This is a genomic window from Rhodovarius crocodyli (genome assembly GCF_004005855.1).
In the GTDB taxonomy this organism is placed as follows: domain Bacteria; phylum Pseudomonadota; class Alphaproteobacteria; order Acetobacterales; family Acetobacteraceae; genus Rhodovarius; species Rhodovarius crocodyli.
Map to the genome: position 1 here is coordinate 1 of NZ_SACL01000010.1, position 179983 is coordinate 179983.

The 179983-nt window shown below is 69.8% G+C and carries 158 protein-coding genes, 2 tRNA genes and 2 pseudogenes; 84 read left to right on the forward strand and 78 right to left on the reverse strand.

The window, feature by feature from the left end; genetic code table 11:
• Positions 1 to 67: 67 nt before the first annotated feature.
• Genes EOD42_RS21340 through EOD42_RS21355 form a run of 4 tightly spaced genes read right to left on the reverse strand, consistent with a single transcriptional unit; the run spans position 68 to position 1738 of the window.
• Positions 68 to 478, reverse strand: coding sequence for a VOC family protein (locus EOD42_RS21340; protein WP_127789620.1), 411 nt, complete (start codon positions 476 to 478; stop codon positions 68 to 70).
• Positions 475 to 972: an SRPBCC family protein gene (locus tag EOD42_RS21345; protein ID WP_127789621.1), complete on the reverse strand. Its 498-nt coding sequence runs from the start codon at positions 970 to 972 to the stop codon at positions 475 to 477. The genes EOD42_RS21340 and EOD42_RS21345 overlap by 4 nt, the downstream gene beginning before the upstream one ends.
• On the reverse strand, positions 969 to 1409 hold the full coding sequence (locus EOD42_RS21350; protein WP_127789622.1) for an SRPBCC family protein: 441 nt from the start codon (positions 1407 to 1409) through the stop codon (positions 969 to 971). Before EOD42_RS21350 ends, EOD42_RS21345 begins: the two co-directional genes overlap by 4 nt.
• Positions 1406 to 1738, reverse strand: coding sequence for an ArsR/SmtB family transcription factor (locus tag EOD42_RS21355; RefSeq protein WP_127789623.1), 333 nt, complete (start codon positions 1736 to 1738; stop codon positions 1406 to 1408). Before EOD42_RS21355 ends, EOD42_RS21350 begins: the two co-directional genes overlap by 4 nt.
• A gap of 141 nt (positions 1739 to 1879) precedes the next feature.
• Between EOD42_RS21355 and EOD42_RS21360 the strand changes: the two genes are divergently transcribed.
• Positions 1880 to 3451 (forward strand): ABC transporter substrate-binding protein, encoded by a 1572-nt coding sequence (locus EOD42_RS21360; RefSeq protein ID WP_127789624.1) that lies wholly within the window; start codon positions 1880 to 1882, stop codon positions 3449 to 3451.
• Positions 3452 to 3568: 117 nt separating this feature from the next.
• Positions 3569 to 4549 (forward strand): tripartite tricarboxylate transporter substrate binding protein, encoded by a 981-nt coding sequence (locus EOD42_RS21365; RefSeq protein WP_127789625.1) that lies wholly within the window; start codon positions 3569 to 3571, stop codon positions 4547 to 4549.
• Positions 4550 to 4815: 266 nt separating this feature from the next.
• On the opposite strand, the gene EOD42_RS21370 is transcribed toward EOD42_RS21365, so the two are convergent.
• Positions 4816 to 6387, reverse strand: a complete 1572-nt coding sequence (locus tag EOD42_RS21370) for an ABC transporter substrate-binding protein (protein WP_127789626.1) — start codon at positions 6385 to 6387, stop codon at positions 4816 to 4818.
• Positions 6388 to 6525: 138 nt separating this feature from the next.
• On the reverse strand, positions 6526 to 7362 hold the full coding sequence (locus tag EOD42_RS21375) for a universal stress protein (protein WP_164868062.1): 837 nt from the start codon (positions 7360 to 7362) through the stop codon (positions 6526 to 6528).
• Between the two features lie 135 nt (positions 7363 to 7497).
• Between EOD42_RS21375 and EOD42_RS21380 the strand changes: the two genes are divergently transcribed.
• The gene (locus tag EOD42_RS21380) at positions 7498 to 8463 is read left to right on the forward strand and encodes a patatin-like phospholipase family protein (protein ID WP_206020432.1); all 966 of its coding nucleotides are present in this window, start codon (positions 7498 to 7500) and stop codon (positions 8461 to 8463) included.
• Here EOD42_RS21380 and EOD42_RS21385 read toward each other — a convergent pair.
• Entirely contained in the window at positions 8417 to 9331 is a 915-nt protein-coding gene (locus EOD42_RS21385) for a LysR family transcriptional regulator (protein WP_127789628.1), read from the reverse strand. The two genes, EOD42_RS21380 and EOD42_RS21385, sit on opposite strands and share 47 nt — an antisense overlap.
• A gap of 165 nt (positions 9332 to 9496) precedes the next feature.
• On the opposite strand from EOD42_RS21385, the gene EOD42_RS21390 reads away from it, so the two are divergent.
• From EOD42_RS21390 to EOD42_RS21400, 3 genes are read left to right on the forward strand one after another with little or no spacing between them, the layout of a single operon-like run.
• The gene (locus tag EOD42_RS21390) at positions 9497 to 10720 is read left to right on the forward strand and encodes an ABC transporter substrate-binding protein (RefSeq protein WP_127789629.1); all 1224 of its coding nucleotides are present in this window, start codon (positions 9497 to 9499) and stop codon (positions 10718 to 10720) included.
• A gap of 13 nt (positions 10721 to 10733) precedes the next feature.
• On the forward strand, positions 10734 to 12347 hold the full coding sequence (locus EOD42_RS21395; RefSeq protein ID WP_127789630.1) for a flavin-containing monooxygenase: 1614 nt from the start codon (positions 10734 to 10736) through the stop codon (positions 12345 to 12347).
• Positions 12344 to 13264 (forward strand): alpha/beta hydrolase, encoded by a 921-nt coding sequence (locus EOD42_RS21400; RefSeq protein WP_127789631.1) that lies wholly within the window; start codon positions 12344 to 12346, stop codon positions 13262 to 13264. Before EOD42_RS21395 ends, EOD42_RS21400 begins: the two co-directional genes overlap by 4 nt.
• On the opposite strand, the gene EOD42_RS21405 is transcribed toward EOD42_RS21400, so the two are convergent.
• The 3 genes from EOD42_RS21405 to EOD42_RS21415 are packed head-to-tail and all read right to left on the reverse strand — an operon-like array spanning position 13261 to position 15058.
• Positions 13261 to 13551 carry a hypothetical protein gene (locus EOD42_RS21405; RefSeq protein WP_127789632.1) on the reverse strand — a complete coding sequence of 97 codons (291 nt, stop codon included), beginning with the start codon at positions 13549 to 13551 and terminating at the stop codon, positions 13261 to 13263. The two genes, EOD42_RS21400 and EOD42_RS21405, sit on opposite strands and share 4 nt — an antisense overlap.
• A 31-nt stretch (positions 13552 to 13582) precedes the next feature.
• Positions 13583 to 14344 (reverse strand): creatininase family protein, encoded by a 762-nt coding sequence (locus EOD42_RS21410; protein ID WP_127789633.1) that lies wholly within the window; start codon positions 14342 to 14344, stop codon positions 13583 to 13585.
• Between the two features lie 42 nt (positions 14345 to 14386).
• Positions 14387 to 15058 (reverse strand): OmpW/AlkL family protein, encoded by a 672-nt coding sequence (locus EOD42_RS21415; RefSeq protein ID WP_240655245.1) that lies wholly within the window; start codon positions 15056 to 15058, stop codon positions 14387 to 14389.
• 204 nt (positions 15059 to 15262) lie between these two features.
• On the opposite strand from EOD42_RS21415, the gene EOD42_RS21420 reads away from it, so the two are divergent.
• The 7 genes from EOD42_RS21420 to mepA all read left to right on the forward strand — a co-directional run bounded on the left by EOD42_RS21420 (position 15263) and on the right by mepA (position 20971).
• On the forward strand, positions 15263 to 15850 hold the full coding sequence (locus tag EOD42_RS21420; protein ID WP_127789635.1) for an anthranilate synthase component II: 588 nt from the start codon (positions 15263 to 15265) through the stop codon (positions 15848 to 15850).
• The gene (trpD, locus tag EOD42_RS21425; RefSeq protein WP_127789636.1) at positions 15847 to 16863 is read left to right on the forward strand and encodes an anthranilate phosphoribosyltransferase; all 1017 of its coding nucleotides are present in this window, start codon (positions 15847 to 15849) and stop codon (positions 16861 to 16863) included. Before EOD42_RS21420 ends, trpD begins: the two co-directional genes overlap by 4 nt.
• Complete coding sequence (gene trpC / locus EOD42_RS21430; protein WP_127789637.1) at positions 16860 to 17690, forward strand: indole-3-glycerol phosphate synthase TrpC; 831 nt, start codon at positions 16860 to 16862, stop codon at positions 17688 to 17690. Before trpD ends, trpC begins: the two co-directional genes overlap by 4 nt.
• Positions 17687 to 18160 carry a cyclic pyranopterin monophosphate synthase MoaC gene (moaC, locus tag EOD42_RS21435; protein WP_127789638.1) on the forward strand — a complete coding sequence of 158 codons (474 nt, stop codon included), beginning with the start codon at positions 17687 to 17689 and terminating at the stop codon, positions 18158 to 18160. The genes trpC and moaC overlap by 4 nt, the downstream gene beginning before the upstream one ends.
• The gene (locus tag EOD42_RS21440; RefSeq protein ID WP_127789639.1) at positions 18157 to 19353 is read left to right on the forward strand and encodes a molybdopterin molybdotransferase MoeA; all 1197 of its coding nucleotides are present in this window, start codon (positions 18157 to 18159) and stop codon (positions 19351 to 19353) included. The genes moaC and EOD42_RS21440 overlap by 4 nt, the downstream gene beginning before the upstream one ends.
• An 86-nt stretch (positions 19354 to 19439) precedes the next feature.
• Positions 19440 to 20138, forward strand: coding sequence for a transcriptional repressor LexA (gene lexA, locus EOD42_RS21445; RefSeq protein WP_127789640.1), 699 nt, complete (start codon positions 19440 to 19442; stop codon positions 20136 to 20138).
• Positions 20138 to 20971, forward strand: a complete 834-nt coding sequence (gene mepA / locus EOD42_RS21450) for a penicillin-insensitive murein endopeptidase (RefSeq protein ID WP_127789641.1) — start codon at positions 20138 to 20140, stop codon at positions 20969 to 20971. The genes lexA and mepA overlap by 1 nt, the downstream gene beginning before the upstream one ends.
• 143 nt (positions 20972 to 21114) lie before the next feature.
• Here mepA and EOD42_RS21455 read toward each other — a convergent pair whose 3' ends face one another.
• From EOD42_RS21455 to EOD42_RS21530, 16 genes are all read right to left on the reverse strand, one after another.
• Entirely contained in the window at positions 21115 to 22830 is a 1716-nt protein-coding gene (locus EOD42_RS21455) for an N-acyl-D-amino-acid deacylase family protein (protein ID WP_127789642.1), read from the reverse strand.
• Positions 22831 to 22844: 14 nt separating this feature from the next.
• Positions 22845 to 23816: a Bug family tripartite tricarboxylate transporter substrate binding protein gene (locus EOD42_RS21460; protein ID WP_127789643.1), complete on the reverse strand. Its 972-nt coding sequence runs from the start codon at positions 23814 to 23816 to the stop codon at positions 22845 to 22847.
• Positions 23817 to 23898: 82 nt separating this feature from the next.
• Positions 23899 to 24849: a Bug family tripartite tricarboxylate transporter substrate binding protein gene (locus tag EOD42_RS21465; protein ID WP_127789644.1), complete on the reverse strand. Its 951-nt coding sequence runs from the start codon at positions 24847 to 24849 to the stop codon at positions 23899 to 23901.
• A gap of 76 nt (positions 24850 to 24925) precedes the next feature.
• Positions 24926 to 25360, reverse strand: a complete 435-nt coding sequence (locus EOD42_RS21470) for a prepilin peptidase (protein WP_127789645.1) — start codon at positions 25358 to 25360, stop codon at positions 24926 to 24928.
• 1 nt (position 25361) lies between these two features.
• Positions 25362 to 25790, reverse strand: a complete 429-nt coding sequence (locus EOD42_RS21475; protein ID WP_127789646.1) for a TadE/TadG family type IV pilus assembly protein — start codon at positions 25788 to 25790, stop codon at positions 25362 to 25364.
• A gap of 4 nt (positions 25791 to 25794) precedes the next feature.
• Positions 25795 to 25965: a Flp family type IVb pilin gene (locus tag EOD42_RS21480; protein WP_127789647.1), complete on the reverse strand. Its 171-nt coding sequence runs from the start codon at positions 25963 to 25965 to the stop codon at positions 25795 to 25797.
• A 407-nt stretch (positions 25966 to 26372) separates the two neighbouring features.
• The gene (locus tag EOD42_RS21485) at positions 26373 to 28022 is read right to left on the reverse strand and encodes a pilus assembly protein TadG-related protein (protein ID WP_127789648.1); all 1650 of its coding nucleotides are present in this window, start codon (positions 28020 to 28022) and stop codon (positions 26373 to 26375) included.
• 2 nt (positions 28023 to 28024) lie between these two features.
• On the reverse strand, positions 28025 to 28288 hold the full coding sequence (locus EOD42_RS21490) for a hypothetical protein (RefSeq protein WP_127789649.1): 264 nt from the start codon (positions 28286 to 28288) through the stop codon (positions 28025 to 28027).
• Entirely contained in the window at positions 28288 to 28983 is a 696-nt protein-coding gene (locus EOD42_RS21495) for a tetratricopeptide repeat protein (protein WP_127789650.1), read from the reverse strand. Before EOD42_RS21495 ends, EOD42_RS21490 begins: the two co-directional genes overlap by 1 nt.
• Positions 28980 to 29864, reverse strand: coding sequence for a type II secretion system F family protein (locus EOD42_RS21500; RefSeq protein WP_127789651.1), 885 nt, complete (start codon positions 29862 to 29864; stop codon positions 28980 to 28982). The genes EOD42_RS21495 and EOD42_RS21500 overlap by 4 nt, the downstream gene beginning before the upstream one ends.
• Before the next feature lie 13 nt (positions 29865 to 29877).
• Positions 29878 to 30789 (reverse strand): type II secretion system F family protein, encoded by a 912-nt coding sequence (locus tag EOD42_RS21505; protein WP_127789652.1) that lies wholly within the window; start codon positions 30787 to 30789, stop codon positions 29878 to 29880.
• Positions 30786 to 32051 (reverse strand): CpaF family protein, encoded by a 1266-nt coding sequence (locus EOD42_RS21510; RefSeq protein ID WP_127789653.1) that lies wholly within the window; start codon positions 32049 to 32051, stop codon positions 30786 to 30788. Before EOD42_RS21510 ends, EOD42_RS21505 begins: the two co-directional genes overlap by 4 nt.
• Positions 32048 to 33277: an AAA family ATPase gene (locus EOD42_RS21515; protein WP_127789654.1), complete on the reverse strand. Its 1230-nt coding sequence runs from the start codon at positions 33275 to 33277 to the stop codon at positions 32048 to 32050. Before EOD42_RS21515 ends, EOD42_RS21510 begins: the two co-directional genes overlap by 4 nt.
• Complete coding sequence (locus EOD42_RS21520) at positions 33274 to 34758, reverse strand: type II and III secretion system protein family protein (protein WP_127789655.1); 1485 nt, start codon at positions 34756 to 34758, stop codon at positions 33274 to 33276. Before EOD42_RS21520 ends, EOD42_RS21515 begins: the two co-directional genes overlap by 4 nt.
• The gene (gene cpaB / locus EOD42_RS21525) at positions 34755 to 35666 is read right to left on the reverse strand and encodes a Flp pilus assembly protein CpaB (protein WP_127789656.1); all 912 of its coding nucleotides are present in this window, start codon (positions 35664 to 35666) and stop codon (positions 34755 to 34757) included. Before cpaB ends, EOD42_RS21520 begins: the two co-directional genes overlap by 4 nt.
• Complete coding sequence (locus tag EOD42_RS21530; protein ID WP_127789657.1) at positions 35660 to 35899, reverse strand: hypothetical protein; 240 nt, start codon at positions 35897 to 35899, stop codon at positions 35660 to 35662. Before EOD42_RS21530 ends, cpaB begins: the two co-directional genes overlap by 7 nt.
• Here EOD42_RS21530 and EOD42_RS26680 point away from each other — a divergent pair.
• A complete protein-coding gene (locus tag EOD42_RS26680) occupies positions 35898 to 36317 on the forward strand; it encodes a prepilin peptidase (protein ID WP_408902180.1) in 420 nt (139 codons plus the stop codon). The genes EOD42_RS21530 and EOD42_RS26680 overlap by 2 nt on opposite strands.
• A 99-nt stretch (positions 36318 to 36416) precedes the next feature.
• Here the strand turns inward: EOD42_RS26680 and EOD42_RS21535 are convergent.
• The 5 genes and pseudogenes from EOD42_RS21535 to EOD42_RS21555 form a co-directional block, all read right to left on the reverse strand.
• Positions 36417 to 38624 (reverse strand): annotated as a pseudogene (locus EOD42_RS21535) (putative bifunctional diguanylate cyclase/phosphodiesterase); the annotation flags it as partial.
• A complete protein-coding gene (locus EOD42_RS21540; protein ID WP_164868063.1) occupies positions 38621 to 39313 on the reverse strand; it encodes a response regulator transcription factor in 693 nt (230 codons plus the stop codon). The pseudogene EOD42_RS21535 and the gene EOD42_RS21540, both read right to left, overlap by 4 nt.
• A complete protein-coding gene (locus EOD42_RS21545) occupies positions 39310 to 40677 on the reverse strand; it encodes a PAS domain-containing sensor histidine kinase (RefSeq protein ID WP_127789660.1) in 1368 nt (455 codons plus the stop codon). The genes EOD42_RS21540 and EOD42_RS21545 overlap by 4 nt, the downstream gene beginning before the upstream one ends.
• 2 nt (positions 40678 to 40679) lie before the next feature.
• Positions 40680 to 42269, reverse strand: a complete 1590-nt coding sequence (locus EOD42_RS21550; protein WP_164868064.1) for a ShlB/FhaC/HecB family hemolysin secretion/activation protein — start codon at positions 42267 to 42269, stop codon at positions 40680 to 40682.
• A gap of 267 nt (positions 42270 to 42536) precedes the next feature.
• Entirely contained in the window at positions 42537 to 43829 is a 1293-nt protein-coding gene (locus EOD42_RS21555; protein ID WP_127789662.1) for a hypothetical protein, read from the reverse strand.
• Between the two features lie 338 nt (positions 43830 to 44167).
• Here EOD42_RS21555 and EOD42_RS21560 point away from each other — a divergent pair, with 338 nt between their 5' ends.
• Complete coding sequence (locus EOD42_RS21560; RefSeq protein ID WP_127789663.1) at positions 44168 to 44653, forward strand: helix-turn-helix domain-containing protein; 486 nt, start codon at positions 44168 to 44170, stop codon at positions 44651 to 44653.
• 4 nt (positions 44654 to 44657) lie between these two features.
• Here the strand turns inward: EOD42_RS21560 and EOD42_RS21565 are convergent, their stop codons facing one another.
• On the reverse strand, positions 44658 to 45350 hold the full coding sequence (locus tag EOD42_RS21565; protein ID WP_164868065.1) for a response regulator transcription factor: 693 nt from the start codon (positions 45348 to 45350) through the stop codon (positions 44658 to 44660).
• Between the two features lie 306 nt (positions 45351 to 45656).
• Between EOD42_RS21565 and otnK the strand changes: the two genes are divergently transcribed.
• Both otnK and otnC read left to right on the forward strand, forming a co-directional pair.
• Complete coding sequence (otnK, locus tag EOD42_RS21570; protein WP_127789665.1) at positions 45657 to 46910, forward strand: 3-oxo-tetronate kinase; 1254 nt, start codon at positions 45657 to 45659, stop codon at positions 46908 to 46910.
• Positions 46903 to 47538, forward strand: coding sequence for a 3-oxo-tetronate 4-phosphate decarboxylase (otnC, locus tag EOD42_RS21575; protein ID WP_127789666.1), 636 nt, complete (start codon positions 46903 to 46905; stop codon positions 47536 to 47538). Before otnK ends, otnC begins: the two co-directional genes overlap by 8 nt.
• 53 nt (positions 47539 to 47591) lie before the next feature.
• Here otnC and EOD42_RS26195 read toward each other — a convergent pair whose 3' ends face one another.
• The 3 genes from EOD42_RS26195 to EOD42_RS21595 form a co-directional block, all read right to left on the reverse strand.
• Positions 47592 to 48350 carry a hypothetical protein gene (locus EOD42_RS26195; protein WP_206020433.1) on the reverse strand — a complete coding sequence of 253 codons (759 nt, stop codon included), beginning with the start codon at positions 48348 to 48350 and terminating at the stop codon, positions 47592 to 47594.
• Between the two features lie 588 nt (positions 48351 to 48938).
• Complete coding sequence (locus EOD42_RS21590; RefSeq protein WP_127789667.1) at positions 48939 to 50069, reverse strand: bifunctional 2-methylcitrate synthase/citrate synthase; 1131 nt, start codon at positions 50067 to 50069, stop codon at positions 48939 to 48941.
• 153 nt (positions 50070 to 50222) lie between these two features.
• Positions 50223 to 51764 carry an MmgE/PrpD family protein gene (locus EOD42_RS21595; RefSeq protein WP_127789668.1) on the reverse strand — a complete coding sequence of 514 codons (1542 nt, stop codon included), beginning with the start codon at positions 51762 to 51764 and terminating at the stop codon, positions 50223 to 50225.
• 122 nt (positions 51765 to 51886) lie between these two features.
• Between EOD42_RS21595 and EOD42_RS21600 the strand changes: the two genes are divergently transcribed.
• The 7 genes from EOD42_RS21600 to EOD42_RS21630 all read left to right on the forward strand — a co-directional run bounded on the left by EOD42_RS21600 (position 51887) and on the right by EOD42_RS21630 (position 57891).
• Positions 51887 to 52828 carry a LysR family transcriptional regulator gene (locus EOD42_RS21600; RefSeq protein ID WP_127789669.1) on the forward strand — a complete coding sequence of 314 codons (942 nt, stop codon included), beginning with the start codon at positions 51887 to 51889 and terminating at the stop codon, positions 52826 to 52828.
• Positions 52829 to 52857: 29 nt separating this feature from the next.
• Positions 52858 to 54240 carry a dihydroorotase gene (locus tag EOD42_RS21605; RefSeq protein ID WP_127789670.1) on the forward strand — a complete coding sequence of 461 codons (1383 nt, stop codon included), beginning with the start codon at positions 52858 to 52860 and terminating at the stop codon, positions 54238 to 54240.
• 2 nt (positions 54241 to 54242) lie between these two features.
• Positions 54243 to 54584 (forward strand): hypothetical protein, encoded by a 342-nt coding sequence (locus tag EOD42_RS21610; protein WP_127789671.1) that lies wholly within the window; start codon positions 54243 to 54245, stop codon positions 54582 to 54584.
• 80 nt (positions 54585 to 54664) lie between these two features.
• Positions 54665 to 55621, forward strand: a complete 957-nt coding sequence (locus tag EOD42_RS21615; protein WP_127789672.1) for an N-carbamoyl-D-amino-acid hydrolase — start codon at positions 54665 to 54667, stop codon at positions 55619 to 55621.
• Positions 55618 to 56580 (forward strand): N-carbamoyl-D-amino-acid hydrolase, encoded by a 963-nt coding sequence (locus EOD42_RS21620; protein WP_127789673.1) that lies wholly within the window; start codon positions 55618 to 55620, stop codon positions 56578 to 56580. The genes EOD42_RS21615 and EOD42_RS21620 overlap by 4 nt, the downstream gene beginning before the upstream one ends.
• Positions 56562 to 56882 carry a cupin domain-containing protein gene (locus tag EOD42_RS21625; RefSeq protein WP_127789674.1) on the forward strand — a complete coding sequence of 107 codons (321 nt, stop codon included), beginning with the start codon at positions 56562 to 56564 and terminating at the stop codon, positions 56880 to 56882. The genes EOD42_RS21620 and EOD42_RS21625 overlap by 19 nt, the downstream gene beginning before the upstream one ends.
• 40 nt (positions 56883 to 56922) lie before the next feature.
• Positions 56923 to 57891, forward strand: a complete 969-nt coding sequence (locus EOD42_RS21630; protein WP_127789675.1) for a Bug family tripartite tricarboxylate transporter substrate binding protein — start codon at positions 56923 to 56925, stop codon at positions 57889 to 57891.
• 214 nt (positions 57892 to 58105) lie between these two features.
• Here the strand turns inward: EOD42_RS21630 and EOD42_RS21635 are convergent, their stop codons facing one another.
• Positions 58106 to 59602 carry an amidase gene (locus tag EOD42_RS21635; RefSeq protein WP_127789676.1) on the reverse strand — a complete coding sequence of 499 codons (1497 nt, stop codon included), beginning with the start codon at positions 59600 to 59602 and terminating at the stop codon, positions 58106 to 58108.
• Positions 59603 to 59728: 126 nt separating this feature from the next.
• Positions 59729 to 61333, reverse strand: a complete 1605-nt coding sequence (ggt, locus tag EOD42_RS21640; protein WP_127789677.1) for a gamma-glutamyltransferase — start codon at positions 61331 to 61333, stop codon at positions 59729 to 59731.
• A 103-nt stretch (positions 61334 to 61436) separates the two neighbouring features.
• Here ggt and EOD42_RS21645 point away from each other — a divergent pair, with 103 nt between their 5' ends.
• Together EOD42_RS21645 and gpt are read left to right on the forward strand one after the other, a co-directional pair.
• Complete coding sequence (locus tag EOD42_RS21645; RefSeq protein WP_127789678.1) at positions 61437 to 61775, forward strand: tRNA-binding protein; 339 nt, start codon at positions 61437 to 61439, stop codon at positions 61773 to 61775.
• A 1-nt stretch (position 61776) separates the two neighbouring features.
• A complete protein-coding gene (gpt, locus tag EOD42_RS21650; protein ID WP_127789679.1) occupies positions 61777 to 62259 on the forward strand; it encodes a xanthine phosphoribosyltransferase in 483 nt (160 codons plus the stop codon).
• Here gpt and EOD42_RS21655 read toward each other — a convergent pair.
• Both EOD42_RS21655 and EOD42_RS21660 read right to left on the reverse strand, forming a co-directional pair.
• Positions 62246 to 63226: a Bug family tripartite tricarboxylate transporter substrate binding protein gene (locus EOD42_RS21655; RefSeq protein WP_164868066.1), complete on the reverse strand. Its 981-nt coding sequence runs from the start codon at positions 63224 to 63226 to the stop codon at positions 62246 to 62248. The two genes, gpt and EOD42_RS21655, sit on opposite strands and share 14 nt — an antisense overlap.
• Positions 63199 to 64083 (reverse strand): alpha/beta fold hydrolase, encoded by an 885-nt coding sequence (locus tag EOD42_RS21660; protein ID WP_127789681.1) that lies wholly within the window; start codon positions 64081 to 64083, stop codon positions 63199 to 63201. The genes EOD42_RS21655 and EOD42_RS21660 overlap by 28 nt, the downstream gene beginning before the upstream one ends.
• Before the next feature lie 136 nt (positions 64084 to 64219).
• Here EOD42_RS21660 and EOD42_RS21665 point away from each other — a divergent pair, with 136 nt between their 5' ends.
• The 3 genes from EOD42_RS21665 to EOD42_RS21675 all read left to right on the forward strand — a co-directional run bounded on the left by EOD42_RS21665 (position 64220) and on the right by EOD42_RS21675 (position 66573).
• Positions 64220 to 64621 carry a carboxymuconolactone decarboxylase family protein gene (locus EOD42_RS21665; RefSeq protein WP_127789682.1) on the forward strand — a complete coding sequence of 134 codons (402 nt, stop codon included), beginning with the start codon at positions 64220 to 64222 and terminating at the stop codon, positions 64619 to 64621.
• Position 64622: 1 nt separating this feature from the next.
• Complete coding sequence (locus tag EOD42_RS21670) at positions 64623 to 65522, forward strand: NAD(P)-dependent oxidoreductase (RefSeq protein WP_127789683.1); 900 nt, start codon at positions 64623 to 64625, stop codon at positions 65520 to 65522.
• An 85-nt stretch (positions 65523 to 65607) separates the two neighbouring features.
• Positions 65608 to 66573 (forward strand): Bug family tripartite tricarboxylate transporter substrate binding protein, encoded by a 966-nt coding sequence (locus tag EOD42_RS21675; RefSeq protein ID WP_127789684.1) that lies wholly within the window; start codon positions 65608 to 65610, stop codon positions 66571 to 66573.
• A gap of 121 nt (positions 66574 to 66694) precedes the next feature.
• On the opposite strand, the gene EOD42_RS21680 is transcribed toward EOD42_RS21675, so the two are convergent.
• Complete coding sequence (locus EOD42_RS21680) at positions 66695 to 67603, reverse strand: A/G-specific adenine glycosylase (RefSeq protein WP_240655246.1); 909 nt, start codon at positions 67601 to 67603, stop codon at positions 66695 to 66697.
• A 103-nt stretch (positions 67604 to 67706) separates the two neighbouring features.
• On the opposite strand from EOD42_RS21680, the gene EOD42_RS21685 reads away from it, so the two are divergent.
• From EOD42_RS21685 to EOD42_RS21700, 4 genes are all read left to right on the forward strand, one after another.
• Complete coding sequence (locus EOD42_RS21685; protein WP_240655247.1) at positions 67707 to 68216, forward strand: DUF721 domain-containing protein; 510 nt, start codon at positions 67707 to 67709, stop codon at positions 68214 to 68216.
• Positions 68217 to 68269: 53 nt separating this feature from the next.
• Complete coding sequence (locus EOD42_RS21690) at positions 68270 to 68887, forward strand: thioredoxin domain-containing protein (RefSeq protein ID WP_127789686.1); 618 nt, start codon at positions 68270 to 68272, stop codon at positions 68885 to 68887.
• 2 nt (positions 68888 to 68889) lie between these two features.
• Entirely contained in the window at positions 68890 to 70974 is a 2085-nt protein-coding gene (locus EOD42_RS21695) for a multicopper oxidase family protein (protein WP_127789687.1), read from the forward strand.
• Positions 70975 to 71057: 83 nt separating this feature from the next.
• Positions 71058 to 75098, forward strand: a complete 4041-nt coding sequence (locus EOD42_RS21700; protein ID WP_127789688.1) for an AAA family ATPase — start codon at positions 71058 to 71060, stop codon at positions 75096 to 75098.
• Positions 75099 to 75192: 94 nt separating this feature from the next.
• On the opposite strand, the gene EOD42_RS21705 is transcribed toward EOD42_RS21700, so the two are convergent.
• On the reverse strand, positions 75193 to 76656 hold the full coding sequence (locus tag EOD42_RS21705) for a YifB family Mg chelatase-like AAA ATPase (protein WP_127789689.1): 1464 nt from the start codon (positions 76654 to 76656) through the stop codon (positions 75193 to 75195).
• A gap of 87 nt (positions 76657 to 76743) precedes the next feature.
• Here EOD42_RS21705 and EOD42_RS21710 point away from each other — a divergent pair, with 87 nt between their 5' ends.
• From EOD42_RS21710 to EOD42_RS21725, 4 genes are all read left to right on the forward strand, one after another.
• Complete coding sequence (locus tag EOD42_RS21710; RefSeq protein ID WP_127789690.1) at positions 76744 to 77511, forward strand: FkbM family methyltransferase; 768 nt, start codon at positions 76744 to 76746, stop codon at positions 77509 to 77511.
• Positions 77512 to 77675: 164 nt separating this feature from the next.
• Entirely contained in the window at positions 77676 to 79256 is a 1581-nt protein-coding gene (locus EOD42_RS21715; protein ID WP_127789691.1) for an ABC transporter substrate-binding protein, read from the forward strand.
• 4 nt (positions 79257 to 79260) lie between these two features.
• Entirely contained in the window at positions 79261 to 80397 is a 1137-nt protein-coding gene (locus tag EOD42_RS21720; protein WP_127789692.1) for an FAD-dependent oxidoreductase, read from the forward strand.
• Between the two features lie 70 nt (positions 80398 to 80467).
• Positions 80468 to 81871 (forward strand): M20/M25/M40 family metallo-hydrolase, encoded by a 1404-nt coding sequence (locus EOD42_RS21725; RefSeq protein ID WP_127789693.1) that lies wholly within the window; start codon positions 80468 to 80470, stop codon positions 81869 to 81871.
• A 71-nt stretch (positions 81872 to 81942) separates the two neighbouring features.
• On the opposite strand, the gene EOD42_RS21730 is transcribed toward EOD42_RS21725, so the two are convergent.
• Both EOD42_RS21730 and EOD42_RS21735 read right to left on the reverse strand, forming a co-directional pair.
• A tRNA-Gly gene (locus tag EOD42_RS21730) sits at positions 81943 to 82017 on the reverse strand.
• A gap of 35 nt (positions 82018 to 82052) precedes the next feature.
• A tRNA-Gly gene (locus EOD42_RS21735) sits at positions 82053 to 82127 on the reverse strand.
• A 139-nt stretch (positions 82128 to 82266) separates the two neighbouring features.
• On the opposite strand from EOD42_RS21735, the gene ribH reads away from it, so the two are divergent.
• The 7 genes from ribH to EOD42_RS21770 all read left to right on the forward strand — a co-directional run bounded on the left by ribH (position 82267) and on the right by EOD42_RS21770 (position 88665).
• Positions 82267 to 82776 carry a 6,7-dimethyl-8-ribityllumazine synthase gene (gene ribH, locus EOD42_RS21740; RefSeq protein WP_127789694.1) on the forward strand — a complete coding sequence of 170 codons (510 nt, stop codon included), beginning with the start codon at positions 82267 to 82269 and terminating at the stop codon, positions 82774 to 82776.
• Positions 82773 to 83252 (forward strand): transcription antitermination factor NusB, encoded by a 480-nt coding sequence (gene nusB / locus EOD42_RS21745; RefSeq protein WP_127789695.1) that lies wholly within the window; start codon positions 82773 to 82775, stop codon positions 83250 to 83252. The genes ribH and nusB overlap by 4 nt, the downstream gene beginning before the upstream one ends.
• Positions 83249 to 84172, forward strand: a complete 924-nt coding sequence (gene thiL, locus EOD42_RS21750) for a thiamine-phosphate kinase (protein ID WP_127789696.1) — start codon at positions 83249 to 83251, stop codon at positions 84170 to 84172. The genes nusB and thiL overlap by 4 nt, the downstream gene beginning before the upstream one ends.
• Positions 84165 to 85376, forward strand: a complete 1212-nt coding sequence (locus tag EOD42_RS21755) for an MFS transporter (protein WP_127789697.1) — start codon at positions 84165 to 84167, stop codon at positions 85374 to 85376. Before thiL ends, EOD42_RS21755 begins: the two co-directional genes overlap by 8 nt.
• A complete protein-coding gene (locus tag EOD42_RS21760; RefSeq protein ID WP_127789698.1) occupies positions 85373 to 86146 on the forward strand; it encodes a class I SAM-dependent methyltransferase in 774 nt (257 codons plus the stop codon). The genes EOD42_RS21755 and EOD42_RS21760 overlap by 4 nt, the downstream gene beginning before the upstream one ends.
• 90 nt (positions 86147 to 86236) lie before the next feature.
• On the forward strand, positions 86237 to 87724 hold the full coding sequence (locus EOD42_RS21765) for an SLC13 family permease (protein ID WP_127789699.1): 1488 nt from the start codon (positions 86237 to 86239) through the stop codon (positions 87722 to 87724).
• The gene (locus EOD42_RS21770) at positions 87724 to 88665 is read left to right on the forward strand and encodes a lactate/malate family dehydrogenase (protein WP_127789700.1); all 942 of its coding nucleotides are present in this window, start codon (positions 87724 to 87726) and stop codon (positions 88663 to 88665) included. Before EOD42_RS21765 ends, EOD42_RS21770 begins: the two co-directional genes overlap by 1 nt.
• 262 nt (positions 88666 to 88927) lie before the next feature.
• Here EOD42_RS21770 and EOD42_RS21775 read toward each other — a convergent pair whose 3' ends face one another.
• Positions 88928 to 89899 (reverse strand): 2-hydroxyacid dehydrogenase, encoded by a 972-nt coding sequence (locus EOD42_RS21775; protein WP_127789701.1) that lies wholly within the window; start codon positions 89897 to 89899, stop codon positions 88928 to 88930.
• 101 nt (positions 89900 to 90000) lie between these two features.
• On the opposite strand from EOD42_RS21775, the gene EOD42_RS21780 reads away from it, so the two are divergent.
• The 4 genes from EOD42_RS21780 (at position 90001) to EOD42_RS21795 (ending at position 95871) form a co-directional block, all read left to right on the forward strand.
• The gene (locus EOD42_RS21780) at positions 90001 to 90789 is read left to right on the forward strand and encodes an SDR family oxidoreductase (protein ID WP_127789702.1); all 789 of its coding nucleotides are present in this window, start codon (positions 90001 to 90003) and stop codon (positions 90787 to 90789) included.
• A 66-nt stretch (positions 90790 to 90855) separates the two neighbouring features.
• Positions 90856 to 92121 (forward strand): hydantoinase/carbamoylase family amidase, encoded by a 1266-nt coding sequence (locus tag EOD42_RS21785; RefSeq protein WP_127789703.1) that lies wholly within the window; start codon positions 90856 to 90858, stop codon positions 92119 to 92121.
• Positions 92118 to 94211 carry a hydantoinase/oxoprolinase family protein gene (locus tag EOD42_RS21790; protein ID WP_127789704.1) on the forward strand — a complete coding sequence of 698 codons (2094 nt, stop codon included), beginning with the start codon at positions 92118 to 92120 and terminating at the stop codon, positions 94209 to 94211. The genes EOD42_RS21785 and EOD42_RS21790 overlap by 4 nt, the downstream gene beginning before the upstream one ends.
• Positions 94212 to 94215: 4 nt before the next feature.
• Entirely contained in the window at positions 94216 to 95871 is a 1656-nt protein-coding gene (locus EOD42_RS21795) for a hydantoinase B/oxoprolinase family protein (protein ID WP_127789705.1), read from the forward strand.
• A gap of 143 nt (positions 95872 to 96014) precedes the next feature.
• On the opposite strand, the gene EOD42_RS26420 is transcribed toward EOD42_RS21795, so the two are convergent.
• Entirely contained in the window at positions 96015 to 98327 is a 2313-nt protein-coding gene (locus EOD42_RS26420; RefSeq protein WP_240655248.1) for a methyl-accepting chemotaxis protein, read from the reverse strand.
• 127 nt (positions 98328 to 98454) lie between these two features.
• Between EOD42_RS26420 and EOD42_RS21805 the strand changes: the two genes are divergently transcribed.
• Both EOD42_RS21805 and EOD42_RS21810 read left to right on the forward strand, forming a co-directional pair.
• On the forward strand, positions 98455 to 99087 hold the full coding sequence (locus EOD42_RS21805; protein ID WP_127789706.1) for a flavin reductase family protein: 633 nt from the start codon (positions 98455 to 98457) through the stop codon (positions 99085 to 99087).
• Positions 99088 to 99141: 54 nt separating this feature from the next.
• Positions 99142 to 100809 (forward strand): ABC transporter permease, encoded by a 1668-nt coding sequence (locus tag EOD42_RS21810; protein ID WP_206020434.1) that lies wholly within the window; start codon positions 99142 to 99144, stop codon positions 100807 to 100809.
• Between the two features lie 226 nt (positions 100810 to 101035).
• Here EOD42_RS21810 and EOD42_RS21815 read toward each other — a convergent pair whose 3' ends face one another.
• From EOD42_RS21815 to EOD42_RS21830, 4 genes are all read right to left on the reverse strand, one after another.
• Entirely contained in the window at positions 101036 to 102481 is a 1446-nt protein-coding gene (locus EOD42_RS21815) for a TolC family protein (RefSeq protein WP_127789707.1), read from the reverse strand.
• Positions 102478 to 105645: an efflux RND transporter permease subunit gene (locus EOD42_RS21820; RefSeq protein WP_127789708.1), complete on the reverse strand. Its 3168-nt coding sequence runs from the start codon at positions 105643 to 105645 to the stop codon at positions 102478 to 102480. The genes EOD42_RS21815 and EOD42_RS21820 overlap by 4 nt, the downstream gene beginning before the upstream one ends.
• A gap of 24 nt (positions 105646 to 105669) precedes the next feature.
• Positions 105670 to 106977, reverse strand: coding sequence for an efflux RND transporter periplasmic adaptor subunit (locus tag EOD42_RS21825; protein ID WP_164868067.1), 1308 nt, complete (start codon positions 106975 to 106977; stop codon positions 105670 to 105672).
• A 412-nt stretch (positions 106978 to 107389) separates the two neighbouring features.
• Complete coding sequence (locus EOD42_RS21830; RefSeq protein ID WP_127789772.1) at positions 107390 to 108931, reverse strand: acetolactate synthase large subunit; 1542 nt, start codon at positions 108929 to 108931, stop codon at positions 107390 to 107392.
• A gap of 107 nt (positions 108932 to 109038) precedes the next feature.
• Between EOD42_RS21830 and EOD42_RS21835 the strand changes: the two genes are divergently transcribed.
• The 7 genes from EOD42_RS21835 to EOD42_RS21865 all read left to right on the forward strand — a co-directional run bounded on the left by EOD42_RS21835 (position 109039) and on the right by EOD42_RS21865 (position 119724).
• On the forward strand, positions 109039 to 109476 hold the full coding sequence (locus tag EOD42_RS21835; protein ID WP_127789710.1) for a hypothetical protein: 438 nt from the start codon (positions 109039 to 109041) through the stop codon (positions 109474 to 109476).
• Between the two features lie 50 nt (positions 109477 to 109526).
• Positions 109527 to 110393, forward strand: a complete 867-nt coding sequence (locus EOD42_RS21840) for a glycosyltransferase family 2 protein (RefSeq protein ID WP_127789711.1) — start codon at positions 109527 to 109529, stop codon at positions 110391 to 110393.
• A gap of 133 nt (positions 110394 to 110526) precedes the next feature.
• A complete protein-coding gene (locus EOD42_RS21845) occupies positions 110527 to 111390 on the forward strand; it encodes a Bug family tripartite tricarboxylate transporter substrate binding protein (protein WP_240655249.1) in 864 nt (287 codons plus the stop codon).
• 60 nt (positions 111391 to 111450) lie between these two features.
• Complete coding sequence (locus EOD42_RS21850) at positions 111451 to 113766, forward strand: penicillin acylase family protein (RefSeq protein WP_127789713.1); 2316 nt, start codon at positions 111451 to 111453, stop codon at positions 113764 to 113766.
• On the forward strand, positions 113763 to 114902 hold the full coding sequence (locus EOD42_RS21855) for a benzoate/H(+) symporter BenE family transporter (RefSeq protein ID WP_127789714.1): 1140 nt from the start codon (positions 113763 to 113765) through the stop codon (positions 114900 to 114902). The genes EOD42_RS21850 and EOD42_RS21855 overlap by 4 nt, the downstream gene beginning before the upstream one ends.
• A gap of 178 nt (positions 114903 to 115080) precedes the next feature.
• Positions 115081 to 118359, forward strand: a complete 3279-nt coding sequence (locus tag EOD42_RS21860) for a glycoside hydrolase family 99-like domain-containing protein (protein ID WP_164868068.1) — start codon at positions 115081 to 115083, stop codon at positions 118357 to 118359.
• Between the two features lie 87 nt (positions 118360 to 118446).
• Positions 118447 to 119724 (forward strand): NtaA/DmoA family FMN-dependent monooxygenase, encoded by a 1278-nt coding sequence (locus EOD42_RS21865; RefSeq protein ID WP_240655250.1) that lies wholly within the window; start codon positions 118447 to 118449, stop codon positions 119722 to 119724.
• A gap of 255 nt (positions 119725 to 119979) precedes the next feature.
• Here EOD42_RS21865 and EOD42_RS21870 read toward each other — a convergent pair whose 3' ends face one another.
• Genes EOD42_RS21870 through EOD42_RS21880 form a run of 3 tightly spaced genes read right to left on the reverse strand, consistent with a single transcriptional unit; the run spans position 119980 to position 122140 of the window.
• On the reverse strand, positions 119980 to 120630 hold the full coding sequence (locus EOD42_RS21870; protein WP_127789717.1) for an amino acid ABC transporter permease: 651 nt from the start codon (positions 120628 to 120630) through the stop codon (positions 119980 to 119982).
• Complete coding sequence (locus EOD42_RS21875; RefSeq protein WP_127789718.1) at positions 120630 to 121274, reverse strand: amino acid ABC transporter permease; 645 nt, start codon at positions 121272 to 121274, stop codon at positions 120630 to 120632. The genes EOD42_RS21870 and EOD42_RS21875 overlap by 1 nt, the downstream gene beginning before the upstream one ends.
• On the reverse strand, positions 121271 to 122140 hold the full coding sequence (locus EOD42_RS21880) for a transporter substrate-binding domain-containing protein (RefSeq protein WP_164868069.1): 870 nt from the start codon (positions 122138 to 122140) through the stop codon (positions 121271 to 121273). Before EOD42_RS21880 ends, EOD42_RS21875 begins: the two co-directional genes overlap by 4 nt.
• Before the next feature lie 151 nt (positions 122141 to 122291).
• Here EOD42_RS21880 and EOD42_RS26055 point away from each other — a divergent pair, with 151 nt between their 5' ends.
• From EOD42_RS26055 to EOD42_RS21915, 7 genes are all read left to right on the forward strand, one after another.
• The gene (locus tag EOD42_RS26055) at positions 122292 to 122867 is read left to right on the forward strand and encodes a helix-turn-helix domain-containing protein (RefSeq protein ID WP_164868070.1); all 576 of its coding nucleotides are present in this window, start codon (positions 122292 to 122294) and stop codon (positions 122865 to 122867) included.
• A gap of 230 nt (positions 122868 to 123097) precedes the next feature.
• Positions 123098 to 124105 carry a Bug family tripartite tricarboxylate transporter substrate binding protein gene (locus EOD42_RS21890; protein ID WP_127789721.1) on the forward strand — a complete coding sequence of 336 codons (1008 nt, stop codon included), beginning with the start codon at positions 123098 to 123100 and terminating at the stop codon, positions 124103 to 124105.
• Between the two features lie 51 nt (positions 124106 to 124156).
• Entirely contained in the window at positions 124157 to 124978 is an 822-nt protein-coding gene (locus EOD42_RS21895; RefSeq protein WP_127789722.1) for a p-hydroxycinnamoyl CoA hydratase/lyase, read from the forward strand.
• 4 nt (positions 124979 to 124982) lie between these two features.
• Positions 124983 to 126137: an acyl-CoA dehydrogenase family protein gene (locus tag EOD42_RS21900; protein WP_127789723.1), complete on the forward strand. Its 1155-nt coding sequence runs from the start codon at positions 124983 to 124985 to the stop codon at positions 126135 to 126137.
• Positions 126134 to 126928, forward strand: coding sequence for an alpha/beta fold hydrolase (locus EOD42_RS21905; RefSeq protein WP_164868071.1), 795 nt, complete (start codon positions 126134 to 126136; stop codon positions 126926 to 126928). The genes EOD42_RS21900 and EOD42_RS21905 overlap by 4 nt, the downstream gene beginning before the upstream one ends.
• Positions 126925 to 128079: a CaiB/BaiF CoA transferase family protein gene (locus EOD42_RS21910; RefSeq protein ID WP_127789725.1), complete on the forward strand. Its 1155-nt coding sequence runs from the start codon at positions 126925 to 126927 to the stop codon at positions 128077 to 128079. The genes EOD42_RS21905 and EOD42_RS21910 overlap by 4 nt, the downstream gene beginning before the upstream one ends.
• Before the next feature lie 92 nt (positions 128080 to 128171).
• Positions 128172 to 128747 (forward strand): manganese efflux pump MntP, encoded by a 576-nt coding sequence (locus EOD42_RS21915; RefSeq protein WP_127789726.1) that lies wholly within the window; start codon positions 128172 to 128174, stop codon positions 128745 to 128747.
• A gap of 9 nt (positions 128748 to 128756) precedes the next feature.
• Here the strand turns inward: EOD42_RS21915 and EOD42_RS21920 are convergent, their stop codons facing one another.
• The 3 genes from EOD42_RS21920 to EOD42_RS21930 form a co-directional block, all read right to left on the reverse strand.
• The gene (locus EOD42_RS21920; protein WP_127789727.1) at positions 128757 to 129356 is read right to left on the reverse strand and encodes a hypothetical protein; all 600 of its coding nucleotides are present in this window, start codon (positions 129354 to 129356) and stop codon (positions 128757 to 128759) included.
• A gap of 118 nt (positions 129357 to 129474) precedes the next feature.
• Positions 129475 to 130809 carry an ATP-binding protein gene (locus EOD42_RS21925; protein WP_127789728.1) on the reverse strand — a complete coding sequence of 445 codons (1335 nt, stop codon included), beginning with the start codon at positions 130807 to 130809 and terminating at the stop codon, positions 129475 to 129477.
• The gene (locus EOD42_RS21930; protein WP_276318164.1) at positions 130806 to 131543 is read right to left on the reverse strand and encodes a response regulator; all 738 of its coding nucleotides are present in this window, start codon (positions 131541 to 131543) and stop codon (positions 130806 to 130808) included. The genes EOD42_RS21925 and EOD42_RS21930 overlap by 4 nt, the downstream gene beginning before the upstream one ends.
• Positions 131544 to 131810: 267 nt before the next feature.
• Here EOD42_RS21930 and EOD42_RS21935 point away from each other — a divergent pair, with 267 nt between their 5' ends.
• Both EOD42_RS21935 and EOD42_RS21940 read left to right on the forward strand, forming a co-directional pair.
• Positions 131811 to 132731 (forward strand): cation diffusion facilitator family transporter, encoded by a 921-nt coding sequence (locus EOD42_RS21935; RefSeq protein WP_127789729.1) that lies wholly within the window; start codon positions 131811 to 131813, stop codon positions 132729 to 132731.
• Positions 132732 to 132889: 158 nt separating this feature from the next.
• A complete protein-coding gene (locus EOD42_RS21940; RefSeq protein WP_127789730.1) occupies positions 132890 to 133630 on the forward strand; it encodes a DUF2726 domain-containing protein in 741 nt (246 codons plus the stop codon).
• A gap of 890 nt (positions 133631 to 134520) precedes the next feature.
• Here EOD42_RS21940 and EOD42_RS21945 read toward each other — a convergent pair.
• Genes EOD42_RS21945 through EOD42_RS21960 form a run of 4 tightly spaced genes read right to left on the reverse strand, consistent with a single transcriptional unit; the run spans position 134521 to position 139550 of the window.
• Positions 134521 to 136143, reverse strand: a complete 1623-nt coding sequence (locus EOD42_RS21945; RefSeq protein WP_127789731.1) for a dipeptide ABC transporter ATP-binding protein — start codon at positions 136141 to 136143, stop codon at positions 134521 to 134523.
• Positions 136133 to 136954 carry an ABC transporter permease gene (locus EOD42_RS21950; RefSeq protein ID WP_127789732.1) on the reverse strand — a complete coding sequence of 274 codons (822 nt, stop codon included), beginning with the start codon at positions 136952 to 136954 and terminating at the stop codon, positions 136133 to 136135. Before EOD42_RS21950 ends, EOD42_RS21945 begins: the two co-directional genes overlap by 11 nt.
• Positions 136954 to 137922 carry an ABC transporter permease gene (locus EOD42_RS21955; protein WP_127789733.1) on the reverse strand — a complete coding sequence of 323 codons (969 nt, stop codon included), beginning with the start codon at positions 137920 to 137922 and terminating at the stop codon, positions 136954 to 136956. Before EOD42_RS21955 ends, EOD42_RS21950 begins: the two co-directional genes overlap by 1 nt.
• A 5-nt stretch (positions 137923 to 137927) precedes the next feature.
• Positions 137928 to 139550, reverse strand: coding sequence for an ABC transporter substrate-binding protein (locus EOD42_RS21960; RefSeq protein WP_127789734.1), 1623 nt, complete (start codon positions 139548 to 139550; stop codon positions 137928 to 137930).
• A gap of 391 nt (positions 139551 to 139941) precedes the next feature.
• Here EOD42_RS21960 and EOD42_RS21965 point away from each other — a divergent pair, with 391 nt between their 5' ends.
• On the forward strand, positions 139942 to 141261 hold the full coding sequence (locus EOD42_RS21965; protein ID WP_127789735.1) for an NtaA/DmoA family FMN-dependent monooxygenase: 1320 nt from the start codon (positions 139942 to 139944) through the stop codon (positions 141259 to 141261).
• 26 nt (positions 141262 to 141287) lie between these two features.
• Here the strand turns inward: EOD42_RS21965 and EOD42_RS21970 are convergent, their stop codons facing one another.
• The 5 genes from EOD42_RS21970 to EOD42_RS21990 are packed head-to-tail and all read right to left on the reverse strand — an operon-like array spanning position 141288 to position 146926.
• Positions 141288 to 142298 (reverse strand): isopenicillin N synthase family dioxygenase, encoded by a 1011-nt coding sequence (locus EOD42_RS21970; protein ID WP_127789736.1) that lies wholly within the window; start codon positions 142296 to 142298, stop codon positions 141288 to 141290.
• 19 nt (positions 142299 to 142317) lie between these two features.
• A complete protein-coding gene (locus EOD42_RS21975; RefSeq protein ID WP_127789737.1) occupies positions 142318 to 143898 on the reverse strand; it encodes an ABC transporter substrate-binding protein in 1581 nt (526 codons plus the stop codon).
• A 27-nt stretch (positions 143899 to 143925) separates the two neighbouring features.
• Positions 143926 to 144447: an OsmC family protein gene (locus tag EOD42_RS21980; RefSeq protein ID WP_127789738.1), complete on the reverse strand. Its 522-nt coding sequence runs from the start codon at positions 144445 to 144447 to the stop codon at positions 143926 to 143928.
• Entirely contained in the window at positions 144444 to 145847 is a 1404-nt protein-coding gene (locus tag EOD42_RS21985; protein ID WP_127789739.1) for an aminotransferase, read from the reverse strand. Before EOD42_RS21985 ends, EOD42_RS21980 begins: the two co-directional genes overlap by 4 nt.
• Positions 145844 to 146926, reverse strand: coding sequence for a histone deacetylase family protein (locus EOD42_RS21990; RefSeq protein ID WP_206020435.1), 1083 nt, complete (start codon positions 146924 to 146926; stop codon positions 145844 to 145846). Before EOD42_RS21990 ends, EOD42_RS21985 begins: the two co-directional genes overlap by 4 nt.
• Before the next feature lie 241 nt (positions 146927 to 147167).
• Between EOD42_RS21990 and EOD42_RS21995 the strand changes: the two genes are divergently transcribed.
• Genes EOD42_RS21995 through EOD42_RS22005 form a run of 3 tightly spaced genes read left to right on the forward strand, consistent with a single transcriptional unit; the run spans position 147168 to position 151056 of the window.
• Complete coding sequence (locus tag EOD42_RS21995; protein WP_127789740.1) at positions 147168 to 148748, forward strand: ABC transporter substrate-binding protein; 1581 nt, start codon at positions 147168 to 147170, stop codon at positions 148746 to 148748.
• A 32-nt stretch (positions 148749 to 148780) separates the two neighbouring features.
• On the forward strand, positions 148781 to 149749 hold the full coding sequence (locus EOD42_RS22000) for a Bug family tripartite tricarboxylate transporter substrate binding protein (protein ID WP_127789741.1): 969 nt from the start codon (positions 148781 to 148783) through the stop codon (positions 149747 to 149749).
• A 14-nt stretch (positions 149750 to 149763) separates the two neighbouring features.
• Positions 149764 to 151056, forward strand: a complete 1293-nt coding sequence (locus EOD42_RS22005) for an LLM class flavin-dependent oxidoreductase (RefSeq protein WP_240655251.1) — start codon at positions 149764 to 149766, stop codon at positions 151054 to 151056.
• 21 nt (positions 151057 to 151077) lie between these two features.
• Here the strand turns inward: EOD42_RS22005 and EOD42_RS22010 are convergent, their stop codons facing one another.
• The 12 genes and pseudogenes from EOD42_RS22010 to EOD42_RS22065 all read right to left on the reverse strand — a co-directional run bounded on the left by EOD42_RS22010 (position 151078) and on the right by EOD42_RS22065 (position 163018).
• The gene (locus EOD42_RS22010; protein ID WP_127789743.1) at positions 151078 to 152532 is read right to left on the reverse strand and encodes an amidase; all 1455 of its coding nucleotides are present in this window, start codon (positions 152530 to 152532) and stop codon (positions 151078 to 151080) included.
• Positions 152533 to 152536: 4 nt separating this feature from the next.
• The gene (locus EOD42_RS22015; RefSeq protein ID WP_127789744.1) at positions 152537 to 153319 is read right to left on the reverse strand and encodes an ABC transporter permease; all 783 of its coding nucleotides are present in this window, start codon (positions 153317 to 153319) and stop codon (positions 152537 to 152539) included.
• Positions 153316 to 154071, reverse strand: a complete 756-nt coding sequence (locus EOD42_RS22020; RefSeq protein WP_164868072.1) for an ABC transporter ATP-binding protein — start codon at positions 154069 to 154071, stop codon at positions 153316 to 153318. The genes EOD42_RS22015 and EOD42_RS22020 overlap by 4 nt, the downstream gene beginning before the upstream one ends.
• Complete coding sequence (locus EOD42_RS26425; protein WP_127789746.1) at positions 154068 to 155153, reverse strand: ABC transporter substrate-binding protein; 1086 nt, start codon at positions 155151 to 155153, stop codon at positions 154068 to 154070. Before EOD42_RS26425 ends, EOD42_RS22020 begins: the two co-directional genes overlap by 4 nt.
• Positions 155154 to 155285: 132 nt before the next feature.
• Positions 155286 to 156113, reverse strand: a complete 828-nt coding sequence (locus EOD42_RS22030; RefSeq protein WP_127789747.1) for an ABC transporter permease — start codon at positions 156111 to 156113, stop codon at positions 155286 to 155288.
• Entirely contained in the window at positions 156106 to 156861 is a 756-nt protein-coding gene (locus EOD42_RS22035; RefSeq protein ID WP_240655252.1) for an ABC transporter ATP-binding protein, read from the reverse strand. Before EOD42_RS22035 ends, EOD42_RS22030 begins: the two co-directional genes overlap by 8 nt.
• The gene (locus tag EOD42_RS22040; protein ID WP_127789749.1) at positions 156858 to 157871 is read right to left on the reverse strand and encodes an ABC transporter substrate-binding protein; all 1014 of its coding nucleotides are present in this window, start codon (positions 157869 to 157871) and stop codon (positions 156858 to 156860) included. Before EOD42_RS22040 ends, EOD42_RS22035 begins: the two co-directional genes overlap by 4 nt.
• Positions 157872 to 157883: 12 nt before the next feature.
• Positions 157884 to 159731 (reverse strand): adenylyl-sulfate kinase, encoded by a 1848-nt coding sequence (gene cysC, locus EOD42_RS22045; RefSeq protein WP_127789750.1) that lies wholly within the window; start codon positions 159729 to 159731, stop codon positions 157884 to 157886.
• Positions 159731 to 160540 (reverse strand): sulfate adenylyltransferase subunit CysD, encoded by an 810-nt coding sequence (gene cysD, locus EOD42_RS22050; RefSeq protein WP_127789751.1) that lies wholly within the window; start codon positions 160538 to 160540, stop codon positions 159731 to 159733. The genes cysC and cysD overlap by 1 nt, the downstream gene beginning before the upstream one ends.
• A pseudogene (locus EOD42_RS22055) lies at positions 160537 to 161208 on the reverse strand (phosphoadenylyl-sulfate reductase); the annotation flags it as partial. The gene cysD and the pseudogene EOD42_RS22055, both read right to left, overlap by 4 nt.
• Positions 161209 to 161365: 157 nt before the next feature.
• On the reverse strand, positions 161366 to 162202 hold the full coding sequence (locus EOD42_RS22060) for a CmcJ/NvfI family oxidoreductase (RefSeq protein WP_127789753.1): 837 nt from the start codon (positions 162200 to 162202) through the stop codon (positions 161366 to 161368).
• Between the two features lie 99 nt (positions 162203 to 162301).
• Positions 162302 to 163018, reverse strand: a complete 717-nt coding sequence (locus EOD42_RS22065) for an SDR family NAD(P)-dependent oxidoreductase (protein ID WP_127789754.1) — start codon at positions 163016 to 163018, stop codon at positions 162302 to 162304.
• 206 nt (positions 163019 to 163224) lie between these two features.
• Here EOD42_RS22065 and EOD42_RS22070 point away from each other — a divergent pair, with 206 nt between their 5' ends.
• The 14 genes from EOD42_RS22070 to EOD42_RS22135 all read left to right on the forward strand — a co-directional run bounded on the left by EOD42_RS22070 (position 163225) and on the right by EOD42_RS22135 (position 178540).
• Positions 163225 to 164019, forward strand: coding sequence for a MetQ/NlpA family ABC transporter substrate-binding protein (locus tag EOD42_RS22070; protein WP_127789755.1), 795 nt, complete (start codon positions 163225 to 163227; stop codon positions 164017 to 164019).
• Between the two features lie 5 nt (positions 164020 to 164024).
• Positions 164025 to 165404 (forward strand): LLM class flavin-dependent oxidoreductase, encoded by a 1380-nt coding sequence (locus EOD42_RS22075; RefSeq protein WP_127789756.1) that lies wholly within the window; start codon positions 164025 to 164027, stop codon positions 165402 to 165404.
• Between the two features lies 1 nt (position 165405).
• A complete protein-coding gene (locus EOD42_RS22080) occupies positions 165406 to 166578 on the forward strand; it encodes an acyl-CoA dehydrogenase family protein (RefSeq protein WP_127789757.1) in 1173 nt (390 codons plus the stop codon).
• Positions 166575 to 166922 (forward strand): carboxymuconolactone decarboxylase family protein, encoded by a 348-nt coding sequence (locus EOD42_RS22085; protein ID WP_127789758.1) that lies wholly within the window; start codon positions 166575 to 166577, stop codon positions 166920 to 166922. Before EOD42_RS22080 ends, EOD42_RS22085 begins: the two co-directional genes overlap by 4 nt.
• Positions 166919 to 167713, forward strand: a complete 795-nt coding sequence (locus tag EOD42_RS22090) for a class II aldolase/adducin family protein (protein WP_127789759.1) — start codon at positions 166919 to 166921, stop codon at positions 167711 to 167713. Before EOD42_RS22085 ends, EOD42_RS22090 begins: the two co-directional genes overlap by 4 nt.
• Positions 167714 to 167750: 37 nt before the next feature.
• Complete coding sequence (locus EOD42_RS22095; protein ID WP_127789760.1) at positions 167751 to 169334, forward strand: ABC transporter substrate-binding protein; 1584 nt, start codon at positions 167751 to 167753, stop codon at positions 169332 to 169334.
• Complete coding sequence (locus tag EOD42_RS22100; protein WP_127789761.1) at positions 169331 to 170326, forward strand: ABC transporter permease; 996 nt, start codon at positions 169331 to 169333, stop codon at positions 170324 to 170326. Before EOD42_RS22095 ends, EOD42_RS22100 begins: the two co-directional genes overlap by 4 nt.
• Complete coding sequence (locus EOD42_RS22105; RefSeq protein WP_127789762.1) at positions 170326 to 171174, forward strand: ABC transporter permease; 849 nt, start codon at positions 170326 to 170328, stop codon at positions 171172 to 171174. Before EOD42_RS22100 ends, EOD42_RS22105 begins: the two co-directional genes overlap by 1 nt.
• Before the next feature lie 2 nt (positions 171175 to 171176).
• Positions 171177 to 172160, forward strand: a complete 984-nt coding sequence (locus EOD42_RS22110) for an ABC transporter ATP-binding protein (RefSeq protein WP_127789763.1) — start codon at positions 171177 to 171179, stop codon at positions 172158 to 172160.
• Positions 172157 to 173080 carry an ABC transporter ATP-binding protein gene (locus tag EOD42_RS22115; RefSeq protein ID WP_127789764.1) on the forward strand — a complete coding sequence of 308 codons (924 nt, stop codon included), beginning with the start codon at positions 172157 to 172159 and terminating at the stop codon, positions 173078 to 173080. Before EOD42_RS22110 ends, EOD42_RS22115 begins: the two co-directional genes overlap by 4 nt.
• A 13-nt stretch (positions 173081 to 173093) precedes the next feature.
• On the forward strand, positions 173094 to 174209 hold the full coding sequence (locus EOD42_RS22120) for an LLM class flavin-dependent oxidoreductase (RefSeq protein WP_127789765.1): 1116 nt from the start codon (positions 173094 to 173096) through the stop codon (positions 174207 to 174209).
• A gap of 485 nt (positions 174210 to 174694) precedes the next feature.
• Positions 174695 to 175666 carry a sulfurtransferase gene (locus EOD42_RS22125; RefSeq protein ID WP_127789766.1) on the forward strand — a complete coding sequence of 324 codons (972 nt, stop codon included), beginning with the start codon at positions 174695 to 174697 and terminating at the stop codon, positions 175664 to 175666.
• 8 nt (positions 175667 to 175674) lie between these two features.
• Complete coding sequence (locus EOD42_RS26555) at positions 175675 to 177534, forward strand: PLP-dependent transferase (protein ID WP_456308120.1); 1860 nt, start codon at positions 175675 to 175677, stop codon at positions 177532 to 177534.
• 13 nt (positions 177535 to 177547) lie between these two features.
• Complete coding sequence (locus tag EOD42_RS22135) at positions 177548 to 178540, forward strand: Bug family tripartite tricarboxylate transporter substrate binding protein (RefSeq protein ID WP_206020436.1); 993 nt, start codon at positions 177548 to 177550, stop codon at positions 178538 to 178540.
• 211 nt (positions 178541 to 178751) lie between these two features.
• Here the strand turns inward: EOD42_RS22135 and EOD42_RS22140 are convergent, their stop codons facing one another.
• Together EOD42_RS22140 and terL are read right to left on the reverse strand one after the other, a co-directional pair.
• A complete protein-coding gene (locus EOD42_RS22140) occupies positions 178752 to 179012 on the reverse strand; it encodes a hypothetical protein (protein WP_240655253.1) in 261 nt (86 codons plus the stop codon).
• A 134-nt stretch (positions 179013 to 179146) separates the two neighbouring features.
• Complete coding sequence (gene terL / locus EOD42_RS22145; protein ID WP_164868073.1) at positions 179147 to 179791, reverse strand: phage terminase large subunit; 645 nt, start codon at positions 179789 to 179791, stop codon at positions 179147 to 179149.
• Positions 179792 to 179983 lie beyond the last annotated feature (192 nt).

Below are 179983 nucleotides of genomic sequence, written 5' to 3' on the forward strand. Positions count from 1 at the left end.
CCCCCCCCCCCCCCCCCCCCCCCCCCCCCCCCCCCCCCCCCCCCCCCCCCCCCCCCCCCCCCCCCCCTCACCCTTGCCCCGGAAGCTGCGCATTGAACATCCAGCTATGCCCGTACTTGTCGATCACGCTGGCGAAGCGCGCGCCCCAGAACTGGTCGGACGGCGGCATGGTGCCGGTCATGCCGGCCCCGGTCGCGCGCGCGAAATACTCGTCCACCTCCGCCGGCGCCTTCAGCTGCACCACCATCGCCACCTGGGTGGGATCATTGGTCGCGGGCCGGCCGTTGTGCTCGGGAAAGGCGTCCATCATGAAGATGTGGCCGCTGCCCACCGTCAGGCAGGCGTGGATGATGCGCGGGTCGGTCTCGCTGCAGGGCATGCGCGAATTCTCGCTCGCACCCAGCGCCGCCTTGTAGTGCTCGATCGCGCCGGCGCAGTCGGTCAGAGTCAGATAAGGGATGATCGGCTGGTCCATCATGGGTTTTCCTCCAGGAATGTGGCGAGCTTGGCGAAGGTGGAGTTCCAGCCCATCTGCATCATCGGCAGGGACTGGGCGAAGATGCCGCGCTCCAGCGCGGTGGCGTTCACCGGGGTACACTCCATCACGACCTGCGTGCCGTCCGGCTGCTCGGTCAGTTCGATGAAGCTTTCGATCTCCAGCGGCCAGTTCTCGTTCATCGGGTTGCGCTCGATGGCACCCGCGGGGTCCGAGAAGGCGCCGATGAAATCCATCCGGCGGGGCATGTCGATCTTCTCGAAGCGCCAGCGCCCCCACAGCGCGACCTCGGCGCTGCCGACCGGCGCCAGGCCGAAATGGAACAGCCCGCCCTCCTTCGCCTCGATCTCGCAATGGGCCAGGTGAAGGCCGCTGGGCGCCCACCAGTGGCGCAACTCATCGGCATTGGTCCAGGCGCGCCAGACGCGCACCGGCACGGTGGAAAACAGGCGCTCGAGGCGGAAAGTGTCGTTCATGCGTCGTCTCCTTCGGGAAACAACGCCTGAAGGCGCTCGAAGGATTGCGTCCACCCGCTTGTGTGATTGCCCGTGGTCTCGGCATTCGCGAAACCGTCATGGACGAGGGTGACTTCCGTGCCCCCGGACCAGGGACGGAAATCGACCGCCACATGGGAAACGCGGTCGGGCATGCTGTGCCAGGCCCAGGTGAAGGCCAGGCGCGTCTCGGGCGTCACCTCCCGGTATTCGCCGCCGATGCGGTGACGGTCGCCGTTGTTCTCCAGCATGTCCACGGCGAAGCGCCCGCCGGGGCGCAGGTCGATCTCGGCGGCGGTCGCCTGCACACGGTGCGGGCCGAACCACTGCATCAGCAGCGCTGGGTCGGTGAAGGCCTGCCAGACGTGCGGCATGGGCGCGCGGATGCGGCGTACCAAGGTGAAGCCGTGGCCGTTCATGGCTTGGCCTCCAGCAAGGCCGCCAGGCGGTCCAGCCCCTCGGTCCAGAAGGTTTCGTAGTCGGTCAGCCAGTCACGGACGGCGCGCAGGGGGGCTGGGCGCAGGTGGCACAGCACCCGCCTGCCCTGCTTTTCGCGGCTCACCAGCCCGGCGCCCTCCAGGACATCCAGGTGGCGCGTGACGGCCGGCATGGAGATAGGCAGCGGCCCTGCCAGCTCACCCACCGTCAAGCCATCCTGGGCTGCCAGCCGCGCCAGCAGCGCGCGGCGCTTCGGATCCGACAGCGCGGCGAAGATGCCATCCAGAGGGTTGGTCTGTTCGTTAATCATTACATTAAATAATGCACTACCATGAGTTTCGCGCAAGCCTGGAATTCCCAGCGCGGCAGGGTTGCAGTCCGGTAATATTGCGGCGCGGCATGGGGCGACGTAGAAAGCACATCACTGGACCGTGCTTTAAGGATTCCCGGCATGAAACGACGTCAATTCCTGGCCGCGATGGGTGCGGCACCTTTGGCCGGCCCCGCTCGCGCCGCCGAGGGGCGGGTCCTGCGTTTCGTGCCGCAGGCCAATCTCAGCTCCATCGACCCGATCTGGACCACCGCCAATGTCAGCCGCAACCACGGCTACATGGTGTATGACACCCTCTACGGCTCTGACCGCCAGTACAACCCGCACCCGCAGCTGGCCGCCGGCCACACGGTCGAGGATGACGGCAGGCGCTGGACCATCACCCTGCGCGAGGGCATCCGCTTCCACGACAATGAGCCGATCCGCGCCCGCGACGCGGTGGCCAGCATCAACCGCTGGGGCCGGCGCAGCGCCTTCGGCCAGAAGCTGCTGGCCGCCACGGCCGAGCTCTCGGCGCTCGACGATCGCCGCCTGCAGTTCCGGCTGAACAAGCCCTTCCCGCTGCTGGCCCATGCGCTGGCCTTCGCGGGCCAGCCCGCGTCGATCATGCCCGAGCGCGTGGCCCAGACCGACCCCTTCCGCCAGATCACGGACACCACGGGCTCCGGCCCTTTCCGTTTCCTGCGCGACGAATACAACAGCGGCGCCTTCGCGGCCTATGCCCGCTTCGAGGGCTACAAGCCCGTCGAGACCGGCACGCCCAGCCTGACCGCCGGCCCCAAGGTGGCCCATTTCGACCGCATCGAGTGGCGCATCATCACCGATGGCTCGACCTCCTCCGCCGCGCTGCAGGCCGGTGAGATCGACTGGTTCGAGATGCCGGAATACGAGCTGCTGGAACTGTTCAAACGCAACCGCAACATCTCGGTCGAGGTGCTGGACAGCGGCGGCAACAACGGCTTCCTGCGGCTGAACCACCTGCACGCGCCCTTCGACAACAAGGCGATCCGCCAGGCCATCCTGTGGGCGGTGGAACAGTCCGACTACATGTCCGCCAATGCCGGCCCCGACCGCGCCAACTGGCGCGACGACACCGGCGTGTTCACCCCCGGCTCCCCCTACGCCACCGATGTGGGGCTGGAGCCGCTGCGCGGCCCGCGCGACATCGAGAAGGCCAAGCGCCTGCTGCGCGAGGCCGGCTACGCCAACCAGCCCGTGCGCGTGCTGGGCACCACCGACATCCCGGCCGTGACCGCCTGGAGCCAGGTGGCGGCCGACATGTTCCGCAAGCTGGGCATGAACCTCGATTTCGCGGTTTCCGACTGGGGCACCGTGCTGCAGCGCCGCGCGAGCCAGGAGCCGCCGGAACGCGGCGGCTGGTCGGTCACGACCTCGGGCTTCTCCAGCTATGACTTCGCCTCCCCCGCCACCCACCCGCTGATCCGCGGCAACGGGCGCGAGGGCTGGTTCGGCTGGCCCACCATCCCGAAGCTGGAGGAGCTGCGCGACGCCTGGTTCGACGCCCCGGACGAGACCACGCGCAAGGCCATCGCGACCGACATCCAGCGCACGGTGATGGAGGAAGTCGCCTATATCCCGACCGGCACCTACTATTTCCGCACCGCGCTGCGGAAGAACCTGACCGGGCGGGTCGAGGGCCTGCCGATCTTCTGGAACATCCGCCGGGCCTGAATTGCCCCGGGGACGGGCAGCTTCCGTCCCCGCCCGTTGATTTCACGCGGCCGGCGGCATTCCCGCCGGCCGCCGCCGCCCCTAGGCTGCCAGGAAATTTGCCTGGAGAAGTTAGCTATGAGGCGTTCGCTTTGTGCCGCGCTGGCGCTGTCCGCCCTGACACTGGCCCTGCCGGCCGCGGCCCAGAGGCCCTTCCCCGAGCCCGGCCGCCCGCTGACCGTCATCGTTCCCTACCCGCCCGGCGGCGGCAGCGACGTGACCGCCCGCGCCCTGGCGCCCGAGCTGGAGCGCACGCTGGGCGTGCCGGTGGTGGTGGTGAACCGCGCCGGCGCCAGCTCCCAGATCGGCATGGCGGAGCTAGCGCGCTCCCGCCCCGATGGCTACACCATCGCCTATGGCCTGTGGCCCACCACCTTCACCCTGTATCTGGACCCGTCGCGCCACGCGCCCTTCACGCGGCAGAGCTTCGCGCCGCTGGCCATGCATGTAATCGACCCCGGCACCATCCTGGTCCCGGCCAACAGCCCGATCCGCAGCTTCGCCGAGCTGGTGGCGGCCGCCCGCGCGCGGCCCGGCGCCGTCTCCATGGCTGATCCCGGGCCGCTGGGCTGGGAGCACATCTCCTCGGTCCAGCTGCAGCGCATGCTGAACATCGAGTTCAACCAGATCCACTACCAGGGCGGCGGCCCTGCCGCGACGGCTGCGATCGGCGGCCAGGTGGATGCGGTGATGACCAGCCTGAGCACCGCCCGCACCCAGAGCCGCGCGGGCACGCTGCGCGTGCTGGCCACGCTGACCGACCGCCCGAGCGCCGAGCTGCCGGGCGTGCCCACCCTGACCTCGCTCGGCACGGCGCTGACGGCGGGCTCCGCGCGCGGCTTCGTGGCCGCGGCCGGCACGCCGGAACCCATCATGCGCCGCCTGGCAGAGGCGCTGGAGGCCGCGATCAACAGCCCCGCGCACCGTGAGGCGCTGGCGCGGCTGGGGCTGGAAGCGACCTTCATGGGCCCCGCCGAATTCGATGCCTACTGGACGCGTGAGGAGAACGCGATGCGCCCGGTGATCGAGGAGATCGTGAAGCAGGGGCAGAATAACTGAGGTTGTACTGCGGGGCTTTGCCCCGAACCCCAGCAAGGGGCACCGCCCCTTGCATCCCCGCCAGGACCGTAGCGGCCCTGGACCCCAGGGAGTTGGCACCCAACACTGATAATTTATTGTTTATTAAAATAAAATTGGCGCCCAACCTGTGAAGGTGGGGCGCCAAACTCTTATCAGGTCCAGGAGATATTATCCCCTGGCGGGGGCGTTCGAGGGGGCAGAGCGCCGCTCGATGGCGGGCTCCCGGGGGCAACGCCCCCGCTCCTTCACCCCTTGCGCAAGTTGGTAAACACCGGCGCCCCGTTCAAAATCCCGGTGATGTTCCGCCGATACGCGATCGGCTGCTTGAACAGCCCGAGCGGAATATAGGGCACGACCTCCGCGGCCTTGGCCGCGATGCGGGCGCCGATCGCGGCCTGCTGGCTGGGGTCCGCCATCAGCCACTCCGTGCGCAACCCTTCCAGCTCCGGGCTGTCGGGCCAGCCGGTGGCGCCGCGCGCGCCGTTGGCGCGCAGGAAGGTGTGCATGGCCGGCAGCGCCTGGTCCATGCCCGACCAGTAGGTGCAGTAGCAGCTCCAGCCCCCCTGCTCGACCGGGTTGCGGCTGTTGATGCGCGCCACCACGCTGCCCCAGTCGGTGCTGATGTAGTCCACGTTCATGCCGATCTGGGTCAGCACGTCGCGCATCACCTCGCAGATCGCGTTGATGCGCGGCACGTCGGAGCCCACCAGCAGCACCACCTTCTCGCCCTTGTAGCCGGCATCGGCCAGCGCCTGGCGCATCGCGGGCAGGCGTGCGGCATCGGCGGCGCCGAAGCCGGGCTTGTCGGCGATGGGGGAGCCGGGCGGGAAGAAGCCCACCTCTGCCTGCCAGTAGTCGGGCCGCGCGCTGGCCACCGCCGTCATGCAGGTGGCCTGGTTCACCGCGCCCAGCACCACGCGGCGGATGGCCGGGTTGTTGAAGGGCGCATGCAGGTGATTGAAGCGGAAGGTGCCGACCATGCCGGTCCTGTCCTTGATCTCCACCGCGATGTTGCGGTTGCGCTGCAGGGTGGGCAGCAGGTCGATCAGGGGCTGCTCCACCCAATCCGCGTCGCCGGTCTGCAGGGCGGCGATGGCCGTGCCCGGGTCGGTGATGACGTTGAACACCACGCGGTCCACATTCGGCGTGCGGGGGCCGGCCGTATAGCTCGGCGTACCGTCGGCGCGCGGCACATAGCCGGTGTGGCGCTCATAGACCACGCGCGCGCCGGGCACGCGCTCACTGGCCACGAACTTGAAGGGGCCGCTGCCCACCACCTCGGTCTGCTGGCGGAACGCGTCATGCGTGGCCAGGCGCTCGGGCATGATGGCGGGCACCAGGGAGGACGCGCGGCCCAGCGCCATGGGCAGCAGCGGGAACTTGCGCTTCAGGCGGAACTGGATGGTCTTGTCGTCGGGTGCGCTGAGCTCGTTCGTCGCGTCCATCAGCACCTGGCCGAAGGCATCGCGCAGCCCCCAGCGCCTGAGGCTGGCCACGCAATCGCGCGCCAGTACCGGCGTGCCGTCATGGAACTGCAGCCCCTCGCGCAGCGTCAGCTTCCAGGTCAGCCCGTCATCCTCGACGGTATGGCCGGCCAGCATCTGGTAGTGCGGCTGCAGGTTCTCATCCATGCCCCACAGCGTGTCGAAACAGGCCAGGGCGTGGGTGCGGGTGGTGTAGGCGGTGGAGAAGACGGGATCCACCACCGCCACATCGGCATAGGGGATGAAGTTCAGCACCCGGCTGCCCTGCGCCTGCGCAAGGCGGGGGGCGGCAACCACGGCAGCACTCGCGGCCAACATGTCACGGCGACGCATCGCAAATCTCCCGGCAAGGATGAGGCGGGAAGATTGCTGCACCGCCGCAACGTCCTGAACGGGTGGCGATGCCGCGTTTTCATGCCGTGATGCGCATTCCGCGCAAAAGCGGGGCAGGCCCTGCCCCGCATCGCCGCATCAATGCGCGATCAGCACCGGCAGGGGCGCGTCGGTCAGCACCTGCTGGGTGAAGCCGCCGAACAGGGTCTCCCGCGTCACGCTGTGGCCATAGCCGCCCATGACGAGCAACCCGGCCCCCATGTCGGCGCAGGCGGCCAGCAGCACCTCGACCGGCTTCTCGCCGCCCTGCGGCACCCGGCGCAGCGCGACATAGGGGTTGTGGCGACGCAGCCCGGCCAGCAGGCGTTGCTGCGAATCATCGAAGGCATCGCCGGCCGTCTCATCCCCGGCGCAGAGCACCATCACCTCCGTCGCGCGCTCGATGAAGGGCAGCGCCGCCGCCACCGCGCGCGCCGCCTCGGGCGAATCGTTCCAGGCGATGGCGACGCGCCCGAAGCCCGGGTCGAGTGGCGCCTCGGGCACCAGCAGCAGCGGGCGGCCGGCACCCAGCAGCACCTCCTGCAACAGGCCGATCGCGGCTTCCTCACCGTCGCGGCTGCGGCCGGTCACCACCAGGTCCGAGGTGCGGCCATGGGCCGCGAGCCAGGTGGCCTCCATGCCCAACCGCAGCTGGAAATCGGCATCCGGCTTCTCCCGCGCGCTGAACTCCTCATAGGCCGCGCGGGCCAGCGCCTCGGTCCTGGCGCCGCTTTCGGTCACGGCTTCGACCAGGGCCGCGGTCGCCACGCCCGACATGTCGCCCGCAGACGCCGCCACCACCGCGTCGGCCGGGTCCTGCCGCACATGCAGGAACTCCAGATGGGCATCGAACAGCCGCGCGACCGTCAGCGCCGCGGCGAAGACCGGCGCATCGCTTTCACGGCCGGTGGCGGGGACGAGGATCTGCTTGAACATCTGACATCCTTTCGGGGTCGTGATCGGCTCGCTTTCCATGAATGGAATATGGGAAGCCCTCGCCCCTGCATCCTTGATCCATGTCACATTTTCATGCCCCTTGATGCGATGCGCCGCCGGGGCGAGGCTGCGGTTATGATCGAGAGCGCAACCGTCACCCCCGCAGGCCGCCCCCTGGTGGGGCTGGCCCTGGGCAGCGGCGCCGCCCGGGGCCTGGCCCATATCGGCGTGCTGCGCGCGCTGGCCGAAGCGCGCATCTGCGTGGATGTCATCGCGGGCACCAGCATCGGCGCGCTGATCGGGGCCACCCATGCCGCCGGCAAGACGGACATGCTGGCCGAGACCTTCGCGGGTTTCGACTGGCGGCGCATCGCGGGCTTCTTCGACGTGGTGCTGCCCCGTTCAGGGCTGCTGGACGGCGCGCGCATCAGCGCCATGGTGCGCGAGCATGTCGCGGCCGAGAGCATCGAGGAACTGCCCCTGCCCTTCGCCGCCGTCGCCGCCGACGTCACGACCGGCGAGGAAGTGGTGATCCGCAACGGCGACGTGATCGAGGCCGTGCGCGCCAGCATCTCCGTCCCCGGCATCCTGACGCCGGTGCGGCAGCAGGACCGCTTCCTGGTGGATGGCGGCATCGTGAACCCGGTGCCGGTCTCGGTCGCCCGCGCCCTGGGGGCGGAATACGTGATCGCGGTGGACTTGAACCACGGCGTCACCTCACGCAGCCTGGTGGCCCGGCGCCCGAAGAAACCCAAGCCCGCCCCTGCCCTGCCGCAATGGGCCCAGGGGGTCACTCAGGGCATTACCCAGGGCATGCAGGACCTGACGGCCAAGCTACTGCCGCAGGACACCCCCGCGAAACGCCGCCCCAAGGCCGCCCCGATGCCGAGCATCTTCGAGGTGCTGCTGGGCTCCATCAACATCATGGAGACACGGATCACCGAGGGGCGGCTCGCGATCGACCGCCCCGAGCTGCTGATCCGCCCCTCCCTCGGCCATATCCGCTTCATGGATTTCGACCGGGCGGAGGAAGCGATCGGGATCGGCTATCGCGCTACGGTCGAGACGCTGAAGGCGTTTCCCGAGGTTCCGCGGGTCTAGCCAGTTCCCAGCACAGCATGGGCGCGCGGCGCGCGACCTCTCGCCGGCGCACCAGATAGAAGCGCACGGCGCCGTCGCGCATCGGCATGGGGCGCGCCACGCGCCCGGTCTGCTGCGCCGCTTCCTCCGTGGTCCAGCCGAACAGCGCGATGGCGTCGCGGGGCCCGAACAGCTCGCCCATGCGGCGGAAATCCAGGATGTCCGGCACGTCGACCAGACGGGCGCCGGCCTCGATCAGCGGGGCGAACAGGCTGTCATGCAGCTCGGGGTTCAGGCCGCGGGTGAAGGCGGCGACACGCCGGCCGCGCAGCATGGCGGGCGCGATCGAAGCCTCAAGCGCCAAGGGGTCATCCGGGTGCAGCATCACGTCCTGGGTGGTCTCGCCCAGCATCAGCGCCTCCAGCCCCGGGGGCGGGGCCACGCCCACCACGAAGGCCAGGTCGATCGCGCCCTGGCGCAGGCGTTCCAGCAGAACCGTGGTCCAGCCGATGTCCAGCTCCACGCTGGTGCCGGGCCAGCGGCGGCGGAACTCCTCGACCAGCGCCAGCTGCTCCGGGATATGAGAGCCATAGGGCAGCGTGCCCAGGCGCAGCCGCGCCGAGCCGCCGCGCAGGGTGGCGGCCTGTTCCTCCACCGCGCGCGCGGCCGCCAGCAGGGGGCGCGCGCTGGCCAGCATGGCCTCGCCTTCCTCCGTCAGCTCCATGCGGCGGGTGCTGCGCAGCAGCAGCGGCACGCCCAGCTGGGCTTCCAGCTGCCGCACGCGGGTGGACAGCCATGGCTGGGCCACCGCCAGCCGCCGCGCGGCACGGGTGAAGGACAGTTCCTCCGCCACCACGGCGAAGTCATGGACCAGGCGTATGTCGAGCATCACCGGCCGTTTCCTCGGGATTTATATCATTTTCGGCAGAATAGCCCGAAACCCGTATTGGACAACAAGCATCCGCAGCCGCTTGCATGGCCTGGCCGAGGCAGGAAAACCCGCCCGGTCTGAATGCGGCCCGCTCGAACGGGACCGCGGTGGGAGCGAGACACGATGCAGACGTTGAAGCGCCGGCACATGCTGGCGGCCGCCGGGGCCATGGCACCCCTCGGCGCCCAGGCCCAGCAACCCGTGATCCGCCTGGGGGTGCTCGGGGATTTCTCGGGCCCCTACCGGCATCTCTCGGGCCCCACCAATGTGGCCTGCGTGCGCCAGGCGGTGGTGGATTCCGGCGTGACGGAACGCGGCATCCAGGTCGAGGTCGTGCAGGCCGACCACCTGCAGCGCGCCGATACCGGCGCGGCCATCACCCGCGAATGGTTCGACCGCGGCGGCGTGGACGTGATCCTGGAGGTGAACAACTCCTCCATCGCACTCGCCGTGAACGGCATCGTGCGGGAGAAGGACAAGGTCCACCTGAACACGGGCGCGGCCAGCACGGAGCTGACGGGGGCCGCCTGCAGCCCCAACACCATCCACTGGACCTATGACACCTACATGGCCGCGCGTTCCTCTGGCGTGGCGACCGTCCAGGCCGGGGGCGACAGCTTCTTCTTTATCACGGCCGACATGGCCTTCGGCCACCAGATGGAGCGCGACCTGTCCCGCTTCATCGAGGATGGCGGCGGGCGCGTGGCGGGGCGGGTGCGCTACCCCTTCCCCGGCACCTCGGATTTCTCGGCCTTCCTGCTGCAGGCCCAGGCCAGCCGGGCGAAGGTGGTGGCCTTCCTCAATGCCGGGGCGGACCTGATCAACTGCGTGAAGCAGGCCAATGAATTCGGCATCAACCGGCGCGGGCAGAAGCTGCTGGGCATCATCAGCTTCGTGAACGACATCCATTCCCTGGGGCTGCAGACGGCGCAGGGCTTCCTGCTGACCGAGTGCTTCTACTGGGACATGAACGACCGCACCCGCGCCTTCACCCGCCGCGTGCTGCCCCGCACGCCCGAGAACTATCCGAACCAGTGCCAGGCCGGGGCCTATTCCGCCGCGCTGCACTACCTGAAGGCCGTGGCCGAGGTGGGTGCCGCGCGCGCCAAGGCCTCGGGCCGGGAGATGGTGGAGCTGATGAAGCGCATGCCCACCGACGACGACGTGTTCGGCCCGGGCCGCATCCGCCCCGACGGGCGCAAGCTGCACGACGTGCATCTGTTCGAGGTGAAGCGCCCCCAGGAATCCACCGGCCCCTGGGATCTGATGAAGCTGGTGCGCACCACCCCCGCCGAGCAGGGCTTCCGGCCCCTGTCCGAGGGCGGGTGCCCGCTCGTGACCGGTTGAGGGAGAACACCCCATGCAGGATGCCGAACACTTCGATGTCGTGATCGTGGGGGCCGGTTTCGCCGGCCTCTATCTGCTGCACCGGCTGCGGGGCCAGGGCATGTCCGCCGTCGCGCTGGAGGCGGCGGACGGCGTGGGCGGCACCTGGTACTGGAACCGCTATCCCGGCGCGCGCTGCGACGTGGAGAGCATGCAGTACTCCTACTCCTTCGACGAGGAGCTGCAGCAGGAATGGCGCTGGTCCGAACGCTTCGCGACCCAGCCCGAGATCCTGCGCTATGCCAACCATGTGGCGGACCGCTTCGACCTGCGCCGCGACATCCGCTTCGGCACGCGCGTGACGGGGGCTGAGTTCGAGCGCGACCGCTGGCTGGTGCGGACCACGGCGGGCCGGTTCATCGGCCGCTTCTGCGTGATGGCCACGGGCTGCCTGTCCAGCACGCGCATGCCCGATTTCCCGGGCCTCGAAAGCTTCCGGGGCAAGACCTATCACACCGGGCAATGGCCGCATGAGGGGGTGGATTTCACCGGCCAGCGCGTGGGGGTGGTGGGCACCGGCTCCTCCGCCATCCAGTCCATTCCCGTCATCGCGGAACAGGCGGCGCATGTGCATGTGTTCCAGCGCACGCCCAATTTCAGCATCCCCGCGCATAACCGCCCGCTGGACGAGGCCTATGAGCGCAGCTGGAAGGATGTCTATGCCGAGCGGCGCCGCAAGGCGCGGATGATGCGCACGGGCATCGACTACCCGGTGAACCAGGCCTCCGCGCTGGAGGTGGAGCCGTCGGAGCGCCAGCGCATCTATGAGGATCGCTGGGCGCTCGGCAGCACCTCCTTCATGGCGGCCTTCGGCGACCTGATCACCGACCAGGCGGCGAACGAGACGGCTGCCGAATTCGTGCGCGGCAAGATCCGGGCCGCGGTGAAGGACCCGGCGGTGGCGGAGCTGCTGTGCCCCGACAACCACCCGATCGGCACCAAGCGCATCTGCGTCGACACCGGCTACTACGAGACCTTCAACCGCGACAACGTGACGCTGGTGAACCTGCGCGGCGCCCCCATCGAGGCCATCACGCCCGAGGGTCTGCGCACCGCCGAGGCTTCCTACGCCTTCGACAGCATCGTCTTCGCCACAGGCTTCGACGCCATGACCGGCACGCTGCTGGCCATGGACATCAGGGGCGAGGGCGGGCTGCGGCTGGAGGATGCCTGGGCCGCCGGCCCCGTCACCTATCTGGGGCTGATGGTCGCGGGCTTCCCCAACCTGTTCACCGTGACGGGGCCCGGCAGCCCCTCGGTGCTCAGCAACATGATCGTGTCCATCGAGCAGCATGTGGACTGGATCACCGACGCGCTGGCCTGGCTGCGCGGGCGCGGCCTGACACGCATGCAGGCCACGGAACAGGCGCAGGACGAATGGGTGCGCCACGCCAATGAGGTCGCGCACCGCACGCTCTATCCGCAGGCCAACAGCTGGTACATGGGGGTGAACATCCCCGGGAAGCCGCAAGTCTTCATGCCCTATATCGGCGGGGTCGGCGCCTATCGGCAGATCTGTGACGAGGTGGCGGCCGAAGGCTATCGCGGCTTCGCGCTGTCGGGCGCCAAGGCGCAGGCCGCCGAATGAGGGCATTGGATGCCGGCTGCCGCCGGGTGCTGGATCTGATCCGCGAGTCCGGACGGCCGCCGCTGGAAAGCCTTTCGCCCCAGGCCGCGCGCGCCGCCTCCGCCGCCTCGCGCCCGCTGCTGCAGCCGGATCCGCCGGAGGTGATGGAAGTGCGCGACCTGGCGGGCCCCGTGCCCATGCGGCTGTATCGCGCGGGGCCGGGCATCCGCCCCTGCCTGCTGTACCTGCACGGCGGCGGCTGGGTGATCGGCGACCTGGACAGCCATGACCAGCTGTGCCGCCACATGGCGCTGCTGCTGGATGCGGTGGTGGTGGCGGTGGATTACCGGCTGGCGCCCGAACACGTCTTTCCCGCAGCGGTCGAGGATGCCGCCCTGGCGCTGCGCTGGGTGTGGGAACAGGCGGAGGCGCTCGGCATCGACGCCACGCGGCTGGCGGTCGGCGGCGACAGCGCCGGCGGCAACCTGGCCGCGGTGCTGTGCCTGATGGCGCGCGAGGGCGGGCTGCCCATGCCGGGCTATCAGCTGCTGCTGTATCCGGTGACGGACCTGGCCGCCGAGAGCGCCGCCTATGCCCGCCACAGCCAGGGCTACCCGCTGACGGCGGCGACGATGCGCTGGTTCATCGGCCACTACACGCCCGAGATCGAGATGCGCCATGACTGGCGTGCCTCACCGCTGCGGGCGCAGACGCTCTCGGGCCTGCCGCCCGCCTTCGTGATGACGGCGGGGCATGACCCGCTGGCCGATGAGGGGATCGCCTATGCCCAGCGGCTGGAGGATGAGGGGGTGTCCGTCATCCACCTGCATGTCTCGGACCAGATGCACGCCTGCCTGACCATGGGCAGGTTCATCCCGGCCTCCGCGCTGGTGCTACGCCAGGCGGCAGATGCCTTGCGGCAGTTCTGGAACCCTTAGCGGTTCCGGAACATCACGATGCGCACGTCCTGCCCGTTGCGGCGGGCCTTGCGCAGCTGCCACCACAGCACGCCGCCCGCGACCAGCGCCGCGCCGAACAGGATGGGCAGAATGACGCTGAGGGCCACGATGGCCAGCGAGGCGAGGGCCAGCAGGCCGGCCAGCCCCACCACGCCCATGGCCACGCGCAGCACCATGGACGCCACCCGGTCCCCGCGCGTCGGCGGGGGTGGGCCGCGGAACTCGCCCTCCGGCGTCATGTCGAGGATACGTGGACGTTCGTTCATGTCGGACATGTCGCCCCGCGCCGGCTCGAATTCAAGACCAGAGGGCGCGGTCGCCCAGAATGTCGGCCAGGCGGGTGGAGATGGCCGCCAGCAGCTTCTCGCCCTTCTCGGCGCTGGCGCGGCGGGCATCCCCTATCACACCGCTCGGCGTGATGGCGCGGAAGCTGCGCTGCATGGCCAGGCCCTTGGGCTGGATGGCCGGGCGGCTGGTTTTGGGGCCATGGGCGTTGGGCAGCTCGGCCTCACGCATCGTGCCGGTCGTGACATGCAGCATCATGCTGGTCTCGGCCTCGCAGGCGTGGTTCAGGCCTTCCTGGTCCTCCAGGATCGGGCCGATCACCTCGGGCGCGATGTACCAGTAGGTGCCGCCCGCGACCTTGAGGCCGGTCTCGACCCCGATCTCGGTCACGGCGACGGCGATGGCGTCGGTGTTGCCGCCATGGGCGTTCAGCAGCATCAGCCGCTTGAAGCCGTGCCGGGCGACGGACCGCGCAATGCCCTTCAGCACCGCCAGGAAGGTGGGCTGGTCGAGCGTGATGGTGCCGCCGAAGGCCATGTGGTGCTCGGCCAGCCCGTGCCACATCACGGGCAGGACGACCACGCGCTCACCGGCCGCGGCCAGCTTCTGCGCGGTGGCCTCCGCCACGGCGCCGCCCAGGAAGGTGTCGGTGCCGGTGGCGAGGTGCGGGCCGTGCTGCTCGATGGAGGCCACGGGGAGAATGACGAGCGCGTCGGCCAGCGCGGCCTCTCGCAGCTCGGGCGCCGTCAGGCGCATCCAGGCGGTTTCGGTCATGCCCCCAGTGGAGCACCGGCCGCCCGGATGCGCCATAGGCCTTCAGAAGCGATAGCGGACCGAGGCGCCGATCACGACCGGGTTCAGGTTGGCGCGCGCATGGATCAGGCCGCTGTTCACCGAGACGCCGGGCTGCATCGTGATGAACTTCACATCCAGGTTCGCCAGCCAGTTCGGCGTGATCTCGTAGTCGACGCCCGCATTCAGCGCGATGCCCGCCGTGGTGCCCACGCGCACGCGGTTCACCGGGGCCGTCATGGCGCCGCCGTAGCCGTAGAAGAAGGTGGTGTTCACGCCCACGCCCACATAGGGGCTGATGCGGCTGGCCGGCAGCGGGTGGTACTGGAAGGTCAGCGTCGGCGGCAGCGCCCACACCCGGCCCAGGTTCACATTGCCCAGCGCGGAGTTGTTCACCCGCAGGTCATGGCGAGAGGTCGCGGCGATCAGGTTCACCGCCAGGTTCGGCGTGAAGAAGTAGCTGACATCCAGCTGCGGCGTGGCGCTGGCGGAGGCATGCGGCCGCCCGCCGATCAGGTCCACCGTGCCGCCGCCATTGGTCGGCACCACGCCGATCGCGCCCAGGCCGATGACGATGTCGCCGGCACGCTTGCCGCGCGGCGCCGCATCCTGCGGCCCGACCTGGGCCATCGCGGCCCCGCCCATCATCATCACGCCGGCCATCGCCAGCCCCGCGGCCTTCAACCCATAAGACATGACCAGTCTCTCCGTTCGGTGCCCTCCGGTGCTGATGCAGCGCCGGTCCGGCTGCATCCTGGCTACGCCTGTGCGGCGCCGCGGACTTTGAGACAGATCAATGAATTGTCAGGCAATATCCGGTGTTGCACTTCGGCAACAGCCGCCTCGGCAGGGCCCTGCGGCTTGACCCGCGCCCCCGGCCGCCGCAAGGATCGGCGCATCATGATCCTGCTCATCGACAACTACGACAGCTTCACCTTCAACCTGGTGCACTTCCTGGGAGACCTGGGGGCGGAGGTGAAGGTCTGGCGTAACGATGCGCTGTCCGTGCAGGACGTCTTCGCGATGCGCCCCGACGCGGTGCTGCTCTCCCCCGGGCCCTGCACGCCGAATGAGGCCGGCATCTGCCTGCCCCTGATCGCGGCCGCCGCAGAGGCGCGCCTGCCCCTGATGGGCGTGTGCCTGGGCCACCAGGCGATCGGGCAGGCGTTCGGCGGCGACGTGATCCGCGCGCCCGAGCCGGTGCACGGCAAGGTGTGGGACATGACCCACGACAACACCGGCCTGTTCGCCGGCATCCCCTCCCCTTTCCGCGCCACGCGCTATCACTCGCTCATCGTCGACCGCGCCACCCTGCCCGATTGCCTGCGGGCCAATGCCTTCACCGATGACGGCCTCATCATGGGGCTGGAACACAAGGAGCTGCCGATCTGGGGCGTGCAGTTCCACCCCGAGAGCATCGCCTCCGAGCACGGGCACGCCATGCTGGGCAATTTCTGCCGCATGGCGGGGGCGAAGATTGACGCATGAGCAACGGTCTTAAGCCTGTTCTCGCCCGGCTGGCGCTGGGCGAGAAGCTCGCGGAGACGGAGGCCGAGGCCGCCTTCTCCATCATCATGGCCGGCGAAGCCACGCCCGCGCAGATCGCGGGCATGCTGATGGCCATGCGCGTCCGCGGGGAAACCGTGGCCGAGATGACGGGCGCCGTGCGGGCCATGCGCGCCCGCATGATCCCGGTCGAGGCGCCGCCGGGGACCATCGACATCGTGGGCACGGGCGGCGATGCCTCCGGCAGCCTGAACATCTCGACCGCGACCTCGCTGGTGGTGGCGGGCGCCGGCGTGCCGGTGGCCAAGCACGGCAACCGCGCGCTTTCCAGCAAATCGGGCGCGGCCGATGCACTGTCGGCGCTGGGTCTCAACATGGATGTGCCGCTGGAGCGCCTGCCGAAGCTGCTGGCCGATATCGGCATGGTGTTCCTGATGGCGCCCCGCCACCACGCGGCCCTGCGCCATGCGGGCGGCGCGCGGGTGGAGCTCGGCACGCGCACCATCTTCAACCTGCTGGGCCCGATGGCCAGCCCCGCGCGGGTGAAGCGCCAGCTGACCGGCGCCTTTTCCGCCGAATGGCTGCGCCCCATGGCAGAGGCGCTGGGCCGGCTCGGCAGCGAACGCGCCTGGCTGGTGCATGGCCAGGGGCTGGACGAGATCGCGTTGTCGGGCCCGAGCCATGTGGTGGAGCTGGACAATGGACGGATCCGCGAATTCACCGTCTCGCCCGCCGATGCCGGGCTGAAGGAAGCGCCCCCCGAGGCCATCAAGGGTGGCGAGCCCGCCGAGAACGCGGCCGCCCTGGTGGCGCTGCTGGACGGCGCGCCCGGTGCCTATCGCGACATCGTGCTGCTGAACTCGGCGGCGGCCCTGATGGTGGCCGGCCGTGTCAACAGCTTGACCGACGGGGCGGCCATGGCCGCCAACAGCATTGATAGCGGGGCCGCCCGCACTGTATTGCACCGGCTTCAGACCGCGACCCAGGCACCATGAACCTTCCCGCACCCCAATTGCAGCTGCCGCCCGAACTGCCGGACACGCTGGCGCGCATCATCGCCGACAAGTACCGCGAGGTGGAGGAGCGCAGCGCAGAGCGCCCGCTCTCCGAGATCGAGCGCGCGGCGGTGAACATGCCGCAGCCCCGCAACTTCGTGGGCGCGCTGTGCGACGCCATGGCCGACGGCCGCACCGGGCTGATCGCCGAGATCAAGCGCAAGTCGCCCTCCGGCGGGCTGATCCGCCCGGATTTCGACCCGGCCGCGATCGCCGCCGCCTATGAGCGCGCCGGCGCCTCCTGCCTCTCGGTGCTGACGGATGAGCCGTGGTTCGGCACCAGCACGGCCGACCTGCAGGCCGCGCGCGCCGCCTGCAAGCTGCCGGTGCTGCGCAAGGACTTCATGATCGACCCCTGGCAGGTGTTCGAGGCCCGCGCCATGGGCGCGGACTGCATCCTGCTGATCATGGCCGTGCTGTCGGACGCGCAGGCGCAGGAAATGACCGAGCTGGCGCGCAGCCTGGACCTTTCGGTGCTGGTCGAGGCGCATGACGAGCGTGAGCTGGAACGCGCGCTGGGCCTCGATACCCGCCTGGTCGGCATCAACAACCGCGACCTGCGCAGCCTCAAGACCGACATCGCGACCACGGAGCGGCTGGTGCCCATGGTGCCTGCCCACAAGGTGCCGGTGGCCGAGAGCGGCCTGCGCGATGCCGGGGATGTGCGCCGCATGGCCATGGCCGGCGCCCATTGCCTGCTGGTGGGTGAGCACCTGCTGCGCGAGCCCGACATCGAGGCCGCGACCCGCGCCTTCCTGAACGGATGAGCGGCTTCACCCATTTCGACGCGGCGGGCCGCGCCGCGATGGTCGATGTCTCCGAGAAGGCCGAGACGGCGCGCGTGGCCGTCGCGCGCGGCCGGGTGGTGATGGCGCCTGAAACCCTGGCCCGCATCCTGGAAGGCCAGATGGGCAAGGGCGACGTGCTGGGCGTGGCGCGCCTGGCCGGCATCATGGGTTCCAAGCGCACCTCGGACCTCATCCCGCTCTGCCACCCGCTGATGCTGTCCAAGGTGACGGTGGATTTCACGCCCGAGCCGCCGGATGCCATCGCCATCGAGGCGCTGGTGAAGGTTTCCGGCAAAACCGGCGTGGAAATGGAGGCGCTGACCGCTGTCACCGTCGCGGCGCTGACCATCTATGACATGTGCAAGGCCATCGACCGCTCCATGCGCATCGAGGATGTGCGGCTGGTGCTGAAGGATGGCGGCAAGTCAGGACGCTACGAGGGCGCATGATCCCAGTTTCCGAGGCACGGTCCCGCATCCTGGCGGGGCTGTCGCCCACCCCGGCCGAGACGGTTCCGCTGGCAGCCGCCAGTGGGCGGGTGCTGGCGCGGCCGGTCAAGGCGCGGCTGACCCAGCCGCCCGCCGCCGTCTCCGCCATGGATGGCTACGCGGTGCGATCGGCCGACGCGACGGACGGCGCCATTCTCGACGTGGTGGGCTCCGCCCCGGCGGGCCATCCCTTCGCGGGGGTGGTGGGCCCCGGCCAGGCGGTGCGCATCTTCACCGGCGGCTTCCTGCCCACCGGCGCCGATTCGATCCTGCTGCAGGAGGACGCGGCGGCCGAGGGCAGCCTCGTCACCGTGCGTGAGACCGTGGCCGAGGGCCGCTGGATCCGCCCGGCCGGCCTCGACTTCACGGCCGGCGAGACGCTGCTGGAGCCCGGCCGGAAGCTGACGGCGCGCGACATCGGGCTGGCGGCTGCGGCCAACCACCCCTGGCTTGCCGTGCATCGCGCCCCGCGCATCGGCATCCTGGCCACGGGCGACGAGATCGCCCTGCCCGGCGAGCCCCTGCCCCCCGGCGGCATCGTCAGTTCCAATGCCCATGCCCTGGCCGCCCTGGTGCGGGCGGCGGGCGGGGAACCCGTTGTCCTGCCCATCGCGCCCGACGACGAGGCCGCGATCATCGCGCTGGCCGCCGATGCGCGCGGCTGCGAGCTGCTGCTGACCACGGGCGGCGCCAGCGTGGGCGACCATGACCTGGTGCAGAAGGCGTTGGGCCCGCAGGGTTTCGCGCTGGATTTCTGGAAGATCGCCATGCGCCCCGGCAAGCCGCTGATCTGGGGCAGGCTGGGCGACACACCGCTGCTGGGCCTGCCGGGCAACCCGGTCTCGGCCATCGTCTGCGCCGTGGTGTTCCTGCTGCCGGCGCTGCGGGTCATGCTGGGCCAGCCCGCCGGCGCCACGCCGACCCATGCGGCCGTGCTGGGCGCGCCGCTGCCCGAGAATGACAAGCGAGAGGATTATATGCGTGCCACGCTCTCGCCCGACGGGCGGGTAGTGACCGCGTTCCGGAAGCAGGATTCGTCCATGCTTAAGACCTTGGCGCGCGCCGAGGCCCTGGTGATGCGCGCGCCCTATGCGCCCGCCCTGCCGGAAGGGGCGGAGGTGCAGATCATCCGACTGGACGAATTGGGTATATAATCTGGGGAAAACCCTTGACCCGACTTCGGGAACCTTTCTAGAACATCGGCACTGATTCCCGATTTGTTCGAGAGGAAGCCCGTCATATGCTGACGCGCAAGCAGCATGAGTTGCTGATGTACATCCACCGGCATCTCAACGAGACCGGCTACTCGCCGTCCTTCGAGGAAATGAAGGAAGCGCTGGACCTGAAGTCCAAGTCCGGCATCCATCGGCTGATCACGGCGCTTGAGGAACGCGGCTTCCTGGTGCGCCGCGCCCACCGCGCCCGCGCGCTGGAAGTGGTGCGCCTGCCGGAGGATCTGGGGCCGCGCCGCAGCGCCGCCCCCGCCAAGGAAGCACCCGCCACCCCGCCCAGCAACGTCGTGCAGCTGCGCCCGGCGCCCGAGCCCAGCAACGACGTGATCGCCCTGCCCCTGTTCGGCCGCATCGCCGCGGGCAGCCCGATCGAGGCCATGCGGGACACCGGCAACCTGGTCGATGTGCCGGCCGCCATGCTGGGCGGCGGTGAGCATTATGCGCTGGAGGTTTCGGGCGATTCCATGATCGAGGCCGGGATCATGGACGGCGACACCGTCATCATCCGCCGCGATGACGTCGCCGAGAACGGCGCCATCGTGGTGGCGCTGGTGGACCAGAACGAGGTGACCCTGAAGCGCCTGTGGCGCAAGGGCGGCTCGGTGGCGCTGGAACCCGCCAACAAGGCCTATGAGACGCGCATCTTCGGGCCCGACCGCGTGCAGGTGCAGGGCAAGCTGGTGGGGCTGCTGCGGCAGTACCATTGATGCGCGCCCTGGCCCTGCTGCTCGGGTTGCTGTCGGCCCCGGCCCTGGCGCAGTCGCCACCGCCCTATTCGGGGCAGGCCTGGGGGCAGTTCAGCCGCCCGAGCGCCGGGCCCACCCATATCATCGGGGGCACGGGTCTCGGCTGCATCGGCGGCGCGGTGGCGCTGCCGAATGACGGGCCGGGCTGGCAGAATGTCCGCGTCTCCCGCAACCGGCACTGGGGCAGCCCGGAGCTGGTGCGTTTCATCGAAAGTTTCGCAGGCCAGGCGCAGCGCCAGGGTTTTCCCGCGCTCTGGATCGGCGACATGGGCCAGCCGCGCGGCGGGCCGATGCCCTATGGCCATGCCAGCCACCAGGTGGGGCTGGATGTGGACATCTGGCTGGAGCTGAACCCCAAGCCCCCTTCCCTGCCCTCGGCGCGCGAGAACATCGACGTGCCCTCCCTCGTGCTGCCGGATGAGAGCGCCGTGGACCCCGCGCGCTTCACCGCCGCCCATGCCGCGCTGATCCGCCTGGCCGCCGGCCAGCCGGGGGTGGACCGCATCTTCGTCAACCACGGCATCAAGCGCAGCCTGTGCCGGATGTTCCCCGGCGCCGACTGGCTTCGGCGCGTGCGCCCCTGGCGCGGGCATGACAGCCACATGCACATCCGCCTGCGCTGCCCGGCCGGGCAGAGCGACTGCCGCGACCAGCCGCCCGTGCCCGCGGGCGACGGCTGCGATGCCAGCCTGGCCTGGTGGTTGAGCGAGGATGCGCGCAGGCCGGCGCCACGCGCGCCGGGGCCGCCGCCGAGGATGCCGGCGATGTGCTCCGGGGTGTTTTCGGGGAGATAGGATTTCTTCTTTTTCTGAAGAAAAAGAAGCAAAAAGACTTTTCGAGTCTGGCGGTCACTGGAGGATAAGGGGCGAGCAATCCCCCAGCGCCACTAACTACTAAAAGTTTTTTGGTTCTTTTTTACAAAAAAGAACGTCTCTTCTTACCTTCCCGCCCTGACCAGCTTCCCCGGCATGGCCCCGGTCCCCTCACCCTTCTCGAACACGGGCATGCCCGACACCATGGTCATGTCATAGCCGTCCACCTTCTGGATCAGGCGGCGCCCGCCTGCCGGCAGGTCATAGACCATATAGGGGTGGTGCAGCCGCAGCCCCTCGAAGTCGATGACGTTCACGTCCGCCTTCTTGCCCGGCTGCAGCCGCCCGCGATCGGTGAAGCCGAAGAAATCCGCCGTCTCGCTGGTCTGGCGCTTGATGGCGAATTCCAGCGGCAGGCGGTCGCGCGGGCGGTCGCGTACCCAGTGGGTCAGCATGAAGCTGTTCAGAGAGGCATCGCAGATCACGCCGCAATGCGCGCCGCCGTCCGACAGGCCCAGCACAGTGTGCGGGTCCGTCACCATCTCATGCACCACGTCCAGGTCGCCATGGACATAGTTGGTCACCGGGAAATACAGCATGCGGCCGCCATCGCCGCCGGTCAGGTAGTCGTAGCAGAACTCCTCCGGCGTCTGGCCCGCCACCTTGGCCATGGCGGCGATGCTGCGCTCCGGCGGGGGCTCATAGTTCGGCGGATCACCCAGCACATACATGCGGTCCCAGCGCGTCGCGATCTGGCGCGACAGGGGCGGCAGCACATCCACCAGGCGCGGCGATGCCTCCTGCCCCAGGATCTCGCGCTTCACAGCCGGGTCGCGCAGGCGGGCCAGCTGCTCGGCCGGCGACAGGTCGGCCAGGGCCGCGAAGCCCTCTCGCAGGGCAAAGGGGTTGAGCGAGGTGGTAAGCCCGAGGATCAGCCCCACCGGCCGCCCGGCCACCTGGGCGGACATCGGCAGCCCACGCGACCGCGCGGCGCGCACCCCGTCCATCAGCCGCCGCCAGCGGTCAGGGTCATAGGAACGGTCGGTCAGCAGGAACCACAGCGGCAGCTTGTTGCGTTCCAGGATGGTGTTCAGCCAGCCGAATTCCGCGGCCTCGTCGTCGAAGTCGCTCAACATGCCGAAGGTGCCGCGCCCGGCGCGCCCCAGCGCGTCGCCGATCGCGATGAGCTCCTCATGCTCCGCGTAGCGGCCGGGCACCAGTTCGCCCGCCAGCGTCTTGTGCTGGTCGGTGCGGGAGGTGGTGAAGCCGAAGGCGCCGGCGCGGATGGCCTCCTCGGTCAGGCGCGCCATCTCGGCCACGTCGGCTGCGGTGGCCATTTCGCGCTGGATCGCGCGCTCACCCATCACGAACACCCGCAGCGGGTGATGCGCCACCTGGGTGCCGACGTCGATGGTGCGCGGCAGGCGCTCCAGCGCGTCCAGATACTCGGGGAAGCTCTGCCAATCCCATTTCAGCCCTTCCGCCAGGGCGATGCCGGGAATGTCCTCCACCCCTTCCATCAGGTCGATCAGCGCCTGGTGGTGGGCGGGGCGCACGGGCGCGAAGCCCACGCCGCAATTGCCCATCAGGATGGTGGTGGCGCCATGCCAGGATGACGGCGCGAGCTGGGAATCCCAGGTCGCCTGGCCATCGTAATGGGTATGGACATCCACCCAGCCCGGCGTCACCAGCCTACCCTCGGCCTTCACGTCGCGCCGGGCGGGGCCGGCCTTGCCGCCGACCGCGGTGATGACGCCATTGTCGATGGCCACATCGCCCACGAAGGCGGGGGCGCCGGTGCCATCCACGATGGTGCCGCCCCTGATCACGGTGTCATGCATTCTTGTTCGCTCCCTCAACCGAGACGGATGTTGCGGCTGCGGATCACCTCGCCCCACAGGGCGCTGTCCGCCGCCTTGTGCCGCGCCAGCACGGCCGCATCCCCCGCGATGGGAATGAAGCCCGCGCCCCGCACGGCTTCCGCCACTTCCGGCCGGTGAAGGTGCGCCAGAGCCAGCCCCTGGACCCGGTCCAGGATGGGCTGCGGCACGCCGGCCGGGGCCATCATGGCCCAGTATGTGGCGGTGACGAAACCCTCGATCCCGGCCTCCCGCATCGTGGGCACATCGGGAAGCAGGGGCGAGCGCTCGGCCGAGGTGACGGCCAGCGGGCGGATCATCCCGGTGTGGACGACGGAGCGCACGAGCGCCGCCTCCATGAAATTCATCGTGACCTCACCGGCCAGCATGCCCTGGGTCGCGGGCGCACCGCCGCGATAGGGCACATGCAGCATCTCCGTGCCGGTGCGGGCCATGAACAGTTCGGTCGCGAGATGGCTGGTGAAGCCGATGCCGGCGGTGGCGAAGCTCAGTTGCCCGGGCCATGCGCGGGCCAGCGCCACCAGCTCCGCCACGCTGCGCGCGGGCACGTCGCGATGGACGCACAGGAAGCTCGGCGCCCCCACCAGCAGCGCGATCGGCGCGAAGGCGGTCTCATTGTCATAGGGCATGGGATAGAGGTGCGGCGCGATGGAATAGGTGCTGTTGCTGGCGATCACCAGCGTGTGCCCGTCGGGCGCGCTGCGGGCGGCGTACTGCATGCCGATGGTGCCGCCCGCGCCGGGGCGCGCATCGATCACGACCGGCTGGCCCAGTTCCTGCGCCATGGTGTTGGCCAGCGGCCGGCCCAACGTGTCACCCGGCCCGCCCGGCGCCACGGGCGTGACGATGGTGACGGGACGGGCGGGCCAGCCCTGGGCCAGGGCCGGAGCCGGAGCCGAAAGCCCGAGCGCCACGGCACCCAGCGCCCGGCGATGCAATACCAGCATGCGACACCTCCATGGGGTGCCGTGCGCGACGTATCCTCACGCGCAGAGTGTGCGGCGCCGCACCGCCGGGCAAGCCGGAAAATCAGGCGCGCCGCAGCGCGCCGCGCACATCGTCGAGAAGCGTGTCCATCGCCTGCTGGAAGCCTGGGCCATCGGCATAGCCGTCGCTCTCGTTCAGCCGCTCCAGGAAGCGCTGCCAGGTGGGGGTGAACATGGCCTGGCGGAAACGGTCGTGGAAATAGCCGGCCATCTCATCCGTCAGCCCCGCAGGCCCCACCCAGCCCTTTTGGTTGTCGGCCACCACCTCGAAACCCAGCTCCCTGAGCGTGGGGACCTGCGGATAGGCGCGTGCGCGCTCGGCGGAGGCCACGGCGATCGGCACGATGTCGCCCGAGGTGACAAGCCCGCCCATCTCATCCGATGCCTGCACGCCGAGGTCGATCTGCCCGGCCAGCAGCGCCTGCGCCACCGGCCCGCCCCCTGTGTAGGGCACATGCAGGAACTCCACATTCGCGCGGCGTTCCAGCAGCATGAACAGCGAATGCGACAGGCTTCCGGCGCCCGCCGAACCATGGGTGACGCGGCCGGGCTCCGCGCGCGCGGCCTCGACCACCTGACGCATGTCGGTGAAGCGGCCGCCGCGCCCGCGCACGCAGATGAAGTGCGGGTGGCGCGTCAGGCGGATCACTGCCCGGAAGCCGCGCTTCGGGTCATAGGGCACGTCGCGATGGGCGGGGATGGAGGTGCTTTCGCTGCCGCCGGCCAGCAGCAGCGTGTGGCCGTCAGGTGCGGCACGGCTGACCTGCTCGGCCGCCAGAGCCCCGCCGGCGCCGGGTCGGTTCACCACCACCAGGGGCTGGGCGATCAGGGGGGCTGCGGCCTCGGCGATGGTGCGGGCGATGACGTCGCTGCCCCCGCCCGGCGCGAAACCCGCGATCAGCGTGACCGGCCGGCCTGGCTGCCAGCCGGGCTGGGCCAGCGCCGGCGAGGCGAGCATGGGCAGGGCCAGCATGGCCCGGCGATGAATGAACATGTGTTTCCTCCCGGTGCGCGGTCTGCCGCCGCGCGCTTGCCGCCATGTTCGGCAAGCATCGTCCCGGGGGCAAGAACTACGTCAGCACGCCGCCCGCCCAGCCCGCCGCCACCACCAGCGCGCAGACACTGGCGAAGGGCACGCGGCGCCGGCGCAGCGCGAAACCGAGAATGGCCGACAGGGCGAAGCTGACCGCCAGCACCGCCAGCGCCATGGAGGGACCGAGCCAGGCACCCAACGCGCCCGCCAGCAGCCAGTCGCCGCCGCCGAGCCACTGGTCCGCGCGCTTGCCGAGGATGAGGCGCATGAGGCCGAAGGGCAGCCACACCACCAGCACGCCCACCAGCGCCGCCAGCAGCCCGACCCAGTTGCCGACCAGCCAGCCCTTCAGGAATACGCAGAGGTAGAGCAGCGCCATCCAGCGCAGCGGCAGGCGCATGCGGCGCGCGTCGCTCACCGCCAGCACGAGCAGCAGGCAGCCCGCGGCGGCATCCAGCCATTGGGGGTTCATGTCAGTAGTAGCCGCCGACCTGCACGCTGACAGTGGCGGAGGGCCTGTTGGTCATCGCCGGCACCAGCGTGGCCAGGCGCTGCAGACCGAAGCGCGAGATGTCCAGGGTGACCGTGACATCCACGCGCGTGACGGGGTTTCCGATGGGCGTTACGACCACCTGCCTCGTGGAGGCCAGGCCGCCGTACCGCGTCAGCAGATTGGTGACCGCGGTGTTCGCCAGGCTTGTGCGCTCCGCCGCCGTGAGACCGGCGACGGAAGCACGGGCGCCCTCGCTGGCCGCCTGGGTTGCCACCAGCCTGGCGCCGAACTGCACGCCGAAACTGATGATCGCGAAGATCAGCATCAGCATCAGGGTCGCCAGGATGGCGAATTCGATGCTGACGCTGCCCCTTCGGGCCCAGGCGAGGCGCTGGCGAACGCCACGCATGACCTTACGAGCCGGTCAGCGCGGTCTGGATGCTGGTGAACAGGGTCGTCAGCTGGGTGCCGATCCCGCGGGCCGTCGCCGCGATCACGACGCCGATCAGCGCCGCCACCAGACCGTACTCGATGGCCGAGGCGCCGCTCTCGTCCCGCCACAGCCGCTTGATCATCGTCTTCATTGTTTCGTCCTTTCTCTGGCCGGTGATGAAGAAGGCCGACAGCGCATCCGGCGGGCACTGCCAGCAGTTTGGATCGCCCAAGAAAACCCTCGCAACACGGAACCTGTCACTGACGCATCACCGTGCGGCCCCACCGCAACGACCTGCGTCCCAGGTAAGTAATACTCTCCGCACCGAGAGAAAACAAGAACGATAAACTTCCGTAAGGGTCGTCGGAAATTCACCTTTTGTCAACCAATATCGTGCAGTTGATGAAGGATTCTGAGCACAGCCTAAGAGCGAACATCCAAGCGTATTCAACGTAAACACGTGCCGTTACACCGATACCCGAGGCATCGTGTTCCATCATACTACACGCGTCCAAATATTGATATTTTTGTTTTTCTAAAGAAATGAAAAGGCAGTTTTCAGTTCACTAGAGCCGTCACACCACAACGAATACCACTCACGCGCACATCGGCCTGGCCGAGCCGGACGCCCAGCGCGCTCAACAGGCCATCGAGAATGGGGTCCAGCGCCGACAGCACCGGGCTCAGAACCGCCAGAATCGAGGATGTGAGCCCGCCGAGACCCAAGCCCAGGCCAAGCACCTGAACGTCAAGTTGTGGCCTCAATGACCCGAGCAGCGAGCCGACAAGCCCGCCGGATGTCACGGAATGCACCGTTCCCGCCGCGACTTCCTGCTGGGTGAAGACCATGTCCGACTGCCCGCTGCCCAACGTCACCTGCGGGCTCCAGGCCGTGACCTTTACGACCCCCAGCACGTTCAGGATCGTGGCCGGCCCCGCCGACGCCATCGAGGATGCGGGATCGTTGAACTGCGCCTGCGTGATGTCCGCGATCTGTGCCCGCACCACGCCGGTATGCGCGCGGATGGTCGCCGTGGCGTCCGTGCCGGGTTCTCCCTGGCAGGCGATCGCCCGCAGCTCGGCCTCGGCCGGCGCGACATCCACGATCAGCGGCACATTGACCACCCCGCCCTGGAACAGCTGCAGCAGCCGGATGGTCAGCAGCACCCTGACCTGGGACGTCCAGGCCGAACTGCCCACCTGCCCCAGCGCATTGCCGGGCAGGCCCTGCGGCGGCTGGATCACGCGCACCTGCACACCCACCGTCGCGAGGCCGGGAATGTTGATCCCCACCGGCAGCGACACCGCCTGGTTGCCGCCCAGCTGAATCGCGGACTGCACCAGGTTCAGCGCATTCACGTCGAGGTTGGTGTAGCTCTGGTCCGCGCCGTACTGGCCCACCGGCATCGAATGGTTGAAGGCCAGCGACAGCAGATCCCCCAAGACCAGCCTGCGCCCGGCGGCCGAGGCCTGGGACAGAACCTCCAGCGTGGTCGCGGCACTCGCGCTGCTCGAATTCAGCACCTGGGCCGCCACGTCCAGCACCGCGCCGAGGCCGACGGAGGAATTGAGCAGATCGGTATAGGTGCCGGCATTCAGCCCCACCCGCGTCGCCAGCAGGTCCAGGAACTCCAGCAGCCCCACCTGCGCATTCGCGAGCCCGCGATAGGAGACGACATCCAGGCTGACGCTGCCGCCCAGAAGCGCGCTCAACAGCTGGTTCAGCAGGCCGCCATCCAGGCCCAGGGTCTGCGTGCCCACGCTGAAGGCCGCGAGCGGGCGGTGCGCGGCGGTCGCCGTGGCGGTCACGGTGGTGTTCGCCTGGCCCGTCATCACCCGTGTCAGCGCGAGGGACAACTGCGTCTGCGCCGTCACCCGGACGGCATTGGGCGTGGTGCCGCCGGCAGCGAAGCGCCCCGCGACGGAAAGCCCGGGATCATCGGTATAGGTGCCCGACACCACCGTGCGCTGCGCGGTGCCATAGCCCTGGCGCGTCATCGCGCTGCCGGCCAGCCCCTGCGCGGCCGAAGGCTCGCGCGCGGCACTCAGCGCCGCCACATCCACCGCGGCCTGCAGCGCGCGTCGTTCCAGATGCAGCCGCCCCACATCCACCGCCAGGCCCGTGAAGCCCAGCAGCGACGTCATCAGCAGGGCGGCCATGGGGGCCACCGCGCCGCGACGCAGACGATGCAGAAGACGGCCGCGCATGGTCAGCGCCCGGAGCCGCTGCCGCGCATGGACGGCGAGCGGGTGCTCGCGTTCATGTCGCGCAGCGGCGGCAACTGCCGCATCGCCTCCGCCTCATAGCCCGGCACGGGCGGCGGCGGCGGCTCCGTCATGCGGCTGTTCAGCTGCATCTGGATCACCTGCTGGAAAGGGCTCAGCGGCTGCGGCTCGGCGGCCGGCATGGTCATGCTCTGCGCGAACGCCCCCAGGGGGGTGGCCACGATCAGGGCCAGGGCGGTGATGCGCATCAGGATCTCCTCTCGGGACGAATGGTCAGGCGCTGCGCCTCGCGGCGGATCGCATTGCGGGTCTCGCTCGACTGGATCTGGCCCAGCACCCGCTCGCCATCGGCGCGGCGGCCGGTGGCCAGCAGAAGCAGGGCGATGTTGTTGCGGACTTCCTCGCTGTTCGGGTCCAGCTCAGAAGCCATGCGCAGCCGGTGCTCGGCACCCGGCGCGTCGCCCAGGTTCAGCAGCGCGAAGCCCAGGTTGTTGATGAAGCGCACATTGGTGGGCTCCAGCCGGATCGCCGCCTCGAAGCGGTCCTTGGCCTCGTTCCAGCGGGCGCCGCGGCCGGCCAGCAGGCCCATGGTGTTCAGGGCCGCCGCCTGCTCGGCGCCGCCGCTGATGCGGCCGAGCGCCGCCGTCGCACCGGGCTCGTCGCCCAGGTCGGTCAGGATCTCGCCGCGCATCAGGTTGCTGGCGGGGCTCTGCCCGTGCTGGCGCTCATACTCGTCCAGATGCGCGAGGGCCGCCCGGTTGCTGCCGCGCTCGCGCAGGCCACGGATCACATCCAGGTACAGGTTGCGTGCCTGCTGGCGGTCGGTGGCGGGGCTGGGCGCGGTCGCGGCGGGCGCGCCGGTGGTCGGCCCCAGCACGCCGCGGACGGTCTCACAGCCCGGGGCCAGCGCCAGTACGGCCAGCAGTAGACAGGGCCTGATCATTGCATACCTCTCAGTGTGGTCAGCACGGCGCTGACGGCGGGTGCGCCGATCAGCCCGACAAGGGCGGGCAGCAGGGTCGCGACCATCACCACCGTCATCTGCGTCGTGGCCTTGCCGATCGCGATCCGCGCGTCGGACAGGCGCCGGTCGCGCAGATCCTGCGCGAGGCTCTTCAGCGGCTGCAGAACCTCGGTGCCGTGCAGCAGGGACTGGCGCAGCACCTCCACCACATAGCGGCCGTCCTCGATGCCCAGGCGCTCACCGAAGCGCACCAGCGAGAGTTCGTAGGGAACACCGCGGTCCAGATCGAGCACGAAGCCGCGCAGCACCTTCTGCACGGCGGGTGCCGGGTGCGGGTCAAGCGAGGCGGAGAAGCGCATCGCCTGCTCGATGGCCGCGCCGCTCTCCAGCACCATGCACATCACGTCGATGGCCACCGGCAGTTCGGCGCGCAGCAGCCGCGCGCGCTTCGTCGCGCGCGCATCCAGCCAGCGCCCGGGCAGGATGAAGAAGATGCCGGCGCCCAGCGCCGCATCGGCCGAGGCACCCAGCAGCGGTTCCCACAGCGCCCCCACGCCCGCGGCCACGGCGCAGAGCGCGAGGCGGATCAGGCTGAAGGCGGGTGCGGCCTCACGCCAGGTGATGCCGGCCAGCAGCAGCTTGTTCTCGAGCTCGGCGCGGGACTTGCCCTTGCCCGCCAGCGCATTGCCCAAGCCCAGCACCGCCTGGCGCAGGCCCAGGGAACGGCGGCTCGCGGTCTCTGCCTCCCGCACGGCCACATGGCGCAACCGCCGGTACACGAGGCCCGAGCGCCCCTGCTGCATGGCCAGCGCCAGCAGCATCGCGCCCCCCAGCAGCAGCATCGTCGATGCGATCATCATCGCCCTGCCCTCCTCAGTACCGGGGGCGCGCGATCTGCCGCAGCAGAAACACGCCCATCAGATAGAGGCCGCCCAGCCAGAAGACCACGCCGCGCCCCTGCGCGGGGTCGCTGTAGTATTCGAGGTAGCCGGGCGTGGTCATGAGCATCCAGCCGCCCACCGCCAGCGGCAGCAGCGCCAGCACGACGGAGGACATGCGCACCTCGGCGGTGGCCGCCTGCATCTCGCGCGCCACCTTCTCGCGTGAGCGCATGCCCTCGGCCAGGTTGCCGAGCGCCGTGGCCAGCCGGCCGCCGAACCGCACCGAGGTCGCGACCGCCGCCGCCAGGGCCGCCAGTTCCTGGTTGCCGTGGCGGTTCGCCACCCAGGCCAGCGTCTCGCTCAGCCCCGCGCCCGCCTGCACGCGCAGGCCGGCCGGCAGGAACACCGCCTGCAGCACCGGGTTGGTCGCCGTGATCGCGCGCTGCATCGCCTGCGGCACGGAGGCACCGACCAGGATGTGCTGGCGCACCGCCTCCAGGAAGGAAGGCAACCCCGCCTGCAGCGCGCGCTGCCGCCGGTCATAGGCAAAGCGCAGCGCGACGACGACGACCAGCGCGGCCAGCCCCAGCACGACCAGCGCGAACTCCCAGGCCAGCATCGAGCCCGCGACCACCCCCACGGCCAGCAGGAACAGCGGCACGCCCGGCACCAGCAGCCGCGGCGACAGGCCCGAGCGCAGCGCGAACAGCGCGATACGCCCCTCGCCCACCCCTTCGCCGGTGTCGACCAGGGTCTTCTGCGCCTCCAGCCGCGCGTCGCGCAGCACCTTGAGCCGCGCCTGCGTCACGCGGCGCGCCCGGCTTTCGCGCCAGCCGGCGACCAGGGCCAGGACCACGCCCAGCACCCCGATCATGATCAGCAGCAGGACCTGTGCCCGGTTCATTCCGCGAGCCCCCGCACCGATTGCAGCTTCGCCAGGAAGGTGGAGCTGTTCACCCGCGCCGTGCCGCCCGCGGCCTCGGTCCAGGTGAAGACCTCGTGCATGCGGTAGGTGTCGTTCTCCACCCCCGCCAGTTCCGCCACGCTGACCAGGCGGCGCACGCCGTCCGTGCCGCGCCGCACCTCCGCGATCACGTTGATGGAGGAGGAGACGAAGCGCCGCACCGCGATGGGCTCGATCGGCAGGCCGCTGAAGGCCAGCAGCATCTCCAGGCGCGCCAGCGCGTCGCGGGGCGAATTGGCGTGCAGCGTGGACATGGAGCCGTCATGGCCCGTGCTCATGGCCTGCAGCATCTCGATCGCCTCGGCGCCGCGCACCTCGCCCAGGATGATGCGGTCGGGGCGCATACGCAGGGCGTTGCGCACCAGGTCGCGCAGCGTCACGGCCTGGCCGCCGTCGCTGGTCTGCGGGCGGGATTCCAGGCGCACCACATGTTCCTGGCGCAGCTGCAGCTCCGCCGCGTCCTCGATGGTGACCAGGCGTTCCTCGTGCCCGATGAAGCTCGACATCACGTTCAGCAGCGTGGTTTTGCCCGAGCCCGTACCGCCGATGATCAGCATGTTCAGCCGGGCGCGCACGGCGCGCGCCAGATAGTCGATCACCTCGCGGGGCGCGAAGTTGCGGCGCACCAGGTCGATGGCACCCATCATGACCTTGCGCTGCTTGCGGATGGAGATGGCGGGGCCGTCCAGCGCGACCGGCGGCACCACGATGTTCACGCGCGACCCGTCGGGCAGGCGCGCGTCGCAATAGGGGGTGCTTTCATCCACGCGCCGGCCGATCGGGCCCACGATGCGCTGGATCACGGCCAGCACATGCGCGTCGTCGCGGAAGCGCACCGGCACGCGCGCCAGCCGGCCGCCGCGCTCGACATAGATCCGGCGCGGGCCGTTCACGATGATGTCGTCCACCGTGGGGTCGGCCAGCAGCGGCTCCAGCGGGCCGAAGCCCACCACCTCATCCACCAGCTCATCGGCCAGGCGCGCGCGCTCGCCCACATTCAGCGCCGCCTCCATCTCCGCCAGTGCCGTATCCACGGCGAGTGCGATGTGGCGGCGCAGTTCCGGACGGCCCAACCTCTCCACCGCCTCGCCGCGCGCCTCCAGACGGTCGAGCAGCAGGGCGAAAGCGCGAGACTTGATCGCCTGATACTCGTCCGTCAGCCGCACCGAGGCGCCGGGCAGGATGTCGCCGTCGCCGCTCATCTGCCGAACAGCCCCTGCAGGTTGACCAGCCGCTGCAGCAGGCTGCGCTGGGCGCGCTGCATGCCCTCGGGCTGCAGCCGCGCCGACAGTTCGGCCACACCGCGCGCCATGGCGCGGTCCTTGGGCATCAGCGTGCCGAAGCGGCCCTCATTGGCGGCCGTGCGCAGCACCTGCCGCCGGTCGGGCAGCGGCACATGGCGCGAGATGCCGAGCGTGCCCGCGAGAGCGGGCGCGGTCGGATGCTGGCGCGCATCGTGCTCGGCCACCGCCAGCACCAGGCTGGACGGCACGCCGCCGGGGAAGGACTGGCGCATCAGCTCGGCCGCCGCCTGGGCGCCGGCGATGCTCTGCGTCATCACCAGGCTGGCATGCGGCAGGCCCGAGAGCAGCGAGGCCGCACGCGGCGTGGCCGCATGGCCCAGATGCACCACCACCATGTCGTAGAAGCCGCGCAGCAGCCCCACCAGCGCGCCGATATCGGCCGCACTGGCACTTTCGGCGCGGCCCGGCCGCTGGCCCAGGTAACGCAGGCCCGACGCGTTCTCCTGCACCACCGCGCCATTCAGCAGCGTGGCGTCCAGGCGGTCGATGTCGTCCAGCGCGTCGGCCAGCGTGTAGCGGGGCGCGACATCGAGGGCGAGCTCGCTCTCCCACGCATCCGGCGCGAGATCGAGCAGCAGCACCGTGCCGGCACCCGGGGCCGTCGCCTCGCGCACCGCCAGCGACAGCGCGACTTCCCGCGAGCTGTCTGAGGCACGGGCGCCGATCACGGCCTTGGCCGGGCACAGCCGGCTGGGGGAGCTGTCACGCGGATCGCGCTCCAGCCGCTTGCGCAGCACGCGGCGCAGCACCAGGTCGCCCGCCTGGCGGCCGACGTAATCCGCGGCCCCCGCCCGCAGGCAGGTCAGGATCATGTCGGCCTGGCCCTCGTCGCCGAGCGCCACCAGCGCCACGCCCGGCAGGGCCCGGCGCAGGCGGGTGATCATCTGCTCCAGCTCCGCACCGCCGTCATCGGTGTCGATCAGCAGCAGGGAGGGCCGGGTCTCACCGATCGCGGCCAGCGCGATCTCGGCATCCGGGTCCGCGCGGTGCAGCGTGGCGACGCCCGCCATCGCCGCCGCCACGCGGTCGGTCAGCGCCGGGTCCAGCGTCAGGATCATGGCCTGCGGCAGGCGGCCGGAGCCATCGGCCGCGCCGGCGGCCAGGGAGGTCGTGATCGCGTTCATCGCATCAATCCGAAGCGGGCGGCCTGTTCCTCCGGCGTGTTGCGCTGAAGGATCATGTCCAGGGTTCCGGGGATCTGCTCGCGCCGGGTGAAGGCGGTGGGCAGACGGGCGTTGTCGATCGGCCGCACGAGGCGCGGGGTGGCGATGATCACCAGCTCCTGCGTCTCCCGCGAGGCATTGGTGCGCGAGAACAGCGCACCGATCACCGGCAGCTGGCCCAGCGCCGGGATGCGGTCGCCGAGGTTGCTGGTGTTGGAGAGCGTCATCCCCGCGAGCATGAAGCTCTGCCCGCTCGCGAGCTCCACCGTGGTGCTGGCGGAACGCTTGCGGAAGGCCGGGATGTTGAAGCCCGAGAGCGTGACGGCGTTGGTGTAGTCCAGCTCGCTCACCTCGGGGTTCACGCGCAGGGTGATGCGGCCAGCGGAATTGACCGTTGCCGCCACCTCGAGCCGCACGCCGAAGGGACGGTACTCGACGGTCACGGTGTTGAAGCCCGCGCCCACCAGCGGGGTCGGCACCGGGATCTCGCCGCCGGCCAGGAAGCTCGCCTGCTCACCCGAACGCACCAGCAGGGTGGGCTGCGCCAGCACCTGCGCGAAATTGGTGCTGGCGAGTGCCGAGATCGCGGCCAGGATGTTGTTGGAGCTGTTGCCCAGCAGCAGGCCGAAGGCGCTGCTCATGGGCGAGGCCATGGAGGCCGCGGTGCCCGCCAGCGCCGCCAGGCTGGGCGTGGAGCTGCCCAGATTGCCCGGCACATAGGTATTGCCGCCGATGCCGGTGCTGCTGGCCGAGGCGCCCGGCGCGGTGATGCTGCCCTGCACGCTGGTGCCGAGCGAGCGGAAGTTGAAGCCGAACTGCTGCAGGCGGGTGGCCTGGACGGCGGCGAACATAACCTCCACCGCCACCACCGTCTCACCCGTGACGGCGGTGTTGTCGATCACCCCCTCGCGGCCGCGCAGCGGCGCGGTCAGGCGGCGATGCGCGTCGAGGTCAGGCACCTGCCCCTCCAGCACGATCCGCCCGCCCTCGCTGCTGGGGCGCGCATTCGCCAGAGCCGGGTCGCTGGCCGCGGCCGCGCGCGCGGCATCCAGGCCGGCCGCGACCGAGACGCGGATGCGGTCGGGCTGGTCGTTGCCGCTCCAGAGGAAGATGTCGGTGCTGCCTTCGGTCAGGCCCACGATGCGCAGCCGGCCGCCCACGAAGGTGACATCGGCCACCTGCGGGTTGCCCACCGCGATGCGGCGCAGCCCGGCAGAGGCCTCGATCACCTCCTGCCCGCCGAGCGGCACGGAGACGTTGGGCGGCGCCTGGCGCTGCACACCCGCGCGGCGCGGCTGGCTGCGGGCGGCGGCGGGTGCCGCCACCGGGGCTGCCACCGCAGGCGCCGCCGGGGCGGCTGCGTCCTGGGCCTGCGAGGGGGCCGGGGCAAGACCCCAGGCCAGACCCAGCGCCAGGGCGGAAATCGAGTAACGGACCATCATCGTGCGCCTCGCTGGGGGGAAGAAGAGGAAGGACCACGGAGGATCTCCGGGCCGCTGCGGACGGGGGCCACGCGCCTCTCGGGCTGGGCCGCGGGCATGGGCGGGGCCTCCACCTCGCCCAGCAGCTCGCTGCGGGCAGTGCGGACGGGCGGCACCACATCCCGGTCCTCGGGGTTGCGCAGGGCCAGCATGTAGCCGCCATCGCCGCGCGCCAGGCCCAGCAGCATCAGCTGTTCCGGGGTCACGGCCAGGGTGGCCGTGCGCAGCGGCGCGGGCGGGCGGCCGCCCTGCGTCGTCTGGGGCTGGGCGGGCTCCGCGCCCAGCTGGTCGCCCACGGCCAGCAGCAGCACATCCTGCAGCACCAGCCGCGCCAGATCGGGCGGACGCGCATTGTCGCGCGGCTGGCCGGGCTCAGGGTCATCGCGGGTGACGAGCATCACGTCGACATGGTCGCCGGGCTTCAGCAGGAAGCTCACGCCCGTGTCCTCGGCCAGGCGCAGGGTGGTGGCGCGGTGGTTGCGCGGCACCAGCGGCCCGAGACCGGCGGCGGTGGGGTTGGCGGAGATCACGCTGGAAAGCAGGGTCTGGCCCGGAACGATGCGCTCCAGCGCCACCCGGCCCACGGCATCCTCGGCCGCGCGCAGAACCTCGGCACCCGGCTGGGCCACGACCTCGATGGTGGTCAGCGCCTCCGCCTGGATCATCGCGCCGCGCGGGATCTCGCGCAGGGCGACCAGCATGCGGGGCCGGGCCTCGGCCGGCGGCGGCGCCGGCAGCGGGGTCAGCGGGACGGGGGCGGGCGCCACCGACACCGGCTCACGCGGGGTCAGCTCCTTGACCATCAGCACCGAGCCGGCCACGAGCAGCAGGGTCGCGGAACCCATCAGGATCTTGGACGAATTCAGCATGAGCCGCGCACCCCACACATCGTTTCCACCTCTTTCACAGAGCCGTTACCGACAATTATTACCGCGCCACACAACCGAAGAGCGATTGATTTTTTCTCAATACAACTCTTGAAATATCCACTAATGTCGCGCGAGGACTTGTTGCGTCGCAAAAACACTTGCGGGATGCACTGACGGCCGTTTCCGCTATAATGAATATTGATGAGAGACCCTGATTTGTTGTTGCCGTTCATGGCCTTATGCCTCTGGGCTACGGCTATTGCCGTTGTCGATCTGCGCCAGCGGCGCATCGGGAACCTGTCGCTGCTTCCGGGACTTGGCATCGCCGTCGCCTGGCTGCTGTACGCGCCGCCGCAGGGGCTGGCGGGGGCCGCCTATGGCGCCGTCGCCGCCCTTGCCGCCCTGCTTCCCGCCTGGTGGCTGCGCGTCATGGGCGGGGGCGACGTCAAGCTCGCCGTGGTCCTGGCGCTGATCGACCCCGACGCGCTGCTGCTGGCCCTCATCATCGCCATCCTGGCCGCGCTGGGCCTTGGCCTGGCGCGGCGCGCGCGCGGCGGCCGCCCGGGGCCGCTGGCCCTGACCGGCATTCCCTTCGCGCCCCTTCTCGTCCCGCCCTTCCTGCTGCTGGTGGGGCTGCGCCTTTTCGGCTGAATCCGGCAGCGCCAGGGGCTGGCGCCACAGCAGGGGCGGCGCCGCCTGGTTGTCGAGAAGCTCCATCCGCGCCTGCGCCTCGCTGACCGGGCGCGCGATCAGGTACCCCTGGATCTGCGCGCAGCCCAGCGAGGCCAGCAACGCCAGCTGTTCCTGCGTCTCCACCCCTTCGGCCACCACCGGAATGCCCAGGGCGCTGCCCAGGGCCAGCACGGCCTCGATCGCCTCTCGCGGGGAGTGCCCTTCCCGGCCCGAAACCAGGCTGCGGTCCAGCTTCAGCTTGCTGAAGGGGAAGGAGATGAGGGTGGAGAAGGAGGAATAGCCGGCGCCGAAATCATCGAGCGAGATCCGCACCCCGCGCCCGTGCAGCCGGCGCAGCGTCTGCATGGCCTGCCCGTCGTTCTCCAGCAGGCCGCTTTCGGTGATCTCGAGTTCCAGCCGCGCGGCCGGAAGGCGGTGCCGCGCCAGCGCCTGCTCCACTTCCAGCACGAAGCCCGGCCGTTCCAGCTGCAGCGGCGAGACATTGACCGCAACCGGCACCGGCAGCGGCCAGGAGGCGGCACGGCGCACCGCTTCCTCCAGCACCCATTGGCCGACGGCGTTGATGTGGCCCATCGCCTCGGCGGCCTCGATGAAGCGGGCCGGGCCGATCAGCCCATGCACCGGGTGCTGCCAGCGCAGCAGCGCCTCGAACCCTGCCAGGCGCATGTCCGACATCCGCATCTGCGGCTGCAGCCACAGGCGCAGCTGCCCGCCCTCGATCGCGGCCGGAAGCTCCTGGGCCAGCGCCCAGCGTGCCAGGGTTTCCTGGTCGCGCTCGGCATCGGCGGGCTGGGCGCCGCGGCGCGCGCTGCGCGCCCGCAACAGCGCCAGATCGGCCGCGGTCATCAGCTCATCCGCGCTTTCGCCGTGCTGCGGAAAGCTCGCGATGCCGATGCTGAAGGCCACGCGGCGGGCGATGCCGTCGAGCTGCACCGGCGCGCGCAAGGTGTCGAGCACGCGCCGGGCCAGCCGCTCAGAGGGCTCGGCCAGCGCGCCGTGCTCATGCAGCAGGGCGAACTCCCCGCCCTCGATGCGCGCCAGCGTCGTGCCGGGCGGCAGCAGGCCGCGCAGCCGCTCGGCCTGGATGCGCAGCATCTCCTCGGTGGCGGCATAGCCATGCAGGGCCTGGAAGGGGCCGTGGCCGTCCATGCCGATGCGCATCAGGTTGAAGGCGCCCTGGCGCCCCGTCTCACGCGTCACGGCCTCCTGCAGCCAGCGCATCAGCCAGGCGCGGTTGTGCAGGCCGGTGGAGGCATCGTGCTGCAGCAGGAAGGTCAGGCGTTCCTCCTGCGCCTGCTCCCGCCGCAGGTCGCGCACCACCAGCAGGCGCGGCCCCTTGTGGCCGGGCCAGACGGGGCGGGCGACGACCTCGACCGGGATGCTTTCCCGCGCGGCCAGCAGGTCGGCCCGTTGCCAGCCCTGGCCGGTGCCGGCGGCCAGGGCCGCCGCCAGCGCCCTGCCCTGGCGGGGAAACAGGTCGGACAGGCTGCGCTCCCGCAGCAGGATCTCCGACTGGCCGATCAGCTGGCGCAGCTGGGGGTTCAGGGCCCGCAGCCGCTCATCCTCCAGCAGCGCCGCGGCCTCGGGCAGGCTCGCGACGATGGCCTCGGCCAGCTCGTCCTCGCGCGCCGATGCCAGGCGGCGCTCACTGCCCCAGCCGCGCAGCAGCATGAGGGAGAGAGGTGCCGCCAGCAGCGCGGCGAAGGCCGGCCAGCCCCAGGCGCCGGGCACGCCGGCCCGGGCCGCGGCGGCGAAGGCCAGCCCCATCGCCACCGGCCCGGAGGCGGCCAGCGCCCCCTCCAGCCGCATCAGCGGCACGCTGGCCGCGCCGCACAGCGCAGCGACCAGCAGCAGGGTCGAAGGCGGGCCCTCGATGCCATGGGCGGTGCCGTCCAGCATGACCCGCGCCACCGCCTGGAACAGCCCGAACCCCGCCGGCAGCAACCCCGCGCAGAACAGCCCGGCCCACAGTCCCGACCGGGCAGTCGGCAGGGTCCGCAGACCCGAAGCACAGAGCGCTGCGAACAGCGTCCCCGCCACCGTCAGGCCCAGCAGCCCCAGCCACTGGGCGGGGGTCGCCGCGATCCAATGCGGCGCCAGCGGCAGGGGAATGGCGCAGGCGACCAGCGGCGCGATGCCCATGGGCCCCACCTCTCCGCTGCGCAGCATCGCGATGCCCCGCCCGGCGAGCAGCCCCACCAGCAGCATCAACAGGGGCATCCAGTCCAGCCAGAGGCCGGCGAGGCTGATGTCGGCCGTCATCATTCCTGCACCCTCACGAGAACATAGCCATGCCGGGCAACGCCGTTGACGGCCCAGGGCATGCCCGCCGCCTGCAGCTTGCGCTGCAGCCGCGCGACCGCCTTGCCGGGCGTGCTGCCGATCGCCTGCGCGTCCAGCAGCTCGGCGATGACATCGCTGGTGACAGGGCGCCCGGGCGAGCCGAGCAGCGCCTCCAGCAGCACGGCCTCGGGCGGCTGCAGCAGCACCTGGCGCCCGTCGGGGTGCAGCAGGTGCGGCGGCTGGTCGTTGATGCGGCAGCGCGTGCCGCCCCCGATCGTCTGGACCTGGCGGCGCAGCGCGGCGCGGGTGCGGGCCACCAGCTCGCGCCCGCTCACGGGCTTCACCAGGAAGTCGTCGGCGCCGCGCTCCAGCGCCAGCACCCGGTCGCTGACATCGCGGTTGGCCGCCACCATCAGGATGGCGGCATCGGTGCTGGCCCGCAGCTGATCCAGCCGCGCCACCGTGTCCACGCCGTGCAGGTGCTGGTCCAGCAGGATGGCGTGCGGGCGCACATCCATCAGCGCATCCTGCAGGCCGTGCCAGCGGGTGATCACCTCCGTGCGGAAGGTGTAGGCCGAGAGCGTGTCGGCGTAGGATTCGGCCAGCGCCACGTCGTCATCCACGACGAAGACCAGCGGCGGCGGCTCGACGATCGGGGTGATGGGGTTCACGCGATGCCTCCCTCGGTCCGGGTGTCGGCAGCCGTGTCCTCTGACCACAGCGGCAGCAGCAGGGTGATGCGCAGGCCGAGCGCGGTGTTGGCGGCGGAGATGCTGCCGCCGAAGCCCTCGGCGATGCTGGCGCAGATGGCCAGGCCGAGGCCGGTGCCCTTGCCCGCGGGCTTGGTGGTGAAGAAGGGTTCGAAGGCGTGGCGCAGCACCGCCTCGGGCATGCCGGGGCCGCTGTCCTCGATCACGACCATGGCCCTGGTGTCGCCGTCCAGCGCCGCCTCCACGCGCAGGCGGCGCGTCTCGGCCGGCTGGTTCTCCATCGCGTCGCGCGCGTTCAGGATCAGGTTCAGCAGCAGCTGCTCCAGCAGCACCCGGCGCGCGCGCAGCGGCGGCAGCTCCGGGTCGATCTGGCGGATGAACTCCACCCTGCCCTCGGAGAGCGCCGGCATGGCGATCCGCAGCGCGCCGTCCAGCGCATCGGACAGGAAGACGGGGTCCAGCGAGCCCGTGTCGGCGCGCCCGAAGATGCGCAGATGGTCCATGAAATCCCGCGCGCGCTTGGCCTGTTCCACGATGCGGCCGATGCGCTTGCGGGTGGGGTCCAGCCCCTCGGCATCCGGCAGGCCGTTCATCGCCGTCTCGCCGGCCAGCAGGATGGTGCTGATCGGCTGGATCATCTCATGCGCGATGCTGGTGGCGATGCGCCCCATGGTCGCGAGCTTGGAGGCATGCAGCGCCCGATCCGCGATCTGCCGCTCGGCCGTGCAGTCCACCACCATGCCCACCACCCCGGCATAGCCGTCCGCGGCGAGGCCCGTGACGCGCGCGGTGTCGCGCAGCCAGAGCACGGAGCCGTCCTCGCGGCGGACCGAGTATTCCACCATGGCCTGGCCCTGATCCATCAGGCGCCGGCCGAAGTCGCGCAGGGCCTCCTGCGTCTCGGGGTCCAGGCGTTCCCACCAGCCCTGGGCGGTGCCCTGGCCGTGGCCGAGGCCCAGCTCCCGCAGCGCCTCATGGCCCTGGCTCATGCTGTCCAGGCGCATGCTGCCGTCGGGGTAGAGTTCACCGAGGTAGACTGCGCCCGGCAGGCCTTCGAGGATGCGGGAGAGCTTCTCCTCCTCCTTGCGGCGCAGCGCCTCCAGCTCCGCCCCGGCCAGGGCATGGACCTGCCGGCCCTGGTGCCAGACGGAAAACAGCAGCACCAGCGCCACGGCCGCGATGCCGGCCAGGCCGAACAGCAGCGGCACCACCGGCAGCACGAGATCACCGGTCGCCGCCAGGCCGAGGGCCACCACCACCAGCGCCGCCGCCAGGGCGGCGAAGCCGGCATCGAGACCGCGAAGGGAAGCGAGCGCCGCGCGCATGATCAGAAGTTCCGGCGGAAGACGAACACGAAGCGCGGGCGTTCGGCCGTCGGCGTATAGTGCGGGCGCAGGATCGGGTAGTTCACCTCGATGTTGAAGGTCGTGTCCTCGGCCACCGGCATGCCGATGCCGATGCCGACGGAGGCCGCGCGGTCGCCGCGGTTGAAGGCGATGGGGGGCAGGTTCTCGGTCCGGCCGTAATCGGCGAAGGCGTAGAACTCGCCGCCCCGGACCATCCGCCCGCCGATGCGCCCGAGGCCGGAGGCCAGATTGTCCACCGGCAGCACCGCGCGGAAGGGCATGGCCAGCGTGGCGGTGGCCGTCAGCCCGCGGTCGCCGTACAGCGTGGCGGCGCGGAAGGCCCGGCCGACCGTGACGCCGCCATAGGTCACGAGCTCCGACGCCGGCAGGCGTTCGCCCGTGTACTGGGCGGTGCCGCGCAGGCGCAGCGTCAGCCAGTCGCGCACCAGCACCTGGTCCAGCCGCGCGATGAAGTTGACCTTGGTGAAGGCAGGGTCGCCATAGCCCGTGATCCGCTGGCGCGCCCCTGCCCCGTCGATGCCCTGGCTGACCACGACGGCCAGGCTGCCGTTGCGCGTGCCCGCCTCATTGCCCATGGCGAAGACGGCGCCGGCGCGCAGCACGCGCGTGCCCTCGTCGATCGCGCGCAGGCGGCCGAGATCGGTGCGGTTCTCCAGCATGTCGAAGCCGCCGAACACCTGCAGCGCCATGGTCGGGCGCAGGATGACGGGATAAGCGAGCTGGATGCCCAGCGTGCTGGCCTGGCCATGCAGGTTGGAATTGGCGGTCTCTCGCAGTTCCAGCAGGCTGTAGTTGACCGAGGCCACCAGGCCGTTGGTGCCGATGGGCTGCTGGTGCCGCGCGCTGACATAGGTGAAGCGCTGGTTGCCGATCGGCATGCCGACCGTCAGGCGGGTGCTGTCGCCCTCACGCAGCAGGGCGTTCACGGTCGCGCCCGCGGTGAGCTGGACGTCGCCCAGCTCGCGCGCACCCAGATTGTCGAGGCCGAGGCCATAGCGCACGGACTGGCGCTGCACGGTGATGATCAGCCGCGCATCGCCCACCGTGGAGGCGGGCTCCAGCCGCGCCTGGATCTTGCGGCCGGGAATGTCGTTCATCAGCAGCAGGCGGCGCTCCAGCGTGCGGCGCGTCAGCGGCTGCTCGTTGCGGATCGCCTCGGCATGGGCGCGCAGCAGGCTGAGGTCCGCGCCCTCTGTGTCGCCGTCGATCACGATGTCGGAGATCTGGCCGCGCACCACCCGCACGATCACGAGGCCGCGGGCGAAATCCTGCTGCGGCAGGGAGAGGCCCACGATCGCATAGCCCGCGGCGCGATGGGCCGCCGACAGGGCCGCCAGCAGGGATTGCAGGTTGGGCAGCGTCAGCGGGCGGCCGGCGAAGGGCGCCACGGTGTCGCGCAGCACGTCCCGGCCCAGCACCGCATCGCCGGTGATGGCGATATCTGCGATCGCGATGTCGGGCAGCCGGACGCCGGGGGCGGCCGTCGCCAGGACCGGATCGGCCGGCGCCTGGCCCCGCGCGGGGGCGGGCGGCACGATGTCCGGGCGCATGGTGTCGAAGCCTCGGGCGCCGAGACCCGCCTGAGCCTGAGCCCCGTTGGCCCAGACGCATGCTGCGAGCGCGAGCGCAAAGCTTCCCGCAACGCAACAATTATTGTGTTTGTCCAAACCCAACATGGTAGTCACGGCCCTTCCACTTGAAACATTACCACACCGGAAACGGTGCCATAGAATAATTTACGGGCTTCGCAACTTAAGGTTGTGTTTCGGGCAGGGATGAAACCCGGGGCGGCCGGTCAAGGCCGCCCCGGGATCATCTCAGCGGCCGGTCAGCCGCCCGGTCAGGCCGCCCGTGAGCCCGCTGACGGTCGTCAGCACGCCGGTCACAGGGGTTGTTCCGCCAGTGGTACCACCGGTGACGCCGCCGACGACGTTGCCGACCGTCTGGGTCACGCCGCCGACCAGGCCGCTGACGGGGTTGGTGCCGCCCGTCAGGCCACCCGTCAGGCCGGTAACCGTGCCGGTCACGCCCGACAGGGGCGCCGCGCCGCCGGTCAGGCCGCCCGTCAGGCCGGTGACCGTACCGGTCACGCCGGAGAGCGGGGCCGCACCACCGGTCAGACCACCCGTAACGCCGGTGACGGCGCCCGTCACGCCGGCCAGCGGGCCGGTGCTGCCAGTCACGCCGCCCAGCGCACCGTTCAGCACGCCGTTAACCGTGGTGACGGCGCCCGGAACCAGGCCGTTCGTGCCGGTCACGCCGGTCAGCGCACCGCCGGTCGCGCCGTTGACGGTGCCCGTCACGCTACCCAGCAGCCCGGCCGTGCCCGGAGGGGCGTTGGCGCCGGTCAGGAGATTGACGTTGATCGGCGACCCGGTGGCCGTGACGGCCGGGGAAAGCGCCGCGACGTTGGTCAGCAGGGGCGTCTGCCCGTTGCCCAGGATCTGGGTATTGCCGAGCGTGACACCCAGCAGCGGCCGCGCATCCGCCGTGCCGCCCGGCAGCACAGGGGCCACGCCCAGCAGGTTGGAGGTGCCGGCCAGGGTGGAGTTGACCGTGCCCACCAGGTTCGGGACCGTGCTGGTGCCGTTCACCACACCGGTGGTGCCGGCCAGGCCGGTCAGCAGACCCTGGACGTTGCCGGTGGAGGAAGTGCCGGACAGCACCTCCGCCTGGATCGGCGCGGAGGGGGTCGCGGTGGGCGAGAGCAGCCCGACCGAGGTGAGCGACCCCGTGGACGGGGTGGTGGCGCCGGCGACGTTGAGCGAGGCCAACGGGGTCAGCAGCGAGGACACGGAGGTGCCGGCGATGCCCGTGGCGCCCGTGGCGCCCGTGCCACCCGTGGAACCGGTGCCGCCCGTGGCACCAGTGCCACCCGTGGCACCGGTCGAACCGGTGCCGCCGCCGACGCCGGCAACGCCCGCGCTGCCCGAGGTACCGGCGCTGCTCGTCGTGCCGCCGCCGCCGGAGGAACCACCGGAACCCGAGGAACCACTGCCGCCGGTCGCGGCACCCGGCGTCGCGTCGCCGCCGACCATGCCCAGTTCCGAGCGGCTGTGGCAGGCGCTGAGCGAGAGGGTGAGAACGAGGCCGAGGGCCGCGCTCTGCATCAGTGAAGCTTTCCTGGAAGCGATCATCTGCGTGTCTCCATCCAACTGAACAGATCGGGCTTCTCTGGAGACGCACCCAAGACGGATACTCCCAGCGCCGCTGATCCAATGAATAGATCGACACGAACCGCCAAAAACACCCGAGAGTTATTGTATTCGAATCACCAAATCCCCTGAAATCTCCGAAAACATTCCATTTATCACGTTTTGTCATCTTATTTCTGATTTCTCGCGTTCAACGCGCATGCCGGCCAATCTATCGGACAGTTCAAGTCAATTCGTTGGCTGCTTGAAGCCCTTGGTTTGGCGCAATTTCCATCAGAGGAAAGGGCGCAACCATGGATGGAATTTCTCCGGCCTTCGGGCATGACATGAACGGCGGCTCGATGCGCGAGAACACGCAGGCCCCGCGCCGCGCCAACCCGCGCAGCGACGGGCACGCCTCGGTGGTGCTGGGACGTTCGCTGCGTCAGGTCCGGATCGCTGCGGGGCTGACGCTGGAGGGCGTGGCCGCGGGCCTCGGCCTCTCCTACCAGCAGGTGCAGAAGTATGAGCGCGGGATCAACCGCATCAGCTCCGTCAGGCTTGGCCGCTTCGCGGAGCTGTGCGGCACGAGCCCCGCCGAGATCCTGATGATGGCCGGGCTGATGACCGACGGTTCCGGCGCCGAGGGGCGCGAAGTGCCGCGCGACGTGGTGTCGATGCGGCTGGAGATGTCGCTGGTCTCGGCCTTCAGGGCGATCCGCTCAGAGTCGGTGCGCCGCTCCCTGGTCTCCCTCGCGCGTCAGGTGGCCGACGGCCAGCCCGCGGCGGAGGAGGAATGAGCGCTCATTCCTCTCCGGTGAAGAAGCCCGCGAAGGCATAGCCCCGGTTGCGCAGCGCCACGATCGCGTCGCCGCCCCCGGCGTCGCGGATCTTCTGGCGCAGCTGATAGACCAGATTGTCGATGGACCGGTCGTCCGCGCGGGCGCTGCGCAGCAGCACCGTGCGGGTCAGCTCCTCTCGGCTCAGCGGCTCTCCGTTCGCGGCGGCCAGGCAGTCGAGCAGCGAGAACTGCGCGCCCGTGAGCGACACCACGCTGCCGTCCGGCCTGTAGAGCCGGCGTTCCTGGCGCGAGATCTTCCACGCGGAGGCCACCACCGTTCCCGGCGCGCGCACCTGGCGGCGCAGCTGGGAGCGCACGCGCGCGATCAGCTCGCGTGAGGTGATGGGCTTGACCAGGAAGTCGTCGGCCCCCGTCTCCAGCCCGATGATGCGGTCGGTCTCGTTGTTGTTCGCCGTCAGCATGATGATCGGCGCCTCGGTGCGCTGGCGCAGCTCAGGCAGGCGGGCCAGCGTGTCCACGCGCCCCAGCCGCTGGTCCAGCACGATGACATCGGGATGGTGGCGCTCAAGCTCGGCCAGGGCGGCCACCCAGTCGCGCGCCACGCGCACGTCGAAGCCATACTGCTCCAGCGCGTCGCTCAGGGCATCACCCAAGGCTTCGTCATCATCGACCAGCAATACCCGGGTTTCAGACACCCAACATCCTCCGCCCCAAGCCCTCGCGCGTCGGATCGTTACACCGCCAGGACAATCCACAACAAGCCGGCAGCTATCGCGTCATCTCCCGAAATGACGGCACCGGCATGTAATCTGGAACAGAGCCTTACCCGAATTTCAAGGATTGTCGCGCTAATTTCTCGCTGTAGGCGGTCGTTTCGCCTTGCGGATGATAAATCCCCGCAAGGGTTGTGGCCCGGCCGGTCTCCTCGCCTGGGACTCGGGGCCTTCCCGCCACCGGCCATGCTGACTATTGCTGCTGCAGGTTCCTAGGGAGGGAAGGCCATGCCACTGCTGGGCTGCATAGCGGATGATTTCACCGGCGCCACCGACCTTGCCAGCACGCTGGTGCGCCAGGGCATGCGGACCGTTCAGGTGATCGGCGTACCGGAAGGTCCCCTGCCGGAAGCCGATGCGGTGGTGGTGGCGCTGAAGTCCCGCACCGCGCCGGTGGCCGATGCCGTCGCCTGGTCGCTGGCCGCCTGCGAGGCGCTGCTGGCCGCGGGGGCCAGGCAGATCTTCCACAAATACTGCTCGACCTTCGACTCGACGCCCGCCGGCAATATCGGTCCGGTGACGGAAGCGCTGATGAAGCGGCTCGGTGCCTCCCTGGCCCTGGCCTGCCCCGCCTTCCCCACCAACGGCCGCACCGTGTTCCAGGGCCACCTGTTCGTGGGCCAGGCGCTGCTGAATGAAAGCGGGATGGAGAAACACCCGCTGACGCCCATGACCGACGCCAACCTGGTCCGCGTGCTGGCGGCGCAGACCGACGGCGCGGTGGGCCTCGTGCCCTTCGCCACCGTCGACCAGGGCGCGGTCGCCATCCGCCGTGCCTTCAGCGGGCTGCAGGATGCGGGCCGCCGCCATGCCATCGTCGATGCCGTGACCGACGCCCATCTCATGGCGATCGGCGAGGCCGCTTCCCTGCATCCGCTGGTGACGGGCGGCAGCGGCGTGGCCATGGGGCTGCCCGAGAATTTCCGTCGCGCGGGCGCCCTGCCCCCGCGCGACGATGCGGCCAGCCTGCCGCCCGGCGGCGGCCATGCGGCGGTCGTGGCGGGCAGTTGCTCCCGCGCCACGCTGGGGCAGATCGGGCTTGCGCGGGACCACATGCCGACGCTGGAGCTGGACGCGCTGGCCACCCCCGATGCCGATGCGCTGACCGCCCAGGCGCTGGCCTGGATGGACGGCAAGCTGGGCGCCGGCCCCATCCTGATCGCGGCCAGCGCGCCGCCCGACAAGGTGGCCGCCCTGCAGGAGAAGCTGGGCCGCGAGGCCGCCGGCGCGCTGGTCGAGGATGTGATGGCCCGCGTGGCCGAGGCGCTGGTCGCGCGCGGCGTGCGGCGCCTGCTGGTGGCGGGCGGCGAGACCTCGGGCGCGGTGGTGCAGAAGCTCGGCATCGCCACCCTGCGCATCGGGGCCGAGATCGACCCCGGCGTGCCCTGGTGCTTCGCCGAGGATGCCGGCCTTCACCTGGCCCTCAAGAGCGGCAATTTCGGCACGCGCGACTTCTTCGTGAAGGCCTTCGACCATGTCTGAGCAAGCCGCCCGCGAGGAGCTCGTGGCCCTGGGTGCCAGCCTGTTCCAGCGCGGCTTCAGCGTGGGCAGCGCGGGCAACATCTCGGTCCGCCTGCCCGACGGCTACCTGATGACGCCGACCAATTCCTCGCTCGGCCGGCTAGATGCGGCGCGCATCAGCAAACTCGACCTGGAATGGCGGCATGTGGGCGGCGACAAGCCCTCCAAGGAAGTGTTCATGCACCGCGCGGTGCTGACCGCGCGCCCCGATGCCGGGGCGGTGGTGCATCTGCATTCGACGCATGCCACCGCCATCGCCTGCCTGGCCGCGGTGGGCGAGACCCGGCCCATCCCGATGCTGACGCCCTATTTCGTCATGCGGGTGGGGCGCGAATTGCCGGTGCTGCCCTATCACCGTCCCGGTGATCCGGCGATGGAGGCAGGCATCCACGAAGCCGCCAGATCCGCGCGCGCCGTGCTGCTGGCCAATCACGGCCCGGTCGTGTCGGGAAAGACGTTGAACGACGCCGTGGCCGCCGCCGAGGAGCTGGAGGAAGCCGCACGCCTCGCGCTGCTGCTGCGCGGGCAGAACCCGCGAGAGCTGACCGAGGCCGAGATCGACGATCTGCTCGGCACTTTCGGCGCATGAAAAAACCGCCCGGATCGCTCCGGGCGGTTCAATGGATCACCGATCAGGCGTGATCAGCTGGCGCTGGGCTCGCCGCCCTCGGGCGCCGGGGTTGCAGCCGCGGCGGGCTTCTTCGCGGCGGGCTTCTTGGGCGCAGCCGGCTTCTTGGCGGCGGCCTTCTTCGGGGCAGCGGCCTTGGCAGCCGGCTTCGCGGGGGCAGCGGCCTTCTTCGGCGCGGCAGCCTTGGCGGTAGGCTTCGCGGGGGCAGCGGCCTTCTTCGGCGCGGCAGCCTTGGCAGCCGGCTTCGCGGGGGCGGCGGCCTTCTTGGGCGCAGCGGCCTTCGCAGCCGGCTTCGCGGGGGCGGCAGCCTTCTTGGGCGCAGCGGCCTTCGCGGCAGGCTTAGCGGGGGCGGCGGCCTTCTTGGGCGCGGCAGCCTTGGCAGCCGGCTTCACGGGGGCGGCGGCCTTCTTCGGCGCGGCAGCCTTGGCAGCAGGCTTCGCGGGGGCAGCCGGCTTCGCGGGGGCAGCGGCCTTCTTCGGGGCTGCGGCCTTGGCGGGCTTCGCGGCGGCGGCGGGCTTCGCCGGGGCAGCGGCCTTCTTCGGGGCTGCGGCCTTCGCAGCCGGCTTCGCGGCGGCGGCGGCGGGTTTGGCGGGGGCGGCGGCCTTCTTCGGCGCGGCAGCCTTGGCGGGCTTGGCCGGAGCAGCGGCCTTCTTGGGCGCAGCGGCCTTGGCGGCGGCGGCCTTGGGCGCCGGGGCCTTCTTCGTCGCGGGCTTGGCCGCGGCGGCGCGGCTGCGCGCGGTCGCGGGCTTGGGCGTGCGCTTGGTCGTGGACATCGCCATCGCCATCGCGCGCGGTTTGGAAGTGGTCTCCTCAGTCACCGTATCAGTCTCCTTCAGAATGCGGTTCGGCCAGCGGCGAACGCTTGGATGTTATGGGCAGGAACAAGCGCCATGGGCACACAACGCACCGGGCCCGGTGCGGCTGCCTGAACGGGCGCGAGGGCGCGCATCACGGTGGTGCGCATCCACGGATGAAGATGTGAGCTGCGACGGATGATGCCCGCCTTCGCGCCCGACATGGCCTGAGCTTTCCCCTGCCTCACACGAATGCCGCGATGACCGATCCACCCCTCGCGAATCGCGCGTCAATTGTGTGAACGCCGCACGCTATCTGAAGGCGCGGCGCGCCTGTCAAACACTTTCGCGAATCCGACTGTGCGCGACGACTGCCGCACGCCTCCCGCGCATGGCGCGGCGCGTGATGGCCTGCGTGATTTTCTCCAGCATTTCCGCGGCACAGCGCGCGATGGCGCATCGTGCATCATGTGCGGCGCAGGCATGGCCGATGCGACGAAATCCGCGTGCACCGGAAACAGGAACGGCGCCCGAAGGCGCCGTCCGATCAACACCGATGCGGCGTGTTCAGCGCGCGCTCATCGGCGGCACGGGCCGCTGCTCCACGCCGGTGTAGAGCGACAGCGGACGGATCAGGCGATTGTCCGCCAGCTGCTCCAGCACATGCGCGCTCCAGCCACTGATGCGCGACATGACGAAGATGGGCGTGAACAGAGGGATGTCGAAGCCCATCAGGTAGTAGGCGGGGCCCGCCGGGAAATCGAGGTTCGGGTGGATGTTCTTCTTTTCGAGCATCACCTTCGCGAGCACGGCGGAGGTGTTCATCCACCGCTTGTCGCCCACCACCTCGGCCATGATCTCGGCGTACTTCTTCATCGTCGGAACGCGGCTGTCGCCGGACTTGTAGACGCGGTGGCCGAAGCCCATCACCAGCGCCTTGTGGTCGAACTTGCCGAGCAGCCAGGCCTCCGCTTCCTCGGGAGACGGAATCTCCTTCAGCATGTGCATCACGGCCTCATTGGCACCACCGTGCAGCGGGCCCTTCAGCGCGGCGATGCCGGCCGTGATCGCGCCATGGATGTCGGCCTGGGTGGAGGAGACGGTGCGCGCCGTGAAGGTCGAGGCATTGAACGTGTGCTCGGCGTACAGGATCAGGCTGACGTCGAAGGCGCGGATCACTTCCTTCGCCGGCACGCTTCCGAACACCATGTTGAAGAAGTTCTCGGCATAGGGCAGCGAGGCGTCGGGCGCGATCGGCTCCAGCCCCTTGGCCAGGCGGGCCGCGGCGGCGACGGCGACGGGCGCCTTGGCCAGGATGCGCAGCGCCTTGCGCCGCTGGGCGGCGTCGGAAATATCGGCCCATTCCGGATCCTCCATCCCCATGAAGGAGACGGCGGTGCGGATCGCGTCCATCGGGTGCGCGTCATGCGGGAACTCGCGCAGCACCTTCATCAGCGCGGGCGACAGGGCGCGGTTGTTCTTCTCCTCCGCCTTGAAGGCATCGAGCTGCGCCTGGTTCGGCAGCTCTCCGTTCCACAGCAGATAGACGACTTCCTCGAAGGATGCCTGCTCGCACAGATCCTGCACGGCATAGCCGCGATAGGTCAGGCTGTTGGTCTCCGGCATCACCTTGGAGATGGAGCTCTCATCGGCATAGACGCCGACCAGTCCCTTGCGGACCTCGATCTTCTCGCTCATCGCGCGTTTTCCCTTTGACTGGCTGCTTCGGCCCGCTCCCCCAGCCGGCCGCGAAGCCGGATGAGAGAGCGGGCCGCTTGCGATGCGCACCTCGGAAGGCACGCATCGGATATTGGTGCTGCGGCGCAGGATGGAACCCGCGCCGCAGGATCCTCAGAAGATGCCGGGCTTGGCTTCTTCGAGCGTGCCGCGCGGCAGGGAGACGTTGAGCGCGGAGAGTTCACCGGCCGCCAGCTTGGGCAGGTTCTGCGCCGCTTCCAGGAAGCGGTTCTGCTCACGCGCGGTGATGATGCCCGTGGTCAGCGTCAGGAACTTGTTGATGTACTGCTCACGCGCGAAGGGGCGCGCGCCGCGCGGGTGCGCGTTGGCCACGCCCAGCTCGTCGATCAGCTTCGTGCCGTCCTTGAACACGATCTCGACGCGCCCGCCGAAGGCCAGCGTGTCGGGGTCCTTGGAGTGGTAGCGCTCGGTCCACTCGGCGGCCTCGGTGGTCTCGATCTTGTGCCACAGGCGCACGGTGTCCGCGCGGCCCGCGCGCTTCGGCGCATAGCTGTCGACGTGGTGCCAGGAACCGTCCTGCAGGGCGACGGCGAAGATGTACATGATCGAATGGTCGAGCGTCTCGCGGCTCGCCTTCGGGTCCATCTTCTGCGGGTCGTTCGCGCCGGTGCCGATCACGTAGTGGGTGTGATGGCTGGTGTGGATGATGATCTTCTCGATCTTCTCGAAATCCGCGATCTTCTCCCGCATGCGGAAGGCGAGGTCGATCAGCGCCTGGGACTGGTACTCGGCCGAGTGTTCCTTGGTGTAGCTGTCCATGATGGCGCGCTTCGCCTCACCGGGGCCGGGCAGCGGCACGGTGTAGAGCAGCTCCTCGTACATCGCCTTGCGCGACTTCTTCTCGGCGACGGTGCGGCCGTTCAGCACCCAGGCCAGCACGCTGTCCTCGCCTTCATAGATCGGGCTCGGCGCGCCCTCGCCGCGCATGCAGCGGTCCACCGCCTCGATCGCGAGCTTGCCGGCATGGGCGGGCGCATAGGCCTTCCAGCTGCTGATCTCGCCCTTGCGGGACTGGCGGAAGCTGACGGTGGTGTGCAGCGCCTGCTGGATGGACTGGAAGATCACTTCCTGCGGCAGCTTCAGCAGCGTGCCGATGCCGGCCGCGGCCGAAGGGCCGAGATGCGCGATATGGTCCACCTTGTGCTCATGCAGGCAGATGCTGCGCACCAGGTCGATCTGCAGTTCATAGCCGGTGGCCAGGCCCCGGATCAGGTCCTTGCCCGAACGGCCCATCGCCTGGGCCACGGCCAGCACGGGGGGGATGTTGTCGCCGGGGTGGGAGTAGTCGGCGGCCAGGAAGGTGTCGTGCATGTCGAGTTCACGCACGGCGGTGCCGTTGGCCCAGGCGGCCCATTCGGGCGAGACGGTGGTGCCGGAGGGCGCCCCGAAGACGGTCGCGCCGCCTTCCTTCTTCTTGTGGCCCAGCGCCATGCCGCGGGCGGAGACCACGGGGCGGCGGTTGATGGCCGCGATCGCGACGGAAGCGTTGTCGATGATCCGGTTGATGATCATCTCCTGCACGTCCTTCTGGACGGCGACCTTGTCGGCGGCGACGGACGCCATCTTCCACGCGAGCTGGTCGTCGCGCTTCAGCAGTGACTTCGACGGGTAAACCTTGACCGGGTGCATCTGCATGTCCGGCATCCCTCCTTCATTCGTTCAGTGGCAGCTTGGCAGTGGCGCGGTTTGTCGCCCTGCATTGAACATTCGTCCAATCCGATTGCCACCGGGCTTCGATAGGCATTTCATATCGCACCATGGCGAGCGAAGGGGAATTCCGGATTCTGCGCCGGCTGGCGCATTTCCTGGCCGTGGCCGAGGAAAGGCATTTCGGCCGTGCTGCCGCACGCATGGGCCTGAGCCAGCCGCCGGTCACGGCACAGATCCAGGCGCTGGAGCAGGAGCTGGGCGTGAAGCTGCTGGAGCGCACCCGCAAGGGCGCCCACCCGACGCGGGAGGGCGAGGCGCTGCTGCCCATGCTGCGCCGCCTGGCCGAGGACGCGCGCCGGGTGGAGGATCTGGCGCGGGAGCTGCGCACCGGCCGCCACGCCCCCATGGCCATGGCCTGCGTCACCTCCGCCCTGTTCGGGCATCTGCCGCCGCTGGCGCGCGCGCTGCGGAACGCGCGCCCCGAGGCCTCGCTCTCGGTGACCGAGATGGACACCACCGACGCGCTGGAGGCGCTGCGGCGCGGCGAGGTGGATTTCGCGCTGGTGCGGCTCGAACGCGAGCACGCCCCCTTCGCCGTGCTGCCCCTCGGCGCCGATGACCTGCTGGTGGCCCTGCCCGAGGGCCACGCCTTGCTGAAGCGGCCTGGCCCCGTGCCCCTGGCCGCGCTGGCCGAGGAACCGCTGGTCGCCCTGCCCCGCCGCATCAGCCCCGCCTATTTCGACCGCCAGGTGGAGGCCTGCCGCGCCGCGGGGTTCGAGCCGCGGGCGATGCGGGAGGTGGGGTCCGCCATGGCGCAGCTCGCCTTCGTGGCGTCGGGACTCGGCGTCGCGCTGGTCAGCGCCGGCATTGCGGGGCTGCGCCCGCCGGGCGTGGTGTTCCGCCGCCTGATCGGGGGCCCGACCTCGGTGGGCGTCGCACTCGCCTGGAACCGGGAACGCGAGAGCGAGACCACCCGGCTGGCCGAGGCGGTCGCCCGCGCCGCCTTCCATCTGGCCCCCCGGGATGACGAGGCGGACGACGCGGGATAGTTTCCCCGGCCTCAGAGGAGAGAGCCAGCATGACCGCCACACCCTATGACCGCGTGATCCTGGGCGAGATCGTCCTGCCCGACGGGGTGCTGGAAAACGGCTATGTGGCGATCCGCGGCGAGACGATCGCGGCGATCGGCCAGGGCGCGGCCCCGCCCGCCGCCGCCATCACCGACCACAGCGGCAAATGGGTGCTGCCGGGCCTTGTGGACGGGCACATGCACACCGGCAGCGCGATCGGCTGGCCGGGCATCGAGGGTGCCTCGATGTCGGCTGCCGCCGGCGGCGTCACCACCTGCGTCGACATGCCCTATGACGTGCCGCGCGCCACCACCGATGCCTCGATCTTCCGCGAGAAGGTGGAGTGGGTGAACCGCCTCAGCCATGTCGACATGGCGCTGTACGGCACCATCAAGAAGGAGAACGGCGTCGACGCCATCGCGGGGCTTGCCGAGGCCGGCTGCTGCTCCTTCAAGCTGTCCACCTACGAATACGACGCCACGCGCTTCCCGCGCATCGACAACACGACGATGGTCGAGGCCTTCCGCGAGATCGCCAAGACCGGCCGCATGGTGGGCATCCACAACGAGGACCAGGAGATCGTGGAGGGCGCGATCGCGGCCGCCAAGGCCACCGGCCGCACCGACCCCATCATGCACGCCCGCACGCGCCCCCCGCTGTGCGAGACCATGGCCGACCTCGCCATCTTCGAGATGGCGCTGGAGACGGGCGCGCATGTCCACATCGCCCATTCCTCGCTGGCGCGCGGCTTCGAACTGGCCGAGATCTTCCGCCGCATGGGCGCGCATACCTCGGGCGAGGCCTGCATCCAGTACCTGTGCATGACCGAGGAGGACCTCGTCCGCCTCGAAGGCTTCGGCAAGTGCAACCCGCCCTTCCGCACCGCCGATGAGGTGGAGCGCATGTGGGGGGCGCTGAAGGCCGGCAGCATCGCCTATGTCTCGACCGACCACGCGCCCTGGCAGCGCGAGAAGAAGCTCTATCACGGCGACATCTTCGCCTGCGGCGCGGGGCTGACGGGCATGCAGAGCTATGCGCCGCTGATGGCCAGCCTGCTGATCGAGCGCGGCCTGCCCATCACGCACATGGCCAGCCTCTGCGCCGAGCGCCCTGCCCGCTTCCATGGCCTCGACGGCAAGAAGGGCGCGATCCGCGTGGGCTATGACGCCGACCTGTGCGTGCTGGAGCGCGGCGACTTCACCTTCGACGAGGCCGATATCCAGGACCGCCCTGATGCGCGCTGGTCGCCCTATCACGGCCGCGCGATGAAGGCGCGGGTCGCGGCCACCTGGCTGCGCGGTACCCAGATCTGGGACGGCAGGACGGTTCTGGCGAAACCCGGCGCCGGCCAGTTCGTTCCCCGTCAGCACAGGGAAATCTTCTGCGGGTAGCCATGCTGTGGTCCATCGTCGCCTTCGTGGTCTTCGCCTGTCTCGGCTTCCTGGGCATGGGCGTGACCTCGGCGGTGCTGATGGAGGCGATCAGGCCCTTCCTGACCATCTGCTTCCCGCCCATCGGTGAATGGCGCGGGGATTGGGTCTGGCCCATCCTCATCGCCTATGGGCTGATCTGGCCGGTATCCTTCCTGGTGGCGGGGTTTCTGGACCGGATCTGGAAGCGCCAGGGGCGCGGCAAGTGGTTCCGGCGGGGTGTGTATCTCGCCGTGCTGTATGCCGGCGCCGTCATCACCGCCTATGCGCTGCTGCCCGGGCAATTGCCGATGAGGTGCCTGTAGCGCGGGCAATTCCGGCCTGGCACCGCATACGCCACCGGCCCTGCCCTTTCGCCCGGCCGCCGCTGTGATAGGACAGCGCCATGACGAACCGCCCCAATTTGATCGTCGCCGGCGCGCAGACCGGCCCGATCCAGCGCGCGGACACCCGCGCCCACACCCTCGACCGGCTGATCGCCCTGCTCGAGCAGTCCGCCGCCAAGGGCGCCAAGCTGGTGGCCTTCCCCGAGCTGCCGCTGACCACCTTCTTCCCGCGCTGGTACATCGAGAACACGCAGGAGCTCGATACCTATTACGAGCGCGAAATGCCCAACCCGAACGTGCAGAAGCTGTTCGACCGGGCGCGTGAGCTCAAGGTCGGCTTCTACCTGGGCTATGCCGAGCTGACGCCCGAGGGGCGGCGGTTCAACACCTCCATCACGGTCGGCCCCGACGGGCAGATCCTGGGCAAGTACCGCAAGGTGCATCTGCCCGGCAGCGTGGAGCCCCGCGCGGGCAGCCGCTTCCAGCAGCTGGAGAAGCGGTATTTCGAATACGGCGACCTGGGCTTTCCGGCCTTCCGCGGCGCCGAGGACTGGGGCCGCCCCGCGCTCGGCATGCTGATCTGCAACGACCGCCGCTGGCCCGAGGCATGGCGTTCCTACGGGCTGCAGGGCATCGAGCTGATGCTGATCGGCTACAACTCCGCCGCCTATGATCCGAACGGCGGCACGGCCGAGAACGAGGAAATCCGCACCTTCCACTCGACGCTCGCGGTGCAGGCGAACGCCTATTTCAACGCGACCTTCGCGGTTTCCGTGGCCAAGGCAGGCGACGAGGACGGTTCCGGCCTGATCGGCGGCAGCGTGATCGTCGACCCCAACGGCATGATCCTGGCCCAGGCCAAGACGCTGGAGGACGAGGTGATCGTGGCCGAGCTGGATTGGTCCAAGATCGCCCAGGGCCGTGGCCCCGGTAAGATCTTCGACTTCGGCTTCCACCGCCGCCCGCAGCACTACTCGCGTATCGTCAACCAGGTTGGCCTGGAGGAAATCCCTTGAGCCGCAACATCGTCCTCGCCGCCGCCCAGCTCGGCCCCATCCAGAAGGCCGAGGGCCGCGACGTGGCCGTTGGCCGCATGGTGCGGCTGATGGAAAAGGCGCATCAGCGCGGCGTGAACGTCGTGGTGTTCCCCGAACTGGCGCTGACCACCTTCTTCCCCCGCTGGTATGAGGAGGACATCGCGGTCGCGGACCACTGGTACGAGACCTCGATGCCGTCCAACGCGACGGCCCCGCTGTTCGAGGCCGCGAAGAAATACGGCATCGGCATGCATCTGGGCTATGCCGAAAAGACGCCAGACGGCCGCCGCTTCAACACCGCCATCTACGTCCACCCCACGGGCGAGATCGTGCTGAAGTACCGCAAGGTGCATCTGCCGGGTCACAAGGAATTCGACCCGATCCGCAAGGTGCAGCATCTGGAGAAGCGGTATTTCGAGGTGGGCGACCTGGGCTTCCCCGTGATCCGCGCGCCCATCGCCGGCACCGAGGCCAATATCGGCATGCTGATCTGCAACGACCGCCGCTGGCCCGAGGCATGGCGCGTGCTGGGCCTGCAGCAGGTCGAGGTCGTGATGCTCGGCTACAACACGCCCAGCCTGAACATGGACAACCGGGGCTTCGAGGCGCACCACCTGCGCGTTGAGCACTCGCACCTGTCCGTGCGCTCCGGCTGCTACCAGAACAGCTGCTTCGGCGTGGCCACCGCCAAGGGCGGCACCGAGGACGGGCATGAGCTGTTCGGCCACTCCATCATCGTGAACCCGCAGGGCGAGATCATGGCCCAGGCCACGAGCTGGGGCGACGAGCTGATCACGGCCGAGTGCAACCTGGACGACACGAAGCTGGGGCGCAGCACCATCTTCAACTTCGCCGCCCACCGCCGCACCGAGGCCTATGGCCGCATCCTGGAACAGACCGGCAGCGTGGCGCCCGCGACGTGGACGCCCAAGGGCTGAACCTGTTCGACCTGCCGCCGGCCGGCGGTGCGGAGCGTTTCGACACGCTGCTCACCCGCCCCGGCGTCACGATCGAGCGCATCGTCTCCACCGGCCAGGCCAGCCCGGAAGGGTTCTGGTATGACCAGGACAGGGACGAATTCGTGCTGCTGCTCTCGGGCGCGGCACGGCTGACCATCGAGGGACAGGCCCCGCGCGACTTGCGCCCGGGTGATTGGCTGCACCTGCCGGCGCATTGCCGGCATCGGGTGGAATACACGCAGGCCGAGCCCGCGACGGTGTGGCTGGCGGTGCACTGGTAGGGCTATACACGCCCGCATAACAACCAGTGGAAACAGCCGGATGACCATCACCCGCCGCGCCTTGGCCGGTGCCTCGCTTGGGGCGATTGCCGCGCCCCGCATCGCCCATGCCGCCTGGCCCGCCGACCGCGCCATCGAGGTCGTGGTGCCCTTCCCGCCCGGCGGCGGCGTGGACATCATGACCCGCGCCTTCCTGCCCTATCTCCAGGCCCGGCTGCCGGGTGCGCGCTTCGTCGTGAACAACCGCGGCGGCGCCGGTGGCCAGGTGGGCGCCGAGGCGATCGCCAACGCAGCCCCCGATGGCTACACCATTGGCGCGTCCTCCATGCCGGGCTTCGTGTCCATCCCGATCGAGCGCGCCACGCGCTATCAGCCCGCCGCCATGACGTTGCTGGCCAATGTGGTGGATGACCCCTGCGCCATCGCCGTGCGCGCCAACAGCCCGATCCGCACCCTGGCCGACTTCATCGCCGCCGCCCGCGCCCGGCCCGAAACGGTGACCTTCGCCACCACCGGCATCGGCAGCGACGACCACCTGGCCATGCTGGCCTTCGAGGGGCTGACCAATACCCAGGTCGTGCATGTGCCCTTCACCGGCATGCCGCAATTGCTGCCGCAGGTGCTGAGCGGCACGGTGGATGTGGCCGCCTTGAACGTCAGCGAAGCCTTGCAGCCGGTGCGCGACGGCCAGCTGCGCTGCATCGCCCAGGCCGGCGCCACGCGCTGGGCGCAGATGCCCGACGTGCCCACCTATCGCGAACAGGGCGTTGACTTGGTGGCCAGCGCCAGCCGTGGCCTGAGCGCGCCCGGCGGCCTGCCGGCGCCGATCCGCGAGCAATTGGAAGCCGCCTGCCGCGCGGCGCTGGAAGACCCGGCCTTCATCGCCGACGCGGAACGCCTGGGCATGCCGCTGCGGCCGATCATCGGGGCGGAATACCGCAGCTTCGTGCTGGATATCGAGGCGAGGTATCGGGTGCTGTGGCAGCAGAAGCCGTGGCGGGACAGGTAGAAGGCGGGGGCTTTCCCCCCGGCCGCCGTTGAGGGGCTCTGCCCCTCAAGCTCCCCGCCAGGACCGTAGCGGCGCTGGACCCCGGGGACTTGGCGCTCAAGCCTGAATAAAAATGGCGCCGAACCTGGGAAGGTTCGGCGACCAAGCTCTTATCAGGTCCAGGAGATATCATCTCCTGGCGGGGAGTTTGAGGGGCAGCGCCCCTCAACCCACCTCAGCCCCAGCTCTTGAAATCCGGCATGGCGCTGATCGGCCCTGCCTTCTTCAGCGCCTCGATGTCCGGCACCGGCCGGGCAAAGGCCGGGTCGTTCGCGAAGGCGGCCTCGATGGCGGCCGCCACCTGCAGCACCAGCACATCGCCGCCGCGCGGGCCCACGATCTGCAGGCCGAAGGGGAAGCCCTTCTCGTCCACGCCGACGGGCAGGCTCAGGGCCGGATGACCCGTCAGCGTCACGTAATAGGCCAGGCTCAGCCAGTGGAAGTAGGTGCGCGTCGGCTTGCCGTCGATCTCGGCCGGATACAGCTCCTGCCAGGGGCGGGGGCTGGTGGTGATCGCGGGGCTGACCAGGATGTCGAACTTCCCGAAGAACTCCTGGAAGTTGCGATAGATCTGGGTCTGGCGCGTCAGCGCATTGGCCTGGTCCACCAGGCTGTAGCCGAGGCCTTCCTGCACGTTGGCGTGCATGTTGGGCCCGCACAGCTCCGGCGTCTTCCTGGTCTTTTCCAGATGCGCGGACAGCACGCCCGCCGCGCGCAGCACCTCGAAGGCCTCGTCACCGCCGGACACGTCGGGGTGGGCGGACTCAGCCTTGGCGAACATGGGCGCGAGGGCTGCCGCGATCTTCTGGAAGGCGCGACGGACGATGGATTCCGTGGGCGCCTGGCCGAAATCCTCGGTGAAGGCGAGGCGCATGCTGCCCAGATCGGCCGGCGCGACCGGGTAATAGTAGTCGGCCACCTCGCGCATCTTGCGCCCGTGGAAGGTGTAGGACAGCGGGTCCACCGCGTCGTCGCTGACCATGGCCGAGAACATCAGCGCCGTGTCGGCCACGTTGCGCGCCATCGGCCCAAGCATCGGCAGCGGCGACCAGCCATGGCCGCGCCGGCTGGCGGGAATGGTGCCCGAGGACGGGCGGAAGCCGATGATGCCGTTGAAGGCGGCCGGGTTGCGCAGAGAACCGCCGGTGTCGCTGCCGGTCGCGAGCGGGACCATGTTGGTCGCCAGCGCGACGGCAGAGCCGCCCGAGGAACCCGCCGCGTTATAGGCCGGGTTGAAGGCGTTGCCGGTGGCACCCCACACCAGGTTGCGGCTGTTCGCGCCCAGGCCGAATTCCGGCACGTTGGTCTTGCCCAGGATCACCGCGCCCTTGGCGCGCATGTTGGCCACCATGTGCTCGTCCGCGGTCGGCACGTGGTCGGCGAAGATCGGGCTGCCCCAGGTGGTGCGCAGGCCCTTCGTGGCCTCCAGGTCCTTGATGCCCATGGGCAGGCCATGCAGCGGCGGCAGCGGGCCGCCCTTCATGGTCTCAGCGTCGGCGGCCTTGGCGGTCGTCATCGCGGCGTCGGGGTCCATCGCCGTCATGGCATTGACCGCGTGGTTCACCGCGTCGATGCGCCCGATGCAGCTCTGCAGCAGTTCGACGGCGGACAGCTTCTTCGCCCCGATCAGGCGGCGCGCTTCGACGGCGGTCAGATCACAAGGTTCGGTCATTTTTCTTTCCCTCAAACGCCGGGCGCGGCCTCCGGCCGCTGGGCTTCCGCCGCGTCGCTGCTGCGCCGGGCGGTCATGTCAGGTGGGCGGCGCCGCGCGCCGTGCGCGCGGAACCGTTGGGGCTGCTCAGAAGCCCATCGCGCAACCATCCTTGCGCGGGTCGGAGCCACCGATCAGCGCGCCGCGGGCGCGGTCAATGAAGATGCCCTGGCTGCCGCCATGCGGCTTGTCGATGATCTCGCAGTCATGGCCCATGGCGTTCAGGCGGTCGATCACGGCCCCCGAGAAGCCGCGCTCCAGCTGCACCTTGCCCTTGAAGGGGAACAGGCGCGGCGCGTCCATCGCTTCCTGGATGTCCATGCCGAACTCGAACATGTTGGTCAGGAACAGCGTGTGGCCCATGGGCTGGAAATGCCCGCCCATCACGCCATAGGGCATGATGCATTCGCCGTTCTTCATCACCATGCCGGGGATGATGGTGTGCATCGGGCGCTTGTTGGGGGCGATGCAGTTCGGGTGGCCTTCCTGCAGGCGGAAGCCGAAGCCGCGGTTCTGCAGCAGCACGCCCGAACCCTCGGCCAGGATGCCCGAACCGAAGCCCTCGAACAGCGAGTTGATGAAGGAGCAGGCGTTGCCCTCGGCGTCCACGACGCAGAGGTAGACGGTGTCCTTGTGCTTCGCGAGGTCGCTCTCGCCGGCCGGCGGCATCTGCTTCATCGCCGCCTCGTCGCTGATCAGCGCGCGCAGCTTCCCGGCATAATCCTTGGAAAGCAGCGTCTCCATCGGCATGTCGAAGAAGGCGGGGTCGGACAGGAAGGCGTCGCGGTCGCGATAGGCAAGGCGCGCGGCCTCGATGTGGCGGTGCAGGCGCAGCGGGCTCATCGCGCCCTGCTCGGGCGTGGGGAAGCCGCCCAGGATGTTCAGCAGCTCAAGCGCCACGATGCCCGAGCCGTTGGGCGGGCACTGGAACACGTCCATGTCGCGCCAGCGGGTCTGGATGGGCGTCACGAACTCGGCCACGTTCAGGCCGTTCGCGAAATCCTCCAGCGTGTGCAGGCCGCCGGCGGCGTTGAGCGCCTTGACCATGTCGGCCGCGATCTCGCCCTCATAGAAGGCCTTCGGGCCGTGCTTGCCGACGGCGCGCAGGGTGCGGGCGAGCGCCGGGAAGGCGATCTTGTCGCCATGCTTGGGCGCCTTGCCGCCCGGCAGGAAATGGCGCGCCGCGGCCTCGTTCTTCGACAGCTTGCCGACCGAATTGGCCCAGTCGAAGGAGACGCGGGCATGGACGTGGAAGCCTTCCTCGGCGAAGCGCGCCGCGGGCTCCAGGATCTCGTCCAGCCCCTTGCGGCCGAAACGCTTGTTCAGCGCGGCCCAGGCGCTGGGCGCACCGGGGACGGTGACGGAATGGGCCGAGGTCGGCGTCAGCTCGTTCACCTGGCGGGCGCGCAGCGCCTCGGGCGTCGCGCCGGCGGGCGCGCGGCCCGAGCCGTTGAGCGCATAGACCTGCCCGCTGCCGGCCGGGGAGTACAGGCAGAAGCAGTCGCCGCCGATGCCCGTGCTCGCGGGCTCGATCACGCCGAGCACCGCCACGGCTGCGATAGCCGCGTCGATGGCACTGCCGCCGGCCTTCAGGATGTCCAGCGCCGTCATCGTCGCGGCCGGCATCGAGGTCGCGGCCATGCCGTGGGCGGAGATGACCGGGCTGCGGCCGGGGAAGTGGAAATCGCGCATGGGGCTGTTCTCGGCAAAACGTCTGACAAACCGTTCGCATGGAGTGGCCGCCTCGGCAATACGCCCTTCCCGGTCGTGACATCCCACGGTAATGCGCGATGCCATGGAAATGATCACATACGCCGATTTCGAGAAGGTGGAGATCAGGGTGGGCCGGGTGGTCCAGGCCGAGCCTTTCCCCGAGGCGCGCAAGCCCTCCATCAAGGTCTGGGTGGATTTCGGGGCGGGGCTGGGGGTCAGGAAGACCTCCGCCCAGGTCGCGGTGCACTACACGCCAGAAAGCCTGGTGGGGAAGCAGGTGATGGGGGTGGTGAACTTCCCGCCCCGCCAGATCGGCCCCTTCATGAGCGAATTCCTGATGCTGGGCGTGCCCGACGAGAAGGGCGCCGTGGTATTGCTCGCCCCTGACCTGCCCGTGCCGGCCGGCGGAAGGATGTTCTGAGATGGCAAACCGCTACTTCACCGTCAGCTGGGACCAGCTGCACCGCGACGCCCGGGCGCTGGCCTGGCGCCTGCTGGACAAGGGCCCCTTCCAGGGCGTGGTCGCGATCACGCGCGGCGGGCTGATCCCGGCGGCGATCATCGCGCGTGAACTGGATTGCCGCGTGATCGAGACGGTCAGCGTGGTGACCTATGACGAGGAAAGCATGGGCAAGCCCCAGGTGGTGAAGGCGCCTGTGGCCGCCGGCGACGGCACCGGCTGGCTGCTGATCGACGACCTGGTGGATACCGGCACCACGGCCAAGATCGTGCGCGCCCTGCTGCCGGGCGCGCATTTCGCGACGATCTATGCCAAGCCCGCGGCCAAGCCGCTGGTGGACAGCTTCGTCACCGAGGTCAGCCAGGACACCTGGATCCTGTTCCCCTGGGATACCGAGGTGCAGTTCGTGCCCCCCATCGCCAAGGGCGGCGTCACTCCAGCCTGATGCCTGCCTGCCGGATCACGGCGCCCAGCTCCTCCACCTCCTTGCGGACCAGGGCCTCCATTTCCGGCAGGGTCATGGCGCGGACCACGGCGCCGCCTTCCTCCGCGCGGCGCTTGACCGCCTCGTCCTGGGCCAGTTCGCGCAGGGCGGCGTTGTAGCGCTCGCGGATCGGCTGCGGCGTGCCGGCGGGGGTGAAGAAGGCGAACCAGGCATCGACCGTGAAGTTCTGCATGCCGGCCTCGGCGGTGGTCGGCACCTCGGGCAGGGCGGTGGCACGCGCGGCACTCGCCATCGCCAGCGGCTTCACCCGGTTGCCCTGGATCAGCCCCATGGCGCTGCTGGGGGTGGTGATGAACATCTCGATCCGGCCGCCCGCCACGTCCTGCAGCACCTGGGCCGCGCCGCGATAGGGCACATGCACCATCTCGGCGCCGATGGCCCGGCTGAACAGCACGCCCGCGATGTGCTGGATGCTGCCATGGCCGGAGGAGCCGTAGTTCATCTTCCCCGGGTTCTCCCGGATCAGCGAGATGAACTCACGCAGGTTGCTGACCGGAAGGTTCGGCGCGCCCAGGATGATGTGGGGCGCCAGCGTGCCCATGCCGATGGGCGAGAGGTCGCGTAGCGGGTCCCAGCCGGGGTTTTCCATCATCGCCGGGTTGCCCGCGTGATACCCGGAGTAGTTCAGCAGCAGCGTATGCCCGTCGGGCGCCGCGCGCACCGCGGCCTGGATGGCCAGGTTGCCGTTGGCGCCGGGGCGGTTCTCGACCACCACGGTCTGGCCCAGCATGCGGGACAGGCCGTCGGTGAACAGCCGGGCGGCGAAGTCGCTGCCGCCGCCGGGCGGGTTGGGCACCAGGACGGTAACGGTGCGGCTGGGCGCCCAGGCCTGGGCGAAGGCGGGGGTGGCGAGCGTGGTGCCCAGCAATGCGCGGCGCGTTACGCGCGCAGAAAATCCTTGAGCCATTTGTGGCATTCCTCTGGCGTTTCCTCTGCCAGGTAATGTCCGCTGTTCACCGCCCCGCCCGCAAGGGGCCCCGTGGCGTACTGCCGCCACACCTCCAGCGGGCGGTACCACTGGCCGATCTTGCCCTTGGCGCCCCACAGCACCAGCATCGGGCAGGTCACGCGCTGGGCCGCGTTGCGGCTGGCGCGGTCGTGCAGCAGGTCGATGGCCGTGGCCGCGCGGTAATCCTCGCAGATCGCGCGCACGGTGCCGGGCGTGCGCAGCGCCGCCAGGTAGTCCGCCCGTGCCTCTGGGTGGAAGAAGGATTTGTCCTTGGGCTCGCGGCTGGTGTGGACGTCGAACCACAGCTCCACATCCTGCTCGATCAGCATTTCGGGCTTGGGGTGCGGCTGCGCCAGAGAGAACCAATGATAATAGCCGAGCGCGAAGTTCATATCGACGTGCTCGAAGTGATGCAGCGTCGGCACGATGTCCATCACGCAGAGCCGTTCCACGGCTTCGGGGTAATCCAGCACCAGCCGGTGCGCCACGCGCGCGCCCCGGTCATGCGCCACCACCTGATAGCGGTCGAAGCCCAGCGCCAGCATCAGCCCATGCGGGTCGCGCGCCATCTCACGCTTGGAATAGGCCGCGCTGTCGGGGCTGGCGGCGGGCTTGGCGGACTGGCCATAGCCGCGGATGTCCGCGCAGATCACCGTGTGGCGCTCCGCCAGCAGCGGCGCCAGCCTGTGCCACATCGCATGGGTCTGCGGGTTGCCATGCAGCAGCAGCAGCGGCGGGCCCGAGCCACCCCGGCGGAAGCGCACCGCCATGCCGCCGATCTCGCGGGTTTCCAGCGTGAAGCCTTCGAAGAACATGGATGGTTTCCCCTCTCGCGCCGCAGCGTGCCACCGGGCCCCCGGCGCGGAAACCCCGCCCGCCTCGGTTGACGCGCGAACGCATGCGCAGCAGCATCCCCCCGAACGATCCATATCAACCGAGGAGGAGACCGCCATGTCCAACGGCGACGAAGTTCTGTTCGAGAAGGGCATGCCCATCCGCCGTGAGGTGCTGGGCGCCGAATACGTCGATGCCAGCATGTCCAAGGCCGATGACTTCATGATGGCCTTCCAGCGCGCCACCACCTCCATCGCCTGGGGCTGGGCCTGGGGCGACCCGACGCTGTCGCGCAAGACGCGCTCGCTGCTGAACCTCGCGATGCTGACCGCGCTCGGCCGCACGCCCGAGATCAAGCTGCATGTGAAGGGCGCGCTGAACAACGGCGTGACGGTCGAGGAGATCAAGGCGACCCTGCTGCACGCCACCGCCTATTGCGGCATTCCGGCCGGCCTCGACGCCTTCAAGGCCGCGCATGAGGTGCTGGTCGCCGAGGGCGCCCTGCCGGGCAAGAAGTAAGATGGCCACCCGTATCGGCTTCATCGGCATCGGCAACATGGGCTGGCCCATGGCGGCCAACCTGGTCGCCAAGGGCTTCGATGTGGCGGTCGCTGACGTGGACCCCGCCCGCACGGCGAAGTTCGCGTCCGAGGTCGGTGGCCGCGCGGCCACCGATGCGGCCGATGCCGCGAAGGGCGCGGACGCCGTCGTCGCCATCCTGCCGACCAGCAGGCAGGTGACGACCGTCGCCGCCGCCGTGAAGCCCGCCATGGCCCAGGGCACGCTGTTCATCGACATGACCAGCGGCCAGCCCGGCGCCACGCGCGTCATCGCGGCCGACCTGGCAGCCGCCGGCATCACCATGCTGGATTGCCCGGTCAGCGGCGGCGTGCCGCGCGCCAAGACCGGTGAGCTGGCCATCATGGCGGGCGGCGAGGATGCGGCGCTGGACCGTGCCGACCCGATCCTGAAGGCGATGGGCACCTCCATTCATCGCTGCGGCGGCATCGGCGCCGGCCAGGCGATGAAGGCGCTGAACAACCTGGTCAGCGCCGGCGGCTTCCTGATCGGGATCGAGGCGCTGATCATCGGCCAGCAGTTCGGGCTCGACCCCGCGCTGATGGTCGATGTGCTGAACTCCTCCACCGGCATGAACAATTCCACCCAGAAGAAGTTCAAGCAGTTCGTGCTGTCACGGCGCTTCGACAGCGGCTTCGGGCTGGAGCTGCTGGTGAAGGACCTGACCATCGCGCTGGAGGTCGGCCGCGACGCCGGCATCCCCACCCCGTTCTCGGCCCTGTGCCGGGAGCTGGTGGCATCGGCGGCCAAGGCGCTGGGCCCGGGCGAGGACCACACGGCCGTCGCCAAGCTCTCGGAGCAGCTGGCCGGCACCACGCTGGGCGGCGGCAACCGAGGGTAAAACGATTGCCTGGCCATCGCGGCAATGCTACCGCGATGGCCGAGGCAACGCGCAGTTCACGGGCATCTCCTGCCGAGGTTGGCCCATGATCCGTGTTTCGCGCCGCGTTCTGCCCGCCCTGTTCCTCGCCGCGCCCATGCTTTCTCCTGCCAGGGCGCAGTCAGGCAGCATCCGTATCGTCGTGCCGTTTCCGCCCGGTGGCATCACCGATGTGCTGGCCCGCGCGCTGGCCCAGCAGATGACGCCCGTGCTGGGCAGCACCGTGGTGGTGGAGAACCGCCCCGGCGCCAATGGCAGCATCGGGGCCAATGCGGTCGCGCGCTCCGCCCCTGACGGGCACACGCTGCTGCTGGGCGTGACCGACACCCACGCGGTGAACCCGGCCGCGATGCGCAACCTGCCTTATGACGCGCTGGCCGATTTCGCCCCCATCAGCAACATCACCAATGTGCCGCTGGTGCTGGCCGCCGGCCCGACGCGGGCCGAGCTGACCGACCTGCCGAGCTTCATCGCCGCGGCCAAGGCGGCACCCGGCGTGCTGACCCATTCCAGCTGGGGCGTCGGCAGCACCTCCCAGATCGCGATGCTGCGCCTGGCGGAGGCCGCGGGCTTCGAGGTGCTGCACGTGCCCTTCACCGGCGCCGCTCCGGCCGCCCAGGCCCTGGCGGCCGGCCAGGTGGACAGCATGGTGCTGCCCGCGGGCGCCGGCGAGGCGCTTTCCCGCGACGGGCGGGTGCGGTTGCTGGCCGCGCTGTCTCCACAGCGCCTGTCGCTGTTGCCCAACCTGCCCACGCTGCAGGAACAGGGGGTGGCGCTGTCGGTCTCGATCTTCCAGGCGGTGTTCGCGCCGGCCCGCACGCCCGCCGCGATCATCACGCGCTACAATCAGGCGATGGGGGAGGCATTGCGCTCCGCCCCCATGCAGGAGGTGCTGCGCGCCCAGGCCGCCCTGGCGGATTTCACCACGCCGCAAGGTCTGACGGACCTGGTGAAGCAGGAGCAGGAAGCCTGGGGGCGGATCGTCAGGGCGGGGAATATCCGGCTGGATTAGATCTTCTTTTTTTGAAGAAAAAGAAGCGAAAATACTTGTCGAATTTGGGGTCGCGCTTGACGATGAGGGCGCGCCCCAAACTGCCAAAAATTTACTGGTTCTTTTTTCCAAAAAAGAACATTCACTCCAACGCCAACAGCTTGCGCATCACCGTCGGCATCCCCGCCTCATTCCCCAACGCCGTCAGCCCCGGCGGCAGCGCCGCCACACGGCCCACCAGCAACCGCAGCGCCAGTTCCCGATGCGTCAGCGCATGGCTGGCCAGGCCGTCGGCCTCGCGCCAGTTCACGCCCTGGGCCGGGGCATGGGGCATGGCCTCGGATGCGCTCCAGGGCGTGTCTCGCCAGGGGGTGCCGGGCAGTTCCCACATGCCGCCGAACAACCCCTCGGCCGGGCGCAACCGCACGCCGATGGCGCCCGAGGCATCGCGCAGCAGGAAATGCACGCCATGCAGCACGGGGCGCGCCTTCCTGGCAGGCTTTACCGGCAGCTCGGCCTGGATGCCCTGCTTGCGCGCCCGGCAATGCGCCATCCAGGGGCACAGCGCGCAGGCCGGGTTGCGCGGGGTGCAGATGGTGGCCCCCAGGTCGAACAGCGCCTGGGCGAAATCGCCCGGCACGGCGCGCGCGGCGGGGTCTGCCATGAAGCCCCCGGCCAGGCGCCCCAGCAGCGGGCGCGCGGCCGGCAGCGGGGTCTCGACGGCCGCCAGCCGGGCCATCACGCGCTCCACATTGCCGTCCACCGGCAGGACGGGCTCATGGAAGGCGATGGCCGCCACGGCGGCCGAGGTATAGGCACCGATGCCGGGCAACTCCCGCAGCGCGGCCGCCGTGCGGGGAAAGCCGCCCCGCCCCGCCACCGCCTTGGCCGCCGCATGCAGGTTGCGGGCGCGCGCATAGTAGCCAAGCCCCGCCCATTCCTCGGCCACCGCGCTCCATTCGGCCTCGGCCAGGGCCTCCACGGTCGGGAAGCGCGCCAGGAAACGCGCATAGCGCGGGCCCACAGTCGCCACCGTGGTCTGTTGCAGCATGACCTCCGAGAGCCATATCCGGTATGGGTCGGTTTCCCCGCGCCATGGCAATTCCCGCTTCTGGCGCGCATACCACGCCAGCAGATCGGCAGCCGGAGGCAGGGTGAAGGCAAAAGGTTCAGGCAAGGGCGAGGCACCGGCAGGCAAGACTGCCCCCTTACCGCCCTTCCAGCGCCATTTCCACGGCCCCCAGGCGCTGTCGGCACTGGTGGCGCCGCTGACGCGGCCTGTTCTGCGCAAGATGCACCCCGGCAGCGCGCAGGTGATCGCCGATTGGGAATCGCTGGTGGGCGCGGGGCTGGCCGCGCGCACCCGGCCGCGCCGGCTGGAACGCGGCGTGCTGACCATCGCCTGCGCCGGCCCGGTGGCCATGGAACTGACCATGCTTGCGCCGCAGGTGATCGAGCGCATCAATGCGGGCCTCGGCCGCGCCGCCGTGAAGTCCATGCGCTTCATCCAGGCCGCCCTGCCCGCCCCGTCGCCCCCACGGCCCCAGCCCGCCCCCGTGCCCCTGCCGCCCGATGTCTCCGCCCGGCTGGAGGCCACGCCGGAGGGGCCGTTGCGAGAGGCCCTGGCGCGTCTCGCGGCGGGGGTCTATCGAAGCGCCAAGTGATCCCTATCTAAACGCAGGCCCGGCCAGCGCCGGGCGGCATGACGGAGACCCCGATGGCTGTGACCACCCGCCGTACCCTGCTGGCAGCCCCCGCGCTGCTGGGCGCCCCCGTGCTGCTGGGCGCCACTGTCGCCGCCCGTCCGGCCCTCGCGCAGGACGCGCGCATGGCCGAGCGTTCGGCGGGCCCCGCCAACGCGCCTGTCGTGGTCACGGAGTTCTACTCCCTCACCTGCTCCCACTGCGCGAACTTCCACGTGAATGTCTGGCCGCAGGTGAAGCGTGAGCTGGTGGAGACCGGGCGCATCCGCATGGTGTGGGCCGACTTCCCGCTGGACGAGATCGCGCTGCGGGCGGCCATGGTCGCGCGCTCCCTGCCGGCGGACCGGTACGAGCCCTTCGTCTCCACCCTGTTCGCCACGCAGAACCGCTGGGCCTTCGGCGGCGACCCGATGGCGGGTCTGGCGCAGACGGCAGCACTCGCCGGCATGCCGCGTGCCCAGTTCGACCAGGTGGTGGCCGACCAGGCCCTGCAGCGCAGCATCCTCGAAGCCCGCCTGGCCGCCCAGAACCGCCACTCCATCCGCGCGACGCCGAGCTTCCTGTTCGGTTCCCGCCTGGTGGCGGGCGGCATGTCCTTCGACGACTTCAAGGCGAACGTCCAGCGAGGCTAGCCATGGCATCACGCATCTTCGTCCTGTTGCTGGCCCTGATCGCGGTGCCGGCCGCGGGGGCGGAGCTGCGTGAGCCCCGGATACTGGCCGCATCGCCCCAGCCCGACAGCGCCTGCGGCCCGGGGCCTGCCATCGGGCTGCTGCTGCGCGAAAGCCTGCGGCCGGATGTCGGTCCCTATGCGGTGGCGCTCTCGGGCTATGGCCAGGGCGCGGACCCCGCCGCGGACCGCTATGCCCCCTTCATGCTGCGGCTGGCGGGCGGGCAGCGCGCGCGGATCGCGCTGCGCAACGGGCTGGTCGATGAACCCGCCAACCTGCACACCCATGGCCTGTTCACCGCCCCGCGCGCGGAAGCGCCCTGCAATCTGGGCGACTATTCCCTGTTCAACGCCGAGGCCCAGGGCAGGCTCGATTACCGCATCGCCCTGCCGGCGCAGCTGCCCGGGGCCTCATTCGGCCGGGCAGAGCGGCACGTGGCCTATCCCCGGGGCCTCGCCTGGTTCCACGCCCATGTGCATGGCCTGTCACGCGACCAGGTGGCCAACGGCATGGCCGGGCTGATCGCGGTGGGTGACCCGCTGGCCGCCGTGCCGCGTGCGCTGCGTGACGGCACGGATGTGCGCCACCTGGTGCTGCGCGACATCCAGCTGACCGTGCCCGACTGCCCGGCAGCGGGCCGCACCCAGGCGGGGCTGGCCTGCGAGCCGGGCCGCCCGCTGCTGCCCGGCACGCTGCCCGACGGCGCCGCGGTGCCCGCCCGCTTCGGCGTCGCGGGTGCCGAGGATGCGAGCTGGAACCCCTCGCTCTGCGGGGATTTCGACAGCCCCGGCGAAGCCCCCGAGGACAGCGTGCTGGGGCCGGGCTTCTGCGCGCGCGCGCAGCAGGCCACCGGCCGCCACGCGGTGTGGCTGTTCACCGTGAACGGGCAGTGGATGCCCGACATTACCATGGCGCCGGGGCGTCGGATGCTGCTGCGCATCTCCAACTTCTCGCCTTCCGTCACCTACAACATCGAGATCGGCGCGGAGGGCGGCCCGCCGCTGCCGCTCACGCTGCTGGAAATGGATGGCGGGCTGGCGGGCACCGCCTCGGAACAGCCCGGCCCGGCACGGCGGGTGATGCTGATGCCCGGCGCGCGGGCCGAGATCCTGCTGGCCGCCCCCGGCCGGCCGCTGCCGCCCGGGCCGCTGCGGCTGCGCACCACCGGCATGGTCGCCGCCGCCACCGGGGCGGAGGCCGATGTCTGGCCCGCCATGGCGCTGGCCACGCTGCGCGTGCCGCGCCAGGCCCCGCCGCCCGCCCCGCCCGTGCCCGGCTGGCCCTCCGCCAGGCGAGAGGCCCCGGCGGTCGCCGCCACGCCGCGCCCGGCCTGGCTGCCCGAGAGCTGCTCCATCCTGCCGCCCGGCGAGGGCTGGCGCCGGCGGATCACCTTCGACATCCGCCGTGGGGAGGAAGGCGAGGCCTTCCTGATGGGCCAGGAGGTGGTGGACCGCGAAGGCCGCCCCTATCCCTGGGACCCGGCCCAGCCCGCCATCGGGCGCGGCTGGCTGCCGGAACCCTGGCTGGCCCATGGCCGCCATGCGGGCGACCAGCCCCTGCCCGGGCACCGCATCTGCCCGGTGCGCGGCCGGGGAGAGGTGTGGGAGGTGGTCAATCTCTCCGCCGAGTTCCACAACCTGCACATCCACCAGGGCAGTTTCCGCCCGGCGCGGGCGGCAGACCCGGGCGCGCCCGCGGGGCTCGGCGACGCCATCCAGGACCCGGACGGCCAGTTCACGCGGCATCTGGGCCAGCTGCTGGATATGGCGGGCAGCTGGCATGACAGCGTGGCGGTCGCGGCCCGGGCGCCGGGGGGCGAGACGCCGCGCAGCTTCATCTACCTGCCCTTCGCGGCCGCCCAGCAGGAGGGGCTGTACCCCATTCACTGCCATATCCTGGAACATGAGGATAAGGGCATGATGGCGCTGGTGCAGGTACTGCCCCCGGCGCCCGAGGCCGGTGCCCGGCTGACGGACTCCCAACTGCTGGCCATGCTGGCCTCCGGGACCGACGCCCTGCCCGCCATGTGCCTGCCGCTTGCCCGGTGATGGACAGCGGCGCCCCTGCCTGATACGGCCCCTCTGATGCGCAAGCCTCCACCCCCCGGGCCTGCCTCGGCCCCTGGAGGGGCATGAGCGACACGCCGGACATCGCCGCCGAACCCGCCGAGGAGCCCCGCCGCCTCTCGGCCCGGCTGGCGCGCATCCGCATCGCGGGGTTCAAGAGCTTCGCTGAATCCACCCTGGTCGAGATCCTGCCGGGGCTGACCGGCATCGTCGGGCCCAATGGCTGCGGCAAGTCCAATGTCGTGGAATCCCTGCGCTGGGCCATGGGCGAAAGCTCCGCGCGCTCCCTGCGCGGGGGCGAGATGGACGACGTCATCTTCGCCGGCACCTCCACCCGCCCGGCCCGCAACCTGGCCGAGGTGACGATCTTCCTGGAGGACGCGCCCGGCGTGGCGCCAGCGCCGCTGGAGAAGGAACAGGAGCTGGAGATCACCCGCCGCCTGACGCGCGGCGAGGGCAGCAACTACCGCATCAACGGGCGCGAGGTGCGCCAGCGCGACGTGCAGACCATGTTCGCGGACCTCGCCTCCGGCCCGCGCGCCAACGGCATGGTCAGCCAGGGGCGCGTGGCCCAGCTGATCGCGGCCAAGCCCGAGGAACGCCGCACCGTGCTGGAGGAGGCGGCCGGCATCTCCGGCCTGCGCGCCCGCAAGCATGAGGCCGAGCTGAAGCTGCGCCAGGCGGAGAACAACCTCTCCCGCGCCGACGACCTGGTGGCGCAGCTGGAAGCGCAGCAGGAAAACCTGGGCAAGCAGGCCAGGCAGGCCGCGCGCTACCGCAACATCTCGGGCCTGATCCGCGATGCGGAGGCGGCGCTGCTGGCCTTGCAGGTGGCGCGCGCGGCGCTGGCCCTCGATGTGGCGGAAAAGGCCGCCGCCGAGGCCCGCGCCACCACGAAATCTGCCGAGGCCGAGGCCGAACGCTCCACCATCGCGCATTACGAGGCCGAGCAGGCCATCCCCGCCCCGCGCGCGGCCGAGGCCGACGCCCGCACCGCCCTGGAGCGCCGCCGGATCGAGGCCGAGGGTGTCGAGGCCGCCCTGGCCCGCGCCGTGGCCGCGCTGGAGGGCGCGACCGGCAGCGCGGCCCAGATCGCCGCCGACCTGGCCCATGCCCAGGCGGTGGAGGAGGACGCGCGCGGCAACGAGACGCGTCTGGCACGCGAGGATGGCGGGCTGGCCAGCGCCGAGGCCGCCCTGCCCGGCCGGCTGGCCGAAACCGAAAGCCTGCTGTCCGCTGCCGAAACCGAGGCTCGCGCGCGGGAAACCGCGACCGAGACCGCCACCCAGCACGCCGCCGAGGCCGCCGCCCAGGCCAACCAGGTGGCCTCCGAACTCGCCTTCGCCGAGCAGCGCCATGCACGGCTGGCCGAACAGTCCCAGCGGCTTGCCACCGAGCATGCCGCCGCCGAGGCGGCCGCCGTGCCGCCGGAGGCCGTCGAGGCCGCGGCCGGTGCCGTCACCACGGCCGAAACCCGCCTGACCGACAGCCGCGCCGCGCTGGAGGCCGCCGAGGCACAGCGCTTGGCCACCGCTGCCGCGCTCGCCGAGGCCGCCCGCGCCGCCACCGAGGCCGCCGCCGCCGAGGCCCGCGCCCGGCGCGATGTCGATGCCGCGCAGTCCCGCACCCGGCGCGGCGCGGAGCAGCTGGCCCAGATCACCGCCCAGCATGACGCGGCCCTGCGCGGCCGGCTCGCGCCCGAGGCGCTGGCGGCCGCTGAGGCCGCGCAGGCCCGTGCCGACAGCGCCGCCGAGGAAGCCGGCCGGGCGCTCTCGGCCGCCACCGCCCGCCGCAGCAGCGCGGCCGAGGCACTGGCGGAAGCCCGGCGCGCGGCGAATGAGGCCGAGGCCGCCAGTGCCCGCATCGCCGCCGAGGCCGAGGGCATCGCCGCCCTGCTGAAAGGCGGCGGCGAGAAGCAGGAAGCGCCGATCCTGGACGCGATCTCGGTGCCGGAGGGGCTGGAAGCGGCGCTCGGCGCGGCGCTGGGCGATGCGCTGGAATCAGGCCGCGACCCCGCCGCCGCGCGGTTCTGGCGCAGCCTGCCGGCCCTGGCCCAGCCCCCCGCCCTGCCCGCCGGCGCCACGCCGCTGGCCGGCCTGGTACAGGCGCCGCCCGAACTGGCCCGCGCCCTGTCGCAGATCGGGCTGGTCGAGGCCGAGGGCGCCTCGCTGCAAGCCGCGCTTGCCCCTGGCCAGGCGCTGGTGGACCGCGGCGGCCGGCTGTGGCGCTGGGATGGCCATACCCTGGCCAAGGGCGGCGCGAATGCCGGCGCGGCCCGGCTGCAGCAATTGGCCCGCCTGCGCACCGCCGAGGCCCGGCTGGGCAGCGCGCGAGAAGCCGCCCGCACCGCGCTCGCGGCCCGCGAGGCCGCCCAGCGCGAGGAAGCCACCGCGCTTGCCGCCGAGGGCGAGGCCCGCCGGGCCCGCGACGCCGCCGACACCAGCGCCCGCGACGCCCGCCGCGCCGCCGCCGACCTCGCGGCCCGCCACGCCGCCGCCGAAGGGCGCATCGCCGCGCTGGCGCCCCAGCTCTCGCGTCTCTCGGCCGAGCAGAAGGAGGCGGAGGCCGCCGAGGCCGCCGCGCGCGCGGCCCATTCCGCCCTGCCCGACACCCCCGTGCTGGTCGCCCGCCGTGCCGAGGCCGAGGGCGCGGCCCGCGCCGCAGAGGCCGCCGAGCGCGCCGCCCGCGATGCCCGCCGCAGCGCCGAGACCGCGCTGGAACAGGCCCGCTCCCAGCAGGCGGCGCTGACCAGCCGCGCGGCGGCGGCCACCGCGCGCCTGTCGGGCCTTGCCCCGCAGCGTGAGCGCTTGGCGCAGGAGCTGGCCGATTCCGATGCGGCGCTGGCCAAGGCCCGCGCCCAGCGCGCGGCCCTCCCGGATCTGGCCTTGGCGCGCGAAGGGGTGGAGGCCGCCCGCCGCGCGCTTTCCGAGGCCCGCACCGAGGAGAACCGCCACCGCGCCGATCGCGCCGCCCTGCTGGCCGAGCGCGACCGCCTGGCGGAGCGCCGCCGCGCCGCCGCCGAGGAACGCACCCAATGGGCCACGCGGCGCGCCGATGCCGCCGGCCGGGTCGCCGCTCTGGTCAGCCGTGCCGAGGCGGCGCGGGCCGAGGTCGAGCGCCTCTCCGAAGCCCCTGCCACCGCCGAGGCCGACCGCGCCGCCGCCGCGCGCCGCCTGTCGGAGGCCGAGGCGACCCATGCCGCCGCTGCCTCGGCGCTGGCCGCCGCCGAGACCCGCCTGCGTGACGCGCAGGAAGCCCGCCGCCTGGCCGATTCCCGCTTCGCCGCCGCGCGCGAGGGCCAGCTGCGCACCGAGGCCGCAGAAGAAGCCGCCCGCACGGCGGCCATCGCCCTGGCCGCCCGTGTGACCGAGCGCCTGGGCGAGGACGCCACCCTGCCGGAGCCCGCTGAAGCGCCCGGCGAGGTCGCCGAGGACCGCGCCCGCCGCAAGCTCGACCGCCTGACGCGCGAGCGCGACGAGATGGGCCCCGTGAACCTGCGCGCCGAGATCGAGCTGGAGGAGGTCGCGACCCGCATCGCCGATGTGGCACGCGAACGCGAGGAGATCGGCGCCGCCATCGCCAAGCTGCGCGGTACCATCGGCCATCTGAACCGCGACGCGCGGGAACGGCTGAAGGCCGTGTTCGACCGCGTGGACAATGAGTTCCGCACCCTGTTCACCCGGCTGTTCAACGGCGGCCGGGCCCACATCGCGCTGGTCGGCAATGAGGACCCGCTGGAAGCCGGGCTCGAGATCTATGCCGAGCCGCCGGGCAAGAAGCTCTCGGCGCTGTCGCTGCTCTCGGGCGGTGAGCAGGCGCTGACCGCCTTGTCGCTCATCTTTGCCGTGTTCCGCTGCCAGCCCGCGCCTGTCTGCGTGCTGGACGAGGTGGATGCGCCGCTGGACGATGCGAATGTGGAGCGCCTGTGCGACCTGCTGGACGCGATGGCGGAGGACGGCAAGACGCGCTTCCTGGTCATCACCCACCACGCGCTGACCATGGCGCGCATGCACCGGCTCTATGGCGTGACGATGCAGGAACGCGGGGTGTCGCGGCTGCTGAGTGTGGATCTGGGGGCGGCGGTGGCGATGGTGGAAGAAGGGTAAGGATCTTCTTTTTCTGTAGAAAAAGAAGCAAAAAGACTTTTGTAAGTTTTAACTACCAGAAATTTTTTGGTTCTTTTTTATAAAAAAGAACATTTCAACGCCTGAGCCGAAAACTCAGCGCCTCCGCCACATGCACCCGCTCTATACTGTCGCTACCCGCCAGGTCCGCAATGCTGCGCGCCACCCTGATCGCGCGCAGGAAGCCACGCGTGGAAAGGCGCAGCTTCTCGGCCGCCGTCTCGGCCAGGGTGCGGGCGGCGTCGGTCAGGGTGGCCTCGGCGGGCACCGCGCCGCGTCCGGCCGCCGCCGCCCGGGCCCCGGCCACGCGCGCCGCCACCACCGCGCTGGTCTCGCCGCGCGGCGCGCGGGAGAGCTCGGCATGGGCGATGGGTTGCACCTCGATGGAAATGTCCATGCGGTCCAGCAGCGGGCCCGACAGGCGCGACAGGTAGTCCTCGCCGCAGCGCGGGGCCTTGTTGCACTCGCGCGATGGGTCGCCCAGATAGCCGCAGCGGCAGGGGTTCATGGCCGCGATGCACTGGAAGCGCGCGGGCCAGGTGACATGGGCGCTGGCGCGGGCGATGCGCGCCTCGCCGCTTTCCATGGGCTGGCGCAATGCCTCCAGCGCGGGGCGCGCGAATTCGGGCCATTCGTCCAGGAACAGCACGCCGTGATGGGCCAGGCTGATCTCACCGGGGCGGGCGCGCGGCCCGCCGCCGACAAGGGCCGGCTGGCTGGCCGAATGATGTGGCGCGCGGAAAGGCGGGCGCTGCAGCAGCCGGCCATCCCGCAACAGCCCGGCCACGGAATAGACCAGCGAGACCTCCAGCGCCTGGGCCGCGGTCAGCGGCGGCAGCAGCCCGGACAGGCGCGCCGCCAGCATCGATTTGCCGGAGCCGGGCGGCCCCTGCATCAGCATGTTGTGGCTGCCCGCGGCCGCTACCTCCAGCGCGCGCTTGGCGGTCTCCTGGCCGATCACCTCCGACAGGCAGGCCACGGCTTCCGGCGCGCCGCCCAGCACCGGCGGCGCGGGCGGCTCCAGCGCCTGGGTGCCGCGCAGGTGGTTCAGCAACTGCATCAGGTCGGCGGGCGCCAGCACCGTGACGCGCCCCGCCCAGGCGGCCTCGGGCCCCTGCGCCTCGGGGCAGATCAGCCCGAGTTCCCGCTGCGAGGCACCGAGGGCTGCCGCCAAAACGCCCGCCACCGGCTGGATGGAGCCGTCCAGCGCCAGCTCGCCCATCGCCGCGAAGCCGCCCAGCTCCTCGACGGGCACCACCTCCATCGCGGCCAGCACGGCCAGCGCGATCGGCAGGTCGTAGTGGCTTCCTTCCTTGACCAGGTCGGCGGGCGCCAGGTTCACCAGGATGCGCTTGGGCGGCAGTGAGAGGCCAAGCGCGGTCAGCGCGGCGCGCACCCGTTCCCGGCTCTCCGTCACGGCCTTGTCGGCCAGCCCCACCATCAGGAAGGCGGGCAGCCCGGAGGAGATCTGGACCTGGACTTCCACGGGCACGGGGTCGATCCCGGCAAAGGCGAAGGTGGTGATCCGGGCCGCGCTCATGAAATCCTGATAACGTTCGTCAATTCGGCCATGGTGCAGCGCCCCCAGCCCTCGCACAAGCGTGAGGGGCATGGCATGCGCTGATCCATGAGCCGCAGCCTCGCCCGCACCCTGCACCGCATCGCCCGGCTGGCCACTGCGCCATTGCGGCAGGCGCGCCGGGCCTCGACCCTGGCGCTGCTGCACGAGGCGACTTTGCAGCGGGTGGAAGTGCCGAGCAGTGCCGGCCCGCTCACGATCATCTGCCCCAGCAACCGGTCGCTGCATGACCCCTATGGCTTCGGCCGGGATGAGCCCGAGACGGTGGCCTGGATCGAGAGCCTGCCCGCCGACGCGGTGCTGTGGGACATCGGGGCGAATGTCGGCCTCTACACGGTGTTCGCCGGCAGGCGCGGCCTGCGGGTGCTGGCCTTCGAGCCCTCGGCCCAGTCCTTCGCGGCCATGCAGCGCAACCTGGAGGCCAACGGGCTGGACGGCGTGGTGGAGGCCTATTGCCTCGCGCTCGACGCGACACCGGGCCTGGCGCGGCTGGCCATGCATGCCAGCGAGGCCGGGCACGCCATGCACGGCATCCGCGGGGTGCAAGGCGCGCGCTTCAGCCAGGCGGTTCCCGCCATCAGCGTGGACGGCTTCGTGCTGGGCTTCGGCGCCACGCCGCCCACCCACATCAAGCTGGACGTGGACGGCATCGAGCCCGCCGTGCTGGAGGGCGCGCGGGAAATGCTGCTGCGCCATGTGCGGGAAGTGCTGGTGGAGTTGGAGGGCGAGAACCAGCGCCTGGTGCCCGGCTACCTGGCCTCGCTCGGCTTCAATGAGGTGCCGGGCGAGGGCCGCAACCGGCTGTTCCGCCGCTAGGCGCGTTTCCCATCATTCGCTTAGCTTCGAACAAAAGCGATTGACTCGTCACAGACAGGTTTCACTATGACCGCGCCGGGGGAAACATCCCGGCATGGGGTCGCGCAGTAGCAGGGCATCACCCACACCGATCCGGGCACCGGGCCTGGACGCGGAGGTTCCCGATGTCGCGAGCTTGGCTGCTGATCTGCGCGCTGACCCTGCCCCTGCTGGGCCCTCTCGCAACCGCCCAGGCACGGGAACTGCGTTTCTCCTTCCAGTCCGACATAGCGAGCCTGGACCCGCATTTCTTCGACCACGCCTTCACCCAGGGCTTCCTGGCCAATGTGTATGAGGGGCTGACGCGCTGGGACGACCAGCTGAACGTCGAACCCGCGCTGGCCACGTCCTGGCGGCAGGAAAGCCCGACGGAATGGGTGTTCAACCTACGCCAGGGCGTACGCTTCCATGACGGCCAGGCGATGACGGCCGATGATGTGGTGTTTTCCTATGAACGCGCGATGGGGCCGGATTCCGGCTATCGCGGCCTGACGTCGCCGATCCGGAACGTGGAGGCGATCGACCCCGCGACGGTGCGCGTCACGCTTAACCGGCCCTACGCGATCCTGCCGCGGATGACGACGAACATCATGATCATGAGCCGCGCCTGGGCGCAGGCGAACGGCGCGCTCACCTCCTCCAACCTGCGCACCAACACGCGCAACTTCGCGGCGGCCAACGCCAACGGCACCGGCCCCTACCGCGTCACGGCGCATGAACCCGACAGCATGACGCGCCTCACGGCCTTCGAGGGCTGGTGGGACCACGACAACCGCGGCGGCGTGCCGGAGGCGACCTTTCGCCCCATCCGCAATGCCGCGACCCGCGTGGCGGCGCTGCTGTCGCGCCAGGTGGACATGATCTGGCCGCTGCCGGTGGCCGACATCCCGCGCCTGCAGTCCAGCCCCGGCTTCAGCGTGGCCGTGCGTCCCTCGGAATGGGTCATCATGCTGCGGCTGAACCAGAACCCGGAGCGGCGCCCGGCCCCTGGGGTCAATGCCAACCCTTTCGCCGATGTGCGCGTGCGTGAGGCCGTCTACCGCTCCATCGACATGGCCGCGATCCGCCGCACCATCATGCGCGGCCATTCGGTGGATACCGGCCTTCCGGTCGCGCCCAACACCAGCGGCTTCGTGGCGGCGCTGAACCAGCGCCCCGCCGCCGACCCGGCCCGCGCCCGTGCCCTGCTGGCCGAGGCCGGCTATCCGAACGGCTTCGCCTTCACCCTCGATTGCCCGAACGACCGCTTCATCAATGACGAGGCGATATGCCGCGCCATCGTCCCCATGCTGGCGCGCATCGGCATCGAGGCGACGCTGGCCACCCGCGGCACCGCCCAGCATTTCGGCCGGCTGCAGCGCATGGAATCCGATGCCTTCATGGTCGGCTGGGCCTCGGCCGGCGTGAAGGACGCGCACAACCTGCTCAGCCAGCTGTTCGCGACGCGCAGCGGCAGCATGGGCGCCGTCAACTACGGCGAGTTCAGCGATCCGGAACTGGACCGCACCATCGAAGCGGTGGGCGCCGAATCCGACCCCGTGAAGCGGCAGGAACTGTTCGCCCGCGCCTGGACCATCCTGGGCCGGGACTGGGGCGTGATCCCGCTGCACATCCAGCCCAGCGCCTGGGCCTACAGCGCCGATCTGGAGACCCTGCAATTGCCTGACGACAACATGCGTCTGTGGCGGACGCGCTGGAGGAACTGAGAGAATGCCCATCGGTCATGCGGAGATTTCCGGCGCGGGAGTAGCAGGGCTGATCGCGGCCGCGGCCCTCGCGCAGCGCGGCTGGACGGTGCGCGTGCATGAGCGCGCGCCGGACCTGCGCAACTTCGGCGCCGGCATCTCCTGCTGGTACAATTTCGTGAAGGTGCTGAAGGCGGTCGATGCCTATCAGGAGGCGCAGGAGCGCTGCCGCCCCTTCTACATCCGCGAGACGCGTGATGAGCGGGACCGAGTCCTCTACACCATCAAGGCCACCGAGAAGCCCGGCGAGCGCACCTTCAGCCTGACCCGGCGCGACCTGCTGGCAGCACTCGCCAACGCGGCGCAGCGGGCGGGGGTGGAGATCGTCACGTCCTCGCCCGTCATCGGCGCGGATGCCGACGGTGCGCTGCTGGTCGAGGGCGGCAGGCGCTATCCGGCGGATCTGGTGATCGGCGCGGACGGGGTTAATTCGCCGGTGCGTGATGCGCTGGACCTGCTGAAAAGCCGCAAGAAGATGGGCCAGGGCGCGATCCGCCTGCTGATCCCGCGCACGGAGGAGGAGAAGACTTCCGAGCGCGGCAAGAAGGGCATCGAATACTGGTCCGGGGCGCGGCGGCTCTACTACACCGCCTGCAACCCGGATGAGGTGTATCTGGCCTTCATGCTCTCCCCCAAGGACAGAGAGGGCAGCGCGGTGCCGATCAACAAGGAGAGCTGGATCCGCTCCTTCCCCTTCCTGGAGGAGCTGATCAGCCGCGTGGGCGACCAGGGCCGCTGGGACGAGTTCGAGGAGATCGCGCTGAACAACTGGTCGCGCGGGCGCGCTTGCGTGGTGGGCGACGGCGCCCATGCCATGGCCCCCAATATCGGCCAGGGCGGCGGCATGGCCTCGGTCAACGCCCTGGCTTTGGCGGTGCATGTGACGGAAGCGAAGACGGTCGAGGAAGGGCTCGCCACCTGGGAACGGGTGGAGCGGCCGCTGACCGACTACACTCAGCGGATCTCCAACTGGTACGGGCGCATCAACGATGTGCCGGCCTTCATGCGCGCGCCGCTGATGGTGGCCTGCGGCAAGTCCAAATGGATCGTGGGGCTGCGGCAGAAGCCCGCGAACCACACACCCACGGGCTATGTGCCGTAGACGGCTCCGGCCTGATTGCGCCGCCGCCCCGATGGCCGCACCATCGCCCGGTCCATGGCGGGAGGCAGCGATGAGCGAGCGTGTGGCGACCTATCTGGCGGGCGAGAAGGACGCGATCCTGGAGCGCCTGCTGACCTTGATCCGCTTCCCCTCGGTCAGCACGGACCCCGCCTTCGCGGAGGGCATGAAGGGCGCGCGGGAATTCCTGCTGGACCGGCTGCGCGCCATCGGCATGCAGGATGTGCGGCTGCTGGAAGCACCGACCGGCCAGCCCGCCGTCTATGGCGCCTGGACCGGCGCGGGGCCCGACAAGCCCACCATCATGGTCTACGGCCATTACGACGTGCAGCCGGCGGACCCTTACGAGCTGTGGACCACGCCCCCCTTCGAGCCCACGATCCGCGACGGCCGGATTTATGCGCGGGGCGCCAGCGACGTGAAGGGCTCCACCACCATCGCGATCGAGACGGTGGCGGGTTTCCTGGCCATCGAGGGCGGCTGCCCGGTCAACATCAAGTTCTTCCTGGAAGGCGAGGAGGAGGTCGGCAGCCCCTCCCTGATCGACATCATCGCCGCGCATCGCGACCTGCTGGCGGCCGATGCCATGATCTCGGCCGATGGTGGGGGCGCGGCCGGCAAGGTGCCGGTGCTGAATATCGGCTGCCGGGGCATCACGGCGCTGCAGTTCAGCCTGCGCACGGCCTCCAAGGATGCCCATTCGGGCAAGGTGGGGGGTGCCATGCGCAACGCCCTGCATGAAATGGCCCGGCTGGTGACCACCCTGCATGACGAACAGGGGCGCGTGGCGGTGGCCGATTTCGAATCGGGTGTGGCACCGCTGAGCAATGCCGTGCGGGCCGAGAGCGCCTCCCTGCCCATGGACGAATCGGCCTGGTACGAGAGTTTCGGCGCCGCCCCCTTCGGTGACCCCGCCTATACGGTGCGGGAGCGCACGACCCTGCGCCCGACGGTGGAAGTGAATGGCATGTGGGGCGGCTATACCGGCCAGGGCGGCAAGACCGTCACCCCCGCCGAGGCACATGCCAAGCTGACCATGCGGCTGGTGCCCGGCCAGGAGCCCGCGGCGGCACAGGCGGCGGTCCGGGCGCATCTGGAAGCCCATGCCGGGCCCGGCGTGGCGCTGGAGTTCAACTACAAGCCCGGCGGCACGCGTGCCTATACGCTGGGCGCCGAGCACCCGCTGCGCGCGGCCACCGCGGCGGTGCTGCGGCGCGAGAAAGGCGGTGAGCCCGCGGTGGCGCGGCTGGGCGGCACCGTGCCGATCACGACCATATTTCAGGAGGAGCTGGGCATGGACAGCCTGATGTTCGGCCTGGCCAGCGCCGATGAGGACGCGCACGCGCCGAACGAGTTCTTCCGGCTGTCTTCGCTGGAGGAAGGGCTGCGGCTGTGGCCGTTGCTGCTGAGCGAGCTGGGGAAGGTGCCGGCCGGGGCGTTTCGCGACGCCTCGTGAGGAATCGGTCACGGCATGTCGCTGCCCCACTGGCAGCGGCGACGTCCAATGTCCTGAATGTGCTGGAAAACTGGAGCGGGCGAAGGGATTCGAACCCTCGACCCCGACCTTGGCAAGGTCGTGCTCTACCCCTGAGCTACGCCCGCATACCAGTTTGCACTGGCAGGGTATCTTCACCGACTGGAGCGGGCGAAGGGATTCGAACCCTCGACCCCAACCTTGGCAAGGTTGTGCTCTACCCCTGAGCTACGCCCGCGTTCCGTTCGGTGGCGGGCTTTTGACACAGGGTTTTCGGCGTCGCAACCCCTCCCCCCGCATCATCCCCCGCTTTTTGCATGCGCGTTACGCTGCCCCCTGGCTTGCCGATACGCCCCCGCATCTGTCACATCCTTTCCATGAGCACCGCCGACGCCCCTTCCCGCCAGGTTCCGGCCATTCCCGGACCCGCGCCCCGCCTCCTCTGCATCCAGGCCCCCTATTACGCGGCCGTGGTGGAGGGCATGCGACAGGGCGCCCTGGAAATGGCGACCGAAGCCGGCGCCACCATGGAAACCGTAGACGTCGCGGGCGCCTTCGAGCTGCCGGCGGGCCTGCGCCTGGCCATCCAGTCCATGGAGAAGGGCCACACCCCCTGGGACGGCGTGCTGATCCTGGGCTGCGTGGTGAAGGGCGACACCGACCATTACGACCACATCTGCCGCGAGGCGTGCTCCGGCGTGATGAACATCACGGTCGAGACCGGATTTCCGGTGGGCTTCGGCCTGCTGACCGTGCATTCCCTGGCCCAGGCCGAGGAACGTGCCGCCCCCGGCCCCCACAACAAGGGCAAGGAAGCCATGTTCGCGCTGCTCACCCAGATCGCGCTGCGCCGCCAGTGGGGTCTGGCCCAAGGGAGCGAAGCATGAGCCAGGCACCCAAGGGCCGCCCCCGCACCGGCGCCCGCGTCGCCGCCGTCCAGGCCCTGTTCCAGTCCGAGGCTTCGGGCGAGAGCGCCGAGACGGTGATGAACCAGTTCCTGCGCCACCGCATCGGCCCCCAGGCCGGCGAGAGCTTCGATGACGGCCGCGTGGCCGAGGCCGATTCCGCCCTGTTCATCTCCATCGTGAAGAAGGCCGGCACGCACAGCGTGGACCTCGACGCTATCATCAGCACGCATCTGGCGGCCGGCTGGCCCATCACCAAGCTCGACCCGGTGCTGCGCGCCCTGCTGCGCGCCGCCGCCGCCGAGCTGCGCGACGGCAAGGAGCCCCCTGCCCGCGTCATCATCCGCGAATACCTCGACATCGCGCACGGCTTCTTCACCGGTGAGGAACCGCGCTTCGCCGCCGGCGTGCTGGACGCGCTGGCCCGCACGCTCCGCCCGTCCGAGTTCACGGGGTGACCCTCCCGCCCGAGTTCGCCCTCATCGCCCGGCATTTCCGGCCGCTGGCGGGAGAGGGCGCGCTGGGGCTGACGGATGACGCGGCACTGCTGGCCCCGCCGCCGGGCCGCGAACTGGTGCTGGCCGCCGATGCCATGGTGGCCGGCGTGCATTTCCTGCCCGACGACCCGGCAGAGACCATCGGCCGCAAGCTGCTGCGGGTGAACCTGTCCGATCTCGCGGCCATGGGCGCCGACCCGCTCGGCTACCTGATGACCATCGCCCTGCCGCGCGGCACCCCTGATTCCTGGCTGGAGGCCTTCACCCTCGGCCTCGCGCGGGACCAGGCGGAATACGGGCTGTCGGTGCTGGGCGGGGACACGGTCTCGACCCCCGGCCCGCTCACGCTCTCCCTCACGATCCTGGGCACGGTGCCCCCCGGCCAGGCGCTGCGGCGGTCCGGCGCGCGCCCGGGCGACGAGATCTGGGTGACCGGCACCATCGGCGACGGGCATCTGGGCCTGGCCGCCGCGCGCGGCACCCTGGCAGACCCGGACGGCTATCTGGCGGACCGCTACCGCCTGCCCCGGCCCAGGCTTTCCATCGGGCGCGCGCTGCGGGGCGTGGCCACCGCCTGCATGGATGTATCCGACGGGCTGGTTCAGGATCTCGGCCATCTGTGCCGCGCCTCAGATTGCGGCGCCGTTATCCACGCTTCATCGATTCCCCGTTCGCCCGCCGCGCAAGATGCTGATATTTCGGCCCTAATAACGGGCGGCGATGATTACGAGCTGCTCTTCGCCCTCCCCCCCGGCTCCCTGCCTTCCGGCATGGCCGCCACGCGCATCGGACAGTTCACAGCGACTTCCATGGATGTTGTTGTGCTGGACGATGCCGGCCGGCCCATGCCGCTGACACGGCAGGGATGGAGCCATGTCTGACGCCACCACTCTCGATACTGCCGCTGAGCGGCGCATGCGCATCACTGTCTGGCGGTTGTTCTTCTGCCAGGCGCTGATGCAGGCCTCCGTCGTGGGGCAGGTGGCGATGTCGGGCATCGTGGGCGCCAGCCTGTCGGGCAGCACCTTCCTGGCCACCCTGCCCATGGCGATCCAGATGCTGGCCGTGATGCTGGCCTCCATCCCCGCGGGCATGATCTTCGCGCGCTTCGGCCGCAAGGCCGGCTTCAACATGGGCGCCGTGGCGTCCCTGGTGGGCAGCCTGCTCTTCGCCTCAGGCGTGTATCAGGGCAGCTTCCTCATCTACTGCATCGGCTCCGCCTTTGCCGGGGTGGGCTTCGGCATCGCGCAGCATTATCGCTTCGCCGCCGCCGAGGTGACGCCGCCCGCCTTCCGCGCGCGCTCCATCTCCCTGGTCATGACCGGGCCCATCTTCTCCGCCGTGCTGGGGCCGGAGCTGGTGAAGGGCACCTTCGACCTGTTCCCGCCCTTCCTGTTCCTGCCGACCTATCTGTGCCTGGCCGTGCTGCCGCTGGCCTGCCTGACGCTGCTGGCGGGCACGCAGCTGCCCGCGCCCCCGCCCCGCGCGAAGGTCGCGACGCCCGTGGCCGATATCATCGCGCGGCCCGCCTTCGTCACGGCCGTGGTCGCGGGGCTCGTCGCCTATGGCACCATGAACCTGCTGATGACGGCGACCCCGCTGGAGATGCGGCTGTGCGGCTTCGAGCTGACGGCGCCCGTCACGGTCATCCAGTGGCATGCGCTGGCGATGTTCGCCCCCGGCTTCATCACCGGCCGCCTCATCACGCGCTTCGGCATGCGCCCCGTCATCCTGGCCGGCGTCGCGCTCAACATGGCCTGCGTGGCCGTCACCCTCAGCGGCGAGACCTTCTGGCACTTCATCGCGGGGCTGATGCTGCTGGGCGTGGGCTGGAACTTCATGTTCGTGGGTGCCACCGCCCTGCTGGCCACCAGCCATTCCCCGCAGGAACGCATCCGCGCCCAGACCGCCAATGACCTGATCGTCTTCGGCACGGTCGCCTGCACCGCCCTGTTGTCGGGCATCGTGCATGACCAGCTGGGCTGGACGGCCATCAACATCGGCGTGCTGCCGGGCCTTGTCGTCGCCCTCGCCCTCATCGCCTGGCAGCAGCGCCAGGCCTCTCGCAAGGTGCAGCCCGCATGATGCACTACAGCAACTGGAAGGCCGCGCATGACGGCGTGACCGGCTGGTTCTCCGACATGTCGGCCGGCATCGTCGATGCCTTCCTGGACTACCAGGACCAGAAGGGCATCCCCGGCGACCTGATGGAGATCGGCGTCGCCCACGGCCGCAGCGCGAGCCTGATCAACCTGCACGCCCGCACGCGTGAGCATTTCATCGCGGTGGACTGCAACGCCCCCCTGCTGGAGGAAGCGGCCGCCCTGCTGCGCGGCCAGGGCACGGGCCAGGTCATCGTGCATGGCTGCGATTCCCAGGCCCTGCCGGCCGAGGATTTCCGCCAGGGCTGCGTGCGCTTCATGCACATCGACGGCGATCACGGCCGCGGCGCGCTGCTGAACGACCTGACCATCGCCGACCAGGTGGTGGGCCCCGAGGGGCTGCTGGTGCTGGATGATTTCCTGGCGCCGCAATACCTCGCCGCCACCGCCGGCGTGTTCGAGTGGCTGACCCTGCACCCCAAGCGTTTCGAGATGGTGCTGGCCGGCCACAACAAGGCCTATCTGGCCCGCCCCGAGGCCGCGCGTGACTACCTGTTCTTCATCCGCGACCAGCTGCCCGCCCAGCTGCGGGCGCGCGGCACCACCGACTTCACCTTCTGGCGCATGGCCGAACCCGAGGACTGGCGCGGCTTCGGCGTGGCCGGCCGGCAATGGAACCGGGATTTCGTGGGCCTGCGTGAGGATGTGAACGAGCCCGAGCGGCCCGCCGCCGAGCGCTTCGCCATCTTCTGAGCCGGGCTTCAGGCCCGCCCATCTGATCTGCATCAAGGGAATCAGGTCCGTTCCGGCGCATGTTCCGGCCGGTATCAAGGGACCTGATCCGTGAGCTTCAACTTCATTTCGCCGCCAGAGCCGGATTCCAACCGGAAGCTGGTCTGGCTGTTCGTCGCCATCGCGCTTTACCTGGGCGTTCTGTTCCTGCCCACGCCCACGGGGCTGACGGCCTCGGGCCAGGTGGCGCTCGGCCTGCTCGTCTTCGTCATCGTGCTCTGGATCAGCGAATGCGTCTCCCCGGCCACCAGCGCCATCCTGCTGGTGGGCTTCGCGGTGCTGGGGCTGATGGGCAAGCCCTTGCGCGCGGGCGGGCCACCCATGAACTCCACCGCCGCCCTCACCTCCATGCTCACGGGCTTCTCCTCCACCGCCGTGCTGCTGGTCGCGGCCGCCCTGTTCCTGGCGGTGGCGCTGAAGCTCACCGGGCTCGACCGGCGCGTGGCGCTGCTGGTGATGAGCAAGGTGGGCATCTCCCGCTCGCGCCTCATCCTGGGGGCGATGCTGGTGGGCTTCGTGCTGGCGCTGTTCATCCCGTCCGCCACCGCGCGCGTGGGTGCGGTCATCCCGATCATGGCGGGCATCGTGGCCGCCCTCGGCCTGCCGGCCGCCAGCAGCCTGGGCGCCACGCTGATGATCGTGACCGCCGCCGCCTGCTCCGTCTTCAACATGGCGGTGAAGACGGGTGCGGCGCAGAACATCATCAGCCTGAACTTCATGCAGCAATCCTTCGGCCACACCGTCACCTGGGGCGGCTGGTTCGTGACCGCCCTGCCCTTCACCATCGGCATGTGCGTGGTGCTGTATGTCGCGGCCCTGCTGATCCTGCGCCCGGACGTGCCCGCCAAGGAGGAAGCCGAGGCACGCCTGCGTGAGGAGCTGGCCAAGCTCGGCCCCGTCAGCGCCGTCGAATGGCGCCTGATGTCGGTCGCGCTGCTGCTGCTGGTGCTGTGGTCCACCGAGGGCATGCTGCACCCCTTCGACACCACGACCACCACCCAGCTCGGCATCGCGCTGCTGCTGATGCCGCGCATCGGCGTCATGCACTGGGCCCAGGCCGAGAAGCTCATTCCCTGGGGCACGGTCGTGCTGTTCGCCGCCGGCATCTCGCTCGGCACGCTGATGTCCACCACGGGAGCCGCCGCCTGGCTGGCCCAGGCGACGCTGGGGCAGCTCGGCCTCGGGGCGCTGCCGGTGTTCATGGTGGTGGGCGCGCTGTCGCTGTTCAGCATCGTGCTGCATCTGGGCTTCGCCTCGGCCACCGGCCTCGCCAGCACACTGATCCCGATCATGATCGCCTTCGCCAACACGCTGCCCTACGGCAGGGAGACCGCCTTCGGCATCGTGCTGATCCAGAGCTTCGTCGTCTCCTTCGGCTTCGTCCTGCCGACCAACGCGCCGCAGAACATGCTGTGCTACGGCACCGGCAGCTTCACCATCGCTCAGTTCGCCAAGGTAGGCACCGTCGTCACCATCGCGGGGCTGCTGCTGATCGTGCTGCTCTCGGCCACCGTCTGGCCGATGATGGGGGTGCTGTGATGGCCGGCAAGGTAGGGATCATCGGCGCGGGCCAGGTCGGCGCCTCCGCGGGCTATCTCCTCTCCTTCACGCCCGGCGTGCGGGAGGTGGTGCTGGTCGACCTCGACCGCGCCCGGGCCGACAGCGAGGCCGCCGACATCGCCCACGCCGCGGCCTTCGCCCGCGCGGGGCTGGTGCGCGGCGGCGACTACGCGGACCTGGCGGGCGCCGACGTGGTGGTGATCACGGCGGGCGCCAACCTCAAGCCCGGCCAGACGCGGCTGGACCTGCTGGCGGCCAATGTGCGCATCGTCTCTGCCATCATCGAGCAGGTGCTGAAGGCGGCCCCCGACACGCTGCTGCTGTTCGCGACCAACCCGGTGGACGTGATGCCGGCCCTGGCCGTTCGCCGCTTCGGCGTGGCCCCCGGGCGCGCCATCGGCACCGGCTGCGCGCTCGATTCAGCCCGCTTCAAGGACCGGCTCGCCCGGCAGTTCGGCCTCTCCCCCACCTCCGTCCATGCCCAGGTGCTGGGTGAGCACGGCGATTCCGAGGTGCTGCACTGGTCCGGAGCCCGGGCCGGCAGCCTGCCCATCGCGCTGTTCGCGGAACGCATGGGCGTGGACCTGCCGCCCGACTGGCAGGCCAGGATCGCGCAGGAGGTCCGCACCTCCGCCTATCGCATCAAGGAAGGCAAGGGCGTGTCCAACTTCGGCATCGGCGGGTGCATCGCCCGGCTGACCCAGGCGCTGGTGAACGACGAAGGCACGATCTTCAGCGTCTCCACCGTCATGGATGACGTGCTGGGCATTCCGGATACCTGCATCTCCCTGCCCCACGTCCTGGGCGCCCGCGGCGCCTCGGCACCCCTGCTGCCCGAACTGGACGACAGCGAAACCCAGGCCCTGCGCCACAGCGCGCAAGTACTGCGCGAGGCGATCGCGGCCGCGCTGGGCGGCTGAGGGGCGGCGCCTCAGGGGCTTCGCCCCCGACCCCCCAGCCAGGGGCTCTGCCCCCGGCACCCCCGCCAGGAGCCTGGGGCCCCTGGACCCCCATGAGCTATATGAAAGTGTGAAGAAGGGGCTCAAAGCGCGCTTCGACCCAGCACGCCTTCGCAGCCCCTTCCTCACACTTTCAGCCCTCGGTTTCCAAAGGCCTTTCGGCCTTTGGCGGGTCCAGGGCAGAGCCCTGGTCGGGGTCCGGGGTGAAACCCCGGGGCTCCCCTCAGCCCACCAGCGCCGGCGGGTTCTCGCCGCGCAGCAGCACGGCGTCGAGGTTGTCGAGGGCCAGGTTGCCCATGCGGTCGCGGGTTTCGATGGTGGCGCTGCCGAGGTGCGGCAGCAGGGCCACGTTCTCGAGGCCCAGATAGCCCGGGTTCACACGCGGCTCGCCGTCGAACACGTCCAGGCCCGCGGCGCGGATGCGTCCGGTCTTGAGCGCGGCGATGAGGGCTTCGTCGTCCACGGTGCTGCCGCGCCCGGTGTTGATGACGATGGCGCCCTGCCGCATTTGCCCGATGCGGGTGGCGTTCAGCCATTTGGCCGTCGCGGCGCCGCCGGGTATGTGCATGGAGAGGATGTCGATGGCGCCGAGGAAGCCTTCGTCGCTGTCATGGTACTGGGCGCCATTCTCCAGCTCGGGGGCCAGGCGGCGGTTGTTGCGGTAGTGCAGCTCCATGCCGAAGCCCTTGGCCATCACGCCCATCTCGCGCCCGATGCGGCCATAGCCCAGGATGCCCAGCCGCTTGCCCTGCAGCGTCACGCCCATCAGCTGGGTGGGGGCCCATCCTTCCCACTGGCCGGCGCGCACCATGCGCTCGCCCTCGCCCGCGCGGCGGGCTGCCATCAGCAGCAGGGTGAAGGCGATCTCGGCGGTGGCGAAGGACAGCACGTCGGGCGTGTTGGTCACCATGATGCCGCGCGCGGCGGCGGCCTTCAGGTCGATGTGGTCGGTGCCGACCGAGAAGGTCGAGATCACCTTCACCGAGGCCGGCAGCGCCGCGATGGTGGCCGCGTTGAACGGATCGCCCGCCGCGATCAGGATGCCCGACGCCCCTTCCGCGCGCCGCGCGATCTCGGTGCCGTCCTTGTACCAGGGCGCGTCCGTCGGGTTGTTCACCACGCTGTAGTCGCGCGCGGCCCGTGCCTCGATCGCGGGCGGCAGCAGGCGGGTGAGCAACAGGACAGGCTTCGGCATGGGCAATTCCTTTGACGCGTCGCGACAATAGCGAAGCCCCCCCGGCTTGCCACCCGGGGCCGCGTGTTGGATCGTCCGCGGCCGCACACGGGAGAAGAATCATGGATCTGGGCCTGACGGGTAAGCGCGCCATCGTGATGGGCGCGAGCAAGGGGCTGGGCCGCTCGGCGGCCGAGGCGCTGGCGCGCGAGGGCGTGTCGCTGGTGATCAGCGGCCGCAGCCAGGAGAGCCTGGACGCGGTCGCGGCCGAGCTGATGGCGATGGGCGCGCCCAAGGCCGTGGGCATTCCGGCCGATGTCGCGAGCAACGAGGACATGGACAAGCTGGCCGACGGCGCCGTGGCGGCGCTGGGCGGCGTGGACATCCTGGTGCTGAACCATGGCGGCCCGCCGCCCTCCACCGCCGTGGACATGAAGGAGGAGGACCTGGCGCCCTGGTTCCAGCGCATCGTCCAGGCGCCGATCCATATCGTGAAGAAGCTGCTGCCCGGCATGCGCGCCGGCGGCTATGGCCGCATCATCAACATCGGCAGCACGGGGCTGCAGCAGCCCATCCCGAACCTGGTACTGTCCAACACGCTGCGGGCCGCGCTGCTGGGCTATCTCAAGACGCTCTCGGCCGAGGTGGCCGGCGACGGTGTGACGGTGAACGTGGCCGCCCCCGGCGCCATCCGCACCGACCGCAGCGTCGAGACCGCCAAGAGCCTGGGCGCCAAGAGCGGCAAGTCGGTGGACGAGGTGATCGCCGAGCGCAGCAAGACCATCCCCGCCCAGCGTTACGGCCAGCCCGGCGAGTTCGGCCCGGCCATCGCCTTCATGGCCTCCCCGCTCGCGGCGTACATGACGGGCGAGATCATCCGCATCGACGGCGGCATGGTGCGGGGCTTCTGAACCCATCTTCAGGGGCGTGGTTATGCCGCGCCCCTTCTTTGTTTCTCCGAGAGGCTTTCCGATCGCATGAGTACCAACCTTGCCCCCGACACCGAGCTGGCGGAACGCCTGTTCGACACGCTGCGTGAGCGCAGCTTCGACGGCGTGGGCATCACCCGCACCGCCTATGGCGAGGGCGAGGCCATGGCCCATGCGCTGCTGGCCGAGGAAGGCGACAAGCTCGGCCTCGAACGCCGCGTCGATCCGATCGGCAACCAGTACCTCACCTTGCCGGGTGCCGACCGCAGCCGCCCCGCGATCGTGCTGGGCAGCCACCTGGACAGCGTGGCCCAGGGCGGCAATTTCGATGGTGCGGCCGGCGTGCTGGCGGGCCTCGCCGCCGTCGCGGGGCTGGTGAAGGCGGGCTACACCCCCGCGCAGGATGTCACCGTCATGTGCATCCGCGCCGAGGAAGCGGGCGAGTGGTTCCCCACCAGCTACCCCGGCAGCCGCGGCTCGCTGGGCATGCTCACCGCGGCCGACCTCGCGGTAAAGCGCCGCGATTCGGGCCGCAGCCTGGCCGAGCACATGCGCGAGGAAGGCTTCGACCCTTCCTTTGCCGAGGCCGGCAAGAAGGTGCTGGGCCCGCATAACGTCGCGGGTTTCCTGGAACTGCACATCGAGCAGGGCCCGACGCTGGAGGGCGAGGGCAAGCCGCTCGGCATTGTCACCGGCATTCCGGGCAGCCGGCGCTTCCGCGCGGCGCGCGTGGTGGGTGAGTACAACCACTCCGGCGCCACGGCCCGCAAATACCGCAAGGACGCGGTGGCCGCCGCCGCCGAGCTCGCCTATCGCCTGGACGAATACTGGTGCGAGTTGGACGCGCAGGGCCGGCGCATGGTCGTCACCTTCTGCGAGATGGCGACGACCGCCGACGCCGGCTTCACCAAGATCTCGGGCGAGGTGAAGTTCAGCCTCGATATCCGCGCGGTGAACATGGAGAACTGCGACCTGATGGTCGCGCGCCTGCACCAGCTGATCGCGGAGATCGAGGCGCGGCGCGGCGTGACGTTCGAACTGGGCACCGAGAGCGGCTCCACCCCTTCGATCATGGATGCCGCGATGCAGGCGGGCCTCGCCAAGGCCGCCGACGACCTCAAGGTCGGGCATATCTCCATGGCTTCGGGCGCGGGCCACGATACCGCCGCCTTCGTGCAGGCCGGCGTGCCCGGCGCCATGCTGTTCGTGCGCAACCAGAACGGCAGCCATAACCCCCATGAGGCGATGCGCGCGGAAGACTTCGCGCTCGCCTGCCAGGTCATCACCCGTTGGCTTCAGGACGTCACTCAATGAGCGATAGCATAACGCCCCCGGCGCGCGCCCGCATCGCCGCCGATATCGGCGGCACCTTTACCGATGTGGCCCTGGAGAAGGACGGCCAGCGCTGGACCTCCAAGGTGCTGACCACCCCCAAGGCACCCGAACTCGGCGTGCTGGAGGGGGTGAAGGTCGCCCTCGCCCGCGCGGCCCTCACGCCCGGCGACGTCGAGGTGATGATCCACGGCACCACGCTGGCGACCAACGCCATCATCGAGCGCAAGGGCGCCCCCACCGGCTTCATCACCACCGAAGGCTTCCGGGACGTGTTGGCGCTGGGCAATGAGAGCCGCTACGACCAGTATGACCTGAACATCGAGATCCCCCGCCCCCTGGTCCGCCGCCGCCACCGCGTGACGGTGACCGAGCGCCTGGACAATGCCGGCAAGGTGCTGCGCCCGCTGGACGAGGCCCAGGTGGCCGCAGCCGCCCGCTTCCTGCGCGAGGAGGGCATGCAGGCCATCGCCATCGGCTTCCTGCATGGCTTCGTGAACCCGGCCCATGAGAAGCGCGCCGCCGAGATCGTGCGCGACGTGTGGCCCGAGGCGCCGATCTCCCTCTCCTGCGAAGTCTCGCCCGAGATGCGCGAATGGGAACGCTTCTCCACCACCGTCGCCAACGCCTATGTGCAGCCGCTGATGGCGGGCTATCTGGCCCGCCTGCGTGAGGGGCTGAACGCCATGGGCATGGCGGCGCCGGTGTTCATGATGCTGTCCGGCGGCGGCCTGACCACCATCGAGACCGCCTCGCGCTTCCCGATCCGCCTGGTCGAGAGCGGCCCGGCCGGCGGCGCCATCTTCTCCGCCCATGTCGCGCGCCAGAAGGGCTGGGGCAAGGTGCTGTCCTTCGACATGGGCGGCACCACGGCCAAGGTCTGCCTGATCGACGGGTACACCCCCCAGGCTTCCCGCGTGTTCGAGGTGGCGCGTATCGGCCGCTTCCAGAAGGGCTCGGGCATGCCGCTGCGCATCCCCGTGATCGAGATGGTGGAGATCGGCGCGGGCGGCGGGTCGCTCGCCAAGGTCGATGCCATGGGCCGCATCCAGGTCGGCCCCGAGAGCGCCGGTTCCGACCCCGGCCCCGCCTGCTATGGCCGCGGCGGCGACAAGCCGGCCGTGACCGACGCGAACCTGCTGCTCGGCCGGTACGACCCCGCGACCTTCGCGGGCGGCAACCTGGCGCTGCACCCCGACCAGTCCACGGCCGCGATGGCCGAGCATGTGGGCAAGGCGCTGAAGCTGGAGGCGCCGATGGCCGCCCTCGGCGTGGTCGAGATGGTGGACGAGAACATGGCCAATGCGGCCCGCGTCCATGCCATCGAAAGCGGCAAGACCTATGAGGCCCGCGCGGTCGTGGCCTTCGGCGGCGGCGGCCCGGTGCATGGCTACCGGGTGTGCGAGAAGATCGGCGTGAACCGCATGCTGGTGCCGTCAGGTGCCGGCGTGGGCAGCGCCATCGGCTTCCTGCGCGCGCCCGTCGCCTATGAGGTGGTGCGCAGCCTGTACCAGCGCTTCATGAGCTTCGACCGCGCGGCGGTGAACGGGCTGCTGGCCGAGATGTCCGAGGAGGCCTCGCGCGTCGTGGCCAATGGCAGCTTCGGCGCGGAGACCACCGAGCACCGCATCGCCTACATGCGCTATGTCGGCCAGGGTCATGAGATCGCGGTGGTGATGCCGGCGCGTGACCTGTCCGAGCAGGACGTGATCGACCTGCGCGCGGCCTATGACACCGAATACGCGCGCTTCTACGACCGCCCGGTGCCCGGCAGCGACGTGGAGATCATGAGCTTCGCCGTCACCGTCTCGACCCTGGTCGAGGAAGCGGAGCCGGTCGCCGCCCCCGAGGCCGCGCCCGCGCCCAAGCCCATCCGCCACCAGCAGGTGCGCGACACCGCGACCGGCGAGGTGCGCGACTGGGCGATCTATAACCGCGAGGAGATGGCGCCGGGCTGCAAGATCGCCGGCCCCGCGATCATCGCGGAAGACGAGACGAGCACGCTGGTGGGTCCGGGCTGGACCTGCGCGGTGGATGGTCTCGGCTATCTCGAACTGGTGAAGGAGGGCTGAGCCCATGTCCGCACTCGAACAGATCCAGCGCCAGATCCAGTGGAACCGCCTGATCGCGGTGGTGGAGGAGCAGGCGCAGGTGATGATCCGCACCGCCTTCTCCACCACGGTGCGAGAGGCCGGTGACCTTTCGGCCGGCGTCTTCGACCTGCAGGGCCGCATGCTGGCCCAGGCCGTGACCGGCACGCCGGGCCATGTGAACTCCATGGCCGAGAGCGTGGGGCACTTCCTGGCCAAGTTCCCCGCGGCCTCCATGAAGCCGGGCGACCACTACATCACCAACGACCCCTGGCTCGGCACCGGGCACCTGCATGACCTGACCGTGGTCACGCCGGCCTTCCATGACGGCCGCATCGTCGGCCTGTTCGCGAACACCGCGCACATCATCGACATCGGCGGCCTCGGCATGGGCCCCGACGGGCGCTCGGTGTTCGAGGAAGGCCTGTATATCCCGATCGTGAAGTGCTTCGACCAGGGCAAGCCCAACGAGACCTTCTTCGACTTCCTGCGCGCGGGCTCCCGCACGCCGGTGGAGCTTGAGGGCGATGTCTACTCGCTGTGTGCCTGCAACGACGCGGGCGCCAAGCGCCTGGCCGAGATGCTGGCGGAATACAGGCTGGATGGGCTGGACGACCTCGCGGCCTATATCTTCGAGGCCTCGATCACCGCCACCCGCGCGGCCATCAACGCCCTGCCCCACGGCACCTACAAGGCCGAGATTCACTCGGACGGCTATGAGGCGCCGGTGGCGCTGCATGCCGCGCTGAACGTGCGCACCGACGAGATCGTGGTGGACTTCAACGGCACTTCCGGCCTGTCCAGCCGCGGCATCAACGTGCCGCCGGCCTATTGCCGCGCCTATTCCTGCTTCGGCATCAAATGCGTCGTGGCGCCCGAGATCCCGAACAACTGGGCCTCCCTGCTGCCCTTCCGCATGGAGATCCCGGAGGGCTGCATCCTCAACGCGCCGCGCCCCTACCCGGTCAGCGTGCGCCACATCGTGGGCCAGCTGCTGCCGGACCTGATGATGGGCTGCCTGGCCCAGGCCGTGCCGGACCGCGTGAATGCCGAAGGCAGCTCCTGCCTGTGGAACCCGCCGCTGCGCGGCGGCAGCCAGGTTAGCGGCCAGAACGCCGAGGTCGAGGATTTCGAGGTCATCAGCTTCAATTCCGGCGGCACCGGCGCGCGCCCCACGAAGGACGGCATGGACGGCATCGCCTTCCCCTCCGGCGTGCGCACCATGCCGGTGGAAGCGACCGAGAACGTCGCCCCCGTGATCTTCTGGCGCAAGGAACTGCGCCCGGACAGCGCGGGCCCCGGCCGCACGCGCGGCGGCTTCGGCCAGATCATGGAAATCGGCACCAAGGGCGAGGCCGAATTCGCGGTGAACGCCATCTTCGACCGCGTGGCCAACGCGCCGAAGGGCCGCTTCGGCGGCGGCGAGGGCGCGGGCGGGCGCGTGCTGCTGGATGACGCCAACGGCACCCAGCTGCGCAGCAAGGGCTTCCAGGTGGTGCCGAAGGGCCGGCACCTGGTGCTGCACCTGCCGGGCGGCGGCGGCATGGGCGACCCGAAGGAACGCGACGTGGCGCTGGTGAAGGCGGACGTCGAGGACGGGCTGATCAGCGCGCAGGCGGCGAAGGCGCTGTATGGGGTGTAGGATTCTTCTTTTTCTGTAGAAAAAAAAGCAAAAAGACTTTTGTCTTTTAAGGTTCCGGAGGATCAGCCTGAAATGGTCCTCCGGAACCCGGAGTACTCGTAAAAGTTTTTTGGTTCCTTTTTTTACAAAAAAGAACGTTACTCTTAAGCCCTCACATTCTTCAGGAAGGTATCCGCCTTCTCGCGAAGGATTGCCGCCTGGTCCGTCAGCGTGCGGGCGGCACCCAGCATATCCCGCGCAGCACCGCCCGTGGCGCCCGCCGCGCGCTGCACATCGCCGATGCGCCGCACCACGGCCCCCGTGCCCTCGGCCACCTGGGCCGCGCTGCGGGCGATCTCGCGGGTCGCGGCACCCTGTTCCTCCACCGCGCCGGCGATGGCGGTCGTCACCTCGTTCATGCGTTCGATGGTGGCGCCGATGTTGCGAAGGGCGGTCGCGGCCTCATCGGTCGTGCCCTGGATGGAGTTGATCTGCGCCGCGATCTCCTCCGTCGCCTTGGCCGTCTGGCTGGCGAGCGACTTCACTTCGCTGGCCACCACCGCAAAGCCCTTGCCGGCCTCACCGGCGCGGGCGGCCTCGATCGTCGCGTTCAGCGCCAACAGGTTGGTCTGGCCGGCGATGTCGCTGATGAGGCGCACCACGTCACCGATGCGGGCCGCGGCCTGCACCAGACCCTGCACGGTGCTGTCGGTGGCGCGCGCTTCCTCGGCGGCGGAACGCGCGACCTGCGCACCCTCACCCACCTGGCGGGTGATCTCGGCGACCGAGGCCGCCAGTTCCTCGGCGCTGGCCGCCACCGCCTGCACGTCATTGCCGGCACGGCCCGAGACCTCGGCCACCGCATCGGCCTCACGCCCGCTGATGTCGGCGGCCTCGCTGACGGTCGCGGCGCCCTGCTGCATCTGCGTGGCGGATGCCGCGACGGACTGCACGACGGAACCGATCTCGGCCTCGAACTGGTCGGCCAGCTTCACCTGGGCGGTCACGTTGGACCACATCAGCATGGCAGAGGCGTATTGGCCCTTCTGGTCGCGGATGGCGCTGATGCGCAGGTCCAGCGCCTCGTCGCCCAGGCGGATGCGCGTCTGGTGCGGCAGGTTCTCGGGCCTGGCCAGCAGGGCGCGGATGCGCTCGGGTTCCTTGTGGAACACGTCGATGCTCTGCCCCATCAGGCCATCGGCCTTCACCGGCAGCATATGCTCCACCTGGCGGACCAGGTTGCGGCTCTCGGGGTTCATGTAGTCGATGCGGAAATCATTGGCGGGGTTCGCGGTCATCACGCCGATCGCCATCTGCTCCAGCATCTGGCCCTGGCCGAAGGCGCGGGCGGCCGCCTGGCGCAGCGTCTCCAGCGCCTTGGCGATGCGGCCGATCTCGTCGCCACGGTCCTGGAAGGGCACCTTCTGGCTGGTCTCGCCGCTGGCGATGCTGTCCATCAGCCCGGCCATGGCGCGCAGCGGCGCGCCGATCGCCCGCGTCAGCAGGAAGCCCGACACCAGCAGCACCAGCGCCACCGCACCGCCGGTATAGAGCGTGTTGTCGTTCATGCTGGAGACAGCGGAGCGGGAGGTCGCGACCGCCTGGACCACGCCTTCGTTCAGATGGGTGGCGGCGCGGTTCAGATCCTCCTGCAAGGCGCGGCGCTGCGGCACGGAGCGTTCGGCGCGCAGGGCGGCGATGGCGGCGTTGGCCGCGATCAGCGCATCGGCTTGGCGCACGATCTCCTCACCGATCTGGCCCATGCGGCGGGCATCGGTCTTGAGGCTCTCGGGCATCGCGCTCTCAAGCCTGCGGATATGCACGCGCTGCTGGCTGGAGGCACGGCGAACCCGGGCCGCGGCGCTTTCGGCGCCCGAGGCGAGATAGAGGTTCACCCCCACCCGCACCTCGGTCAGCGCGGTCAGGTAGGTGCCGAGCACATCGCGCGCGTTGTCCAGCTGGTCGCCCTGCAGCGCGAAGCCGATATTGGCCGCCAGCGCCTCATAGGCCTGGTCGAATTCCGGCATGCGGGGCAGCAGGCGCTCATCGCGGATGCGGATCACCTCCGAACGGCGCTCGGCCACGGCCTCGAAGGTCTCGATCAGGGCGCTGATCTGCGTCACGGCGGCCTGCAGGGCCTGGCGTGCCGCCGGCACCGCGGCCAGCTCCGCCGCGCGGGTCGCCAGGCCACGCGCGCGTTCCGCCGCCTGGCGCATCGCGTCGTTCTCGGCCTGCACATCGGGGATGCTCTGGGCCAGCAGCACGCCGCGCTGGGCCAGAGTGGCGTTCAGCGCCTCCTCCACCGCGCCGAAGGCGGCGACCTGGGCCTGCGCCGCGCGGTTCTGCGCCTGGGTGGCATCCTGCGCGGTACCGGCATCGGAGCGCACCATGACCACCAGCGCACCCAGCATCACCATGGTGAAGCCCGAACTGACCGCGAGTTTCTTGCCAACCGAAAGATTGCTGAACAGCCGCATCCCGACGCTCCGAAAGTTTCCTGTCGGCGCGGAAGATGAAGCCCCAGCAACTAACCGAGCATGAACGCCCCCTCGACAGCCGGAAAATTCCCGGGCGATATCGCTCCAAGCCCCAAAGGACAGCGTCATGAACTTCGACTTCGAAGCCCTGCCCCCGGTCGAGCGCTACAAGCTCGTCACCTCCACCGTGGTGCCCCGCCCCATCGCCTGGATCGTCAGCCAGGATGCGGACGGCGTGGTGAACGCCGCCCCCTACTCCTTCTTCAATGCCTTCTCCAACGACCCGGTCGTGATCGGTGTGGGCTGCGGCCCCCGCCCCGAGGGCCCGCTGAAGGACACGCTGGCCAATGTGAAGGCCACCGGCCAGTTCACCGTCTGCCTCGTGCCCTATTCGGCCATGGAGGGCATGAACATCACCGCGACCGACTTCCCGCCCGGCACCGACGAGCTGGCCGCCGCCGGCCTGACCACCGCGCCGTCCGTGAAGGTGAAGCCGCCGCGCATCGCCGAAAGCCCCGTCGCGCTGGAATGCGAGACCTTCCAGATCATCCCCGTGGGCCACCACAACATCCTGCTGGGCAAGGTGGTGGGCATGTATGTGGCCGATGAGGCGGTGCTGAACGCCGAGAAGCACTACATCGACACCCCCAAGCTGGACCTGGTGGGCCGCATGCATGGCGGCGGCTGGTACACCCGCACGACTGACCGCTTCGAGGTGCCGCGCATCCCCTATGCCAAGTGGCAGGAACAGAAGGGCTGAGGCAGCGGTCCCGATCTGGACTTTCCGGCCGGGGCGTGTGAATCGCGGGTGAGAATGACCCGCAGCCTGACCGCCCCGGCCGACCTGCCCGCCCCGCCCCGCCGGCGGATTCCCGCCCTGGGATGGGTGGGGCTTCTTCTCGCGCTGCTCGTCTCCCTGCCGCTGCTGGCCGTGCTGGCCGCCGCGGCCGTGCCCACGGGCGAGGCCTGGCGCCACGTCGTCCATACCACCCTGGCCGAGATGCTGGGCAATTCGGCGCTGCTGGTGCTGGCCGTGGGCCTGATGGCCGCGAGCGCCGGCGTGATCTCGGCCTGGCTCGTCTCGACCTGCGCCTTTCCCGGCCGGCGCCTGGCAGAGGTCGCGCTGCTGCTGCCGCTGGCCATGCCGGCCTATGTCTCGGGCTATGCCTATACTTGGCTGCTGGACGTGGCGGGGCCCGTGCAGAGCGGCATCCGCGCCGCCACGGGCCTGACCTGGCGGCAGATGGGCTGGTTCCCCGAGATCCGCTCCCTGCCCGGGGCCGCGCTGGTGCTGGCGATGGTGCTCTACCCTTATGTCTATCTGCTGTGCCGGGCGGCCTTCCTGCAGCAATCCACCTGCCTCATCGAGGTCTCGCGCACGCTGGGGCACAGCCTGACCCGCAGCTTCCTGCGCGTGGCGCTGCCGCTCGCCCGCCCGGCGCTTGCCGCCGGCACCGCCCTGGTGCTGATGGAGGTGCTGGCCGATTTCGGCACCGTGCAGCATTTCGGCGTGCGCACCTTCACCACCGGCATCTACGAGACCTGGTTCGGCATGGGCGATCGCGGCGCCGCCAGCCAGCTCTCCGTCGCGCTGCTGGCCTGTGTGGGCATGCTGATGCTGGCGGAGCGCTATGCGCGCGGCGACCGGCGCTATCACCCCACCACCACCCGCCATCCGCCCTTCCGCCCCGTGCGGCTGACCGGCCCCAAGGCGTGGCTCGCCTTCATCGCCTGCATGATGCCCGTGCTGCTGGGTTTCCTGATACCCGCCGGCACGCTGCTGGCCCTGGCGATGCAGGCGGGCGATCCGCTCTCCCCCGACCGCTACCTGCCCTATGCGGTGCACTCGCTGCTGCTGGCCGCCATCACCGCCGTGCTGGCGGTGGCGCTGGCGGCGGTGCTGGCCTGGGGCATCCGGCTGTCCGGCCATTGGCTGACACGCTTCTCGGCCCGGGTCGCGGCCCTGGGCTACGCCCTGCCCGGCAGCGTCATCGCGGTCGGCACGCTCATGCCCTTCGGCCTGTTCGACAACGCGCTGGATGGCTGGACGCGCGCGAACCTCGGCATTTCCGTGGGGCTCGTGCTGTCCGGCAGCATCGTGGCGCTCGTCTTCTCGTATCTGGTGCGCTTCCTGGCCATCGCGCTGGGGGGGCTCGAAAGCGGCCTCGCCCGGCTGAAGCCCACCCTGCGGGACGCCGCGCGCTGCCTCGGCGCCTCACCCGGGCGGGCCGTGTGGCGGGTGGAAGTGCCCCTCGCGCGCGGCGCCATGCTCTCGGCCGCACTGCTGGTCTTCGTGGACACCATGAAGGAACTGCCGGCGACCCTCATCATCCGGCCCTTCGACTTCGACACGCTGGCCGTGCGCGTCCATACCCTGGCCAGCGACGAACGACTCGCCGAAGCCTCCAGCGGCGCCCTGCTGATCGTGCTGGTCGGGCTGCTGCCCGTGGCGATCCTCACGCGGGCCATGCGGCGAGGGTGAGCGGGGGCTTCGCCCCCAGGCCCCCAGCCAGGGGCTTTGCCCCCGGCACCCCCACCAAAGGCCGAAAGGCCTTTGGAAACCGAAAGCTGAAAAGGCCTGGAGGGGACATCGTCCCCTCCAGGCCTTTTCAGTTACCCCTGGGTTCCAAGGGTCGCTACGACCCTTGGCGGGTGTCCAGAGGGCAGAGCCCTTTGGTCGGGGCCCGGGGGCGAGGCCCCCGCTCACCTCACCGCAGCGTCGGCGAGATGCCCGACACGCCGGTCGCCTGCTCCAGCCCGGCGAGCGCGGTCAGATAGGCCTGCCGTGCCTGGTTGGTGGCCACGCGGGTGGTGTTCAGCGTGCGCAGTGCGTCCATCACGTCCAGCAGCGAGGAGCCGCCGGCCAGATAGGCCTGTTCGGCGCTGCGATAGGCCTGCTCGGCACGGCTGAGCGCGCCCCCGGTGTACAGCCGCAGCAATGAGCGGGACTGTTCGTAGGTCGCCCAGGCGGTGGCGAAATCGGCGCGGGCCTGCAGCAGGGCGCCGCGCGCCTGGGCCTCGGCCTGCGCGGCCTGGCCGGTCGCGACGCCGATGTTCCCCTCGGTGATGCGGCGGGTGAAGATGGGGATGCCGAGCGAGACGGTGAACTCGTTGTTCGCCGTGATGGGCACCTGGGCGTTGGGCTGGTCCTGCGACAGGCGGGTGCGGTTGGCGCCCACATTCACCGACACGTCGCGCCAGCGCCCGGCCTCGGCCAGGTTGCGGTTGGCGCCGGCGGCGGCGGCGGTGCGGGCGGCGGCCACCACATCCGCGCGGTCCTGCACGGCCTCGGCCAGCTGTTCCCGGGTCACGCCCAGGTCGGGAACGGTGTTGAAGGCACCCTGCACGTCGAAGGGCAGCGCCGGCACGACACGCGCGATGGAGGCGGTGGGCACGCCCTGTCCTCGGCCGCGTGGGGGCGCCTGCGGCACGTCGGCCAGGCGGCGCCCGTCGGCGGCGTCGGCCGCCAGCGCCACCGCCACATTGGCGATGGCGGCGGCATAGGCCTGGGCGTTGGTGGTCACGTCGGCCTCGAACACTACGCGGCTGGCCTGGAAGCGCAGCAGGTCGCCCTCGGGGATGGCGCCGTCGCGCAGGCGCCGGCGCAGCAGGTTCTCGGTGTTGTCCAGCGAGGAGCGGTTGGCGAGTGCGACCTCAAGATTGGCGCGCGCGCCCATGGCGGCGATGAAGTTCTGCCGCAGCGCGAACAGCTGGGTGCGCAGCGCGTCCAGCACCTGCGCCTCGGCCACGCCGATGTTCTCCTGCGCCAGGCGCGTGCGCAGCTCACGCTTGCCGCCCAGCTCCACCAGCATGGAGATGCCGACATTGACGTTGTTGGTCGGCCCGAAGAAGCGGGCGCCCGTCAGGCCGCCGCGCTGGCGTTCCTGGAAGTTGGCGAAGGTGTTGCCCACCGTCACCTGCGGCGGCGGCAGGGAGGACGCGACGAGGCGCTGCGCCTGGGCCGCATCCACGCCGCGCCGGGCGGCGATCACGGTCAGGTTGCGCTCGACCAGCATGCGCTCGGCCGCCTCGATGGTCAGCACCTGGGGGCCGGGGGCGGCCGCTGCCGGGCGGTTCTGCGCCAGGGCCGCCGGCGCCTGCAGCGCGGTGCAGCCCAGCAGCACGGCCGCGAGGAGTTTCAGGCGCGCGCTCATGCCTGGGCTCCGCCCAGGCCCGCGCGCTCACGCCGTTCGCGCAGCGCCTGCTCGCTCTGCTCAAGCCCCTTGGGGCGCCCCAATGCGTCGATCATGGCCGGAAACACCACCAGAATGAAGAAGGGAACAAGGCCGATGCCGCCCACCACAACGAGCGCCAGCGGCTTCTGAACGTCACTGCCGATGCCGGTCGCCAGCGACATGGGCAGCAGCCCGCAGAAGCTGGCGAAGCAGGTCATCAATACCGGGCGCATGCGGTCCCGCCCAGCCTGATCCAGCGCCTCTCGCCACAACATGCCCTCGGCGCGCAGATGATTGAAGTGGGAGAGCATGATGATGCCCTCCATCACCGTGATGCCGAACAGCGCCAGGAAGCCGATGGCCGCCGGAACCGAGAAATTCAGCCCCGTCGCCACCAGCACCATGATGCCGCCGGTGACCGAGAGCGGAACGATACCCAGCACCAACAACGTCTCACGCACATTGTTGAACTGGATGTAGAGCAGCAGCATCACCAGGCCGAAAGCCACGGGGACCACGCGGGTCAGGCGGCCGACGGCCTCCTGCAGGTTCTTGAACTCGCCTTCCCAGGACAGGGTGTAGCCCGGCGGCAGCTGCACGCTGCGGGCCACCGCGGCCTGGGCGTCACGCACCGTGCTCGCCGGGTCGCGGCCGCGCACGGAGAAGCGGATCGGCACATAGCGCGTGCTGTCCTCGCGATAGATGTAGGAGGTGCCGGAGGTCAGCTCGATCTCGGCCACATCCGACAGCGTCGCCCCGCGCGGCCCGCCCACCGGGATGCGCCCGATGGACTGGATGCTGTCGCGATAGGGCGCGTCGAGGCGCACCATGATGGGGAAGTTGCGGTCCGCGCCGCGCTCATACAGGCGCCCCGCCTCTCGCCCGCCGATGGCGGCCTGCACCACGTCGTTGATGTCCTCCACCGGCAGGCCGTAGCGCGCGGCCCGGGCCCGGTCGATGTGGATGGCGACGGTGGGCTGCCCCTGGGTGCGGAACACGCCGAGATCCGCGATGCCGGGCACGTTCTCGACGGCGCTGCGCACCTGTTCGGCGATGCGCGCCAGCACATCGGTGTCCGGGCCGCTGACCTTGACGGCATTGGCGCCCTTCACCCCCGAGGCCGCTTCCTGGACGTTGTCCGAGATCGCCTGGGAGAAGCTGAACTCCACGCCGAGGAAGCGCTCGGTCAGGCGGCGGTTGATGGCGGCGACCAGCTCCTCGCGGTTGTGGCCGGTGGTCCATTCCTGCGGCGGGCGCAGCGGGATGAAGAATTCCGCGTTGAAGAAGCCGGCACTGTCCGTGCCGTCATCCGGGCGGCCGTGCTGGGAGGTGACGGTGATCACCTCGGGGAATTCCATCAGCGTGCGGCGGATGCCGTTCACCGTCGCGTGGCCTTCCTCCAGGCTGATCGTGGCGGGCATGATGCCGCGCACCCAGAGGTTGCCTTCCTCCAGCGTCGGCAGGAACTCGGCGCCCAGCAGCGTGGCCAGCCAGATGACCAGCGCCAGCAGCCCCGCCGCCAGCAGCAGCACCAGCTTGCGCGCGCCCATGGCCAGGGCATAGCAGCGCTCATGCACCCAGCGCGCGCCGCGCACCAGCAGCGTGTCCTTCTCCTGGCTGTCCTCGCGCAGCAGCACGGCCGACAGGGCGGGCGTGATGGTGAAGGTCGCGAACAGCGCGCCCGCGATGGCATAGGCATAGGTCTTGCTCATCGGGCCGAAGATGCGGCCCTCGATGCCGCCCAGCGTGAACAGCGGCATGAAGGCCGCCACGATGATCAGCGCCGAGAAGAAGATCGCCTTGTCCACCTCGCTGCCCGCCCGCAGGATGATCTGAGAGATGCCGGACAGCCCGTGCCCGCCCGGCGCCGCACCATGATGATGGCCATGCCGCGCCAGGTGCAGGTGGCGGTAGATGTTCTCGACCATGATGACGGTCGCATCCACCAGCAGGCCGAAATCCAGCGCGCCGAGGGAGAGCAGGTTGGCACTCTCCCCCCGTATCAGCATGAACAGGATGGCGAAGAAGAAGGCGAAGGGGATGGTGGCCGCGATGACGATGGCACCGCGCAGGTCACCCAGGAACAAGTACTGGATGATGAGGATGAGGATCACGCCCTCGATGATGTTCTTCACCACCGTCTTGGTGGTGACCTTCACCAGGTCCTCGCGGTCATAGATGGTCTGGATGCGGACGCCCGGGGGCAGGATGCCGCCGGCGTTGATACGCTGCACCTCGGCCTGCACGGCATGGATGGTGGGCAGGGTCTGCTCGCCGCGCCGCATCAGGATGGTGGCCAGCACCGCCTCGTCGTCGCGCTCATGCCCCGCGATGCCGAGGCGCGGCAGCGCGCCCACCTCGACCGTCGCGATGTCGCTCAGCAGCACCGGATTGCCGCCATCGGCGGTGGCCAGGACGATGTTGCGCACGTCGTCGATGCTGCGGATCAGCCCCACGCCCTGCACCACGGCCGATTGCGGGCCGATGTTGATGGTGCCCGCGCCCACCGTCAGGTTGCCCGCGCGCACCTTGCCGATCACATCCGGCAGGGACAGGCCGAAGGCGTTCATCCGCGGCAGGTCGACCACCACGTTGTAGGTCTTGCTGCGGCCGCCGAATGTGCTGACATCGACCACGCCCGGCACACGGCGGAAGCGGCGCTCCAGCACCCATTCCTGCAGCGTCTTGAGGTCATCGGCGGAAAAGCCCGGGGGGCCGACCAGCCGGTAGCGCATGATCTCCCCGATCGGGCTGAGGGGGGAGATGGAGGGCGAGACGCCGTCGGGCAGGCCCGAGAGAGTGGCCAGCCGGTTCAGCACCTGCTGCAGCGCCTGCTCGTAGTTATAGGCGAAGGTGAACTGCACCCGCACATCCGACAGGCCGAACAGGCTGGTGGAGCGGATGACGTTCAGGTTGGGCAGCCCCGCCATCGCCACCTCGATGGGGATGGTGACGTAGCGCTCGATCTCCTCGGCGCTCTGGCCGGGGTTCTGGGCGATGATCACCACCTGCGGCGGCACCGGGTCCGGATAGGCCTCGATGTTCAGCCGCAGGAAGCCCGCCACACCAGTCGCCACGAACACCGCGAACAGCAACAGCACCAGCGCCCTGCGCTGCAGTGAGAAGGCGACGATCTGGCGCATGGATGTTCCCGGTGTGGTTTATTGTCAGTCGATGCGGGCGGCCCGGTCGATGAACAGGACGCCGCCGGTCACGATGCGGTCGCCGGCGCGCAGGCCGTCCGTCGCCTCGACCAGGTCGCCGCTGCGGTTGCCGGTGGTGATGCGGCGCATCGCGAAGCGCCCGCCATCCATCGCCACCCACACGCTGGCATCGGCGCCGCGATAGACGATGGCGTTGACCGGCACGGCCGGGTTGTCATGCGCCTCGCCCACCTCGATGCGGAAGGTGGCGAACATCTCGGGGCGCAGCAGGTTCTGGTCGTCCTGCACCTCGGCCTGCACGGTCATGCGGCGGGTGGTGGGGTCGAGGCCCGCGCCGGTGCGGGTGATGCGGGCCTGGAAGGTGCGGCCGGGCAGCGCGCCGACCGAGACCTCGACCGGCAGCCCGTCGCGGATCAGCGGCACGTCCACCTCGCGCACATTGGCCACCATCCACTTGGTGGACAGGTCGCTGATGGTCAGCACCGGGTCGCCCTGGCCCGCCGTCAGCCACATGCCGGGCGACAGGCGGCGCTGCGTCACGGTGCCGGTGAAGGGTGCGGTGACGGTGACGACGCCGCTGACCTGGCGGGTGCGCTCGATCTCGGCGATCTGGTCCTGGTTGCGGCCCAGCACGCGCATGCGGTCGCGGGCGGCACCCTGGGCGGTCTCGGCGATGCGCAGGTCGGATTCGGCGGCGCGCAGGGCGGCGCGCGCCTGCTCCACATCGCGCTGGCTGGCGGCGCGGGCGCCGAACAGCGAGGCCTGGCGCTGGTCCTCGCGGCGCGCCTGGTCCAGGGCGGTCTGCGCCTTGCGGACATTGTCGATGGCCGAGAGCAGGTCATTCGCGGCGGTGGTGACGTCGGCCGATTCCACCTCGAACAGCGGGGCGCCCTGGGCCACCGCATCGCCCAGCCGCACGAAGGCGCGGGTGACGCGGCCGGTGAAGGGCGCGAGCACGGGGGTCGAGCGGTCCTCGTTCACCGAAATCCGGCCCTCGGCGATGCGCTCGGCGCGGAAGCTGCGGCTGGCGACGGGCTCGATGCGCAGGGCGCGCATCTCGCCCTCGGAGAGGCGGAACTCACCGGGCGTGGTGGGGGCGGGGGTGGTGGCCAGGTGCGGCGTGTTGCGCGTGGCGTCGGCGTGCTCGTTCAGGATCAGGAAGCCGCCGACCACGCCCGCGAGCGCGGTGCCCAGCAGCGCCACCCACAGCCAGGGACGGCTCTGCTTCGGTTCCTGATGCAGCACGGTCTTGCCCGGGTTCTCGACGGGCTTGGCATGCAGCTTCTCGGCGGGCTTTTCGATCACGTCCATGGCTCTTCCAGTCGATTCCTGCCGGCGACACCGGCCTGCCGGAATGCTGTGATCATGCACATCCATTGCGGCATAACCGCGACAGACATGCGTCTTCTGGAAGCTTCCGGCGAAGCTGAACCTAAGCTGAACGATCGCGAATTGCCAGGGTGATTCGCTGAAATCTTCGCAAGGAATGGAAGGCGGTTCATGTCAGGCCCCGATTCCGGCGTTCCGGGGGCGATACCCACAGGAACACCGGCTTTTCCACGAAATTGCCCACAGAAGATCAACAGGGGGTGTGCAACGGGCGTGCCGCGGCTGCGTTGGGGGCGTCGCCTGTCAAGATGGCGGGACACCCCCAGGGGGTCGGATCAGGAGCCCGCCCGGTTGATCCCCAGCTGGGGAAACCGGGCCGCGGCCCCTGCCCTGTTCAGATCACCAGCTCGATCAGGAACGGCCCGCTGTTGTTCAGGCTCTGGCTCAGCAGGTCGGCCACCTGGTCCAGGCTGGTGGCCTGGGCCGCCGGCACGCCCATGCCCTCGGCCAGCTTCACCCAGCCGATGTCGGGGTTGCCGAGGTCGAGCATGTTCATCGCGGTCGGGCCCGGGTTGGCGCCCACGCCCGTGTATTCGCCCAGCAGGATCTGATACTTGCGGTTGGACAGCACGATGGTGGTGACCGGCAGCTTCTCACGCGCCTGGGTCCAGAGCGCCTGCACCGTGTACATGCCCGAACCGTCGGCCTGCAGCGCGATCACCCGCCGCCCGCCGCCGCCGATCGCCGCACCGGTGGCCAGCGGGAAGCCGCAGCCGATGGCGCCGCCCGTGATCTGCAGCCAGTCATGCTGGGGCGCCGCGTAGGTCTCGGGGAAGAAGCCGCGCCCGTAGGACACGCTCTCATCCACCACGATCGCGCCCTCGGGCATCAGGGCCGCCACGGTGCGGGCCAGCCCCTCGGGGCTCGGCGCGCCGCGCACGGCCTCGGGGCGGCGGCCAGGGTCGGCGAAGGCCACCTTGCCCGCGCCCAGCTCATCGGCCAGCGCCGCCAGCGCCGCCTCGGCATCCTGCTCGGGCCGGGCCAGCATGTGCAGCTGGGCCGTCTCCGGGTAGTGCTTGGAGGGCATGTTCGGGTAGGCGAAGAAGCCGATCGGGCCCTTGGAGCCGACCAGGATGATGTGCTCCACCCATTTCAGCTTCTCGATCGCCTGGGCGGCCGGATAGGGCACGCGCTCCAGCTGCATCCGGCCCTGGCCGCGCGCCATGCGGGGCGTGGAGGTCTCGGCCATCACGGTGGCGCCGGTCTTCTGCGCGATGTTCCAGGCCAGCTGCTGGGCCGCCTCGGTCTGCGCCGGCGCGCCGCCGAGCAGGATCAGCACGTTCTTCTTCTCGCGCAGCACGCCGGCCACCGCGCGGATGGCGTGCGGGTCGGCCTTCGGCACCTCGGGCACCGGCAGCGGGGCCGCGACAACGCCGCCCGGGTTCCAGCAGGTGTCGGAGGGCAGGATCATGGTGGCGATCTGGCCCGGATAGGTCATGGCGGCCTGGACGGCCTGCACGCCCTCGGCGCCCACATCCTCGGCGCGGGAGGCCGTGCGCACCCAATGCGACACGCCGCGCGCGAAGCCCTCGGTGTCGCCGGTCAGCGGCGCGTCATACTGGCGGTGATAGGTCGCCTGGTCGCCCACGCAGTTCACGATGCCGCTGCGCGCGCGCCGTGCGTTGTGCAGGTTGGCCAGGCCGTTCGCCAGGCCGGGCGCGCAATGCAGCAGCGTCACCGCCGGCTTGCCCGCCATGCGGTAGTAGCCGTCGGCCGCGCCCGTCACGATGTTTTCCTGCAGGCCCAGCACGCAGCGCATGCCGGGCACCCGGTCCAGGGCCGCGACGAAATGCATCTCGCTGGTGCCGGGGTTGCTGAAACACACTTCGACGCCAGCACCCAGCAGGGAGTGGACCAGGGACTCGGCCCCGTTCATGCCGCTCACGTTTCTTCTCCAGTTCCTCAACGTGGAATGGAGCCTGCCCATCATGGGCCGTGACGGCAAGACGTGACGGCAGGACAGCCGGCCGGTAGCCTCGCGCGATGGGCAAGGCGATCCGACTCGGCTTCATCGCGGGGGTGCTGTCATTCCTCGTGTTCCACCAGGGCAGCGTGCATCTGCTGCATTACCTGGGTGAGCCGCTGCGGCCGTGGCTGGGCCATGTGCCCGCCCCGTTTCCGATGAACCGCGTGGCCCCGCTCTGGGTGCCGCAATTCGTCTCCCTTGCCTTCTGGGCCGGGCTGTGGGGCATCCTGCTGGCCGTTATCCTGCGCGCCATCCGCCTGCCGGACCTGCTGACGGGCCTGCTGTTCGGCGTCGTGGTCATCGGGGGTTCCACCCTGACCTGGATCGCGACGCTGAAGGGGCTGCCGCAATTCGCGGGCGGCGACCGCCAGCTGATCCTGCGCGCGCTGGCGCTGAACGGGGTATTGGGCTGGGGCACGGCCTTCTGGCTGCGCCCCATGTCGTTGCGCGGGTGAAAACGGGGGCTGGCCATGCGGAGCGCGGCGGATTAAGCCGCCCAGCGCCCATGTCCCGCACCAGCATCGTCATCGTCGCCTACAACTCGGCAGCCGTCCTGCCGGGTTGCCTCGCCTCCATCCCCGCCGGGGTTCCGGTGGTGCTGGTGGATAACGGCTGCACGGATGACAGCGTGGCGGTGGCCCAGGCCGCGCGGCCCGACATCATCCTGGTGCGCACCCCCACCAATCTGGGCTTCGGCCGCGGCGCGAACCGGGGCTTCGAGAAGGTCTCCAGCGATTTCGGCCTGCTGCTGAACGCCGATGCCCGGCTGACCCCGGGCGTGCTGACGGCGCTGGAGGCCGCGGCCGACCGCTACCCGGATGCCGGCATGCTGGCGCCCGAGATCTTCGGCGACGACGGCGCCCTGCAATTCGGCCACGCGACACCCTTCACCCCGCCGCGCGGACGGGCCATGCCCATGCCGGCGGGCGATTGCTGCCTGGATTATGTGGGCGGCTCGGCGATGTTCTTCCGCATGGAGGCGTTCCGCGCCATCGGCGGCTTCGACCCTTCCATCTTCCTGTATGGCGAGGACGACGACCTGTGCCTGCGCCTGACCGCGCGCCGCCTGGCGCTGGTGCATGTGGCGGGGTGCCGCATCATCCATGCGGGCGGCAGGTCCAGCGCGCCCTCGCCCCGGCTTGAATGGTGCAAGGCCTTTCATCAGGGGTGGTCGCGCATGCACCTGCAGGCCAAGCATCGCGGGCTGCGCTCGGCCTGGCTGCTGTTCCTGATGCGCTGGCCGGAATTGCGGCTGAAGGCCGCGAGCCGCAGGCGCGACCCGCGCCGGGTGAAATGGCATGGCCGCGCGGCGGGGATGTGGGCCTGGGCACGCGGGCGCAAGGCCGCGCATATGGGCCTGGACCCCGGCTGAAAGCCACGGCAGGCTTCCCCGAAAGAACCGGAGGAAGCCATGTTCCGTCGCCACCTGCTGGGGGGGCGCCCTTGCCCTGCCTGCCGCAGCCCGTGCCCAGTCCTGGCGCCCCGCGCGGCCCATCACGCTGATCGTGCCCTTCGCCGCTGGCTCCGGCACCGATGCCGTCGCGCGGCTGACCGCCGGCTGGCTGGGGCAGGAGCTGGGCACGCAGGTGGTGGTCGAGAACCGCGCCGGCGCCAATGCCACCATCGCGGCCGTCGCGGTGGCGCGTGCCGCGCCCGACGGCCACACCCTGTTCATGACCACCAACACCAGCCACGCGGCCAACCCCGCCCTGATGCGGCGGCTGGACTACGACCCGGTCGCGGATTTCAGCCCGATCTGCCGCATGGGCAACCTGCCCTTCTGGCTGGTGGTGAAGGCGGACGGGCCGCACCGCGCCATGCCCGCGCTGATCGAGGCCGCCCGCGCCCGCCCGGACAGCGTGACCTATGCCTCCGGCAATTCCACCGGCATCGTGGGCTCGGCCACCATCGCGCGGATGACGGGCACGCGCATGCTGCATGTGCCCTATCGCAGCACCCCGCCGGCCATGGCCGACATCATGGGCGGGCGCGTGGACTGGATGCTGGTGGATCTGGCCGCCAGCCTTGGCCTGGTGCGCGACGGCAAGCTGGCCGTGCTGGGCATGACGACCAAGGACCGCTCTGCCCTGATGCCGCAGATCCCGGCCCTGGCCGAGGTGGGCGTGCCCGGCTTCGACCTGACCAGCTGGAACGCCATCTTCGGCCCCGCCCGCATGGCGCCGGAGGTCGTGGCCACCCTGAACGGCGCGCTGCGCGGCATCGTGGCCAAGGCCGAGAACCGGGCCCGCCTGGCCGAGCTCGGCTTCGATGCCTTCTCCTCTACCCCCGAGGAGCTCGGCGCCTTCGTGGTCGCGGAAATCGCCCGCTGGGGCGAGATGGTGCGCGGGGCGGGTATCGAGCCGGAATGATCCCATAATCTTCCCCCGCCGCAGGTAGCCCTGGCCGCCCGGGTCGCGTATCACCCCCGCATGCGCCGCCGCTCCTCACGCCTCCGTTGGCTGCGCCTGGCCATCCTGTGGCTGGGGATACCCATGCTCGCGCTGGCCTTCGCCATCTGGGTCACGCTGCCGCAGGACAACAAGCAATTGTCGCTGCCGGGGCTCTCGGCGCCGGTCTCGATCAGCTTCGACAATGCGGGCGTGCCGCGCATCCAGGCGGCCAGCGACAATGACGCGGCCATGGCGCTGGGCTGGCTGCACGCGCGCGACCGCATGTTCCAGATGGAGTTGATGCGCCGCACCGGCCAGGGCCGCCTGTCGGAACTGCTGGGCGAGGGCGGGCTGCGCCTCGACCGTTTCATGCGCACGCTGGGCCTGGGCAACCGGGCGGAGGCCGATTACGGCCATCTCTCCACCCCCACCCGCACCCTGCTCGAATCCTATGCCGCGGGCGTGAATGCCCGCATCGCGGAGCGCGGCCGCTTCATCGCCCCCGAATTCCTGTGGTTCGGCACGCCAGAGCCGTGGCGCCCGGCCGACAGCCTGCTGTGGGGCAAGCTGATGGGGGTCTGGCTGTCCGGCAATTGGCGGACGGAGCTGGAACGCACCGACTGGCTGCAGCGCATCGACAGCCGCCGCCTGTGGGAGCTGGTGCCCCCCGACGCCACGGCGGGCGAGCCCGACCGCCAGGCGGCAGCCATACCCGGCCTGACGAGCCTGCTCGCCTCGCTGCCCGTCTTCCCCGTGGACGTGCCGCACCCCGACAGCGCCAGCAACGCCTGGGCGCTGGATGCCGCGCGCTCGGGCACCGGCGGGGCGCTGCTGGCCTCCGACCCGCATCTGGGCTTCTCGGCGCCCATTCTGTGGTATCTGGCGCGCATCGAGCTGCCGGGGGGCCGCTTCCGCGCGGGCGCCACCAGCCCCGGCGTGCCGATGGTCGTGATCGGCCGCAACGAGGCGCTTTCCTGGGGCTTCACCACCACCCATGCCGACACGCAGGACGTGTTCGTGGAACGGCTGGTGGACGAGAACCGCTATGAGACGGAGGACGGCCCGCGCCCCTTCACCACCCGACAGGAGCTGATCCGGGTCGGCGGGGGCGATCCCGTCTCCATCACCGTGCGCGAGACCCGGCATGGCCCGGTCATGTCCGACCTGGACGAGATGCCGCGCCGGGACGGCCGGGTGCTGGCGGTGGCGATGGCCAACCTCGCCCCGGGCGACCGCACCGCCGATGCGCTGGCGCGGCTCAACCTCGCGCGCTCCGTCGCCGAGGCGGGCGAGGCCGCCGGGCTGTTCATGTCGCCCTCGCAGAACATGATGGTGGCGGACCGCGCGGGCGCGATCGGCATGTTCGTCACCGGCCGCATCCCGCGCCGGCGGATGGGCGACGGCGCCCTGCCGATGCCGGGCCATGACGGTCGCGCCGACTGGGACGGCTTCTACCCGGCGGCCGAGATGCCGCGCAACGTCTCGCCTGCATCGGGCAGGCTGGTGAACGCCAACAACCGCCCCGCCCCGCCCGAGCACCCGGTCTTTCTGGCCCGTGAATTCCCGGACGACAGCCGGTTCCGCCGCATCCACGAGATGCTGGACGACAACCGCCGCCCCGACGCCGCGCAGATGGCCGGCATGCAGATCGACACCGTCTCCGTCCTCGCGCGGGCCAGCCTGCCGCTGCTGCGCGGCCTGCAGGTGATGGGCCAGGCCGGGATCGCGCGCGACATGTTCCAGGCCTGGGAAGGCGACATGGCGGCCAACCTGCCCCAGCCGCTGATCTGGAACGCCTGGTCGCGCCAGTTCCTGACCCTGGTGCTGCTGGAGGCCCAGGCGCCGGTCGAGGCCGCCTCGCCGGAGCTGCTCGCCCGCATCCTGTCGGGCGATGCCGCCCATCTCTGCCGGCCGGATTGCGCGAGCCAGGCCGGCCGGGCGCTGGCCACCGCCATGGGCGAGCTTTCCGCCAGCTATGGACGCGACCCGGGCGGCTGGCGCTGGGGCGATGCGCACCAGGCACTGATGGAGCACCCGGTGCTGCGCGTGATCCCCGGCATCAACCGGCTGATGCGCCTGCATGTGCCGACGGGCGGCGACAACAACACCGTCTCACGCGGGGGGATGCGCGCGGTGCCGGGCATGCCCTTCGCGCATGTGCATGGCGCGGGCCTGCGGCTGGTGGCCGACATGTCCACCCCTGACGGCCTCTATGCCATCATCGCCACCGGCCAGTCGGGCCATCCCTTCAGCCGGCATTGGGACGACCTGCTGACGCGCTGGCGCGACGGGCAGATGCTGCGGCTGGGGCGCCAGCCGCGCCAGGTTTCAGGACGGATCGAACTCACCCCATGATGCAGCCGGTGATCCTGGGGCTGCTCGCGGCCTTCGTGGGCTTTTCCTCCTCCTTCGCAGTGGTTCTGCAGGGCTTCACGGCCATGGGGGCCACGCCCGAGCAGGCGGCCTCCGCGCTGTTCGCCGTGGCGCTCGGCATGGGCGTGCTGGGCACGGCCTGCAGCCTGATCTGGCGCATGCCGATCTCGATTGCCTGGTCCACGCCGGGTGCCGCCCTGCTGGCGGCCAGCGTGGCGCCGGCCGGCGGATTTCCCGCGGCCGTCGGCGCCTTTCTGTTCGCGGCGGTGCTGGTCATGGCCTCGGGCTTCGTGAAGCCGCTGCTGCGGCTGGTGCAGGCCATTCCGGCCCCCATCGCGAATGCCATGCTGGCCGGGGTGCTGCTGGACCTGTGCCTGGCGCCCGCGCGTGCCGTGGGCGCCATGCCGGCCCTGGCCTTGCCGGTGGTGCTGGTGTGGCTGGTCATGCTGCGTGTCGCGCGGATCTGGGCGGTGCCTGCCGCCGTCGCGCTGGCCGCGATCCTGATCGGCGTGTTCACCCCCCTGCCCCCGGGCGCCTTCGACCGCGCGGGGCTGCACGTCATCTTCGTGATGCCGGCCTTTGACCTCTCGACGATGATCGGGGTGGGGCTGCCGCTGTTCCTGGTCACGATGGCATCGCAGAACGTGCCGGGCATCGCTGTGCTGCAGGCCAACGGCTACCGGCCGCCGGCAGCCCCTGTTTTCGTCGCGACCGGGGCCGTCAGCGCGCTCGGCGCCTTCATCGGCGGGCATCTGGTGAACTTCGCGGCGATCACGGCCGCGCTCTGCGCCGGGCCCGAATCGCACCCCGACCCGGCCCGCCGCTGGATCGCCGGGGTGGTGTGCGGACTGGGCTATGTGGCGCTGGCCTTCGGTGCGGGCCATGCGGTCGCGGCCGTGGCCGCGGCGCCGCCGGTGCTGATCCAGGGGGTAGCGGGGCTGGCCCTGCTGGGCGCACTCCTTTCGGCTCTGCAAGGATCGATGCTGAGTGAGCAGGGCCGGCTGCCGGCGGTGCTGACCTTCGTCACCTGTGCCTCAGGATTGAGCTTCTTCGGCATCGGTGCCGCATTCTGGGGCTTGGCCACGGGGCTCGTCGCGTTGCGCATTCTCAAGAATTGAGACCCGGCGCCGTTTCCGCCGCCATTTCCGAAACGCAACTTTACCGTTCATTTTCACAACCATACCGTGCCCCTTCACGAATCATTGTGTGATTCGCGATTCGCAACGATTGCGATGGGGCCGCATGATCAGCTTCTTCCGCCGTAGGCAATTGGGGGCGGCCCACCGGGCATCCGACGTGGCTAAGACGGGCGAGGCGGCGATGGCCGAGGGCAACTGGCCGGCAGCGGCCGAGGCCTTCGCGAATGCCGTGCGGCTGAAGCCCACCGACGGGCAATTGCGGCTGCAGCTGGCCCGCGCGCGCATGATGTCGGGCAACGCGCAGGATGCCGAGCGCGCGGCCCGCGCCGCCGCCCTGCTGGACACGACATCCGGCCGCCCGGAACTGCTGCTGGGCCTGGCGCTGCTGCAGCAGGAAGGCCGGCATGAGGACGGGCTCGCCGCCCTGCGCTCCTCCCTGGCGCTGAACCCCGCCGAGGAGGAAGCACGCGCGGCCCTGATGGAGCACGGCGAACTGACGCGCCTCGTCTCCGCCGGCGATGCCGCCAATCGCAGGCGGGACTGGCCCGAGGCGAGCCGCCACTATGCGGAGGCACTGAGGCTGGCGCCGGACCTGGCCCCCATCTGGGTCCAGTACGGCCACGCGCTGAAGGAACGCGGCCTGCTGCCTGCGGCCGAGAACGCCTATCGCCGTGCCGTGCTGGCGGCGGACCATGTGCTGGACCATCACCTGCAGCTGGGCCACGCGCTGAAGATGCTGGGCCGCCATGACGAGGCCATGGAGTGCTTCCTGCGCTGCGTGCAGATCGACGAGGGCCATCATGAATCCCGGCATGAGGTCCAGCGCTATGAGGCGCAGCGCGCGGTGCGCGAGAGCCAGGGCCAGCGCGTGGTGGCCGAGCGCCTGGCCGAGGCCATCCCCTTCACCATGCAGCGGCTGGAGCTGCTGCCCGGCCCGGGCCTGGTCACGGACCGGGAACTGGGCCAGGTGCATCTGCCGGGTGCCGAGGCCGAGGCCCCTCTCGCCCTGCAGGGCGCCGAGGCGCCGCTGCTGCTGCCGCCCGGCCGCTATCACCTGGTGATCGAGGCCCGCGTCACCGCGGGCAGGCTGCCCCTGCCGCGGCTGCGCCTGCGCGACGCGCCGGGCCGCGCCCTGGTGCTGCGCCCGACCGAGCTCGCGCAGGGGCTGTGGGGGGTGGAGATCGAGAGCGAGGAACCCCTGGCCGAGCCCACCCTGCTGCTGGCGGGGCCCGCGCGCTTCTTCCTGCTGCGGCTCGATCTGCTGCGGCTGGGGGGCGAGGGCGGCTATCTGGACGCCGGCACCCGGCAGACCGCCCTGAAGGCCGCGCGCGGCATGCTGGCCGCCCTGCCCGAGGCATTGCGGGCGGACCTCTCGCGCTCGGGCGTGGTGCGCAAGGTGCTGGCGGAGTTCTTCCCCGGTATGCTGGTGCCCGGCCACAGCTATTTCCGCGACACGGTGGCCAGCGGCACAAGGGCGCAGAGCGCGGCGCATGCCGAGGCCTATTGGCGCGGCTATGAGGTCGCGGCCAACATGCGCGATGCCGATTTCGGCGCCTGCGCCACGGCCGCCCCCGCCGTTCAGCCCGGCAGCTTCAAGGCCATCGCCTATTACCTGCCGCAGATGCACCCGATCGCGGAGAATGACGCCTGGTGGGGCAAGGGCTTCACCGAATGGACCAATGTGTCCAAGGCGGTGCCGCAGTTCCTGGGCCATTATCAGCCGCGCCTGCCCGGCGAGCTCGGCTTCTATGACCTGCGGGTGAAGGATGTGATGCGCCGGCAGATCGAGCTGGCGAAGCTGCACGGCATCCATGGCTTCTGCTTCCACTACTACTGGTTCGCGGGCAAACGCCTGCTGGAAGGCCCGCTGGAAGCCCTGCTGGCCGACCCGTCGCTCGACATGCCCTTCTGCCTGTGCTGGGCGAACGAGAACTGGACCCGCGCCTGGGACGGCGCCAAGCACGATGTGCTGATGGCCCAGCACCACACCGACGAGGACCATGAGCGGGTCTTCGAGGATTTGCTGCGCCACATGCGCGACCCGCGCTACATCACGGTCGAGGGGCGGCCGGTGGTGCTGATCTACCGGCTCGACATGATCCCGGACCATGAGCGCATGGTCGATATATGGCGCCGCAAGGCCGCCGAGGCGGGCCTGCCGGGCATCTACATCGTGGCCGCCGCCACCTTCGGCCTGCCGCCCGCCCGCGCGCGCGGCATGGACGCCATGTGCGGCTTCCCGCCGCATGGGGTGAACATCCCGACCGTGGAACACACCCGCACCCTACTCAACAGCGGTTTCCAGGGCCGCATCTATGAATACGCCGAGGTCGCGGAAGCCGCGATCGCCGAGCTGGAGCTGACCCCCCATGCGGAGTTGCCGCTACTGCCCGGCGTGATGCCCAGCTGGGACAATGAGGCCCGCCGGCCGGGGCGCGGCGATGTCTATGCCGGCGCCACGCCCGCCATGTTCCACCGCTGGCTGCTGGCGGCCGCCCGCCACGTCACGCGCCACCACGGCCCCGCCGAGCGCCTGGTGTTCGTCAACGCCTGGAACGAATGGGCCGAGGGCGCCTATCTGGAGCCCGACCGCCGCTACGGCTACGCCTTCCTGGCCGCCGTGCGGGAGGCCGTGCGGCTGATGAACAACGATCCGGCGCCCCTGCAGGAAATGGCCGAGGCGCACAACCACCACAGCCATCGCCGGGCCGATACGGTGGTGCTGCTGCACGCCTTCTACCCCGACCTGGTCGAGGAGTTCGCCGCGGCGATCGCGCTCGCGCGCAAGACCCGCCCGCTGGACGTGATCGTGACCGTGCCCGACAGCTGGTCGCCCACCGACATGCACGCGATGCTGGCCGCGCTGGACCCGGTGCGGGTCGTGGTCTCGGCCAATCGCGGGCGGGATGTCTGGCCCTTCCTGCAGGCGCTGCGCGTGGCCTCCGCATTGGGCTACGAGCATGCGCTGAAGCTGCACACCAAGAAGTCCCCCCACCGCACCGATGGCGGTGACTGGCGGCGCGGGCTGGTGGGCACGCTGCTGGCCCCGGCCAGCCTGGCGACGCTGGAGGCCGATTTCTTCCGCGCCCCCTCCGCCGGGATGGCGGTGGTCGAGCACAGCCTGATGCCCGTGCGCGCCGAAGCCAGCGTGACCTACAACAAGCGCCACCTGGAGGCGCTGCTGGAGCGGCTCGGCCTCGTCGAGGAGAAGCTCGGCGATTTCGCGGCCGGCACCATGCTCTGGTTCCGGCTGGCGGCGCTGGAGCCGCTGCTGGACCTGGGCGTCGGGGCCGAGGATTTCGGCCCGGAGCTGGGCCAGGTCGATGCCACGCTGGCCCATGCGTTCGAGCGCGTGCTGATGCCCTTCGTCGAGCAGCGCGGCATGCAGGTGCTGCGCCTGCCGGATGTGGAGGGCGTGCCCAAAGTGCTGGCCTGAAGGGGGTGGCGCGCGGCGCCGTTCAATATAATACTCGGGCGTTCATTCCTGCGATGAAGGCGCCCTCCCATGCCTGTAAACCGCCGAATGCGCCTCGTGGCGTATCTCAAGACCGGCCCCACCGCGAACCATGGCGGCGGCTGGCGACACCCCGCCGCCCGGCTGGACGACATCTTCACCCCCGAGCGCTACGAGGAAACCGCCCGGATGCTCGAAGCCGCGCGCTTCGACGCGGCCTTCTTCGCCGATACGCTGGGCGTGCCGGACATCCATAAGGGCGGCTTCGAGACCTATCTCGGCCTGGGCGGGCAGATCACCTATCTGGAACCGCTGACGGTCCTGCCCTTCATGATGCGGGTGACCAGGCATCTGGGCCTCGGCACCACGCTGTCGACCAGCTTCTACCCGCCCTACATCCTGGCGCGGCTGCTGGGGTCCATGGATGTGCTGAGCGGCGGGCGGATGTGCTGGAACATCGTCACCTCCGCCACCGACTTCGAGGCGCGCAACTTCGGCAGCGAACGCCTGCCGCCGAAGGAGGAACGCTACGACATGGCCGATGAGGTGCTGGAGGCCTGCCTCGCCCTCTGGCACGGCTGGGACGCCGACGCGATGGTGATGAACAAGGAGACCGGCCAGTTCGTCGACGCCAGCAAGGTGCGCTACGCCGACTACCAGGGCAAATACGTCAGCACCAAGGGCCCGCTCGGCGTGCCGCGCAGCCCGCAGGACCATCCGGTGTTCATGCAGGCGGGGTCCTCTCCGCGCGGGCGGGAATTCGCGGCGCGCTGGGCCGAACTGATCTTCAGCACGCCCGCCTTCAAGGATGCCTCCCAGGACTACTACACCGACATCAAGACGCGCATGGTGGCCAAGGGCCGTGACCCGGAAAGCTGCGCCATCCTCCCCTCCCTCGCCGTCGTCGTGGGTGAGACCGAGAGCATCGCGCAGGAGAAGCTGGAATACCTGCACAGCCTGCTGAACCCGGACCTGCAGCAGGCCTCCATCTCCAACACCGTGGGCATCGACCTCAGCAAGCCGCTGCCGGATGACGACACCTCCGGCGCGCGCGGCATCCAGGGCTCGCTGGACCGCGTGGTGCTGAAGGCCAAGCGCGAAGGCATCAGCCTTGCCGAGGCCGCCAAGAAACCGCGCAGCGTGATGGTCGGCACGCCCGAAAGCATCGCCGACCAGATGGAAGACTGGTTCGTGAACCGCGCCTGCGACGGCTTCGTGGTGTGGCCGACCACCAGCCCGGGCATGTTCGAGGATTTCTGCCGGATGGTGGTGCCGGTGCTGCAGAAGCGCGGGCTGGTGCAGAAGGAATATGGCGGCGGGACGCTCAGGGAGAATCTGGGGAGGTGACGCACGGGGGCGTTGCCCCCGAACCCCCATTGAGGGGCTCTGCCCCTCAAACTCCCCGCCAGGAGATAATATCTCCTGGACCTGATAGGAGTTTGGCGCCTTATCTGCATGGGCGGGGCACAATTTATATTATAATAATCAATAAATTATCAGGATATGTGCCCACTCCCCGGGGTCCAGGGCCGCTACGGTCCTGGCGGGGATGCAAGGGGCGGCGCCCCTTGCTGGGGCCTGGGGCAAAGCCCCAGCCTATCCTCACAACGGCCGGATCTTCCGTTCCACATACCGTGCCGCCTGCCCGATGATGGTGCTGTAGACCAGGAACAGGATTCCGGCGGCCGTCAGCGGCTCCACGTAGCGGAAGCTGTCCGATGCCTTGTCGAACGCCACCCCCAGCATTTCCGGCACGCCGACCACGGCCAGGTACGGCGTCGTCTTGAGCAGGGAGATCATGTAGTTCGCCGTGGGCGCCGCCACGAAGCGCAGCATCTGCGGCAGCACGATCAGGAAGCTGATCTGGCGGTTGCGCAGGCCCAGTGCCCGGGCGGCCTCGACCTGCCCGCGCGGCACGGCATCGATGCCGGCGCCGAACACCTCGCCCAGGAAGGCGCCGAAATGGATGGAGAGGGTGAGGATGCCCACCGTGACGGCATCCAGCGTCAGCCCCCACACCGGCAGGACATAGTAGAGGAAATACAGCTGCACCAGGAACGGGCTGAGCCGGATGGCCTCGGTGAAGCCCGCGCAGATGATCTTGCTCAGGCGCCCGCTGCGGCGGCCAAGGGCCAGGATGATGCCCACCAGGATGGCGCCGACCGACCCCGCCGCGGCCGCCGCCAGCGTCATCAGCGAGCCTTGGAAGATGGCGGGCCACAGCGACCAGAAGTATTCGGTATCGAACCCCATTACGCGCGCCGCGCCTGGCCGCGCCGCACCAGCGCATGGATCGCCAGCGCCATGGGCAGGCAGATGGCGATGTAGACGCCCAGCAGCGCCGAGTAGATCTCGGCCGGCTGGTGGCTGGCCTGCATCGCCTCCTTCGCCTTGAAGGTCACGTCCGCCAGGCCGATGAGCGACACGTTGGCGGAGGTCTTCACGATCTCGATGACCTCGTTGCCGGCGATCGGGATCACCTTGCGCAGCGCCTGCGGCAGCTCGATCAGGAACAGGATGCGGTTGCGGGAGAGGCCGAGCGCCCTGCCCGCCTCCTTCTGGCCGGCAGGGATCGTCTCCAGCGCGGAACGCAATGCCTGGGAGCCATAGGCCCCGATATTGCAGCCGATGACGAGCGCGCCCACCGCATAGGCGCTGAGGAACACGTCAAAGGCCGGGCCCACATAGAAGAAGAAGAACAGCAGGATGATGACGGAGGAACTGCGCCAGAAATCGATGAACACCGTCACCAGAAAGCGCGGGATGCCGCGCAGCCGGTACTCCAGCACGCCGAAGACCAGCGCGAAGGGAAACACCACCAGCGCGGACAGGGCCGTGACCGCCATGGTCACGCCCAGCCCCTGCAACAGCCACAACAGGATGGTGGGAAAGCTCACTCCGTGCAGAGCCGATCGGTCGAGACGTTGCGCGGCACATCGCTCTCGGAGAAGCCGTAGCGTGCCAGGATGGCAGCCAGCGTGCCGTCGGCGGTGAGTGCGGCCATGCCCTCGTCGAACACCTGCTTCAACTCGGTATCGGCGCGGCGGAAGGCGAAGGCGGCGAAGCCCAGCTTCTCCTCGCCATTGGGCAGGATGGCGCCGGTGAAGGGGGTGGCGCGCTGCAGGCCGCGCACGTTCGGGTCCTGCAGCATGGCCAGCGCCAGGCCCAGCGAGAAGGAGCCGGCATCCAGCCGCCCGGCCATCAGCGCGCTGACCACCGCCTGCGAATCAGGCAGCAGCAGCTGGCGCCCAGCGGGCACGCCCGCGAGTTCCGCATTCTGCGCGTTGATGCTGCCGCGCACCGTGCCCAGGCGCAGGTTGGGGTTCTCGGCGAAGTCGCGATAGCTGCGGATGTTGAGCGGATTGCCCTCACGCACCAGGATGCCGTCCGAGACGCGCAGGTACGGGCTGCTGAAGGCCACCAGGCGGCAGCGCTGCGGCGTGATGTAGAGCCCGCCATTGGACATGTCGAAGCGGCGGGCCTGCAGGCCCGGAATGATGCCGTTGAACTCGACCGGCGAGGTCTCGATGGTGGTCACGCCGTGGCGGCCCAGGATGGCGCGGATCAGGTCGGGCTCGATGCCCGCATGGTTGCCGGCCTGGTCGCGGAAGGACCAGGGACGGCTGTTCACGAAGGCCACGTTGACGGTCTTGGACGACTTGATGCGGTCCCAGGTGGCATCCGCCCGCGCGGGGCGGGCGGAGAGAACGGCGGCAGCCGCCAGTGAGGCGGCGCCAAGGCTGCGGCGGGAGAGGTTCGGCATCGGGCAGGCTCCTTTGGGTTCCGGCACCCACTGGCAAACTGAACGTCCATTCATTATTTTGCACGGGCGGGCGGAGCGTCAAGCGCCGCGCCACACGGGCATGGGCCGGCGGACGGGATTCGGAGGAAGCGTGGTGCAGATTGCGGCAACAATGCCCGGAAGGCTGGCAGACCTGATCGGCGCCAGGGTGCGCACCCTGCGCAACGCCCGCGGCATGAGCGTGAACGCCCTGGCCGCGGCGGCCGGAGTCTCGGCCGGCATCGTCAGCCAGATCGAGCGCGACCGCGCCAACCCCTCGCTCAACACCATCGAGAAGATCGCGATCGCGCTCGGCGTCACGACCGATGCCATCCTGGCCTCGGAGCCCGCGACCAGCGACCCGCCCTTCGTCAGCCGCCCCGCGCGCCGGCACCAGATCAGCGTGGGCACGGCGCCCATCCTGAAGGAGATGATGTCCCCCGCCGGCCAGCGCAGCCTGCGGATGATGATGATCTCCCTGCCGCCGCGCTCGGAAAACCTCGATGTCGTCATCGGCACGGGCCAGAAGGCGGGATGGGTGGTCGAAGGCGAGATCCGCCTGATCGTGGATGGCCAGGCCGCGCGGCTGTTCCCCGGCGACAGCTTCCAGTTCAGCAGCCTGCTGCCGCACAGCCTGCACAATGACGCCGACATCCCCGCCCGCGTCTTCTGGATCATCGCCGAGGGCGCGCTGGAAACAGCATTCTGATTCGCCATCACTGAAATCTCACGGCGCTGATAAAAAAATTTTCACGCGCCCGTTATTGCCTAAGTGTAAGATTTTACTGCCTTGCTGGCGCGTCGCGCGCGCCGGCGGCGGGGCGCGGCTGCCGCTTCCGGAAAAAAGCTAATTGACTTCGGGGCTTTTCACTCCCGAGGATGCTGCCAACGCAGGGTACGCACGGCACTCAAAACATCCCTCAGACGGAGACTTTGTCGATGTTGAAGCGCCCTGAATCCGCCTATGCCACCCGCCGCCGTGCCCTGCAGTTCAGCCTTGCCACCGCCGCCGTCATCACCGCGGCCGGCCCCTCGCGCGCCGCGACCTGGGCGCCCGCCAATCTGCGCATCATCGTCCCCTTCCCCGCCGGCCGCGTGACCGACGTGGTGGCGCGCGTGCTGGCCGAGAGCCTGCGCGCCGCCCACGGCACGAACGTGGTGGTGGACAACCGCCCGGGGGCGAATGCCACCATCGGGCTTGAGATGCTGCGCCGTTCCGCGCCGGACGGCGCCACGCTGCTGGTGGGCGGCCTGGGCAGCCACGGCCTGCCGCCCGCGATGGTGCGCAACTACCCCTATGACGTGAACACGGATTTCACGGCGCTGGCCATCATGGCGGAATTCGTGAATGCCATGGTCGTCTCGCCCGCCGTCACGGCGGCCAATGTGCAGGAGTTCATCGCCTATGCCCGCGCCAATCCGGGCAAGCTGAACTACGTCTACACCTCCACCGGCGCCTCCAACCAGATGACGGCGGAGCTGTTCAAGCTGCAGCTCGGCCTCGACATCGTGGGCGTGCCGCTGGGCCAGGTGGGCAATTCGCTGGTCATGCTCCAGCGCAACGACGTGCAGGTGGCCTTCGAGAACCTGCCGACCGTGAAGGGCGCCATCGCCGGCGGCAACCTGCGCGCGCTGGCCGTCACCAGCCCCTATCGCACGCCGCAGCTGCCCGAGATTCCCACGCTGATCGAAGCGGGCGTGCCCGACTTCTCGGTCACCAGCTGGATCGGCATCTACGGCCCGCCGGCCATGGACCCTGCCCTGCTGACCGGTATCGAGGCCGAGCTGCGCCGGATCGCGGCCACCGATGCGGCCAAGCAGCTGCTCACCACCTCGGGCTTCGAGCCAACCTTCAAGGGCCATGCCGAATTCGCCCCGTTCCAGCGCGCCGAGGTGGAACGCTGGAAGCGCGTCGCCCGTGAGGCGCGCATCGACACCGGCATGTGACCGCCCGGGCGGGCGCAATACGGCCCGCCCCCTCTACCGGATGGAAACCCCATGAACGATCTGAAGACCGTCAGCGTCGAGATCGAGGACGGCATCGCCTGGGTGGCGCTGAACCGTCCCGAGAAGCGCAACGCCATGAGCCCGACGCTGCACCTGGAAATGGACCGCGTGCTGGCCGAGCTGGAGACCGACCCCGCGGTGCGCTGCCTGGTCGTGACCGGTGCGGGCAAGGCCTTCTCCGCCGGCCAGGACCTCAAGGAATTCTTCCGCGAGCTGGACGGCAAGCCCGCCGAGACCAAGCGCGCCACCGAGGCCGCGAACCGCTGGCGCTGGGACCGCCTGTACAATTACGGCAAGCCCACCATCGCCATGGTGAACGGCTTCTGCGTCGGCGGCGCCTTCATGCAACTGATCGCCTGCGACTTCGCGATCGCGGCCGAGGACGCGACCTTCAGCCTCTCCGAAATCAACTGGGGCATCATCCCCGGCGGCCTCGTGGCACGCGTGATGACGGAGGCGCTGGGCTATCGCGACGCTCTGGACCTCTGCCTCACCGGCCGCGCCTTCGATGGCGCCGAGGCCGCGCGGCTGCGCCTGGTGAACGAGGCCGTGCCGCTGGATGGCCTAAAGGCGCGCGTGAAAGAACTCGCGACCCTGCTGATGTCCAAGGACCCCGTGGCCTATCGCTGCACCAAGGAAGCGGTGCGCCGCGTGCGCTCCATGCCCTTCGACCAGGCCTATGACTACCTGAACGCCAAGATGCAGGAAGTGCATCAGGCAGGCGGCGGCCGCGCCCAGCGCGAGGGCATCAGCCAGTTCATCGACCAGAAAAGCTACAAGCCCGTCGAGGGCAGCTACTCTCACAAGGCCTGACAGCATGGATTTCGAACTGCCCGAGGAACTGCGCCTGATGCAGGAGCAGATCCGCCGCTTCGTGGACAAGGAGATCATCCCCACCGAGCGCGACGCCTACGAAGGCCCGGACATGAAGCCCGAGGTGCGCGCGAAGCTGGAGGCCCAGATGAAGGAGATGGGCTACTGGCTCATCACCGTGCCGGAGGAATATGGCGGGCTCGGCATGGGCCTGCTGGCCCGCGTGCTGCTGTGGGAGGAAATGGGCCGCACCATCGCCATCCCCGCCCGCAAGACGCAGATCTTCGGCCCCGAGCCCAGCCCCATCCTGTTCCAGCTCAATGAGGAACAGCGCAAGGACTACCTCTACCCCGTGATCTCGGGCGAGAAGGATTGCTGCTTCGCGCTTACCGAGCCCGATGCCGGCAGCGACCCGGCGGCCATCCGCTCCACCGCGGTGCGTGAGGGCGATTACTACGTCATCAACGGCTACAAGCGCTTCATCACCAACGCGCAGCACGCGGATTTCGTGCAGCTGCTGGTCTCCACCGACAAGTCCAAGGGCGCGCGCGGCATCTCGGCCTTCCTGGTCGACATGGACACGCCGGGTGTGTCCATCGTGCGCGCCCAGCAGACCATGATGGATGACGAGCCCTGCGAGCTCGCCTTCGACAATGTGCGGGTCCATGTGTCGAAACTGATCGGGCGCGAGGGCGACGGCTTCAAGCTGGCGCAGGACTGGATCAACACCGGCCGCATCCGCCATGGCGCGCGCGGCCTCGGCGTCATGCGCCGCTGCCTGGAAATGGGCACCGACTACGCCAAGCAGCGCGAGACCTTCGGCAAGAAGCTCGCGGACCGGCAGGCGGTGCAGTGGATGCTGGTCGACACGCATCTGGACCTGGAGCAGCTGCGCCTCGCGGTCTATCGCGCCGCCTGGCGCTATGACCAGGGCATGGATGTGCGGCACGACGCCTTCGCGGTGAAGATGCTGGGCGACCGCCTCTCCTTCCAGGCGGCGGACCGCTGCCTGCAGATCCATGGCGGCATCGGCTTCACCAAGGAACTGCCCATCGAGAAGTTCTGGCGCGACCAGCGCAGCATGATGGTGACCGAAGGCCCCGAGGAAGTGCTGCGCATGAGCCTGGCGCGGCATGTGCTGGACCACTACGCGCCGTGACCGCCGTCAGCCAGACGATCGACCTGCCGGGCGGGCGCATCGCCTGGCTGGAAAGCGGTGAGGGCCCGCCCCTGCTGCTGGTGCACGGCATCGGCGGCGAGGCCGGCGCCTGGACGCATCAGCTGGGCAGCCTGTCGGCAGGCCGGCGAGTGCTGGCCTGGGATGCGCCGGGCTATGGCGGCTCCGCGCCGCTGGCCGGGTCAGGCCATGTGGACCGGCTGCTGGAATGGCTGGATGCGCTGAAGATCACGCGCCTGGATGCGGTGGGCCATTCCCTGGGCGCGATCTTCCTGGCCCTCCTGGCCCGGGCGCGCCCCGGCCTGCTGCGCCGGGTGGTGCTGCTGCACCCCATGGCGGGCATGGGCGCCCTGCCGGCCGAGGAGCGCGAGGCCCTGCGCCTGGCCCGCATCGAGGAGCTGCGCGAGCTGGGCCCCGACGGCTTCGCCGCCTTGCGCGGCGGCGCCATCCTGGGCCGGGCGGCCTCCGACACCGCCCGCGCGCGCGCCATCGCCGTGATGGCGGCCGTGCCCGCCGCCGGCTACCTCGCGGCGTGGGAGGCGCTGGTGGCGGCCGACATCATGCCGCTGCTGCCTGCCCTGTCGGGCCCCGCGCTGGTCATCAGCGGCGAGGACGACAAGGGCTCCCCGCCCGAACTCGGCCGCCGGATCGCCGCGGCCCTGCCCCGCGCCGGCTTCTTCCTGATGCCCGGCGTGGGCCATTACGCCCCCATCGAGGCGCCGGCGGCGCTCGACGAGCTGCTGCTCGCCTTCCTGAACGAGGACACTCCATGACCCTGCCCGCCGAAACCCTGCTGCCCGGGCTGCAGGTCGTCGAGCTGACGACGATGATCACCGGCTCGCTGGCCGGCATGATGCTGGCCGATCTCGGCGCGGATGTGATCAAGGTGGAGAACCCGGAGGGCGGCGACCCGTTCCGCAGCTTCCGCGGCGGCCTCTACAGCCCGCATTTCTGCGGCTACAACCGCAACAAGCGCAGCGTCACGCTCGATCTGCGCGCAGAGGAAGGCAAGGCGGCGCTGGCGGCGCTGATCGCGCGCGCGGATGTGCTGATCTGCAATTTCCGCCCCGGCGTGCTGGACCGGCTGGGCTTCTCGGATGCGCGGCTGGAGGAGCTGAACCCCGGGCTCATCGCCTGCCACATCTCGGGCTTCGGCGCGGATGGCCCCTATGCGGCGCGCCCCGCCTATGACGCGGTGGCCCAGGCCATCGCCGGCATGTCCAGCCTGTTCCTGGACCCCGAGGCGCCCAAGATCGCGGGCCCCACCATCTCGGACAACGTGACCGGCTTCTACGCCTGCTACGGCATCATGGGCGCGCTGCTGGCGCGCCAGCAGAGCGGGCGCGGGCGGCGGGTCGATGTGAACATGCTGGAATCGACGGTGGCCTTCATGCCGGACCCCTATGGCTACTTCAACCAGATGGGCCTGGTTTCCGACCCGCAGCTGCGCACGCGCACCTCGCAGTCCTACGCCTTCCGTTGCCGGGATGGGCGGCTGCTGACGATCCACCTGTCGTCCCAGCAGAAGTTCTGGGAGCAGTTCGTGGCCGTCACCGGCCTGGCCGGGCTGCTGGATGACCCGCTGGCGGCCACCCGCAACCTGCGCATCGAGAATTACGACCACATCCTGCGCACCGCCGCCCCGGTCTTCGCGGAAAAGACCCTGGCCGAATGGCTGGAGGCACTGAAGGCCACCGACCTGCCCTATGCGCAGATCTATTCGGTGGATGAGGTGGCGGGCGACGAGCAGGTCCGGCATCTCGGCACCTTCCGCCAGGTGACGCACCCTGAAATGGGCGAACTGACGGAAATCCGCCGCGCCGTCAGCTTCGATGGTTCCCGCGAGGACCAGCCCAGCCGCCCGCCCCCGATGCTGGGCGAGCACACGGCGGAGGTGCTGGCGGAGCTGGGGCTGAAGGGCTGACCTGCATCACCAGCATAACTGAACAGCTGTTCATATGTTGACCTGATCCGGGCGGCACCGCTATCCCGGCGCTCCACCGCGCCGGACCCGCCATGACGCCCGCCACCATCGCCATGCTGTCCTTCAGCATGTCGGCAGACGCCTTCGCAGCCTCACTGGCGAAGGGTGCCTCGCTGGACCGTCCCCGCTTCACGGAGGCGCTGCGCACGGGGCTGGTCTTCGGCGTGGTAGAGGCGCTGACGCCGCTCATCGGCTGGGCGGCGGGCTTCGCCGCCAGCACCTACATCGAGGCGGTGGACCACTGGATCGCCTTCGGCCTGTTGCTGGCGATCGGCGGCCGGATGGTGCTGCAGGCGCTGGCCCCCGCCGCGCATGAGGAAGCGGCACGCCCGCGCCGACACAGCCTGGCCGTGCTGATCACGACCGCCATCGCCACCAGCCTGGATGCCATGGCGGTCGGCGTCTCGCTGGCCTTCCTGGATGTGCACATCGCCCTGGTGGCCGGGGCCATCGGGCTCGCGACCTTCCTGATGGCCACGGCCGGCATCCTGATCGCCCGGCATGTGGGCCAGCGGCTGGGCCGCTGGGCCGAGGGGATGGGCGGCCTCTGCCTCATCGGCATCGGCTGCGCCATCCTCATTGAACATCTGGGGCTGCTCGGGGCCTGACGGCCAGGATCAGCGCGCCGAGACCATCTGCCGCGCCTCGATCTGGGCCGCGCGCCAGGAGAAGACATGCGCTGCCATGATGCCGTTGGTGTGCTCGACCTCGGAGCGCACGGGCGTGCCGGTGCGGGTGTCCACCCACAGCGTCTGTCGGTAGCGGTACAGCGTGTCCATGATGTGGAAGACGCGCTCCACACGCATCGCCTCGAATTCACCCGCGGGTGTCGAGACGCGCTCCACCCCCGGCACCGACCAGCTTTCCTGCACGCGGTTCGGGATATGGCCGATGGCGGAGTGGCTGAAATAGGTGAAGCTGGCCTGGGCGGGCTGGCGGCTGCCGAAGGCGGTGTTCAGCATGCGCTCCAGCTCCGGGCGGCCGTTGCGATAGAAGGCCTCGCCCGTCGACCAGTAGCCCAGCAGCCGCTGCGTGCCCGTGGTCGTCGCGCACACGAAGGGCGCCTGGGTGCCGGCACGATAGGTGATGTCGTCACCGCGCGTGCGCTCCAGCGAACTGCCGGCGGTGGGGCAGTTGTAGCCCCCGGCGGCCTGCTGGGCGAAACCAAGGGCCGGCACGCTGGCCAGCACACCGGCGAGCATCGCAACACGGAACATTCTTCTTCTCTCCTGTCCTGAGCCCCGGGCCGCTGCCCGGAACATCGACAGACTAGAGAGCGGCGCATGTCGTGGTTTCTCATCGCGCGACATGTTTTTGCGCCGCTGACACGAAACGTCATACGGCGGCCAAGGGCAGTTCCACGACCGCCGTCAGCCCCCCGCCGCGCCGGTTGCGCAGGCGCAGCGTGCCGCCCTCGGCCTCCACCGCGCGGCGCGCGATGGTCAGGCCCAGCCCCACCCCGCCGGTGGCGCGGTTGCGGCTGGCCTCCAGCCGGCGGAACGGCTCGAACACCACTTCCTGCGCGGCCTCCGGGATGCCGGGCCCGCGATCCGACACCTCCACCCGCAGCGAGGCCCCGGCCTCGATCAGCCGCACCTCGGCGCTGCCGCCATAGGCCAGCGCATTGCCCAGCAGATTGCCCAGCGCCCGGCGCATCGCGACCGGCCGCAACGCGGTGACGGCCTGCTCGGGCCCGCTGTAGGTGACGGCCTCTCCCGCATCGGCGGCGTCATCGCACAGCGTCCGCAGCACGGTGGCGAGGTCGGTCGGGCGCGGTGCCTCCGCGTCACGGCCGTCGCGCATGTACAGCAGCGTCGCCTCCACCATCGCCGCCATGTCATCGAGGTTGGCATCGACCCTTTCGCGCGTGACGCCGTTCTCGATGAAGCCCGCGACCAGGCGCAGCCGGGTGATGGGCGTGCGCAGATCATGCGAGACGGCGGCCAGCGCCTGGGTGCGGTCATCCAGCAGGCGGCGGATCCGGTCCTGCATGGCGTTGAAGGCGCGGGCGGCCTGGCGGATCTCGGCCGGGCCCGATTCGGCGATGCGCACCGCGGCACCGTCGCGCCCGATGCGGTCGGCCGCGGCCGAGAGTTCGCGCAGCGGCTGCGTCAGGCCCCGCATCACCACCACGGAGACGATGGCGATCACGAGGGCCATGGTCGCCAGGGCCGCGAAGCCGTCCGGGTCGAAGGGCGTGGCCTCCGCATGGCGGAACATGGGGGCGGCGAAGGCGACATAGCCCGCGGCATCCACCGGCAGGGCACCCACCAGCAGGTGGCGCGTCGTGCTGTCGGCCCAGTCCAGACGCACATCGGTCAATTCGGGCGCGTGGCGCAGCAGCAGGCGGCGAAAGCCGCTCAGCGACGCCTCGGTGCCGGCCTGGTCGGGCGGGGCCGCGCCCTCGCGCCAGTGCAGTTCCAGCCCCGGGCCCGACAGCGCATGGGCGGCCGCGTCCCGCCCTTCGGCGCGGATCGAGGCGAGGGCCCGCCAGACCTGGCGCAGGTCGGTGGCGATCACCTGCTCCCGCACCGTCTGCTGGCGGCCGCGCAGCGAGGCCTCATGAATCCAGACACTGGCCACATGCAGCGCGAGCAGCCCCGCGAGCAGCGCGAGCGTGGCCCGCCCCGCCAGCTTGTCGGGCCATATCCAGGACAGCGCGCGCTTCACAGGCGCATCACCTCGCCCACGAAGATATAGCCCGCCCCGCGCACCGTCTTGATGAGGTTGGGCGCGCCGCTGGGCTCGATCTTGCGGCGCAGGCGGCTGACCTGGACATCCACGCTGCGGTCGAAGGCATCGCCCAGCCGGCGGTGGGCCGCCTCCATCAGCTGGTCCCGGCCCAGGACGCGCTGCGGATTGGCCAGGAAGGCCATGAGCAGGTCGAACTCCGTCGCCGACAGGTCGATCAGCACGCCCTTGGGCGAGACGAGCTCCCGCCGGCCGATGCTCAGTACCCACCCCTCGAAGCCGAGCGCCAGGGAGTTGACGGCGGGCGACGGGCTTTCGGGGGTGGCCCCAACCCGGCGCAGCACGGCGCGCAGCCGGGCCACCAGCTCCCGCCGGCCGAAGGGCTTGGCGATGTAGTCGTCCGCGCCGAATTCCAGGCCCAGCACCCGGTCCGTCTCATCCCCCAGCGCGGTGAGCAGCACCACGGGCAGGCTGGAGGACGCGCGGAGGTCCTTGAGTAGATCAATGCCCGAGGCACCAGGCAGCATGATGTCCAGCAGCACCAGATCGATGGCGGCGGAGGGTGCCGCGAGATACCGGCGCATCTGGCGGCCATCGCCCACCGACGTCACCAGAAAGCCGCTGTCGCGCAGGTGGCAGGACAGCAGGTGCCGCATCTCGGCATCGTCCTCGACGACCAGGATGTGGCGGGGTTGCTCGATACTACCCCACACGGCCTTGCCCTGCGGTCGGCATGTCGGGGGTGGCGGGGCGGCGAGATTTATGGACGAACTGTAATCTTATCATCCGCGCCTGATAGCAGGCCCACCATGCCGCTGCATATCAGTTGATGACAAAGCATGTCGTCACCTGCCTGCCGCCTGGGCAGGCCCATCGGCACGTCACGCCACAGGACCGGCACGCGGCGGTGCGAGGACGATTGACGAGGCAGGTATAAGCGACGGAATACTCGTCAAGATTGCATGACGGAGCCCTGACGCTTGTCCCACGCAACATCGCCACAGCCGGGCACGCCGAACCCGGAGGCCCTGAAGGGCGAGCAGGCCATCCTGACCGGCTGCCTGCTGGATGCCGGGATCTGGGCCATCACGATGGTCGCGGCACTCTGGGGCAATTCGCTGACGCTGCTGGGCGAATGCGTGCGCGGCGGGCTGCTGATCCTGCTGGAGGTGGTGCTGCTGATGCTGCTGCGCCGGATCAACCGGGGCACCATCGCCGATTACGACTACGGCACCCGGAAGCTGGAGCAATTCGCCAATCTGGTGGTGGGCATCGCCATGGGGCTCGGCGCGCTGTGGCTGCTGTCCGGCATGATCCAGCGCGTGGGGGTGGTGCAGGAGCAATCGGCGGCCGGCATGGCCATGGGCGCGGCGGCGGGGCTGGCCAACCTGGCGATCAACACGTGGGTGTTCCTGCTGCTGTGGCGCGCGAGCCGGAACGCCACCTCCATCATCGTGAACGGGCAGTTGATGTCGCGACTGTCGAAGGTGATCTCCTCGGCGCTGGTGGCGGTGGCGGTGCTGGTCAATGCCTGGCTGGGGCCGGTGGGCATCGGCGGCTGGGCGGACCTGGCGGGCACGACCGTGGTGATCGTGGTGATGCTGACCTTCGGCGCACGGCTGATCCATGAGGCCCTTCCCCACCTGATCGACCGCGCGCTGAACGAGCGCCAGCAGGCCGCGATCAACCGCGCGCTGGCCGCGACCTTCGACAGCTATGACGAGCTGCTGGCGGTGCGGACGCGTACCCAGGGCAGCGATGCCTGGATCGAGATCGAGATCGGCTTCGCGCCCGATCGGCGGATGGGTGAGGTACACGCGCTGTCGCAGCAGATCACGGCGCGGATCCAGAACCTGATCAAGGGCGCGCATATCCTGGTGATACCGCGGTCGATCGGGTAGCGGCCGGGCGCGTCGGGTATAGGCGCGCATTGTCGGAAGGGGTGTGTTGTGCCCCGAACGGTTTTTCATTGTTGAACGGGCGCGGATCATGCGCCCGTATTGCTTTCACGCCCGGCGCTACTGATGACTTGCTGATCGCAGGAAGTTAACATTGCGCAATGTCACCTAACACAGCTGTCCTCATCGCGGACCCCGTACTGGCGATCGGCCTGCTGCTCATGGGCGTGTTCATCGGCCTGACCATCGCGCGTGTCCGTTCGAGAATCCGTCGGCACACGTGGCGAAGGCGAGAGGCACGACATTGGAACAGGGGAGCCGGTTCGCTCGGCTCGCTCAGGCAGCCCACGGCTCCCAGGGTGGAACTGCCGCCGTCACGCCCCACGGACTCTGCCGACCAATTGCGCGTCGTCATGTCCGCGGATTTTGCTATCCAGCCGCTCCTCAACAAAAGCGAGGGACGCGTTCTGAAGGAGCTGGAACGCTTTGTGGAAGACTTCAATCCGCGCTGGCAGGTCATGGCGCAGGTTTCCCTGGGCGAGATCCTGAGCTGTAAAGACGCCTCCGCCTATGCCTGCATCAATTCGAAAAGGGTCGATCTTCTGCTGATCGACGACCAGTTCCTGCCTCGCCACGCCATCGAGTATCAGGGTTTCGGACATTACCAGGGCAGTGCGGCAGCGCGCGACGCCATCAAGAAGGAAGCGCTGCGCCGCGCCGGTATCGGGTACCACGAAGTGGTGGCCGGCCAGACCACGCCGTCCGAGCTCCGGCGACTTGTGGAGAGGCTCGTGATCCGGCCGTTGCCCCAGATCATGCCGGGACCTGTGCCGCCGGCTTCTCAGCTGCCCCAACTCGATCAGACGCCATCAGCGGGATCACGAGCGCCAGAAGCCGATTGAGCGGCGCATGCGCCTGCCCGATGTCATGTTCCTTCATTTACCCACGGACTTGCCCACAGCCGTTCCACAGGGCTGCCTCCGGCGCTGCGCCGCAGCGTGGTTCGAGCCGCTGCATGTCAAGCCGGGCCCATGACCACAGGGGAGGCGATCCGGTCGGTGCCTGAATAGTCCCCAAGAACAGATCAGGGACGCGGCTTACGCCGCGGATCGCCAGCCTGGATACGGACGCGACCTTGATCGCGCGCAGGCCGATGGCGCCGCATTCCATGCGCGGAAACGACCACCGGAAAGTCGCTATGCCGAGGTGAATTCCGTTTCGACGGTCTTCAGATGGGGATCGGGCGCTCCCCCGCCGGCAGCACTGCCTCACATCGCGCGACGGGCCGGGTGGCGCAGGTGCTGCGCGTTCAGGCGCGGTGCGCTGGAGCAGAATCGGCTGGCTGTGCTCGCTCGATCGCGAAGCCGGCCAATCAAGAAGTGAGGGAACTGGCGGTGCTGGCAGTCGCGAGCGAACCCGTCTGGTGCCGGCTTTCCCTGCAAACAGGAAAAATAACAGCGAATATGGCAGATATGCGCAAGAAATTCAGACGGAACGCCAAACAATTCCACAGAAAATCAGTTAGATAGGGTAGTTTTCCCTAACGCATCTATCAGGGAACCTGCGGGCACCATGCAGGGACTATTGCATGCGCGATCAGGGAAGCCGCATGTTCGCAACGTGGTTGGTAGGCAGTTACCGGCACCCACTGAAGCCATGCTCGCAAAAATGCGGGCGAAGATCGGTACCGCCCATTTCGTTGAGGCGCCGGGTAGAGCCCATAACCCGCCGCATCCGCGTCCCTCGCGTGGTCAGCGTGCTGATCGCCGACAAGGTATCCAAATCATCCCGGCTATACCGAGGCCGGACTGCACTCCGCGGCCGGCACGGTATCGGGTATCGGGCGGGGCACCGCACTCAACAGCGCCCGGCTGTATGCCTCCGCCGGCCGAAGGAAAACACCCTCAACCGGTCCCTGCTCGACGACGCGGCCATGGCGCAGCACCGTGACGGTGTCCGCAAACTGCCGAACTAGCGCCAGGTCGTGCGAGACGAAAAGGTAGGTGAGCCCCAGCCGGCGTTGCAGGTCGCACAGCACCTCCACAATGCCCGCCTGCACGGTCACGTCGAGCGCGGAGGTGGGTTCGTCGAGCACCAGGATCTTCGGCTGCAGCACCAAGGCGCGCGCGATAGCTACCCGCTGGCGCTGTCCGCCCGACAGCTTGCCCGGCCGGCGGTCGAGTAGGCTTTCCGCAAGGCCCACCGCGGTCAGGGCCTCGTGCAACCGCTCCTCCCGCTCCCGGCGGGTGCCAATGCCGTAACGGTCCAGCGGTTCGCGGATGATGCCCCGTACCGTCCAAGTTGGGTCGAGCGAGGTGAAGGGATTCTGGTACACGAGCTGAAGGTCCCGGCGCAGGGCGCGTAGCGCCTCCCGGGAACGGCCCTGCACGGGCTGCCCGTCCACCTCGATCGCACCGGCATCCGGGCTGTCCAGCCCGAGCAGCAGCCGCGCCAGCGTAGTCTTGCCGGAACCCGACTCCCCCACCAGCGCATGGGTGCTGCCGGCTGCGACCTCGAAGGAGACATCGTCCACGGCTCGGATGGCGCGGCCATCGGCATGGAAAGTCCTGGAGACAGAACGGAAGCGGATCGCGGTGACACCGGCGTCCGCGGTTTGGCCGGTGATCCTAAACCTGTCGGGGTTGAGCGCCGGCACGTCGGCCTGGAGTTGGCGCGCATAGGCGGAACGGGGCGCGCGGAAGATGGCCGAGGACGTCCCTGCCTCCTGAACGGCGCCATCCTTCAGCACCACCACATCCTCCGCGCGCTCCGCTGCGATGGCCAGGTCGTGGGTGATCAGCAGCAGACCGAGGCCGAGCGAGCCGCGCAGATCGTCCAGCAGGTCCAGAATGTGCTTCTGGATCGTGACATCCAGGGCCGAGGTCGGCTCGTCGGCCACGATCAGCGCCGGCCGTGGCAGCACGGCCAGGCCGATCAGCACCCGCTGCAGCATGCCGCCCGACAGCTCATGCGGATAAGCCCGGTAGATGCGCTCCGGCTCCGCGAGGCCGACCCGGGCGAAGATGTCGAGGATCGCCTGGCGCTCGGCCGCGCTGTCGCCCGGCCCCAACAGCCGCGCAGCCTCATGCGCCTGGGAGCCGATACTGCGGACCGGGTTCAGCGCATTCTGCGGGTCCTGCGGGACGAAGCCGATGGTGCGTCCGCGCAGTTGGCGGAAGTGGCGTTCCGGCAGCGCCAACAGCTCCGTGCCATTGAGTTCGATGCGGCCCGTGGCCCGGGCGTGGCCAGGCAGCAGGCCGAGCACCGCCTTGGCGATGGTGGACTTTCCCGAGCCGGATTCCCCGATCAGCGCCAGCGCCTTTCCGGCCGCCAGGCCGAAGCCGACCTGGTGCACGACCTGCTGGCGCCCATAGCGCACGGAAAGATCGGCAACGCGGAGCAGTTCAGTCGTCATGGCGGATCCATCGGCTGATGCGGTTCACCGCCAGCACCGTCACCACGATGACGCCGGCCGGCAGGAAGACGAGCCAGGGTGAGCTGGGATAATCCTTGCCGCTGGCGACCAGCAGCCCCCAGTCCGCCGCCGGCGGCGGGTCGCCGTAGCCCAGGAAGGCCAGCCCCGCGATCGTCAGGATCGAGGTGCCGAAATGCAGCACCGCGAGCGCCAGCACCGACCGGCTGGAATTGGGCAGCACATGGCGCAACAGTACATGCCAGCGCGACCCGCCCAGCAGGCCCGATGCCTCGACGAAGACGGCGCTGCCGGTCTTCAGCACCTCCGAGCGCATGACCCGGGCGAAGACCGCGACGGAGGACACGCCGGTGGCGATGGCGATGTTGGTTGTCTCGAAGCCGAAGGCGCTGACGATCAGCACCGCGAGCAGGAAGTTCGGAATGGCCAGCAGCACATCCACGAGGCGCGCCATCACGGTGTCGACCCAGCCGCCCAGGAAGCCCGCGAGCAGCCCGATCAGCCCCCCGGCCAGCAACCCCACCGCGACGGCAAGGGCCGCACTGGTTACGGACGCCCAGGTGCCGTGCACAACCCGCGCCAACAGGTCACGGCCCAGGTGGTCGGTGCCGAACCAATAGCGCAGCGAGGGCGGCAACAGCTTCTGCGAGGTGTCGCCGACATAGGGGTCGAACTGCGTGAACAGCCCGGGAAACAGCGACCAGGCCAGCACCACGGCAAGGACGAGGAAAGAGAGGACGACACTGCCCGGCAGGCTGGGTGCGGACAGGCGAGGCAGGGCGATGCCGGCCATCAGGCGGCATCCCCGGCCGTACCGCGCCGGCGCCGCAACCTCGGATCGAGCAGCGGATAGACCAGGTCCGCCAACAGGTTGACGGCCACGAACACGACCGCCGCCAGTGCCACCACGGCCAGCAGCACGGGAAAATCCTGTGCCGCCGCCGCGGACTGCACGAGCGAGCCGATGCCCTTCCGCCCGAAGATCGCCTCGGTGATCAGCGAGCCGCCCAGCAACTCGCCCACCGCCAGCGCGATCATGGTGACAACCGGCAGGGAGGAGGATTTCAGCTGGTGCCGGCGGAACAGGGCGCCCCGCGACAGCCCGCGCGAGCGCGCGACGGCGAAGTAGTCCTGCCGCGCCTCATGGTCGAGGTTGGTGATCAGCACCTCGGCGATCTGCGCGGAGACCGGCAGCCCCAGCGCCAATGCCGCGAAGAAGGTGGCGGCCGCGCTATCGGGGCTGGTGATGCGGAACAGGCCGAGTTGGAAGGCGAAGAGCTGGATCAGGAAAATGCCGATGATGAAGGTCGGCACCGCGAGCGACACGGCCGGGATGGAGCGCAGTATCCCCTGGCCCCAGCGCGGCGGCAGGTTCTGCGACCCGTAGGCCAGGGCGAAAGCCACCAGCAGCGCCACCGTCAGCGCGGAGGATGCCAGCACTAGGGTGGAGGGCAGCGCCTCCAGCACCAGTCCCGCAACCGGCAGGTTGGAGCGCAGCGAGATGCCGAGATCCCCGGTAACGAAGCGGGAGAAGGAGTTCCAGAGCTGTTCCGGCACCGGCCGGTCCAGCCCGTAATAGGCGATGATCGGCGCGATCTCGGCCTGCGAGAACCCGTTATCCGGGTCCAGCAGCATGTTGGTGATCGGGTCGCCCGGCAGGACATTGATGATCAGGAAGGTCGCCGTATAGGACAGCACGACGACGACCAGCGCCTGAACCAGCCTGCGCAGCAGAAACCCAAGGTATGACCGCGCCTTCATGGCCGTCAGCGCTCGAGCCAGGAGCCGTAGTAGAGCGGATAGGCGGCGCCGCTGTAGACCTCGCCCCGCAGCTTCGGCGACTGCACATAGATGCGCTGCAGCAGCTGGGAGGTCGGGATGAACAGCGCCTGTTCCAGCACATGCCGCTGCACGGCCCGCAGGGTTTCGGCGCGGGGCTCGCGGTCCACCGCGTTGGCGATCTCGGCGGCGTAGCGATTCAGCTCGTCGTTGGACTGCTCGTAGCGGAACAGGTCCTCGCCGCCGGGGCCGCTGGTCAGGATGTTCCCCACCACGCCGGCATCGAGGAAGCTGCGGCTGATCTCGATCAGCGGCACATTGTCGTTGCCGCGGACGCGGGCATTGTAGGTCGAGATGTCGACCACCTGCAGGTTCACCGAGATGCCGACCTGGCGCAGCTGCTGCGCGATCACCTCGTCCACCTGGCGGGAGGTGCTGACCCAGGGGCTGGCGAACAGGTTGAAGCGCAGCCGCTGGCCGTCCTTCACCCGGATGCCGTCGGGGCCCGGGCGCCAGCCGGCCTCCTCCAGCAGGCGCCTGGACTTCGCGGGGTCATGGGCCAGCAGCGCGCCCAGATCGGCGGCTTCCGGCACGTTGGATTGCAGGAAGGTCGTCACCGGCTTCCAGTCGCTTGTGAAGACGGTGTCCAGGATCTCCTGCCGGTTGATCGCGTGCTGGACCGCCTGCCGCACCTTCACGTCGGAGAAATGCGGCGCGCGGGTGTTGACCACGAAGCCGCTGACGAAACCCAGGCTCTCCGGCGCCACGACCTTCAGGCCACGGCCGCGCAGGGTGGCGAATTCCTGCGGCGCCACGTTCAGCACCACATCCGCCTGGCCGGCCTGCAGCGCGGAACCCCGGATGGAAGCATCGCGCACGACCTTGAAGGTGATGCGTTCCAGGCTCGCGGGGCCGGTGTGCTCTATCGCGCTGGGGCCCCAATTGTAGTCGGGGCGGCGCACCAGCACGACATTGTCGCCCTCCTGCCAGGAGCGCACGGTGAAGGGGCCGCTGCCGAGCTGCTTCGTCAGGTTGCCCAGCTCGTTCGGCCGCAGGTTGAGGCTGGAGACCGCGCGCAGCACCGCCTTGTGGTAGCCGAGCGTGGGGATGAAGCCGAGCGTGGGCGCGGAGAAGCGGACGCGCAGCGTATGGGCGTCGATCGCCTCGGCGGCGGTGTAGGTGCTGGAGGGAAACAGGCCGAGGCGGCCCACGCCGCGCGACGGGTCGCCCTTGGCCCACAGCTCGATATTGGCGGCGACCGCGGCCGCGTCGAGCGGCGTGCCGTCCGAGAAGGTGACGCCGCGCTTCAGGTGCAGCACGAATTCGGTCTGGGTCGGGTTCTCGTCCCAGCGTTCGGCGATCCAGCCCGTGGCGTGGCCGCGCGCGTCGACATGGACCAGCTTGTCGGCGATCTGGCCCCAGACGATGCCGGTATAGGTGTCGACTCGCTCATTCAGGCCCCAGCCGCTTTCGAGGCTGCTGAGCAGGAAAGTGACCTCACCGCCGTCACGGCGGGCTGTCTGTGCCCGGCCGTGCGCGGGCAGGCTGGAGGCAAGGGTGGTGGCGCCGATGCCCAACAGCTGGGCCAGCTTGCGTCTCTCGGTGTTCATCAGGGTGTCCTGGAATGGTCGATGCGGGTTGCAATGGCGCGGCGCGCCTAGAGGCCGGAGGTTCGACACCGGCAGGGGGGCGTGCAGACCAGGACGCTGTCGGTATCGGCTGTTAATTGCATCACTGAAATGTAGATTGATAATTCAGCGCACACAAGGTGCTATTTTGGATATGGCCTTTGCGGAAGACCTTGCAGGCTGATGGCTGTCCGCGGCAAAGCCGGCACTGCAAGCCAGTGACATAAACACGATTCATGTATGTGATTTTGGCAGCCACTCATCGGTCGCGGCGGATATTCCATCAGGCATGACTGTGGTAAGATCGCGGCATGCGCCAAAGGGCTGTTGCCCGCTGGCGCGACATCCCCCGTTGCTTGGACAGTGGAATCGCATGCCTCGCCAGGACCGCATCACCCTCGTCGCCTTCGCCGACCCGAACATGTTCCACAGCGGGAATCCGGCAGCACAGCGCCATCCCGACCGCTTCGGCATCGCGGGTTTCGCGGCCCATGCGAAGCTGGCGGAACGCGCGGGCTTCGATGCGATCTTCAAGCCGGATTTCCTTGGCCTGGACCAGGTGAAATCCGAGATGCGGCCCAGGGCCGGCTTCGAGCCGCTGACACTGCTGGCGGCGCTGTCGCAGCACACCAGCCGGCTCGGGCTGATCGTGACGGAATCGACCTCCTTCACCGAGCCCTACAATGTGGCGCGCTATTTCACCTCGCTCGACAATCTCAGCGGCGGCCGCGCGAGCTGGAATGTCGTCACCTCCTATTACGGCGAGGAGAATTTCGGCGACGGCAAGCTGCTGCCGCTGGCCGAACGCTATCGCAAGGCGGACGAGTACATGCAGGTCTCCTACCGGCTGTGGGATGGCTGGAAGGCGGGCTCGGTCTCCTGGTCCGAGGCCGGGCACCGTTTCGACGGCGACCTGGTCGAAAACGCAGATTTCGCGGGCGAGTATTTCCGGGTGAAGCAGGCGCTCGACATCCCGCCCGGGCCGCAGGGCCGCCCCGTGATCGTCCAGGCCGGCGCCTCGGAAGAAGGGCTGGATTTCGCCGCCCGGCACGCGGAAATCGTGTTCGCCGCCACGCCCGACCTGGACACCGCCATCCCCTTCTACCGCGACCTGAAGCGGCGTGTGGCCGAGCACGGCCGCGACCCGTCGACGCTTCGCATCCTGCCCGGGCTGAACATCTTCGTGGCCGGCACCGCCGCAGAGGCCGAGGCGATCTATCAGAGCCAGTTCACCGACAAGGCGCTGCTGAAGTACCGCGACAAGGTGGTGCGGGAGGCCCCGCTGTTCCGGCTCGACGGGCTGGATCTCGACGCACCCATCCCGGCCAGCGCCATCCCCTCCGAAGAGGAACTGAACCAGGTCGAGCGCCGGCGCAGCCGGGGCCTGCTGCTGCGCCGCTATTTCGCGCGGCCGGGCGCGACCCTGCGCGGCGTGCTGTCCCAGGTGTTCGAGTTCGGGCACCTGACGCTGATCGGGACCCCCGACAGCATTGCCGACGAACTGGCCGACTGGTTCGAGCGCCATGCCGCGGACGGCTTCGTGCTGAAGGGCGGCAATTCCTTTGCGGCGGTGGCCACCCAGGTGCTGCCCCTGCTGGAGCGGCGCGGCATCCTGCGCCGCCCCGCCGCGGGCCTGACCTTCCGCCAGGCCCTGTTCGACAACGTCGACCGGCGCCAGCCGGCCACCGCCTGACGGCGCCAGAACGCAGATAGCCTGCTCTAGGCCGGCGCGCGGACCAGCAGGTCGGCGTGGTGGCGTTCCGCCACATCCGGGTGCGACCGCAGCCGGCCCTTCATGTAGTTCTCGCCCACATTGCGGAACAGCGGGTTCAGCGGGTCCGAGGTGGGGCCGGTCGCGGCGGCGGCCAGTTCCGGCGGCAGGTCCAGCAGCGGCACCTCCGCATCCAGCCGCGCGCCCAGGAAGAAAGCGATGGACAGGCGGTCGCTGCCGGCCGGCGGGCTGACCACGCGGTGCACCGTGGCCTTCAGATAGCCGTTGGAGGCCAGTTCCAACAGTTCGCCGATATTCACCACGAAGGCGCCCGGGATGGGCGAGGCGTCGATCCAGCCCTGTTCGCCCTGCACCTGCAATCCGCCGATGCTGTCCTGGATCAGCAGCGTCAGCAGGCCGCTGTCCTTGTGGGCACCGACCCCCTGGTCGCTTTCGCCTGAGGCACGGCCAGGGTAGCGGATGATCTTCATGGCCTGATTCGGCTTGTCCCGGGTGATGTCCTCGAAGGCATCCCGGGGCTGCTCCAGCGCCTCGGCGAAGGCGGAGAGCAGGCGGATGGCCACCTGGGTCAGCGCGGCCTGCCAGGCGAGCAGCGCGGGGCGCAGCGCCGGCTGCGCGGCCGGCCATTGATTGGGCCCCTGCAACCGGGTCCAGCCGGGCGCGCCGGCAGGCTGCGGCAGCGTCTCGCGCTCCGAATGGATGTCGAACTGCTCGCGCCAGTCGGGCGCGCCCCGGGTGATCTCGCGCCCGGCGCGGGTATAGCCGCGGAAGTGCGGCGAATGGATCATTTCCACCGCCAGCTTCTCGGCCTCCGGCAACGCGAAGAAGGCCCGCGCCTCCTGGCGCAGCGCCTGCTCCAGCGTGTCGGGCACGCCATGGCCGACGATATAGAAGAAGCCGACCCGGCGGGCGGCATCGCGCAACTCCGCCAGGAAGGCTGCATGGTCGGGGCCGTCCAGGCGGGACAGGTCGAGGATGGGAAGGGACAGGATACTCATCGCAAACTCTCCGGATCGATCAGGATTCACGCGTGATGTTGAGGGGAATGCTGAGGCCGCGGCGGCCGATCTTCAGCCCGCGCCGGTAGCCGCTGGCGCCGTAGAACTGGCCCAACGGCCAGTAGGGGACCTCCTCGAAGAAGGTGGCCTGGATGCGCCGGCCGATGGCCTGCCGGGCCGCCAGGTCCGGCGCGTCGAACCATTCGTCGCGCAGTGCCTCCATCCGTTCGGAGTTGGGCCAGCCGAACCAGGCGTCGCGGCCGTTGCCGCGCAGCAGCGGGTGGCCGCCGGGGTTGGCGAGGTCCTCGCCGCCGAACAGCACGATCACGGCATTCCAGCCGCCGCGCTCCGGCGGGTTCATGTTGCCGCGCCGTTGCAGCATGCTGCCCCAGTCCGAGGTCGCGTTCTCCGCGTCGAGGCCGATCTTCCGGAACAGGTCGGTGGCCACCAGCGTCAGCGCCGAGTTGTTCACCTGGTCGGCCGCATGCAGCATCACCGCGCGCGCCCCCGCCCGGCCCGTGGCGGCCAGCGCCGCGCGCGCGCGCTCCAGGCTGCGTGGGGAGGTCAGGGCGGCGAGGCCCTCATCGGAGGCAAGCGGGCTGCCGACCGGAAAGGGGCCGACGCCGTCGCGCCAGCGGCCGCGGTCGTCGCCCAGGATGGATTGCATGAACTCCGCCTGGCTCAACGCCGGCAGCACGGCGCGCCGAACGGCGGGGTCGTCGAAGGGCGGATGCAGGTGGTTCGGCCGCAGCATGGCGACCGTGCCGTTGGTCGCGATCCGGTCCACCACCACGTCGCGCTGCCGCGACAGCCGGGCCTGGAGGTCGGGCGCGATGCTCTCGTAGAAATCCACCTCCCCGGCCTGGAGTGCCGCGGCGGCGGTCGAGGGGTCGGTGATGATGTGCCATTCCACCCGCTCGAACCCGGCCAGCTTCGGCCCGGCCGTGACCGAGGGCGTGCCCGCCGGCGTCGGCGAATAGCCTTCGAAGCGGCGATAGACCAGCAGCGCGCCGGAACGCCGCTCCTCCGCCACGAAGCGATACGGGCCGGAGCCGACGATCTCGGTGATCGGCGCCGTCGGCGGCGTGTCGGCGAAGCGTTCCGGCATGATGAAGGCCGGATAGGAGGAGGATTTGGCCAGCGCATCGAGCAAGGCCCCGAAGCGGCGCTTCAGGCGGATCTCGAAGCGCCGGTCGTCCAGCACGCGGATGGCGTCCAGCCGCGCGGCCAGGGTCTGCCCATGGGTGTCGCGCGGCAGCCAGCGCCGGATCGAGGCTACCGCGTCGCTGGCGCGGATCTTCTCGCCGTCATGGAAGGTCGGCCCGTCGCGCAGCGTGAAGGTCCAGCGCAGCCCGTCGTCCTCCACCACATGGCCGGCGGCGAGCTGGGGCTGCGGCCGCCCCTCGATGTCGATGCCGTACAGCGTGTCGAACACCAGATGCGCGTGGTTGCGCACGGCGTAGGAGGTGGTGCTGAGCGGATCGATGCTGGTGACATCGGCCTGCGGGATGAAGCGCAGCGTATGCGCACGTGCCCCCTGGGCCAGGGCGGGTGCTGCGGCAAGGCCGGAAGTGCCGGCGATCAGGGCGCGGCGTCTCATGGCTGTCTGTCCTGGTGATCGGCGCTGTCAGGCGTTGCTGACACGCCCGGCGATGGTCTGTGGGTTGCGCAGCAGGTTCAGGATGGGACAGACCTTCTCGACGGCCGCCCGCACCTCGGCGATGGCCGCCTCCGGCGCGTCCGTCTCGATATGCACGGTGTAGTCGAGGCCGTGCGGCTCGCGCGGCACCGCCTCATGCCACGGCGAGCCGGCCCGGGGGTCGAGGATGCCATGCACCTCCACGGAGAGCGCCTTCAGCGGCAGGCCATGCGCCGCCGCCTGGATCAGCCAAGTATGCGTCAGGCAGCTGCCCAGGGCGGAGAGCGCGATCTCCGGCGAGGAAGGGCCGAGATCGTAGCCCGCGAAATCGGGCGGGCTGTCGCTGACGATCTGGAAGCCGCGCACACGGGCGCGGCGGATGCCGCTGCGCCCCTCGGCGGTGACGGTGACGTCGATGGAGACAGGCTTGTATCCTGGCTCGGCCGCGCGGGCCTTCACGCCTTCCAGGGCCTCGCGTTTCTGCGCCAGGTAGTCGATCAGGGTGCTCACGGCTGTGTCCTCGCGGGGTGGTGGCCTTGCTCCTCCAGCCACGCCTGCACGTCGTCGAGCGCGCCGCGCAGGGCGCCCAGCAACTCCTCGATCTCGGCGGGCCGGATGATCAGCGGCGGGCAGGCGGCGATGGCGTCGCCCTTGAGGCCGCGCAGGATGACGCCGCGCTTCAGCGCCGCCGCCTGCACCCGCGCCCCCACGCCCAGCGCCGGGTCGAAATGCCGCTTCGCCGCCTTGTCGGCCACTATCTCCACCGCCCCGATCAGCCCCACGCCGCGGGCGTTGCCCACCAGCGGGTGGTCCAGCAAGGCGCGCAACCCGTCCTGCAACAGGGGCGAGACCTGGGCGATATGGCCGATGATGTCGCGTTCCTCGTACAGCCGCAGCGTCTCCAGCGCGACGGCGGCGCAGACCGGGTGCGCGGCATAGGTCACGCCGTGGGCGAAGGGGCCATGGGTCGCGCTGCCGGCCAGCAGCGCCTGGTTGATCTTCTCCGACACCAGCAGCGCCGAGATCGGCAGGAAGGAGGCCGAGAGCGCCTTGGCCGTGCTCAGCAGGTCGGGCCGCAGGCCGAAGCGTTCCGAGGCGAACAGCGTGCCGGTGCGGCCGAAGCCGGTGATCACCTCATCGACGATGAACAGGATCTCGTGCCGGCGCAGTACTTCCTGGATCGCGGCGAAATAGCCGTCGGGCGGAACGAAGACGCCGCCGCCGCCCGTGACCGGCTCCGCGATGAAGGCGGCGATGGTGTCCGCGCCTTCGGCTGCGATCAGCTCCTCCAGCTCCCGCGCACGCCGGGCGACGAAATCGGCCTCGTTCTCGCCCGGCAGCGCATCGTGCCAGTGGCTGGCGCTGCCGGTGCGCAGAAAGCCTGGCAGCGGCAGGCCGAAGCCGTTGTGGTTGGCGACCTGCCCGGTGGCGCTGGCCGCGGCGATGGTCACGCCGTGATAGGCGCGTTCCCGCCCGATGATCTTGCGCTTCTGCGGTTTGCCGATCAGGTGGTGGTAGTGCCAGGCCAGCTTGATCGCCGCGTCGTTCGCCTCGGACCCTGAATTGCTGAACAGCACGCGCGACAGCCCCGCCGGCGCCAGGGAGAGCAGTTTCTCGGCCAGTTCGATCGCGGGTTCGTGCGAGCGGCCGTTGAAGATGTGATAGAAGGGCAGCGCCTGGAGCTGTTTCGTCGCGGCCTCCACCAGCCGGGGCTCGTCGAAGCCCAGCGAGGCCGACCACAACCCGGCCATGCCCTCCAGATACCAGCGCCCTTCCTCATCCTGCACGCGCACGCCCTTGCCGCGCCGGATCACCAGCGGCCCTGTCTCCGCATGCTGGGCGAGGTTGGTGTAGGGATGCAGGACGCTGGCCTGGTCGCGCGCGGCCCAGGAGTTGAGCGGGTGGTTCATGGCGTGGCCTCCAGGGGCTGGGTCTGCGTGGCACGGGCACCGAAGAATCCGTCCAGGAAGGCCGCGAGATTGGCCTCCAGGGTCTCGATCAGATATCCGCCTTCCTGGATCAGCACGGTCGGCAGGCCGAGGGCGGCGATGCGCTGGCCGGCGCCGCGGAAACCATCGGCTGTGACGGCCAGGTTGGCGGTCGGGTCGCCGCGCTGCGCATCGAAGCCGAGCGAGACGACCAGCGTGTCGATGCCGACATAGGCATCGAGCCCGCGCTCGACGGCATCCAGCCAGAGGCTGTCCGTGGCGCCCGCCGGCAGCGGGATGTTCAGGTTGAGCGCCGTGCCATGCCCCGCGCCCACCTCGTCGGCGTAGCCGGCATAGAAGGGGTAGAGCCCGGCCGGGTCGCTGTGCACCGAGACGAAATGGACGTCCTCCCGCTCATAGAAGATCGCCTGTGTGCCGTTGCCGTGATGCACGTCGATATCGAGGATGCCGACCCGCGCGACGCCGCCCTGGCGCAGGCGCTCCGCCGCGATGGCCGCGTTGTTCAGGAAACAGAAGCCGCCCGCGAGATCCGCATGGGCGTGATGGCCGGGCGGGCGGGTCAGCGCATAGGCCTGCGGGTCGCCGCCGAGTACGGCATCGGCGGCGTCGATCGCGGCATGGGCGGAGGAGAGGGCCGCCGACCAGCTATGCTCCAGCACCGGGGCGCCATGACCCGAGAGATACCAGCCCGCCAGCCCGGCGATGTTGGTGGGCCTGCGGTGCAGCGGGCGCACTGCGAAGGCGTTCGGGCGTACCGCCAGGTCGTATTCCCGCCCGGGCTGGGCGCGCCATTCCTCGTAGGCACGCTCAAGGAAGGCGAGGTATCCCGCGTCATGCACGGCGGCGATGGGGGCGGTTCCGTGGTCGCGCGGTGCCTCGGCCGCCAGCCCCTTCGCCCGCAGGGCGCGCAGCAGCGCCTCCACCCGTCCGGGCCGCTCGAAATAGGGCCGCGCCGCCATGCCGCTGCCGACAATGCGGTCGGGGTCGTGCCGGGCATGGCCGGGCGGCAGGAAGACGCGCATGGGGGCTGCGCTGGGCATGGCGATGGTCTCCGTGTGCGGCCCAGCATTTACGCACTGAAATTTCGCGCAAACAAGATTTGCACTTAATTTTTTCGCTGATAATGTAATTCACATGAGTGAATGCCGGAATCAACTCGACCCGACCATGGCCCGATGTCGGGTAGCGGCCAGCAGCGCCCGCTGAAACTCCCCGCATTCCCCTGACTTTCTGGCGCCCGTGGCCGCAGTCGGCCCTGGGCGCCCCGCACGAGACCAGACCATGACAACCCGACGTTCCCTACTCGCCGCCGCCGGCGCCGTGGCGGCCCCCTCGCTCTCCCAGGCGCAGAACAGCCGCGTGCTGCGCTTCGTTCCCCAGGCCGATGTCGGCGTGCTCGACCCGATCTGGACCGGCGCCTATGTCAGCCGGAACCATGGCGGGCTGATTTTCGACACGCTCTACGCACTCGACAGCCGCTTCCAGATCCAGCCACAGATGGCGGAGGGCCACAGCATCGAGAATGACGGCCGCCAGTGGTCCATCCGCCTGCGCGAGGGGCTGCGCTGGCAGGATGGCGAGGCGGTGCTGGCACGCGACGCGGTGGCCAGCATCCGGCGCTGGGCCGCGCGTGACTCCTTCGGTGACTCGCTGATCGCCGCGACCGACGAGCTGTCCGCCCCTGACGACCGCACCATCCGTTTCCGGCTGAAGCGGCCCTTCCCGCTGCTCAGCTACGCGCTGGGCAAGCCGGGCTCGCCCCAGGCCTTCATCATGCCCGAGCGCATCGCCAGCACCGACCCATACCGGCAGATCACGGAACTGGTGGGCTCCGGCCCCTTCCGTTTCAACGCGGCGGAGCGGGTGCCCGGCGCGCGGCTGGTCTATGAGCGCAATCAGCATTACCGCCCGCGCGAAAACGGCACCCCCGATTTCCTCGCCGGCCCCAAGATCGTGCATGTGGACCGGGTGGAGTGGCAGGTGTTGCCCGATGCCTCCACCGCGGCGGCCGCCCTGCAGCGCGGCGAGGTGGATTGGTGGGAGGCCCCCGGCTTCGACCTGCTGCCGCTGCTGGAGCGCAACCGCCATATCCGCGTCTCGGTGCTGGACCCCACGGGCTCCATCCTGGTGCTGCGCTTCAACCAGGCACAGGCGCCCTTCAACAACCCGGCCATCCGCCGCGCGGTGCTGCCGGCGCTGAGCCAGGCGGACTATGTGCTCGCGGCCTCCGGCGAGAATCCCGATTACTGGCGCACCGGTGTCGGCGTCTTCCCGCCCGGCACGCCGCTGGCCAGCGACGCCGGGCTGGAGGCGCTGACCGCGCCACGCGACCTGGACCAGGCGAAGCGCGCCCTGGAACAGGCAGGCTACCGCGGTGAGCGGGTGGTGGTGCTGGTGCCCACGGACCTGCCGGTACTGAAGGCCGAGGGCGAGGTGGGCGCCGACCTGTTCCGCCGCATCGGCTTCAACGTGGACTTCCAGGCCCAGGACTGGGGCACGACCCAGCAGCGCCTGGCCAAGCGCGACCCCGTGGACCAGGGCGGCTGGAGCTATTTCCACACGACCTGGGCAGGGGCGGATCAGCTCAACCCGGGCCTTCATCAATATCTGCGCGGCAACGGCGCCACCGGCCGCACCGGCTGGCCTGAATCGCCGCGCATCGAGGAGCTGCGCAGCGCATGGCTGGAAGCCCCGGACGAGGCCGCGCAGCAGCGCCTGGGCGCCGAGCTGCAACGCCAGGCGCTGCATGACCTTCCCTACATCCCGCTCGGCCAGGTGCTGCCGCGCACCGCCCATCGCCGCAATGTCACCGACATCCTTGCCGGCGGCTACCCGGTCTTCTGGAATCTCAAGAAGGCCTGAACCCGACTTACCCCCTCAGGACAATCCCGCTGATGCTCAGATATGTTCTCGCGCTGGCCCTGGCCGCGCAGACCTTCGTTCACCCCGCGCGCGCCGAATACCCCGACCGCCCCATCCGCATCATCGTGCCCTGGGCGGCGGGCGGCAATGTGGACATCATCGGGCGCGGCGTGGCGCAGGCCCTAGCTGAGCAGCTCGGCCAGCCCGTCTATGTCGAGAACCAGGCCGGGGCCTCCGGCACGGTGGGCGCGGGCAATGTCGCGCGCTCGGCGCCCGACGGGCACACGCTGCTGTTCAACTCCGTGGTGCAGACTTTCATCGACGCGCTGCTGCCCAGCGTGCCCTACCGGCCGGAGCAGGACTTCGCGCCGGTGGGCCAGGTCAGTGCCGTGCCTTTCCTGCTGGTCGCCAATCCCCGGACGCCGTTCGAGGACGTGCCGGGCTTCGTGCGATGGGCGCGGGAGCAGCGGCAAGGCGTGTCCTACGGTTCGGCCGGGGTGGGGTCGACCAACCATCTGGCGGCGGCGCTGTTCGCCTCGCTGTCGGGGCTGGATCTGCAGCACGTGCCGTATCGCGGTTCGTCGCTCGCGGTGCTGGATGTCAGCAGCGGGCAGATCCCCATCCTGTTCGATGCCACCACCGGCGTCAGCGCCGGTATTCGCGGGGGGCTGCTGAAGCCCATCGCCATGACCTCAGCCCGGCGCTCCTCCTTCTATCCCGACCTGCCGACCTTCGCGGAATCCGGCTATCCGGACATGGTGTTCTCCACCTGGCATGGCCTGTTCGCGCCCTCGGGCGTGCCGGCACCCGTGCTGCAACGGCTGAGCGACGCGCTGCGGCAAGTGACGCAGGCCCCCGAATTCCGCCGCCGCCTGGAAGATGCCGGCGCCGAGGTGGTGTTCAGCCGCCCCGCCGAGTTCCTGGCCTTCAGCCAGGCCGAGCGCGCGCGCTGGACGGGCATCATCCGCGCTTCCGGTGCGACGGCCTCGGGCAACAACTGATCATGCCCCGCCAGATGAAACTTGGCCTGTTCGTGCTGCCGAGCGGGCAGCACATCGCCGGCTGGCGGCTGCCGGAGGCACAGGCGGACATGCATGTCGATTTCGCCTCCTACCGCACGCTCGCCCGGCGCGCGGAGGAAGCCCGCTTCGACATGCTGTTCGTGGCCGACAATGACGGCGTGCAGGCCGGCGCCTGGAGCCGGGAGGCGCTGTCGCGCACCGCCAACCGCTTCGCGGCGCAGTTCGAGCCGCTGACCCTGCTCTCGGCGATCGCGGCCTGTACGACCCATCTCGGCGTGGTGGGCACGGCCTCCACCACCTATTTCGATCCCTATCGGCTGGCCCGGCAATTCGCCTCGCTCGACCTGCTCAGCGGCGGGCGGGCCGCCTGGAACATCGTGACCAGCCACGACGCGAGCGCCGCGGCCAATTTCGGCATCGCACCGTTGGAGCACGCCGCGCGCTATGAGCGCGCGGAGGAATTCGTCGGGCTGGTGGAGAAGCTGTGGCGGAGCTGGGAGCCGGATGCCTTCCCGCGCGACAAGGCGGGCGGCGTGTTTTTCGACCCCGCCAGGCTGCATGCGCAGCATCATGAGGGGCGGCATTTCCGGGTCTCGGGCCCGTTGAACGTGGCGCCCTCCGCCCAGGGCCATCCGGTGCTGGTGCAGGCCGGCTCCTCCGGCCCCGGGCGCGATCTGGCGGCCCGCAAGGCGGAGGTGGTGTTCACCGCCCAGACCAATCTGCGGGACGCCCAGGCCTTCTATGCCGACATCAGGCGCCGCGCCGCCGATTTCGGCCGCGCGCCCGATGCGCTGAAGATCATGCCGGGCGTGAGTTGCATCGCCGCCGCGACGGAGGCCGAGGCGCGGGACCGTTTCGAGGCCATGCAGTCGCTGATCGACCCTGCCGTGGGGCTGGCGCATCTGCAGACCCTGCTGGGCGTCAGCCTGGAAGGCCATGCCCTGGACGAGCCGGTGCGGGAACTGCCCGCGAGCAACGCCATGCAGAGCCGCCATGCGCTGTTCCTCGGCATGGCGCGGGAAGAAGGGCTGACGCTGCGCCAGCTTTACCAGCGTGCCGCCGGGGCCAAGGGCCATCTGCTGCTGGTCGGCACCGGCGCGCAGATCGCCGGAACCCTGGCCCGGTGGTTCGAGGAGGGAGCAGCCGACGGCTTCAACGTCATGCCGCCCTACCTGCCGGGCGGCTTCGACGATTTCGTCACCCATGTGCTGCCGGAGCTGCGTTCGCGCGGCCTGGTGCGCGAGGCCTATGCCGGCACCACGCTGCGGGAGAATCTGGCCCAGTAGCCGGGCTTCGGTAGCCGGAGTTCAGAAGCCTGGCGGCGGTGCGAATCCGTGCAGCGCCTCCAGCACCGCCGCGAAGGCGAGCGTCGTGCGATCCTCATGGGACGGGCCGACGATCTGCACGCCCACCGGCAGCCCCTCGACGAAGCCGATCGGTGCCGATGTCGCCGGCAGCGAAGGCAATGTGGCGAGGCCCGCCCAGAACAGCTGGTCGTTGTAGTCCGCGTCGCGTCCGTTGACGCGCAGGGTGCGCTCCTCGCGCGGGCGCTGTTCGTCCAGGGGGAAGGCGGGCACGGTGGAGGCCGGCGCGATCACCACGTCATATTCCTCGAAGAAGGCTGACCAGTCGGCCTTGAGCCGGGCGCGCGCCTCCTCCGCCAGCAGCCAGTCGCGATGGCGCTGCGCGAAGGCGGCATTGCTCTGCGCCACATAGAAGCTGGCATTGCCGCCCGCCTGGCCCTCCGTAGCGGCCACCGCCTGGGTGAACACCGCCTCCGGTAGCCTGGCGGAAACGCTGCCGCGCAGCAGCCGCAGATAGGTGGCGTGATGCGCCGTGTGGTCGGCAAAGGGCAGCGCGTTGAACGTCACGCGGGCACCGGCCGCCTTCAGCTTCTCCGCCAGGGCCGAGATCAGCGCCTGATACGCCGCATCCACTTCGGCCGCCGGGGAATCCAGCACCACGGAGACGCGGAATTCATGCGCCTGGGTGCCACGCGGGGGCGGCAGTTCGACCCGCCAGGCACGGGCGGCGGGCCCCGCCGGCCCGGCCAGCACATCCAGCGCCAGGCCCAGATCGCGCACGCCGCGCGCCAGCGGGCCGCTGACCACCAGATCGTTCTCCAGCACGGTGCCAGGGCGGCCGGTGCCGTCGATGGGCAGCAGGCCCGGCGTGGGCTTGTGGCCATAGACGCCCGAGAAATGCGCGGGGATGCGGATGGAACCGCCCGCGTCGCTGCCGAGCTCCAGCGCCGTCAGCCCCGCCGCCACCGCCGCCGCCGACCCGCCGGAGGAGCCGCCGGGGGAACGCTCGGCGTTCCAGGGATTGCGAGTGGTGCCGTGGATCGCGTTGTAGCTCTGCCAGTCCAGCGCGTTCAGCGGAATGTTGGTCTTGCCGAACAGCACCGCACCGGCGGCTTCGAGCCGTCGGATGATCTCCGCGCTGCGGGCCGGCACGTTGTCGCGCAACGCCGGATCGCCCCAGGTCGAGGGCCAGCCGGCGACGTTGTTGGTGTCCTTCACGGTCAGCGGCAGGCCATGCAGCGGGCCCAGCCATTCGCCCTTCGCGCGGGCGGCATCGGCGGCATCGGCCGCCGCCCGCGCCCGGGCCGCATCCAGGTGGATCACGGCGTTGATGCGCGGGTTCAGCCGCTCGACCCGGCGCAGATACAGCTCCAGCAGGGCACGGGAAGTGATCTGCCCGGCGCGCAGCTGCTCCAGCAGCCGCCAGGCGGGAAGGAAGGCGAGGCTTTCGTCGCTCATGGTCTCAGCTTTCTGCGGAAGGATGAGAGGGCCTGCCCTCCCAGAAGACGATACGCCGGTGCAGCCAGCGCACCAGGGTGCTGCCGGCCATGCCGGCGGCGGCGAGTTCCAGAACGCCCGCGAACATCACGGCCACGTTCATGTTCACGGTGGCAGAGCCGATGACATAGCCCACGCCCCGGTCGGAGGAGACGAACTCCCCCACCACCGCGCCGATCAGTGCCAGCACGATGCCGATCTGCAGCCCGGCCATGATGGCGGGCGCCGCCGCCGGCAGCTTCACATGCACGAACACGAACCAGCCGGAGCGCGAGAAGGAGCGCGCCATCTCGATCATTTCCCGGTCCGCGCCGCGGATGCCGGTGATGGTGTTCACCAGCAGCGGGAAGAAGCAGATCAGCGCCACCAGCACGACCTTGGAGGCAAGCCCGAAGCCGAACCAGACCAGGATCAGCGGCGCCAGAGCCACCTTGGGCATGGCCTGGATCGCGATGATGTAAGGGTAGACGAAACGCTCGAACAACCGCGATTCCGCCACCAGGGCGCCCACCAGCACGGCGCCGATGCTGCCGATGACATAGCCCACCAGCGTCGCTGTCAGGGTGAAGGCGAGATGCGGCCAGTCGGTGCCCTCGGTCACCAGGCCCGACCACAGCGCGGCGCCGACCAGGGACGGGCTGGGCAGCAGATAGGATGGCAGGCCGGTCGGCCCGGTGAAGGCCGCCCAGATCCCCAGGATGAGGGCCAGCGTCAGCAGCGGTGGCAGCAGGGCAAGCGCGCGCTTCATGCCGCCACCTTGTCGAATTCATGGCGCAGGGCCAGCGCCAGTTCGTTGAACAGGGGATCGGCCATGGTCTCCGGCCGGCGCGGGCGGGGCAGTTCCACCTTCCAGTCCAGCAGCACCCGCGCGGGGCGGCCGGCCAACACCAGGATGCGGTCGGCCAGGAACACCGCCTCCGGGATGGAGTGGGTGACGAAAAGAGCGGCGCGGGGGCGGGCGAGCCACAGCTCCTGCAGCACCAGCGCCATGCGTTCGCGCGACATCGCATCCAGCGCGGCGAAGGGCTCGTCCAGCAGCAGCAGGTCGGGGTCATGCAGCAGCATGCGGGCCAGGCCCACACGCTGGGCCATGCCGCCCGACAGTTGCGACGGATACAGCCCCGCCGCGTCGGGCAGGCCCACGGCCTTGAGCAAGGCCTGCGCACGCTCAAGCTCCGCCGCGCTGGCACCGCGCCGGAAGCCTGCCGGCAGCAGCACATTGTCCAGCGCGGTGCGCCAGGGCAGCAGCGTGGCCTTCTGGAACACCATGCCGACATCCTGTCGCGGACGCCGCACAGGTTCGCCCTTCACCAGGATATCGCCGGCAGAGCGCGGCAGCAGCCCCGCCACCAGCCGCAGCAGGGTGGATTTCCCTCCGCCCGAGGGGCCGAGCACCGCCACGAACTCACCGTCCGCGACCGTGAAGGACAGGTCGCGCAGCACTTCCCGGCCGGGATAGGCGAAGCCCACCCCGGACAGCGACAGGGGAACGGCGCTCACGGCCGCGGAGGGGTCAGCGCGCGGGCGCGGGCGACCAGGGCCGCACGATCGAAGCGGTTGAAGCCCGCCACGAACTGGTTCGTGAAGTACTGCTCCACCGGCACGTCGGGGGTCGCGAATTCGCGCTGGCGGGCCATCTCGCGCACATACTCGCGGATCTGCTCCAGGTCGTACTGGCCAGAGACGCGGTCGCGGCCGTTCTCGTCGCGGATGTTGGCCGAGAAGCGGCGCTCGATGATGCCGATATTCTCCGGCAGCGCCTTGTCAGGGTCCGCCGGGCGCGCCTGCGGGTTCTGGCGCCAGAAGGCCTCGACGCAGGCGCGCGGGTTGGCGTCGCAGGCGATGCCGGCCTGGGCATAGGCGCGGCCGAAGCGCTCGATCAGCGACGGGTTGGTGTCGATCGTGCTGCGATGGACCAGGAAGCCGTTGGTGATCATGCGGCGGTAGACGGGCGGGAATTCCAGCCGGCGCGCCGGCGTGCCCTCCAGCTCCAGCATGTCGATCCAGGTACTGTTGAAGTTCAGCGCCTGGACCCGGTTTTCCCGCAGGGCATGGAAGCCGGCGCCCAGCACGCCCACCGCGACGATCTGCACGTCGCGGCCGGGTTCCAGCCCCACGCTGCGCAGCAGGGCGCGGGTCTGCGGAATGGTACCCCAGGTCAGGGCGCCGACGCCCACGCTGCCACCGCGCAGATCGGCCAGGGTGCGGATCTGGCTGTCCGCCCGTACCGCGATCTCGAGCGTATTGGTCGGCCCCGCATTGTAGACATAGGTGACGGGCAGCGGCGCTTGGCCGGGCCGGTGGGCGGCCAGCAGCGTCTCCGCCAGCGGGAAGCCGAAAGTGATCTGGCGCTGCAGCAGCTGCGGCAGGATGGCGCCGGCGCCCGACAGCACGACACGGCGCAGTTCGATGCCCTCGGCACGGAACAGGCCCAGCTCCTCAGCCAGGGCATAGGTGCCGCCATCGGTGACGGTGGGCGGGATGCCGAGGCCGATAGTGACCTGATCCAGGTTCTGAGCGCGGGCAGGCGCGATGATGGAAGCGAGAAGTGCCAATGCGGCCAGGCCGCGACGGATAGTCATGAAGGGTTTCCTGTAATGGGCCGCGCGTCGTCGATGCGCGGCAGGGCTCCCGCATACGGCCCCACGCCTTGGGGCCTGCTGATACGGGAGCCGGGGTTGAGACAGTCGGCGATCAGGCTGGTCGCGTTTTTCCTATCGCTGCAGGCCCCAGCGGCGCACGGTGCGCGCCTCCAGCGCCCGGAAGATCACGCCCTCCACCACCAGGCCAATGGCGATCACGGCCAGCAGCCCGGCGAAGACATCGGCGATTTCGAGGTTGTTGCGGCGTTCGTAGATGAACCAGCCGAGCCCGCCGGAGCGGGAGGTGGTGCCGAAGACCAGCTCGGCCGCGATCAGGGTGCGCCAGGCGAAGGCCCAGCCGATGCGCAGCCCGGCGATGATGGCGGGCAGCGCCGCGGGTGCGAGGATGCGCAGCGTCAGCTGCCAGCCGCGCAGGCCGAGATTCTCGCCCACCCGGCGCAGGGTGGGCGGAATGGCCTGCACGCCGCTATGCGCGTTCAGCGCCACCGCCCACAGCACCGAATGCCCGATGACGAACACCAGCGACGGCGTGCCGAGCCCGAACCACAGCAGCGCCAGGGGCAGCAGCGCGATGGCGGGCAGCGGGTTGAACATAGCGGTCAGGGTGGAGAGCAGCTCGGAGCCGAAACGGCTGGCCACCGCGAACACCACCAGCAACGCGGCCAGCAGCAACCCCGCGCCATAACCCAGCCCCAGCACCTGGAGCGACACGGCCGCGCGCGCCGCCAGCTCACCCGACAAGGTCAGCCGCCAGAAAGCGGCCAGGGTGTCGCTGAGCGTCGGGAAGACGAGGTCGTTGGCGATCCAGCGGCCATAGCCCTCCCAGGCCAGGCCGAGTAGCACCAGCACGGCGGCGCGGCGGGCAATACCATGCCAGGCGGCGGCCAGGGGTGGCGGCGCAGCCGTGGCGGGCAGGCGCAGGTCCTGTCCGTCAGGCATGCAACGCCACCTCCTCGGGCAGCAGCAGGCGGTGGATGCGGGCTTCGAGCGCCGCGCGTTCCTCCAGCGTGTCGGGCACGTCCAGCACCGCCTGCACCCGGCCGGGATGCGGCGACAGCACCAGGATACGGCTGCCGAGCGCCACCGCCTCCTCGATCGCATGGGTGACGAACAGCAGGGTGAAGCCAAAATCGCGCCACAGGCGCAGCAGTTCGTCCTGCATGCGGCGCCGCGTCAGCGCGTCCAGCGCTGCGAAGGGCTCATCCATCAGCAGCACGCGCGGGCGGGCGGCGAGCGCGCGGGCAATGGCCACGCGCATCTTCATGCCGCCCGACAGCGTGTGGGGAAAGGCGTCGGCGAAACCGGTGAGCCCCACCTGGGCGATCAGCGTCTCGGCCTCGCGCCTGCCCTCGGCGCGCGGCGTGCCGGCCAGTCGGCGTGGATAGGCGATGTTGTCGGCGACACTCTTCCAGGGCAGCAGCTGCTCGAATTCCTGGAACACCATCATGCGGTCCGGCCCTGGCTGCGTGACCGGCCGGCCATCCAGCAGCAACTGTCCAGCATGGGGGGCATGGAAGCCCGCGACCGCGCCCAGCAGCGTGGATTTGCCGCAGCCGGAGGCACCGACCAGCATCAGGCGCTCGCCCTCGGCCAGCGAGAAGGAAATCCCCTCGCAGGCTGTCAGCCAGCCGGTGGCAGTGCGATAGCCGAGCGAGACGTCGCGCAGTTCCAGGACGGGGGTGCTCAAGTGCCCGCGCCGCCATGCGCCTCGGGGAAGAACAGGTCCTTCCAGCTTTCCAGCCGGATCGGCACCTGACCGGTGCGGTGCTGGAAATCGGCGAAGTGCTTCACGCCCTCCGGCTCGATGCTGAAGCGGTGGTCCGGGTGCCGGATCAGCGCTTCGACGAAATCGACCGAGAGGTTGGACCGCTCGGCGCGGACATAGAGCTCAGCCGCTTCGCGCGGGTTCGCCACGATCCAGGCATTGGCGGCGCTGAGCGCCGAGCGGAAGGCCAAGACGGTGCGCGGATTGGCATCGCGCCAACGCTGGGTCGCATACAGCAGCGTGACCGAATGCCGGCTGCCCACCACGTCATAGGAGGACAGCACGCGGCGGATGCCCGGGTGTTCCAGCTGCTGGTTCTGGAAGGGCGGGTTGCCGAAATGCGCGTTCACCTCGCTGCGCCCGCCGATCAGGGCGGCGGTGGCATCGGGGTGCGACAGGGTGACCGTCAGCGGGTCCAGCCGCGCATGCTGGCCGGCGCCGAAGGCCTGCTCGGCCGCCATCTGCAGGACGATGGCCTGGAAGGAGACGCGTACGGCCGGCAGGGCGATGCGGTCCTGCGGGCCGAAGTCGCGGATGGTCTGCACCGCCGGGTTGCGGGTGTTCAGCCACAGCGGCGCCGCCACCAGCGAGGCCAGCGCGTGGACCTTGAGGTTGTTGCGGCTGCGTGCCCAGAGCAGCACCACGGGCGGGATGCCTGCCGAGGCGATTTCCAGGTTGCCGGACAGCAGCGCGTCGTTGGTGGCCGCGCCCCCCGACAGCTGCAGCCAGGAGACGTTGGGTTCCGGCAGGCCGATAGCCCGGGCCTCGCGCTCGATAAGGCGCAATTCCCGCGCCACGGTCAGCGGCAGGTAGGTGATGCCGAACTGCACCGCGATGCGCAGGTCCCTGGCTTCCTGCGCCAGGGCGAGGCCGGGTGCTGCCACGATGCCGGCGCCCAGCAGGGCGCCACGGCGGGTCAAGCGGGTGTTCATGTCTTGTTTCCTTCAAGCCACCTGGCGGTAGCCGCGGCCCTGGGCGAAGGCCTGCAATGCCAGCCGCAACAGGCCCTCGGTGCTTTCGTGTTCGTTCAGCCGTCCGGTATCCAGCACCAGATCGGCCGCCTGCGGTGCCTCGTAAGGGGCCGAGATGCCGGTGAAATCGGCCAGCCGGTCCTCACGCGCGCGGCGGTACAGGCCCTTCGGGTCACGCCCCTCGCAGGTGGCGAGATCCGCCGCCAGATAGACTTCGCGGAAACGCTCGCCCACGGTCTCGCGCGCCTGGGCGCGATGGGCTGCCAGCGGCGAGATCAGCGCCACCACCGCCACCAGCCCGGCATCGGCCAGCAGGGCCGAGACCTCGGCGGTGCGGCGGACATTCTCGGCGCGATCCTCGGCCCTGAAGCCCAGGTCGCGGTTCAGCCCGCCGCGCAGGTTGTCGCCATCCAGCAGCGTGGCCTGCACGCCGTGGTTCGCCAGTTCCCGCACCAGCCGCGTGCCGAGGGTGGATTTGCCCGAACCCGACAGGCCGGTCAGCCAGATGACGCCGCCGCGATGGCCGTTGGCGCGCGCACGCTCCTCGGCCGAGAGCGGGGCGGCCACGGCCGTCAGGTTGCTGCCGGCAGGTTCCAGATGCTCCACCACGAAGCCGCCGACGATGCGGTGGTTACGCACCAGTACGCCGCGCCCGGTACGCGGGTTGGTGCCGTGCGCATCCAGCGCCAAAGGGCGCCGGGCCCGCAGCCGGGCACGTGCCACCATGTTCCGCTCCAGCTGGCTGGCGGGTGCCGAGGTCAGCGCATCGACGTCGATCACCGCCTCGATGGCTTCCACCGCCGCCCGGGTCTCAGCGGTGCCATGGCGCAGCGTCAGGCGTTCGCCCTGGCGCAGCGGCTCCGGGTCCAGCCAGAACAGCCGCACGGTCAGGGCGTGGGATTCGATGCTGGGGTTCTCGGCGGTGCCGAGCACCTGGCCGCGTTCCGCGAAGACGTCGCGGTCCAGCACCACGGCGACACTCTCGCCGGCCTCGGCGGCCTCGCGCGGCGGGCCGCCCCAATTCTCCAGCGACAGCACCCGCGCCTGGCGGCCGCCGGGGGAGAGGCGCAACTCGTCACCCAGTGCAAGCCGGCCGGTCTCGATACGGCCCACCAGCACGCGCCGGTCGCCCAGCCGATAGACATCCTGCACCGGCAGGCGCAGCGGCAGCTCGGTCGGGCGCGGCCGGGGCGGCAGCGTGTCGAGCGCCTCGATCAGCGTCGGGCCTTCGTACCAGGGGCTGTCCGCGCCGCGCTCCACCACATTCTGGCCGTGGCGCGCGGAGAGCGGCACGACATGCGTCGGCGCCAGCCCCAGAGAGCTGAGATAGCCGCGCAGCTCGGCTTCAAGGGCCAGGAACCGTTCCTGGCTCCAGCCCACGCGGTCCATCTTGTTCACTGCCACCACGACGCCGGAAACCCCCAGCACCGACAGCAGATACACATGCCGGCGGGTCTGCTCGCCCAGCCCCTGTTCCGCATCCAGCACCAGCACGGCGGCCTCCGCCTGGGCCGCGCCGGTCACCATGTTGCGCAGGAACTCGGCATGGCCCGGCGCGTCCAGCACGGCATAGCGCCGGGCGGCACCGCGGAACCAGACCTGGGCCGCATCCACCGTGATGCCCTGGTCGCGCTCCAGCTGCAGGCTGTCCAGCAGGAAGGAGAATTCGAGATCGAGGCCACGCTTGGCGGATTGCTCGCGCAGGGCCGCGATGCGCGCCGGCGGCAAGGCGCCGGTGTCATGCAGCAGCCGCCCGACCAGGGTCGATTTGCCGTGGTCAACATGGCCCACGATGACGACGGGGAAGGAGACATCGCTCATCACAGATACCCGCCCACGCGCAGGCGCTCGAAGGCATCCTCGCTTTCGTGGTCCATGCTGCGGCCGGCGCGCTCGGGTTCCCGGGTCAGGCGCAGTTCGTCCAGAATCTCGGCGATGCTGCTGGCGGTGCTGTCGATCGGGTTGGTGATGCCGATCTCGCCCAGAGAGCGGAAACGCTTGTTTTCCCGCGCGAAATACAGCTCGCAGACCGGGATGCCCTCACGCTGGATGTAGCGCCACACGTCGATCTCGGTCCAGCGCAGCAGCGGGTGGATGCGCAGGTGGGAGCCAGGCGGGGCGTCGAGATTGTACAGGTCCCAGAATTCGGGCGGCTGGTCGCGGAAATCCCACTGACCGTCGTCGCCGCGCGGGCTGACGATGCGCTCCTTGGCGCGCGTCGCCTGCTCGTCGCGGCGGATGCCGGCGATGATGCCCCCGAGCCCGTAGCGGCGCACCGCCTCGCGCAGGCCCTCGGTCTTGCGGGCCGCGACCCGGCTGGCGGGCGGCAGGGAGGGGTCCGTCGCCTCCAGCGGCGGGCAAGGGTCGGCGATCAGGTTCAGGTTCCACTCGCGCGCATAGCGCTCGCGGAAGGCATAGGCCTCCGGGAACTCCAGCCCGGTATCGAGATGCATGACCGGAAACGGCACGCGGCCCAGGAAGGCCTTGCGCGCCAGCCAGATGAGCACGTTGCTGTCCTTGCCGAGCGACCACAGCAGGGCAAGCGGGCGGACGCGGTTATAGGCCTCTCGCAGGATGAACAGGCTGTCGGCCTCGAGCTCGTCGAGGTCGTCGAAGGAACGGGCGGTCATGTCAGGGCTTTGTTGTTGTCGTTGCGGGATGGGGTGTGGTGGATGCCGCACTCGGTCTTGCCGGTGCCGCGCCAGCGGCCGGCGCGCGGCGGCTCGCCCGGCCTGGTGGGGCTGGTACAGGGCGCGCAGCCGATAGAGGCATAGCCCCGCGCGAAAAGCGGGTGGTCGGGCAGGTCGTGCTCGGCGCGGTAGGCGGCGATGTGCACGCTGTCCCACAGCGCGAGCGGGGAGACGCGCAACTTGCCATCCTCCTGCCTGACGGCCTGCAATGCCGTGCGTTCGGCGCCATGGTGTCGCTTGCGGCCATCCAGCAGCACGTCGAACCCCTCCAGCGCCGCGTCGAGGGGGAAGACCTTGCGCAGGGCGCAGCACTGGTCGGGAGCGCGCGACCACAAGGTGCCGTCAGGGTCCAGCCCGGCCAGCAGCGCCGGGTCGGGAAGCAGGTCACGCACGTCGCGCAGGCCCAGCCGGCTGGCCAGCGCCGCGCGATAAGCCAGGGTTTCCGGGAAATGCTTGCCGGTTTCCAGGAACAGCACGGGCATGGCGCGGTCGATCCCCGCCACCAGGTGCAACAGAACGGCGGCCTCCGCCCCGAAGGAGGACAGCACCGCCACCCGGCCTGGATGTTCCCGCAGCAGATGGCGGACCAGTCCCTCCGGTGTCATGGCCTGGCGAGCCCGAGGCCGGGCTTGCCGCTTCGCGGCAGGGGGCTCCTATGCTGGCCAGTGCTGTGGATGCTCATGACGTCGTGTTCCGCATGCGAGAAGAAAGAACAGGTTCAGCGCGCGGAACGGCTACAGGGCCCCTCGAGGTGAAACGGCGGTGTCATGGCTTGTGAAAGACCAGGGTGCGCAGTTCGATGCTCTCGCGCGGCGGGGCATCGGCGGGCGTGGTAGGGTCATGGAAGGCCGTGTGGGCGACGAAGCGGGCGCGGCCGTCCGTCTCGCTGTCGTAGCACTTGATCAGCAGCGCCTCGTCGGTCTGCAGGTCAGGCACATAGAACCACTCATGCGCCGGGTTGAAGCGCACGCTGTAGGTCTCGCCGACCCGCTGCGGATAAACGAGGTCGCTCGGCACATAGTCCGAGAAAGGCACCGTGCGGGCGTCGGCGAAGGCGAGCGGCGCGTCCTTCACCGGGCCGCGCAGCGGCCGCCACAGGTTGATGACCTGGACGCGCCCCTTCAGCAGCGCCTCCGCCTCGTCCGGCAGCAGGTCGCGCACCCGCTGCGGGCCGGAACGCTCGGTATGGTCGACATGCACGCGGGTGGCGGGCTGGCGCGGGCCGCCATCGCGCTGGTCCTCGACCCCGGGCACCCGGCGGCGGATGGTGTGATCGAAAACGAACACACGGTCGGCCCCGGTGGCGGCGCGGATCAGCGCGATGCTCTCCGGGTAATAGACGTCGCGGATCTGCTGTTCATCGGAAAAATCGGCAAGCGCCGAACGATGGCGCAGTAGCTCGAACCCCGTGACGTCGAGGGCGAGCTGCGCGGCAGCGGCCCGGGCGTCGCGGATGCGCACATCATGCGCCTCCGGCAATGCGGTGCTGCGGGGTTCGCCCGCAGGCGGGTCGAAGGTGTAGGTGCGCGGCCTGCCATCGACCGGCGCCAGATAGTTCAGCGACGCGGTGATGGAAGCAGGCGCGGACAGCGTGGTGCCCATGGCGTGATCCTCGTTGGTACTTTTTACACGAAGAAAATCCGTGCAAAATTTATTCAACAAGGATGATTGCGATAAATGACCGCCAGCGCAAGGTGGAAATCAGAATTTCTCGCCGTAGGGCCGTAGATCCAGCTCCAGCGTCCAGGCGGAGCGATGCTGACGGTGCAATTGCCAATAGGCTTCCGCGATCGCGTCGATGCTCAGCAAACCGTCCGGCCCGGCGGCCTCGGCGCGCTCCGGGCTGCGGCTGCGCAGCCTTTCGCCGTCGATCCCGCCATCGATCACGGCATGGGCGACATGCAGACCGAGCGGCCCCAACTCCCGCGCGGCGGATTGCGCAAGTGCGCGCAGCCCGGCCTTGGCGGCGGCGAAGGCGGCGAAACCCGAGGCGCCGCGCAGGCTGGCGGTGGCGCCCGTCAGGATCAGGGTGCCGCGCCCTTGCGGCACCAAGTGGCGCGCCGCCTCCCGGGCCACAATGAATCCGCCCAGCGTGTTGGTGCGCCAGGTGTTCTCCACCTCAACGACGGTCAGTTCGCGGAAGGGGCGGCGCAGATTGCTGCCCGCATTGAAGACCACTATCTCCGGCTGATGGGCGCGGGCGAAGAGGGTACCGATGGCGGCCTCGTCGGTGGCATCGGCCACCACCGCCTCCGCGCTGCCGCCGGCGGCCTGGATGGCGGCGGCTACACGGTCGAGCTTTTCAGCCGTCCGGCCCGCCAGAAGCACATGGTGGCCTTCCCGGGCGAAACGCCGCGCGACGGCCGCACCCAGCCCCTGTTCGGCGCCCACGCCGACGATAATGACTTCGGTTCCCATGCCTGCCTCCTGGATGCTTGGTCGGGATCGAATTGGGATGAGCGCGCGGGCTGTCAATCACCAGGATACAATCGTGATTCTGGACGGGATCGCGCACCTGTGCGTCATATAATACACCATTTTATATGTTAATTGAATAAAGCACGTTGTTTTACGGCACAAACTCCCATACCGTGCCGCAACATCATCCGTTGCAAGGCCCTCTCATGCTCCGCCGTACCCTTGCCGCTTCCGGCCTTTCCCTGCTCGCCAGCCCCGCACTTGCCCAGAACGCGGCGGCGCCGCTGCGCATCGCGCTGGCCACCAGTGTCTCCAACGAAGCCACCGAGGCCGCCGCCACCGAGGCCCGCGCCCAGGGCCTGAATGTCCGGCTGCAGGAATTCAGCGATTGGCAGACCCCCAACCGCACCGTGTTCGATGGCGAGCAGGACGCCAATTTCTTCCAGCACCAGCCGTTCCTGGAATACTCCAACACCCGTGCGGGCTGGAACCTGGTGCCGGTCGCGGTCGGCTTCGCCACCGCCTTCGGCCTCTATTCCAAGCGCATTCCGGCGCTGGACGGCATCCGCGAGGGGGCGCGCATCGCCTATTCCGGCGATGCCGTGAACACCGGCCGATCGCTCCTGCTGCTGCAGAGCGCCGGCCTGCTGCAGCTCAAGCCCGGCGCCGATCACCGTGCAGGGCCGGAGGATATCGTGGGCAACCCGCGCCGCCTGCGCCTGGTGCCGCTTGACGGCCCGCAGATCGCCCGCGCGCTGGATGACGTGGATGCGGTGGCCACCTATCCCACCTTTGCCCGCCTGGGCGGGATCGACCCCAGCCGCGGCCTGATCTTCGAGAACGACCCGCGCTACGCCTTCCGCTTCGTCACCCGCCCCGACCGCACGCAGGACGAGCGGCTGACCCGCTTCATCGCCGTCTACCACCGGTCGGACGCGGTGAAACAGGTGCTGCGCCGCCTCTACGCCGACCTCGTTTCCTTTCCCTGGGAACAGGGCTGACCGCCATGGCCCGCCGCCCGCTGATCCTGAACGCGGTGCTGATGGATTGCGCGGGGGACATCGCCCATGGGCTGTGGTCCCACCCGCGCGACCAGTCGCACCGGCATAATGAGCTGGACTACTGGACCGGCATCGCCCGTACGCTGGAAGCAGGCGGTTTCGACACCCTGTTCCTGGCCGACGTCATCGGCGCCAACGACGTCTATGGAGGCGGGCCGGCGGCGGCGCTGCGTCACGCCGTTCAGGTGCCGATCGGAGACCCGATGCTACTGGTCTCCGCCATGGCGGCGGCCACGCGAAGCTTGGGTTTCGGCGTGACGATGAACACCAGCTACAGCCACCCGGCACTGCTGGCGCGCAGCTTTTCGACCTTGGATCACCTGACCCAGGGGCGGGTGGCGTGGAACATCGTCACGGGCTTCGCCGACAGCGCGGCGCGCGCCATGGGCGATGCCGCGCAGATCCCGCACGACGAACGCTATGACCGGGCCGAGGATTTCCTGGCCGCCGCCTATGGGCTGTGGGAGGGCAGCTGGGACGATGACGCGCTGGTCATCGACAAGGCGGCGCGCGTCTTCACCCGGCCCGAGGGCGTGCGCGCCATCGAGCACAAGGGCCCCTGGCATCGCGTAAGCGGCATCCACCTGCAATCGCCTTCCCCGCAGCGCACGCCGTTGCTGTTTCAGGCGGGCGCATCCGCGCGCGGGCAGGAATTCGCGGCGCGCCACGCCGAATGCGTGTTCATCAGCGGCAGTCCGGCCCAGGCGAGGGAGATCGTGCGCGACCTGCGCGCCCGCGCTGCCCGCCATGGGCGCGGCCGAGACGACCTGCGCATCCTGGTTGGCGTGCTGCCCGTGCTGGGCCGCACCGAGGCAGAGGCGCGCGACCGTTTCGAGGAATACGCACGCCACGCGAGCCCCGAGGGCGGGCTCACGCATTTCTCCCAGCAGACGGGTATCGACCTCGCGGCGCTCGATCCGGACGAGCCCATCGTGGAACGCCCCACCGAGGCCGCGCAGAGTTTCCTGGAGGCGGTGACGAAGCGCGCCCAGGGTCGGGTCTGGACGGTGCGGCAGGTCAGGGAATCCATGCGGCTCGGCTGCCGCAACCAGGCTGTGGTGGGCACCGCCGTGCAGGTGGCCGACGCCCTTCAGGCCTTCGTCGAGGAAGCCGATGTCGACGGCTTCAACATCCTGCGCACCGTCGTGCCCGAATGCTTCGAGGATGTGTCCGCACTGCTGATCCCGGAACTGCGATCGCGCGGGCTGGTGCGCCCCGCCCCGGCCGAGGGGCCGCTGCGCCAGCGCCTGTTCGGCCATGCACGCCTTCCCGCCAACCATCCCGGCGCCGCCTTCCGCCACCATCCCGCCCTTCAGGAAGCCTGAGATGAATGTCGTTGCCCCCGTTGTCCCCGACCTCGACGCCCTGATCGCGGGTTTCTCGGCCACGGCCGCACAGCGCGACCGCACCGGCGGCCATGCCGCTACCGAAAAAGCCCAGATCCGCCAGGCGGGGCTGCTCGCCTGGCCGGTGCCGGCCGAGCAGGGCGGCGCAGGCAAGGGCTGGCCCGAGATCCTGCGCCTGGTGCGGCGCATCGCCACCGCCGATGGCTCGCTGGCGCATCTGTATGGCTATCACGCGCTGCAGGTCGGCACGATCCGCCTCTACGCGAACCCGGAGCAGGCCGAACGCCTGCTGGGCGCCACGGCGCGCGAGCATCTGTGGTGGGGCAATGCCAACAACCCGCTCGATGCCCGGCTGGTGGCCGAGGATGCGGCGGATGGCGGCTTCGTGCTGGACGGGCGCAAGGGCTTCGCCTCGGGCGCGCGCGGGTCGCGACACCTCAATGTCTCGGCGCTGCACCAGGCCAGCGGGCAGCTCATCCTCGTCACAGTGCCCACCGATGCGCCTGGCGTCACGGTGCGCGGCGACTGGGACGCGGTGGGCCAGCGCCAGACCGACAGCGGCACGGTGGAGTTCGAGCAGGTGCGCATCCCGGCGCGCGACGTGCTGCGCCGCCCGGGCGAGGCCCCGCGCCTGCATATCACGCTGCGCACCACGCTGTCCCAGCTGGTGCTGGTCAACCTGTTCCTGGGCCATGGGTTGGGCGCGCTGGCCGCAGCCCGCGACCACAGCCTGCGCGAGACCCGGCCCTGGGGCGGTGCCGGTGTCGCCTCCATCGCCGAGGATCCGTTCGTGCTGGCGCGGCATGGCGAATTGCGCCTGGCGCTGCGCGCGGCCGAGTTGGCGACGGACGCCGCGAATGACGCGCTGGAGTGGGGCTGGGAACTCGGTGCCGCCATCACGCCCGAACAGCGCGGCGGGGTGGCGCTGCGCGCCGCCGAGGCCCGGGTGCTGGCCCAGCGCGCGGCGCTGAAGGCCGGAGAGGAACTGTTCGAGCTGACCGGCGCCCGCGCCGCCCGGGCCGAGCTGAATTTCGACCGGTTCTGGCGCAACATCCGCACGCATTCGCTGCACGACCCGGTGGATTACAAGCTGCGCGACATCGGCCGGCATTCGCTGACCGGTGCTGTGCCCGAGCCGGGCTTCTACGCATGAGCGGCAGCATCTCCCCCGCCATGCGGCACCTGCGGGAACAGGCGCCGGAGAGCCACGCACAGTTCGTGGCGCTCGGCCAGTCGGTCTTCGCGCCGGGCGCGCTCAGCACGCATGTGAAGGAGCTGATCGCGGTGGCCGCCGCGCATGTCACGCGCTGCCAGCCCTGCATCGAGATCCACACCCGCAAGGCCCGCGAGGCCGGGGCCACCGAGGCCGAGCTGGCCGAGGCCGCTTTCGTCGCCGTCTATCTCAGTGCCGGCGGCGCCATTGCGCAATATCGCGCCATCCAAGGGGTTCTCGCTTCCGAGGAAACCCCGAGACAGCAGGAGCACACGGCACCATGAACCACATCACCCCGAAGACCGCCGGCGACCCGTTCTTGGCCGTGCTGCGAGACGCCGAGCCGCAGCGCAGCCCGGCGCAGGAACGCCTGCACCGCAAGCAGCGCCTCGCCGCCACCTTCCGCATCTTCGCCCGCTACGGTTACGACCAGGGCCTCGCCGGCCATGTCACGGCGCGTGACCCGGAAAAGACCGACCATTTCTGGGTGAACCCGTTGGGCAAGCATTTCAGCCGCATCCGCGTGTCGGACCTGATCCTGGTGAATGACGAGGGCGAGGTGGTCGAGGGCCATCACGCGGTGAACCGCGCGGCCTTCGCCATCCATTCCGCGATCCACCAGGCGCGCCCCGATGTGGTCGCCGCCGCCCATACCCATTCCACCCACGGCAAGGCCTGGTCGAGCCTGGGCCGGCTGCTGGACCCGATCACCCAGGATTCCACCGGCTTCTACCAGCAGCATTCCCTGTTCGACGATTTCACCGGCGTGGTGCTGGAACAGTCCGAAGGCCGCCGCATCGCCGAGGCGCTCGGGCCGAACCGCGCCGTGATCCTGAAGAACCATGGCCTGCTGACCGTGGGCCAGACGGTGGAGGCCGCGGCCTGGCGCTTCATTGCGCTGGACAACGCCGCCCGCGCGCAGCTGCTGGCCGAGGCCGCCGGCACGCCGCAGCCCATCGGGCATGAGGTGGCGGCCAGCACCGCCCAGCGCGTGGGCTCCGACAAGGGCAGCATCCTCAGCTTCTATCCGCTCTGGGAGAAGATCACCGCCGAGGAACCGGACCTGCTGGACTGACGCCCTCTCCGTTCCCCTTGCCTGACCTGGATATCCGATGCATCGCCGTGACCTGATGACGGGCGGTTTCGCCCTGGCCTCCCTTCCTGCCATTGCGCAGCCCACCGCGCCCGTGCGCGGCGGCACCGCCCGGATCGTGGTGGAGGAACCGCCGATCCTGACCTCCGCCTTCATCACCACGATGAACATCGGCATGGTCTCCTCCAAGATCCTGGAGGGGCTGGTCAGCTACGACCTGGAACTGAAGCCCGTGCCGGCCCTGGCCGAAAGCTGGGAGACGAGCGCGGACGGGCTGCGCACCACCTTCCGGCTGCGCCAGAACGCCAAATGGCACGACGGCCAGCCCTTCACCTCCGCCGATGTGCGCTTCACCCTGCTCGAGGTCTGGAAGAAGCTGCATCCCTTCGGACGCGCCGTCTTCGCCAATGTCACCGAGGTCGAGACGCCCGACCCGCATACCGTCACGGTCGTGCTCTCGGCGCCGGCGCTCTACCTGTTCAACTACATCAACACCTATGGCGCCCAGATCCTGCCCCGGCACATCTATGAGGGCACGGACATCCTGAAGAACCCGGCCAACAGCGCGCCCATCGGCACCGGCCCGTTCCGCTTCAAGGAATGGACGCGCGGCAGCCACCTGATCCTGGAGCGCAACCCGGATTACTGGCAGGCGGGCAAGCCGTATCTCGACGGCATCATCTTCCGCTTCATCCCCGATGCGGTGGCGCGCAGCGTGGCGCTGGAGGCCGGGGAGATCGACGTCACCATCGGCTCGCAGATCCCGGTGACCAGCCTGCGCCGGTTCAGCGACGCCTCGAAATACACCATCAACACCGATGACGGGCGCTTCCTCGCCTCGATCTTCCTGGCGCAGATCAATGTCCGCCGGCCGCATCTGGGCGACAGGCGGGTGCGGCAGGCGCTGTCCCACGCGATCGACCGCGCGGCGCTGGTGCGGCTGGTCTGGCAGGGTTACGGCAAGCCCGCCACCGGGCCGATCCCGTCCTCGGTCGCGCAGTACTACCATCGCGGCAATCCACAGGGCTTCGACCCGCGCCGGGCGGAACAGCTGCTCGACGAGGCCGGGCTGCGCCGGGGTGCCGACGGCAAGCGCTTCCGCATCAACCTCGTCTCCGGCAGCGGCAACAGCCTGGAATCCAACCGTGCCGGCGAGTTCATCAAACAGTCCTTCGCCCGTATCGGCGTGGATCTCGAACTCATCATCGAGGATTCGGCCGCCTACCTGCGCCGCGTCTACACCGACGGCGACTACGACATCATGACCTCGAGCCTGCACAAGCTGCCGGACCCCACGCTGGGGGTTCAGCGCCTGTACTGGACGCAGAACATCATTCGCGGCGCGCCCTGGACCAACGGTTCCGGCTACTCGAACCCCGAGCTGGACCGGATCATGGAACAAGCGGCCTCCGAGGGCGATCTGGCCCGTCGCCGCGCCCTGGTGAACCGCTGGCAGGAAATCGTGCAGGAGGACGCGCCGATCCTGGACCTCGTGGAGCTGACCTGGACCACCGTCTCCACCGCGCGCTTCCGCAAGGAACGGCCGCAGGGCGATGGCATGTTCGCGGGGCTGGAGGATGCCTGGCTGGTGCCGGCGCGATGAAGCGGCGCGGGCTCAGGCCCTTTGTGCTGCGGCGGTTGTGGCAGGTGGTGCCGGTGCTGTTCGGCATCGCCGCGCTGAACTTCCTGATCCTGCAGCTCGCGCCCGGCGACGTGGTGGATGTGCTGGCCGGCGAGGCCGGCGCCGCCACCCCGGAATACATGGCCCAGCTGCGAGCGGCCTTCGGCCTCGACCGGCCGCTGCCGGTGCAGTTCCTGCATTACCTGGGCAATCTGGCGACGCTCGACCTCGGCTTCTCCTTCAGGCTCAACATGCCGGTGCTGGGGCTGATCATGACGCGGCTGCCGGCCACGCTGCTGCTGATGACCTCCGCGCTGGCGATCGCGGTGGTGGCGGGCTCGCTGCTCGGCGTGCTGGCCGCCACGCGCGTCGGCAGCTGGGCGGATACCGCGCTGTCCTGGTTCGTGCTGCTGACCTATGCGGTGCCCACCTTCTGGCTCGGGCTGATGGCCATCGTGCTGTTCTCGGCCGGGCTGGGATGGCTGCCATCGGGCGGGATGTACACGGTGGGCGCGGGGCATGGTGCCCTGGCCATGATCGGCGATGTGGCGCTGCATCTGATCCTGCCAGCAGTGACCCTCTCCACCTTCTACATGGCTGTCTATGCCCGGCTGGTGCGCAGCTCCATGCTGGAGCTGTACGGCGCCGACTTCATCCGCACCGCCCGTGCCAAGGGGGCGGGCGAATGGCGCATCACCCTGGTGCATGCCTTCCGCAACGCGCTGCTGCCGATGGTGACCATGCTGGCCTATCAATCCGCCTCGCTGCTCAGCGGCGCGGTCCTGGTGGAGACGGTGTTCTCCTGGCCCGGCCTCGGCCGCCTGGCCTATGAGGCGATCCGCACCCGTGACCTCAACCTGCTGCTCGGCATCCTGTTCTTCAGCTCCGTCGTGGTGGTGCTGGTCAACCTGCTGGTCGACCTTCTGTATGTGCTCATCGACCCGCGCGTCGACCCGGCCGGGAGGCGCGCCTGATGTCGGCCTCGGCGCAGCCCGGCCTGTTGTGGCGGCTTTCGGTCAACCGGTCGGCGGCCGGGGGCGCGGTGCTGCTGGCGCTGATCCTGGCGCTGGCCATCATCGGCCCGCTGCTGTGGCCGGGCGACCCGTGGGAGATGGCGGCCCCGCCCATGCTGTGGCCGGGCGAGGACATGGCCAACCCGCTCGGCACCGACGTGATGGGGCGCGACCTCGCGGCCGGGCTGGTATCCGGCGCGCGGGTATCGCTGATGATTGGGCTGGTCAGCACGCTGATCGCGGCGGGCATCGGCACGCTGTTCGGCGCGCTGGGTGGCTTCTATGGCGGCAGCGTGGACGCGGTGCTGATGCGCGTGACGGAGCTTTTCCAGACAGTGCCGAGCTTCGTGCTGGCCGTGGTGCTGGTGGCGGTGTTCCGGCCCTCGGTCGCGACCGCCGTGCTGGCCATCGGCATCGTCTCCTGGCCGGCTACCGCGCGGCTGGTGCGCGCGCAATTCCTGCTGCTGCGGGAACGCGAATTCGTCCTGGCCGGGGAGACCATCGGCATGGGCACGCCGCGCCTGATCCTGACGCAGATCTTGCCCAACGCCCTGCCACCGGTCATCGCCATGTCCACGCTCACCATCGCCCACGCGATCCAGACCGAGGCGGCGCTGTCCTTCCTCGGCCTGGGCGACCCCAATGTCATGAGCTGGGGCACCATTATCGGCGGCGGGCGGGAGCAGCTGGCCGAGGCCTGGTATGTCTGCGGCCTGCCGGGCATCGCGGTCGTGGTCACGGTGCTGGCCTTCAACCTGCTGGGCGAAGGGCTGAACGACGCCCTGAACCCGCATTTGCAACGGCGCTGACCATGGCCCTGCTCGATATCCGCGGGTTGCAAACCTGGTTCGATACCCGCGCCGGGACGGTAAAGGCCGTGAATGGCGTGAACCTCTCCATCCAGCCCGGCGAAACGCTGGCGCTGGTGGGAGAGAGCGGCAGCGGCAAATCCGTCACCGCCTATTCCGTGCTGCGGCTGATCGAGGCGGCGGGCGGGCGCATCGCGGGCGGCGAGGTGCTGTTCAAGGGCACCGACCTGCTGAAGCTCGATGCGGCCGGGATCCGCGCCGTGCGCGGCAACCGCATCGCGATGATCTTCCAGGAACCGCTCTCGGCGCTGAACCCGGTGCAGAGCATCGGCACCCAGATCGTGGAGGCGCTGCGCCTGCACCGCGACATTGGGCTGCGCGCGGCACGGGAACGCGCGGTGGAGTTGCTGGAGCTGGTGCGCATGCCATCCCCGCGCGAGCGGGCGGAGGAATTTCCCCATCGCCTCTCGGGTGGCATGCGCCAGCGCGCGATGATCGCCATCGCGCTGGCCTGCGAGCCGGAACTGCTGATCGCGGACGAACCCACCACCGCGCTGGACGTGACCACCCAGGCGCAGATCCTGGCCCTGCTGCGCGAATTGCAGCAGCGGCTGGGCATGGCGATGCTGCTGATCACCCATGATCTGGGCGTGGTGGCCGAGATCGCGGACCGCGTGGCGGTGATGTACGCCGGCCGGGTGGTGGAGGAAGGCGCGGTAGGCGCGCTGTTCGACCGCCCGGCCCACCCTTACACGCGCGGCCTGCTGGACGCGGTGCGGATTGAGGCACTGCCGCCCGGCAGCCGCCTGCCGGAGATCCCGGGCATCGTGCCCTCGCTGCTCGACCTGCCGCCCGGTTGCGCCTTCGCGCCGCGCTGCGGCCGGGCCAGCGCCATCTGCCAGGCCGAGCTGCCGGCGCTGCGGGCCATCGGCGTCGGCCGCCGCCATGCCTGCTGCCACCCGCATCTGGAGCCCGTGCCGGCATGAGCGCCCCCTTGCTCGAGTTGCGCGGGCTGGTGAAGCATTTTCCGGCGGGTGCGGGCACCGTGCGCGCCGTCGACGACGTCAGCCTGCATGTCGCCCCCGGCGAGACCCTCGGCCTGGTGGGCGAGAGCGGCTGCGGCAAGTCCACCATCGCACGGCTGGTGATGCGCATTTACCAGCCCAGCGCCGGCAGCATCCTGTTCGATGGCGCAGAGCTGGCCCGCGCAGACCGCGCGCGGATGCAGATGGTGTTCCAGGACCCCTTCGCCTCGTTGAACCCGCGCGAGACCATCGGGCGCATCCTGGAACAGCCCTTGCTGGTGCATCGGCGCGGCGATGCCGCCGAGCGGCGGGACCGCGTGGCCGCGCTGCTGCAACGGGTGGGCCTGCGGCCGGAACTGGCGCAGCGCTACCCGCATGAGCTGTCGGGCGGGCAGCGCCAGCGCGTCGGTATCGCCCGCGCGCTGATCCTGCACCCCGCCATGATCGTCTGCGACGAGGCGGTCTCGGCGCTGGATGTCTCAGTGCGCGCCCAGGTGCTGAACCTGCTGCTGGAATTGCGGGAGGAATTGGGCCTCACCGCGCTGTTCATCTCCCATGACCTGGCGGTGGTGCGGCACATGTCGGACCGGGTGGCGGTGATGTATCTGGGCCAGCTGGTGGAGCAGGCCGACCGCGACAGCCTGTGGCACGCCCCGCGCCATCCCTACACGCGCGCCCTGATCGCGGCCGCGCCGCGTCTCGACCCCTCGGCCGCCCGCACGCCCCGCGCCTTGCTGCAAGGCGACCTGCCGAGCCCGATCGACCCGCCACCCGGCTGCCGCTTCCACCCGCGCTGCCCCCTGGCCCAGCCGCGCTGCCGGCAGGAGGCACCGGCGCTACGGCAGGTCGGTGCCGCCCAGGTCGCCTGCCATTTCGCCTGAAAGGAGCATCACCATGAGCGTCGAATTCATCGGCTATGTCGGCCATTTCAATTCCTCGGAGAGCGTGCGCCGCACCGGCCCGGCCGTGGACGTCACGCATATCGAGGCGGTGGCGAAGGCGCATGAGTATGTCGGCTTCGACCGCGCGCTCGTCGCCTTTCATTCCAACTCGGCGGAAAGCATCCTGATCGGGCAGCACGTCGCCCATGTCACTGAGCGGCTGGGGCTGATGATCGCCCATCGGCCGGGCTTCACCGCGCCCACCCTGGCGGCCCGGCAACTGGCCACGCTGGACCAGTTCACGCGCGGGCGGGTGGCGGTGCACATCATCTCGGGCGGCGACGACGCCGAGCTGGCGCAGGACGGCGACCACCTGACCAAGGATGAGCGCTACGCCCGCACCGGCGAGTATCTGGACGTGGTCCGGCAGGAATGGGGCTCGACGGCTCCCTTCGACTATGAGGGGCGCTACTACCGTGTCACCCGTGGCTATGGGGATGTGAAGCCCTATCGGCCGGAAGGCATTCCGGTGTTCTTCGGCGGGGCCTCGGACGCCGCCATTCCGGTGGCCGGCAAGCATGCCGATGTCTATGCGCTGTGGGGCGAAACCTACGACCAGGTGCGCGAGCTGGTGGCGCGCGTGCGGACAGCGGCCGCGCCGCATGGCCGCAACCCGCGCTTCAGCCTGTCGTTGCGTCCCGTCATCGCGGATACCGAGGAGAAGGCCTGGGCCAAGGCGGATGACATCCTGGCCCGGGCCCGCGCGCTGCGGTCTGCCGGCGGTACCGGGCGCTCGCCCAACAATGTCCGTGCCCAGCGTGGCGACACGCCGCCGCCCAATGAAGGCTCGCGCCGGTTGCTGGCCGCCGCCGCGCAGGGCGCACGGGTGGATAAGCGGTTGTGGACAGGGATCGCGGCGCTGACCGGCGCCTCGGGCAACTCCACCGGGCTGGTGGGAACCCCGGACCAGGTGGCGGATGCGATGCTCGACTACTACGACCTCGGCATCGATACCTTCCTGATCCGGGGCTTCGATCCGCTGATCGACGCCATCGAGTACGGGCGGGAGCTGCTGCCGCGCGTCCGGGAACTCGTCGCCGCGCGGCAGGCTGGCCGGTCGGCGGCTTGAGCCTCTGTCGGTCTGGTCGATGCCGGCACCATCCGTTTTTTCCAGGGATGTGCCGGCGGCCTGGCCTGAAGGCCAGGTGGTGACGAGGGCCGGCGCCTCCGAGTTTACCCTTGGTGCACCGCGAGGGCTAAGTGTCTTGCGTCAGGCTGGTGAGTTAAAACGCACCCGGCCGGCAGCGAGATGACTGGTGAGTTTTCGAGCGCCTGGCATCCGGTGATTTTGCCGCTCATGAGAGGCGGCGTGGCAAGATACAAGCCCGAAAATAAGGCTGGTCCCGGCAGGGGCAAAAATTACATCTAGAATTAGTGTTTTTATAAAAACACTTCCAAATGTGATTGTTCGACGATAATCCTGCTTGGCCAACATGGCCATGGAGGATGATGTGCCCTGCTTATGGAGACCGCACCCGCACGAGCGATGTCGGTAGTGGCCGCCCCCAAGCGACGCATCACGAGCCAAATAGCAATCCTAAAACGGGAAATCCCATGACCAATCTTCTTCCTTTTGGGCGTCGCGGTATCGCGGCCCTGGCTAGCGGCGTCGCCCTCGCGCAGGCCAGCCGTCCCGCCGCCGCTCAACCCGCGGCCGCTTCCGGCCCCGCTCAGGCCCTCGTCTCTACCGAGTGGCTGACGGAGAACCTGCGCAATCCGCAGGTCCGGGTCATCGAAGTCAGCGTGAACCCCGGGCTGTTCGAGCGCGGCCACATTCCCGGCGCCACCAACGTCTCCTGGCACCGCGACCTGGTGGACACGGTGCGCCGCGACATCGCCAGCCGCGAGCAGATCCAGAACCTGCTGCGCCGTGCCGGCGTGCAGCATGACAGCACGGTGGTGCTGTATGGCGACAACAACAACTGGTTCGCGGCCTGGGGCGCCTGGGTGCTCGACATCTATGGCGTGCGCGACGTGCGGCTGCTGGATGGCGGGCGCCGCAAGTGGGAGGCCGAGGGCCGTCAGGTCTCTAACCGGCCCGTTACCCATCAGGCCACGACGCTGGAGCTTCCGGCCCAGCCCAATCTCGCCTTGCGGGCGCGGCTGGCGGACGTGGTGCCCGTGGCCCAGAACCGCGCGCAGGAGGTGCGCCTGCTGGACATCCGCAGCCCCGATGAGTTCAGCGGCAAGATTTTCGCGCCGCCGGGCTTCCAGGAACTCGCGATCCGCGCGGGCCATATTCCGGGCGCGGTGAACGTGCCCTGGGCCCAGGCCGTGCGGCCGGACGGCACCTTCAAGAGCGTGGACGAGCTTCGCGCGCTCTACGCCAATGTCGGCATCGACGGCAGCCGCCCGGTCATCGTGTATTGCCGCATCGGCGAGCGCAGCAGCCACAGCTGGTTCGCGCTGAAGCGGCTGCTTGGTTACCAGAACGTGCGCCAGTACGATGGTTCCTGGACCGAGTACGGCAATTCGGTCGGCGTGCCGATCGAGAATCCCGCCGGCACGATCTGGGGCGCGACCTGAGCATTTCCTTGAACGGGGCGGGGGCGGCGGCCGGTGCCGCCGGCCTCGCCGCCTTGTGGTGGGCGGCGGCGTCCGACCGGGCGCTGCTGTTCGCGCTGGTTCTGGGTGCCGCCTTCGGCTTCGTGCTGCAACGCAGCCGCTTCTGCTTCCTGTGCATCACGCGCGATGCCGTGCGTGGCGGAGACCCACGAGGGTTGCTGGGGGTGCTGACGGCACTTGCGGTCGGCACGCTGGGCTATGCCGTGGTGTTCGGGTCCTGGCTGCCGGTGCCCATGCGGCCCGGCTTGCCGCCGGATGCGCATATCGGCCCGGTATCCTGGGTGCTGGTGCTGGCGGGCGTGGCGTTCGGCCTGGGCATGACCCTGTCGGGTTCCTGCGTCTCCGGCCACCTCTACCGGCTGGGCGAGGGATCGGTCAGGGCGCCCATCGCGCTGATGGGCACGGCGGTCGGTTTCCTGCTGGGCTTCATAAGCTGGCCGTTCCTGTATGAGGCGGGAATACGCGGCGCGCCTGTGGTGTGGCTGCCGCATTGGCTCGGCTATGCCGGCACCATCCTGGTCAGCCTGGCGGTGCTGGGCTTGCTGGCGCTGCCGCTGCTGCGCCGCCTGCCGGCGGGTGCCGCCGCATCGGGGCCTTTGGGCTTGCGCGATGTGCTGCGCCGCCTGTTCCGACACCGCTGGCCGGGCTGGCTGGGTGGCATGGGGGTGGGGTCGATCGGCGCTGTCGCCTATTTGCGCACGGAGCCGCTGGGCGTGACCGCCGCGATCGGCGGTGTTGCCCGCGCTGCGGGCGATGCGCTGGCGCTGGGCTCCGGCCAGGCCGCTTCGGCCTTCTCCGTGCTGGCGATCGCGCAGGCGGGGGACAACATCGTCTCCTCGACCGATCTGTATGGCGGGACCTGGAACCTGTTCGCCAACACGCTGCGGCGGCAGGGGATTGAGGTGCGCTTCGTGGACCCGGCCGACCCGGAGGCTTTCGCCCGCGCCACCGATACCCGCACGCGCGCCTATTACGGCGAGACGCTGCCCAACCCGAAACTGGCGGTGTTTCCGATCGCGGAGGTGGCGGCGATCGGCTGCAGCTTCGGCGTGCCGCTGATCCTGGACAACACCGCGGCGCCCTTCCTGGCACGGCCGCTGGAGCATGGTGCCGCCATCGTCGTCTATTCGCTGACGAAGTATCTGGGCGGCCACGGCACTTCCATCGGAGGGGCCATCATCGATGGCGGGAACTTCGACTGGACTGCCCACCCAGACCGCCATCCGCTGCTGACCCAACCTGACCCGAGCTATCACGGTGTGATCTGGACCGAGGCGGCACCGAAGCTTGGCGTCGCGCCCTATGTCGCCGCTGCCCGCAGTTCGGTGCAGCGCGACCTCGGCGCGTCGCTGTCGCCGTTCAACGCCTTCCAGATTCTCCAGGGCATCGAGACGCTGCCCCTGCGGATCCAGAAGCACTCCGTGAACGCTGAAGCCGTGGCTCGCTGGCTCGCCCTGCAACCGGAAGTCCTGCGGGTCATCCATCCCTCCCAGCAATCGGGTGAGGTTCGGGTACGGGCAGATCGCTATCTGTCTGGCGGCTACGGCGGGCTGGTGGGGGCGGAACTGCGTGGCGGGGCGAGGGATGGAGCTCGGCTGATCGATGCGCTGAAGCTCTTTTACCACGTGGCCAATATCGGCGATGCGCGCAGCCTGGCGATCCATCCGGCCAGCACCACCCATGGCCAGTTGTCGCAGGATGAGCAAGCGGCGACAGGCGTCAGTGCGGGCTATGTGCGTTTCTCCATCGGCCTCGAGCATATCGACGACATCATCGAGGATCTCGAACAGGCCTTCGCCACCCTGGCCCTGCCGCTGGCGGCCGAGTGACATGGAAAACAAAATGAACCTCCGCCTTTCCCGTCGCCGTGTGCTGGCCCTGGCGGCGTTCCTGCCGCCCGCCGCGCCGGCTTTGGCACAGAGCGATGGCCCCTGGCCCAGCCGGCCGGTCCGGCTGGTGGTGCCCTGGCCGGCCGGCGGCCCCACTGACACCTATGGCCGCGCCTTGGCCCGTGAGCTGTCCAGCCAGTTCGGCCAGAGCTTCGTGGTAGACAACCGTACTGGCGCGACGGGCACGGTGGGCATCCAGCACGTCATGCGCGCCCCTGCCGACGGCTACACGCTGCTTGTGCCCAACATCACCGCTTTCATCGGCAGCGTGGTGGCGCTGGGTGACGCCGTGCAGTTCGATCCGATCCGCGATTTCACGCCCATCGGGATCTTCGTCGAATCTTCCAGCATCTTGTGGGGCCACCCGGGTCTGGGGGTGAACGACTTCGAGGGGTTGTTGGCCCGTGCGCGCGACCGCTCGAAGCCGCAGATTGCTTTCGGCACAACCGGCAGCGGGTCGGTCAGCGAGCAGGCGGTCGAGCAGATTGCGCGGCATTTCAACCTCGACCTGCTGAAGGTGCCATATCGAGCAACCGCGCCGCAGGTGACCGACCTGGTGGCTGGCCATGTGCAGATCGGCAGCGCCGATTTCCCGACTGTCGGCCCTCACTTCCGAGACGGAAAGGTGCTGCCGCTGATCGTGATCGGCTCGCAGCGCCTGCCGGAACTTCCGGACGTGCCGACGACGGCGGAGTATGGCCTCACTGAGCCGGACTTCACGGTCTGGAACGGCTTCTTCGCCCCGGCGGGTACGCCTCCTCCCATCGTGGCTCGGCTGCGCGATGGCCTGGCAAACGCGAGCCGCAGCGAGCCCTTCCGTGCCATCGTCAATGGAAACGGCAACCAGGGGGTGCTGCAATTGGGGAGTGACGTGACGGCCAGGTTGGAACGCGAATTGGCTTCCCGCCGAGCGCATGCGCAGTTGAATGCAGTCCCAGGTGGCTGAACCTCAGGCCAGCGGTTTCAAGCTGGTGATGGATCAGGCGTGCAGCTTTCACCCGATGGGTGGGATCGCTACGGCCGGTTGCTGGCGGTGGTGCGGGACCGACGAGGGCGAGACGTGGCTCAGGTCATGATCCGGGAAAGTCTGGCCCGCCCTTATGGTGGCGGTCGTCGGGAGGGTTGGTGTTCGCCGCGACAGGGGTGCTCGACCGGGCCTATGGAATGTCATCACGCTTCGGAACGGCCAGGCCTTCCTCGACCAGAAAGGCGAGCACCGTGTCTGCAAGCGGCGCTCGCACCTCATCCGGCAGCAAAATGGCAGGTTTCCAGGTGCCGTCCGCGGCCTTGTAAGTCGGCGAGTGCACGGAGTTGCCGCCCTTGGGCAGGCGGCGCACCTGGATACCGGCGATTGTCAGCTGCACGCCGACTACTTCCATATCGACGTCCACGAGCGCGAACAGCACCTTGCTGTCCACGGCACGTGCGGCCCGAACCGTGAAGGTGAGAGTCTCTTTGTCTGATTGTAGCAACATTGCCCCGGCCCCATGCCCATGAAGTAGGCGGCGAAACCCTGACGCCGCAGGCTGAGCATGATGCATACAAAGGTTTCTTACAAAGGCAAATGCCAGATCCAATAAGTGTCACGGATGCTGTAGCCGAGTAGCTGGCTGAGAGCATCGACCTGGTCGTTGTGCTGGCTCCCCGGAAAGGAGAAGAACTCCGCCTCGAAGACCTCAAGCCAAGGAGCCCTAAAGGGAAGGTACAGTTCGCCCCGCTCCATCAGCGCTGTCACCCTCGAAAGACGCGCTTCTTTATCCCCTTCCGGTTTGATCCCCTGCACATTCACCGTGCTCCCCAAAGAGGAGACGAGAGCGGGACCAACCGCCGTGTCTTCGACCAGGGTAATGGCACCCGGATATCGCGCCGCCATTTCCTGGGCGGCGTGCAACAGCTCCGGAAACTGCATCCGTCGCCGCACCACTTCCAACAGATAAAACCGATCTTTCGCCACGCGCTGGACTGCCAGGCCAACGGAATACGAGTTGTCGGGGCCGCCCTTCGATGCCGTGTCCCAGCTGATGTAGGTCAGGCCGGTCCCGGGTTCAGGCGGTGTGTCGTAGCGCTTGATCCACTCGCGTTTAACCATCCCACCGCCGGGCGGCGCGGGTGCCTGGAGGTACTGTGTGGCGAACGCGTCAGAGCCAATCTCCCTTTCCAGTTTACGCAGAAGCTGCACGGGCTCGCGTTCGGACAAAGCCTCGCCTGTGCGTCGCTCATAGCGCCGCCCCCGAGGCAGATCGAAGGTCTTATCCTGCAGGGTGACGTGCCCCCCTGAGACTCCTCCAAAAATAACTGGAGTCCGCCCGACCCAAGGACGGACGAATGAAGCGATCACGGTTCACGGAAGAGCAGATCATCGGGATCCTGCGCGAGCAGGAGGCCGGCG

Excerpts from the sequence above, each read along its gene's own strand:
- EOD42_RS21340 (WP_127789620.1), bottom strand. The coding sequence starts at position 478 with ATGATGGACCAGCCGATCATCCCTTATCTGACTCTGACCGACTGCGCC.
- EOD42_RS21345 (WP_127789621.1), bottom strand. The coding sequence starts at position 972 with ATGAACGACACTTTCCGCCTCGAGCGCCTGTTTTCCACCGTGCCGGTG.
- EOD42_RS21350 (WP_127789622.1), bottom strand. The coding sequence starts at position 1,409 with ATGAACGGCCACGGCTTCACCTTGGTACGCCGCATCCGCGCGCCCATG.
- EOD42_RS21355 (WP_127789623.1), bottom strand. The coding sequence starts at position 1,738 with ATGATTAACGAACAGACCAACCCTCTGGATGGCATCTTCGCCGCGCTG.
- EOD42_RS21360 (WP_127789624.1), top strand. The coding sequence starts at position 1,880 with ATGAAACGACGTCAATTCCTGGCCGCGATGGGTGCGGCACCTTTGGCC.
- EOD42_RS21365 (WP_127789625.1), top strand. The coding sequence starts at position 3,569 with ATGAGGCGTTCGCTTTGTGCCGCGCTGGCGCTGTCCGCCCTGACACTG.
- EOD42_RS21370 (WP_127789626.1), bottom strand. The coding sequence starts at position 6,387 with ATGCGTCGCCGTGACATGTTGGCCGCGAGTGCTGCCGTGGTTGCCGCC.
- EOD42_RS21375 (WP_164868062.1), bottom strand. The coding sequence starts at position 7,362 with ATGTTCAAGCAGATCCTCGTCCCCGCCACCGGCCGTGAAAGCGATGCG.
- EOD42_RS21380 (WP_206020432.1), top strand. The coding sequence starts at position 7,498 with ATGATCGAGAGCGCAACCGTCACCCCCGCAGGCCGCCCCCTGGTGGGG.
- EOD42_RS21385 (WP_127789628.1), bottom strand. The coding sequence starts at position 9,331 with ATGCTCGACATACGCCTGGTCCATGACTTCGCCGTGGTGGCGGAGGAA.
- EOD42_RS21390 (WP_127789629.1), top strand. The coding sequence starts at position 9,497 with ATGCAGACGTTGAAGCGCCGGCACATGCTGGCGGCCGCCGGGGCCATG.
- EOD42_RS21395 (WP_127789630.1), top strand. The coding sequence starts at position 10,734 with ATGCAGGATGCCGAACACTTCGATGTCGTGATCGTGGGGGCCGGTTTC.
- EOD42_RS21400 (WP_127789631.1), top strand. The coding sequence starts at position 12,344 with ATGAGGGCATTGGATGCCGGCTGCCGCCGGGTGCTGGATCTGATCCGC.
- EOD42_RS21405 (WP_127789632.1), bottom strand. The coding sequence starts at position 13,551 with ATGAACGAACGTCCACGTATCCTCGACATGACGCCGGAGGGCGAGTTC.
- EOD42_RS21410 (WP_127789633.1), bottom strand. The coding sequence starts at position 14,344 with ATGACCGAAACCGCCTGGATGCGCCTGACGGCGCCCGAGCTGCGAGAG.
- EOD42_RS21415 (WP_240655245.1), bottom strand. The coding sequence starts at position 15,058 with ATGTCTTATGGGTTGAAGGCCGCGGGGCTGGCGATGGCCGGCGTGATG.
- EOD42_RS21420 (WP_127789635.1), top strand. The coding sequence starts at position 15,263 with ATGATCCTGCTCATCGACAACTACGACAGCTTCACCTTCAACCTGGTG.
- trpD (WP_127789636.1), top strand. The coding sequence starts at position 15,847 with ATGAGCAACGGTCTTAAGCCTGTTCTCGCCCGGCTGGCGCTGGGCGAG.
- trpC (WP_127789637.1), top strand. The coding sequence starts at position 16,860 with ATGAACCTTCCCGCACCCCAATTGCAGCTGCCGCCCGAACTGCCGGAC.
- moaC (WP_127789638.1), top strand. The coding sequence starts at position 17,687 with ATGAGCGGCTTCACCCATTTCGACGCGGCGGGCCGCGCCGCGATGGTC.
- EOD42_RS21440 (WP_127789639.1), top strand. The coding sequence starts at position 18,157 with ATGATCCCAGTTTCCGAGGCACGGTCCCGCATCCTGGCGGGGCTGTCG.
- lexA (WP_127789640.1), top strand. The coding sequence starts at position 19,440 with ATGCTGACGCGCAAGCAGCATGAGTTGCTGATGTACATCCACCGGCAT.
- mepA (WP_127789641.1), top strand. The coding sequence starts at position 20,138 with ATGCGCGCCCTGGCCCTGCTGCTCGGGTTGCTGTCGGCCCCGGCCCTG.
- EOD42_RS21455 (WP_127789642.1), bottom strand. The coding sequence starts at position 22,830 with ATGCATGACACCGTGATCAGGGGCGGCACCATCGTGGATGGCACCGGC.
- EOD42_RS21460 (WP_127789643.1), bottom strand. The coding sequence starts at position 23,816 with ATGCTGGTATTGCATCGCCGGGCGCTGGGTGCCGTGGCGCTCGGGCTT.
- EOD42_RS21465 (WP_127789644.1), bottom strand. The coding sequence starts at position 24,849 with ATGTTCATTCATCGCCGGGCCATGCTGGCCCTGCCCATGCTCGCCTCG.
- EOD42_RS21470 (WP_127789645.1), bottom strand. The coding sequence starts at position 25,360 with ATGAACCCCCAATGGCTGGATGCCGCCGCGGGCTGCCTGCTGCTCGTG.
- EOD42_RS21475 (WP_127789646.1), bottom strand. The coding sequence starts at position 25,790 with ATGCGTGGCGTTCGCCAGCGCCTCGCCTGGGCCCGAAGGGGCAGCGTC.
- EOD42_RS21480 (WP_127789647.1), bottom strand. The coding sequence starts at position 25,965 with ATGAAGACGATGATCAAGCGGCTGTGGCGGGACGAGAGCGGCGCCTCG.
- EOD42_RS21485 (WP_127789648.1), bottom strand. The coding sequence starts at position 28,022 with ATGCGCGGCCGTCTTCTGCATCGTCTGCGTCGCGGCGCGGTGGCCCCC.
- EOD42_RS21490 (WP_127789649.1), bottom strand. The coding sequence starts at position 28,288 with ATGCGCATCACCGCCCTGGCCCTGATCGTGGCCACCCCCCTGGGGGCG.
- EOD42_RS21495 (WP_127789650.1), bottom strand. The coding sequence starts at position 28,983 with ATGATCAGGCCCTGTCTACTGCTGGCCGTACTGGCGCTGGCCCCGGGC.
- EOD42_RS21500 (WP_127789651.1), bottom strand. The coding sequence starts at position 29,864 with ATGATGATCGCATCGACGATGCTGCTGCTGGGGGGCGCGATGCTGCTG.
- EOD42_RS21505 (WP_127789652.1), bottom strand. The coding sequence starts at position 30,789 with ATGAACCGGGCACAGGTCCTGCTGCTGATCATGATCGGGGTGCTGGGC.
- EOD42_RS21510 (WP_127789653.1), bottom strand. The coding sequence starts at position 32,051 with ATGAGCGGCGACGGCGACATCCTGCCCGGCGCCTCGGTGCGGCTGACG.
- EOD42_RS21515 (WP_127789654.1), bottom strand. The coding sequence starts at position 33,277 with ATGAACGCGATCACGACCTCCCTGGCCGCCGGCGCGGCCGATGGCTCC.
- EOD42_RS21520 (WP_127789655.1), bottom strand. The coding sequence starts at position 34,758 with ATGATGGTCCGTTACTCGATTTCCGCCCTGGCGCTGGGTCTGGCCTGG.
- cpaB (WP_127789656.1), bottom strand. The coding sequence starts at position 35,666 with ATGCTGAATTCGTCCAAGATCCTGATGGGTTCCGCGACCCTGCTGCTC.
- EOD42_RS26680 (WP_408902180.1), top strand. The coding sequence starts at position 35,898 with ATGGCCTTATGCCTCTGGGCTACGGCTATTGCCGTTGTCGATCTGCGC.
- EOD42_RS21530 (WP_127789657.1), bottom strand. The coding sequence starts at position 35,899 with ATGAACGGCAACAACAAATCAGGGTCTCTCATCAATATTCATTATAGC.
- EOD42_RS21545 (WP_127789660.1), bottom strand. The coding sequence starts at position 40,677 with ATGCGCGCGGCGCTCGCTTCCCTTCGCGGTCTCGATGCCGGCTTCGCC.
- EOD42_RS21550 (WP_164868064.1), bottom strand. The coding sequence starts at position 42,269 with ATGCGCCCGGACATCGTGCCGCCCGCCCCCGCGCGGGGCCAGGCGCCG.
- EOD42_RS21555 (WP_127789662.1), bottom strand. The coding sequence starts at position 43,829 with ATGCAGAGCGCGGCCCTCGGCCTCGTTCTCACCCTCTCGCTCAGCGCC.
- EOD42_RS21560 (WP_127789663.1), top strand. The coding sequence starts at position 44,168 with ATGGATGGAATTTCTCCGGCCTTCGGGCATGACATGAACGGCGGCTCG.
- otnK (WP_127789665.1), top strand. The coding sequence starts at position 45,657 with ATGCCACTGCTGGGCTGCATAGCGGATGATTTCACCGGCGCCACCGAC.
- otnC (WP_127789666.1), top strand. The coding sequence starts at position 46,903 with ATGTCTGAGCAAGCCGCCCGCGAGGAGCTCGTGGCCCTGGGTGCCAGC.
- EOD42_RS26195 (WP_206020433.1), bottom strand. The coding sequence starts at position 48,350 with ATGTCCACGACCAAGCGCACGCCCAAGCCCGCGACCGCGCGCAGCCGC.
- EOD42_RS21590 (WP_127789667.1), bottom strand. The coding sequence starts at position 50,069 with ATGAGCGAGAAGATCGAGGTCCGCAAGGGACTGGTCGGCGTCTATGCC.
- EOD42_RS21595 (WP_127789668.1), bottom strand. The coding sequence starts at position 51,764 with ATGCAGATGCACCCGGTCAAGGTTTACCCGTCGAAGTCACTGCTGAAG.
- EOD42_RS21600 (WP_127789669.1), top strand. The coding sequence starts at position 51,887 with ATGGCGAGCGAAGGGGAATTCCGGATTCTGCGCCGGCTGGCGCATTTC.
- EOD42_RS21605 (WP_127789670.1), top strand. The coding sequence starts at position 52,858 with ATGACCGCCACACCCTATGACCGCGTGATCCTGGGCGAGATCGTCCTG.
- EOD42_RS21610 (WP_127789671.1), top strand. The coding sequence starts at position 54,243 with ATGCTGTGGTCCATCGTCGCCTTCGTGGTCTTCGCCTGTCTCGGCTTC.
- EOD42_RS21615 (WP_127789672.1), top strand. The coding sequence starts at position 54,665 with ATGACGAACCGCCCCAATTTGATCGTCGCCGGCGCGCAGACCGGCCCG.
- EOD42_RS21630 (WP_127789675.1), top strand. The coding sequence starts at position 56,923 with ATGACCATCACCCGCCGCGCCTTGGCCGGTGCCTCGCTTGGGGCGATT.
- EOD42_RS21635 (WP_127789676.1), bottom strand. The coding sequence starts at position 59,602 with ATGACCGAACCTTGTGATCTGACCGCCGTCGAAGCGCGCCGCCTGATC.
- ggt (WP_127789677.1), bottom strand. The coding sequence starts at position 61,333 with ATGCGCGATTTCCACTTCCCCGGCCGCAGCCCGGTCATCTCCGCCCAC.
- EOD42_RS21645 (WP_127789678.1), top strand. The coding sequence starts at position 61,437 with ATGGAAATGATCACATACGCCGATTTCGAGAAGGTGGAGATCAGGGTG.
- gpt (WP_127789679.1), top strand. The coding sequence starts at position 61,777 with ATGGCAAACCGCTACTTCACCGTCAGCTGGGACCAGCTGCACCGCGAC.
- EOD42_RS21655 (WP_164868066.1), bottom strand. The coding sequence starts at position 63,226 with ATGGCTCAAGGATTTTCTGCGCGCGTAACGCGCCGCGCATTGCTGGGC.
- EOD42_RS21660 (WP_127789681.1), bottom strand. The coding sequence starts at position 64,083 with ATGTTCTTCGAAGGCTTCACGCTGGAAACCCGCGAGATCGGCGGCATG.
- EOD42_RS21665 (WP_127789682.1), top strand. The coding sequence starts at position 64,220 with ATGTCCAACGGCGACGAAGTTCTGTTCGAGAAGGGCATGCCCATCCGC.
- EOD42_RS21670 (WP_127789683.1), top strand. The coding sequence starts at position 64,623 with ATGGCCACCCGTATCGGCTTCATCGGCATCGGCAACATGGGCTGGCCC.
- EOD42_RS21675 (WP_127789684.1), top strand. The coding sequence starts at position 65,608 with ATGATCCGTGTTTCGCGCCGCGTTCTGCCCGCCCTGTTCCTCGCCGCG.
- EOD42_RS21680 (WP_240655246.1), bottom strand. The coding sequence starts at position 67,603 with ATGCTGCAACAGACCACGGTGGCGACTGTGGGCCCGCGCTATGCGCGT.
- EOD42_RS21690 (WP_127789686.1), top strand. The coding sequence starts at position 68,270 with ATGGCTGTGACCACCCGCCGTACCCTGCTGGCAGCCCCCGCGCTGCTG.
- EOD42_RS21695 (WP_127789687.1), top strand. The coding sequence starts at position 68,890 with ATGGCATCACGCATCTTCGTCCTGTTGCTGGCCCTGATCGCGGTGCCG.
- EOD42_RS21700 (WP_127789688.1), top strand. The coding sequence starts at position 71,058 with ATGAGCGACACGCCGGACATCGCCGCCGAACCCGCCGAGGAGCCCCGC.
- EOD42_RS21705 (WP_127789689.1), bottom strand. The coding sequence starts at position 76,656 with ATGAGCGCGGCCCGGATCACCACCTTCGCCTTTGCCGGGATCGACCCC.
- EOD42_RS21710 (WP_127789690.1), top strand. The coding sequence starts at position 76,744 with ATGAGCCGCAGCCTCGCCCGCACCCTGCACCGCATCGCCCGGCTGGCC.
- EOD42_RS21715 (WP_127789691.1), top strand. The coding sequence starts at position 77,676 with ATGTCGCGAGCTTGGCTGCTGATCTGCGCGCTGACCCTGCCCCTGCTG.
- EOD42_RS21720 (WP_127789692.1), top strand. The coding sequence starts at position 79,261 with ATGCCCATCGGTCATGCGGAGATTTCCGGCGCGGGAGTAGCAGGGCTG.
- EOD42_RS21725 (WP_127789693.1), top strand. The coding sequence starts at position 80,468 with ATGAGCGAGCGTGTGGCGACCTATCTGGCGGGCGAGAAGGACGCGATC.
- ribH (WP_127789694.1), top strand. The coding sequence starts at position 82,267 with ATGAGCACCGCCGACGCCCCTTCCCGCCAGGTTCCGGCCATTCCCGGA.
- nusB (WP_127789695.1), top strand. The coding sequence starts at position 82,773 with ATGAGCCAGGCACCCAAGGGCCGCCCCCGCACCGGCGCCCGCGTCGCC.
- EOD42_RS21755 (WP_127789697.1), top strand. The coding sequence starts at position 84,165 with ATGTCTGACGCCACCACTCTCGATACTGCCGCTGAGCGGCGCATGCGC.
- EOD42_RS21760 (WP_127789698.1), top strand. The coding sequence starts at position 85,373 with ATGATGCACTACAGCAACTGGAAGGCCGCGCATGACGGCGTGACCGGC.
- EOD42_RS21770 (WP_127789700.1), top strand. The coding sequence starts at position 87,724 with ATGGCCGGCAAGGTAGGGATCATCGGCGCGGGCCAGGTCGGCGCCTCC.
- EOD42_RS21775 (WP_127789701.1), bottom strand. The coding sequence starts at position 89,899 with ATGCCGAAGCCTGTCCTGTTGCTCACCCGCCTGCTGCCGCCCGCGATC.
- EOD42_RS21780 (WP_127789702.1), top strand. The coding sequence starts at position 90,001 with ATGGATCTGGGCCTGACGGGTAAGCGCGCCATCGTGATGGGCGCGAGC.
- EOD42_RS21785 (WP_127789703.1), top strand. The coding sequence starts at position 90,856 with ATGAGTACCAACCTTGCCCCCGACACCGAGCTGGCGGAACGCCTGTTC.
- EOD42_RS21790 (WP_127789704.1), top strand. The coding sequence starts at position 92,118 with ATGAGCGATAGCATAACGCCCCCGGCGCGCGCCCGCATCGCCGCCGAT.
- EOD42_RS21795 (WP_127789705.1), top strand. The coding sequence starts at position 94,216 with ATGTCCGCACTCGAACAGATCCAGCGCCAGATCCAGTGGAACCGCCTG.
- EOD42_RS26420 (WP_240655248.1), bottom strand. The coding sequence starts at position 98,327 with ATGCGGCTGTTCAGCAATCTTTCGGTTGGCAAGAAACTCGCGGTCAGT.
- EOD42_RS21805 (WP_127789706.1), top strand. The coding sequence starts at position 98,455 with ATGAACTTCGACTTCGAAGCCCTGCCCCCGGTCGAGCGCTACAAGCTC.
- EOD42_RS21810 (WP_206020434.1), top strand. The coding sequence starts at position 99,142 with ATGACCCGCAGCCTGACCGCCCCGGCCGACCTGCCCGCCCCGCCCCGC.
- EOD42_RS21815 (WP_127789707.1), bottom strand. The coding sequence starts at position 102,481 with ATGAGCGCGCGCCTGAAACTCCTCGCGGCCGTGCTGCTGGGCTGCACC.
- EOD42_RS21820 (WP_127789708.1), bottom strand. The coding sequence starts at position 105,645 with ATGCGCCAGATCGTCGCCTTCTCACTGCAGCGCAGGGCGCTGGTGCTG.
- EOD42_RS21825 (WP_164868067.1), bottom strand. The coding sequence starts at position 106,977 with ATGGACGTGATCGAAAAGCCCGCCGAGAAGCTGCATGCCAAGCCCGTC.
- EOD42_RS21830 (WP_127789772.1), bottom strand. The coding sequence starts at position 108,931 with ATGAACGGGGCCGAGTCCCTGGTCCACTCCCTGCTGGGTGCTGGCGTC.
- EOD42_RS21835 (WP_127789710.1), top strand. The coding sequence starts at position 109,039 with ATGGGCAAGGCGATCCGACTCGGCTTCATCGCGGGGGTGCTGTCATTC.
- EOD42_RS21840 (WP_127789711.1), top strand. The coding sequence starts at position 109,527 with ATGTCCCGCACCAGCATCGTCATCGTCGCCTACAACTCGGCAGCCGTC.
- EOD42_RS21850 (WP_127789713.1), top strand. The coding sequence starts at position 111,451 with ATGCGCCGCCGCTCCTCACGCCTCCGTTGGCTGCGCCTGGCCATCCTG.
- EOD42_RS21855 (WP_127789714.1), top strand. The coding sequence starts at position 113,763 with ATGATGCAGCCGGTGATCCTGGGGCTGCTCGCGGCCTTCGTGGGCTTT.
- EOD42_RS21865 (WP_240655250.1), top strand. The coding sequence starts at position 118,447 with ATGCGCCTCGTGGCGTATCTCAAGACCGGCCCCACCGCGAACCATGGC.
- EOD42_RS21870 (WP_127789717.1), bottom strand. The coding sequence starts at position 120,630 with ATGGGGTTCGATACCGAATACTTCTGGTCGCTGTGGCCCGCCATCTTC.
- EOD42_RS21880 (WP_164868069.1), bottom strand. The coding sequence starts at position 122,140 with ATGCCGAACCTCTCCCGCCGCAGCCTTGGCGCCGCCTCACTGGCGGCT.
- EOD42_RS26055 (WP_164868070.1), top strand. The coding sequence starts at position 122,292 with ATGCCCGGAAGGCTGGCAGACCTGATCGGCGCCAGGGTGCGCACCCTG.
- EOD42_RS21890 (WP_127789721.1), top strand. The coding sequence starts at position 123,098 with ATGTTGAAGCGCCCTGAATCCGCCTATGCCACCCGCCGCCGTGCCCTG.
- EOD42_RS21895 (WP_127789722.1), top strand. The coding sequence starts at position 124,157 with ATGAACGATCTGAAGACCGTCAGCGTCGAGATCGAGGACGGCATCGCC.
- EOD42_RS21900 (WP_127789723.1), top strand. The coding sequence starts at position 124,983 with ATGGATTTCGAACTGCCCGAGGAACTGCGCCTGATGCAGGAGCAGATC.
- EOD42_RS21910 (WP_127789725.1), top strand. The coding sequence starts at position 126,925 with ATGACCCTGCCCGCCGAAACCCTGCTGCCCGGGCTGCAGGTCGTCGAG.
- EOD42_RS21915 (WP_127789726.1), top strand. The coding sequence starts at position 128,172 with ATGACGCCCGCCACCATCGCCATGCTGTCCTTCAGCATGTCGGCAGAC.
- EOD42_RS21920 (WP_127789727.1), bottom strand. The coding sequence starts at position 129,356 with ATGTTCCGTGTTGCGATGCTCGCCGGTGTGCTGGCCAGCGTGCCGGCC.
- EOD42_RS21940 (WP_127789730.1), top strand. The coding sequence starts at position 132,890 with ATGTCACCTAACACAGCTGTCCTCATCGCGGACCCCGTACTGGCGATC.
- EOD42_RS21945 (WP_127789731.1), bottom strand. The coding sequence starts at position 136,143 with ATGACGACTGAACTGCTCCGCGTTGCCGATCTTTCCGTGCGCTATGGG.
- EOD42_RS21950 (WP_127789732.1), bottom strand. The coding sequence starts at position 136,954 with ATGGCCGGCATCGCCCTGCCTCGCCTGTCCGCACCCAGCCTGCCGGGC.
- EOD42_RS21955 (WP_127789733.1), bottom strand. The coding sequence starts at position 137,922 with ATGAAGGCGCGGTCATACCTTGGGTTTCTGCTGCGCAGGCTGGTTCAG.
- EOD42_RS21960 (WP_127789734.1), bottom strand. The coding sequence starts at position 139,550 with ATGAACACCGAGAGACGCAAGCTGGCCCAGCTGTTGGGCATCGGCGCC.
- EOD42_RS21965 (WP_127789735.1), top strand. The coding sequence starts at position 139,942 with ATGCCTCGCCAGGACCGCATCACCCTCGTCGCCTTCGCCGACCCGAAC.
- EOD42_RS21970 (WP_127789736.1), bottom strand. The coding sequence starts at position 142,298 with ATGAGTATCCTGTCCCTTCCCATCCTCGACCTGTCCCGCCTGGACGGC.
- EOD42_RS21975 (WP_127789737.1), bottom strand. The coding sequence starts at position 143,898 with ATGAGACGCCGCGCCCTGATCGCCGGCACTTCCGGCCTTGCCGCAGCA.
- EOD42_RS21985 (WP_127789739.1), bottom strand. The coding sequence starts at position 145,847 with ATGAACCACCCGCTCAACTCCTGGGCCGCGCGCGACCAGGCCAGCGTC.
- EOD42_RS21990 (WP_206020435.1), bottom strand. The coding sequence starts at position 146,926 with ATGCCCAGCGCAGCCCCCATGCGCGTCTTCCTGCCGCCCGGCCATGCC.
- EOD42_RS21995 (WP_127789740.1), top strand. The coding sequence starts at position 147,168 with ATGACAACCCGACGTTCCCTACTCGCCGCCGCCGGCGCCGTGGCGGCC.
- EOD42_RS22000 (WP_127789741.1), top strand. The coding sequence starts at position 148,781 with ATGCTCAGATATGTTCTCGCGCTGGCCCTGGCCGCGCAGACCTTCGTT.
- EOD42_RS22005 (WP_240655251.1), top strand. The coding sequence starts at position 149,764 with ATGAAACTTGGCCTGTTCGTGCTGCCGAGCGGGCAGCACATCGCCGGC.
- EOD42_RS22010 (WP_127789743.1), bottom strand. The coding sequence starts at position 152,532 with ATGAGCGACGAAAGCCTCGCCTTCCTTCCCGCCTGGCGGCTGCTGGAG.
- EOD42_RS22015 (WP_127789744.1), bottom strand. The coding sequence starts at position 153,319 with ATGAAGCGCGCGCTTGCCCTGCTGCCACCGCTGCTGACGCTGGCCCTC.
- EOD42_RS26425 (WP_127789746.1), bottom strand. The coding sequence starts at position 155,153 with ATGACTATCCGTCGCGGCCTGGCCGCATTGGCACTTCTCGCTTCCATC.
- EOD42_RS22030 (WP_127789747.1), bottom strand. The coding sequence starts at position 156,113 with ATGCCTGACGGACAGGACCTGCGCCTGCCCGCCACGGCTGCGCCGCCA.
- EOD42_RS22040 (WP_127789749.1), bottom strand. The coding sequence starts at position 157,871 with ATGAACACCCGCTTGACCCGCCGTGGCGCCCTGCTGGGCGCCGGCATC.
- cysC (WP_127789750.1), bottom strand. The coding sequence starts at position 159,731 with ATGAGCGATGTCTCCTTCCCCGTCGTCATCGTGGGCCATGTTGACCAC.
- cysD (WP_127789751.1), bottom strand. The coding sequence starts at position 160,540 with ATGACCGCCCGTTCCTTCGACGACCTCGACGAGCTCGAGGCCGACAGC.
- EOD42_RS22060 (WP_127789753.1), bottom strand. The coding sequence starts at position 162,202 with ATGGGCACCACGCTGTCCGCGCCTGCTTCCATCACCGCGTCGCTGAAC.
- EOD42_RS22065 (WP_127789754.1), bottom strand. The coding sequence starts at position 163,018 with ATGGGAACCGAAGTCATTATCGTCGGCGTGGGCGCCGAACAGGGGCTG.
- EOD42_RS22070 (WP_127789755.1), top strand. The coding sequence starts at position 163,225 with ATGCTCCGCCGTACCCTTGCCGCTTCCGGCCTTTCCCTGCTCGCCAGC.
- EOD42_RS22075 (WP_127789756.1), top strand. The coding sequence starts at position 164,025 with ATGGCCCGCCGCCCGCTGATCCTGAACGCGGTGCTGATGGATTGCGCG.
- EOD42_RS22080 (WP_127789757.1), top strand. The coding sequence starts at position 165,406 with ATGAATGTCGTTGCCCCCGTTGTCCCCGACCTCGACGCCCTGATCGCG.
- EOD42_RS22085 (WP_127789758.1), top strand. The coding sequence starts at position 166,575 with ATGAGCGGCAGCATCTCCCCCGCCATGCGGCACCTGCGGGAACAGGCG.
- EOD42_RS22090 (WP_127789759.1), top strand. The coding sequence starts at position 166,919 with ATGAACCACATCACCCCGAAGACCGCCGGCGACCCGTTCTTGGCCGTG.
- EOD42_RS22095 (WP_127789760.1), top strand. The coding sequence starts at position 167,751 with ATGCATCGCCGTGACCTGATGACGGGCGGTTTCGCCCTGGCCTCCCTT.
- EOD42_RS22100 (WP_127789761.1), top strand. The coding sequence starts at position 169,331 with ATGAAGCGGCGCGGGCTCAGGCCCTTTGTGCTGCGGCGGTTGTGGCAG.
- EOD42_RS22105 (WP_127789762.1), top strand. The coding sequence starts at position 170,326 with ATGTCGGCCTCGGCGCAGCCCGGCCTGTTGTGGCGGCTTTCGGTCAAC.
- EOD42_RS22110 (WP_127789763.1), top strand. The coding sequence starts at position 171,177 with ATGGCCCTGCTCGATATCCGCGGGTTGCAAACCTGGTTCGATACCCGC.
- EOD42_RS22115 (WP_127789764.1), top strand. The coding sequence starts at position 172,157 with ATGAGCGCCCCCTTGCTCGAGTTGCGCGGGCTGGTGAAGCATTTTCCG.
- EOD42_RS22120 (WP_127789765.1), top strand. The coding sequence starts at position 173,094 with ATGAGCGTCGAATTCATCGGCTATGTCGGCCATTTCAATTCCTCGGAG.
- EOD42_RS22125 (WP_127789766.1), top strand. The coding sequence starts at position 174,695 with ATGACCAATCTTCTTCCTTTTGGGCGTCGCGGTATCGCGGCCCTGGCT.
- EOD42_RS22135 (WP_206020436.1), top strand. The coding sequence starts at position 177,548 with ATGAACCTCCGCCTTTCCCGTCGCCGTGTGCTGGCCCTGGCGGCGTTC.